Source organism: Paenibacillus xylanilyticus, assembly GCF_013359935.1.
Classification (GTDB): Bacteria; Bacillota; Bacilli; order Paenibacillales; family Paenibacillaceae; genus Paenibacillus; species Paenibacillus xylanilyticus.
This window is the reverse complement of sequence record NZ_JABMCB010000185.1, coordinates 1-230,686: the sequence shown is the minus strand read 5'-3', so window position 1 is coordinate 230,686 and position 230,686 is coordinate 1. Positions and strand designations below refer to the sequence as shown.

The 230,686-nt window shown below is 47.2% G+C and carries 205 protein-coding genes and 2 pseudogenes (1 of these 207 cut by a window edge); 51 read left to right on the top strand and 156 right to left on the bottom strand.

What is annotated here, in order from left to right; translation table 11 throughout:
- The 7 genes from HP552_RS15640 to HP552_RS15610 form a co-directional block, all read right to left on the bottom strand.
- Window positions 1-661 carry the 5' portion of an SDR family oxidoreductase gene (locus HP552_RS15640; protein ID WP_175396341.1) on the bottom strand. Its footprint begins 356 nt before the window's first position, so the window shows 661 of its 1,017 coding nt (coding positions 1-661); the start codon lies at window positions 659-661; its stop codon lies beyond the left edge, outside the window.
- Between the two features lie 96 nt (window positions 662-757).
- The gene (locus HP552_RS15635) at window positions 758-1,228 is read right to left on the bottom strand and encodes a cupredoxin domain-containing protein (protein WP_175396340.1); all 471 of its coding nucleotides are present in this window, start codon (window positions 1,226-1,228) and stop codon (window positions 758-760) included.
- Between the two features lie 180 nt (window positions 1,229-1,408).
- Window positions 1,409-2,368 carry an EamA family transporter gene (locus tag HP552_RS15630; protein WP_175396339.1) on the bottom strand — a complete coding sequence of 320 codons (960 nt, stop codon included), beginning with the start codon at window positions 2,366-2,368 and terminating at the stop codon, window positions 1,409-1,411.
- A 332-nt stretch (window positions 2,369-2,700) separates the two neighbouring features.
- Window positions 2,701-4,914: a DEAD/DEAH box helicase gene (locus HP552_RS15625; RefSeq protein ID WP_175396338.1), complete on the bottom strand. Its 2,214-nt coding sequence runs from the start codon at window positions 4,912-4,914 to the stop codon at window positions 2,701-2,703.
- A complete protein-coding gene (locus HP552_RS15620) occupies window positions 4,911-6,254 on the bottom strand; it encodes an ATP-binding protein (protein ID WP_175396337.1) in 1,344 nt (447 codons plus the stop codon). Before HP552_RS15620 ends, HP552_RS15625 begins: the two co-directional genes overlap by 4 nt.
- 7 nt (window positions 6,255-6,261) lie before the next feature.
- Entirely contained in the window at window positions 6,262-7,854 is a 1,593-nt protein-coding gene (locus tag HP552_RS15615; protein WP_175396336.1) for a TerB N-terminal domain-containing protein, read from the bottom strand.
- Between the two features lie 259 nt (window positions 7,855-8,113).
- A complete protein-coding gene (locus HP552_RS15610) occupies window positions 8,114-8,713 on the bottom strand; it encodes a biliverdin-producing heme oxygenase (protein WP_175396335.1) in 600 nt (199 codons plus the stop codon).
- Window positions 8,714-8,954: 241 nt separating this feature from the next.
- Between HP552_RS15610 and HP552_RS15605 the strand changes: the two genes are divergently transcribed.
- The 4 genes from HP552_RS15605 (at window position 8,955) to HP552_RS15590 (ending at window position 11,671) form a co-directional block, all read left to right on the top strand.
- Window positions 8,955-9,752, top strand: coding sequence for a Nif3-like dinuclear metal center hexameric protein (locus tag HP552_RS15605; protein ID WP_175396334.1), 798 nt, complete (start codon window positions 8,955-8,957; stop codon window positions 9,750-9,752).
- 247 nt (window positions 9,753-9,999) lie between these two features.
- Window positions 10,000-10,425 carry a DMT family transporter gene (locus HP552_RS15600; RefSeq protein ID WP_175396333.1) on the top strand — a complete coding sequence of 142 codons (426 nt, stop codon included), beginning with the start codon at window positions 10,000-10,002 and terminating at the stop codon, window positions 10,423-10,425.
- A 44-nt stretch (window positions 10,426-10,469) separates the two neighbouring features.
- Window positions 10,470-11,168, top strand: a complete 699-nt coding sequence (locus HP552_RS15595) for a Crp/Fnr family transcriptional regulator (protein WP_175396332.1) — start codon at window positions 10,470-10,472, stop codon at window positions 11,166-11,168.
- Between the two features lie 14 nt (window positions 11,169-11,182).
- Window positions 11,183-11,671 carry a DMT family transporter gene (locus tag HP552_RS15590; protein ID WP_217506442.1) on the top strand — a complete coding sequence of 163 codons (489 nt, stop codon included), beginning with the start codon at window positions 11,183-11,185 and terminating at the stop codon, window positions 11,669-11,671.
- An 84-nt stretch (window positions 11,672-11,755) separates the two neighbouring features.
- Here the strand turns inward: HP552_RS15590 and HP552_RS15585 are convergent, their stop codons facing one another.
- The 5 genes from HP552_RS15585 to HP552_RS15565 all read right to left on the bottom strand — a co-directional run bounded on the left by HP552_RS15585 (window position 11,756) and on the right by HP552_RS15565 (window position 17,011).
- Entirely contained in the window at window positions 11,756-12,472 is a 717-nt protein-coding gene (locus tag HP552_RS15585) for a YebC/PmpR family DNA-binding transcriptional regulator (RefSeq protein ID WP_127536594.1), read from the bottom strand.
- Between the two features lie 144 nt (window positions 12,473-12,616).
- Entirely contained in the window at window positions 12,617-12,751 is a 135-nt protein-coding gene (locus HP552_RS15580) for an SDR family oxidoreductase (protein WP_312884301.1), read from the bottom strand.
- Between the two features lie 66 nt (window positions 12,752-12,817).
- The gene (gene cysI, locus HP552_RS15575; protein WP_175396331.1) at window positions 12,818-14,539 is read right to left on the bottom strand and encodes an assimilatory sulfite reductase (NADPH) hemoprotein subunit; all 1,722 of its coding nucleotides are present in this window, start codon (window positions 14,537-14,539) and stop codon (window positions 12,818-12,820) included.
- A gap of 51 nt (window positions 14,540-14,590) precedes the next feature.
- Complete coding sequence (locus HP552_RS15570; RefSeq protein ID WP_175396330.1) at window positions 14,591-16,426, bottom strand: assimilatory sulfite reductase (NADPH) flavoprotein subunit; 1,836 nt, start codon at window positions 16,424-16,426, stop codon at window positions 14,591-14,593.
- Between the two features lie 198 nt (window positions 16,427-16,624).
- The gene (locus tag HP552_RS15565; RefSeq protein WP_175396329.1) at window positions 16,625-17,011 is read right to left on the bottom strand and encodes a winged helix-turn-helix transcriptional regulator; all 387 of its coding nucleotides are present in this window, start codon (window positions 17,009-17,011) and stop codon (window positions 16,625-16,627) included.
- Window positions 17,012-17,183: 172 nt separating this feature from the next.
- On the opposite strand from HP552_RS15565, the pseudogene HP552_RS35025 reads away from it, so the two are divergent.
- Window positions 17,184-17,524, top strand: a pseudogene (locus HP552_RS35025) (NAD(P)H-dependent oxidoreductase).
- A gap of 6 nt (window positions 17,525-17,530) precedes the next feature.
- Window positions 17,531-17,731, top strand: a complete 201-nt coding sequence (locus HP552_RS35020; protein ID WP_246310904.1) for an NADPH-dependent FMN reductase family protein — start codon at window positions 17,531-17,533, stop codon at window positions 17,729-17,731.
- Window positions 17,732-17,820: 89 nt separating this feature from the next.
- Here the strand turns inward: HP552_RS35020 and HP552_RS15555 are convergent, their stop codons facing one another.
- Window positions 17,821-19,377, bottom strand: a complete 1,557-nt coding sequence (locus HP552_RS15555; protein ID WP_095287476.1) for an ABC-F family ATP-binding cassette domain-containing protein — start codon at window positions 19,375-19,377, stop codon at window positions 17,821-17,823.
- A gap of 160 nt (window positions 19,378-19,537) precedes the next feature.
- Between HP552_RS15555 and HP552_RS15550 the strand changes: the two genes are divergently transcribed.
- A complete protein-coding gene (locus tag HP552_RS15550; RefSeq protein ID WP_175396328.1) occupies window positions 19,538-20,002 on the top strand; it encodes an SET domain-containing protein in 465 nt (154 codons plus the stop codon).
- Window positions 20,003-20,082: 80 nt separating this feature from the next.
- Here HP552_RS15550 and HP552_RS15545 read toward each other — a convergent pair whose 3' ends face one another.
- The 6 genes from HP552_RS15545 to HP552_RS15520 form a co-directional block, all read right to left on the bottom strand.
- Window positions 20,083-20,694, bottom strand: coding sequence for a DUF1349 domain-containing protein (locus HP552_RS15545; RefSeq protein WP_175396327.1), 612 nt, complete (start codon window positions 20,692-20,694; stop codon window positions 20,083-20,085).
- Window positions 20,695-20,797: 103 nt separating this feature from the next.
- Window positions 20,798-22,141: a dihydrolipoyl dehydrogenase family protein gene (locus HP552_RS15540; RefSeq protein WP_175396326.1), complete on the bottom strand. Its 1,344-nt coding sequence runs from the start codon at window positions 22,139-22,141 to the stop codon at window positions 20,798-20,800.
- Window positions 22,142-22,179: 38 nt separating this feature from the next.
- Window positions 22,180-23,694: an osmoprotectant update ABC transporter permease/substrate-binding subunit OpuFB gene (opuFB, locus tag HP552_RS15535; protein ID WP_175396325.1), complete on the bottom strand. Its 1,515-nt coding sequence runs from the start codon at window positions 23,692-23,694 to the stop codon at window positions 22,180-22,182.
- Window positions 23,687-24,694 carry an ABC transporter ATP-binding protein gene (locus HP552_RS15530; RefSeq protein ID WP_175396324.1) on the bottom strand — a complete coding sequence of 336 codons (1,008 nt, stop codon included), beginning with the start codon at window positions 24,692-24,694 and terminating at the stop codon, window positions 23,687-23,689. Before HP552_RS15530 ends, opuFB begins: the two co-directional genes overlap by 8 nt.
- A 219-nt stretch (window positions 24,695-24,913) precedes the next feature.
- A complete protein-coding gene (locus tag HP552_RS15525; protein ID WP_175396414.1) occupies window positions 24,914-25,759 on the bottom strand; it encodes an NmrA family NAD(P)-binding protein in 846 nt (281 codons plus the stop codon).
- Between the two features lie 53 nt (window positions 25,760-25,812).
- Window positions 25,813-26,241 carry a nuclear transport factor 2 family protein gene (locus HP552_RS15520; protein ID WP_175396323.1) on the bottom strand — a complete coding sequence of 143 codons (429 nt, stop codon included), beginning with the start codon at window positions 26,239-26,241 and terminating at the stop codon, window positions 25,813-25,815.
- Between the two features lie 368 nt (window positions 26,242-26,609).
- On the opposite strand from HP552_RS15520, the gene HP552_RS15515 reads away from it, so the two are divergent.
- Both HP552_RS15515 and HP552_RS15510 read left to right on the top strand, forming a co-directional pair.
- Window positions 26,610-26,972 carry an iron-sulfur cluster biosynthesis family protein gene (locus HP552_RS15515; protein WP_175396322.1) on the top strand — a complete coding sequence of 121 codons (363 nt, stop codon included), beginning with the start codon at window positions 26,610-26,612 and terminating at the stop codon, window positions 26,970-26,972.
- 259 nt (window positions 26,973-27,231) lie between these two features.
- Complete coding sequence (locus tag HP552_RS15510; protein WP_175396321.1) at window positions 27,232-28,008, top strand: M15 family metallopeptidase; 777 nt, start codon at window positions 27,232-27,234, stop codon at window positions 28,006-28,008.
- A 129-nt stretch (window positions 28,009-28,137) separates the two neighbouring features.
- Here HP552_RS15510 and HP552_RS15505 read toward each other — a convergent pair whose 3' ends face one another.
- A complete protein-coding gene (locus HP552_RS15505; protein WP_175396320.1) occupies window positions 28,138-28,377 on the bottom strand; it encodes a hypothetical protein in 240 nt (79 codons plus the stop codon).
- A 130-nt stretch (window positions 28,378-28,507) separates the two neighbouring features.
- Here HP552_RS15505 and HP552_RS15500 point away from each other — a divergent pair, with 130 nt between their 5' ends.
- Both HP552_RS15500 and HP552_RS15495 read left to right on the top strand, forming a co-directional pair.
- Entirely contained in the window at window positions 28,508-29,140 is a 633-nt protein-coding gene (locus HP552_RS15500; protein ID WP_175396319.1) for a nitroreductase family protein, read from the top strand.
- Window positions 29,141-29,294: 154 nt separating this feature from the next.
- On the top strand, window positions 29,295-29,747 hold the full coding sequence (locus tag HP552_RS15495) for an AraC family transcriptional regulator (RefSeq protein ID WP_175396413.1): 453 nt from the start codon (window positions 29,295-29,297) through the stop codon (window positions 29,745-29,747).
- A gap of 72 nt (window positions 29,748-29,819) precedes the next feature.
- Here HP552_RS15495 and HP552_RS15490 read toward each other — a convergent pair whose 3' ends face one another.
- From HP552_RS15490 to HP552_RS15480, 3 genes are all read right to left on the bottom strand, one after another.
- Window positions 29,820-31,064, bottom strand: coding sequence for an aminopeptidase (locus tag HP552_RS15490; RefSeq protein WP_175396318.1), 1,245 nt, complete (start codon window positions 31,062-31,064; stop codon window positions 29,820-29,822).
- 29 nt (window positions 31,065-31,093) lie between these two features.
- Window positions 31,094-32,635: an acetate--CoA ligase gene (locus tag HP552_RS15485; RefSeq protein ID WP_246310913.1), complete on the bottom strand. Its 1,542-nt coding sequence runs from the start codon at window positions 32,633-32,635 to the stop codon at window positions 31,094-31,096.
- Between the two features lie 265 nt (window positions 32,636-32,900).
- Window positions 32,901-33,905: an aldo/keto reductase gene (locus HP552_RS15480; protein ID WP_175396316.1), complete on the bottom strand. Its 1,005-nt coding sequence runs from the start codon at window positions 33,903-33,905 to the stop codon at window positions 32,901-32,903.
- Window positions 33,906-34,109: 204 nt separating this feature from the next.
- On the opposite strand from HP552_RS15480, the gene HP552_RS15475 reads away from it, so the two are divergent.
- On the top strand, window positions 34,110-34,952 hold the full coding sequence (locus tag HP552_RS15475; RefSeq protein WP_175396315.1) for an AraC family transcriptional regulator: 843 nt from the start codon (window positions 34,110-34,112) through the stop codon (window positions 34,950-34,952).
- A 93-nt stretch (window positions 34,953-35,045) separates the two neighbouring features.
- Here the strand turns inward: HP552_RS15475 and HP552_RS15470 are convergent, their stop codons facing one another.
- From HP552_RS15470 to HP552_RS15410, 13 genes are all read right to left on the bottom strand, one after another.
- On the bottom strand, window positions 35,046-35,444 hold the full coding sequence (locus HP552_RS15470; protein ID WP_175396314.1) for an Asp23/Gls24 family envelope stress response protein: 399 nt from the start codon (window positions 35,442-35,444) through the stop codon (window positions 35,046-35,048).
- 233 nt (window positions 35,445-35,677) lie between these two features.
- A complete protein-coding gene (locus tag HP552_RS15465) occupies window positions 35,678-36,757 on the bottom strand; it encodes an AI-2E family transporter (RefSeq protein ID WP_175396313.1) in 1,080 nt (359 codons plus the stop codon).
- Window positions 36,758-36,865: 108 nt separating this feature from the next.
- Complete coding sequence (locus HP552_RS15460; protein WP_175396312.1) at window positions 36,866-38,308, bottom strand: sensor histidine kinase; 1,443 nt, start codon at window positions 38,306-38,308, stop codon at window positions 36,866-36,868.
- Window positions 38,286-38,993: a response regulator transcription factor gene (locus HP552_RS15455; RefSeq protein WP_175396311.1), complete on the bottom strand. Its 708-nt coding sequence runs from the start codon at window positions 38,991-38,993 to the stop codon at window positions 38,286-38,288. Before HP552_RS15455 ends, HP552_RS15460 begins: the two co-directional genes overlap by 23 nt.
- A 187-nt stretch (window positions 38,994-39,180) precedes the next feature.
- A complete protein-coding gene (locus tag HP552_RS15450; RefSeq protein ID WP_175396310.1) occupies window positions 39,181-40,620 on the bottom strand; it encodes a 4-hydroxyphenylacetate 3-hydroxylase family protein in 1,440 nt (479 codons plus the stop codon).
- A 170-nt stretch (window positions 40,621-40,790) separates the two neighbouring features.
- The gene (locus tag HP552_RS15445) at window positions 40,791-42,749 is read right to left on the bottom strand and encodes an FtsX-like permease family protein (RefSeq protein WP_175396309.1); all 1,959 of its coding nucleotides are present in this window, start codon (window positions 42,747-42,749) and stop codon (window positions 40,791-40,793) included.
- The gene (locus HP552_RS15440) at window positions 42,724-43,494 is read right to left on the bottom strand and encodes an ABC transporter ATP-binding protein (RefSeq protein ID WP_175396308.1); all 771 of its coding nucleotides are present in this window, start codon (window positions 43,492-43,494) and stop codon (window positions 42,724-42,726) included. The genes HP552_RS15445 and HP552_RS15440 overlap by 26 nt, the downstream gene beginning before the upstream one ends.
- Before the next feature lie 276 nt (window positions 43,495-43,770).
- Window positions 43,771-44,754, bottom strand: a complete 984-nt coding sequence (locus HP552_RS15435) for a sensor histidine kinase (protein ID WP_175396307.1) — start codon at window positions 44,752-44,754, stop codon at window positions 43,771-43,773.
- On the bottom strand, window positions 44,751-45,455 hold the full coding sequence (locus HP552_RS15430; RefSeq protein WP_175396306.1) for a response regulator transcription factor: 705 nt from the start codon (window positions 45,453-45,455) through the stop codon (window positions 44,751-44,753). Before HP552_RS15430 ends, HP552_RS15435 begins: the two co-directional genes overlap by 4 nt.
- 78 nt (window positions 45,456-45,533) lie before the next feature.
- Window positions 45,534-46,883, bottom strand: coding sequence for a beta-N-acetylhexosaminidase (nagZ, locus tag HP552_RS15425; protein ID WP_246310903.1), 1,350 nt, complete (start codon window positions 46,881-46,883; stop codon window positions 45,534-45,536).
- A 365-nt stretch (window positions 46,884-47,248) separates the two neighbouring features.
- Window positions 47,249-48,352, bottom strand: a complete 1,104-nt coding sequence (locus tag HP552_RS15420) for an NADH:flavin oxidoreductase (RefSeq protein WP_175396305.1) — start codon at window positions 48,350-48,352, stop codon at window positions 47,249-47,251.
- A 254-nt stretch (window positions 48,353-48,606) separates the two neighbouring features.
- A complete protein-coding gene (locus HP552_RS15415; RefSeq protein ID WP_175396304.1) occupies window positions 48,607-49,920 on the bottom strand; it encodes a hypothetical protein in 1,314 nt (437 codons plus the stop codon).
- Between the two features lie 213 nt (window positions 49,921-50,133).
- Entirely contained in the window at window positions 50,134-51,183 is a 1,050-nt protein-coding gene (locus HP552_RS15410) for a 2,3-butanediol dehydrogenase (RefSeq protein ID WP_175396303.1), read from the bottom strand.
- 352 nt (window positions 51,184-51,535) lie between these two features.
- On the opposite strand from HP552_RS15410, the gene HP552_RS15405 reads away from it, so the two are divergent.
- A complete protein-coding gene (locus HP552_RS15405) occupies window positions 51,536-52,573 on the top strand; it encodes a LacI family DNA-binding transcriptional regulator (RefSeq protein WP_175396302.1) in 1,038 nt (345 codons plus the stop codon).
- Window positions 52,574-52,717: 144 nt separating this feature from the next.
- Here the strand turns inward: HP552_RS15405 and HP552_RS15400 are convergent, their stop codons facing one another.
- From HP552_RS15400 to HP552_RS15390, 3 genes are all read right to left on the bottom strand, one after another.
- On the bottom strand, window positions 52,718-53,692 hold the full coding sequence (locus HP552_RS15400) for a D-2-hydroxyacid dehydrogenase family protein (RefSeq protein WP_175396301.1): 975 nt from the start codon (window positions 53,690-53,692) through the stop codon (window positions 52,718-52,720).
- Window positions 53,693-53,818: 126 nt separating this feature from the next.
- On the bottom strand, window positions 53,819-54,073 hold the full coding sequence (locus tag HP552_RS15395; protein WP_175396300.1) for a hypothetical protein: 255 nt from the start codon (window positions 54,071-54,073) through the stop codon (window positions 53,819-53,821).
- A gap of 178 nt (window positions 54,074-54,251) precedes the next feature.
- Window positions 54,252-54,833, bottom strand: coding sequence for a TetR/AcrR family transcriptional regulator (locus tag HP552_RS15390; RefSeq protein WP_175396299.1), 582 nt, complete (start codon window positions 54,831-54,833; stop codon window positions 54,252-54,254).
- A gap of 227 nt (window positions 54,834-55,060) precedes the next feature.
- Here HP552_RS15390 and HP552_RS15385 point away from each other — a divergent pair, with 227 nt between their 5' ends.
- Window positions 55,061-56,314: an MFS transporter gene (locus HP552_RS15385; RefSeq protein ID WP_175396298.1), complete on the top strand. Its 1,254-nt coding sequence runs from the start codon at window positions 55,061-55,063 to the stop codon at window positions 56,312-56,314.
- 4 nt (window positions 56,315-56,318) lie between these two features.
- Here HP552_RS15385 and HP552_RS15380 read toward each other — a convergent pair whose 3' ends face one another.
- The 9 genes from HP552_RS15380 to HP552_RS15340 all read right to left on the bottom strand — a co-directional run bounded on the left by HP552_RS15380 (window position 56,319) and on the right by HP552_RS15340 (window position 65,695).
- On the bottom strand, window positions 56,319-56,477 hold the full coding sequence (locus HP552_RS15380; RefSeq protein WP_175396297.1) for a hypothetical protein: 159 nt from the start codon (window positions 56,475-56,477) through the stop codon (window positions 56,319-56,321).
- A gap of 41 nt (window positions 56,478-56,518) precedes the next feature.
- Entirely contained in the window at window positions 56,519-56,974 is a 456-nt protein-coding gene (locus HP552_RS15375) for an SRPBCC family protein (protein WP_175396296.1), read from the bottom strand.
- 147 nt (window positions 56,975-57,121) lie between these two features.
- A complete protein-coding gene (locus tag HP552_RS15370) occupies window positions 57,122-58,207 on the bottom strand; it encodes an HD-GYP domain-containing protein (protein ID WP_175396295.1) in 1,086 nt (361 codons plus the stop codon).
- 277 nt (window positions 58,208-58,484) lie between these two features.
- Window positions 58,485-60,320: a UbiD family decarboxylase gene (locus HP552_RS15365; RefSeq protein WP_175396294.1), complete on the bottom strand. Its 1,836-nt coding sequence runs from the start codon at window positions 60,318-60,320 to the stop codon at window positions 58,485-58,487.
- A 430-nt stretch (window positions 60,321-60,750) separates the two neighbouring features.
- Entirely contained in the window at window positions 60,751-62,043 is a 1,293-nt protein-coding gene (locus HP552_RS15360) for an amidohydrolase (RefSeq protein ID WP_175396293.1), read from the bottom strand.
- 77 nt (window positions 62,044-62,120) lie between these two features.
- The gene (locus HP552_RS15355; RefSeq protein WP_175396292.1) at window positions 62,121-62,414 is read right to left on the bottom strand and encodes a hypothetical protein; all 294 of its coding nucleotides are present in this window, start codon (window positions 62,412-62,414) and stop codon (window positions 62,121-62,123) included.
- A gap of 406 nt (window positions 62,415-62,820) precedes the next feature.
- A complete protein-coding gene (gene yidC / locus HP552_RS15350) occupies window positions 62,821-63,690 on the bottom strand; it encodes a membrane protein insertase YidC (protein ID WP_175396291.1) in 870 nt (289 codons plus the stop codon).
- Complete coding sequence (locus HP552_RS15345) at window positions 63,627-63,977, bottom strand: hypothetical protein (RefSeq protein WP_175396290.1); 351 nt, start codon at window positions 63,975-63,977, stop codon at window positions 63,627-63,629. The genes yidC and HP552_RS15345 overlap by 64 nt, the downstream gene beginning before the upstream one ends.
- 92 nt (window positions 63,978-64,069) lie before the next feature.
- Window positions 64,070-65,695 carry a DUF4153 domain-containing protein gene (locus tag HP552_RS15340; protein WP_175396289.1) on the bottom strand — a complete coding sequence of 542 codons (1,626 nt, stop codon included), beginning with the start codon at window positions 65,693-65,695 and terminating at the stop codon, window positions 64,070-64,072.
- A gap of 133 nt (window positions 65,696-65,828) precedes the next feature.
- On the opposite strand from HP552_RS15340, the gene HP552_RS15335 reads away from it, so the two are divergent.
- Window positions 65,829-67,550: an ABC transporter substrate-binding protein gene (locus HP552_RS15335; protein ID WP_175396288.1), complete on the top strand. Its 1,722-nt coding sequence runs from the start codon at window positions 65,829-65,831 to the stop codon at window positions 67,548-67,550.
- A 40-nt stretch (window positions 67,551-67,590) separates the two neighbouring features.
- On the opposite strand, the gene HP552_RS15330 is transcribed toward HP552_RS15335, so the two are convergent.
- Window positions 67,591-68,931 carry an FtsW/RodA/SpoVE family cell cycle protein gene (locus HP552_RS15330; RefSeq protein ID WP_175396287.1) on the bottom strand — a complete coding sequence of 447 codons (1,341 nt, stop codon included), beginning with the start codon at window positions 68,929-68,931 and terminating at the stop codon, window positions 67,591-67,593.
- On the bottom strand, window positions 68,928-69,263 hold the full coding sequence (locus tag HP552_RS15325; RefSeq protein WP_175396286.1) for a PadR family transcriptional regulator: 336 nt from the start codon (window positions 69,261-69,263) through the stop codon (window positions 68,928-68,930). The genes HP552_RS15330 and HP552_RS15325 overlap by 4 nt, the downstream gene beginning before the upstream one ends.
- Window positions 69,264-69,413: 150 nt before the next feature.
- Between HP552_RS15325 and HP552_RS15320 the strand changes: the two genes are divergently transcribed.
- A complete protein-coding gene (locus HP552_RS15320; protein ID WP_175396285.1) occupies window positions 69,414-69,998 on the top strand; it encodes a P-loop nucleotide/nucleoside kinase family protein in 585 nt (194 codons plus the stop codon).
- Between the two features lie 112 nt (window positions 69,999-70,110).
- On the opposite strand, the gene HP552_RS15315 is transcribed toward HP552_RS15320, so the two are convergent.
- Together HP552_RS15315 and HP552_RS15310 are read right to left on the bottom strand one after the other, a co-directional pair.
- Window positions 70,111-71,613, bottom strand: coding sequence for a hypothetical protein (locus tag HP552_RS15315; protein ID WP_175396284.1), 1,503 nt, complete (start codon window positions 71,611-71,613; stop codon window positions 70,111-70,113).
- Window positions 71,614-72,197: 584 nt separating this feature from the next.
- The gene (locus HP552_RS15310; RefSeq protein WP_175396411.1) at window positions 72,198-73,037 is read right to left on the bottom strand and encodes a YitT family protein; all 840 of its coding nucleotides are present in this window, start codon (window positions 73,035-73,037) and stop codon (window positions 72,198-72,200) included.
- Between the two features lie 377 nt (window positions 73,038-73,414).
- On the opposite strand from HP552_RS15310, the gene desA reads away from it, so the two are divergent.
- From desA to HP552_RS15295, 3 genes are all read left to right on the top strand, one after another.
- The gene (gene desA, locus HP552_RS15305; protein ID WP_175396283.1) at window positions 73,415-74,473 is read left to right on the top strand and encodes a Delta(5) desaturase DesA; all 1,059 of its coding nucleotides are present in this window, start codon (window positions 73,415-73,417) and stop codon (window positions 74,471-74,473) included.
- Window positions 74,474-74,567: 94 nt separating this feature from the next.
- A complete protein-coding gene (locus HP552_RS15300; RefSeq protein ID WP_175396410.1) occupies window positions 74,568-75,710 on the top strand; it encodes a sensor histidine kinase in 1,143 nt (380 codons plus the stop codon).
- Between the two features lie 2 nt (window positions 75,711-75,712).
- Window positions 75,713-76,312 (top strand): response regulator transcription factor, encoded by a 600-nt coding sequence (locus tag HP552_RS15295; protein WP_175396282.1) that lies wholly within the window; start codon window positions 75,713-75,715, stop codon window positions 76,310-76,312.
- Window positions 76,313-76,396: 84 nt separating this feature from the next.
- Here the strand turns inward: HP552_RS15295 and HP552_RS15290 are convergent, their stop codons facing one another.
- From HP552_RS15290 to HP552_RS15280, 3 genes are all read right to left on the bottom strand, one after another.
- The gene (locus HP552_RS15290) at window positions 76,397-77,335 is read right to left on the bottom strand and encodes a hypothetical protein (RefSeq protein WP_175396281.1); all 939 of its coding nucleotides are present in this window, start codon (window positions 77,333-77,335) and stop codon (window positions 76,397-76,399) included.
- A 78-nt stretch (window positions 77,336-77,413) separates the two neighbouring features.
- Complete coding sequence (locus HP552_RS15285) at window positions 77,414-78,154, bottom strand: polysaccharide deacetylase family protein (RefSeq protein ID WP_175396280.1); 741 nt, start codon at window positions 78,152-78,154, stop codon at window positions 77,414-77,416.
- A gap of 391 nt (window positions 78,155-78,545) precedes the next feature.
- Window positions 78,546-79,049 carry a ferritin gene (locus HP552_RS15280; RefSeq protein WP_175396279.1) on the bottom strand — a complete coding sequence of 168 codons (504 nt, stop codon included), beginning with the start codon at window positions 79,047-79,049 and terminating at the stop codon, window positions 78,546-78,548.
- A gap of 171 nt (window positions 79,050-79,220) precedes the next feature.
- Between HP552_RS15280 and HP552_RS15275 the strand changes: the two genes are divergently transcribed.
- Entirely contained in the window at window positions 79,221-80,480 is a 1,260-nt protein-coding gene (locus tag HP552_RS15275; RefSeq protein WP_175396278.1) for an amino acid permease, read from the top strand.
- Window positions 80,481-80,531: 51 nt separating this feature from the next.
- On the opposite strand, the gene HP552_RS15270 is transcribed toward HP552_RS15275, so the two are convergent.
- The 4 genes from HP552_RS15270 to HP552_RS15255 all read right to left on the bottom strand — a co-directional run bounded on the left by HP552_RS15270 (window position 80,532) and on the right by HP552_RS15255 (window position 89,565).
- Complete coding sequence (locus HP552_RS15270) at window positions 80,532-80,651, bottom strand: dihydroorotate dehydrogenase (protein WP_175396277.1); 120 nt, start codon at window positions 80,649-80,651, stop codon at window positions 80,532-80,534.
- A gap of 93 nt (window positions 80,652-80,744) precedes the next feature.
- Window positions 80,745-81,002, bottom strand: coding sequence for a YolD-like family protein (locus tag HP552_RS15265; protein ID WP_175396276.1), 258 nt, complete (start codon window positions 81,000-81,002; stop codon window positions 80,745-80,747).
- Between the two features lie 155 nt (window positions 81,003-81,157).
- Window positions 81,158-82,849, bottom strand: a complete 1,692-nt coding sequence (locus HP552_RS15260) for a DUF11 domain-containing protein (RefSeq protein ID WP_175396275.1) — start codon at window positions 82,847-82,849, stop codon at window positions 81,158-81,160.
- The gene (locus HP552_RS15255; protein ID WP_217506438.1) at window positions 82,846-89,565 is read right to left on the bottom strand and encodes a CLIPPER-2 domain-containing protein; all 6,720 of its coding nucleotides are present in this window, start codon (window positions 89,563-89,565) and stop codon (window positions 82,846-82,848) included. The genes HP552_RS15260 and HP552_RS15255 overlap by 4 nt, the downstream gene beginning before the upstream one ends.
- Before the next feature lie 221 nt (window positions 89,566-89,786).
- Here HP552_RS15255 and HP552_RS15250 point away from each other — a divergent pair, with 221 nt between their 5' ends.
- Window positions 89,787-90,911 (top strand): GGDEF domain-containing protein, encoded by a 1,125-nt coding sequence (locus tag HP552_RS15250; protein ID WP_175396274.1) that lies wholly within the window; start codon window positions 89,787-89,789, stop codon window positions 90,909-90,911.
- Window positions 90,912-90,992: 81 nt separating this feature from the next.
- Here the strand turns inward: HP552_RS15250 and HP552_RS15245 are convergent, their stop codons facing one another.
- Both HP552_RS15245 and HP552_RS15240 read right to left on the bottom strand, forming a co-directional pair.
- A complete protein-coding gene (locus tag HP552_RS15245; RefSeq protein ID WP_175396273.1) occupies window positions 90,993-91,514 on the bottom strand; it encodes a hypothetical protein in 522 nt (173 codons plus the stop codon).
- Between the two features lie 40 nt (window positions 91,515-91,554).
- Entirely contained in the window at window positions 91,555-93,216 is a 1,662-nt protein-coding gene (locus HP552_RS15240) for a sensor domain-containing diguanylate cyclase (RefSeq protein ID WP_175396272.1), read from the bottom strand.
- Window positions 93,217-93,533: 317 nt separating this feature from the next.
- Between HP552_RS15240 and HP552_RS15235 the strand changes: the two genes are divergently transcribed.
- From HP552_RS15235 to mnhG, 6 genes are read left to right on the top strand one after another with little or no spacing between them, the layout of a single operon-like run.
- Window positions 93,534-96,488, top strand: a complete 2,955-nt coding sequence (locus HP552_RS15235; RefSeq protein ID WP_175396271.1) for a Na+/H+ antiporter subunit A — start codon at window positions 93,534-93,536, stop codon at window positions 96,486-96,488.
- A gap of 1 nt (window position 96,489) precedes the next feature.
- The gene (locus HP552_RS15230) at window positions 96,490-96,828 is read left to right on the top strand and encodes a Na(+)/H(+) antiporter subunit C (RefSeq protein WP_175396270.1); all 339 of its coding nucleotides are present in this window, start codon (window positions 96,490-96,492) and stop codon (window positions 96,826-96,828) included.
- Window positions 96,821-98,299: a Na+/H+ antiporter subunit D gene (locus HP552_RS15225; protein WP_175396269.1), complete on the top strand. Its 1,479-nt coding sequence runs from the start codon at window positions 96,821-96,823 to the stop codon at window positions 98,297-98,299. Before HP552_RS15230 ends, HP552_RS15225 begins: the two co-directional genes overlap by 8 nt.
- A gap of 6 nt (window positions 98,300-98,305) precedes the next feature.
- Entirely contained in the window at window positions 98,306-98,782 is a 477-nt protein-coding gene (locus tag HP552_RS15220; RefSeq protein ID WP_175396268.1) for a Na+/H+ antiporter subunit E, read from the top strand.
- Window positions 98,782-99,066 (top strand): Na(+)/H(+) antiporter subunit F1, encoded by a 285-nt coding sequence (locus HP552_RS15215; RefSeq protein ID WP_175396267.1) that lies wholly within the window; start codon window positions 98,782-98,784, stop codon window positions 99,064-99,066. The genes HP552_RS15220 and HP552_RS15215 overlap by 1 nt, the downstream gene beginning before the upstream one ends.
- On the top strand, window positions 99,050-99,442 hold the full coding sequence (gene mnhG, locus HP552_RS15210; RefSeq protein ID WP_175396266.1) for a monovalent cation/H(+) antiporter subunit G: 393 nt from the start codon (window positions 99,050-99,052) through the stop codon (window positions 99,440-99,442). The genes HP552_RS15215 and mnhG overlap by 17 nt, the downstream gene beginning before the upstream one ends.
- Before the next feature lie 104 nt (window positions 99,443-99,546).
- Here mnhG and HP552_RS15205 read toward each other — a convergent pair whose 3' ends face one another.
- The 4 genes from HP552_RS15205 to HP552_RS15190 all read right to left on the bottom strand — a co-directional run bounded on the left by HP552_RS15205 (window position 99,547) and on the right by HP552_RS15190 (window position 105,067).
- A complete protein-coding gene (locus HP552_RS15205) occupies window positions 99,547-100,566 on the bottom strand; it encodes an alpha/beta hydrolase family protein (RefSeq protein ID WP_175396265.1) in 1,020 nt (339 codons plus the stop codon).
- 284 nt (window positions 100,567-100,850) lie between these two features.
- Window positions 100,851-103,049 (bottom strand): MMPL family transporter, encoded by a 2,199-nt coding sequence (locus HP552_RS15200; protein WP_175396264.1) that lies wholly within the window; start codon window positions 103,047-103,049, stop codon window positions 100,851-100,853.
- Between the two features lie 232 nt (window positions 103,050-103,281).
- Window positions 103,282-103,902, bottom strand: coding sequence for a flavin reductase family protein (locus tag HP552_RS15195; protein ID WP_175396408.1), 621 nt, complete (start codon window positions 103,900-103,902; stop codon window positions 103,282-103,284).
- Window positions 103,903-104,065: 163 nt separating this feature from the next.
- Complete coding sequence (locus tag HP552_RS15190) at window positions 104,066-105,067, bottom strand: iron-hydroxamate ABC transporter substrate-binding protein (RefSeq protein WP_312884298.1); 1,002 nt, start codon at window positions 105,065-105,067, stop codon at window positions 104,066-104,068.
- Window positions 105,068-105,322: 255 nt separating this feature from the next.
- Here HP552_RS15190 and HP552_RS15185 point away from each other — a divergent pair, with 255 nt between their 5' ends.
- Complete coding sequence (locus tag HP552_RS15185; protein ID WP_175396262.1) at window positions 105,323-105,907, top strand: hypothetical protein; 585 nt, start codon at window positions 105,323-105,325, stop codon at window positions 105,905-105,907.
- 64 nt (window positions 105,908-105,971) lie between these two features.
- On the opposite strand, the gene HP552_RS15180 is transcribed toward HP552_RS15185, so the two are convergent.
- Window positions 105,972-107,201 (bottom strand): multidrug effflux MFS transporter, encoded by a 1,230-nt coding sequence (locus HP552_RS15180; RefSeq protein ID WP_175396261.1) that lies wholly within the window; start codon window positions 107,199-107,201, stop codon window positions 105,972-105,974.
- Window positions 107,202-107,239: 38 nt separating this feature from the next.
- Entirely contained in the window at window positions 107,240-107,986 is a 747-nt protein-coding gene (locus HP552_RS15175; RefSeq protein WP_095287774.1) for a GTP pyrophosphokinase, read from the bottom strand.
- A 241-nt stretch (window positions 107,987-108,227) separates the two neighbouring features.
- On the opposite strand from HP552_RS15175, the gene HP552_RS15170 reads away from it, so the two are divergent.
- Window positions 108,228-109,100 (top strand): alpha/beta hydrolase family protein, encoded by an 873-nt coding sequence (locus HP552_RS15170; protein ID WP_246310901.1) that lies wholly within the window; start codon window positions 108,228-108,230, stop codon window positions 109,098-109,100.
- A 92-nt stretch (window positions 109,101-109,192) separates the two neighbouring features.
- Window positions 109,193-109,912 (top strand): YoaK family protein, encoded by a 720-nt coding sequence (locus HP552_RS15165; RefSeq protein WP_175396260.1) that lies wholly within the window; start codon window positions 109,193-109,195, stop codon window positions 109,910-109,912.
- 38 nt (window positions 109,913-109,950) lie between these two features.
- Here HP552_RS15165 and HP552_RS15160 read toward each other — a convergent pair whose 3' ends face one another.
- Window positions 109,951-110,862, bottom strand: a complete 912-nt coding sequence (locus HP552_RS15160) for a LysR family transcriptional regulator (RefSeq protein ID WP_175396259.1) — start codon at window positions 110,860-110,862, stop codon at window positions 109,951-109,953.
- A gap of 140 nt (window positions 110,863-111,002) precedes the next feature.
- On the opposite strand from HP552_RS15160, the gene HP552_RS15155 reads away from it, so the two are divergent.
- The 3 genes from HP552_RS15155 (at window position 111,003) to HP552_RS15145 (ending at window position 114,395) form a co-directional block, all read left to right on the top strand.
- Entirely contained in the window at window positions 111,003-111,707 is a 705-nt protein-coding gene (locus HP552_RS15155; protein ID WP_175396258.1) for an O-methyltransferase, read from the top strand.
- A gap of 79 nt (window positions 111,708-111,786) precedes the next feature.
- A complete protein-coding gene (locus tag HP552_RS15150; protein WP_175396257.1) occupies window positions 111,787-113,094 on the top strand; it encodes an MFS transporter in 1,308 nt (435 codons plus the stop codon).
- A gap of 176 nt (window positions 113,095-113,270) precedes the next feature.
- Window positions 113,271-114,395 carry an AbrB family protein gene (locus tag HP552_RS15145; protein WP_246310900.1) on the top strand — a complete coding sequence of 375 codons (1,125 nt, stop codon included), beginning with the start codon at window positions 113,271-113,273 and terminating at the stop codon, window positions 114,393-114,395.
- A gap of 254 nt (window positions 114,396-114,649) precedes the next feature.
- Here HP552_RS15145 and HP552_RS15140 read toward each other — a convergent pair whose 3' ends face one another.
- The 13 genes from HP552_RS15140 to HP552_RS15080 form a co-directional block, all read right to left on the bottom strand.
- Window positions 114,650-114,916 carry a YkgJ family cysteine cluster protein gene (locus HP552_RS15140; RefSeq protein ID WP_175396256.1) on the bottom strand — a complete coding sequence of 89 codons (267 nt, stop codon included), beginning with the start codon at window positions 114,914-114,916 and terminating at the stop codon, window positions 114,650-114,652.
- A gap of 43 nt (window positions 114,917-114,959) precedes the next feature.
- Window positions 114,960-115,811, bottom strand: a complete 852-nt coding sequence (locus HP552_RS15135) for a chemotaxis protein (protein ID WP_175396255.1) — start codon at window positions 115,809-115,811, stop codon at window positions 114,960-114,962.
- A gap of 226 nt (window positions 115,812-116,037) precedes the next feature.
- Complete coding sequence (gene treP, locus HP552_RS15130; RefSeq protein ID WP_175396254.1) at window positions 116,038-118,056, bottom strand: PTS system trehalose-specific EIIBC component; 2,019 nt, start codon at window positions 118,054-118,056, stop codon at window positions 116,038-116,040.
- A gap of 29 nt (window positions 118,057-118,085) precedes the next feature.
- Window positions 118,086-119,807, bottom strand: coding sequence for an alpha,alpha-phosphotrehalase (gene treC / locus HP552_RS15125; RefSeq protein WP_175396253.1), 1,722 nt, complete (start codon window positions 119,805-119,807; stop codon window positions 118,086-118,088).
- 311 nt (window positions 119,808-120,118) lie between these two features.
- Complete coding sequence (locus HP552_RS15120) at window positions 120,119-120,811, bottom strand: metal-dependent hydrolase (RefSeq protein ID WP_175396252.1); 693 nt, start codon at window positions 120,809-120,811, stop codon at window positions 120,119-120,121.
- 120 nt (window positions 120,812-120,931) lie between these two features.
- Window positions 120,932-122,620 carry a glycoside hydrolase family 13 protein gene (locus tag HP552_RS15115; RefSeq protein ID WP_175396405.1) on the bottom strand — a complete coding sequence of 563 codons (1,689 nt, stop codon included), beginning with the start codon at window positions 122,618-122,620 and terminating at the stop codon, window positions 120,932-120,934.
- A gap of 192 nt (window positions 122,621-122,812) precedes the next feature.
- A complete protein-coding gene (locus tag HP552_RS15110) occupies window positions 122,813-123,268 on the bottom strand; it encodes a VanZ family protein (RefSeq protein WP_175396251.1) in 456 nt (151 codons plus the stop codon).
- Window positions 123,269-123,311: 43 nt separating this feature from the next.
- A complete protein-coding gene (locus HP552_RS15105) occupies window positions 123,312-124,178 on the bottom strand; it encodes an effector binding domain-containing protein (protein ID WP_175396250.1) in 867 nt (288 codons plus the stop codon).
- A gap of 203 nt (window positions 124,179-124,381) precedes the next feature.
- On the bottom strand, window positions 124,382-126,814 hold the full coding sequence (locus HP552_RS15100) for a glycogen/starch/alpha-glucan phosphorylase (RefSeq protein ID WP_175396249.1): 2,433 nt from the start codon (window positions 126,812-126,814) through the stop codon (window positions 124,382-124,384).
- Between the two features lie 294 nt (window positions 126,815-127,108).
- Complete coding sequence (gene glgD, locus HP552_RS15095; RefSeq protein ID WP_175396248.1) at window positions 127,109-128,212, bottom strand: glucose-1-phosphate adenylyltransferase subunit GlgD; 1,104 nt, start codon at window positions 128,210-128,212, stop codon at window positions 127,109-127,111.
- A 26-nt stretch (window positions 128,213-128,238) separates the two neighbouring features.
- On the bottom strand, window positions 128,239-129,408 hold the full coding sequence (locus tag HP552_RS15090; protein ID WP_281366049.1) for a glucose-1-phosphate adenylyltransferase: 1,170 nt from the start codon (window positions 129,406-129,408) through the stop codon (window positions 128,239-128,241).
- Between the two features lie 567 nt (window positions 129,409-129,975).
- Window positions 129,976-131,127, bottom strand: coding sequence for an iron-containing alcohol dehydrogenase (locus tag HP552_RS15085; protein WP_175396246.1), 1,152 nt, complete (start codon window positions 131,125-131,127; stop codon window positions 129,976-129,978).
- A 268-nt stretch (window positions 131,128-131,395) separates the two neighbouring features.
- Window positions 131,396-133,090, bottom strand: a complete 1,695-nt coding sequence (locus tag HP552_RS15080) for a M3 family oligoendopeptidase (protein ID WP_175396245.1) — start codon at window positions 133,088-133,090, stop codon at window positions 131,396-131,398.
- 709 nt (window positions 133,091-133,799) lie between these two features.
- Between HP552_RS15080 and HP552_RS15075 the strand changes: the two genes are divergently transcribed.
- Window positions 133,800-134,537: a hypothetical protein gene (locus tag HP552_RS15075; RefSeq protein WP_175396244.1), complete on the top strand. Its 738-nt coding sequence runs from the start codon at window positions 133,800-133,802 to the stop codon at window positions 134,535-134,537.
- Window positions 134,538-134,673: 136 nt separating this feature from the next.
- Window positions 134,674-134,886, top strand: coding sequence for a cation:proton antiporter regulatory subunit (locus tag HP552_RS15070; protein WP_175396243.1), 213 nt, complete (start codon window positions 134,674-134,676; stop codon window positions 134,884-134,886).
- A gap of 113 nt (window positions 134,887-134,999) precedes the next feature.
- On the opposite strand, the gene HP552_RS15065 is transcribed toward HP552_RS15070, so the two are convergent.
- Window positions 135,000-137,741, bottom strand: coding sequence for a PAS domain-containing hybrid sensor histidine kinase/response regulator (locus HP552_RS15065; protein WP_175396242.1), 2,742 nt, complete (start codon window positions 137,739-137,741; stop codon window positions 135,000-135,002).
- 271 nt (window positions 137,742-138,012) lie between these two features.
- Between HP552_RS15065 and tgl the strand changes: the two genes are divergently transcribed.
- Entirely contained in the window at window positions 138,013-138,837 is an 825-nt protein-coding gene (gene tgl / locus HP552_RS15060) for a spore coat transglutaminase TGL (protein ID WP_175396241.1), read from the top strand.
- A 123-nt stretch (window positions 138,838-138,960) separates the two neighbouring features.
- Here the strand turns inward: tgl and infC are convergent, their stop codons facing one another.
- From infC to HP552_RS15025, 7 genes are all read right to left on the bottom strand, one after another.
- Complete coding sequence (gene infC / locus HP552_RS15055; RefSeq protein ID WP_175396240.1) at window positions 138,961-139,452, bottom strand: translation initiation factor IF-3; 492 nt, start codon at window positions 139,450-139,452, stop codon at window positions 138,961-138,963.
- 99 nt (window positions 139,453-139,551) lie between these two features.
- The gene (locus tag HP552_RS15050) at window positions 139,552-140,484 is read right to left on the bottom strand and encodes a manganese-dependent inorganic pyrophosphatase (RefSeq protein WP_175396239.1); all 933 of its coding nucleotides are present in this window, start codon (window positions 140,482-140,484) and stop codon (window positions 139,552-139,554) included.
- A 362-nt stretch (window positions 140,485-140,846) separates the two neighbouring features.
- On the bottom strand, window positions 140,847-141,170 hold the full coding sequence (locus HP552_RS15045; RefSeq protein WP_175396238.1) for a (2Fe-2S) ferredoxin domain-containing protein: 324 nt from the start codon (window positions 141,168-141,170) through the stop codon (window positions 140,847-140,849).
- Between the two features lie 104 nt (window positions 141,171-141,274).
- Window positions 141,275-142,048 carry a metallophosphoesterase family protein gene (locus HP552_RS15040; protein ID WP_217506436.1) on the bottom strand — a complete coding sequence of 258 codons (774 nt, stop codon included), beginning with the start codon at window positions 142,046-142,048 and terminating at the stop codon, window positions 141,275-141,277.
- Between the two features lie 69 nt (window positions 142,049-142,117).
- A complete protein-coding gene (locus tag HP552_RS15035; RefSeq protein WP_175396237.1) occupies window positions 142,118-143,125 on the bottom strand; it encodes an LLM class flavin-dependent oxidoreductase in 1,008 nt (335 codons plus the stop codon).
- Window positions 143,126-143,377: 252 nt separating this feature from the next.
- Window positions 143,378-145,315: an LTA synthase family protein gene (locus HP552_RS15030; protein WP_175396236.1), complete on the bottom strand. Its 1,938-nt coding sequence runs from the start codon at window positions 145,313-145,315 to the stop codon at window positions 143,378-143,380.
- Window positions 145,316-145,444: 129 nt separating this feature from the next.
- The gene (locus HP552_RS15025) at window positions 145,445-147,625 is read right to left on the bottom strand and encodes a putative PEP-binding protein (protein WP_175396235.1); all 2,181 of its coding nucleotides are present in this window, start codon (window positions 147,623-147,625) and stop codon (window positions 145,445-145,447) included.
- 251 nt (window positions 147,626-147,876) lie between these two features.
- Here HP552_RS15025 and HP552_RS15020 point away from each other — a divergent pair, with 251 nt between their 5' ends.
- The gene (locus tag HP552_RS15020) at window positions 147,877-148,254 is read left to right on the top strand and encodes a VOC family protein (RefSeq protein WP_175396234.1); all 378 of its coding nucleotides are present in this window, start codon (window positions 147,877-147,879) and stop codon (window positions 148,252-148,254) included.
- Between the two features lie 227 nt (window positions 148,255-148,481).
- Here HP552_RS15020 and HP552_RS15015 read toward each other — a convergent pair whose 3' ends face one another.
- The 9 genes from HP552_RS15015 to HP552_RS14975 all read right to left on the bottom strand — a co-directional run bounded on the left by HP552_RS15015 (window position 148,482) and on the right by HP552_RS14975 (window position 157,580).
- Entirely contained in the window at window positions 148,482-150,140 is a 1,659-nt protein-coding gene (locus tag HP552_RS15015) for an AraC family transcriptional regulator (RefSeq protein WP_246310899.1), read from the bottom strand.
- A gap of 112 nt (window positions 150,141-150,252) precedes the next feature.
- On the bottom strand, window positions 150,253-151,257 hold the full coding sequence (locus HP552_RS15010; RefSeq protein ID WP_175396233.1) for an ABC transporter substrate-binding protein: 1,005 nt from the start codon (window positions 151,255-151,257) through the stop codon (window positions 150,253-150,255).
- Window positions 151,258-151,641: 384 nt separating this feature from the next.
- Complete coding sequence (locus HP552_RS15005; protein WP_175396232.1) at window positions 151,642-152,328, bottom strand: 3'-5' exonuclease; 687 nt, start codon at window positions 152,326-152,328, stop codon at window positions 151,642-151,644.
- Window positions 152,329-152,334: 6 nt separating this feature from the next.
- A complete protein-coding gene (locus HP552_RS15000; protein WP_246310898.1) occupies window positions 152,335-152,871 on the bottom strand; it encodes a DinB family protein in 537 nt (178 codons plus the stop codon).
- A gap of 63 nt (window positions 152,872-152,934) precedes the next feature.
- Window positions 152,935-153,492 carry a histidine phosphatase family protein gene (locus HP552_RS14995; protein WP_175396231.1) on the bottom strand — a complete coding sequence of 186 codons (558 nt, stop codon included), beginning with the start codon at window positions 153,490-153,492 and terminating at the stop codon, window positions 152,935-152,937.
- Complete coding sequence (locus HP552_RS14990; protein ID WP_175396230.1) at window positions 153,489-155,669, bottom strand: class I SAM-dependent methyltransferase; 2,181 nt, start codon at window positions 155,667-155,669, stop codon at window positions 153,489-153,491. Before HP552_RS14990 ends, HP552_RS14995 begins: the two co-directional genes overlap by 4 nt.
- Before the next feature lie 31 nt (window positions 155,670-155,700).
- A complete protein-coding gene (locus HP552_RS14985) occupies window positions 155,701-156,516 on the bottom strand; it encodes an aminoglycoside phosphotransferase family protein (RefSeq protein WP_175396229.1) in 816 nt (271 codons plus the stop codon).
- Window positions 156,517-156,537: 21 nt separating this feature from the next.
- Window positions 156,538-157,110, bottom strand: coding sequence for a GNAT family N-acetyltransferase (locus tag HP552_RS14980; protein ID WP_175396401.1), 573 nt, complete (start codon window positions 157,108-157,110; stop codon window positions 156,538-156,540).
- A 23-nt stretch (window positions 157,111-157,133) separates the two neighbouring features.
- A complete protein-coding gene (locus tag HP552_RS14975) occupies window positions 157,134-157,580 on the bottom strand; it encodes a RidA family protein (protein ID WP_175396228.1) in 447 nt (148 codons plus the stop codon).
- Between the two features lie 356 nt (window positions 157,581-157,936).
- On the opposite strand from HP552_RS14975, the gene HP552_RS14970 reads away from it, so the two are divergent.
- A complete protein-coding gene (locus HP552_RS14970; RefSeq protein ID WP_175396227.1) occupies window positions 157,937-158,881 on the top strand; it encodes a glycoside hydrolase family protein in 945 nt (314 codons plus the stop codon).
- Between the two features lie 125 nt (window positions 158,882-159,006).
- Here HP552_RS14970 and HP552_RS14965 read toward each other — a convergent pair whose 3' ends face one another.
- Window positions 159,007-159,888, bottom strand: a complete 882-nt coding sequence (locus HP552_RS14965; RefSeq protein ID WP_175396226.1) for an AraC family transcriptional regulator — start codon at window positions 159,886-159,888, stop codon at window positions 159,007-159,009.
- 125 nt (window positions 159,889-160,013) lie between these two features.
- Here HP552_RS14965 and HP552_RS14960 point away from each other — a divergent pair, with 125 nt between their 5' ends.
- The 7 genes and pseudogenes from HP552_RS14960 to HP552_RS14930 all read left to right on the top strand — a co-directional run bounded on the left by HP552_RS14960 (window position 160,014) and on the right by HP552_RS14930 (window position 169,775).
- Complete coding sequence (locus tag HP552_RS14960; RefSeq protein ID WP_175396225.1) at window positions 160,014-161,303, top strand: Gfo/Idh/MocA family oxidoreductase; 1,290 nt, start codon at window positions 160,014-160,016, stop codon at window positions 161,301-161,303.
- A 111-nt stretch (window positions 161,304-161,414) separates the two neighbouring features.
- Window positions 161,415-163,235 (top strand): cache domain-containing sensor histidine kinase, encoded by a 1,821-nt coding sequence (locus tag HP552_RS14955; protein WP_175396224.1) that lies wholly within the window; start codon window positions 161,415-161,417, stop codon window positions 163,233-163,235.
- Window positions 163,210-164,811, top strand: a complete 1,602-nt coding sequence (locus tag HP552_RS14950; RefSeq protein ID WP_175396223.1) for a response regulator — start codon at window positions 163,210-163,212, stop codon at window positions 164,809-164,811. Before HP552_RS14955 ends, HP552_RS14950 begins: the two co-directional genes overlap by 26 nt.
- A 119-nt stretch (window positions 164,812-164,930) precedes the next feature.
- Complete coding sequence (locus HP552_RS14945; RefSeq protein ID WP_175396222.1) at window positions 164,931-165,845, top strand: carbohydrate ABC transporter permease; 915 nt, start codon at window positions 164,931-164,933, stop codon at window positions 165,843-165,845.
- Between the two features lie 5 nt (window positions 165,846-165,850).
- Window positions 165,851-166,690 carry a carbohydrate ABC transporter permease gene (locus tag HP552_RS14940; protein ID WP_175396221.1) on the top strand — a complete coding sequence of 280 codons (840 nt, stop codon included), beginning with the start codon at window positions 165,851-165,853 and terminating at the stop codon, window positions 166,688-166,690.
- Between the two features lie 98 nt (window positions 166,691-166,788).
- A pseudogene (locus HP552_RS14935) lies at window positions 166,789-168,105 on the top strand (ABC transporter substrate-binding protein).
- Window positions 168,106-168,128: 23 nt separating this feature from the next.
- Window positions 168,129-169,775, top strand: a complete 1,647-nt coding sequence (locus HP552_RS14930) for an MGH1-like glycoside hydrolase domain-containing protein (RefSeq protein ID WP_175396220.1) — start codon at window positions 168,129-168,131, stop codon at window positions 169,773-169,775.
- A gap of 118 nt (window positions 169,776-169,893) precedes the next feature.
- Here the strand turns inward: HP552_RS14930 and HP552_RS14925 are convergent, their stop codons facing one another.
- Window positions 169,894-170,238 (bottom strand): hypothetical protein, encoded by a 345-nt coding sequence (locus HP552_RS14925; protein WP_175396219.1) that lies wholly within the window; start codon window positions 170,236-170,238, stop codon window positions 169,894-169,896.
- 121 nt (window positions 170,239-170,359) lie between these two features.
- Here HP552_RS14925 and HP552_RS14920 point away from each other — a divergent pair, with 121 nt between their 5' ends.
- Window positions 170,360-170,767, top strand: coding sequence for a hypothetical protein (locus HP552_RS14920; protein ID WP_175396218.1), 408 nt, complete (start codon window positions 170,360-170,362; stop codon window positions 170,765-170,767).
- Window positions 170,768-170,937: 170 nt separating this feature from the next.
- Here HP552_RS14920 and HP552_RS14915 read toward each other — a convergent pair whose 3' ends face one another.
- From HP552_RS14915 to HP552_RS14855, 13 genes are all read right to left on the bottom strand, one after another.
- The gene (locus HP552_RS14915) at window positions 170,938-174,114 is read right to left on the bottom strand and encodes a bifunctional cytochrome P450/NADPH--P450 reductase (protein ID WP_175396217.1); all 3,177 of its coding nucleotides are present in this window, start codon (window positions 174,112-174,114) and stop codon (window positions 170,938-170,940) included.
- 357 nt (window positions 174,115-174,471) lie between these two features.
- A complete protein-coding gene (locus HP552_RS14910) occupies window positions 174,472-175,026 on the bottom strand; it encodes a glutathione peroxidase (RefSeq protein ID WP_175396216.1) in 555 nt (184 codons plus the stop codon).
- A 227-nt stretch (window positions 175,027-175,253) separates the two neighbouring features.
- Entirely contained in the window at window positions 175,254-175,979 is a 726-nt protein-coding gene (locus HP552_RS14905; protein ID WP_175396215.1) for a LutC/YkgG family protein, read from the bottom strand.
- On the bottom strand, window positions 175,969-177,486 hold the full coding sequence (locus HP552_RS14900; RefSeq protein WP_175396214.1) for a LutB/LldF family L-lactate oxidation iron-sulfur protein: 1,518 nt from the start codon (window positions 177,484-177,486) through the stop codon (window positions 175,969-175,971). The genes HP552_RS14905 and HP552_RS14900 overlap by 11 nt, the downstream gene beginning before the upstream one ends.
- Window positions 177,483-178,211, bottom strand: a complete 729-nt coding sequence (locus tag HP552_RS14895) for a (Fe-S)-binding protein (RefSeq protein WP_175396213.1) — start codon at window positions 178,209-178,211, stop codon at window positions 177,483-177,485. The genes HP552_RS14900 and HP552_RS14895 overlap by 4 nt, the downstream gene beginning before the upstream one ends.
- 86 nt (window positions 178,212-178,297) lie before the next feature.
- Entirely contained in the window at window positions 178,298-179,059 is a 762-nt protein-coding gene (locus HP552_RS14890) for a DeoR/GlpR family DNA-binding transcription regulator (RefSeq protein WP_175396212.1), read from the bottom strand.
- A gap of 1 nt (window position 179,060) precedes the next feature.
- The gene (locus tag HP552_RS14885; RefSeq protein WP_175396211.1) at window positions 179,061-180,554 is read right to left on the bottom strand and encodes a rhamnulokinase; all 1,494 of its coding nucleotides are present in this window, start codon (window positions 180,552-180,554) and stop codon (window positions 179,061-179,063) included.
- Window positions 180,555-180,865: 311 nt separating this feature from the next.
- On the bottom strand, window positions 180,866-181,381 hold the full coding sequence (locus tag HP552_RS14880; protein ID WP_246310895.1) for a DUF2500 domain-containing protein: 516 nt from the start codon (window positions 181,379-181,381) through the stop codon (window positions 180,866-180,868).
- Window positions 181,382-181,489: 108 nt separating this feature from the next.
- A complete protein-coding gene (gene pepF / locus HP552_RS14875) occupies window positions 181,490-183,292 on the bottom strand; it encodes an oligoendopeptidase F (RefSeq protein ID WP_175396210.1) in 1,803 nt (600 codons plus the stop codon).
- Between the two features lie 173 nt (window positions 183,293-183,465).
- The gene (locus HP552_RS14870; protein WP_095287596.1) at window positions 183,466-183,825 is read right to left on the bottom strand and encodes a winged helix-turn-helix transcriptional regulator; all 360 of its coding nucleotides are present in this window, start codon (window positions 183,823-183,825) and stop codon (window positions 183,466-183,468) included.
- 204 nt (window positions 183,826-184,029) lie between these two features.
- Window positions 184,030-184,593, bottom strand: a complete 564-nt coding sequence (gene hxlB / locus HP552_RS14865) for a 6-phospho-3-hexuloisomerase (protein ID WP_175396209.1) — start codon at window positions 184,591-184,593, stop codon at window positions 184,030-184,032.
- A 4-nt stretch (window positions 184,594-184,597) separates the two neighbouring features.
- A complete protein-coding gene (hxlA, locus tag HP552_RS14860) occupies window positions 184,598-185,230 on the bottom strand; it encodes a 3-hexulose-6-phosphate synthase (protein ID WP_090993813.1) in 633 nt (210 codons plus the stop codon).
- 355 nt (window positions 185,231-185,585) lie between these two features.
- Window positions 185,586-186,668, bottom strand: a complete 1,083-nt coding sequence (locus tag HP552_RS14855; RefSeq protein ID WP_175396208.1) for a lactonase family protein — start codon at window positions 186,666-186,668, stop codon at window positions 185,586-185,588.
- 215 nt (window positions 186,669-186,883) lie between these two features.
- Here HP552_RS14855 and HP552_RS14850 point away from each other — a divergent pair, with 215 nt between their 5' ends.
- The gene (locus tag HP552_RS14850) at window positions 186,884-187,813 is read left to right on the top strand and encodes an AEC family transporter (RefSeq protein WP_175396207.1); all 930 of its coding nucleotides are present in this window, start codon (window positions 186,884-186,886) and stop codon (window positions 187,811-187,813) included.
- Here HP552_RS14850 and HP552_RS14845 read toward each other — a convergent pair.
- The 5 genes from HP552_RS14845 to HP552_RS14825 all read right to left on the bottom strand — a co-directional run bounded on the left by HP552_RS14845 (window position 187,791) and on the right by HP552_RS14825 (window position 191,876).
- Window positions 187,791-188,381, bottom strand: coding sequence for a DUF2062 domain-containing protein (locus HP552_RS14845; protein WP_175396206.1), 591 nt, complete (start codon window positions 188,379-188,381; stop codon window positions 187,791-187,793). The genes HP552_RS14850 and HP552_RS14845 overlap by 23 nt on opposite strands.
- Before the next feature lie 55 nt (window positions 188,382-188,436).
- On the bottom strand, window positions 188,437-188,895 hold the full coding sequence (locus HP552_RS14840; RefSeq protein WP_175396205.1) for an OsmC family protein: 459 nt from the start codon (window positions 188,893-188,895) through the stop codon (window positions 188,437-188,439).
- Between the two features lie 21 nt (window positions 188,896-188,916).
- Window positions 188,917-189,684 (bottom strand): DeoR/GlpR family DNA-binding transcription regulator, encoded by a 768-nt coding sequence (locus HP552_RS14835; protein WP_175396204.1) that lies wholly within the window; start codon window positions 189,682-189,684, stop codon window positions 188,917-188,919.
- Between the two features lie 148 nt (window positions 189,685-189,832).
- Window positions 189,833-190,963, bottom strand: coding sequence for an NADH-dependent flavin oxidoreductase (locus HP552_RS14830; RefSeq protein ID WP_175396203.1), 1,131 nt, complete (start codon window positions 190,961-190,963; stop codon window positions 189,833-189,835).
- Window positions 190,964-191,198: 235 nt separating this feature from the next.
- A complete protein-coding gene (locus HP552_RS14825; protein WP_175396202.1) occupies window positions 191,199-191,876 on the bottom strand; it encodes an SOS response-associated peptidase in 678 nt (225 codons plus the stop codon).
- Window positions 191,877-192,198: 322 nt separating this feature from the next.
- Between HP552_RS14825 and HP552_RS14820 the strand changes: the two genes are divergently transcribed.
- Entirely contained in the window at window positions 192,199-194,196 is a 1,998-nt protein-coding gene (locus tag HP552_RS14820) for a beta-galactosidase (protein WP_175396201.1), read from the top strand.
- A 116-nt stretch (window positions 194,197-194,312) separates the two neighbouring features.
- Here the strand turns inward: HP552_RS14820 and HP552_RS14815 are convergent, their stop codons facing one another.
- From HP552_RS14815 to HP552_RS14800, 4 genes are all read right to left on the bottom strand, one after another.
- Complete coding sequence (locus HP552_RS14815) at window positions 194,313-196,229, bottom strand: ABC transporter substrate-binding protein (RefSeq protein ID WP_175396200.1); 1,917 nt, start codon at window positions 196,227-196,229, stop codon at window positions 194,313-194,315.
- Between the two features lie 213 nt (window positions 196,230-196,442).
- Window positions 196,443-198,989, bottom strand: a complete 2,547-nt coding sequence (locus tag HP552_RS14810) for a beta-mannosidase (RefSeq protein ID WP_175396199.1) — start codon at window positions 198,987-198,989, stop codon at window positions 196,443-196,445.
- Window positions 198,990-199,196: 207 nt separating this feature from the next.
- The gene (locus HP552_RS14805) at window positions 199,197-200,237 is read right to left on the bottom strand and encodes a LacI family DNA-binding transcriptional regulator (RefSeq protein ID WP_175396198.1); all 1,041 of its coding nucleotides are present in this window, start codon (window positions 200,235-200,237) and stop codon (window positions 199,197-199,199) included.
- A gap of 188 nt (window positions 200,238-200,425) precedes the next feature.
- The gene (locus HP552_RS14800) at window positions 200,426-201,373 is read right to left on the bottom strand and encodes a DMT family transporter (RefSeq protein ID WP_312884296.1); all 948 of its coding nucleotides are present in this window, start codon (window positions 201,371-201,373) and stop codon (window positions 200,426-200,428) included.
- Window positions 201,374-201,536: 163 nt separating this feature from the next.
- Between HP552_RS14800 and HP552_RS14795 the strand changes: the two genes are divergently transcribed.
- The gene (locus tag HP552_RS14795; protein ID WP_175396197.1) at window positions 201,537-202,412 is read left to right on the top strand and encodes a LysR family transcriptional regulator; all 876 of its coding nucleotides are present in this window, start codon (window positions 201,537-201,539) and stop codon (window positions 202,410-202,412) included.
- Between the two features lie 171 nt (window positions 202,413-202,583).
- Here HP552_RS14795 and HP552_RS14790 read toward each other — a convergent pair whose 3' ends face one another.
- From HP552_RS14790 to HP552_RS14760, 7 genes are all read right to left on the bottom strand, one after another.
- Complete coding sequence (locus HP552_RS14790) at window positions 202,584-202,787, bottom strand: OadG family protein (RefSeq protein WP_175396196.1); 204 nt, start codon at window positions 202,785-202,787, stop codon at window positions 202,584-202,586.
- 50 nt (window positions 202,788-202,837) lie between these two features.
- A complete protein-coding gene (locus HP552_RS14785; RefSeq protein ID WP_175396195.1) occupies window positions 202,838-203,320 on the bottom strand; it encodes a tetratricopeptide repeat protein in 483 nt (160 codons plus the stop codon).
- Window positions 203,321-203,505: 185 nt separating this feature from the next.
- The gene (cyoE, locus tag HP552_RS14780) at window positions 203,506-204,363 is read right to left on the bottom strand and encodes a heme o synthase (RefSeq protein ID WP_175396194.1); all 858 of its coding nucleotides are present in this window, start codon (window positions 204,361-204,363) and stop codon (window positions 203,506-203,508) included.
- Between the two features lie 147 nt (window positions 204,364-204,510).
- The gene (locus tag HP552_RS14775) at window positions 204,511-205,077 is read right to left on the bottom strand and encodes a hypothetical protein (protein ID WP_175396193.1); all 567 of its coding nucleotides are present in this window, start codon (window positions 205,075-205,077) and stop codon (window positions 204,511-204,513) included.
- 240 nt (window positions 205,078-205,317) lie between these two features.
- Window positions 205,318-205,662, bottom strand: coding sequence for a DUF3243 domain-containing protein (locus HP552_RS14770; RefSeq protein WP_175396192.1), 345 nt, complete (start codon window positions 205,660-205,662; stop codon window positions 205,318-205,320).
- An 87-nt stretch (window positions 205,663-205,749) separates the two neighbouring features.
- On the bottom strand, window positions 205,750-206,301 hold the full coding sequence (locus HP552_RS14765; protein ID WP_175396191.1) for an MFS transporter: 552 nt from the start codon (window positions 206,299-206,301) through the stop codon (window positions 205,750-205,752).
- Window positions 206,298-207,743, bottom strand: a complete 1,446-nt coding sequence (locus HP552_RS14760) for an FAD-binding oxidoreductase (protein ID WP_175396190.1) — start codon at window positions 207,741-207,743, stop codon at window positions 206,298-206,300. The genes HP552_RS14765 and HP552_RS14760 overlap by 4 nt, the downstream gene beginning before the upstream one ends.
- A 124-nt stretch (window positions 207,744-207,867) precedes the next feature.
- Between HP552_RS14760 and HP552_RS14755 the strand changes: the two genes are divergently transcribed.
- Window positions 207,868-208,059, top strand: coding sequence for a hypothetical protein (locus HP552_RS14755; protein ID WP_175396189.1), 192 nt, complete (start codon window positions 207,868-207,870; stop codon window positions 208,057-208,059).
- A 108-nt stretch (window positions 208,060-208,167) separates the two neighbouring features.
- On the opposite strand, the gene HP552_RS14750 is transcribed toward HP552_RS14755, so the two are convergent.
- From HP552_RS14750 to HP552_RS14625, 26 genes are all read right to left on the bottom strand, one after another.
- A complete protein-coding gene (locus HP552_RS14750) occupies window positions 208,168-209,097 on the bottom strand; it encodes an NAD(P)/FAD-dependent oxidoreductase (RefSeq protein ID WP_175396188.1) in 930 nt (309 codons plus the stop codon).
- Window positions 209,098-209,274: 177 nt separating this feature from the next.
- Window positions 209,275-210,906, bottom strand: coding sequence for an S-layer homology domain-containing protein (locus HP552_RS35610; protein ID WP_312884295.1), 1,632 nt, complete (start codon window positions 210,904-210,906; stop codon window positions 209,275-209,277).
- A 103-nt stretch (window positions 210,907-211,009) separates the two neighbouring features.
- On the bottom strand, window positions 211,010-211,612 hold the full coding sequence (locus HP552_RS14740) for a nitroreductase family protein (RefSeq protein ID WP_175396187.1): 603 nt from the start codon (window positions 211,610-211,612) through the stop codon (window positions 211,010-211,012).
- A 115-nt stretch (window positions 211,613-211,727) separates the two neighbouring features.
- A complete protein-coding gene (locus HP552_RS14735; protein ID WP_175396186.1) occupies window positions 211,728-211,976 on the bottom strand; it encodes a YczO family protein in 249 nt (82 codons plus the stop codon).
- A gap of 111 nt (window positions 211,977-212,087) precedes the next feature.
- The gene (locus HP552_RS14730) at window positions 212,088-212,843 is read right to left on the bottom strand and encodes an acyl-[acyl-carrier-protein] thioesterase (RefSeq protein ID WP_175396185.1); all 756 of its coding nucleotides are present in this window, start codon (window positions 212,841-212,843) and stop codon (window positions 212,088-212,090) included.
- A gap of 68 nt (window positions 212,844-212,911) precedes the next feature.
- Window positions 212,912-213,769, bottom strand: coding sequence for an AraC family transcriptional regulator (locus HP552_RS14725; RefSeq protein ID WP_175396184.1), 858 nt, complete (start codon window positions 213,767-213,769; stop codon window positions 212,912-212,914).
- 102 nt (window positions 213,770-213,871) lie between these two features.
- The gene (locus tag HP552_RS14720; protein WP_175396183.1) at window positions 213,872-214,420 is read right to left on the bottom strand and encodes a glutathione peroxidase; all 549 of its coding nucleotides are present in this window, start codon (window positions 214,418-214,420) and stop codon (window positions 213,872-213,874) included.
- Window positions 214,421-214,513: 93 nt separating this feature from the next.
- Window positions 214,514-215,149, bottom strand: coding sequence for a hypothetical protein (locus HP552_RS14715; protein WP_175396182.1), 636 nt, complete (start codon window positions 215,147-215,149; stop codon window positions 214,514-214,516).
- A gap of 207 nt (window positions 215,150-215,356) precedes the next feature.
- The gene (locus tag HP552_RS14710) at window positions 215,357-216,010 is read right to left on the bottom strand and encodes a GntR family transcriptional regulator (RefSeq protein WP_175396181.1); all 654 of its coding nucleotides are present in this window, start codon (window positions 216,008-216,010) and stop codon (window positions 215,357-215,359) included.
- 155 nt (window positions 216,011-216,165) lie between these two features.
- The gene (locus HP552_RS14705) at window positions 216,166-217,170 is read right to left on the bottom strand and encodes a tyrosine-protein phosphatase (protein ID WP_175396180.1); all 1,005 of its coding nucleotides are present in this window, start codon (window positions 217,168-217,170) and stop codon (window positions 216,166-216,168) included.
- Window positions 217,171-217,220: 50 nt separating this feature from the next.
- Window positions 217,221-218,060 carry a phosphonate ABC transporter, permease protein PhnE gene (gene phnE, locus HP552_RS14700; protein WP_246310894.1) on the bottom strand — a complete coding sequence of 280 codons (840 nt, stop codon included), beginning with the start codon at window positions 218,058-218,060 and terminating at the stop codon, window positions 217,221-217,223.
- Window positions 218,057-218,848: a phosphonate ABC transporter, permease protein PhnE gene (gene phnE, locus HP552_RS14695; protein ID WP_175396179.1), complete on the bottom strand. Its 792-nt coding sequence runs from the start codon at window positions 218,846-218,848 to the stop codon at window positions 218,057-218,059. Before phnE (HP552_RS14695) ends, phnE (HP552_RS14700) begins: the two co-directional genes overlap by 4 nt.
- A 1-nt stretch (window position 218,849) precedes the next feature.
- On the bottom strand, window positions 218,850-219,617 hold the full coding sequence (gene phnC, locus HP552_RS14690) for a phosphonate ABC transporter ATP-binding protein (protein WP_175396178.1): 768 nt from the start codon (window positions 219,615-219,617) through the stop codon (window positions 218,850-218,852).
- A 32-nt stretch (window positions 219,618-219,649) separates the two neighbouring features.
- Window positions 219,650-220,570, bottom strand: a complete 921-nt coding sequence (locus HP552_RS14685) for a phosphate/phosphite/phosphonate ABC transporter substrate-binding protein (protein ID WP_312884294.1) — start codon at window positions 220,568-220,570, stop codon at window positions 219,650-219,652.
- A 442-nt stretch (window positions 220,571-221,012) separates the two neighbouring features.
- Window positions 221,013-221,555 (bottom strand): GNAT family N-acetyltransferase, encoded by a 543-nt coding sequence (locus HP552_RS14680; protein ID WP_175396177.1) that lies wholly within the window; start codon window positions 221,553-221,555, stop codon window positions 221,013-221,015.
- 49 nt (window positions 221,556-221,604) lie between these two features.
- On the bottom strand, window positions 221,605-222,099 hold the full coding sequence (locus HP552_RS14675) for an AAA family ATPase (protein WP_175396176.1): 495 nt from the start codon (window positions 222,097-222,099) through the stop codon (window positions 221,605-221,607).
- Between the two features lie 18 nt (window positions 222,100-222,117).
- The gene (locus tag HP552_RS14670; RefSeq protein WP_175396175.1) at window positions 222,118-222,999 is read right to left on the bottom strand and encodes a methyltransferase domain-containing protein; all 882 of its coding nucleotides are present in this window, start codon (window positions 222,997-222,999) and stop codon (window positions 222,118-222,120) included.
- Window positions 223,000-223,240: 241 nt separating this feature from the next.
- Entirely contained in the window at window positions 223,241-223,570 is a 330-nt protein-coding gene (locus HP552_RS14665; protein ID WP_175396174.1) for a GNAT family N-acetyltransferase, read from the bottom strand.
- A complete protein-coding gene (locus HP552_RS14660; RefSeq protein WP_376768961.1) occupies window positions 223,560-224,117 on the bottom strand; it encodes a GNAT family N-acetyltransferase in 558 nt (185 codons plus the stop codon). The genes HP552_RS14665 and HP552_RS14660 overlap by 11 nt, the downstream gene beginning before the upstream one ends.
- A gap of 65 nt (window positions 224,118-224,182) precedes the next feature.
- Window positions 224,183-224,434 (bottom strand): hypothetical protein, encoded by a 252-nt coding sequence (locus HP552_RS14655; protein ID WP_175396172.1) that lies wholly within the window; start codon window positions 224,432-224,434, stop codon window positions 224,183-224,185.
- Window positions 224,435-224,784: 350 nt separating this feature from the next.
- Window positions 224,785-225,867, bottom strand: a complete 1,083-nt coding sequence (locus HP552_RS14650; RefSeq protein WP_175396395.1) for a Gfo/Idh/MocA family protein — start codon at window positions 225,865-225,867, stop codon at window positions 224,785-224,787.
- 60 nt (window positions 225,868-225,927) lie between these two features.
- On the bottom strand, window positions 225,928-227,100 hold the full coding sequence (locus tag HP552_RS14645) for a Gfo/Idh/MocA family protein (RefSeq protein ID WP_175396171.1): 1,173 nt from the start codon (window positions 227,098-227,100) through the stop codon (window positions 225,928-225,930).
- Window positions 227,097-227,987: a sugar phosphate isomerase/epimerase family protein gene (locus tag HP552_RS14640; RefSeq protein WP_175396170.1), complete on the bottom strand. Its 891-nt coding sequence runs from the start codon at window positions 227,985-227,987 to the stop codon at window positions 227,097-227,099. The genes HP552_RS14645 and HP552_RS14640 overlap by 4 nt, the downstream gene beginning before the upstream one ends.
- A gap of 261 nt (window positions 227,988-228,248) precedes the next feature.
- Window positions 228,249-228,746, bottom strand: coding sequence for a metallophosphoesterase family protein (locus tag HP552_RS14635; RefSeq protein WP_175396169.1), 498 nt, complete (start codon window positions 228,744-228,746; stop codon window positions 228,249-228,251).
- Window positions 228,747-228,780: 34 nt separating this feature from the next.
- The gene (locus HP552_RS14630) at window positions 228,781-229,215 is read right to left on the bottom strand and encodes an Rrf2 family transcriptional regulator (RefSeq protein WP_175396168.1); all 435 of its coding nucleotides are present in this window, start codon (window positions 229,213-229,215) and stop codon (window positions 228,781-228,783) included.
- A 40-nt stretch (window positions 229,216-229,255) separates the two neighbouring features.
- Window positions 229,256-229,633 carry a DivIVA domain-containing protein gene (locus HP552_RS14625; RefSeq protein WP_175396167.1) on the bottom strand — a complete coding sequence of 126 codons (378 nt, stop codon included), beginning with the start codon at window positions 229,631-229,633 and terminating at the stop codon, window positions 229,256-229,258.
- 249 nt (window positions 229,634-229,882) lie between these two features.
- Between HP552_RS14625 and HP552_RS14620 the strand changes: the two genes are divergently transcribed.
- Window positions 229,883-230,449 carry a TraR/DksA C4-type zinc finger protein gene (locus tag HP552_RS14620; protein WP_175396166.1) on the top strand — a complete coding sequence of 189 codons (567 nt, stop codon included), beginning with the start codon at window positions 229,883-229,885 and terminating at the stop codon, window positions 230,447-230,449.
- Between the two features lie 141 nt (window positions 230,450-230,590).
- Here the strand turns inward: HP552_RS14620 and HP552_RS14615 are convergent, their stop codons facing one another.
- Entirely contained in the window at window positions 230,591-230,686 is a 96-nt protein-coding gene (locus HP552_RS14615; protein ID WP_376768939.1) for an IS3 family transposase, read from the bottom strand.

The following is a 230,686-nucleotide window of genomic DNA, read 5'->3' as shown; positions in this document are numbered from 1 at the left end:
TATGTACCGACTCACCGATGGCATGAATATTCCCCATAAGACCGATAAATCCTTTGGCAAAGTCACTGTTATGTGTAATCGTCCAGAGCGATGTGCCGTCACCATGAATAATTACGGGTTTGCCTTCGCGGATGCGCTTGAGAACCTGCCAGCTTCCCTTGGCCCCATGAACACCCAGTGGTACGGACTGGTCTCCATACGTGTGACTTGGGCGCACAATCGTCACCGGAAATCCGTGATCCCGATACTGCTTCATCAGGTAATCCTCACAGGCGATCTTGTTGCGTGAATATTCCCAGTAGGGATTGGACAGCGGTGTGCCTTCGGTAATACGGTAATCAGCAAGCGGCGTCTGATAGGCAGATGCCGAACTTATGAATATGAACTGTTTGGTTTTGTCTTTGAATAAACGATAATCCCTCTCGAGCTGTGACGGTACAAAAGCAATAAAGTCTGCAACCACATCGAATTCCAGATCCGCAATCAGGTCCGCCACTCGATCTTCATCATTGATATCAGCTTGCAGCACGTTCACATCCGCAGGCAGGTCATCATTCCGATTTCCCCGATTGATCAAATAGAGTTCACAGCCCTGACTGGCGAGCTGATTCGTAATTGCTGTACTGATTGTGCCTGTTCCTCCAATAAATAGCGCTTTCATAATAGGCCACCTCCAGATGAAATGTCTCACTAGTCCATGATATCACGCATACAAAAGAGGAGCAAAGCCAGCTTGTCACTGACTCTGCTCCTCCGTTTATACTACCTTAATCGTTCCGTATATCATGTACATGCCGCAGTGAATTTCATATTCCCCAGGCTGCAAATTTTCGTCAACGGTGTAGTAGTTATCTCCTTTTTGCATGTATAAATCCAAGCCAAGTTCTTGTGAACCAACCGATTTAACATGGGTGACTGACCGGGTGAGAATAAAATTAATTTTGGTGGGAACTCCCGATTTAACTTCTATCACACCAGGCTCAAATCCATCGTTACTAACATTGACATCAATGACTTCATATCCCGCTAAATCCTCTGGTGTCCCGGCTTGTGCCGTTACTGAATTCCCCGAGCCAGGGGACATATCCTTGCCCATGAAATATACGAGAAAGGATCCGAGTAATACAATTACAGCAATGCCTAGCGTTAGCCACGGCCACATTTTCTTGATTGAGCTGTTCATATCAACATGCCTCTTTTCATCATTTAAAAGTACAACCTCTATCATACCTCAAGCTGCTATAGATGAAAATGGCCCCTATGGGCCATGTCAGATTATGCATTTCACAATAGCTCGAATTCACAGAAGAAAGCTTCAATCCATAGGAAAAAGCCTGATCACTCAGGCTTCTTTACGTTTATATTTATTTCCACTAACACTCTCTTGCATCCCTGCTTCCTATTGTCTTCAGGAATACAGCGGTGTGCTCCGACTGCGCTTCAGCCGCATTTTATATAACTCTGGCAGGGCAACACCGATTAGAACGATAATGACGCCAAACCATTGCAGCCCACTGACATGTTCATGGAGTACGAAGGAAGATAACAGTACCGCAACCGGTAGTTCAACCGCACCCAAAATGCCTGCCATGTCGCCTCCGATATGAGGAACCCCTACGGCGAAGAGGACTGGCGGAATGAAAGCACCGAAAAATCCGAGCAGTAATCCAAACACAAGCAGCTGGCTCCAGATCAGTCCGTTAAACAAGAACGTTGGCGGGAACAAAATGCAGAGCAGGATTAATCCGCCTGTAACCATCCAGGCGCTGCGAAACGCAGGATGTGCTGATGGAACGGCTTTGCCGCTGAACAATACAAACAGCGAATAACTCACAGCTGCCATTAGTCCAAGAGCAATACCAAGACCATTAAACTCACTAAGTCCCTGTTCCAAGAAACCTGCGGCAAGCAGCGTAACCCCGAATAGGATAATCAGTGTCAAGAACGTGACTTTATCCGGACGTTGACGTTTACTTATAGCCTGAATCAATACGCTAATCCATGTAAACTGAAACAACAGGATAATCGCGAGTGATGCCGGAATGTAACGCAATGATTGATAATAAACCAGGCCCGTAATGACCGTCGGCGTTCCGGCAGCCATCAATAGCAAACGCTGCTTCCACGTCAAACGTGTGAAAACGTTGGCTGCAGCTGATGATGATGGTGATTTGCCATCTGCCTGTGATCTGCGTTTAATTTTAAACTTCGTGTATAATGCCAGCATCCAGGACAGGATGAATCCCGTGATCAGCTGTGAGCCTACAACCTCACCGAGCTGATATCCTTCACCGTATGCCAGTACCACAATAGTGGACAAGATGCCATAGCTCATCGCTCCAGCGAGAACGGACAAATAGTATTTCATTATGATTGAACCTCCTGATGATCGATATTACGTCCGCATGTCTATTCCATGCCAAGGTCACAACCTGCCATCCAAACGCAAAAAATCCTAACTTCGAGCAAGGAACATCAATTGATTCCCTGGCATCGTAGTTAGGAAGTATAGGCTTCCCGTAGAGACCCTCGCCCTGTGTACACTTCTGGCCTGCGAGGTTATACGAAATAAAGTATGCTTTTGTGATGTAACGTATGTGACGACTTTTCATATATTACATGGCAGGTGAGATGGTGTCAACCCTCATCATGAATTTAAACAAATTTGAAACATATGCGGCTTGGACGTTACTATCAGTGTCATGATAATCCAGGAGATTCCCAAGCCAGGGTCTGTTCCAATCCCTCCTGTAACCCTTGCAGATCCAAGCCATCTACGGCAAAAGCTTCCCGGATCAATGGCGGCGCCACAAATTCATCATATTTACCGAGATACGGTGCTTCGTCTTCTGCCAGCAGTCCTGAAGCATCTTCAACGGTTCGGCACTCACTCATAATCTCTGCGAGAAGTGTACGTGCATCTACTTTACCAGAGACAACAAAATAATACGGCTCCATGGGCACAACCGAACGCAGTGCAAGCTTGTCAGACAGATTATGCTTCATCAAACGTTCCAGTGTTCGGAACGATTTACTCCCCACCCAAGGCAGAACGTAAACGGAGTCGCCTCCTGCGGGAATGACAACCTGCTTCAATAACCCGCTCTCTCGTGCCAAACGACGTGCCCGCTCAAGCCGATTTACCGCTTGTGGAGACAAATAGGGATAGATCACAGAATCAGACAGAACCTCGCGCATTTTCTGGACTACCAAGGTATGAATGTCACCCCCTGCACCGAGCCATAAGGTGTCCACTTTGCCTTTGGCAGCCTTCACATACACGGCTTTATGTTTGTGGTCCACTTCTTCCACTTTCCACAGCTTACCCGCAAGCGAAAAGCAATACCCTGGCGGCGGGACTGTCGTAATCGAACCAATTTCCTCTGAGCCATTCAGTACCTTGTATTCCTCATCATCTTTAAAAACAGCGTAAAAACGATAGTTATTCACTGTCTTCTCGCCAGTTAACCCGATGATTAATGTTCGTTCTTCAGTCCATTGCAGATGATCCGTTTCGATCAGATAATTCAGGAAAGTCTGGTACTGATCGGCCCGGATCTGGCTGAACGGCGCAATTGAAAGTACGGCATACGCAAGTTCACGAGGCTCTGCTTCTCCCATGCTTTTCAGCATACTCATCGTCTGATGATAGAGAACACCCATCGGCATTTTACGAGCTTCAAGAGGTTCAACCCACTTGGTTTTCACATACAGCTCGATGACAGCAATAGCCCGCAGCAGCGTCCAGGGCATGCGAGCCGGAAGCTGCGCTTCTTCATCCTCTTCTTCCGGACATACGAATAGCATCTCCGAAGCCATGTCATCCCGTCTGCCCGATCTGCCCAGACGCTGGACGAAACTCGATGCGCTGTAAGGGGCTCCGAGCTGCACAACCCGCTCCAATTCACCAAGATCAATCCCCAGCTCCAGCGTTACAGTTGCGGCGGCTACTGCCGGCCCGACGCCGGTTCTCAGGGCAGCTTCGGTTTCCTCTCTGAGCATGGCCGAAATGCTGCCATGATGCACATGAAACACATCCCTTTCCTCTCGCCGTGCGGCTACTCTTCTCATCTCAAGGATGGTCACTTCGGCATCCGTACGGCTGTTGGTGAAGATCAGTGCCTTTTTGTGATGAGTACTCTCATAGATAAAATCGTAGTAGGCTTTTCGTGCGTTGTGCAGATGTTCTGCCTGTTCTTCATCCCGGGCATCGGGAAAGGAGAAGTGCTCCACCCGCAAGCGCAATTTGCGGCCGCCTGGAGAAGAAACGACATCCACGCCCTCCTGCGTTCCGGCTGCCAGCCAGGCTGTAGCTGCATCATAGTCACTTAATGTCGCAGAAAGTCCCACCCTGCGGGGTTTGCAGCCAGCCATTCGTTCAATCCGCGCCAGTTCACTCAATACCTGAATACCGCGATCTGCTCCCATGAACGCATGAACCTCATCAATAATGACGTACCTTAAATCATGAAATAGCGCTGGAATGGCATTCGGACGGTTCATCAGCAGACCTTCCAGCGATTCCGGGGTAATCTGGAGAACTCCGGACGGATTCCGCACCAAACGGGTTTTCTCTGCTTGTGGCACATCCCCATGCCAGTGCCATACCGGTATATTGCCTTCAGACAGCAGGTCCTTCAAACGTTCAAACTGGTCATTGATCAGTGCCTTTAGCGGCCCGATGTACAGGATGCCAACAGATTTGGAAGGACGTTCATACAGCTCGGTCAGTGCAGGAAAAAAAGCAGCCTCTGTCTTGCCTGAAGCTGTGCCTGCCGCGATCAGCATATGATGTGGGGTATTGAAGCAGATATGGCATGCTTCGATCTGGGCAGGACGGAGTGCATCCCATTTTTTTTTGTAGATGAATTCCTGTACAAATGGGGCCAGTCTGTAAAAAGGATGATCACTCATAATTCAAATTCCGCCAGAAAATCGTCCATCTCATCCGGAGCTGTCGAAGAATCCGTTCCTTTTCCATCATTCTTCGGCTTGGCCGTCCGTTCTCCAAGCAGCTGAGCATAGGTCACTTCCGGATTCTGGTGAAGTGTATGCAGCACATCCATGAAATCCCTCACTACTTCACGAGTCGTTAACAGCTCGTCTGCACCGAGACGGTTTACTGCTGTTTGCATGAAATCAACCAAATCTTCATCCGTCAGGCTAGCACTATAAGCAAAATGAAGGGCATGAATCTGACGCAGTTTCTGCAGCAGGATCAAAATCTCTTCGTGAGATAACATCGCAAGCTTCAGGATGGGTCCCGTGTAGTTTGCGTATTCTCTCGCTGCATAACGCCCATCAATCAGTCTGGAGCGTAGCGCCTCGTAACTAAACAACCCACGTCTCTCATCCTCCACAAATTGCGGGGTACCTCCCACAAATATGCCAAGATGCTCCGCCTTGCCCTGCATTGTATCGTTGAACATGGTCAGCAGTTTTTCATAATTGCTTTGCCGGGAGATGCTGTTGGTGATTTTGTACAGATTCACCGCTTCATCAATGAAGAGCAGCAGCCCTTTATAACCAATCCGTGCCGTGAATTCCGACCATAATTTAAAATAGTCATACCAGTTGTCATCGTCTATGATAACACCAACAGCAAGCTCCTTTTTGGCTTCTGTCTTGGTGGCATACTCCCCTCTTAACCAGCGAAGTGCAGCCTGTTTGCGGTCATCATCCCCCAGTTTGTATCCGTTCCAGTATGATGCAAGCACTTTGGCAAAATCAAAACCATGCACCAGGTTCTGCATCTCATTCGTAACGGCATAAATCTGTTTCTCCACCTCTGCCGGGAGAGCAGGATCATCAGGCCGCAAACCTTGGTTCTGCATCGCCTGTTGCTGCAAGGCAGCGATCCATTTCTGCAGGATGGGTTCAAGTGCCCCGCCATCCGGACGTGTGCGTGTAGACAAACGAGTCATTAGCTCACGATACGTTGCAAGCCCCTGACCTTTGGTACCAACCAATCTACGCTCTGGTGACAGATCAGCGTCTGCAACAACAAACTCCCGATCCATCGCATAGTTGCGTATCATCTGCAAAAGAAAGCTTTTCCCGCTGCCATACCTTCCCGTAATCAGTTTAAACGCCGCGCCGCCCTCAGCAATGTTATCCAAATCGCGCAATATCGCGTCCACTTCAGGCTTACGGCCCACAGCGATTTGCTCCAGTCCGATCCGCGGCACAACGCCCGCTGTCAATGAATTCACCAGTGCGGTGGTCAGCCGCTTCGGTATTTTTAGTTCGGTCATTGTCCTATCACCTCTTCACATGTTCAAATACATTCATATATTCAGGAACGATCCGGTCACTGTCTATTAGCAGATCACCGATGGTCTCCATTGCAAGATCATTCACTTCATCAAGCAGAAGTGCGGGCATCGTCCCGAATTGTTCTGCGACTCGCATTAGCCCGGTATCAGGCTCCGCACCCAATAGCGCATATATAACCAGCACATGCTGGGGAGCAAGCTGTTCTGCCAGGAGGAACCACTCCTCATCCAATACATCTGCAGCCGTTTCCTCCCATTGCAGACCGACTGGCTCATGACTAATCGGTTCTTCTTCAGGGAAATCATCGTTAATCTCCTTGTCAGCCTGTGATTCAATAGAATCATCTTCTTCTCCTTCAGGCACGACAAGCAAAATCCCTTTTGCTTCTCCCTCTTCAAGAGGAATGGAGTCTGACGAAACTGCTGCATGTTCCGCAATGGCGTCCTCTTCAATCATTAAGGCATTACGGACGTATTCGCTCTCCTGCTGCAAAGATAGAAGTCTTTCGGTATTGATTCGAATGATCGGTTTCTTGACGGCTTCCGCTTTTTCCGCTGCAAATGCCTTATCCAGGTAGCGTTCGATCAGGCCCGCCAATTCGGGTTCAAGAGTCTTTCCACGCAATCGCCCTCTAAAACCGAGCAGCTCACGACATTTATTCTCGGTACATCGGAATATACGCGTAACGAATTGCACAAAATCTGTGTTCTCTCCAATGGGCACATAGGTTAACAACACCGATTTGCCATAAAGAGTATCATCGTAAACCGCTTTGCGAAATAACATCCGTTCCGTCGTTCTTTCGTTAACCAGTTTGAACTGGTCAACGATCCCTCCCTGACGTGTACGCAGCAAATAAGAATCGACGAGTGCCATAACCTTGGGAATATACCTTTCGAGAACTTCCTCGCCACCATCCCTGTAAAATTTGCTGAGCGTGATATCGTAGTCATAATATCGGCGCAGCAGTTTTAACGAAACTTCAGCAACATGATTCTGCAAAATCCGGTGCATCTCCATATCCAGCATCTCCGCTGGAAGATATCCACTTGTAACGTCCAAAATCTCGGACAATGACATGTCCAGTTGATGAACCAGCGCGTAATCCATGAGCCATTCCTGCATATAAACGTCCAGCTGCGGATGGCGCGCCCTGTATTGTATCCATAACCGTTTCAGCTGATCAAAACCCAATTGCGGTTCATTCCACCCTATACCGTTAATCAACTCATACGTATGGACAAAAAGATAGGACAGATCCGTATCCGGGTATCTTTCCTGCCTAACTTCCGATCTCCAATACAGATACCATTGCCGCTGGGGCTCGTTCATGACGCCATAGGTTGGCCAATAGCTCATAAAAGGTACAAACGGAGCAGGATCTCCTTCCGTTTCTTCAAGGTGCCTCGCCTCTTCCACAAATCGTTTCTCGGAAGACAGTATGCTACCATTAGCCTGCCTTGAATGAAATTCCCTCTGGGCCAATGTTGAACGTTCAGGCACCGGCACTGCCGCAGTTTCCGGCTCTTCGCTCAGATCAATCTCGATAAACTCCAACTGCCTTGAATCGTCTTTCATTGAATGCTGTTTCACCGTCCCTTCATATTCGCTATACGAACAAGTGTATCCATAAGCATCATTATAGCACTTGTCCTGTGTCAGCGGCGACGAAAATAAACGATTCAAAAAAGAATGGCGCTCAAACTGTTTTCCAGTTCAAACGCCATTCCATACTCATTTACTTTATAAAAAATTAAATATTGATATGCTATGGGATAGTAGACCATGCTCTCACTGAGGTCAGTGTACTTTAAGAGCTGTCATGACATACGAATGATTAGTTTACTTTGGTATTTATCCATTGATCAAGCAATCGGAATGTTTCGGAAGCTGTATGAACCATGTCGTCTTGTTCTTCCTCGCTGCGAGCGAACTGAATAAGCTGCTGCGTGAATTCGGCCCATCTCGTTCTGGTTTCCGCACCATAAGCGTTAAAATATTCAAGCCCGCGGCCTGCTTCAATCGGCAAAAACTGTGACAGGCGCTTGGTCATGATCTGCCCCCCGTTGGTAGACCCTTCAATTACATATAAATAACCGAACATTCGTGCAGGTGAAGATATATCTGGCAATTCCTCACATCTTGGCAGCTGTGCTATGTCCTCTTCGCTGGAACCCAAATGATGCAGATCATTTTCTAGCAAAATGGCTTTCCCCCGGATCTCGTAATCCAGTCCGGTACTTTCCCAGAACGGCTGATCCAAAGCCTGCTCTTCCATCGGTTTCAGAAAGCCGTAGAATTTTTCCAAATACTGCTTATACTCTTCTAAACTCACGGTTTGACTCATAATAGCCTTGGCATAGTCGTTCTGTTCCACTTGTCTGTGATAATGAGCCGTCTCACTTTTCAAACGTTCCATAATGGTGCTGGCTGTCATGTAATCATCACCTTTCTCTGCTTGGTTCCTTTATCAAAATTAAAACGTATACTAAAGCTCACATGTTCAGTGTAGGTAGAATGGTTGCTCTGTTTAATCTAGATGATTCTATGTAAGTATACTTTTTCCCGTAGAAGAAAACTACTTTAACCCCAGTTTCACCAAGTGTAATGCTGTCGTCTGTACAAAATGATAAACTGGGAGTATATTCTGTATCCTGTCATTTGGAGGTATCGCATTCATGAAAATTACCGTTCAAGATCTTATCCATCATTTGACCGCCCATGTGGAGCTGCGGGAAAACACGGTGGATCAGCTGATTAGCGGATCCATGGAGCAGCTCGTCACGGGTGTTATCGTTACATTCATGCCCTCGCAGCATGTCATTGAGCAGGCAATACATCAGGGAGCCAATCTGATTATCGCTCATGAGCCTCCCTTCTATAACCATCATAGCCACACGGAGTGGCTCACTGAAGATCCTGTCTATCAGACGAAGCGCAGCCTCATTGAGAAGGCGGGAATTGCCATTTATCGTTGTCATGATTCCATTCACCAGATTCAACCCGATGGAATCACGGAAGGGTTAATTCAGGCATTGGGATGGTCATCCTATGTCGTGCAAAGAAAGCCCGAAGCAGATATAATTTCTTTCGATGATCACATGACGGTTCAGCGGATTGCAGAACATATCAAGCGTACACTTGGAGTTGAATATGTGCGCATTGCCGGCAGTTTGGAGATGACTTGCAAACGTGCAGCCGTGTTGGTCGGTTTCCGTGGAAACGGTAATCTAACCATCCCCTTACTTCATAACGAAACATTGGACCTCATTATCGCAGGCGAAGGCTTCGAATGGGAGACACCGGAATACATACGTGATGCTGTGCAGCAGGGCAAACAAAAGGCACTTATTATGATGGGACACGCCGAAAGCGAGGCCGCGGGTATGAAGCTTCTGGCAGCAAGGCTTGACCAAGCCTTCCCTCGACTGCCTGTCCACTTTGTAGGCGAGCAGCCAGTGTACAAAGTTCTCTAATGAAATGCGATTAACCGCCCCCTGATGAAGGGGCTTTTTTCTTTTTCTCCATATCCCGCTACCTGTAAATGCTTCCTTATAAAAATGAATTATTCGAGTGATCATTCGGTCATATGTGGATTTTTGCAGCCCTTTGTTGTACGCTGAATGCTGTGTATTTGGAGCTGAGGACATTTGTCCTTGGCGATCGGGGTACGTTTGTCATTTAATAGAAGTCGAAGTAACACAGTGATAAGGAGAGTACAGCATGAAAGGAATTATTTTTGCATTATTGGGCGGGGCCTGCATTACGCTGCAAGGTGTAGCCAACACCCGGATAAGTACCGATATGGGCACATGGCAAGCCGCCACCATAACGCAGCTGACCGGCTTCATTTTGGCAGCCATCATTCTGGTGTTTGTTCGTGATGTCAACCTTCAGGGTTTAAAACAAGTCAAACCGTTATATCTGGCCGGTGGTGCCTTCGGTGCAGTCATTATTTTCAGCGAAGTGACCGCCATACAGCAAATTGGAGTCACTTTCACGATCTCGGCCCTGCTGATTGCCCAGCTGTTCCTGACTTTTCTGGTAGACAGCAATGGGTGGTTCGGTGTAGTGAAGCAGAAGATGAAGTTACCACAATTTCTTGGCATAGCACTCATGGTTGCAGGTGTCATCATTATGAAGCTGTAGTTTGCTTTAAATTATCACAAGAACAAGTCGGGGGCGAAGTACTGATGGAAGAAATCCATAATGAAAATCAATTGTTGCACTATTTAAAGCAGTATCAGCTCGAATCGGTATTTCACGAGCCCCTGCGTCCATATATGACGGTATGCCATTTTGAGAAATGTGAATTGATCTGTCGCGAAGGCGAAGCATCGGAATACTTATATGTGCTGGTGGAAGGCAAAGTCAAGATCTTCACCACCTCCGCTCAGGACAAAACACTTGTACTCTGCTTCAAGACACCACTTGAAGTTGTTGGCGATGTGGAATATGTCCGGGAAAGCAATATCATCAATACGGTGCAGGCCGTCACTCCTGTCGTCATGCTGCGCATTCACTATCGATGCCTGGCTGAACATGCGAGTGATTATGCACCATTGCTCCAATTTTTGCTAAAAATTATATCCCATAAGTTCTACATTGATTCGAACTTTTCCAACTTCAATCTGATGTACCCCGTTGAGGTTCGGTTAGCCAGCTACCTGCTCTCCATATCCACCGAAGAAGCAGGAGCAGTTGTACACGAGGAGCTTGACTCATTCAATCTGACCGACATCGCGAATCTGATCGGTACAAGTTATCGGCATCTGAACAGAGTCATTCAGAAATTGTGTACTGATGGGTTGATTGAACGCAACCAAGGTTTTATCCAGATTAAAAACCGGGACGGTTTGCGTCTAATAGCAGGTCACAATATTTATGAATAAGGAGTTTACAACCGATGATTATTACGGGTATTTTGCTCGCATTACTTGCAGGTTCACTGGTCAGTCTGCAGACCGTTTTTAATAGTAAAGTCAATGAAAAAACCGGATCCTGGTCCACTACAACGATGGTTCTACTCACCGGATTTCTTGCCTCATTCCTGATCTCATTGCTGGTGGAAGGCAAGAATACCTTCAGCTTCCAGCATATGCAGCCGTGGTACTGGTTAAGTGGAGCAATTGGTGTAGGCGTCGTGTTCTGTCTCGTACAGGGGATGAAGCTGCTGGGACCCACCTTTGCTATTTCCATCGTACTGACATCGCAGCTGAGTTTTGCACTGTTGTTTGATTCCATGGGGTGGCTTGGCCTGGAGAAAATTCCGTTTTCCTGGAATCAGCTGCTCGGCGTGCTTGTTATCGTTGGAGGGATCGTATTATTCAAATTTGGCGGCAGCAAAACAAAGAAATCGGAAAAAGCCCGTAGAGCTCTGCGGTCCAATTCGTAGGGAACCAAACAAAAAGAGTGTCCAACCCATCAGCAAGATGGACTGGACACTCTTTTTCAATTGACAAGAGCTTACGTCGTTGTCTTATACAAACTCTACATTGTGGTACACTTGCTGAACATCTTCAAGGTCTTCAAGGGCATCAATCAGTTTTTCGAATTGAGCCTGTGCATCCTCGGGAAGTTCAATATGGTTTTGTGCCAGCATGGTCAGCTCGGCAACGGTGAACTCAGTAACACCGGCAGCTTTGAATGCTTCCTGTACCGCATGGAATTGATCTGGCTCCGCGTAAACGATAACAGCCTCATCCTCATCCACGATATCACGAACATCCACGTCTGCTTCGAGCAGAATTTCCAGCACTTCTTCAGCGTTTTTACCCTCTACTCCGATTACCGCAGTTGGATCAAACATGTACGCAACAGAACCGCTGACACCCATGTTTCCTCCGTTTTTGTTAAACGCGGAGCGTACTTCAGGGGCTGTCCGGTTTACATTGTTGGTGAGTGCATCCACGATGACCATCGCACCATTCGGTCCAAAGCCTTCATAACGCAGCTCTTCGTAGTTCTCATCCCCACTGCCTTTTGCCTTTTCCATGGCACGATCAATGATCGCTTTGGGTACGTTATACGTTTTCGCACGTTCCAGCACGACTTTCAGTGCACGGTTCGCCTCCGGGTCTGGTTCACCCTTCTTGGCAGCTACATAAATCTCAACGCCGAACTTGGCATATACCCGGCTCGTATTTGCATCTTTTGAAGCTTTTTTTTCTTTAATATTATTCCACTTACGACCCATATCGTTTCCGCTCACTTTCAACATGTAATCTGCATTCTACCTAGTTATTATATCTTGTTAACACTGCTTCAACAAGTTCAGTGAGACGAAATAATGGTAATCTATCCATCCAAAAGGAGGGACTGATAGAGGATATACCAGTCACTAGCCTTTAATCAAGGTCTCGGCTCCATCAACAAATACCTCAGTACCTGTAATGTGAAGCGCCTCGTCGGATGCCAGATAGAGTAATAGACTAGCTGCATCTTCCGGTTTGCCTGGTTTTCGGGTAAGCGGAATACCATGTTCGGAAATTCCAAAAGGAGCACTCCCACAGGGAATGCTCCTCTAACGTTAACGGATCATTTAAGCGTGAAACTGCTGGCCGTCCAGCACTTCAGGCACATAGCCGGCACGAATCACAAAATCTCCAAAATGTTCACCTTCATGACGTTCTCTCGCATACTGATGCACCATCGGCGTCAACGTATCCAAAATCTCCGTTTCACCAATATTTTCTTTGTAAAGCTTGTTTAGACGATGACCGGTAAAGCTGCCCCCGAGATACATATTGTATTTGCCCGGAGCCTTTCCGATAAATGAAATCTCGGCCAGCATCGGACGTGCGCATCCATTAGGGCAGCCCGTCATACGAATGACAATTTCCTCGTCTCTCAGTCCTGCTTCATCCAGAACGGGTTCCAACTTGTCGATCAGGGACGGAAGGTAACGCTCGGACTCTGCCATTGCCAAACCGCAGGTAGGAAGTGCCACACAAGCCATGGAACTCCTGCGCAGTGCCGAATAATGAGCACCATCCGTGAGATTATACTGCTCAATCAGCGCTTCGATCTTTTTCTTCTTCTGACTGCTGATATCCCCAATAATCAGGTTCTGGTTGGCTGTCAGGCGGAAATCTCCGCTATGAACCTTGGCTATTTCACGCAAACCCGTCATGAGCGGATAGCCATCAATGTCTTTTACCCGTCCATTTTGGATAAACAACGTATAATGCCATCTGCCATTGCTGCCTTTGACCCAGCCGTAACGATCTCCATTATGATCAAAATGGAAATCACGCGCGGCTTCCAGACTCCAGCCCAGGCGGTTCGTCAATTCCTCTACGAACCAGGCCAGCCCACGATCATCAATCGTATATTTAAAGCGAGCGTGCTTACGAACTGCACGATCACCATAGTCCCGCTGGATCGTGACCGTTTTTTCCGCAACATCAATCATTTGCTCCGGTGTGCAGAAGCCAATGACTTTGGACACTTGCGGATATGTCTTCGGATCTCCATGGGACATTCCCATGCCGCCGCCTACCGATACGTTAAAGCCCTGCAGCTTACCATTCTCCACGATCGCGATAAATCCGAGATCCTGTGAAAATACATCGACATCATTCGATGGCGGAACCGCAATCCCGATCTTGAACTTCCGCGGCAAGTACACTTTGCCGTAGATCGGCTCCACTTCCTCGTCACTGGACCCGGTATCAATCACTTTCTCTCCATCCAGCCACAGCTCATGATATGCCCGAGTGCGGGGATCCAGGTGATTGCTCACCTGACAAGCCCATTCGTATACCTCTGCATGCACATCCGACTGATTCGGGTTCGGGTTGCACATCACGTTCCGGTTAACGTCTCCACACGCCGCAAGTGTGCTCAGCAAGGAATCGTTTACTTCACGTATCGTATTTTTGAGATCCCACTTCAATACCCCATGGAGCTGGAAAGACTGGCGAGTAGTTAAACGAATCGTACCATTCGCATATTTATGAGCCACGCGGTCCATCATCAACCACTGCTCTGGTGTTACAATTCCGCCGGAAGCCCGGACGCGCAGCATGAACTGATAAGCAGGCTCCAGCTTCGACTTATTCCGCTCGTTGCGCAGGTCACGATCATCCTGCATATAGCTGCCGTGATGCTTCATGAGCCGGTTGTCATCCTCCGGAATCGAACCACTAATGCGATCAGCCAGCGTTTCGGTAAGACTGCCGCGCAAGTAATCACTCTTGATCTTTATATCTTCCACATCGCTGTTCGCGCGCTGCGGATTCAGTAAGTTATTATAAGCCATGCTGCTTTCTCCTCTCGTCTCTGCGGGATGCCTTGATCCGGGGTTACGGAATTAATACACGTCCCGCTGATAACGTTTTTCCTGTTGCAACCTCGTCAGATATTCCGATGCCTGTTCTGACGTCAAGCCGCCTTCTTGTTCAAGAATGGTAGCTAGTGCATTATGAACGTCATGCGCCATCTTTTTCTCGTCCCCGCAGACATAGATGACTGCGCCTTCCTGAAGCCACTGGTACAGCTCTTTGCTGTTTTCCAGCATCCGGTGCTGCACATATACCTTTTGCTCCGTGTCACGAGAGAAAGCTACATCCATTTTGGTAAGCACGCCGTCTTTGAGCCAGCGCTGCCATTCCGTCTGGTAGAGAAAATCCGTCAAGAAGTGCTGATCACCATAGAAAAGCCACGTTTTTCCTTCGGCTCCCGTTTCTTCACGCTCTCCCAGGAACGATCTGAACGGTGCCACACCTGTTCCCGGTCCAATCATGATGATTGGTGCATCCGGGTTCTCCGGCAACTTGAAGTTCGGATTGTGCTGAATATAGATTGGCAGGCTGTCCCCTGCTTCAACACGCTCAGCCAGATGAACCGAGCATACGCCGTAACGCTCTCTTCCCCGCGCTTCGTAGCGTACCGTGCGCACTGTGAGGTGCACTTCATCCGGGAACGATTTGGAACTGCTGGCGATCGAGTACAGTCTTGCAGGGATTTTACGAAGTCCCGCAACAAACTCTGCTGCCGGAATGCCTCTAAGACTATAATCCTGTACCAGATCCAGCAGGTCGCAGCTGTTCATTACTTTGCGGAATTCGGCGTCATTTGCCAACAAATTCGTCAGTCCGCTGCCTGGGCTAAGCTTCGCGAGCTGCTCTACCACCGGTTTGGTCACAGCCGTAATTTCGAAGTAGCGCAGTAATGCTTCACGTACCGATACCTGCTCTCCGGATTTGTTCACCGTTACACGCTCATCGGCATTCCAATCCATGGCCGCAATCAGCTCATCCACAAGGCGTGGATGATTTTCCGGAAAGACGCCCAGGCTGTCACCTGGTTCGTAGTCCAGATTGGAACCTTCCAAAGACAATTCGATATGACGCGTCTCCCGGTCCGATCCCCTGCCGTTCAGGTTAAGATTCTCCAATACCTCTGCCTTAAATGGATTGGTCCGGTTGTACTCGGATTCCCCGCTGCTTACCGCAGCAACAACGGCTTCACTGGATACCGTACCCGCTGTCGCTGGCGTACTGCTGAGCGAAGCCAGCACATCATTCATCCATTCGGCAGCCGCTTCATCAAAATCAACGTCACAATCCACACGCGGAACGATCGCCGTACCGCCAAGCTCCTGCAAGCGTTGATCGAAGTCCTTGCCGGTCTGGCAGAAAAACTCATATGAAGTGTCTCCGAGCGCAAGCACGGAGTATTTTAATCCATCCAGCTTCGGAGCGCGTTTGCTGTTCAGGAATTCATGAAGCGGAATCGCATTATCCGGCGGCTCGCCTTCTCCATGAGTGCTGACAATAATGAGAAGATTCTCAATTTTTTTCAGTCCGTTCGGTTTGAAATCTCCCATGGCGGACAAGGTCACCTGAAGACCCTGCTCTTCCAGCTTCTTGGCCAGCTTCTTGGATAGTCCGCTGGAATTTCCAGTTTGGGATCCGTAGAGCACCGTAACTTCGCGGGAAACCGGAGGTACACTAACAGCAGATATTGTCTCTGCTTGTACGTTTTGTGCTGCACCTGCTCCGGCCGCTACCGCTGAAATCCCCTGAATTGCTGTCAAATATCCGCTAAGCCATGTCTTTTGTCCAGAGTTCAATGTAGGAATAAGACGATTGAGCAGTTCAACCTGTTCCTGATTAAAAGGGCTGTTTGTCACTTGAAGTTCCACTATTTGCCACCTCGCGCATTGCTTCAATTTTAATTCCTACTAAAATGATCATATTAATTTCTACTACTTAGAACCTAACACACGGGGTGTTAGGGGTCAATTTCAATGATTTTATAACATTTATCAGTTTCGCTGATAAAGGACAAAAAACAAAAAAAAACCATCCTCATTCATCAAGGACGGTTTCATTTTTCGTTGTCATCCATTTAGGGGCGAAGTCGGTACATAATCGCTGAAATGGTTTTCGAGCACTTTGTTTTTATCTCCGTATACCCTGTCCAAATGGTTTTCTCCCCATAAGCAGATGCGATCAATGATCTCCTGAAGCGTTAAGCCATACTCGCTGATTTCATACTCTACCTTGGGAGGAATCTGGTTTATTCGGTGAATAATACCATTCCTTTCGAGTTCCCGCAGCTGCTGGGTAAGCACTTTCTGGGTGATCGCTGGAATCGCCCTGCGCAGCTCACTTGTTCGTTTCCTGCCTGAAATCAGCTGATGTAGAATGAGGATTCTCCACTTGCCTCCAACCAATTCCAGCATCGCCTGCACGCCACTCTCGTATTTTTTAATTTCTGCTTCCATCGGAATTCCCCCCTGAAGATACGGCCTTATCCGTTATAAAAAGTAATCGAAGAACCTCAAGGTATCTACAGCACTTGAAGGTGCGTACTTCTCAATAACACGCCATGAAACTTATAATAACACTTGTCAAAATGTTACTTCAAAAAATATGGAATAGGAAGGTCACTCAATCATGAAAGTTAAACTGGTCGTTGCTCATCCAAGACAGAATTCCCTGACGTTCGCTGTTATGAATCGTTTTATAGATGGTATGAAGGAGAATCATCACGAAATCGATATCCTTGATCTGTATCATGATGGATTTGATCCGTTGTACAGTTTAGAAGATGAACGGGATTGGCAAAATCCCAATAAGCAGCACGCCCCTGTGATTCGAAAAGAATTGGATCGTGTCCTTGCAGCTGACGCAATAGTGCTTGGTGGTACAATATGCCTTCCATGCTCAAAGCCTATCTGGATAAAGTATGGAACATGGGTCTGCTAAACAGAGTAAATTCCAAAAAGGTACTCTAGATCGCGTTGGCTGGCGGTACGGAGGCCTCATTCCAGAAATACGATTATTACAACATGATTACAAATTATTTGAATAACGGAATCGCTGGTTATGCAAGAATGCAAGAATCCCGAGTAGAGTTCCTATACGAAACCATATCGGAATCCAAAGCGCATATCGAAGGTTTGCTGGAGCGAGCGTATCAGATCGGCAAATATTACAATTAATTGTTGCTGCGCAAAAAGACAGCGTCCATTTTTCCATGGCACGCTGTCTTCTTTTTGTCCTTATGTTTCATACGATGCAGGATTCGACATTAAAATACTTTGGTTGTCCATGATTCGCAGTTCCATGTCTCCGTCACGACATCACGATAGAATTCCGGTTCGTGCGAGATCAGCAGAATGCTGCCTTTGTAGGCTTTGAGCGCACGTTTCAACTCATCCTTGGCATCCACGTCAAGATGGTTCGTCGGCTCATCGAGTACAAGCAGGTTCGTTTCGTTGTTGATCAGTTTGCAGAGACGCACTTTGGCCTTCTCTCCCCCGCTCAGTACTGCTACCTTGCTCTCAATGTGCTTCGTAGTCAGTCCGCATTTTGCGAGTGCAGCACGCACCTCGAATTGCGTGTAGGACGGGAACTCCTGCCAGATCTCTTCGATACAGGTATTGTAGTTGGCATCCTTCATCTCCTGTTGGAAGTAACCGATCTCGAGATGCTCTCCACGCTGAACCGTTCCTTCCAAGGCAGGAATTTCACCCAGAATGCTGCGCATCAAGGTCGTTTTACCGATACCGTTCGCACCTACGAGTGCGATCTTCTGACCTCGCTCCATACGCAGATCGAGCGGTCTGGACAACGGCTCATTGTATCCAATCACTAGACCTTTGGTTTCAAAAATAAGCTTGCCGGACGTTCTTGCATCCCGGAAGTTGAACTGCGGCTTCGGCTTCTCCTTCGCGAGTTCAATGACATCCATTTTGTCGAGCTTCTTCTGTCTGGACATCGCCATGTTGCGTGTCGCCACACTGGCCTTATTACGTGCAACAAAATCCTTAAGATCAGCAATTTCCTGCTGCTGGCGCTTGTAGGCCGACTCCAACTGCTGCTTTTTCATTTCATATACTTCCTGGAAGTGATCATAATCGCCCACGTAGCGGGTCAGATCCTGATTTTCCATGTGATAGATCAAGTTGATTACGCTGTTCAGGAATGGAATATCATGTGAAATGAGAATAAAGGCATTCTCATATTCCTGCAAATAGCGCTTCAGCCATTCGATGTGCTGTTCATCCAGATAGTTCGTCGGCTCATCGAGGAGCAGAATATCCGGTTTTTCAAGCAGCAGCTTGGCCAGCAGAACTTTGGTCCGTTGACCTCCACTCAGGTCATTAACGTCCTTGTCGAGACCGATATCCGTGAGGCCCAGACCGCGTGCTGTCTCGTCCACTTTGGCATCGATCATGTAAAAGTCCTGGTTGGTCAGCGTATCCTGAATGGTTCCAACGTCCTCAAGCAGCTGCTCCAATTCCTCTGGAGTAACATCCCCCATCTTGCCATACATCTCGTTCATTTCCTGCTCCATGTCGAACAGGTATTGGAACGCACTGCGCAGGATATCACGGATCGATTGTCCCTTGTTCAGTACGGCGTGCTGATCGAGATATCCCACACGCATCCGTTTGGACCACTCGACTTTGCCCTCATCCGGCTGCAGTTTGCCCGTAATAATGTTCATGAAGGTGGATTTACCTTCACCATTGGCTCCGATCAGTCCAATGTGCTCGCCCTTCAACAGGCGGAAAGAAACGTCGTTAAAGATAGCACGGTCACCAAAACCGTGGCTTAATTTTTCCACATTTAATATGCTCATTCATGACACCTTTTCTATATAGACTTCATTCTTGTATATTATAATCAATATATCATGCACAACTCAACGCCATATTTGCCTTATATGCATGAATCGGTTAAAATTTGGCCTTAAACTACTACAGAACGGAGCTCTCTCAGACGAGCATCAGGTGAACATTATGATTGAAGTAAAACAATCCAAATTGGGTGATGGCGAGTTTAATCGGGGGGTATTTGCCACAGTGGATATTCCCAAAGGCCAGTTGATCCATCAGGCCCCGGTTGTACCTTATCCCAACGAAGATCACGAACATGTGGAAAAAACAATCCTGGAGGATTACGTATTCGAATATGGTGCCAATCATACTGCCATTTTGCTGGGTTACGGCAGCTTGATCAATCATTCGTATGAACCGAACGCCACCTATGATATCAACTTTGAAAATCATACCTTTGATTTCTATGCTTACAAGGATATCAAAGCAGGCGAAGAGGTCCTGATTAATTACAATGGCGAAGAAGACAATATGGACCCGTTATGGTTTTTGGATGATTATGAAGAACGTATGCGTGAGCTGAACGAAGCAGACGAACGTAACGATGAAAATGGTGAAGACAACGAGTCAAGTTCAAAAGATGCATAACGCAAACAAGCAAGTCTTCCATCACGGAGGACCTGCTTGTTTTTTTGTGGAATAAATTAGTCCACTTGTCCTGAGCATTCTCAATCATAAATGGGTGGATCTGCGTGCAGGTCCTCATCGGGTGCGGTTGTTCTCCACTGCGTAAATGCGACTTCAAACCCAGCTCGCTTGGGTGAACACAGAAACGGCCCCGCCTGTTTGTTCGTCGGATACGCGAAACGCGCAACCCGAATCGTCCGCCAGGGATGTTCATCCGTACGTGCTCGAATGACTACCGCTTCATTGTGGTAAGAGGCTCGAATGGTAACCAACCGTTCACCCCACTCCGGGATTGGAGATAGTGACCAGTCAGAGAATTGATCTGTTACCACAGCACCGATATGCACCACCCCGTCGTTCACTTCCACCCCGGCCTTGATCCATTGTTCCTTGCTGTGCCAGAGCATCAAGCCTGCCTGATCATATAATTCAGTGAATGAACTCAGATCAAATGTTACTTCAACCGCTTTACTTTCGTCCCATGGGGCCAGCAGGGCATGTCCATTCTGATGACAGAATCCGTAGAACGTTTTCTCCCAAAAGTCACTGCCTTCCTGTGCTTGCACGATGAACCGCTCACCCTCTGTTCGGGTAGCAACCGGTTCAGTAGTCCATCTGGCATCGGATGAACCAAGAAAATGCGCTGCTGACATGTGTTCAACATCCTTCCATCATCAATGTCTTCAAGAATCGATCATTACTCTTTATTCGCTAATCATCTAGTTCATAAAATCACTTATCCTCGTTTCCATACGTTTAAAGCAAGGAGCCCAGGTCCGAAGCAGCTGTAGGATATGCGAAATTCATCGTGTTCAGCTGATCTGTTGTGATCCCGAACTGAATCGCCATCGCAAACAGATTAATCAGCTCTTCGGTCTCGCTGCCGATTACATGTGCACCAAGGATGCGTCCTGTAGCGTTGTCGATCACAACTTTGGCCATGGCATATTTTTCATTTGTCCGTTTATAAGTATACCATTTCGACATGTCATTTACTTTCACTTCGTAACCTTCCTTCTCGGCTTGCTCAACATTGAGACCAACAGAGCCAATGGATGGCACGGTAAACACGATGGAAGGCATGACTTTATAATTCGGTTGAACATGGTTTCCCTTCAGCAAATTTGAGGCTACAGCCCGTGATTCCTGACCTGCCAGAGGCGTAAGAGGAAGACCTTTCGTCGCGGCGACGTCACCGGCTGCATATACTTTGGGATTGCTGGTGCTTTGCAAATATTCATTCACAATAATACCGTTCTTACTATAGCTGACCTTTCCCTTTTCCAGTTCCAAGCCCTCGACGTTCGGGATACGCCCTGCTCCATGCACGACTTGGCCGCACTGCCACTGATGATCTGCCCCATTCCGGGTTCCGCTGACCATGTAGGTCTCCCCCTGCTTTCGAATGGACTTCACTTCGGCGTTCAGGTGAACATGTATGCCAATCTCTTCGGATTTCTGAACCAGCAAGTCGACGAGATCCTTATCAAACTGCTCCAGCGGCCGTTCGCCACGGTGAATGATGTGTACTTCGCTCCCCGCTCTTGCGGCAATGTGAGCAAATTCAAACGCGATGTACCCCCCGCCCACCAACACCAGTTGATCGGGAAGCTGCTCCATATCCAGGAAATCATCACTGTAAAGGAGATGCTCTGCACCTTCAATGGAAAGTGGCGCGGGCTGCGCACCCGTTGCTATCAGAATGTGTTTGCCACGAAGTAATTCATCACCCACACGAATGTGATCTTCATCAACAAAAGAAGCCTTGCCATGGAATGTATCCATCCCGGCCTGTTTGAATTTATCCTCGCTCGCTCTCGGAATACTTGCAGTAAATGTACGTTTAAAGTTCATCAGTTCAGGCCAGTTCATGGTCGTCTTGCCCTGAGTGCCCTTCCCCAGCATTCGCTCATTCCGGTCGATGAGTTCAGCAGCTCCGGCCAACACTTTTTTGGGATCGCATCCTCGCAAGGCACAAGTTCCGCCAAACTCACGCTCATCAATGACGGCTATCTTCCATCCGGCTTCAGCGCAGCGGGATACAACTGAACTCGCTGCACTTCCGGTACCTATTGAAATTAGATCATATAATGGTGTCATGACTAGTTCCTCCTCTTCCTTTTCCCAACATATAAAATCTATAACAAACCTGCCTTCTGCAAATAGTCAGATGCTACCTGCTTCGGACGGGCTCCATTCACATTCACCTCATAATTCATCTGACGCATCTCATCATCTGTAATGCGTCCGGCCAGCTGATTCAGTACCTCGATCAGTTGCGGATACGCATCTGCTGTCTCCTTGCGAAGCATCGGTGCTCCCTGATATGGAGGGAAGAGCTCCTGATCATCTTCCAGCACCACGAGATTATATTGCCTCAGCTCACTGTCGGTAGAATAAGCATCAACCAGGTTAATATCACCTCGCTGAACAGCACTATATCGCAGTTTGGGTTCCATCGTGGCTACGTTCGGAAACCGAATACCATACTTTTTCTGTATCCCGAGATAACCGTCCTCGCGATCTGAAAATTCCAGTGTAAATCCAGCTTTCATCTGCTGCTGAACCGACTGGAGATCAGATATGCTTTTCAAATTAAACTGGTCGGCAACCTTTTGCGGGACAGCCAGCGTGTACGTATTGTTGTATTCCATCGGGTCCAAAAGCACCATATCAAACTGGCTTAGCATTCCGTCCCTTGCCTGTTCAAAGACTTCCGTGCGATCCGTACTGACGGCCGTTTCTTTCATGAATTCCGATATGGCCGTACCTGTAAATTCGGGATAGATATCGATGTCACCGGATTTTAAGGCATTGAACAGAAACGGGGTCTTCCCCAATCCCGGCTTTAATTCAACGCTGAGATCCGTATCTTTTTCAATCATCAGCTTGTACATGTTAATCAAAATCTCCGGCTCTGCGCCCAGCTTGCCTGCAATGACCAGATCCTTCTGACCACCACGGAACAGCAGCGGAATGGTGATCACAAGTACGGCGGCCAGTGCCAGTGCACCAAGAGTACCAAGCGTTTTGCGGAAGGACAGCCGCTGGAATTGCCGGAGCAGGACATCGAACAAAATTGCCAGCAATGCCGCAGGTATCGCCCCCAAAATAATGAGCGCAGTATCATTCCGATCGATACCGAGCAAAATCAGATCACCGAGGCCGCCTGCGCCTATTAATGCCGCTAAGGTGGCTGTCCCCACGATGAGAACCATGGCCGTCCGAATTCCTGCCATAATGACAGGCATGGCGAGCGGCAGTTCCACTTTGCTTAGACGCTGACGACTGTTCATGCCCATCGCATTGGCAGCCTCGACCATTGAAGGATCCACCTCGGTTATGCCCGTGTATGTATTGCGAAGTACCGGAAGCAGTGCATATACCACGAGCGCAATAATTGCTGGAACCGTACCGATGCCAAACAGCGGAATAAGCAGCCCGAGAAGGGCCAGCGAAGGAATGGTCTGCAAGACTGCGGTGACACCGATGATTGGTTCAGCAACTCTGGGCTTTCTCGTTAGATAAATGCCGAGTGGAATCGCAATCAGTACCGCGAAGAATAAGGCAATAAACGAAATCTGGATATGCTCCAGAAGAGCTGACAACAGCTGTCCTTTCCGCTCACTGAACACCTCGGAGAACCTACTCATGACCATCACCTCGCTCCTGCTGCAGCTGACCGGACCAGTACCGCAGCAGATCCGTTCTGCTCACCTGACCTACAATCTGGTGGTTTTTCTCCACCAGCAAGGTGTCGTAGGCATCCATGACATCTAATAAATCGGTCAGTGTGATGGAAACCGGAACAGCCGTCTTGGCAGACTTGGGTACATGGCCCGGTGCCAGGGGGACCATGATCGCTTCAAGATCAAAAACCATCTGATCATCGGAAGCAAAGTGTGAAGTATGATCTTGATTCACATCTATGTCAGGACCTCCAACAAAATCTCGTACAAATTCATCGGCAGGCTTCTGTACCAGCTCTTCAGGTGTGCCCACCTGTAATACTTGTCCATCCTTCATAATGCAGATGCGATCGCCCAGCTTCATGGCTTCCTGTATGTCATGGGTGACAAACACAATGGTTTTCTTCATCTGACGCTGAATTTCCAGAATATCGTCCTGCAATTTCTCCCGGCTCATCGGGTCCAGAGCACTGAATGGTTCATCCATCAGTACAATCTCCGGGTCTGCCGCAAGTGCCCGCAGTACGCCGATTCTTTGCTGCTGTCCGCCGGACAGTTCCCCTGGTTTGCGATCACCGTAGGTTTCTCCATTCAGTCCCACCATGTCGAGCAAGCTATGTACACGATCATGAATCTGTACTGATTTCCATTTTCTTAGTTCGGGAACAACCGCAATATTTTCGGCGATCGTCATGTGTGGAAATAGGGCAATCTGCTGCAGTACATATCCAATGTTCCAGCGTAACTCGTGAATGTTATATTCATCGATTGGCCGCTCATTAATACGTACCGTTCCATCCGTTCGCTCAATCAGGCGATTTATCATTTTGAGCATCGTCGTTTTGCCGCAGCCGCTCGGGCCAATCATGACAAAGAGCTCGCCTTTGTTGATTTTGAGATTGACCTGACGGAGTGCATGTGTCCCATCAGGGTATTGCTTGGATACATTTTCGAATTGAATCATCCGTACTCTTCTCTCCTTTATCAACAACCTTTCATTCTCATCTATTTCCCCAAAAGCACAACCCTATAATCACCACTATAGACATTGGGCTCTTCTGTTCATATGACGCCAGATATACGAGAATTTCTGCAAAATGTTGATAGATCAGCAAAAAAGACGGGCCACAGGGCACCGTCCTATTTGCTGATATTGGAATGTTTCCTGTATTTCATTTCTGCTTCATTTCACAGGAACTTTGATTAATTGCTCCAGTGCAATCGGGTCCCGGCCCGTCACTTTTTTCACTGTATCCGTCGTTTGGTCCTCACTTCCTTCTTCCCGGATCCGTCTATCCAATCCGGCAAGGAGAGCAGCATAGTCACCCGGCATTCCTGCGTCTACCATGCTTTGGGTAAGTGCTTCATCTGAGAGCGGACGATACTGTATGGATTGCTCCATAACCCGACTGAATAAATCAGCGACCTGTCCATAGGTCAATGCTTCCGGGCCTGTAATGACATGTGCTGTATTATGAGGCACATCATCCGTGAGAGCGTGAAAAGCAACAGCTGCAATGTCATCCGCGCTGACAAAGCCAACTCTCCCATCGCCCGTAGCACTATAAATTTCTCTATGCTGCTCCATCGTGACCCGGTGTGGCCCCTCCGTAAAGTTTTCCATGAAGTAGGATGGCTGCAGCACAGCCCATTCGGGAGCAAGCTCCTTCAAAGCCTGATGCACCTTGCCAAAAACAGGACCATTTTCATCCACAGAAGCACTGCCAAGCAGCACAAATCGTTTCGCTCCTCCCCATAGGGCTTCCTTAATAAAAGGAATCATCACATTCTCCGGATTCATGTCCAGTACAGGTACAACGAGATATACATGATCCACATTTTTCAGTGCTGCTGCATAAGTGGATGGGTCGTACCAATCAAAGTGGACCTGGTGTTCGTCAGAATTTGAAGCGGGCTTGTTTCGGCTTGCGAGGCGAACCGGGTAATTTTGGTTCTGAAGCAATGCTGCAACGCGGCTGCCCGTCTTGCCGCTCGCTCCAGTTATCAGTGTTAGGGGTTTATCGTTAATCATGTGTATCTCCTCCTGAGTTTAGATGAATAGATATATTTTGCAAGTCAGGCTCACTCTGCCTCTAAAGACTCCAGTACAACCAAAGGATTCCAATAGTCCTTATAATGGGTGATCTTGCCGTTATGATGAGTGACAACCGATATGTAGGCTTGATGATATGGTTTGTTTGTAATCAACGATCGGCCTTTGCAAGTGAATTCGGCTACAAATTGATCCTGATCCTGTGCAACCATGATTACAGGTTCAGAAAACTCCTCGATCTCCATTTGTTCGAAAAGAGAATGGACATGCTTCGCAATTGCATCTTTTCCTTCCAAGAGCTGTGGGTACCCTGCCGGTGCGTATGGAAATTCAAAAACAGCATTGGTAGCAAACAGCTCCGTCCATTGATCCAGCTTTCCATCCAGTAACCATTGCGTAAATCCATGCATGATGCGATGTGCCGTGTTATTTTCCTTTTGTTCCATAGGACTTGTCATATCTTAATTCCTCCTTCAATCATTTTTAAGGACTTTTCCAGACTGATTAGTCTAAAATCGAGAAAAAATAAACGCCTTACGCGTTCATTCTCCAACACATGAATCTAATCCAAAACAATTCCCTTCATAGCCATGTGGACCGAATACAGCCGTTGCTTCAAGGAAAACAAGTTCTGTTCAAATTCCTTTGCTCTTCCCAAATTCCGTCCTCACCTCCCTCTGTATTGAGTATAGAATACATTTTCCAGACTGATCAGTCAAGAAAATATTTGAGTTGAGTTTCGAGCCAGGTGGTATAATGAAAAGAGACGCTGATTTTCTATCATTTACATTTCAGGATCATTTTCAACATATAAGGAGTGAACCATATGCATATTCAAATTACAGATCTGGCTGCGGCGAGATTAACCGAGAGCCTGAACGATCAACCTGGATATTTCAAAGTATTTTATGATACTGAAGGCTGTGGCTGTAACGGAATTCTGGTCATATTGATTGTGGATGAACCTGCAGCGCTGGATGAGCAGATCGAAACCAACCTGGTTCCGTTCTATGTTGACCCGAAGCAGCAGTTAAATCTTGAACAGCATATGAAACTGGATACGGAAGAAAACTATCCTTCCTTCACGTTAAGCAGTGATTCCGGTGTACTTAGCAGCAACGTCCGCGTTCGAGACACGCGTGCTGTGAATGCGGGTATTTCCGGTGCACCGGATGCGTGCATGCTGTAATCTTTTTTATTTTTTCCAAAGAATGATGAACAATTTCTGTTATTAAACGCAAAGACTCTGCGCACAGTGCAGAGTCTTTTTGTGTCCCATTTGGCTGAAACGCCCTAACATATGAATCTCGCAGAATTTGTTTACATCTCGGAAACAATTGGAGAACCTCTTGATATAATCCTCTAGTATACTCGGTATATAGAAAAGCATGTCTGGAATCTATCCGATGCAGCATGCGAGAGATTCATCAACCCCGAGGAGGATCATCATGAAATCATTCACACGTAAATCTATCGTATCCACGCTGCTCATAGGGTCTGTCATAGCAGGTGCTGCCTTCACTGCATTTCCCTTTATACCATCCATGACTCCAGTCGCTTTGGCTGCCAGCTCCAGCTTCACCCAATTTTTGCATGATAATGCACCCTCTCGCACCATTAAAACTAGCAGCAGCGGTCTTTCCACTGTAACGAATCTATCCAGCACTGTGGTTCTGGTGAATAAAAAGAGAAATCTGCCTTCTTCCTATGCACCGAAAGATTTGGTGGTACCCAACATTCCATTCAGCTTCTCCGGCTCCAGTCCGAAAAAGCAAATGCGCAAAGTCGCTGCTACCGCGATTGAAAAACTGTTTGCTGCAGCCAAAAAAGACGGCATTGATATCAAAGCCGTATCGGGTTACCGCTCGTATTCCACACAGAAATCCATTTTCAACCGGAATGCAAGTATCAAAGGTGAAGCTGTCGCCAACAAAACAAGTGCTCGACCTGGCCAAAGTGAACATCAGACCGGTCTTGCCATGGATATCTCCAGTGCATCGGTCCGCTATGATCTGCAGCAAAGCTTTGGCAATACCAAAGAAGGCAAATGGCTGAAAGCCAATGCCCACAAGTATGGATTCATCATTCGTTACGGCAAGGATCAGGAGAAGTTGACAGGATACTCCTATGAACCTTGGCATGTTCGTTACGTCGGAGTGTACATTGCAGGAGAAATTACCAGTCAGAAGCTTACCCTTGAACAATATCTGGAACGCGCAAAATAAACGACCATGTGCAATCACAAATAGAACACCATTCGGAGTCAGGGCCCGTAGGCGGGCCTTCTGCTCCAGCATTTTACCCAACTACTCCCAGACTTTCGGGTATCAAACTTTCGAAAAAACAGCCTTACATCAAAAACTGACAATCCTTTTGACAACGAGAGGCAGTCGCTTCAAACTTTCGGTTCCTGCCCATGAACCCGCTCCTGCCAGTATGGCATTATGGCACAAATAAAATGCCGCATGGTAGGCAAGCGTGCCTACGATGATTTCCATCACCAAAAATCGTTTCAGTGTGGAGGATTGGATGACATATACCTTGAACTCGTGATTCGAACTATCCCTTTTGAATCTGGTGATGAATGCCCTCATGAATCACCTCAACTGTTTTTATTTAAAGTTATGGTCGTTCAGTCTTGTCTTATTCAAAAATAATACTTACCAAAAGTAACTAAGCGTGTTATAGTCAGTCTATACTTTATACATAAGCGAGGTAACCACCATGAGTGAACTGGAGAAATTGGTCAAAAATCGTAGATCAGCCGTTATTTTTGAAGAAGGTATTGAAATCCCGGAATCGGACTTGCAGCAAATGTTCGCATTAAACAAATTTGCCCCATCTGCCTTTAACCTGCAGCATACCCACTATCTTGTCTTGACCGATCCTGCACAAAAAGAAAAAGCATATGAAGCTTCACAGCAATACAAAGTAAAAACAGCCTCGGCAGTCATCGTTGTCCTGGGGGATATCAAGGCTCACCACCACATCCGCACGATAAACGAAGGATTATTGCACTTGGGTGTGCTTAACCCGTTTGAATATGAACAGGAGTCCCAAAGTGTCTTCGATTTCTACGAATCCCGCGGCAGCGTGTTTCAGCGTGAGGACGCCATCCGAAATGCCAGTCTGTCGGCAATGCAGCTGATGTTGATTGCACAGGATATGGGATGGGATACGTGTCCGATGATTGGTTTTGATGCGGATGAATTGCAGAGCAGCCTGGATGTTCCGGAACATTACGTGCCTGTCATGATGATTACGATTGGTAAAAAGTCTGAAGCCAAACAGCGTCCACGCGGCTATCGGAAACCCATAAACGAGTATGTCAGCTTCAACAAAATGCATGCAGAGTAATTCATAACATATCAAACCAAGAAGGCCACGGTATTCCGTGGCCTTTTTACGTTTTCGTATTCCGTTACAAAAAGAATTATGTAATTTTTTTTATAACATGTTAACATCCAACTTGTAAGAAAATCCAATACAGAATGGAAGATAAAAATTGGAAATGATTATCGAACATTTCTTACCCTGCCAAATCGCTTATGTCAGGCAAGTGGGCCCTTACGGCCCTGCCAACGTTCAAGCCATGAACAAGTTAAAACAGTGGGCAAACGAGAAACAAATGCTCACGGAAGCTGCGGTTTTATTTGGCATACCACAGGATAACCCGACAACGACATCTCCGGAGAACTGCAGATATGATGCAGCTATTGTCCTCAATGAACCTGAATATTCCGATGATGATTCGATCGAGATGGGTGAGCTACCAGGCGGAGATTATCTGATCTGTAAAGTTAGACACACGGCAGAAGATGTCCAGCAGGCATGGAATGAAATTATCCCGCATTTGCAAAACAGCAGTTATGTCATCGATCACAAACCGGTATTGGAACGATATCAATGGGACCTCCTTGAACAGCACTATTGCGAAATATGCGTGCCTGTGAAGAAGGTCTAACGCGATAAAGCTGCACAAAAAAAGTGACTTCATCGTTGAAGTCACTTTCTCTCATCAATCTAGGTCAGATCATTAAAATGCCCAGTTACCTTTGCGGAACACCGGCTCAATCGTACCATCCTGCAGCTCGCCGTCAATGTCCAGTTCAGCCGACCCAATCATGAAGTCGACGTGTGTCAGACTCACATTACACTCATGTTTGAGCAATTCCTCGTTAGACATCGTTGTGCCGTCTTTCATGTTAAACGGATATGCGCTGCCTACCGCCAGGTGACAGGATGCATTTTCATCAATGCCGGTATTATAGAAAATACGATTCAGGTTCGAGATTGGAGAATCATGCGGCACCAATGCCACCTCACCAAGATAACGTGCTCCTTCATCCGTAGCAAACAGGTTTTTCAGATGCTCTTCACCGGATGCGGCTGTGAAAGCAACAACCTGACCGTTCTTGAACGTAATTCTCATCTGATCTACCAGCTGTCCGTTCAAGTTCAGGGGCATCGTACTGCTGACATAACCATTTACGCCGCTGCGCTTCGGCATGGTGAACACTTCTTCGGTTGGCATATTGGCAACAGTGTACACGCCTGCCTTGTTCTCACTTCCGCCGCCACCCCAGATGTGATTCTCTACCAGCTCAATTTTTAGATCCGTTCCCGGTGCACGGTAGTGCAAGCTTTTATAATTTTTCTGATTCAATTGATCACTCTTCGTGTTCAGGGTATCCAGATGCTGTCTCCAGTTCTCGATGGCATCTCCGCCGTCCACACGATTCATTTTGAAGATTGTATCCCACATCACATGAATGCGATCTTCCTCAGGAATATCCGCAAACACCTTATTCGCCCATGCCTTCGTCGGCGCTTTGATCAGACACCAGCTGATCTCGTGGTTGCGTGTATATTTTGAATAGCCGCGACGTGCTTGAGCAGCCGCCTTGGTCGCACGGGAAACTTTGTCCGAGTCGATGCCGTTGTACAAATCCGGGTCGGGCACTTTAATCGTCAAGGTTGCACCGCCTGCTTCTGCAAATCTCTCCATCATGTCGCCTTTCCATGCGGGATAGTAGTCGAAGCTGTCATCAGAACCTTGCTGGAAACGACTTCGTGTAATTTGATCGTCCTCGAAATCGACCTGTACGTACTTTGCCCCGGCAGCGTATGCCTTTGCGACGATCAGGCGGGTAAATTCAAGCGTTTCGATGGGCGCTGTGACGAGCAGATCCTGCCCTTTTTGAATGTTTACGCCCACTTTTACCACCAGTTCTGCATATTGCTCCAACGATTTCTCAAACGTTTGCTCAAAATTGCTCATAGGTCGATTCACTCCTGGTTCATTATTATTTAGGCATTTCGCTTTTCTTGTTCACGCAGCTCAATCCGGCGAATTTTGCCGGAGTTCGTTTTCGGCAGATCCGTCACAAATTCAATCTTGCGTGGATACTTATAAGGTGCTGTCCATTCCTTGACGTGATTTTGCAGTTCACGCATCAGTCCTGGTGAAGCCAGAGACTCGTCCCTCAGGACTACAAAGGCTTTGACCACATTACCCCGAATTTCATCCGGACTGGCAACAACGGCGCACTCCTTCACACTGGCATGTTTCATTAACGCTTCTTCCACCTCGAACGGTCCAATCGTATATCCCGAACTGATGATAATATCGTCACTGCGGCCTTCAAACCAGAAGTATCCTTCTTCGTCTTTGCGGGCGCGGTCTCCGGTTACGAAATAGTCCCCGCGCTGATTCGCTTCCTTCCGTCCCTCATCCTGATAGTAGGTACGGAACAAGGCAGGCATATCCTTGTGAACAGCGATATCTCCCACTTCACCTGCTGGTTGAGGCTGCCCTTCTTCATTGATAATCTCAATCAGACCAGGTGTAATGGATTGTCCCATGGAGCCAATGCGTACGGGAGCGTCTTTCAGACTGCCAATCAGCAAAGTACTTTCGGTCTGACCGTATCCATCACGAATCGTCAGGTCGAAGTGACGCTGGAAGATTTCAATGACTTCCTGATTCAATGGTTCACCCGCAGACACGGCGCTGCGCAGTTTGGACAGATCATAATGTCCAAGATCGTCCGCTTTTGCCATCAGGCGATACTCGGTTGGTGTGCAGCACAACACATTGATCCCGTATTCCTGCATCAGTTCAAGATAACGTTTTGGCTGGAATGATCCATTATAAACCAGACCTGTTGCTCCTCTTCCGAGTACGGACAGGAACGGACTCCAGATCCACTTTTGCCATCCAGGTGCGGCGGTTGCCCATACGGTATCCGAAGGCTGAATATCCAGCCATAACGAAGAAGCGATACGCAGGTGGGCATATCCCCATCCGTGGCTATGTACAACTCCTTTGGGATTTCCGGTCGTGCCGGAAGTATACGCGAGAATGGCAATATCGTCGCGGTGTGTTTCCACTGCACTCATCTCGTCGGATTGCCCTTCCATCAACTGCTGCACGTTGACCCAGCCTTCTGCGGGAACGCTGTTGTCCCCCGTAGGTGATGCAACAATGCGATGAGCCAGTGCTGGCAGGTCTGCATCCATCTTTTCCACTTCTGCCGTCGTTTCGGACCAAACAATTACAGCACGCGCCTCCGAATGCCGCAGGCGATACTCCAGATCTTTGGCACGCAGCATCTCTGAAGATGGAATAACGGCAATCCCCAGTTTAAGACAAGCAATGTAAATCACATAGGCAATAATACGGCGCGGTACCATGACCAGCACCCGATCACCTTTCTCCAGACCCAAATCACGCAAGCCCCCGGCAAGGCGATTTGCCTGCTTGAATAATTCACCGTACGTAATCTCTTCCAATTCTTTATGATCGCTGAGCCATCTAAGTGCAATCCGATCGGATGGATGATTTTCCATCTCGGATGTCAGGTTATAGGTTTCAGGCGAAATCCACTGTTCAAAATTCAAATGGAGCCTCTCCTTCATATTTCAAATGTATAGCATCTATATATTATACCCTAAATCCTAGGACCAGGTGCTATGATATGAAATACTTTTTCAAAAAAATAAAACACCGGTCAATTATAATGACAATTCATTATAGCTGACTTGTGCTTATCTCAATCATTCTTATATCCATCATTCTTTCATCATATCTGAAAGTTATTCCTGCTAATCGACTCTACCAAGCGTAATTCCCGATACCGTCCAATATGCTTTCAATTTCTTTCAGTTCTTCGCTTGTCAGGCTCGGTGCCTTCAACGCGGCAACATTTTCTTCGATCTGTGATACACGGCTTGCGCCAATCAAAGCGGAGGTTACCCGGTTGTCGCGCAAAATCCAATTCAGCGCCAATTGGGAAATCGTTTGACCTCTGCGCTCAGCAACAGCCTGCAGGGCTTCGAACTTGGCAATCCGTTCATCCGTATATGCTTCTGTCTTCAAATTGCCCGTCGGATTGGCGCGTTCTTCCTTGATCTTGTCCACGTATTTGTTCGTCAATTGACCGCGTCCCAGAGGACAGAATGCAATGGAGCCTACACCTTGCTCATCCAGTACATCCTGCAATCCATCTTCGATCCAACGATTTAACATCGAATAGTTCGGCTGGTGTACGAGACAAGGTGTTCCCAAACTCCGCAGGATGGCGACGGCCTCTCTTGTCTGCTTCGCATCATAATTGGATAATCCCACATACAGCGCTTTGCCTTGTCTCACGATGTGATCCAATGCAGCCATCGTTTCCTCCAGCGGCGTATTCGGGTCCGGACGATGATGATAGAAAATGTCCACATAGTCCAATCCCATCCGGTCGAGGCTTTGGTCGAGGCTGGCAATCAGATTTTTGCGGGAACCCCACTCACCATAAGGCCCTTTCCACATGTAATATCCCGCCTTCGTTGAGATGAGGAGCTCATCGCGGTAAGGACGCAGGTGTTTTTTGAACAAGACACCAAAGTTTTCCTCAGCCGAACCTGGAGGCGGTCCATAGTTGTTCGCCAGATCGAAATGGTTAATTCCCAGATCAAATGAACGCAGAATCATCTCTTCCTGAATATCCAGCGTGCGGTTTCCGCCAAAGTTCTGCCATAAGCCAAGTGCAATTTGGGGCAGCCTGATCCCGGATTTGCCGGAACGGGCATAAGTCATTTCATCATAACGCTGTTCACTCGCAGTATAGGGCATATTAAACTCTCTCTTTTCTTGTTAGGGTTGATGAACACCCTTTCATCTTAGTCATTTTCAATCCGGAACGATATGGCATATCACTATAACCCTATGGAATAATACTTGTTATCTTTTTAAGAGTTACATCTCATATTTCATTTCTTTTGAATAAAAATATGTTAAAATGCAAGATGAAACGAACTCACACAGGAGTGATTAACCTTGATTACATATATGTTCAAAAACAATCCATTGCAGGATCTGCAGCTCCTTCATTACGGAACAGAACCTTGTACTCCCGGTCACTATTTTGGTCCTGCCATGCGGGATCACTACAAAATCCATTATATTTTGGATGGCAAGGGCACCTTCGAAGTTGGAGGCAAAACGTATGAACTGCATAAAGGCCAAGGTTTCCTCATCGTCCCCCATTCTGTCGTTCATTACAAAGCCGACTTGGAGGAACCGTGGGAGTACAGCTGGGTTGCATTTCAAGGTAGTATCTGTCCTTCACTTTTGCAGCAGGCTTGCCTGTCCGAGCATCATCCAATCTTCGACCTGGCAAATGATGATGATATGCGCTCCTGCCTGCATCGCATGCTCAGTTCCCGGAATTCCCACAAAGGCTGGGAGATCAGCATGACCGGATGGTTATATCAATTTTTCTCCATCCTGATCGATCAGGCCAATGAAGATATTCTCCCCTTGGAGCAGGAATTCACCAAAGAAGCCTATGTGACGCAAGTGATGGATTTTGTCGAGATGAATTATGCCAATCCCATCACCGTGCAATCCATTGCTTCTCATATCGGTTTGCAGCGCAGCTATCTGTGCTCCCTGTTCAAGGAACGGATGGGCACCAGTATTCAGTCCTATCTCGTCAATTACCGAATGCGCAAGGCGGCCGAATTGACTCTCGACACCGGATTAACCATTGGGGATATCTCCCGTTCAGTTGGATATTCAGACCAGCTGCTCTTCTCGAAAATGTTCAAAAAAGTGATGGGCGAAGCTCCTACACATTACCGCAAACACAAAACAGCACCTTCCCGGTTAAGCAGTTAACGGGAACGTGCTGTTTTTATATATTTTCAGGACATGACAGCATAGCTTACCATCTGTTTTTATTCATTCAGTATTCCGACATCAGACTTCCAACTACACTTGTTCCTGCATGGTTACACCCACGACGTGCACTTTAATTTCTTTTACCATAATGCCTGTTAACTGTTCTACAGCTTGTTGTACATTATGCTGCAGTTCCTGGCAGACTTGATGCATCCTGAACCCGTACTGAACGTTAATTCGCAGCTGAATGGAGGCTTGGTCCTCCTTCACCTCGACGTCGATGCCTTTTTGCAGGCTTTTGCCGCTGATGCTCTTGGCAATACCTTCGGTTAATCCGACAGACATGGAAGAGATGCCGGAGGTCGCCTGTGCAGCCATACCCACAATCTTGGATACCACATCGTTGGAAATATGAATGGCGCCAATTTGAACGGATTGAGGTTCGATGTACTCGGGGGCGATGTATTCTTTAGGGATGATTTCAGACATGCTTTCCACTCCTTTAATGATTATCGATGAATTAAGATATAAAATGCAATTCAAATTTTTACACGTTAACGGAGAGTGCAGTACCGATCTGGAGAAGCGAAGCGCTCGCCTTCTTCACCAGAGTTTCTCCCTTATAAGAGGAATCAAAAAAACTTGGGGATAACAGCGATCGGAAGATGGTACTGCAATCGGAGTGACTGAGTGTAACAGCCCATGAATTTTATATCCTAAAATCAGGCATTCTGCCATTTCTCCTTGAAGAACAGCTGGTAAACCCGGACCAGAATAATTTTGACGATCATGTAGACAGGGATGATAATCAAAATCGCAATGATTCCGCCCAGATCCCCCGCTCCCAGCACCAATATAATCGTTGTGAGCGGATGAATGTCGAGCTTTTTGCCAAATACATACGGAGCCACCAGATTGTCCTGAATTTGTTGTGCCACCAAAATGATAATCAATGACCAGATCGCCACCGACGGTGATTGAATCAGACCGATAATGACAATAGGGACAGATGACACAATGGCTCCAATAAACGGAACAAAGTTCATAATGACGGCGACGACGGTAAGCAGGAGTGCATAAGGCAGTCCAATGAGCAGGAAACCGATATACATCAGCACGCCGAGCGCCAGATTCACCAGGACTCTTCCGACAATAAAACCACTTAGCGCCTGATCGATCTCAAGGACCACTTCACGGCTGTCTTTTTGGAATCGCTTCGGTGCGATGTGCACCAGTTTACGTCCAAACTTCTCACCCTGCTTCAGCATGTAGAACAAAATGATCGGGAACGTAAACAGAATGATCGCAAAGCTGGAAATGAGCGAAAACAATCCACTCACATAGTTGGTTACAAAGGTAAACCCTTTGTTGATATAGTCCGTAATCTGCGATAACGGTGTTGATCCTTCCGGGAACAACGCCTTGATCGCTCCGTTCTGCTCCAATTCCCTCAACTGTACACTGAGTGAATTAATCAAATTCGGTGCATTATCCACCAGATTAATAAGCTGCTCCCGTAGGGATGGCCATAACCCAACGATGAACAGGACAAGCAGCACACCGAACACGAGATAGATCAGCAGAATGCTAAGTGTGCGGTTCAGCTTTTTGCGTTCCATATAGTTCACGAGCGGCCTTAACAGATAATAAAAGAATACGGACAGCATCATCGGCACGGTAATGACCGTAAGCATGGTCACGAGCGGCTGAAATATAAAGCTGACGCGAGATAACAGATAGATATTGACGAGCACCAGCGCCAGCCCAATGCTGAACCGGACAAACGAACTTCCTTTTAACAAATAGTTCCCCTCCACATAGCCTTCTCTTGTTTGGATCGATATAAGTTGAACCCATACACTAACGCTAAAGCACTGCCCGGTCAGAACAAGCTTTCATGTACATTCAACTTATCCGTTTGGAATTTGAATGGTAAACACGGTTGTTTCTTTACCGCGCCGGGACAGGATCAGGCGTCCGCCCATCTTCTCTGTATTTCGCCGGGCAATCGCGAGTCCGAGTCCAGTTCCGCCCGTACCGGTTCGCGCTTCATCCCCTCGTACAAATGGATCAAAAATGGTGCTCCACAATTCCTGGGGTATACCAACACCCGTATCTGCAACCTCAATAACCACATGCGTATCCAGCGGAATCAACTCCACGCGCAGCTCTGTTCCCTGCGGATTGTAGGAGAGGGCATTGGTAATCAGGTTTTGAATCACTCTCGATAACAATTCGGGATCATATCTGGCGTAGATCTCCTGGTCAGGCACGAGCATTTGAAGTACAAAATGCTTTTGTTCAATCTCCCCATATGTATCGGCCATGACTTCACGCACGAATTCCCCAATCTCCCTCTTTTGAATCTGCATGTGATAATCGGGAGAATCCACCTTCAACAGCTCGAGCATATTCTGTATCATGCGTGCAACCTGAACGGACTTGTTATAAATGTATCCCAGATAACGCTGCTGCCTTTCCTTGTTTTCTCCCCGTCCCTCCACGAGAGCCTGGGCGTATCCCTGGATGGAGGTAATTGGCGTTTTCAAATCATGGGACAGATCGACGATCAGCCGCTGCTTGCTTTCCTCCGCGTAACGCTTCTCTGCCGAGGTGTTCTCGATGACATCTGCCATATAATTAAACGTTTCGCCAATCTGGACGAATTCCTTCTCCGCCGAGATCGACAGACGTGTGCTGTAATTCCCTTGAATCATCTGTGTAAGACCTTGGGACAAAATACTCAGTGGTTTTTTGATTCGACGCGCAACCCAGTAGCTGTATACGAATATCAGCAGCAGAACGAAGCCAATTCCGATCATGATATAAAATGACAGTGGATGCTTCAGGTTGGTAATCAGCTGATTCTCATTAATACGGATACTGACCAGATCACGGGGAATCTTCAGCAATACATACTGTGCATCTCCCTCTGCAGCATATGGAGAAATCGAGTAATAATAAGGTTGATCACTTCGATTCTCCAATCCCGCATACAGCTCCGACTCACTGTAATGGATAACCGTATCCTGCTTAGCGCCGATCTGGTGAATGACCGATCGATCTTCATCCAGAATCTCAATCCAGCCTCCGCTGTCCATCAGCCGCTGTATTTCAGTGCTTGTGGAGTCATCTTCTCGCCCCTTATTCAATTCGGCTGCATAGACATGCGCCTCCACGTTAAGATCAGGGTCAACGACCTGGTCCGAAATACGAAAATCCACGACATCCAGTGAAACCATAAGGTAGACAATCAAGACAAGCAGCAGCAAAAAAAAGTTGAACAGCAGGAAATCCAGTGTCAGAGAGGTTTGCAAAAGTCGCTTTTCTCTAGCTTTCCGTTGGCGCTTCAATTTTGTATCCCAGTCCCCTTATCGTTTTTAGGTATTCCGGTTGTCTGGAGTCGCGTTCAATCTTCTCCCGAATATTGCTAATGTGTACCATGATGGTGCTATCCTCATGCGCATAGTAATCTCCCCATACCGCCTCGTATATTTTCTTGCGGGTAAATACCCGGCCCGGCTGCTCCAGCAGCAGATCCACAATTTTATATTCCGTAGAGGTCAGGGTGACAGGTTTGCCTGATCGGAAAAGTACACATTTGGAGCGATCCAGCATGAGTTCACCAAGAACCAGATTCGTCTCTTTAGGCACAGTAAACTCAGGAGCATCAAATTGATTCACACGCCTTAATAAGGCTTCCACACGGGCAACAATCTCGAGTGGATTAAACGGCTTGGAAATATAATCGTCCGCACCAAGTCCAAGTCCGAGTATTTTGTCATGGTCCTGGCTTTTGGCGGATAAAAACAGAACAGGCATATGATGGGTTGCCCTGATTTGTTTAATTAATTGGAGACCATCCATCACAGGCATCATGATATCCAAAATCACCAGGTCAATGGGGACAGAACGAATGCATTGTAATGCCTCCGCTCCATTTGCGGCGGTCCTTATGTCATAGTCCTTCTCCAGGTACAATTGAAGCAATTCCACAATTTCCGGTTCATCATCTGCGATCAGTACGGTGTATCTCATGTTATTCCTCTCATTTCTTCATTCCTCTATCATCGGCTGTGTATTCTTTTACATGCATGCTACTACTATATACTACGTCTCTTAAATGAACCTAAATCAATTCTAAAGATAACCTAAATAAAAAGCCCAGGCAGGGGCCGGGACTCTTGATTCCATCAAAAATTACATGGTTGTAGTGCTTAAGCTGCTATTTCATATGAAGCCACGGTTTAACCTTTTTATTCAAATACTCCTTGTCATGCTGCACATACTGGCTTGCACGGTTGCGTACCGGATCACCTGCATAGTACCGCTCGTATAGATCGTGTCTGGCTCCGAGGGGACTCCCGGTCAGATCCCAGGCAAGTTGAAACAAACGAATTTTCTCAGGAGCTTGCATTGTTACTCCACCAAGGTATTTGGACATCAATGTCCCTACCGATTCATCTTGGCCGAATTGGCCTGATGGAATCTGAATCAATCCCCCTGCTGCAATGGTTTTCAAAATTTCGACCGCTCGCGGATAATATCGACTCCCCAAATTACGTGCTGTTTCAATGTATTTGAATGACGGCAGCCAGTTACCATATGAATCCGGCTTCGCCTGAACCTCAGAAGCAATAATTAAACCCTCGATCGTCTGCATCTGGCTGATCATCTCACCCAATTGTTCCTGAACATTCAGGAAAGAATCCACCCCAATCTCCTTGGCAATTGCCGAAGTGACTGCGGTGATGAATTCCAGTTTGGAATGCAATCGAATAATGCTCTGATGATAGGCCAGACTGGACGAGGCTGTATTGCAGCGGATCTGCCAAACGGCCTCCGGGTTGTTGTGCAGCAGTACACGTTCCCAAGGGACCAATACGTCGTCAAAAAACAGCACAGCATCCATCTCATCATACCGCGCACTGAGCGGGTGAGCAAAATCAGATGGGGAAGCCGCAAAAGATTCCCGGCATACCAGATGCAACCCCGGACTCCCTACCGCAACAATGACCATATGGGCGAGTTCCGGTCGATGCCCTGGAATCCGCTGGATCGGATACGCAATGATATCATCTGCATATGGAGCTGCCGTGGCCACCATTTTGGCGCCTCGCATGACAATGCCTTCCGAGTTGGTTCTTACAATCCGCAGCATGGCATCTTCATCTTCCCCAACAGGCAGGGAACGATTAATCTGTGGGTCACGCTGGACGATCGTCAGAAATGCATCTTTTCGTTTAGCTTCCTGATAATAGGCTGTTATTTTGTCTGCATACATGGGATCATGTGAAGCCATATCGTCTCTCGTAGCATACCATCCGGTAAGGCGGGACCGAGCATAGTCAGACAGTCTGCTCATCACCCCATAGGTCCGCTCTGACCAGAGCCGAAAGGCTGCCGCCCTGCTGCTGATATCCTGAGTAGAAAGAGGGACCTGGAATGCCTGGTGTACATAACCTCCCGTCTGTTCATCCCAATAAGTGAGCGTTTCTCTTGCATCCTGTTCATCTGCCAAATTAAACAAATTTTCTATCGTTTGCAGTGTGCCCTGAAAGGCGGGATGTTCGGTTACCTGGACACGCTTGCCATCCAGCCATACATTTCGCTCATCATTCAATCGGTGTATGTAAGCTTGTCCACGAGACATCGTGATGCTCATTATACGTCCTCCCTCAGGCATAAGCCCACTGTTCCTATAACTCACAAATCTGCAGTTTTACGAAATTATGTAATGATACAATTTGTATCTAATGAAATAGTACAGTGTCCTGGACAGAAAAGTCAACAAACACCGAACGAGTCATCCGGTGTTTGTTCTGCTGTGCTGATTTAGACTAATTTGGAATACATATGACGCAGATACCGCCAGCGCACAAGGGCAAAGTAGACGATCTGCATGGATGCAAAAACCAAGAAAATACGCAGGCTGTGCCCCACGACCGAAAAATCGACCAGCTGCTGCAGTGCCACAAAAGCGACTGAGCTATGAATTAGTGCAATCAGAAGTGGCAGGAAAAACATCAGGAGCAACTGTCTTGTTACGATTTTGCGAAGTTCGGGACGACTTAGGCCCATCTTGCCGATCATGCGATACTGTGCCTCATCCCTTTCCAGATCCGCGTAGAGTCTAAAATAGGTGAAGCTTGCCGCAAAGGTGAAGAACACAATGCCGATCAGACCGCTCAGAATCAAAATGATCCCATTGGTTTGTTTCGAATTCAGCCAATCCACAACGAGAGCGCTGACCATGAAATAGCCTTTTGTAAAGGGCTGCTTCTGTATGGAATCAATCAGTTCAGGGGCAAAGGCTCGTGTACCCATCCAGTCTTCGACGACAAATTGGGTCATTTTGTTGGAGTAAAAGTCCTCACTCATCTCTATGACCTCATTGTACGCTCGTTTCATTTTTTCGAACAATTCATCGGAAACGACGTAAATGTCCATTTTACCTTCATTAGGGATAACGATCTGGGTAGCGGGAGGAGATAGCTGAACCTGTTGATGATATTGTTCGACTTCCAGATCGACCATTGTTGGTGAGAATCCCTGTTCCACTTGTTTACGCAACTCTTTGCGTGCTGTCAAATTCGCCGGGGTCATGAAGGCCCCATTTTCCTTATCCAACGTCCGCTCTTCATAACCAAGGGCCTTGGCCAAATGGTTGTATTCACTCAATTTGATAATATAGCGATTACTATTCTCATACAGCGGGGTGTAGCTTCCTTTTACATATGGAACTTCATGTTCTATTAGCGATTCTTCAATCTGTCTGATATTCTCCTCTGCCTCCGGTGTATCCCAATAATTCGTGTATGTGAATGCATACGGATTCGTCATGGACGACAACCCGGGGTCTGCCACTGCCAGCATGGTGCCTATTCCCGTAAATGCAGAAGCCGAGATCACACTCACCATAAAAAACATGACGGCATTATCTTTCATTCGATACGTGAGCTCGGACAGGAACAGCAGATTCGTTTTGCGGTAGAACAAACGTGGATTGCTTTTGAGTGCCCGAATGACGTACACACTGAGCTGGGTGAACAGCAGATATGTGCCCGCGATAACCATAACGACACTTCCCAGCAATAATGGAAATGAGAAGTTTACCCACACAAAAGTGAATACCCCAGCATACCCTCCCCCAATGAGCACTACGGAAAGTATAGCGAGCAAACGAGATGCTTTCGGTTCCGGTTTCGGCTTTTCCTCAGATTTGACAAGGTCAATGAGTGTACCTTTGCGTATAAGGAGAGAGGAACACAGCGCAATAACTCCAAAAAGCAGCAGAAACGCACCAGCGGTCAGGGCAATTCCTTTCAGCGGAAAATAGAATCGGAGACTGTTCTCCACAGCTAGCATCGAACCGCAGATCAGCAGAATCAATTTCCCGAAGATCATCCCCAAACCAGTACCCGCTATAATGGCCGCTATTCCGATACACATGTTCTCCATAAACAGGAGCCGGTTCATCTGTTTGCGAGTCATCCCTATGATCAGAAAGATACCGAATTCCTTTTTGCGCGTCTTCAGAAATGAACCTACCGAGTAGAGCAAAAACAGGAATGAAAAGATGAATATAATCATTTCCGCAATCATAAAACCCTGGTTGGCAAGCAAAGTAACCGTTCCACTCGAACCCTTTAATCCTTCTTTTAAGTCCGGATGGAACAAAAGCAATGCATACGTAAAGAAAATCATGACGGAAAACGTGCTGCTCAGAAAGTGAGCCAGATAAATCCGTTTGTTGCGAACCACATTATTAATGGCGAACTGGCGAAAATTCATGTCCTGACCCTCCCATTAGGGATAACACATTGATAATCTTTTGATAAAAAGCAGCCCGGTTATCGCCGTAGTGAATCTCATTGTAGAGTTTGCCATCCTTGATAAAGACGACCCGGCTGCAGTAGCTCGCAGCAACAGCATCATGCGTCACCAGCAGCATGGTAGTCCGATCCTCCTGATTGCGGCGTTCCAGCATTTCCATCACGTCTCGTGCCGCCTTCGAATCCAGGTTGCCTGTCGGCTCATCTGCCAAAATTAATTTGGGCGAATGAATCAGCGCCCTTGCAATGGCTGTACGTTGAGCCTGGCCACCAGAAATCTCATACGTCCGCTTGTCCAGAATCCCCTCGATCCCGAGTTTGCTCGCCAGCCGTTCCACACGTGTGTTCATCTCTCCCAGTGGCGTTCCGTCGAGTGTAAGCGGCAGCACGATGTTCTCCTTGACTGTGAGGGTATTTAGCAGATTAAAGGATTGAAAAACAAATCCCAATTCTTTACGCCGAAAAAGGGCGAGCTCATCCGGATTGAGTTCAAACGGATTTTTCCCGCCAATCCGCAGTTCTCCTGATGTCGGATGATCAATCGTTGAGATCATGTTCAGCAGAGTCGTTTTTCCGCTGCCGGATGGTCCCATAATGCCAACAAATTCCCCCTCCTGAATACTGAGGTCAATGCCCGATAGTGCTTCATACGAGACGATTCCTTTATAAATCTTGCTGATCTGATTTACCGAACATATTTCCATATGTACAACTCCTTCATTTATAATTCGATATGACAAGCCTGACCTGCACATCAATTCATTGGCACTTGTTTTGCCTATTGACCCCAGTTTACCTGAAGTTTCGGCTGTTCTCCTATGGCTTAACCTTTCACTTGCATGACAATGTTGTAAGGTTGGTTACTGGAAAAACAAAAAAGACGCCGTTACCTCATATGGGGAAACAGACGTCAATTGATATCCATCTTTTTTTCTTCATGAAACGAATTGCTACGAATTGCTTGCTGCCACCATCCAGCCTCAGGTATTAAACGTAATCCGGACAGTCGTTCCTTCCCCATACACGGATTCCAGATCAATCCGGTGATTCATCCGAGTCAGGACTTCCTTTACAATGTATAACCCCATACCGGTTGACTCCTTGAAATGACGACCGTTCTCTCCGGTGAAGAAAGGCTGGAATACCCGTCTTAGATCAGACTTTGGAATGCCAACACCCTGATCCTGAACTTCAAGAACGATTGACCTCTCCGCTTGATAAGCTCGCACGTATATCTTTTGCCCGCTACCAGAGGAGTATTTGATCGCATTGGACAAGAGCTGCACCAGGACAAAGCGAATCCATTTGGCGTCCGACTGAACGACGATCGAAGAATCCATCTGTATTTCCGGATAAACGTGATTGCGAATGAAGAAACGCTTCAGTTCATGAATGGCCTCTTCACCGACAGTCTTGAGTGTGACGGGTTCCACGCTGAAGTCCTGTTCAAATGTGTCCAAACGGGCCACATACAGCACGGTTTCCAATCCACGTCTCATCTGATCTGCTTCCTCCCGAATGCTCTTAAACCGCGGATCATCGTCCTCCTGATCCTGCACGGTCAGCTCAATCACCGATAAGGGTGTTTTCATTTGATGCACCCACTGGTTCATAAAAGTCAGATATTCCTGTTGACGCTGTTCCAATCGGTGCAAGTGTGCATGATAATGACCATATTGTGAATCAAGCAGCTTCTCCAGTGCTAGTGATAATGGAACAGCCTCGTTTAATGGGACAAATTCATTTAGTGATTTCATGGATTGTGACATTCGGCTGTAAAAGGATCGGTGTGACAAATAACGGATAATCAAGTAGCCTGCATATAAAAATAATCCTAACGATACGGCATAGACAGCCGTTAACCAATGATCATAACCGTCATACCAGAACACGGCGACAACGGTAAGCAGGATGACGACCACCCAGCAAGTCAAGGCAAGGTGCTCTCGCATAAACAATTTCATGATGGTGATGCTGCTTTCCAGTTCGCATTCAATCGGTAACCCGAACCCCTCACCGTTTCCAGTGCATCCGTTATTCCAAGCTCGGCCAGTCGCTTGCGTACTCGAGTGACATTGACGCTGAGTGTATTGTCATCTACAAAGGAGTCATCCCACAGCTTCTCCAGGATTGTCTCCCTGCTTACCAGCTTGGGACTGCGGCGCAGTAACGTTTCAAGCAGAATCGTTTCCTTTTTCGTCAGCTGCACTTTGCAATCACCGAGCTGAATCTCCAGCCTTTCCAGATAAACCGTCAAACCGTCCAGTTCGACTTTGCGCTCTTCGTCGCGGGCAGCATAATCACCATATACACGTCGCAGCTGACTTCTGATTTTGGCCATCACAATCTCATGTTCGAACGGCTTCGTAATATAGTCATCTGCTCCGTTCTCCAGCGCCATTACCTGATCCATCTTCCCGCTTCGGGCCGAGATAAACAGAATCGGACACGTAGACATCGTACGAATTTGGCGACACCAGTAGAATCCGTCGTAGCTCGGCAAGTTGATATCCAGTAGAACAACATGAGGCTGTATCCGCTCAAACTGCTGTACAACCCCTTCAAAATCCTCAACCAAGACGGCTTTGTCCCCGTAGCGCTCGATATGGGATTTCAGCAGTCCTGCAATCTTGGGATCATCTTCGATGATCATAATGGTATACATATGTGGGTCTCACCTCTAACCTTTAATCATGAAATGCAGTGTTCTTCTCTCTTATCCAAAATCATACCACAGGATGTCCTACTCGGCATTGACCCGTTTGCGCCATTCCACAATGTCTGTGTTTAATTGCTTCAGGTCTCCTGAGGCTTGTTGTTCATCAGACAGCTTGTACGACTGCTTCAGTGTCAGAATACGATACACGCTTTCATCAATTCGGGATTCGGTAATTGTGCCTTTCTTTACTGCATCTTTCAACGTATCGAAAATGGTTTTGGCACTTTCATAGCTGTGAGCCACGAGCAGAATGTCACTTCCTGCCTGAACCGTCGCGATTGCGGCTTCATTCAGTTTATAATTTTTGGCGATGGCACCCATGCTTAGATCATCGGTAATGACGACACCATCATAATTGAATTTGTCTCTTAAATGTTCACCGATAATCACCTTCGATAACGATGCAGGATGGTCCGGATCAAGCTTCGGGAATAAAGTGTGAGCCACCATGACGGCTTCAACTTGCTCTTTCACTGCGGCCTGAAATGGAATCCATTCGAGCTCGGCCAGCTGTTTCTCCGTTTTGTTCACCACTGGCAGATCCAGATGAGAATCCACGGAAGTATCACCATGACCGGGAAAATGCTTCACAACCGGGATGATGCCTTGGCTGCGCAAACCTTTCATCTCTGCGATACCGAGACGAGACACCAATTCTGCCGAACTGCCGAAGGATCGGTCACCAATTACCGGGTTGTTCGGATTGCTATTGACATCCAATACGGGAGCAAAATCCACATTAAAACCTGCAAGCTTGATCTGCCTTGCCAGCAATTCCCCCATTGTCTCTGCCAGCTCGGCGTCTTTCGTGGCACCTACTTTGCCGTTCGATGGGATGCTTTCCACTGCTTCCGGCATTCGGCTGACTTTGCCACCTTCCTGATCCACACTCATGAAGATTGGTACAGGGTTGGAACGATTCTCCTCTTTTATGGACTGGACAAATTTCGCCGTTCCCTGCAAAGTCGTTACGTTATTGGCATAGAAAATGATACCTCCAACCTTCTGGTTCACAATCATCTGTTTGGCTTGTTCATCCAAAGCCGTTCCCTGAACGCCAGCCAGAATCATCTGCCCAATCTTCTCATCCAAGGTAAGCTGATCAAGCTGTTCTTGAACCGGATCAGTCTCTTCCTCAGGCGGAGTGTTGTTTTGTTCATTGCTATTTTCTTCCTCTCCGGTTGTGAGTGAACCATCACTGTCATCCGGTGCAGCAGGTTGTTCCGTATTAGAACCTGCAGAAGAATTTGCCGTGGAATCGGACTTCGAAGCCTGTCCGCATGCCGTTAGAAGCAAGAGTATTCCTATAAGCAGGAACAATATTGGCAGCGAAAATTTACGTTTACTTCTTATAGGATCATTACGCAAATACAAGGAAGTTCATCCTCCTAAATCTTGTTGGAATGTGTACTGTCATGTTCAGGCATAACATTAACATACACAACACTATTTTCAAAGTCATTGCTCTGATGACAAAAATGGAGTTGAGTTGAGAAAAAGGTTTCGCTTATCGGGGTGTAGTGTGGTACTTCGTGGTGTTATGACAATGAGCGTGTGCGATCGATGGGTGAGGGATATGGTAACAGCGGATGAGAATCGGTTTATTATTATGAATTTTTCATGTGTTGAAATTGTAATTATAGAGACGGGAAAAAGCCGCCTTTCGGCAGCCTAAGGTTTGTTGTCGATTTTCACGTTTATTTGGCATCGTTTTAAATCAAGTCTGTAATGGAATGCTTTTAACTCAACGTTTTCAACACTTCTGTTGTAAAAGGGATAATTTCTGCCTGGCGTCCTTCCCTTACTTTTTCCGGCCATTCCGGGTCACTGAGGAGTACACGTCCCAGTGCAATCAGATCAAATTCATTGTTTTCGAGCATTGAATTCAATTGGTCCAGATGGGCATCGCCTGTTCCTTGATTCTCGGTCGATCTGTCGACGAATTCGGCTTCAAGCCCTACCGATCCAACGGATATCGCAGGTTTCCCACTTAACTTCTGTGTCCAGCCTGCAAGGTTCAATTCAGATCCTTCAAATTCCGGCAGCCAGAACCGACGCGTCGAGCAGTGGAAAATATCTACGCCCGCCGCAGTCAGTGGTGCAAGAAATTGCTCCAGCTGTTCCGGGGTCTCTACCAGACGAGCATCGTAATTGCCCATTTTCCATTGAGAGAAACGAAGCACAATCGGGAAATCCGGCCCAACTGCCTCACGGCACGCTTCAATCACCTCAACTGCAAAACGTGTACGATCGACCAAATCACCACCATACTTGTCTGTGCGACGATTGGTGTGCTCCCAGAAGAACTGGTCAATCAGATATCCATGAGCACCATGCAATTCTATGCCATCAAACCCGATTCGCTTGGCATCTGCTGCAGCTTGTGCAAATGCTTGTACCAGGCCTTTGATCCCTTCTTCGGTTAACGGTTCCTTGTTCTCTTCCCCTGCCATGCTGATACCCGAAGGTCTAACCGGCTCCGCCTCTGCATGGGGAAGATCACCAGTACAGCGGGCAGTGCCCACATGCCACAGTTGAGGCATGATTTTGCCACCAGCCTCATGGACAGCCTGGACCACATTCGACCAGCCTTGAAGTGATTCATCACCATAGAATAACGGGATGCTCTCACCGCTTACGGATGAAGGGTGATTAATACCTGTACCTTCCGTGATAATAAGGCCTACACCACCAGCTGCTCTGCGTCGATAATATTCGGCAACTTCCGGTCCAGGTACGCCTTCTGGAGAGAAGCCGCGAGTCATTGGTGCCATGACGATCCGATTGGACAATGTAAGCTTGTCTGAAGTGAAAGGTGTAAACAACGCTGAAGATATACTCATTTGTTTATAGCTCCTTTTTCTTTGGAATGTCAGAACCCAATTACCTTTCTATTTTATAGTTTCTAAATTTTATTTTCAAACATCGCCAGAGCGGTTTATGCTTCTATGTAAACAGGCAAAAAAATAGAGCACCCCCGCAGCAATTTTGGATCACTCTGCTGCACAACGCATGCTCTGTACTTGCATCCTCAACCATCCTACACGGAACCGAAAATATGAATGATGCATAATATATTCCCTCATCTTCCTTTCATTTAGTCCGAATTCACAGGAATTTCATTCCGATGAACTCTGAGTATCTTGCCTGATGAAGGTGAAACAACGTCCGGATCCGTGCCCAGACCGAAATAGAAATCTCCCTCATGCTCTTCAAATGATTTGGCATACGTATCCTGGTTAAACCGAAGAATTTCATGCCATGTGACCAGATCCGTTGTCTGATACACCCGGTTGATATACAAGTTTTTGTTTTGCAGCGTGTACGTGAGTACATATACTTTACCGTCCCGTAAAAGCAAGTCGGTTGGCAATGCCTTTGGATCTGGCAAAATCACGCGTCTTACCTGATTAATGGCTGTCATGACATTCAAGGATTTAGGGAGCAGCTGACCATCATTGAATACTCCGCCAGCGATATAAACTAACTTGTTATCGAAATTAACATTTTTCCCGATCTTATTATACGGAACTGTCCCCTGTTGATAGGTTAATCCTGGCAGCATTTTATTGCCATAAATGACCACATCTCTCTTTTCGAGATTGGCGTTAATCTCCAGAATGTTCGTTTTGTCATTCCAGATTTTATTGGCAGGATACATCATGCCTGAAGCATACAGCTTGCCCCCCAGCTCAAACAGCGTATAAGCCCTCAGCCCAAACGAATTAATGTTCGCATACTTCTTCCAGGTCACGCCCATATCATGGGAGATCAGCACTGTTGGCTTATCCTCTGTTCCAATGGCCGCAAACATTTTTCCCTGAAACAGGGCCAGATCGTAGACGTGTACACCGAGCGGAAGATTGCGATACTTTGTCCACACATCCCCGTCCAACCGATAGAAGTTACCGAGACTCCAATGCTCCCCGTCCGAATCATTCCCCGGAATATAGAGCTTGTCATCCAGTACTTTGTAGATATCGATCTGTTCCTCATCCACTACCATTTTGGTCGATGGAACAATGCCGGGGTTGCTGTTGCTAACTGCCTGTTTATTAAACGAAGAGGCTGCTGTATCGTAATAAACCACCGGGATGGGGCCCGAGTTGGGTGCTACCCCCATGTTGCTGCTGTTCCCATGACCCAAATAGATTTTACCTCTGTACAGCTGCATATCCCACACATTATTGGCGTATGGCGTTTTTGCAAAAGGTCGACCGAGCAGCTCCAATTTGGATGTCACATCAGCAGATGTGATCGGAGCATTAGATATGTTCGCCATCGCCCGTTCAACAGTGGGCTTTCGTGCGGTCGAGTCATTGTTTTTGGGCTTGGCACTCCCTGTAACCATCCAGCCAACACCTGCAACAATCGTCAAAATAACAGCTGCCCATTTCGTGTTATTATGCATGCCCGCTTCCTCCTTCAACGTTTATATTGAATGCCTTTTCAAAACAACGATACAAATCGTATCTTTTTATATTATGTAAAATGAAACAAGCATGCAACACATTCCGCCCGGTTCAACAAAAATAGACAGCTGCATCCGAAGATGAGCTGCCTACGCAGTTTATATCAAGCCAAATATACTATTTTCATTAAGTTAGAAGTTTCTGAATTCTATCTATTCAGCTTTGACCAGAATTTTCACCTGATTTTTCTCTTTCAGAAGTGCTTCAAATCCTTGATCGACCACTTCATCCAGCGAAATGCGTTTGGTAACCAGCTTGTCTGCCGGGAAAAATCCTTTATCCATCAGACTAATGACAGCCGGGAATACATCACGGTAACCGATAATACCATTCACTGTACGTTCTTTCATGACAATGGAGTTCGGCAAGATCGGTGCTGCCTGTTCGAAAATACTGACGATCATCAGCTCACCGCCAATACGTGTCGAGTCGATCGCTTGCTGCAGCACAGGTGGAACACCTGTTACCTCATAAGCTACGTTAACACCGCCTTGCGTGCGTCTGTGAATCTCTTCCACTACATTGTACTGGGTAGGATCAATGACGATGGCACCAAGCTCTTCGGCTTTTGCTTTGCGTTCCTCGGACAACTCCACTACATAAATATCGGAAGCACCCGATGCTTTCAACGCTTCAATGACCAGCAGACCGATAGGACCTGCACCAAATACAGCTGCAGTATCGCCCACTTTCAGCTTGCTTTGGCGGACAGCATGCAGAGCAACAGCAGAAGGCTCAACCAGGGCACCTTGCTCGTAAGAGATGGAATCAGGGATAGCATGAACCATGTACTCTTCAGCCGTTACATATTCGGAGAAACCTCCGCCTCCTCCAGCGAGACCAAGGAATCCCATCTGGTCGCACAGATTGTATTTTCCCTGTTTGCAGGCTTCGCAATGTCCACATGCATAGATAGGTTCTACGACAACACGATCTCCTGCTTGAAAACGGGTAACGCCTTCACCCACTTCAACCACTTGCCCCGAGAACTCATGCCCCATTACCACAGGTGCTTGTTCGCCTGTTAGCGGATGTGGTGCTTGAGCCGGAATGAAAATGGGTCCTGCTGTGTATTCATGCAGGTCACTACCGCAAATTCCGCACCACTCCACTTTTATTTTAACCTTTCCCTCTGCAGGGCGGGGTTCATCAATATTTTCGAGACGCAAATCTTTAACACCATGCCAACGTAATGCTTTCATTCATTTCATCTCCCAGATCATAGGTTTGAATATAACCGGAAACGTTTCCGTAGTTAAATATGTCACAGTTTAGATAGTCTGTCAAACACATTTTCCCATAAATAAGTCGAAATCATGAATTTTATGGGTAAACATGCTAGCATGAAAAATACTCAACTACTGGCTTTTTCCAAGGGAATAGCGTGATTAAGAGCTGTTTTCTTTGGGAGAACTTTACACAGCTCCACCATTTTGAACGAAAGGTTAGGGCATTTGGTTTATCTGAAGTGTTATAATCAGAATATAGACATGAACACAACATGAAATTAACATATATTCGGAATCGTTTCCGATAAAGTGAGGTCAACCAAACGTGAGTAAGGATCAAAAGGTTACAATCAAGGACGTGGCAGAGTTTGCGGGGGTGGGCATTGCAACCGTCTCTAGGGCAATTAACAATTCCGAAGGAATCAGCAGCAAAACAAGGGACAAGGTCATGCAAGCCATTGAAGAGCTTGGTTTTGTCCCCAACACGTCCGCACAAAGTCTCAAAATTCGCCAGACACACCAGATTGCCCTGGTCGTACCGGATATACGCAATGCCATCATTCCAGAGATCTCCTGGTCTGTCGAGCAAACGGCAAAACAGCACGGGTACCATGTGGTACAGATTAATACGGCGGGTAATGCCCGCACGGAGCTGGAAACGATTCGTAATATCAAAAAGCTGCATGTGGACGGGCTTGTATTCATGCCACTTGCCTATCCCAAAACGCTGCCCGGATTAATCGATAAGGCCCCACTCCCGATCTCCATGATTAATTATGGCAAAAAGCTTGAACCCGGTATGAAGGCAGATATCGTCTCGTTGTCTCAACCTGAGGGAAAACTGGTGATGGAACATTTGATTAAGATCGGGCGTACACGAATTGCCTATGCCGGAGCTCCCAAAGACATTATTGAGGAGCGTTACCGCGCATATGAACAGGCCTTACCCCATGTCGATATCTCGCTTGTTTACTTTGGAGAAGATTTCTCCCTGAATACCGGAGCCAATGCAGCGGATTATTTCCACGGACTGACACATATGCCGGATGCGGTATATGCAATCAATGACATGGTAGCCATAGGATTGGTTAACCGCTTCAAAGAACTTGGTGTACGTGTACCCGAAGATGTCGCAGTCGTTGGAGTGGATAACAACCAATGGACTACCGTCTCGTCCCCCCAGATCAGCTCGGTCTCCATTATGGGAGAAGAAGTCGCCAGACTTGCGACTGAACTGCTGCTCAAACGCATACGCGAAATGAGTTCTACCGACTACGAGCATATTCAGTTCGAACCCAGACTTATTGTACGGGAATCCAGTGTCGCCATGATTCGTTCCTCGTCTCGAGGGCACAGCATGTAATCGTAAGTACGAACCAACGCAAACAAACAAGGTGTCCTTGCCGCCGCTAATCACGGCTCGATGTTCACCTTGTTTGTTATGTGTATTGCTTCAATTGGAACAGTCCGGGCCTCTGGATGGCTCGTCATTGCTCGTCATTGCTCGTTATTGCTTCGCTCCCAGCTGCCTGATCGGGCTTCCTTTCAGAAACATATCGATGTTCTCTACCGTATGACTGAAATATATCTCGTAATTTCCTTGGGTCACATAACCCAAATGGGGTGTAGCCAGTACGTTGGGTAAGGTCCGCATCACATGATTTACCGGAAGAGGTTCTTGCTCGTAAACATCAAGCCCTGCGCCGGCAATCAGCCCGCTTTGCAAAGCTTCCACCATGGCTCCCTGATCCACAATGCCCGCACGGGACGTATTAATCAGCAGCGCAGTTCTTTTCATCCGCTGGAATTCGGCTTGTCCAATCAGATGACGAGTGCGTTCACTTAGCACCAAATGAATGGAAACGATATCACTTTGCTCCAGCAGCTCTTCCTTCGTTTCACACCAGATTACGCCGTGCTCTCCGGCTTGTCCTGGCGTCAGATTCTGACTCCAGGCCATGACGTTCATACCAAATGCTTTGGCAATTCCGGCCATTCGAGTACCTATTTTCCCCAAACCCAGGAGTCCAAGTGTCTTCCCGTGCAAGTCCATGCCGATGGTGCTCTGCCAGTTGCGATTGGATTTCAGGGCATTATTTTCTGTTACCAGCTGTCTGGATAATCCCAAAATAAGTGCCCAAGTCAGTTCGGTCGGTGGATTAGAACTGCCCTCTGTTCCGCATACAATGACTCCTTGTCGTTCCGCAGTCATCAGATCAATCGATGCATTTCGCATCCCGGTTGTAATCAGCAGCTTCAGATTGGGAAGCCCGGATATGACCGATTCGGGAAATGGAGTACGCTCACGCATTAGAACAATAATGTCATAATTTTGCAGCTCCTGAATCACCTTTTCTTCCGATCCCATGTAGTTATTGAAGGTTTGAACCTCCACCCGATCCAGGATTGGCATCCAATCAGCCGACGACAGGGCAACATTCTGATAATCATCCAATATGGCACAACGCAGCTTTGTCTGCATTCTGTAACCCTCCTCCTCCAATATACGGTATATCCTGCACCTACCTGTATTGTATCAACTCGATGCCGGTCTGCCCAATGTCCTCAGACATAAAAAAGAGCCGGAAATGAGGTTCCGCCTCTACATTTATATCAAAATCTTAAAAAGAAGTGCCGTAATAATAACGGCAACCATGACCTTGGCCAACCCGCGAACTTTGTTAACAAACTGATCCAGCTGTGCATGATCATTGGTAAAAAGAGAGGCTGCTATAGCCGTTGGAGCTAAAATTCCAAATAGAATAAGACTGTACATTACAATACTTACTTTACCTATAGTTGTTATCGATACACCTATGACATAAAAGACGATAAGATATATTCGCCAATAAGCTGGCGCCATGCTATTCCCCCTTATGTTTGATGTTACTACATTTACGTTTCACTATACATATTGTCTCATTCATCTATATTTTCCTATCGCATAACAATGCGGAAGCATATACAACTGAAGCAAGGCAGAGAACGGTCCGCATGAAACCATCCCCCCAATCTCTCGATTGGCTTGATCATAATGTTTCTCACCCAAGCTGAGATATCGCAGCCTCAATACTTTGCTCGACAAATGAGCGATCCGGACCTGATTTCATTAACACCGTCAATCCGATCATGGAAATCACCAAAGACTTGGCGACAGCACTCGCATTCAAGTTACCAGACAGTTCTCCGGATCGCTGCCCCCGTTCGATCGTCTCCTGAAAAATTACAGCCAGATACATCTGATGCTCTCTTGTCAGGACGGCGAATTTAGAATCGTGAGGAGCCAATTCGACCATCGTATTGATGCAAAAACAACCATGACGCGGATCGGTCACATCCCCTTCTGCCCCGATATGCTCAAACAGCGCATGAAAAGCTTGTTTTACTGAGCTCTCACGTTGAAGTCTTGATCGGATCTGAGCTGCATGCAGTGTGGTATACCTGCGCAGCACCGTCTCAAACAACGCCTTCTTGTCGCCGAAGGCGGCATACAAGCTGGGGCGTTGAATGCCCATACTTGTGGTCAAGTCCGTCAATGATGTAGCTTCGAATCCTTTATCCCAAAACATGTGCATCGCTGCATCAAGCGCTTTGTCGGTATCAAATTCCCGTTGTCTCACCATAACTTTTCTCCTTTTATATACCAATCAATATACTATATCCTAGCTTCCACCCATATCGATGTCAAATCTAAAAGCCCATACGCATCATCGTAATACCTTAATACTATTATACTTTAAAATTTGTTGTTGACATTCCACCCAAGCTTAAAGTATGTTTTTCCAGACTCATATTATACCGATCGGTACATTATAGACATAAAAAATTCTCAATCAGGAAGGTGACTCACATGAACACTCTCATTCCACAGACAGATCTATCTTCTAAAGCACATCCCGGTATGTCACTGCTTGCAGCGGTTCTCTTCGCCCTATGCAGCGGACTTGCCGTAGCCAACATTTATTATGCTCAGCCACTCCTTGATACTATCGCCGGGGAGTTCCATATCTCCCATTCCCAAATCGGCATGATCATCACAGTAACTCAAATCTGTTACGCCCTTGGACTGTTATTGCTCGTTCCTCTAGGCGATCTGATTAACCGCCGGAAACTGATCATTGTCCAAATGTTCTTCTCTGTACTTGCCCTGCTCGTGGTAGGCACCACATCATCCAGCTCCATCCTGTTCATGGGCATGGCAATCGTCGGTTTGTTGGCTGTTAATACCCAATCCCTGGTTGCATTTGCTGCAGCACTCGCCTCCCCTTCGGAACGGGGACGTATCGTGGGGCTTGTTACCAGCGGAATCGTGATCGGCATCTTGCTGGCCCGAACCGTAGCAGGCACCATGAACGATTGGATCGGGTGGAGATCTGTTTACCTCTTCTCCGCAGTACTAACGCTGCTTGGAATGGTCGCCTTGTTCCTTCTTTTACCGAAGCATGAACCGCAAAGAAGAACGAAATTAAATTATGTACAGTTGCTCATTTCGGTATTCCAACTCTATCGGGAGCTGCCTATACTTCGAGTCCGCGGGGTGCTGGCCATATTGATATTTTCGGCTTTTAGCATATTATGGACATCCATGGTACTCCCGCTCAGCGCACCCCCACTCTCTTTGTCACATACAGCAATTGGCGCTTTTGGGCTAGCAGGTGCCGCTGGCGCACTGGCAGCTGCTCGTGCCGGGAAGCTGGCTGATCGGGGACTCGGGCAAAAAACGACCGGCTTCTCTCTCATGCTTCTCCTATTGTCCTGGCTGCCGATCGGATACGTTCATCACTCGCTGTGGTTTCTGATCGCTGGCGTTATTCTTCTTGACCTCGCTGTGCAAGCAGTCCACGTCACCAATCAAAGCCTGATCTATAACGTTCGCCCTGAAGCACAGAGCCGCCTCACCGCTGCCTACATGATTTTTTACTCTATTGGCAGTGCAGCCGGGTCCATCGCCTCAACCCTGATGTATGCATGGGCCGGATGGACTGGCGTGTGCTGGTTAGGTGCAGGGGTGAGTGCAGCCGCATTCCTATTCTGGGCAATCGACAGTTACCGGCAGCGGGAAGTACTCCAATGTACATCCGTTCAGCCAGATAACGGAGACTGAATGATTAGTCCAACTTATTCCAGACAACGATGAACAACGTTGCAAGCGGACCACACAAGAGGGAAATCAGAAACCAGTTAAGCCCACTTCTGTTTTTCCCCTGAGCAAGTCCCGCATTAATTAATGCAAGGGTACCCCAACCAACAAAATATTCATTTTCCATCGCTTATCATTCCTTATTCTGTAAATATTTTCAGTCCGCTTCTATCGTTCAAGCAGGGCTTTAAGCTTTGTGTTGCGGCTGAGGAGAAAAGCGTACATATATCTCTTTAATATAAGTCGCTCGGCTGCCCAGCCCAATACACCGAGTGGTGCTTCAAATTTCAGTGTGTCTCTCATACAAGTGGTTTTCTCATCGAGTTTGCGGAAGTGATGTTCATGGCGCATGCTTCGGAATGCCCCTTTTACCATCTGATCCACAAAAACATGTGGACGTTCGTAATGTACAATCCGGGAAGTCAGCTTCTGACGGATACCAAAATGGATTGCTTGAAACGTCACGGTGTCCCCAGCGCCTGTTTTTCCAGACGTTACGCCTGATACAGCCCGTTCTCTTGTATGCTTCCATACCGTCTGGGTATGAACATCAATGTCCCGGGCATAATCAAAACATTTTTCGATCGGGGCATGTATCGTCATTTCGGTTACGACTTCAATCAAGGTGTATCGCTCCTATATGGAAAATGAGATCTGTGCCCCAGTATACGCCTGCTCTGCAGGGAGAACAATGCACTTTAGGAAATTCATCAAAAAACGGGTCCCCTGACATGTGCAGGAGACCCGTTGTAAATTTAAACGTATTCAAACTTAGATAATCAGCTCATTGATTGCGATACTTCTTTCTTTGGACAAGTCACGATACTGCTCGGACTCGACCTTAACAAGTGGTTTGAAGATATCCGACGTATTATTCATGATGATTACGCCTTTCTCACCATTGCTCAGAAGCACTTGTTTACCAATAAAATTCGGAAGAAGATGCTGCATCAGCGCCTGGACTGGCTTTTCATTCAACTTGCCGAATCCCATCCCATAGATGTCACGCAGATTGTTGATGAGGTTCGGATTGCTGCCGCCGTGACTGCCGGATCTCATTCCGATGTACACATCAGCCACTGACACGATCTGCGTGTAAGGATGAATTTCTTTTTTATCAATTTGCATCGGATAACCGGAGCCGTCTTCACGTTCATGGTGCTGAAGCGCTACGAGTGCCGTGGCTTCATCCGTCATGGAACTCTTGATAATATCATGCCCGTATATGGTGTGGCGCTGCAATTCCAGCTGTTCATCCGCTGTTAATGGTTCCATCTTGTTCCGAATCCGATGGGACACTCTGCATTTGCCAATATCATGCAGATAGCCGCCGCGGCTGATCTGGTAGCTTTCTTTTTGAGAATAACCGAGCCAGCTGGCAATATAGAAGGACAACAATCCAACCTGAATGGAATGCGTGTAGTTATTCACATCATCCCGTTCCAGCATCATCAGGAGATGCACGACATCCTTTTGCTCATCCAGTCCATCCACCATTGGCTGCAGCGCATCATCAACCATGGTTGCGTTAAATTTGCCCACTGTGAGTGCTTCCAGAAAGGCATTTTGGTAATTATGTACAGTCTGTGTAAATTGAGATTTCATTTCTTCTTCGGGTGGTTCTTCCTTCGTGCTTGAACCGGATGCAAATTTTGCCGCCGCGGCAAAAAATTCGGCTTCCGTGATCTCTTCCTCACGTGATTCAATATCTACATAATCCACACGGTGCTGCATCAGCAAGGAAATATCCTCACTTTTAATTACAGTCCCTTTTCCGAGAATGTGTAATCCCGCATCGCTAAACGTATCCGCAGTCAGACGGTCTCCGTCTTGCAGGTTCATAATATGGATTCTCAATCGGTATTCCCCCTGAACAATTCATTATAGTAACAGTACCCGATGGTTTGGGTCCCAAAAATACCTTTACTTCTTTATATCGAACTGTTTCTTGTTTTTATACATAGTTCTAATGACCTTAATCACAAAAGGAAATACGAACGAATAAGACTTTATCCTCATTGAGACGACTAAAATAATCCCGGTTTAGGAGAATAAGGAACATCAGATGTTATGTTTCACCGAGGGTTGAAAATTTAAAAAGCCCAAACTTAGCGTTTGGGCTCCTCAAATGCAGCTAAATTTTGACCGATGCCAGACTGGCACCCTTTACAAATAGGCGTTCAATGCTTTTTTCCACCGAAGGATCCGGGATCAGCGGCGGCGCCTGATGCGGCTTCACGCGGGCATCAATGATGATCTGGTCACAACCCCAGTGCTTATGCGTGTAGCTGCTGTTTACCCCATACATGTCATGGGATGGATTGCTTCGAGTAAATGTAGCCCATAAGAAATTGCTGAGGTTCGCACTCAGGAAAGAACTATCATCGCAAAGGATGATCATTGGGCAGGAGTCAAGCCCCCCTTGTTCCTTCAGCATATCCGTAAATTGCTCCATCTCACGTGCCGTTTCTTCATAACTCGTGAAAGCTGTTGTTTGCATCGAGACAATCCCTGGCATAATCAGCTGCGGATTCGAATACCCACGAACGTTTTTCAAGGCATCTGGCACTTCCGTACACAACTCCCGAAGCTTCTCACCATAGGCTGCAAAAACCACCTTACTGCCGGTATTCAATCCGGTTCCCGAGTAATCCAGCGTATCGATTGTTGTATTCGTATGAAAATGGATATCACGCTGCAGATTCATGCGCTCCAGAATATAGGTCAGGAATTCCACTTCGCGGTGGGTGTCCAGCGGCTGCTGATCTTCAGCTGTAATAAACAAATACTTCGCCAGACTGAGCTGCCCCGTACCCAGAATGCGATTGGCAATCGTCAGCAATTCCGTTGGCTGCTTCACGGTCTGATAAGGCGTGTAACGCTCACTTCCGATCGCAAACAACAGGGGATGCACCCCTGCAGCATCTACGGCGTGTACTTCTTTGACACCAGGAATTTCCTGTTTGATGGCATCGCCCGTAATTTCATGAATCAGGTCACCAAAAGCCGTATCCTCCTGCGGAGGACGACCCACGACAGTAAACGGCCAGATCGCATTGGGCTTCGCATACACTTTGTGCACTCTCATCAGCGGGAATTCATGTGTCAAGCTATAATAGCCCAGGTGATCGCCAAACGGCCCTTCCGGTTTCGTTTCACCTGGATAAATATCTCCGGTAATGACAAAATCGGCATCATTGCTGATGCAGTATCCATCCTTATAACTATAGCGAAAACGTCGTCCGGCGAGCAGACCGGCGAAGGTCAATTCGCTGAGTCCCTCTGGCAATGGCATAACCGCAGACAGTGTATGAGCCGGAGGCCCGCCGATAAAGATGCTGACTTTCAGCGGCTCACCTTTTTTGACAGCCTTAGCCTGATGAATACCAATCCCGCGATGTATCTGATAGTGCAAACCAATTTCATCGTTCATGGCATAATCATTGCCGCTCAGCTGGACACGGTACATGCCCAGATTGGAGTTCATGATCCCCGGCTTATCCGGGTCTTCCGAATAAACCTGCGGCAGCGTTACAAAGGCTCCCCCATCCATAGGCCAATGTTTGATCAGCGGCAGATCCGAGATTTGAATTTCCTGAGCAGATACGGGCAGACTGATCGACTTCTGTTTGGGAAGCGCCTGCCAGGCCGCAAGCCCTGTGCTGATGTGCTGCAGAGGCGTTTTGAGCGCCTTCATCGGATCATCCCTCACGGCCATGACGCGCTGCACGCCTTCAAGGGTGTTTCGGAACATGAATTTACAGCGTTCCAGTGTACCAAACAGATTGGATACCGCCTGAAACTTTGAACCTTTCACATTTTCAAACAGCAGCGCCGGGCCTTTCGCCTCGTGCACTCTCATATGGATCGCTGCCATTTCGAGATCTGGGTCCACTTCTTCTTTTACCCTAATCAAATGTCCATGCTGCTCCAGATCGTTAATGCAATCTTCCATATTGCGATATTTCATGGGACGGCTCCATTCTTTTTATATAATAAATAAATTGTTTATATCAGTAGTTTGCAATATTCGATTCACTCGCTCCAGGCAAAGTATATAGAGGAAAAAAACATTTCGATCTATATATTGAGATTGGAAGCCGTTTATTGGATTTAAACACAATACTTATGTTCAGATATTCACATGGACGTGCAGAACAAGTAAGCAGGACCAAACCTCAATTCCATGCCCTATTCTACTTTCTTCATCATTGATCCATTTTCACGTCTCTACTATTTTATCAAATGATCTGCTGGTAAACAAAATATTATATAAAAATCTCTCTTAATATGAGATAGAAGAATGGAAAGCCAGGCTGCTAATCGTCTTAATCATACAAAAAAAGCAGCTTAGAACCTGGGTTCCAAGCTGCTTTCAGTCTTAATTTTTGCAAAACCTACTAAATGCCCTCTACAATGCGTTTCGCTCTAACCTTCACCTGACGGTAAAGTTCGTCTTCATCCACTGTCAACAGTTTCCTGCCTTTCATCAGTACCTGTCCATTCACTATCGTTGTGTCTACGTCCGCACCATTTACGCTGTATGCCAGTAACGATTCCACCTCATGTACAGGCTGAAGATGCGGTTTCTTCAGATCAATCAGAATCAGATCCGCCTTGCGCCCTGCTTCCAGCATACCCACATCATCCTGAAGGTTAAGCAGACCCGCACTGCCACGAGTTGCCATCTGAAGAACCTGCCTTGCCGGCAATCGAGTTGGATCCCCGTAATCCAGTTTTTGCAGCCATGTCGCAGACTTGATCTCTTCGAACATATCCACTGTCGTGGCACTTCCGGCCCCGTCTGTTCCGAGTCCTATATTTATCCCCTGTGCCATCATGTCCATGATGGGAGCAATCCCGCAACCCAGCTTCAGATTGCTGACCGGATTGTGGGCTACGCCTCCACGCATGCCCTTCAGTCTCCCTATATCCCTGCGATTGAGGTGAACGCCATGGGCCAGCAGCACATGAGCCCTCTCGAACATGCCAGCTTCCTCCAGATACTCCGTTGGTGTCATGCCATATCGTTCTCGAATCTTCACGGTCTCTTCCTTGGTCTCAGCCAGATGGATATGAAGAGGAATATCCGCTTGCTCAGCCATGCTGATGACTTCCCGCAACGGCTCTACAGGACAGGTATATGGCGAGTGAGGGCCGTACATCGTTGTAATCCGTCCATCTGCCTTGCCTGACCAACGCTGAACGAGATCGATCGCTTCCTGCATCCTGCGGCCACCATCATCCTCCATAAACACCATTCCACGTGTAAGTGATGCCCGGATGCCTGTTTTGGTTACTGCTTCGGCAATTTCATTCATGTGAATGTACATATCTGCGTAAGTTGTGGTTCCGGAACGGATCATCTCGGCTATGGATAGTTGAGCTCCCCAGTAGATGTCTTCAGGCGTCATGCTTGCTTCGGCAGGCAGCATTTTGCGGTCAAGCCAGTCCATTAACTTCAGGTCATCGGAGAATCCGCGAAGCAAACTCATCGGTGAATGCTGATGGGCATTAATCAGGCCAGGCATGGCAAGCATGTTTTTCCCATCTATAATGTCGTCTCCCGGCTTGCTAAGAAGTTGACCCGCAATCTCGGTAATCCGATCTCCTTCAATACGTATATCCCCCGTGAAGGGGGCTTCTCCGTCTTTCATCGTTAAGATCAACACGTGCTGAATCAAAATGCCCATTTGTTTCACAGCTCCTCTGGATTGAATTGAATAGCTCAGATCCAAAGGATATGCCTTCACGTAACGGAAAGGTCAAGTCATGACCAATTCTGAATGGTCATTTTTCGATAACTTTGAATGAATGGCTTGGGATCAATTTTTACCATGTAAGGATATACTCCTGTGCTCGTATGGAGGTAAAAGAAGCCACCTTCATTCCCTATTCTTCGAAAGGACATGTCGAACACATCCTTAATACTGAACTCGCGATACTTCGTTACAATTTTATCCGAGTACAGGATCATCGATCGTTCATTCAACTTTATCTCTTGTGCGAGACCCGTCACTTCTCTCTGTACTTTATAATAGGGCAATACAGCAATATAGGTCATGGTCTCCCTCCGTCCTTGTCATGATTCTGGTTCCATCATAGCAGATTGGAGAGGAGAGCCAAAATAAACGGCCTGAATTTACGCCCAGCCTTTACTTCAGCATTTTACATCATTCGATTCCACTCGCTCCGGGTACAATATATAGACGAATAGAACCATTTCGAACTTCTGTCCGGTACATTCGCTCGGCTATCGCTGCAGCTGCTGCTGCTGTCGCGTCGGCTAACAGATGATCCTGCTGTTTGACGGATATGATTCATCTTGATTCAATTATTCTAAAATGGGGCTCGATTCATGTGGCAAAAAAAGAAGCGTAATCCATATGGATCACGCTTCTTTCTTTTGGACTATTCATTTATCAGCTCGGGCTTACTGTTCTTGTTTTGTGTATGTTGGCGTTCCGCAACTAGGATTTCGCAGGTTTGGTTCCTTTGGCAGATTTGATCTTCTTCTCCTGTAAGATTACAGGCTCATGAGGATGCTCCACCGGATACAATTTGCGGAACAGCAGCGTCTGCAGGACAAGGAATGATCCACCAACCGTCCAATAGAGCGGCATGGCTGCAGGTGCTGACAGGGAGAAAAAGGCCATCATCAGCGGAGAAATGTACCCCATGATGGCAAACTGTTTTCGCTGTTCAGGTGCCATATTGGCTTGGGAAACTTTGGCCTGAATCAGGTAGATGATCGCTACTACAACAGCTAGTACATAATCGGGTGCTCCCAGTTTGAACCACAAAAAAGAATGAGAAGACAATTCAGGCGTGAGACGAATAGCGGTGTATATGCCTGATAGAATGGGCAACTGAATCAGGAGCGGCAAGCAGCCTATGTTCAGTGGATTAAAGTTATGCTTTTTGTACAGTTCCATCGTCTCTTGGGAGAGCTTCTGACGATCCGCTGCATCATTCTTGCCCTCATACTTTTTCTTGAGTGCATCCATCTCGGGCTTCATCGCATTCATGATCACCCGCGTGCCTTGCTGGGATTTCGCCTGCCGCATCATTAAAGGCAGCAGTGCAAGCCGTATGACCAAAGTGATTACGATAATTGAAACTCCGTAGCTGCCACCAAAGATGGTTGCAATGTGCTGAATCAGATAAGACAGCGGGAATACAATATAGTGATTGAAAAATCCCGGTGTTGAAGCGTTAATCTCCGATACATTATTGCTGCATCCGGCCAAAAGCATAACTGCAAACAAAATTGCAATCAGCCCATAGATCCGTCCCTTGCCAGATGTAAAAGTGAATCCCTTGCTTGTCTTATGTTCCATATATATCCTCCTCGTTGATTAGGTTCTACTGCGTTCAACGAGGTCTTACAGTCCGGCTCATCTTCATCCGGTGCTTCTCTACGTCTGATCATCCTGGTCAAATCTTCAGGTCTATGCTGCCCATCCAGGGTCAACGCAGGGAGTCCGGGTTCAACGCCGTCTGCCCCTCCGCCTTCCATCCAGTACTCTGTCAACCCACAGTGCAGATGGGCAATATAGGCATAGCTTACGGTGAAAATAAGCCCAATTGAGAATATATAAGGCAATAACTCCTGAAGTTCAAACAAGGGATTCACCCCCTTTATAGGTTCATTTTTATATTATAACACTTACATATGGATTTTGCATAAATTCATGGCTCAAAAGTCCTGAAAACAAACTACTCTGTTCTCCATTTGGACAATACCTTTGCTGCGCTATTTCTTGCCACGTTAAAAGAAGGCCAGGAACTGCTGTTTTCACCCTTATTCATATAGGCTTCACGTTCCAATAAATGATCCTTCAGATTTGGAAACTCCTCGTCAGCAAACTCCCGTAACAGCGGAACCGCATCTGCTGACAAATTCGCAAGGTAAGCAGCATCAATGTTGCCTGTGTCATGATAACGTTTGATGTTCAGCTCCGCAATTCGGTTGTCCATGCCCACATAATTGACCGCTACGTAGGCTGTAAGCGCCAGCACAATGTACCAACGAATCAACGGAATGGATGTGTATCGGATGCGCAGACCTGCTATGAACAGCAGCAGTGCCATAAAGATCATGAACGCATGCACCAGGAATCGAATGTACGTGTACCCGTAGGCCTGTTCGTATAGATTAAGACGCATGAACGCAGAGTACAGCATGATGGCAGAGCATCCTACCAGAACAAGCAGCAGCACCTGGTGGGTAATCGAAGCTGTTCTTCCACTCGGCCTTGTATATTGAAGTGCTACAATCAGAATGAAAAAGTTAATCCCAGTGACCAGCACCAGCTCGGCAAAACCACTTCGGGCATATTCTGCGTAAGACAGATCTGGGGGAAGATGCCCATTCCCCGCTCCAAAGAGGTAGGAAAACTGAACAAAGACAAACAGTACATACACACAGTTAATGACGAACAGCATGGTGCCAACAATGATGGGATCGAGCTTCACCGGCTCACTGCCGGTTCGGATCGAATGAGCATCGGTTTTTACGTTACTCGATACGAGCGTTTCAGTTGCAGGAGTCGCTTGGCTTGCATTTACGCTTTCGACCACTTGAATCGCATTAGGAGAAGACACCGTACCACTTTTCCAGTGGGCATTCTCTCTCTTCTCGGCTTCATATTGCATGGGCTGAACAAATCCCCACACATAGCTGAACAGCAAAACGCCTGCGATGATGACCCATATGATTCTCGGTAAGCCAGGAGTGAGCGTCAAATGATTCAACCATTCCGGAAAACCAGACAAATATTGATTGAACACGCCATCCGCTGACGTCAGCAATGCGAGCACTACAATCAGGATCGGAATGGATGCGGCCAGACCAATAAATACTTTGACCATGACTGCTTTCTGAGACTTCCCCATTCCGCGTCCCCCAGCTTTCACTGCAATGGCAGCGATGGTTCCCCAGTGACGAATCGTTTGTGGCACCAGATGATCCAGGGATGTACCGATTAGTCGGATGTCCCACCAGTGCCTTTGTTTGCGGCCAGCCAAATAAGTCATATGTAATATCACTAAACCGGGTACGACCAGAAAATTGAGAACTTTCAGCAGTACATTATCAAATAGGACAAATGTTAGTGACAACATCAGTACAACTGCAGCCATAAATGCATCAATGAAGGTCAATGCCCGTAAACGATCCCTTGCAAACACAAACATAAATCCATAGAAAAGGACCACAAACAACGGATAAGATACACCCGGCTCTTCTCCATAGAACAAATACTGATGAATGACAGCCAGCAGCAAGGCAGACAACAGCGTAATTAAAGCACGATTCGGCGAAGCCAGTATTTTCTCAATCATGGGAAAAACCTCCATTTACTTTCTACACTTTATTCTAGATGATAAAATAAGAAGATAAATAGAAATTACAGGAGATAAAAGTTCTTATTTTAGGCCGGATGAATCAACATCTCACACGAGGAGGATTGCAATTATGAAACTGCATCAACAATATTTGCTGCTTCATAACCGTTTTGGTTACATGGCTGAGCATGAAGCTACACTTTCCGATCTCGCAGAACTGCTGGATTGCACACATCGAAATACGCTTACCATTGTCAAAAAAATGGCTGCCTGCAGCTGGATTCGCTGGATCTCCCAGCGTGGTCGCGGCCGCCGGTCAACACTTACACTGCTTGTACCTGCCGAACAGATCGCAGCAGAATATATGATGCAGGCTCTAAACCGCCGGGAATTGCAGCAAGCAGCCGAGCAGGTACGTGCCTTTTCCAGCTCAACCATGATGCAGGAGCATTTAAACCAGTGGCTGCTCGGATATTCGGGACATCACACGGAAGCAGGAGAACACAATGAATGTATTGATACGTTAAGACTGCCGCTCCAGCAGCAGCTTCATGCTCTCGATCCGCTGTATATTAATCTGCTTGCCGAGTCTTTTGTCACCAGCCATGTGTTCGATGGATTGGTTCAGCGTAATGAGCAGGGAGACATCATCCCCTGTCTAGCCCACACCTGGGATATTAGCAAGGATCGGAAGACATGGCTTTTTCATTTGCGCAAAGGGGTCTTGTTTCACAATGGTCAACTGCTGACTGCCGAGGATGTCGTGTGCACCTTTGCGCGCCTGCAATCCACAGAACGCCGAACATTGTATCGTGATGTGAGCAAACAGATTATGTCTATTGAAGCCTTGAACTCGCTAACCGTGTGTTTCCGTCTCAAAACGCCACATGAATTGTTTTTGCCCTTTCTATCCACGAGTCGTGCAGCAATTGTACCTTCGGACAGCACCATGGAGTCCGGCAGTGAACAGTCAGTTGGAACATCGGCTTTGCAGAAACCTGTAGGAACAGGTCCTTTCAAAGTCACGCTGTGGGATGAGCATCTGTGCAGACTGGAGGCATTCCCGGCCTATTTTCAAGGCAGAGCCCATCTGGACAGGGTTGATATTCTGCAAATTCCATGGAGTGCCAAAACAGAACGGGGTGACTATGCCGAAGCCGAAACTCCGTTTTTTCACCTTGTTCATAATCCGGCTACCGCTGCGGGGACAGACTGGACGCAGATTAGCGCAGGAGTCACGGTCCGCAAACTGCTCACTTGTAACACGCAAAAAACCGGACCGCTAAGCGATCCGGAAATAAGAGCGCATGTACACGCCTGTATTACTGAGGGAAACCAATCCACTGAAATTCCTTTTGCTTTGGATGAACCAATTCCTTTACAGCTTGCTACCATCCCGCAATATCGTAAGGATGCCGTCCTCATTGCAGGAAGACTGGAGAAATACGGCTATGCTTGCAAGATTCACACGGCAACGATGGAGCAATTCAAAGGTCAGCTGCGACTGGAGTCCGATCTCATTCTCTTCTCCCTGATCCGTGACCGGGATGAAGAATTACGCAGAAGCGATCTCTATCTCACCTTGTCCGAACATCTGGATGAGTCCACCCAAACGAGTGTACAAACGATGCTGCAAACCGTTATAGAATCGGCATTAACCGCAGATCGAGCGGCAGGACTGGAACAGATTGAACAATTTTTACTGGACCGGAATCTGATGTTTCATCTATCCGAAAAACCTGTCGAAACCGCCTACCTGCCTTCCGTGCGCGGGCTCTCATTCAATAGTCAGGGCTGGGTAAACTTGCGCCATATCTGGTTTCCGTCTGGAAGTGCATCGGTAGGAGATTGAGGGAACAGATTAATATACGTTTCTGTATCTCATGCTATGTCTATCGCTGTACAGGTGTCGCCACCGATTGGCTCTTCTCATTCTTCAGTAGAACGGTATCTTTGCGGCGATACACCCCAAGAAGTAATCCAATCATGGCATAATCAAAAATTAGATGGTTACCGTAGCCTATAAAAGGAAAGACCACACTAAGGATGGGGACTCTTCCCGTGGTCATCGCCAGCGAATAAATCATCTGCAGTGCAAACATGGATGTAATAATGACAATAATCATCCGACCAAAGTCATCCCGAATCCGAGGGAGCATTTTCACCATACTTGCAACAAACCAGATGATACCTACCAATAACAGTATTCCGGCTGACCAGCCAAACACATCAATGAGCAACACACCTGGGTAATCGAAATAACTCGTTTTAAACCTGTCAAACGTTGTGCCCAGCCCATTCCCCCACCATCCAGCTGATCCAAGGACCTCAATAATGGAATTGTAGATATAACTGTCTCCATAAGGGTCATCTTGAAGATTGAAAACGACCAAAATTCTTTCCAATCGATGGTATGGATCGGGTATAAACAAAAGAAATAACCCAATACATCCGGTTATTAGAGCACCTATGACTGTATAAAGCCATTTACGCATGATCCAACCCAATAAGACAAGTGACATTGTAACAAACATATACAGGCGAACCCAATCTGATATTTGAAGCAACAGCACTGATGGTAACGCTACCATCGCGATATAGAATAATATGGTTTTTACATTAGGACTGGAACGAAGCTTGTCCAGCATAATAGCGCCAATGCTAAGTGGTAATACCCACATTGCAGCTGAGGTAAGATCTAATACAAAGCCATACGCGTTATAGTATCTGTACATCCCATTGATACTTGAGGATATCATTGGATTAATCCATAGCATGGTATTAAGCAGGATATAGATCCACCAAGCGGCTCTCTTCCATTTGCGATAATCAAAAAATATAAAGAAGGACATAAGCGTCATTCCTATGATAGTGTATACCACTTGAACGTTATAGAAGTTCTGATACCTGGCATCTGTGACATTGGTTTTAAAAATCCACATCAGAAAAAGGCTAACGATGGTTAAACTGATCAATCCGCATATCAGTCCCCAATGCATCCGATGACGATGCAGCCTGTGCATGCTTTTGCCTACTGCAGCAGGATCACCCATTTGCTTTACGGCATATACGGCAGCCTCTTCCTCGGTAAAGCCCTCCTGTTTCTTGTCCAGCATCATTTCTCTCATGTGGTTTCCCAGTTCATTACGCAGATCGGTATGTACTTCGCGAGCTTTGACCTGACTACACATTTCGTCAAGATAACGTTTAATTTTATCATGTTGATCCGTCATGTTAAGCCTCCTTCCCCGAGTACACGATCAACGGCTCGCCGGAACAAAAGCCACTCCGTCTTTTTGAGCTGTAAGGCCTCCATGCCCTTGTCACGAATCGAATAATATTTGCGTTTCCTTCCTTCAACTTCCATCCAGTACGATTCCACCCATCCTTCCATCTCCATGGCATGCAAGATAGGGTATAACGTGCCTTCCTTCAAATTAAATACACCTTCCGACTGGCGATGAAGTTCCTTAATCAATTCGTACCCGTAAAGTGGCTGATGCTGCAGTAAAGTCAAAATAAGAGTCTCTGTACTTCCTTTAATCATTTGTTTGTTTACTTTCACCAGTGTTCTCCTCTCTCTCATTCTCCCTATACATCGGAAACCTATGCATAGTTAATCTAGGTATTATACTACCTTATTCTTCCTTTTCTGTCTATCCATCGTTTCTATCTGCATTGTGATAAAATAACTCTATTAAGGAGCGTGACTTTCATGAGCAAACTGATTTTCTTTCTCGGCGGTGCGGGCAGTGGCAAAACAACTCTTGCCAAAGCTCTTTCCCGCAAATATAAGGCAGCCTTCTTCGATATGGATATTCTGCTCCGTCCGGCTGCCGAAGCGATCATGACACTTCAGGGACTTGACCCATCTGACCGGGATTCTCCTGAATACAAACGCTTATGCCGTGATCTGGGATACCGCATTACGATGGATGCTGCACTGGATAATGTACAATTAGGAATCGACACCATCGTTGTAGGCCCGTTTACGAAAGAGACCGAAACAGCTGACTGGATCGAACAGGAACTCGGCCGAATCGGACGTTCACTGGAAGATACGGATGTCCGTGTTGCCTACATCTATTTGGCGAATGAAGCCTTGTATCACAAACGGATCGTGGCGAGACAGTCGCCATTAGACGAATGGAAACTCGCCAACTGGGATATATTCACCGCCTCCCTTACCCGGAAGCAAGTGGCCTGGCCGCTGCCTGCTTCTTCCGTCGTTTACATTGATAATTCAGAAGAAGATGTGAATGTGGCTTTGTCCGAATGTGAGAGACACATGTTCGGGTAATGAGGAAATAATTTATTCTATTCACAGCATGCAAATAGAACTGCACAAAAAAGGATTGGTTTTGTTCCCTAGCGGATTCATTTCCAATCCCTCACCAACTCAACTAAGACATCTAATCATATAAAAATTCTTTCCATTCTTTTATTAAACATTCCAAATCAACATCGTATGTTTCTTCAACTTTGTTAATATCTGCATAAATAGCCATGAACTTTTCTTTTCCGTATGTGCGAATTAAATAGTGGACGAATGAGGCTGCTTTATTATAATCATCCACATCTTCGTTGTATCCCGGATCTCCTGAATTATATTTAAGAGAATCCAGCGGGTTTTCCCATCCTTTCTTAGACGCCATATTAGCCCACACGTGCATCGCTGCTATTAAATCTATGGGATCAGATGGTTGATAAGACTGACCCGCGTATTTTTCATAATTTTCAATTACACTGTAAAGAACAGAATTCTCGTTTCTTCTTTCAAAAGTGAACATAAGGTCAGCTTTAGACTTGTTATATACGTACTGCCTGTTCTTTGCCTCAAATTCATACATTAAGGCTTCAGCAAGCCCTTCTGTAAAAGGATAGAAATCCGAAAAGATTCCCATTTGAAAAGTTATCGCATGAACGGTTTCATGTACGGCTTTGTAAGGCGGGACTTCGAAGACCCGATACAAGTCAATTGCGTAATTATCTCCTAATTTATATGTTATTCCGCCATAAGTAGGATTATATGCGTTTAAATGTGGATAGATTGTAAACGTCAGAGGATGATCCAATGTGTAGTTCATCCAATTCTCTACATAACGAACACCTTGATCCATATAGTCTTGATAATCATATACCTGTTGATGATTCCAGTTTTCTTTTTTATATCTCGCTTTAACTTTATCTGAATGAACTTCAAACCAAATCTCTTCATATGAAAAAACATAACGATAACTCGTATCAATATCACTGTTAGGAGTTTGAATGAATTCACTCCAATATTGTCCTAGTAGATTTAAATCCTCATTTTTATCCTTCATGAATATATCAACAACAGACAGTAACTGTTTTTCTTGATCCAGATATTGAACAAACAAAAAGGCAATCTGTTGTCCTACCCCTGCAATTTCTTCATCGAGAAAATTGGGGATAAACCAGGCATCCCCGAAATCCGGATATTCTCTGGAGCTTGCTGTGTTAATCCAGTTATTAACATCTCCTTCTAACACAGTAGAGGATATACCATCTTCATTATTATTATTATGCCAATACAGTTCCAACCCAACACATAACCAAGCAGGAAGTTTATAATCACTCAAATAACTAACGACTGCCCCGAGTGACTGGTCCCGATCCCCAGACACAACTATTCTAGTCAAACTATTATTGAACGGGCTTTCACTATCCTGATTCAGATAAATTTGAATTATTTTATCCTGGCGAGGAATATCTAGATGATTCTGCATATTTCGGATAATGTATTCCACTTGATTTACAAATGCTTTGTTATCAGAATCATTATTAGAGCTAAAGTAATACTGAGCCTTCTCAGTGCTAGTTTTAGACACAAATCCTACTGTTTCAGCCGAAGCTATATTCTCAAAAGTTAACTCCTTTGCATTGTGTCTCAATATAACAAAACCCCATAACAATACAATTAATATACAGAACACAAGTAATGTAATAAGAATAGTACGTTTTGGTATATCTATCTCTCCTTTTCTGGTAATTATATGTTCTATGTCAATACTTCTTTTTTGTTAGTTTACAATATATAGAATATTAACCCATATTTATTTTATATTTCTATATACCTCCTTACTGTGATCTAACTCACTTGGTAGCTTGACTAAATAAAACATGCCTGTCATACAATAAGTCCATTGTTGTAGTTTTAGACGTTTATATGTTTCCGGCATGATAACCCTTACATCCAATGCACTATCACTAGTCAGGAGGGGTCGCCATGAATAAAAAGAAGCATAGATGTCATCCACCAGTGACAAAATGTTATTACAAAAAGATCACAAAATCCTGCGTAACCAAAATCAAATATGTTCCCAAGGTTAAAAAGCACTGCCATGTAACCATTAAATACGGTGTCATCAGAAAAAGAAATCACCATTAATCAAAGACTGCCGCCCTTCTCAGTTGAGAAGGGTTTTTCTAATTAAAAAACCGAGGTCACGTGCACCCCGGCTTTCTTCCATATCTATTAGGTTTTGGACAGCTCAATAAATCCTTCACCGAATACGTCACGAACATCATGAATCGTAATAAATGCGATCTCATCTTCTGCCCGCACAATCTTCTTCAACATAGGGACCTCTTGTTTGCTAATGACAATGTACAGAATTTCTTTCGGTGTTTTCGTATAGTATCCATGACCCGACAGAACCGTTACACCGCGATCCATCTTCTCGATCACCTGTTTCGCGATCGCATCCTGCTTCGTCGAGATAATCGTAACCGCCTTTTTCGGATTCAGCCCTTCAATGATAAACTCCATCGTTTTGGTCCCGATAAACAGCATGACGATCGTACACATCAGTCCCTGTGGCCCAATAATGAAGAAAGAGGAGAACGCCACAATTAGATCAAAAAACAGAAGTCCATAACTGATGTTCCAATCCAAATACTTATTGGCCAATCTGGCCAAAATGACGGTTCCCGCAGTTGTACCGCCCACTCTAACAATCAAGCCAATCCCGAGACCGGCAAACAATCCGCCAAAAATCGTGTTGATCCACAGCTCGTGCGAATCAATGGTCCAGCTCTCGGTCAAGTGCAGGAACAAGGAGTTGAATACCACTGCAATAATGGTATACACCGTTGTTGTTTTGTCCAGAAATCGGTAACCCACGATTAACAAAATCCCGTTCAAAATCAGATTCATTAACCCTGGTGACCATCCCAGCAGGTAATACAGAATAATCGTAATCCCCGTAACGCCACCTTCAGCAAGATCATTCGGAATGACGAACAAATTCACTGCCAGAGCAAACAGAAATGCACCCGCCATAATAAATAAAATATCCGTGATACGTTTCTTCATCATGTATTCCATCCAATCCTTCAGAAATCAACCTATCCATCCGGCTCATAAGTTGTCATATACACCCAAGGATAGATTCTACCATGCCATCAGCAAAATTTGTATACATAATACAAATTGTTGCACGAAATGTGCAAAGGGATCTTGATTGGGATCAATATTGAATGGTTAAACAAAAAATAGCTGCAACTGATCCAACCATGACAAATGTCATGTGTCATCCTTGATATTCATCATTACAAAGGGCTGACGTTTATGACTTACCGACAGAATCGTATTCTTTTACAATGATAAAAAGGCTTCCCTAAGAGTAAATATTCAGGGAAATACAGCGTTATAGCCGTGCATGGTTATAATGACTGAAGGAGGAACCATTCATGAGCAGAGCAAAAGAAATGGCACTGAAAAAAGAAGTCACCCCTTACGAGAAAAATGATCTTCGATTAAGTATCCGACAAATTATCAATACAATACTCCCACTCTTTTTATTATGGGCCGCAGCCTATTACAGCTTGTCCGTTTCGTATTGGCTGACTTTTCCAATTGCCCTGGTGGCATCCGGATTTGTACTACGAACATTCATTATTTTCCATGACTGCTGTCACGGTTCGTTTTTCAAAAACAAACGTGCCAATGACATCCTGGGTACCATTACAGGCGTCCTGACCCTCACTCCCTACCAGCAATGGAAAGCCGAACATTCCATTCACCATGCCACCAGCAGCAATCTAGACAAACGTGGTGTAGGCGATATCTGGGTCATGACCGTTGAAGAATACAAAGCAGCATCACCTTGGGGACGACTGTTCTACCGTATCTATCGTAATCCGGTCGTGATGTTCGGGATCGGTCCGATCTATGTATTTCTGCTGGCTTACCGTTTTAACCGCAAGGCAGCACGTCGCAAAGAACGCATCAACACACATCTGACTACGGTACTGATCATTGCACTATATGCATTTATGAGCTGGTTGGTCGGATGGCAGGCATTTGTTATGGTGCAGGCACCTGTCTTTTTCTTCTCCGGTTTCTTCGGGATTTGGCTGTTCTACGTTCAGCATCAGTTTGAAGATACTTACTTCGAACATGAGGATGAATGGAGTTACGTCAAGGCTGCTGTAGAGGGAAGTTCATATTATAAGCTGCCGAAGCTGTTGCAATGGATCAGTGGTAATATCGGATTTCACCATGTGCATCACCTGAGTCCACGTGTACCGAACTATTATCTGGAAGAGGCACATAACGCTACACCGCCTTTGCAAAAAGCAACGACAATTACCCTGCGTTCCAGTCTGGCAGCCCTGCGCTTCCGTCTTTGGGACGAAGAATCCAAACGATTTATCAGCTTCAAGGAGATCAAATCGTTATCCCGCAAGCCATATGTTCAGCCACCTATACGTGTAACCAATCAAGCGGGTCTGACAGAGAAGCCTTAAACTCTGTCGGATTCGTTTTCTTGTATTCAGGCTGAAGTCATGCTACAGTCAGGCTAAAGTTGAGTGCAAGTGCAAGTATAAGGAGGAGAATTTTATTCAGAAGTGGTCGCAGCTCTTTTATAAAAATACAGGCTTGAATCCGTACGTATGGCTCGTCTTTTTCATCCTTCCTTTCTATTATATTTCGCAGTATTCAAAACTGTGGACCTTGGTGACAGGAATCGTGATCATTCTTGTCTTCTTTGTCTGTTATTTGCTCGCCTTCATCACCAGAGGCTGGCAGGTGTATATGTGGATTGGTCTGCTGATCGCCATATCCATTACCATGACGATCGCATATGATTATGCGTACTTCTCACTGTTTCTTGCCTTTTTCATCGGAAACATAAAAAATAAAGCTGGCTTCATTACCCTTTATTCGATCAATCTGGCTGCCAGCTTTCTCACGATAAATTATGGATTTATTATTCAAAGCTCCCGGCTGCTTAGTCAGTTTCCATTTGTATTCATTAGTCTGATGGCCTCCATTCTTCTCCCGGTGAGTACGTATAACAAAAACAAACGGGAGCAATTGGAAGGACAGCTGGAGAATGCCAACAAACGACTGGATGAACTGGTGAAAATGGAAGAACGCCAGCGGATTGCCCGAGATTTGCATGATACCCTCGGACAGAAACTGTCCCTGATCGGCCTGAAAACCGATCTGGCGAAACGCTTGCTTCGGACTAACCCGGAGCAGGCCGAGATTGAATTAAATGACTTGCGACAAACGGCGAGCACAGCCCTGAAAGAAGTCCGGGAGATGGTTACCACGATGCGTGGCACACAGTTGGTCGATGAGCTGTTCCGTGCAGAACAGATTTTGAAAGCCGCTTCGATTGAATTCAACTTGGATGGTAACCCCAAACTGCATGACACCTCTCAGCTCAACGAAAATGTTCTGGGCATGTGTCTGAAAGAAGCCGTCACGAATGTAGTCAAGCATAGTCAGGCAACCATATGTACCATCAGACTCAAGGAGACACTCTCGGATAACATTGTGCTTGTACACGACAACGGAATTGGCATGGAACAAGGCAGCAATAAAGATCGCCGTGGTACGGGAATCCTCGGCATGAAAGAACGGTTGGAATTTGTTAACGGTTGTCTGGACATCCGTTCCGGAGCAGACATGGACGGAACAGAGCTTATTATTCAGGTGCCGAAGCTGGTTCGCAAACCAATCAAGGAGGAATAAAAATGATTAGAATCGTCATCGCCGAAGACCAGCGCATGATGCTGGGCGCCCTCTCTTCTCTGCTTAATCTGGAAGAGGACATGGAAGTGGTCGGCCGCGCAAGCAACGGACAGGAAGCGCTGGAGCTCGTCCAGGAGCATGCACCGGATATTTGCCTGATGGACATTGAAATGCCTGTCAAAAGCGGTCTGGAAGCTGCAGAGGAATTAAAAGGCATGAACTGCAAGGTCATTATCTTAACGACTTTTGCCCGGACTGGTTATTTTGAACGCGCGCTTAAAGGTGGTGTGCGTGGATACCTGTTAAAGGACAGTCCCATTGAGGAACTGGCTGAGGCCATTCGCCAGGTTATGAACGGACGTCGGATCTTTGCCCCTGACCTGGTTGATGAAGCCTATGTCGAGGAAAACCCGCTTACGGAGCGGGAAAATGCTGTACTTGGCCTGATGGCTGATGGCAAAAATACGAAGGAGATTGCCGGACATCTGTTTATCACAACTGGCACCGTGCGGAACTACATCTCCATTATTCTTAACAAATTAAATGCGAGCAACCGGATTGAAGCCATCACCCGTTCCAAGGAAAAGGGCTGGTTTAAATGAAAGTACCGCTTCAACCCATTAAGACACAAATAATAGCTTGGTCAGGAGCTTCCACACTCTCAGCCAAGCTATTTATTTTACTTATTAATTGACCGATACAACCATACCTAGTGCTTCATTGGGCACCTGATCCGTTTGAAGCTGGTGGATCTGATTGCCTTCCTGCCAGGAAATGGTGACGTTCACCGTTTTGCCGCCACTCGGATATTCCACGTTCACAAAGCCTTTATCCTTTGGAGCAGGCAGCGTATGTGACTCCAGGTACTCAACCATTTTCTTGGCTATCCCTGGATTGTTCATTTTGTCTTCGGAGACCGATCGGATTTGAAGCGTCCATCTGCCTTCCTTCCAAGTTAGATACTGACTCCCTGCAGCACCTTCAGCCATGCCTTTAATGCCATGCCCGAGGTCAACTGACATGTCTTCGGGAATATTACTCAGATCCGTATCGGGAAAAATCCCTTTGCTGTCCGGGTCCTTATCGCTTTTTACTTCAAAAGAAGCGAGCATGGATGGTGCCTTGCTGTTTGTAGCAGTCAAGGAAGCATCGTTTACCGGAACAGACTGATCTACCGAATAGAAATTCACTTTGAATGCATCAGCTGTATTTGAAGGAATGGCTGCTGCCAGATGTTTTCCTTTTTCCAGTGGAAATGAAGTCGGCAATACCGCATGTTTTAACTTCAACTGGCTGCGAACTTCCTGGACTACTTCGTTTGTGCTGGACTGACCTTGCGTTCCAAGGCTGTTTTCTGCACCGGAATTGGTTGTTTCACCTGCAGATGTACCGGTATCGCCAGAAGAATTACTACTATGATCATCAGTGCCGGCAGCAGAACCGCTTCCTTCGGTACCATTGGAAAAATCAGCTCCCCCACTACCGGATTGGGTTTGCCCACCAGCAGCTGAAGTAGATGTGTTGCTTGCTTGTGACGCGTTGTTATCCTGTCCCCCACATCCTGCCATTGCGAGCACCACTGCGGTGGTGACAGGAACGACTATCCAACGTTTTTGCTTTTTCATGATGTTGGTCCCTCCTTGGTGTCTTTATTTCAATGATTCGTTTGCACAGATCAGATGCAACTCAATGAACCACCTGAATTAACGTTTATCGTTCCAAAAGTTGACCGGCTGCACTTTTTTGGTCAAAATTTCGAATTGATATCCTTCTGCCTTTAAGGTTTTCAACAATTTTGGAAGTACCTTTAACGTTGCTTCCTGATCATGCATCAGCACAACTGGCGCTGTACCCCTTTTTTGAACGTTGTGAATCTGCTTCATCACACTGTTGTACACCTTCTGATGGTCTTTCTTGTATTTCCAATCTTCGGAATCGACATTCCAATCCCACAAATGGAATCCTCCCTGAGCCAGCAGCACATTACGGTACGATGACTTGAGGTAAGGCTTACTGCCGTAAGGCGTCCGAACAAGACTTGTTTTTACTCCTGCCACTTTGTTCAACGCTGCATTCGCCTGCTGCATTTCTTTCAAACCGCTGTAGGCAGACTTATAAAACTTACCGGGTACATGTGTTGCGCCATGAAGACCCAACCCATGTCCGTCAGCAACAATACGTTTTGTCGCTTTCTGAAATTGCTGCATCTGTGGTCCAAGCATGAAAAATGTCGCTTTTGCATGATACTGATCCAGTATATCCAGCAGTTGTCCGGTGTGAGCGGTTGGCCCGTCATCGAAAGTAAGATATATGATCTTTGCATTCGCTTTTGCTCCAGCTGATTTGGAAGCACTTGGCTTCGCGGATACCGACTGAGGCAGCAGAAGTGGAATCATAAGTAAAATGGCAAGAGTGATGATCAACGATTTGCGGATATGTAACATAAATATAAATCTCCCTTGTGTCTAGTATTTCCCCGGGTGTCTACGAATTTTTCATTGCATCCCTTGGCGATATTCCTAATACTAACAAAAAGGACACGCTCCATTCTCGCTCCAAATGCTACGTTCGAGTTACACTTTTGTCAGATTAGCCAATGAAATAAAACGAAATTGATAGAATTGCAGCGAGAAAAACTCCCGTCAGGATAGATCAATTTTGACATATACTTCATTAACCGATTCTGTGAGATCTGATAGATTCATCTCAGAAATTATTGCTAGTTTTTAGAATTCGGGTTAAAAACACAGCAAAAAAGCTTGCACTAGGCAAGCTCTTCATATGTAGAACGATATACTCCATTACTGAGAATGGACACAAAAACGCAGTACTTGATTACTCTGCAGGAGCAGTGAACGAACGTTTACCAAATTCAGCATCAAGCATGTAGAATGCATTGCTGTCTTTTTCAATGCGCCGCAGCTTCTGAATAATGTTGTCAAACAGTGCTTCTTCCTCCACTTGTTCATCAATGAACCATTTCAGGAAATACATTGTGGCATGCTCACGCTCATTCAGGGCAAGGTCGGCCAGGTTATAGAATTTCTTCGTGTTTTGCTGCTCATGTGCATAACCGTGCTCAAACACATCCAGCATGGAAGTATATTCATTCTTCGGTTCTGGCAATGCCTCTAGTGTCGCGCGCTGTCCGCGATCGTTCAGGAACTTGTATATTTTCATTCCATGGAATCGCTCTTCTTCAGCCTGTACAACGAAAAAATTCGCGAATCCGTCCAGACTTTCACTGGAACAGTATGCTGCCATCGCAAGGTATACATGGGCAGAATAAAATTCAAAGTTCATCTGTTGGTTCAATGCCTGTGTTAGCTCTTTACTCATGATCGACACACCTCATGCTTTCTCTAGGAATGGTCCTATTCTATCATAATGAAGGTCTGACTGACATGGATTATCTACCAAATTGGCTAATGACTGAATTTATGTTCTTCTATATAATCAGAGAGTTATGTTTAAGTTGGATTCCAAATCTGGGAAAGTAGGTTAACACGTATGAGTAATTCCATGCAGCTCAAAAAAACAATTGGCATGCCGCAGGCTGTTGCCCTCTATATCAGTGCCGTGCTTGGTTCAGGTGTGCTCATTGTTCCCGGACTTGCTGCGGAACTGGCTGGTCCCGCTTCGCTCCTTGCCTGGGGAGGAATGGTGCTGCTCATTCTTCCACTTGCCCTGTCCATGGGACTCCTGTCCGCTCGTTATCCTGATGCAGGAGGGGTGTCCCATTTTGTCACGCTCGCCTTCGGACCACGGGCAGGGGTGATTGTCGGATGGTTTTTCCTGATGTCTGTTCCCATCGGTGCTCCGGTAGCCGCCCTGACAGGTGCAGGATATATGACGGCCGCTCTGGGACTCGGTGAAGGTGCCCGAACGTTGCTTGCAGCCGTCATGCTAGCCGCCGGACTCCTCATTAATATTGTCGGTATGCAGTTGGCTGGCCGGGTACAGATTGCTGTTGTTCTCGCAATTGTCGTTGTGCTGGTTATGGCCTTTCTATTCGCTATACCCAACATGCAATCGGAACACTATACTCCATTTATGCCACATGGATGGCTAAGCATTGGCCAGGCGGGCGCCATTTTATTCTGGTGTTTTATCGGCTGGGAAGCCGTTTCCCACTTGTCTGAAGAATTCACCAACCCCCGCAAGGCTGCCATTCAGGGCGTGACCATTGCTGCTATTATTGTAGGGGTCCTGTACTTTTTGACCGCTCTGGCAACGGTCGGCACCCAAAGCTACCTTCATGGCGGCGCCGATGTCTCGCTCGTCTGGATTGTGAGTCAGGCTCTTGGCTCGTGGGGCGGCCTGCTTGCCGGGTTGACCGGAATATTCATCTGCACTGCGACCGTTATTGCTTACGCTGGCGCTGCTTCACGCGTTGCCTACGCACTTGCGAGACAGGGAGCTGCTCCACAATGGATGGCTCGCTTGTCCAGTCGGTTTCATACACCGATTGCTGCTCTCGGTTTCCTGGCGATCTGTTTTGCTCTGGTCCTCGTCATTTACGGGTCGGGGCTTGTATCGCTGACCACACTCATTCAGCTGCCCAATGCCACCTTTATTCTTACCTATCTTGGTGGGTGCGCAGCCGGAATCCGATTACTGAAGGGTAGCCGCATGGGCGTAACGATCAGCTGGATTTCCTTTGCAGTGACAGCGGTTGTATTTCCTTTTGCAGGCTGGGCCGTTCTCTATCCGGCTGTCATTGTGGTCCTATGCTGGCTTGTTAGCTTTAAACGACGTGCACGAATCTGAATAAAAAAAGCTCTGCCGGCATGGCAGAGCTTCTTTCATATGCGGAACGTATTATACCAAGAACGCTTTGGAGATGATAACCAACAGGATGAACAAAACCAGAATGGCACCTACAGAAGTGAAACCTCCGTATCCGTAGCCTCTTGATTCTCCACCTAATACTTCGCTCATTGACCGTACCTCCTCTGCAACAGGTATGGGATATCTTATGCAGGAAGAACGGGTTTGACCGGGCGAATGCCCTAATATTTAAAATTACAACTCTTAATAACGGGGAGATTCCACCCGCATAATATCAAGAAAAGGTACTTTCGCCAGGAACTCCTCTTCGGTATGTTCTACATGAACCAGTCGTGTGCGGGAATCCAGCTTAACAATAACCCCTTGTACCTGCTCTTCCTTGCCCCATACCGTCAGCAGTACTTCCGAACGCTCATGATATGCTTCAACTAATTGATTCCCCAGCTCTTCCAGCTCAAACTCATCCCGGGTAGGTCTTTTTGCGACTTTTGCTTTTGCCAATGTGGCGGCCTCCTCTACAGCTAATCCGACGTCCCGATTCACGGGTTGTGTGCCGAGGGCATATTCAATTAGTATACCATTCATTTGCGTTCGTGTAATGTCATGACAACATAATGGTGCAAATTTTCCAATTCATCATTGTAAGCTGCTGGACACTATTCTTCACCGTATTCTATAACGATGGTGTACTCGTTCGACCTTGCTTCGCCGCTTCGTTTCTGCCCGTTTATTTCATACGTAAACATAGCAGTCAGGAAACCTTTCAGCATTCCCGTCTCTTCCGGAGACAGTTGTGCTGCATAGGATATGTTTCTCTCTGCCCCCGGCCCCAGCTCCCCCAAATGCAGATACCTTGGCGTAGAGTATCGGGGGATACTCCACTTGACTTGACCTTCTGCTTGACCTCGCCATTTGGCTCCCGGAGGAAGAACTCCTGCGAGTTGTACTCGAGCAGACAGAGAACCTGTATTCTCAACTCGGACTTGAAAAGTAACTGATCCGCCCTGTTCGATTAAAACGGGTATCACTTCGACATATACCTTGATGATCGGGCTTTTCAGGTAGACTGTTGCTTCATTGGAGGCTGCCATACGCTGTACCATTCGTGAATCCGGCAGCCGATACGTATACAGGAGACGCGCCTGATTAACCAGCTCGAAGTGATTAGGCTGCGCTGCTCCTTGCTCCGCAATTTTGGCTTCAAATTGAATATTGATGACAGACCGTGCAGTCAGTGTTCCCAGGTTAAATCCTTTGACCGGATTGGCCCCGGGACGTTTGACACCATTCCAGCCGAGACTTCCTTCCACAAAAGTCATTCCAGCAGGCAGTGAATCCGATACTTTGGCATCCACCGCATAATTGCTTTCATTCGAAATGGTAATGTCATATCGCACAATATCCCCGGCCGAGGCATTCACCGGAAGTACTCTTTTATAGATGGAAATCAAAGGCTGGATTACCTCAAGTGTGACTTCGTTTGAATAAACGGTTTCCTCCCCGCCTGCAGAAGTATACTCCAGCACCGCCTGAGTTGGTATGCTCTCTGCATCCCTTACCGCAACCACCTGGACCCGATATTGAATGCGAACGGAACTTCCAGGCTGGATGTCCCCGATTTCTATCCCGGAATCCGGTGTCATCTGGGGAGCGAACATGCCATTAATGACGACACTTGCAGGAATAAACACCAGCCCTGGGGTCAAAGCAACAGTCACCCTGGCACCAGCAGCTGTCAAAAATCCCGGATTGCTTACAACGACACTGTACAAAACAATATCCCCCGAGAAGGTCTGTATATGATCTGTCTGAAGGGCTACCTCCAAACGGGATGATGCGAGGGTGACCTCAACCGTGTTGGAAAGTTCTCTGCCTGTAACCGTTCTGCCTTCTGGGGTTAAAAATTCATAATTTACCTGCGCCTGATTGAACAGCTTCAGTGACGTAGGCAAACGCACAATGGCCACTTGAAAGTGGTAGCGCATTGTGGCTCCCGGTGCCACCTCCGCAGGAGGCAGCCCAAGTTCGGGTGATGCCCCCGGTAACGGAATGCCATCGCGAAGTACACTGTTCGGAAGGAGTGACGTATCTTCCGAAAGCGGATCGACTACATAAACGATGGCTGTTCGATTCCCCGTATTCATAATCTCAATCTGGTAAGTTAGTGACTGCCCCAGTGCAGCAACAGTCACATTGCAGCCCTTTCTCACTTCAAGTCTGGGCCCAACCCATGGTGTAACTACGGTGTTGGAATAAGCCACCTGTTCCAGTTCAGTCATACCCGTGCTGAATCGAACCAGTGACTGATTCTGTAGCCAGTGGGACAACGGACCGGAAGATTGGCTCATATCACCACGACCTCTACTCTGAATGTAACGGTAACCGAAGCACCAGCAGCGATCGATCCGAGCGTTATTCCCGTATTCGGATTGCCGGTTGGCCTTGGCACTCCATCCACCGTTACGCTTCCGGTTACAAACACCGTTCCTACTGGTACTGGGTCCACCATGACCACATTATTGACCACTTCAATGCCAGCGTTCGTGACAACAACCGTATAGGTGATCACATCACCGACCACAGCATCAATGGCGTCAGTGCTTTTGACAACAGTTACGTTTGGTGCAGATACAGGAATCACCAGAACGTTGGAAGAAACGGTACCCGTCAACTGACGGCCATCCGGCGGACTGAATGTATAATTGGCCACGGCCTGATTGATCAGCTGCTGATTCTGCGGTAATGAATCCACAGTAACTTCCAGGGTGACTGTCACATTAACGGAGCCACCTGGTGGTATGGTACCCACCACAATTCCGGCTTCCGGATTGGCACCTGGCTGTGGAACACCATCAATCAGGACACTGTTCGGAAGAAGCACAGCTCCATCCGGGATGTTATCCGTCAATGTCAGATTTGCAGCAAGATTTCCGCTATTATTGATGGAGAAAGAATAAACGATGGTGTCACCGATCGTTGCATTGGACGTACTTGCCGTCTTGGACACGGCAATAATCGGTTGATAGATCGGTGTGACCACTGTATTCGAGTATGAAGCTCCCGAGAAGACACCCGAAGTGAAGCTTACGGATGATTGACTGCTTACAACTGGTGGTGCAGGAAGCGAATTGACGCGGACGGCATAGGATACTGCCACTGATGCGCCGGGTGCAATTGTGCCGAGAGCGATTCCCAAGGCGGGATTGGCCGAGGCACGCTGTACGCCGTCCACCAGAACACTTCCAGTGACAAATGTTGTGGCAGGATCGATCGGATCGCTCAACACCACATTGTTAATGGGATCGATTCCGTTGTTGGTTACAACCATTTCGTATACGATCGTATCACCAACCACCGCATCTACCGCAGTTGTCGTCTTCGTTACACTTACATCCGGAGCAGACACCTGGATGTTGAGTGAATTGGATGTTAAACTGCCACCCAGTGTTCTTCCGTCTGGCAGCGTATACGTAAAGGTTGCGGAAGCCTGATTCGTTATGGACTGGCTCAAAGGAAGGGTGACAATGACGACCGAGAACATGACCATGGTCGTTGTCGAAACGACGCCCAGCGGAATACCCGAGGCAGGATCAGCACCCGGTGCTGATGCACCATTGATAATAACGCTATTCGGTACAAGCTCGGTTCCGGCTGGGATTGTATCGGTCAACGTAACGGATGCCCCATAGTTCCCCGCATTGGAGATGGCGATGCTGTACACAACGGTATCTCCTACCGTGGCTATCGACTGATCCCCCGTCTTGACCGCCGTCAGGATCGGCTGATACACCGGCGTTGTAACCGTATTGGAAAATGTTGTGGCTGAGAACACGCCTGATGTAAAGCTGACTGTGGACTGATTGTTCAAAACCGCACTTGCCGGGAGTGAAGTAACCTGCACACTAAATACAACGGTCACGGTAGCACCAGGCGCGATGGAACCGATGGTTATTCCAGTGGAAGGGTTGGCCCCCGGGCGGAGCACACCATCTACGAATACGCCGGTTGGCGCAAGGACAGTGCTTGCCGGTACTGCATCCGTGAAGACTACATTGTTCACCGTCGCAATTCCGTTATTCGTTACTGCAACACTGTATGTCACAATATCACCGACAGATACCGCCGTTGACGTCGTCGATTTCACCACATCGACGTCCGGAGCCGAGACCGAAATGGTCAGTACGTTGGAAAGCACCGAACCTGTAATGGTCCTTCCGTCAGGTAATGTGAAGGAAAGAGCAACCGAAGCCTGATTCACCAGCTGCTGTGGAGATGGCAAGGTATCAATAACCACAGAAAAGGTAATGGTTGTTGTTGCACCAGCTGCGATAGTCCCTGCTGCAATGCCTGTGGCTGGATTCGCGGCAGGCAGCGGCTGACCATTCACAATGACACTGTTCGGAACGAGAATGGTTCCCGCAGGGATATTGTCCGTCAGGTTAATCTGGGCACCATAGTTGCCCGTATTGGACACGTTGACCGTGTAGCTAACCGTATCGCCGACCGTAGCGTTTTGTGTACTTGCTGTCTTTTGTACCGAGAGAATCGGCTGAAATACTGGCGTAACCACCGTGTTGGAAAATGTCGTGCTTGAGAATGCCCCTGAAGTAAAACTCACTGTGGACCGATTGCTCAGCTGGCCGCTTGGCGGAATCGCGTCGACACGGATACTGAAAGTAATGGTTGCGGAGGCTCCTGGAGCAAGTGTCCCCAGCGATATCCCCCCAGCCGGATTGGCTGCGGGTTGCGCAACCCCGTTCACCGTCACACTGCCTGTGACAAAGGATGCTCCAGCAGGAATCGGATCCGACAACTGAATATTGTTTACCGGAGCTATACCGCTGTTTGTTACCAGAATGGAGTAATTAACAGTGTCGCCTACAGCAGCCGCAGTCGAAGTTGTACTTTTAACGACAGCAACGTTTGGAGATGAGACCGGAAACGTCAGCGTATTCGAGGTGGCTGTTCCTGTTAAGGTTCGTCCATCAGGCGGTGTAAAGGTAAAGGAAGATGTCGCAAAGTTGCTTAGCTGCTGCGGTGACGGAAGGGTATCCACGACAACCGCAAACGTGACAACCGCTGTCGCTCCCGCTGCTACAACGCCTACCGAAATGCCTGTTCCAGGCGATGCTCCTGGCTGCGGCACACCAGATACCACAACACTGTTGGCTACAAAAGAAGTTGCAGCAGGAATGGTATCTGTGACGGTAACATTAGCCTGCAAATTGCCTGTGTTGCTGACAGTCACCGTGTAGATGACCGTATCACCTACAGTCGCATTTACTGTGTTGGCCGTTTTGACAAGTGCAATCTGCGGTTGAATGACCGGAGTCTCTGTCGTATTGGACGATGATGACCCCGAGAATGAACCGGATGTGAAGCTGACCGTCGACTGATTGTTAATCTGCGAAGGAATCGGCATAGTAATCGTCACCTCAAAAGTTACGGTAACCTCAGCTCCTGGAGCCAACGTACCGATTGGAATGCCGGCGGTCGGATTGGAGAGCGGGAATGAAGTCCCGTTCACAATGACGCTTCCGGGTACAAATGGGGTATTCGGAGGAAGAGGGTTGACATATACCACATTGTTAACGGCTACGGTTCCATTGTTGCGAATAACAGATGTGTACCTGATGACATCCCCAACTACGCCGTACTCTACATTGTCACTGTTAACAATCGTTACATTGGGAAGAGAGACGGGAATAGTGATGGTGTTCGAAGACGAGAAACCGGCAATCGTTCTTCCACTTGGAAGAGTGTAGTTGAATGAAGCGACCGCCTGGTTAGTCAACTGCCTTGATTCAGGCAAACTTGTGACCGTTGCTACAAAAGTGACCGTTGCGCTTGAGCCAGCCGCGATCAACCCTAGATTAATTCCTGTTGCCGGGCTAACACCAGGCGTAGGTACGCCATTAATAATGACGCTGTTCGTACTGAATACAGCTCCTGCCGGGATCGGATCCGTCAAGGTAACTGTTGCAGCAATATTGCCTGTATTGGTGATCTGAAGACTGTAATTAAAAGAATCGCCCACCGTCAGATTGGTTGTGCTTGCTGACTTTACCACTTGGATTACAGGCTGGAATATGGGTGTACTTACCGTGACGGATGAAGAAACGCCATTAAAACTGCCTGATGTAAATGCAGCACTTGCCCGATTGGTTACCGAACCTGTGGACGGAACGGATGTTACTCTAGCCTGGTAGGTCACAGTCACACTACTTGAGCTGTTCAAAGTTCCAACAGCAATTCCCGAAACGGGGCTTGCGCTTCCGGCAGCGGTTCCATTGATGGTGACACTGCCTGGTACAAACTCTGAGCCGGACGGTGTATCCGAAATAACGAGATTTTGTACTGCACTGATTCCCGCGTTCGTTGCAATAACGGTGTAGGTAAGTACATCTCCTACAGTCGCATCTGGTGTATTCACAGTTTTGCTAATGGAGATATTCGGGGCTGAGGCAGATATGCGAACGATATTGGACTGGCTGCTGCCTGAGAGATTCCTCCCACTCGGTAGTTGGTACGTAAACGCTGCAGTACCCTGATTCTCCAGTGTGGGCGGAGATGGCAGTGTATTGAGAGTAGCACGAAACACCACTGTTGCCATGGCTCCTGGCAAGAGGCTGCCCAGCGTTATTCCGGTTAGTGGACTGGTTCCCGGACGTGCAGTACCATTCACCGTTACTGAATTCGGGACAAATGTCAGTCCAGCCGGAATCGTATCGGTCACCGTAACCTGAGCCCCTATGTTGCCGCTGTTTGTCACCACCAGTGTGTAGGCAAGCTGATCTCCCAATGTCTCATTCGTTTGACTCACCGACTTGTTGATGGCGATGATCGGCTGGTACACAGGAGTTGTAATCGAATTGGAGTTGGAAATCCCCGTAAATGCACCTGAACTATAGGACACAGAAGCCCGATTAAGCAGCGAACCTGATGCAGGTAAGGATTGAACAGTAAGCTGAAACGTCACCGTCGCGGAGCTTCCTGCAGTCAGGGTTCCAATTGAGATACCACTGTTCGGGTTAGCCGATGCTACTGCCCCTCCCCTAACAGTCACACTTCCAGGAACAAATGTTGTTCCTGTAGGGAGAGAATCCGTAAGAATCACATTGTTAATCGGCTGAATACCGCCGTTCGTGGTCACCACGGTATAGGTGAATGTCTCCCCTACGGCTACATCGCTGACCGAAGCCGATTTAACTGCAGTTACATTGGGTAAAGTCACCGGAATCGTCAGGGTGTTCGATGCTACTGTACCCGTTATGGTTCGTCCGTCAGGCGAGTTGAAGGAATAGGAAGCGGTGGCCTGATCCACTAGGGTTGGAGGCGTCGGCAAGCTTGTGACGAGCACTTGAAAGGTTACGGTATTCGCGCTGCCTGCAGCAAGGCTGCCCAAATTCACACCGGTGGCCGGATTGGCACCTGCAATAACATTTCCGTTCAGGCGGAAGCTGCCTGCTACATACGAGCTGCCACTGGGAATGTTATCTGTCAATGTAACGCTCGCTGCAACATTCCCTCCGTTGTTCACCTGAAGCGTGTACGTTACCAGGTCACCCACCGTGGCATTGGTTGTACTCGCCGACTTCACAATGGACAGGTTAGGTGAATATACAGGGAGTGTGGAGTTATTGGACGGAATAACGCCTGTAATGATCGGTCCTCCTGCCACACTTTGAAAAGTAAAGGCCGCATTTGCCGAATTCACCAGCTGCAGGATGCTTGCATCCTGACCGATGAGTGCTCGATAGGTAACGACAATATTGCTGGACAGGTTTAATGAACCCAGTGGAATGCCAGCAGTCACATCAAGTGTTGGACGAGATACACCTGCAACCGTGACACTCCCTGGAATAAAGGTAAGCCCTGAAGGCAATGAATCGGATAAAACCACACTGGCCGCACTGGCAGTACCTGCATTGGTGACGGTGACCGTATAGAGAATGCTATCTCCTGCTACCGCACCGGAGGCTGCCGTCCCTTTCGCCACTGTAATTCTGGGTGCATTAATATCAACCTGAATGGCATTGCCGTTAACGATGTAGGCATCTCCCGAGGTCGTTAACGTCAACACGGCTGAAGACTGATTATTAATCAGTCTCGCTGACACATCCACATTGGTAATATCCCAGCCTTGGCGTCCACCGGAAATATTTGAGCCTGGAGCGCCATTGACCTGGTTCCGATTGCCAAATGTGCCTGTGGTGTTGAGTGCTCCAGTATCTCCGTTGATTTGTGATGCAAAAAAGTTGGCAGCAAAATTGTTGGGTCCGGACAAAGCAACCGAGGTAGCAGAGGTTGGTCCGAATAATGCCTGATCTCCTGTCCGGTTCGCGTCCCCCTCCTGTGCACTGAACAGGGCTCTTCCTCCGAGCGCACCAGAAATGGGAGTTGCAAATCCTGTCAGTGTGGTGACTACAGGTGCAGAAGTCGATTGGACAAGTACTCCGCCAGCACGCAATGACATGTTTCGAAAAGGCAAATTGGGATTTTGATAAATGACTCCAAGTGTCCAGCCAGCATGATTGGCTGTGGAATCGTTGTTGATGACGATCGTTCCCACTACGGCTCCAGTGCTATATGTACCCGCCCCCCCATTTTGTACAAGCGTCGTAACATTCGCTGAACGCACATACCCGGCTGCGCCGTTCCCCAGATCAAATTGATTAGATGTCGCCGGGTCAGGAGTAATGCTGGATGTCCCTGCAGGTGTGATAAAAGTTACCGGATTGTTAATGGCTGCGCTCAAATTTACATTGCCATTAATATAGCTTCCGCCCCAGATCAATTCTGCATATAATACAGTACTGCCTGCAGGAAGAACAAGAACTGCAGCGGAGCTATTGCTCTGATACAAGCTTGTTGTACCCAATGGATACGTCCCAAAACTTACGGAGGCATTGGTCGTGGTGAAAGCCCCTATACTGTCCTGTGTACCGGGAACCCCAGTCGTATCGGAACGACTTAGCCCAAGCGTGTTACCCGTAAATGTTATTGCTCCCGTAGCGTTGACAGTTGAACGAACGACAAGAGGAATAGAGATCACCTCCTTCATCAAGGATTGCAATCATATGAAACGGAGCCTTGATCCAGTCTATGATGTTCCATCCGTAATTTGTTTGTCCCTTTGAAAACTTTCTGTCCCGTTCCTGTCACATATGTCAACTTTGTTTTCACCATATAATTTAAAGATTTGCGTTTTGCACAATCTGTTTTATAATCAACTAATACGAGAGTAATTCTGTCGTATCATTATGATGCAGTCAGCGGTGATATATGAAGAGTTTTTCAACACATAGCAGCCATATTCCAACAGAGTATGAATTCAAGCATTCCAAATGGATCAAAAAAATGCTCCGTGCCTATTGGGTTGTCGTAATCACACATTTCGTTGTTCAGATCGGCTGTTTTCTTTTTCTGGACTATGATCGGACTCCCGAAGATTTCATGATTCATGTTTTATTCTGGCCCACTGCCTCAAGTATTGCTTCCATTCTAATTGCCAGTTGGATCGACCGGCGCTTCAGCTCATTTTCATTCTATGCCATGTCGGCGGCCAGTACAGTTGTTGCGTGGACCATCATTCATGTCAATTATGACATTCGTATTATTCAAGCAATTAGCCTACTTCCCATTTTCACTTCCGTTTTGTTTTTCAGCAAAAAGCGTGTCTGGATTGCATGTTTAATGCAAACGACTGGTTATGTTTTGGTTCTTTTTGATTCAGGTTATCGTTCCTATCTGACTTCTTTTGACATGGTCTCCATTCCAGCCTTTCTGATTGTGGGTACATATGTAGCCCAGGTCATTGTCACAAGCGGCGTGGAGGTGCTGGATGATCTGAAGGACAGCATGCTGGCCAAGCAGGAACTGATCGTGCGGAATGCAATTATGACCAAACAGTCCAAAACAGATGGACTTACCAACCTGTATAATCAGAGTTCTTTCAAAGATTATTACGATAAAGCGTATGAATATGCCAAGAGCGGGATGAGTCTTCATTTGGCTCTGATTGATATTGATGATTTCAAATCGATTAATGACACCTATGGTCACCGGGTAGGAGATACCATTTTGGAGAAAGTTTCATTGGTGATTCAGGAGAATATCACTTCAAGCGATATTGCAGCACGCTACGGTGGCGAAGAATTCGCCTTGCTTATGTTTGAACAGTCTTTCGAACAGGCATATGCACTTGTGGAACAGATTCGTCAAAAAATTGCCCTAATGGGCCATTTGGAACTGGAAGGGGAACCGATTACCGTAAGCGTCGGACTCAAAAGTTTCAGTGCACGTCTTACCAAAGAGAAGCTGTTCGAAGAGGTGGATGCCTGCTTGTACGCAGCGAAGCGAACAGGTAAAAATAAAACCGTTACCTCCCTTGACCTTGTTCAGGTTTAGAAAAAAATAAAAGAGACACCAAAAAGTTGTACCGCGAACCGAATTCGGTTGTGCAGTACAACTTTTTTTCACAATATGTGATTAATCCGCCCATTCCCAGCGATGAGCGTATTGTTCGAGTTTAGGATGAAGGGAATCCGTCTGGCCATCGATAAGGAGACGCAGTTTCGTAATCCAATCCTTGAATGAGTCAAACGAAGCAAACAGATTGGCCATTTCAACGGTCATATACAGAAAATGAGGTGCCGGATATTCAGACGTCAAATGACGCAGAGCAGAATCAATTGGCGTATACTTCTTCCTCTTGCCTTCCAGCCCCTCGACTTTGATGTGGAATTCCATATGATCTCTCCTCCAGTCATGAAGGCGATCCTCCCTTTTATAATAGGCCTGTACTCCATCCTTGCTCATTCGCTTGACCGTGCTCTCATGCAGCGGATAGAGAACCAGCTGTGTAAACGAACGCGTATCTGCAGCGACTGTTGCACGTTCAAGCTGCTCGTCTGTTACATGCTCGAATGAATCATAGAAAATCAGTGTACCTTTCCGGCTTGCCGGTGGCGGCTCGTAACCGTAAGGAACCGAAGCATATTTTCCAGACATGTTATCCCTCCTGTCCGTGTATGTTCATGTTCAACTTCAGCTATTTATTCGTATCCTGTTCTTCATGATCCTTCTTCAAATCCACATAGAATGTCATTTTATTCTTGCCCGAACGCTTCGATTCATACAATGCTTCATCAGCCATACGGATAATTCCACTCGGATTGTCGCTGTTTGTCGGATACTCGGCACCACCGATACTGCAGCCAATGCGAATCCGTTCATATTCAATAATAAATGGTTTATTCAGACTCTGGATAATTTTTTCCGCGTAAACACTCGCTTCTTCTTTTGGATCAGTCCCGATAGATCGAAGGACAATGAGGAATTCATCTCCTCCAAGTCGAACCGTAATACCCTTGTCATGGCTAAGGGCCATCAGGCGCTGACCCACTTTTTGGAGCAGGACGTCCCCGGTTTGATGTCCAAGAGTGTCATTTACCCGTTTGAATCCATCCAGATCCAGATAAAGGAACGTCAGTGTATGATCGGCACTCTCTGAGACAAGAGATTCCTCCAGGTACACTTCGAGCGCTGTCCGGTTAGGCAAACCTGTCAGTTGGTCATAATGAGCCAAGTTCTGCATGAAGACCAGTTCCGAATCTTTATTGGTCAACGTGGTCAGCATGTCCCTAAGTGACATGGATAACACTTCAATCTCCTTGATCCCCCTGTTCTCCGGAACCTGTACCTGATCACCTGCACGAAGCTGGTCTGCCACTTGAGTCAAGCGTGTAATCGGAAAGGAGATTCGCCGGGAAATCAACCAGCCAATGAGTGCAAACAATACGGTAACTGCAAGTCCCGACCAAACATTAAACCATAACATGTCGGATACGGAAGCAAAAGCCGTTGACTTGAGCTGACGAACGACAATAGTCCATCCGAGGCCCGGATAATCCAGATGCCCCTGGCTGTAGGCGAGTCCGGTAACATATTCCTTTCCGTCAGCCCACTTTTCGATGGACCAGCTTGTCTTGTTAATCTCCGCTGCCTTCATCTCCGACAATTCCAGTGGTTTACCAACCCATTCCTCCGGACCAAGCAGCACCGTGTGCTCTCTGTTGCTAACGATAAACATTTCAATGTCTTTCTCCTGATATTTCATAGGCTCCAGGACGCCCTTTTCCACCTCTTTTGCCCACGCCCAGCTTAAATGTGCAGCGAGCACGCCTGCAACCTCGCCGTTTTTATATTTCAGGGGAAAGCTGATATCGACAAATTGCAGCGGCTCACCTGAAGGGTTCGGAAGCAGTTTGGCCAGAAGTACCGCGTTATGTACGTCTCCAATAAATTTACCCTTGATGCCTTCCTGATACACAGGTCGTTCAGACAAATTTTCACCACGCAATATGCCATCCGTTGAAGCCAAAACTTTTCCCTTCGGATCCATGAATCCAACCCAGGAGAATGAGGGAAAGCTATTCTGTAGCTGATTCAGCAGCATCTGGATATCAGCAGGTTCATAACGGTCTTCCAGCCCGGCCATCTGGCCAAGAAGATCCAGTTCTCCGGACCGCGCCCACATGAAGCGATCCAGCTTGTCCGCTGTTTGGGAAGCGGTGCTGGTCAGAGAATGCCCGATTTCCGTTTCCACAGCGACCGCTGATTTTTGACTAAAAATATAACCGATCGTTAACGTTACCAGCAAGGATAACACGGCGAAGGTCATGGTAAGTATGGTTCTAAGTTTGTAGGACATGTTGGCCTCCAGAAATCGGTGAAACCATCTTTCTTTTCAACACTGGACGTGCTGCAAAGGATCCATGGGATGTCACCTGTTCGTTTTCATCTTTATCGGAAATCATGCCCTGTTTTATTATACAAGTCACATCCAAAGTTATGTTGTTGTTATTAACCAGTGACTCCTCATTTCTTCCATTCAAAGAATAGTCACGATTCTGTATATACATACTTGGGTTATGAATATAGAGAGCAAGCATATCATCCTATGATGAGATGACGATCAGCATGTTAGTCATACAGAGAGAACTTCAACTAGAATTGGGGGGTGTAATATTGAGCCTGCTTCATCTTGCTGTTATTTTCCCTTTTGCGATGGGAATTTTGCTTACGATGTTGAACCGCTTCTTCCGTAAAATACATATGGGATGGCCGGTTCTTATTGTTCCGACGGTGTTGTTCGTATATTTTGCGAGCCTTATTCCTGCCGTGTCTCAGCGGAACCCGGTATCCGGGTATATCCCTTGGATTCCGTCACTGGACATTGGATTTAATCTATATCTTGATGGTTTAAGTTTGCTGTTGACCCTGTTAATTACAGGTATCGGGGTTTTGGTGGTGTTCTACTCCATTTTTTACATGGATCAAAAAGAAGACCTGAATCGCTTCTACCTGTATTTGCTCATGTTTATGGGGGCCATGCTTGGCGTCGTGTTGTCTGACAACATGATTGTATTATATGGATTCTGGGAACTCACAAGTATTACCTCATTCCTGCTGATCGCCTTTCATTACAAACGCAAAGCCTCCACATCCGGGGCACAGAAGTCATTTCTGATCACCGTATTTGGCGGTTTCGCCATGCTTGCCGGATTCATGATGATGTACCTGATGACCGGGACGTTCAGCATCCGTGCAACCATTACGGAATGGGGACAGATTCAGGAGAGCGCATTATTCTTGCCTGCACTTGTACTGATTCTAATCGGCGCATTTACCAAATCCGCGCAATTTCCGTTTCATATCTGGCTGCCGGATGCAATGGAAGCTCCGACACCCGTCAGTGCATACCTGCATTCGGCCACCATGGTTAAGGCAGGGATATACGTCGTTGCACGGTTTACTCCAATCTTCGGTGGACAAGGAACGTGGTTTTGGCTTGTTACAGGCGTAGGTCTCCTGACTTTATGTTACGGATCATTCCTTGCTGTGAAAAAGAACGACCTCAAAGCAATTCTTGCCTATTCCACAATTTCACAACTCGGATTAATCATGTCACTGTTTGGCGTCGGCTCAGCTGCTCTTTACTTCGGTTACGGCGCGTCCTCTGCCGTTTATACCGTTGCAACGACAGCCGCTTTGCTCCATTTGTTCAATCATGCGACCTTCAAGGCAGCTCTCTTCATGGTTGCCGGCATTGTGGATCATGAAACGGGTACACGCGATATTCGCAAGCTCGGAGGACTGGCTTCCTTTATGCCAATCACGTTCACGGTAGCGCTCGTCGGTACACTTGCCATGGCTGGCATCCCACCCTTTAACGGATTTCTGAGCAAGGAGCTGTTCTTCCAAGCCATGGTGGAAGTGACTCATTTGCGAATATTCGGTCTCGGTTCGTGGAGTGTACTATTACCAGTACTCGCTTGGCTTGCCAGTGTGTTCACCCTGATCTACGCGCTTATTATTGTGTTCAAAACATTCCTCGGTCAACGTCGCAGTGAACTTCCAGTAGAGAAGCTGCATGAAGCTCCGGTTGGCATGCTGATTCCTCCGGTTATCCTCGGTGTACTCGTCATTACATTCGGTCTTTTCCCGAATCTGCTGGCTGGATCACTCATTGAGCCGGCGATGGCCTCGGTACTTCCAGCCCTTTTGGATGGCAAAGAGCACTTTGATGTGCATTTCTCTCTGTGGCACGGAATTACGCCTGAACTAATCATGACTATTGGTGTGGTTTTTCTTGGGGTTACATTGTATAAGCTGTTGCCGCGCTGGAAAAATATTTATGAACACTACCCGCAGGGCTTGACGATTAACAACATCTACCATGTTGTTCTCGACAATGTGCAGCATTATGCCCGCAAATGGACAGAAGCTTATATGAACGGATCTGTTCGAAACTATCTGGTGTACATTTTCTCGTTCACCGTTGCCTTGCTCGTTTATGCCTTTTTCCGTTCAGGCGAAAATATTACCTGGAATTTCAAAGGGCATGCTCCGTTCTCTTTCTATGAAGCGGTTCTGCTTATTGCACTGATCGCAGCTGCAGTCTCCATTCCTTTTGCCAAAAACAGATTGTCTGCTGTTATCATGACAGGTGCTGTCGGTTACCTTGTGACCCTGCTGTTCGTATTGTTTCGTGCGCCCGATCTGGCATTGACCCAGATGATTGTAGAGACCGTCTCAGTTGCCCTGTTCTTGCTATGCTTCTACCATCTGCCTGAGCTTCAACGTGGGCGATCCAGCCGCAGATATCTGAGTGTAAATATGATCGTAGCCATAGCAGTTGGTATTGTGATGACCTTTGTAGCCCTCGCCGTAAGCGGAACAGCTTCATTGGAGAGCATTTCCAACTTCTTCGTTCAAGAAAGCTACAATCTGGCAGGTGGCAAAAACGTTGTCAACGTGCTGCTGGTGGACTTCCGTGGGTTTGATACCATGCTGGAAATTATGGTGCTGGGGGTTGCCTCGTTATCCATCTACTCCATGATCAACCTGAATCTTGAAGCGAAGGATCTCGGAGCCCGGTTGAAATTCCGGAAAAAAGAAAATACCCAAGAAAACGATAAACATCTGGATGACGAAGCAGATAATACGAAAAAATATGGAAACCAGGAGCGCAGCTCTTCCACCTGGGATACAGTGCCGCTGCAGAGTAACGACGTGCTGCTGCAAACGACCACCAAAGTGGTTGTGTTTATCATCCTCACCTTTGCACTGCATTTGTTCTTCGCTGGACATCATAATCCGGGTGGAGGTTTTATAGGTGGATTGGTCACCGCTGCTGCACTCGTCCTGATTGCTCTAGCATTCAGTACAGATACGGTACGTAAAGCGCTGCCCATTGACTTTCGCAGCTTGACAGCCGTCGGATTAGCCATCGCCCTGTTGACGGGAGCAGGTTCCTTTTTATTCGGCGCACCTTTCCTCAGCCAGACCTTTGGTTATTTCGAACTGCCTTTGCTGGGAGAGACCGAGCTCGCCACCGCCATGCTGTTCGATCTCGGCGTGTATATCGCTGTCCTTGGCGTCACCATGAATATCATTCTACAGATCGGGGAGGATCGCTGATATGGAAATATTGATGTGCGTTGCTGTAGGCATTCTGTTTGCCGTCGCCGTCTTTTTAATCTTGTCACGGAGCCTGCTCCGAATCGTGCTGGGCATGTCCATCCTTACCCATGGGGTGCATATGCTTCTGATGACGATGTCACGGCTTAAAACAGGTGCCCCTCCTTTGCTTGGGGAAAAGGCAGAAAGCTATGTCGATCCGCTGCCTCAAGCACTGATTTTGACATCCATCGTGATCAATTTCGGGTTAACCGCCTTCTTCTTTGTTCTGTCGTACCGTTCCTATTTGAAGCTGAGAACGGATGATATGGAAGAAGTAAGGGGGCGTCCATATGAATAATCTCGTCGTTTTACCATTACTGCTGCCGTTGATAACAGGTGTTATTGCCATTCTGTTTTTCCGGAAGATCCGTATCCAGCGTATCGTCAGCGTCATCGGACTTCTATTAACGGCTGCTGCATCAACCGTATTAATTACACAAGTGGCGAGTTCAGGTGTACAGACCCTGAATATGGGCGGTTGGGCTCCGCCATACGGTATCGTACTTGTTGCCGATATGGTATCTGCCCTGCTCGTTATAGCTGCTTCTATCATAGCACTGGCATGTCTGCTCTATGCCTTTCGAAGTATAAACAAGGAGCGGGAAGAACATCATTTTTACGTCTTCTTTCATTTTCTGATTGCAGGCGTAAATGGTTCTTTTCTGACAGGCGACCTGTTTAACCTCTTTGTCTGTTTCGAACTCATGCTCATTTCTTCTTATGCGCTAATCGTACTTGGAGGAACGGAAAGACAACTGCGGGAAACGATCAAATATGTTCTGATTAATATTGTTTCTTCCGCATTATTTGTCGCCTCCATCGGCTTCCTTTATTCCATAACAGGCACGCTGAACATGGCACACTTGTCCACTCGGATTGCCGAGGTGGGGCAGAGTGGTGTGATTACACTGATTGCGGTTCTGTTTCTCATCGTCTTCAGCATCAAGGCGGGTCTGTTCCTGTTCTTCTGGCTGTCAGGTTCCTATGCTGCTCCCCCAGCTGTGGTAACGGCTCTGTTCGCCGGGTTGCTAACCAAAGTGGGACTATATGCGATTGTGCGTACATTCACACTTATTTTCTACCATGATCCGGACTTCTTTAATGCACTGATCGGATGGATGGCTGGCGCAACCATGATTCTAGGTGTAATTGGAGCCATCTCTTATCGTGACGTGAACAAAATTCTGGTCTATAACGTTGTTGCAGGTGTTGGATTTGTCGCCTTCGGCATGGCCGCAGCAAGTCGTCAGGCTCTGGAAGGTCTGCTCTTCTACATGCTGCATGATATGCTGATCAAAACACTGCTCTTCCTGCTGGGAGGTGCCCTGATCGCAGTTGCGGGTACGTCCAAACTCGACAACATGGGTGGTCTGATTCATCGCTATCCGCTGCTTGGCTGGATGTTCTTCATCAGCGCACTTGCACTGGCAGGTATCCCTCCGTTCAGTGGTTTCCCGGGTAAACTGCTGCTCTTCGAAGGCGGCCTGCAAGCCGGTCTGTACGGTCTTACAGGAATAGCGGTACTCTCCAGCCTGCTGATGCTCTACTCGGTTCTGCGCATTTTCATTCAGGCGTTCTGGGGCGAACCGCCAGCAGGTGTTATTAGACGGCCCTATGCCGTGAACGGGCTGTTAATCCCTGCCGGAATTTTGTTTATATTCATCATCGTAATGGGCTTGGGCGCTGAAGGGATGTTCCAGCTGACCGCCCGCGCAGGCGACATTCTACTGCATCCCAATATTTATATTGATGCCGTATTGAAGGAGTAGATGTTTATGGCCTTTCAGATTGTATTAAATCTCATTATTGCCTTTGTATGGATGTTTTTGAATAACGCTTGGGACGGTGTTGGTTTTCTAATTGGTTATCTGCTGGGACTGCTGCTAATCGGCAGTATGCGGCGATTCTTCCCCCAGCGCTTCTATATTGTGCGAGTCTGGGCCATCATCAAACTGATCTTCCTGCTGTTCAAGGAGCTGATTCGGGCCAGCGTTGAAGTCATCCGCCAGATTATTAAGCCCAAACTGGAAATTCGGCCCGGTATTTTCACCTATCGAACGCAGTTGTCCTCTGATTGGGAGGTTACCTTTTTATGTCTGCTCATCTCGCTTACACCGGGCTCACTGCCCCTTGAAATATCGGGGAATCAACGGAAGCTCTTTATTCACGCATTGGACATCAAGGATGAGCAGAAAATGAGGGACGATATCAAAAACACGTTTGAAAAAGCCATAATGGAGGTGACGCGTTAATGTTAACCTCAATGTTATTCCTCTCCCTGCTTGTGCTATCCCTGGCGATCCTGGGGTGTCTGTACCGCGTGCTGCGTGGACCATCCATGGCTGACCGGATCACTGCCCTGGATACGATTGGCATTAACGTCATTGCCGTCGTAGCCGTTCTGTCCATGATGCTCCATACGCAGGCTTATCTTGATATCATATTGCTGATTGGTATCCTTGCTTTTCTCAGTACAGTAGCATTCGCACGTTACATTGAACGGGGGGCGGTATTCAAAAATGAAGGAGATCGTTAATGGAGCCGCTGAAATAGCGATCGGTCTGATCGTTTTACTTGGGGCCTTGCTGAGCGCACTCAGCGCATTTGGATTGATTCGACTGCCAGACGTCTATCTGCGGGCACATGCCGCAACGAAAAGCACCACCCTCGGCGTGTTTTGTGTACTCATCGGAACGTTTTTCTTCTTCTGGTATTTCGACAACTATATCAGTGCGCGTGTATTGCTCGGTATTCTGTTTGTCTTCATTACCGCCCCGGTTGCCGGTCACCTGAACGCACGTGCAGCCTATCGCACGGACGTTCCGCTCTGGGAACAGAGCGTCCAGGATGAACTAGAACCGCTGCTCAAAGGTAAAAAAGTCAACCATGAAGCCAAGGACATGATGGAATGACTGATAATGTACATTTTCATATGGACAAAACCATGAACAACCCCGCAGCATTCGCACTAGGTGCGCTATGTTACGGGGTTGCTTTGGGATCACGTGACACCTATTTATAGAAACTTCTTAAGCCAACGATAGGCCTCATCACCGCTAATCTCATGTCCGCCTGCAAAAAAGTCCGCACCAAGAACATCCATTGCACCCTCTTGTTCATAAATCTCACCCAATCGTACGTATGCCTCCCTTGCCGTAACCTGCGGAAATACCCGATCCTCACTTCCTGCTTCAATGAATAACGGCCTTGGGACAATCAGACCCAGAATATCCGGTAACTCGGCTTCACGTAAGATACCCGGAATATAATTATCCAGACAATGATTTCGGTCAAGAATACTGCCTTGAAACGTATTGGCATAACCGCTGATTACTGTCGCGCGGCATCTTACATCCAGCGCTGCTGTAAATGCAGCTACCAACCCGCCGCCTGATATACCCATGATTCCGATTCTCTCTGCATTGACTTCAGGACGGGAGGACAAATAATCCAGGACTCTTATTGTCTCATATACCCGATGTCCAGCCAGCGTCTGTCCGGCCATCAACAGATGGGCTGCAATCTTGGTACATGAACTTGTTCCTGGCGGTGCATCCCGATCCTCCTCCAGTCTCCGATCTCCGAATCCGAGCAGCTCAGGCGCGGCAACAACGTAACCCTGCTGCACCAGGGCTACCGCAAAATCCTTATGGAGACCCTTCTCTCCTGCACGCGGCGAACCGTCAGGCTCCATACCGGTAATCTCCCGGCTCCCGTACCCATGGCCATGACAGGCGATCACAGCGGGGATGGGCTCCTGTTTACCGTTTATCCCATTTGGGATCAACACATATATCGGCATACGCAATCCAGCATAGGTGGTAATCTCCACACGTTCTCGCATGTAACCGTCACAGGAAGTGCGTTCCAGCAGGACAGCATTCAGTTCTGCTGCTGCAGTCGGAAAATCCCCCAACCTTGTCCTTACCCTCGAACGCAGCTGCTTGCTCCATTGTTCAAGCGGCTGCCCTGCCTGATACGCAGAACGACCGCGGGGGCTTGTTTGTTTACGCAGATAGGACTCAATCTCCGCCATTATGGCTATCCCTCCCTGTTCATTCAAGCTCTCACTTATACATGAAACAACTATTAGGCTAACCGGACTTATTAATATCCAGTACTTTGCCAGTACATTATAGAACAACCCTACTGCATGTAAATTCAACATTAATGCCTGATTATTCCGAATACATGCTATTTTTATGAAAAAAGAGACATCCCTGCAGCCTGGACAACAGACTTTAGGAATATCCCTCTACTGGATGCCGACCAGCATGAGCTTGTATGATGTAAATCCGGAAGATGATAGCTTTGGACTTTTTATGTTTTCTGCCCTGGCAGCCACCAGTTCCATTTCCCCATCAGCTTCATCAGTGCAGGTACAAGCAGCAAACGGATGACGGTAACATCAATGAAAACGGCTGCGGTAATTCCAACACCAAGCTGCTTCACCCCTTCCACATCACCAAAGGCAAACGGCACGGTTACTGCAAGCAGGATGGCTGCCGCCGATGTAATCAAACGACCGGTTGATGCGAGACCTTGCATAACAGCCTGGTCACTGTCTCCTGTACGTCGATACACCTCTTGTATACGAGAAAGCATAAATACGCCATAGTCCATTGAAATGCCGAAAACAAGTCCTGCGATAAACACCGGAATCATGATGGCAATCGCCGCTGGCTCCATTCCCAGATGCCCCTGATTGAAGACCAGTACCAGTGCTCCGAAGGAAGCTGTCAGGCTGAGCAAGTTCATCAGAATGGCTTTGATTGGAATAAGCAGTGAGCGAAACGCCGCGAGCAATACCATGTAATTGGACACGATCACGAACACCATTACCTTGGGAAGTTGACCCAAGATTTCCTGAATGATTTCATGCTGTGCTGCTGCTTCTCCGCCATAACGGATGGGTATTTCTATATCCGATTGTTCCGCGTCTCTGTCTTTCATTCTTTTCAGCCAGTCTGCGGCTTGCCCCGAACCAGGTGCTCCCTGGATGGTAGCCACCATGCGAATCGTGTCCTCGGATACATACAAGGGAAGCAGAGAATTTTGTAAATTCGTCTCCCTACCTGTGCTTGTACCCCGAATTGTCCTACCGATACCCGGCCTGTCCTTTTGCTGTATTCCCCATACGGACTCGATCTGTAAAACATCTTCATCTTTCAGTAGGTCCCGCACCTTCTGAAGTGCCGTATTCCAGTGCGCAGCAGTTAACTGCTTTCCTGTTCCTCCGATAAGGATATCAACGGAAGATACATCCTTTTGGCCGAAAACCATCTTCAAGTCCTCTGCCGCCTGGCGGGATTCTATCCTTGCGGGCAGAGACGTCGCATCCGGAATCGCCATCTCCAGCTGTCTGACGGGAAGTACACAGAAAAGCAAAATGCCGGTGCCTAGCATTGTCATCCGGACAGGCTGTTTCATCACCGTGCCGAACCACCGATGCCAAAAGGAACGCTTACGCTGTGGCGCACTGAACGAGTACTGCTTTTTCCGTTTAAAAATCCGGTGGGCATAGAGAGAAAGAATGGCAGGCAGCAGGGTCACATTGAGCAGTACCGATATTACCAATACTGTCATTGCTCCGAGCGAGACACTCAGAAACATGGGCAGTCTGATCCAAACCAGTGACAGTAAACCAAGCAGCACGCAGGCTGCAGAAAATAAAACAGCCCTTCCGGCTGTGCGTAACGTCCTTTGAAGAATCTCATAAGGATCCGGGGCTTTATGATGCTGATCCCGCTGCATCTCTTCCCGGTATCTGCTCAGAATGATCAGCGCAAAATCAATGCTTAGAGCCATTCCCACCATCGGTATGACATTGATAACGAAATTCGATAGCTCCACATAATACCCCATGAGCGAAGTAACGCCCATCGCTGTGACGACACCAACGATACCCATAATTACTGCAATTAGTGCCGCATGCAAACCTCGGAATGCAAAACATAAAATTAGCAGCGCAATCGGCAGGCCAACCATCTCTGCCCGCTCCAGATCGCGAAAGCTCAAATGATTAACATCCTCCTGGACCACAGGCTTTCCGGTTAGACGAATGAATCCGGCATCATCGGCCGCAACCAGGGAGCGAAGACGTTCAATGGGAACATCCATCCGGTGTGCCGGGACATCAAAATCCAGCAGTGCATATGCAGTGTCATCCCGCATCATGGCGCTTCCTCCAGCTTCAAGCGGAGAGATTATGGTTGCCATATCGGGAAGTGTGCGTATCTGCTGGAGATGCCTCCCGATCCACTTTCGAAATTCTGCCGAAGAGGTTCCTGTCTTTTTTTCATAAACGACAATTACCGGATCATCCGGTATTCCGAAGTCTTCCTTGAGAATCGCTTCCACGTGGTGTGCATCCCCGTGAATCCGTTTTAACCCGTGATCCTGCACAATACCGGGCAATTTCCATGCCCACACGGCTGACATCCCGATAATAAGAACCCAGCTGATCATGATGAACCGTGGATATCGGCCAATAAGGAAAGCAAGGCTGCGATATCCCATATCCAGGCTCCTCTTGTTTCCGATTGGTATACCATTTTTCATCGTAGGGGTTGGCGAGTAACAACGGGCATATTACGTATTGGAATAGTACAAGTCTATTCAGCCCAGGATCAGTTTATGTTCAGCAAACAAGCAAAGACGGACAATCTGCACATCTTGCACAGATTGTCCGTCTTAAATAGGGAGCCGGTCTCGAACTCCGCATAGCGGTTCATATGAGGAGGCGATGTTTCTATACAGGCCGTACCACCGTAAATCGCTCGCCAAGCTTGGCGTAGTCATTCCCGGCTAGCCGGCTGATCGGTTTCAGCTGATCCATCAAAATGTAATGATGAGCAGGATCATAAACTTTTTCATTAAAATGATACTGTACAATGCGAACCAGCAGCAGATCAGTGACAGGTTTGCCCTCGTCATTAGACACAGGAATGTGTTGATATAGTTTGCATTCCATGCGGATGAGTGCCTCCTGTATTCCTGGCACCGCTACAACAGTGCTGCCCACTGTTGTCAGGTTAGTCCGCTCCAGCTCACTTTCATGCGGTTCGAGCAGGGCTGCCGTCTCGTTCATCTCGTTGACAATCGATTCATCACAGATATGTACTACAAGCTCTTGCCCAGCAATGACATTGCGGGCCGTGTCCTTCATGACTCCATCCTTGCGGTTAATGGAAATCGATAGTACGGGCGGATCTGAGCTAACGACATTAAAGAAACTGAACGGAGCAGCATTCACGACGCTGCCATCCTCTGAAAGCGTTGTGACAAAAGCGATCGGGCGCGGCACTACCGAACCACTCATCAGTTTATAATTATCCCTGCTCGTCAAATCATTTGGATTCAATGTGTACATCATAAATTTTCCCCTCCCTCATCAGGAAACGAACGGTTTCCCCACAGATGCTGCTTCCTAGTCATTATATATCGCGGAAGGTTGAAATAACAAAAAACTCCCTGATGCCCATGACACCAGAGAGTTTACAATGATGTGCAACCGACATCATGTTCAATTCAATTTATTTAACAATGCTGTTCTGAATATCTTCCAGAATTTGAGTGTTCGCTTGAACTCCGCTATACAGCCAGCTGCTTGTGCTCTCAAATTCAAATACATCTCCGTTTTTCACTGCAGGTATACTTTGCCATACAGCATCGTTCAACGCTTCTGCCCCTGCTCCCTTATCACTGTTAACCAGGAACAGATAGTCAGCGTCCATTTCTGCGATCTTTTCCATGGAGATCTCGGACCAGTTACCTGTTGCCTTTGCCGATGCTTCCTTCACAACTTCAGGCTGTAACAGTCCAAGTTCGTTGTACATGACTTCACCGCTGGAGACATTGTTACTTACAACATAAAACTTGTTGTTGAAAAGCCACAATGCCGCTGCAGACTTCGTACCACCTGTAACCGAGGCAACTTTTTCCTTAATTTCTTTTGCTTTTGCATCATAATCATCAAGGGCTTTTTGTGCTTCATCCGATTTGTTCAGGAGTTCACCTATTTTCAAAAGAGCCTGACGCCAATCTTTGTTTACATCATCACCAAGTACATACGTTGGAGCAATTTTGTTATACTGCTCATATTTTTCACCTTCAACGGTACTCTCACTGCCCATGATAATCAGATCTGGCGAGAAGCTGGCCATGGCTTCAAAAGGAAGTTCGCTTGCAATTGTAGGAATTCCATTCAGATTTTCTTGAAGATAATCCTGCACACTGCTGCCATCACGGGCTGACCACTGAGCAGCCGGCTTAACGCCGAGTGTTACCAGATGATCTTCTAGATAGGAAGCAATGACACGCTGCGGATTAGCTGGAATCGTCACATCATGACCCTGTGCATCTTTGACTGTTCGTTCTGCTGGTGCTTCTGTCTGTGTCTCTGTCTCCGTTGTTGTATTGGTCTCTCCTGCTGCTGTTCCGTTGTCTGCGGACTTCGTTCCACATGCGGCCAGCCACATGGACATGATCATAATCGTAATTAAAAGCATGATCCCTTTTTTATTACTCTTCAACACGTGATTATCCCCTTTCATGATGAACACCTCTATTTGAGCTGGTATGGCAAATTTAAAAAGGGCCACACACTCTCCGTGCATATAATCCCTGTATGTACTTGTCCATTTCCATTGACAATGATAATTGTTATCAACTAAGTTGTCAATGCAGTTCTTGCTGATATACAGGGATCGTTGTCTACGAGTCCATTCACCTTTGGGCGAATGCCACCATATGATGTTTTCAGAATACGACGACAGGAAGGATGTTCGTAGATGGATTACGTGAATAACAGCTATGCAGGATATGGAGAAAATCGTTCGGTTCAGTTGTCTCCATTGTTCCCCGGAGGCGGACAGCCTACCCAAGGGATCCCCGGAGGACCGGGCTCTTATCCTCCGTTTTATCCAGGCGGAAGTACCGGTGGACAGCCACCATTTTTTCCAGGGGGTGGTCAAGGCACGGTTCCAGGTGTTCCTGCTCAGTTAACACAAGGTAATCTGCCTACCGTGCTGAGCGCCTATCCCCGCCCGGTAGGTCAGCCGCCCGCGGAGATGGTATTTCTTTATAACCTGATCAAAAGCAGCCCAGGGCTTCTGCCGCTGTTTATCCAACAGCAACCGCAGAATTTGACTCAGGCTGTGCAATTCGCCCAAACGGGCGTAGCTGCGCCCCGGGATCATAACCAGCGTGTACTGCCCAACTTTTGCTATAACCGATGGTCCCTTGTATTTACTTATAATGATGTCTATCTCATGTGGCCTGCCATCAACCTGTTCGGTTTTGTCGTAGGATACTTCTATCCGTTCCTGACTCCTGGCATTTTGCTCAATACGCAAATATTGTTTGCTCTCTGTTAAAAAATCAAAGCGCCCCGTCCGGAGCTTAAACCTACGGATGGGGCGCTTTCGCGTTCCATTGTATTTAACGGGTATGTTGACGAGACCCACGCTTGCCCACCATAACCAGGTAGATCAATAATGCACCAAGATCAGCACAGGCGATAACGATCCCCATGGGTACAGCCGTTCCTTCTCCTCCCAAACCAACGAGCGGAGCTACGATACCGCCAAACAAAAATGTCATGACTCCTATAAGTGCAGATGCGCTGCCTGCTGACTTGTCCTGATTGGCCATAGCCAGTGCAAAGGAAGCTGTGTTAACGAGACCTACGCTGGAAACGACAAGAAACAGCGGAATCAGTATGGATATCAGGTTTCCCCCTGCCAGAATGGCAATAAGCAGGGATGTGCCTCCCAGTGCAGCTGCAGCGAGACCCGCGATTAGCAGACGGGTTTCGGACACTTTGCCCGCCAACCTCCCGGCAATCTGGCTTGCCAGAATGATTCCCAAACCATTAATGGCGAAGCAGACACTGAACATCTGCGGAGAGACGCCATAAATCTTTTGCAATACAAACGGTGAACCGGATATGTAGGCGAACATCCCGGCTGCTACAAACCCTTGGGTTAACGCATAACCCATGAACAGACGGTCCGCTGTGATTTGGCGAAATGTGACCAAGGTCTGCTTCAACCCTCCGCTAGATCTCCGTTCGGACGGCAGTGTCTCTCCCAGCCCGAAAATAACGGCCAGTAACGTGAGCACACCAATAAGGCTGAGCAAGATGAAAACGCCTCGCCAAGATGTATAAACGAGTAATTGTCCACCGATAATGGGTGCAGCAATGGGCGCTACGCCGTTAATAAGCATTAGCAGAGAGAAGAACCGGGTTAACTCCGGGCCTGAATACACATCCCTTACAACCGCCCTTGAGATTACAATTCCGGCTGCACCCGCAGCCCCCTGAATAAAACGCAGCACAACAAATGAACCCATCGTTGGGCTCACCAAACAGAGTATCGAAGCGATAGTATATAGCACCAATCCTGCAATAAGCGGAGTACGGCGTCCTCGTACATCACTGAGTGGTCCTGCCAGCAGTTGTCCGGCTGCAAGTCCAACCATGCAGGCTGTTAGACTAAGCTGCGCGTACGAAGGCGAGGAATGAAAATCCTCGGCCAATGTAGGCAGTGCAGGCAGATACATATCCAGGGACAGCGGACCGAAGGCCGACAATGTCCCCAAAATCAATGCCATGCGTACACGAGATGTGGATGAATGGTTTAAAGAGGCTGGTGTACTTTTCAACATGTATGACTTGTTCCTTTCCCTACGAGGTGCTTGCTGCCTTAGTGTTCACCGTCTCCAAGCAGCCGCAGCAGATTGGATGGCAGTGTAAACTGTTGATTGTTAATGATAATACGGCGCAGCTCTTCTTCATCTCGCTCATTCTCTGCATCCTTGATCTCCTGGATCTCCCGGTGGAGTCTCTCCATTTGTTGATCGAGGGCATTCGCGGAATCTGCTGCACTTTTCAATTCTTTGGTCAGACGTTCAGGAACGTCCTTGTTGTATTTATAGAAGATTTTGTGTTCAAGGCTCGCCCAGAAATCCATCGCAATGGTACGGATCTGAATCTCAACGCAAGCACGCTCTTCACCATTCGACATATACACAGGTACATCTACCAGAAGGTGCAGGCTTTGATATCCATTCGGTTTCGGATTTTGGATATAATCCTTCACCTCAAGCACGCGCAGATCACTCTGATTGCACAGCATATCCTTGATCCGATAGATGTCCGAGATAAAGGAGCACGTGATGCGCACCCCGGCAATGTCCTTGATGTTTTTCTTGATACTTTCGAAGGTCAATTCGTGATTTTTGCGGAACATCTTGTTCATAATGCTTTCAGGTGACTTCAATCTGGATTTTGTATGCTCAATGGGGCTGTAATCATGCAAGGACTGAAACTCTTCCTTCAGCACTTCAATTTTGGTTTCCATTTGATCCAGAGCAAATTTATAAATCATCATAAATCTTGTAATTTCATATTTGAATTTCTTGAATTGATCAATTGGATGTGGAGCGTTCATCATGGTTTTCTTCCTTTCTTAATGCACACTTGAGTTATTTATAAGGATGAGAATACAGGCTGTAATGCCTTCTCGTATTTCATTATAAATCATATGGAGCCAATAAACGAATTTGTGACACACAGATTGTCAGGATGATCGGAAGGTATGGGATCTTTTTTTTGACACATGCTACATGGTATTCCCTGCTCTGATCGTTATCATATCAACATCTACTGACCATGAAAGAGGCTGATTCTTTTTGCTCTATCAAGTGACGTATTCCTCCAATGAATTTCGTGTAAAAGCGTACATGTGTCTGCCCGAAGGCTGTATGCTCACTTCTTCCCGGATCAGGCTAGGCACGGAAGATCATGCTCAGTTATGTAGTCTCGACTCGTTGGATCAAGTGGAGTTTCAGCTGCTCGCAAGTCGATATCCTCCGCAGCAGGACATAAACAGTATGCAAGAACAGTGGCCGGTACTGATCTATTGTCGTGGAGGACTCGGCAGCTATGGGGGTGTAAAAACGGCCTGGGTAGAGCAGTTTACCCACAAGGGCTATATTGTGTTTGCCCCTTCCTATCGTGGCAATGAAGGCGGCGAAGGCCGGGACGAGTACGGCGGACATGATATCGAAGACGTACGTGCGGCATACCGATTGATGTTAGAACTGCCGTTTGCCGATCCAACACGCATCTCACTGATGGGATTCTCACGTGGAGCTATTAACGCCGTTCATACCGCAACCTCCTTCAACGAAGGGCCTAATCGTGTACATAAGCTTGTGCTTTGGAGTGGTGTTGCGGATGTGGAACGAACGTATCACGAACGAACGGACCTGAGACGTACATTGAAACGCGTACTGGGTGGGTCGCCCCGTGCCGTGCCCGAAGCCTATCTCGCCCGTTCTCCACTGTCTGTGGTTTCCAAGCTTCGCTGCCCGGTGCTAATTATGCACGGTACGGCAGACACCCAGGTGAACTATAGCCATGGAACCCGTATGTATCATTGGTTGAAACAACGAGGAATCGAAGTGAACTTTCATGCTTACGGAGGACAGAATCACTGGTTTCATGAGCATTTTCATCTGACCGCTGTTGATAACATGTTTGATTGGCTCACAGCACCTTAGTTTCAGGTGGAAATCGAAGGCGGCGTCTTTATTTTATGGGATGATGCTGTATACTGGAGGGGTTAAGGATCTATTGAAAGGACGGAATCATCATGCAATCACTGCCTCAACAAAAATATTCCCTTCTGCTGTTGTGCCTTGCAGCTGGAATGGTCGATGTCATTGGATATCTAGGGCTGGGACATGTGCTTACTGCCAATATGACCGGTAACATCGTACTGCTGGGTATTGCGATTGCTCGCGCTCAGGAAATTGTCGTTTTGCGTTCATTGATCGCTCTCGCAGGATTTATCGCCGGTAATGCCATTGCGGCTCGCATGATCGGTACCAATCAAACCAAAAACGGCTGGTCTCCCCGCGTTACACAAGTGTTCGTGGTTGAAAGCATTCTGCTTCTGATGTTCGCCATCGCCATGGTCAGCCCTTATTCAGAACAGGTGTCTTATCTGCTCATTGCTATACTGGCCGCTGCTATGGGGATGCAGACGACAGCTGCCCGGCGGATCGGAATCGCCGGAATCTCCACAACCGTACTGACTAGCAATCTCGCCGCAGTTGTCGAAGATGCCGTAGGTATTCTTCAGCGTCTCCGGCACGCAAGTGTGGGTTCCCTTTTGAAGGTTTTATCCACTGACTCGTATTTACGGGCGTATGCCGTAGTCATCTATCTGATTGGCGTTATTGTAGCCGCGCTTCTGTTCCACAACGTGCCTATCATTGCTGTCTGGGTACCTGTAATATTGGTTGGGGGCGTAACCGTAATTGCCAAATACCGTTTCACCAATGATCGAGTTGAACAATCCGAAAGCTAGTGTGCTAACGAATCTCTAAAAGCATAAGTCCATATGACTCATCCACTTTGAGCTTCATTCCTTTGGGATGCTTCCTGCCGAATGCACTGTACCAAATGCTGTGCTGCAGGTGACAACACCTCGCCAGCTCGGGTACAGACGGCTATCGTGTTTTTTAGATGGACCCCTCGAACGAATACACGTGCAAGCCTGCCCTCCCGAACATCCTCCTTCACCACCAGTGAAGAAATAAAGTTGGCACCATAACCCGCTTTTACCGCACTGATCGTTTCATTCAGACCATTAAACTGCAGCGCAATACGAGGAGAAGCCAGGTTGTTTGTGGTGCACAATGAGACAAGCCGATCACGTGTCACGCTGCCTTCTTCACGCATGATAAATGGTTCTGCCACCATATCGGCCAGATCCACTTCCCGCTGTGCATACGGATGATCGGGATGCACGACAAACCACATTTCATCCTCAAACAGTTCATCCCAATGGACGCCATGATGTGTGATCCCGCTTCCACCGTAAATGGCAATCTCCGCCTCATAGCGCAGCAGCTGATCAAAAGCCATTCGGGTATTGGTCGTGCTGACGACCAGTTCCACATCCTCATGCATCTGCTTGAACTTCGCAATCCAGCCAGGCAGCAAAAAGTTGGAAGGTAAGTATGTCGCCGTCAATCGAATCAACCCTTTTTTCCCTTCACGCATATCCTTCACAAAGTTCTCCACATCCTGTTCCAGCATAAACAGGCGTTCCGCATATCCTTTTAATTGTGCCCCTGCATCGGTAAGAACCAGTCGTCTACCCTCCGAAACAAATAACCGAATTCCCAGTTCACGTTCAAATTTCTTCACCTGAGCCGATACCGCCGGCTGGCTAATATTCAATTCTTCTGCGGCACGCGTGACACCGCCATATCTTACAATGGCATGAAACAATCGCAGTCCATGTAAATTCATTTCTTTCACTCCTTCCATCCTATAACACATAACTTATTATTATGATTATATTCATAATATATATTTTATTTATGTTTTTACAAGCCTTATAGTTGAATTATGAAATTCAAAACATGGTTATTGGAAAGGAAGATATCCCGATGAAAAATGTACATCCTTCCTCAGCTCAACACAACTGGACTCAGGTGGACGATTATTTGAATAAGCTTCTGATTCCCACGGATTCACTGCTGGAGCAAACGCTGCAATCCAATGCAAAAGCCGGTTTGCCGGCCCATGATGTTGCTCCAAACCAGGGGAAATTGCTTCAGCTCCTGCTTCAAATTCACGGAGCGGCACGGGTACTTGAAATCGGAACCCTGGGTGGATACAGCACAATCTGGATGGCTAGAGCACTGCCTGAACACGGGAAAATTGTTACGCTTGAAGCCGATCCGCATCATGCTGAAATGGCACGTACCAATCTTACGCGAGCCGGGCTTATCAATAAGGTTGATCTGAGAGTCGGTCCTGCACTAACGACCCTGCCTGACGTGCAGGAAGAATACAGGGAACCTTTTGACTTTATCTTCATTGATGCTGACAAACCAAGCAACCCCGATTATCTAAGATGGGCACTCCGTCTGTCCCGGCCGGGAAGCCTCATTATTGGGGACAACATCGTCAGAGACGGCGAAGTGGTCAACGCGGAGAGTACAGACAACAGAGTTCAGGGCGTACGCCAATTCCTGCAGCTGATCTCCGAGAACCCCCGTCTGGAAGCAACGGCCCTACAGACCGTAGGCAGCAAAGGATATGATGGATTTGTGATCGCTCGCGTGATTGAACATCATGACACAAAATAAACAGCGGTCAATTCTTCCGCAAATTCCCCTTTCCTGTTAAACTGGAATCACTGCACTGGTAACGACTGGGGGATTCTACTTGAGGGTTTTACGACAGATTCATGCTGAAATTCGGGGTTGGTCCCGAAATATTCAACTCTTTTTTCTGGCAAGCATTCTGTATCAGATCGGAAATGGCATGTTCTCGGTTCTGTACAATCTGTACATCCAGGGACTGGGCTACAATGATACGATGAATGGCCAGATCGTAAGTATACAATCGTTGGCGACAGCCATCATGTTTGTGCCCATCGGATTATGTGGCGATCGGTTCAGCCGAAAACGCCTGCTCATTACTGGGGCTTTATTCAGCGGAATTTTCCTGATTGGCCGTTCATTTGATTATTCTGCGAGCGGCCTGATCTGGTTCGCCGTATTTTCAGGGCTATTTGCGGGAGTATTTCAGGTCCTGGCCATCCCGTTTCTGGCTGAGAACGTGAAGAAAAGTCAGCGATTGAAGATGTTCAGCTATTATTCCTCCATTGTACTCGCTTCACAAGTGCTTGGAAGTCTTGGCGGCGGAGTATTTGCCGACCTTCTGCATACAGCGGGAATCGCCAAGGTTACTGGATTGCAAACCGTATTGTTCATTGGTGGTGCAGCGACACTGGCAGCGTTTATTCCGCTGCTGTTTGTATCCGATGAGAAGGCTCCTGCACACATGGCGACGACTGATCAAGCCGTTCCTGCACCGATTGCGTCAGAAAATAGGAATTGTTCAGCTGCCCAACAGATCGGGGATGTAAAGGGCAAAAATAAAGACTCCCGACTGATTGGTCAGTTTGTAATCACCCAATTACTGATTGGATTCGGTTCCGGACTGGTCGTCCCCTACCTGAATCTGTATTTCACCAACCGTTTTTCCGTTTCACTCAGTGCCATGAGCTTGCTGATTTCGCTGGGCCAGATTATGACGATCGTATCCATGCTGATTGGGCCAACTCTTGCCGCCAAAGTGGGCAGTGTGCGGGCCGTGGTCATCTTTCAGGTGCTGTCCCTGCCATTTTTGTTATTAACCGGCTTCACGAATCTGCTGCTCATTGCCTCTGTGAGCTTTCTGTTCAGGCAAGCATTGATGAATGCTGCCAATCCGATTCAATCTGCCATTCTGGTGGACAGGGTATCCGACAAGCGGCGTGGCATTGCGAATTCCCTGATGCAGACTGCATTTATGGTTGGGTGGGCCACGATGGGACCCGTTCAATCCCATCTTGTAACCACGTATGGCACCTATTGGGGCTACGCCATTACGTTTAGCATTACTGGCAGTTTATACGTGATTTCCTCGCTGATGTACTATATGATGTTTAAAGAGCCCAAGCCTTCAGCACGTGTTCGGTTGAACTAAACCAATGGCACCAAGTTAGCTAACATCAATAGTTGTTAACATCTAATCGTTCGCAAACATTGAACAGCTGCGGGATTCGTATTTTACCATCAGGAGTGATCTTACATGAATCGCACTTTCAATCCAGACTCATATTCACTGCTCATAGAATCCGATTCAGCCGGAAGACGTTGCGGATGGAACTGATGCATAGACTCAGTCCCTCCGCCTTTTTCCGTTTTATTCTTAGTCTTGGCGTCTCTATTCTTGGCGGACTATTGTTCACCGCGATCCATACGCCGATTCCCTGGCTGCTTGGACCCATGGTATTCATGCTGCTTGGCTCACAGGTGGCTAAACTGCCGCTCATGTGGCCAACCTCCATCCGGGACTATGGCATTCTGATTGTTGGCTACTCTATTGGGTTAACATTGACAGAAGATGCTCTGGAAAACATTCTCCACCAGCTCCCCATGATGCTGCTTATGACCATGCTGTTAATTGGATTATGTACATTGACCGCATATATTGCTTCCAAGCTGACTGATTTTGACTTTCCTTCCCTGCTCGTGGGCAGCATTCCCGGCGGGCTGTCTCAAATGGTCTCTCTTGCAGAGGAGATGAAATCGATCAATCTGACTCTGGTGACTTTTTTGCAAGTGACCCGGCTGATCATGATTGTGTTCTGTGTTCCGTTCCTGCTGTTCAGTCCGTGGATTGGCGGAACGCTGGGTGCCTCAACTGATCCGCAAGGGATTGAAGCTGCTACGTGGATTGATCTCTTTCCGGAGATTCTGCTCTATGGACCGCTCTGTGTAGCTGGTGCCTGGGTGGCTCGCAGACTTCGATTTCCTACAGCGTTTATGCTTGGGCCGATGATTGTCATGTGTGTCATTCAACTGACTACAACGATGGATACACCACCGCTGCCGTCCTCCTTGCTGAACATATCGCAATTAATGATTGGCAGTCACGTGGGTCTCATGCTTCGACCGCAGCAATTACAGCGCAAGGCGCAGACCATTACCCTTGCTGTGCTCAGCAGTGTTCTTCTTATTGCAGGCTCGCTTGGGCTAAGTTATGTGCTGATGCATCTATATTCACTCACGGCTGCTACCTCACTGCTCAGCATGGCCCCAGGTGGAATGGACCAGATGAGTATCATGGCTCATGAGGTGAACGCCAATTTGTCCGTTGTGTCAGGGTATCAGCTGTTTCGTATCCTTTTTATTTTCTTCATTGTATCCTCACTATTGAAACTCCTTTTCACACATCTGCTGAAGAGACAAGAAGAGCGGACCCGTACCACATCCACCTCCTGAAATGGATAAGCACGCCAAAAAATAAGAGTATCCATAGATTTATTATCCATGGATACTCTTTTTAGCCTATTTCCAGATATGAAACTTGTTTAATGCAAAATTGACTTTTTCGTTCGTTTTATGAGTACGTGCGATTATACATCCAGCTGACTACACCTACTGTCACCACGGCAGCAGCAATAAAAACATAATATCCCGTCTTGCTCTTCGATTTAGAATAATAAGTATAATTATCCTTTTCCAATAAAACAACTTCACTCTAGAATCCGAGGGTTGGTTTCCTGTTCCAGCCAGGCCAGTATATCAAAAGCCTCCTGATCCGTACTTCCACACATGTCAGCCGAAGCCTGCAATCCGCTGCATACAGCCGGACGATCCGGCTGACCGAATATGCTGCAGCGATTGTCCTCCGTCAACTGTACACAGCGTACACCTGCTGGTTTACCATCTTCCATACCCGGGATCGGTGAGGAAATGGATATGGCAATGCAACATGCGGCGCAGCCTGTCCTGCATTCCAAATGAATTCCCCCTTTCTTCTTCTCATATCTAGATGAATGGACGTCATCCACGATTTACCCAAGTCCACGTCCGTGCCAGCCCTTGTGCAATTCTCCGGTTCATGGCGCTATTTCCGAAGTACCCTCCATGACTAAGCGGATTCCAACTCCCGATCCAGCCACCCGAGTTAATCTCAATATCCGCCTTGACCGCAGCTTCATAGGCCGGATCGATGGGCCTTAAAGGATATCCAAGAATATCGTCCCGATCATAAAAATTAACCCACTCCCCCTCCAGCCCAGGGAAGTACTGCTGTGCCGCCATGGAGGACGGCACCTGAATTGGACAGCTAAAATCGTGATAGCGCAGACTCCATAGTGGCAGTGTCGTTCCAAATGAATAGAAGTTCGTTAACGTGTCTCCCCGCTCCAATGCAGATGTGACATCCACAATCGACGGAACCCGACTGGATGGAAACTGCAGATCATAAAAAAAGTTACTGGCAATGACAGCACCCAGGCTGTGGGCGATAACACAGAGCGGGGCTTCAGGACCGCTGCGCTGTGCAAGTGCATGCAGGGCTCGGTTTAAGCTGCCATGCACTGCGTCATAATTATGTCCTTGATGCTCGACCGGCTGATAAGCAACGGCATCCGCCAGATAATGTATAACAAATCTTCGCAGCACCTGGTAATTCAGCCGTTGTGAGCTAACAAGCTGCTGGTATAAGGCTTCTTCTCTCTCTTCAAAGACGTCAGCCCAGAAGACTGGCTCAATATCCAAATATTTTTCCGCAGCACCACGCATAACCATCACCTGATCGAATTCCTTATGCAAACGTGATATCAGTGTATCCGCATAATCATCCCTTTGCATACCCAGCCCATGAATAACCATTACTGCGACACGGGTCATGGCTCTCCTCCTTTGTCCACTACACTAGGAACTCTTCCTGAACCATATGAATACTCCATCAGTAACATGCATATACGCGGCGATTCAATGTTGATGTTATTTTAAATTTTAATTTATACATAGTGTATCATGACACCAAAGAAAAACGAACCAGTTACAGGCTCACACCTGGGCTGGTTCGTCAATGAAATGAAGCAGAATTTTTCTATAAAGAAAGAAAAGCTGGTTAGCCTTTCAAGTGAACGGTCAATATACCATTCCGATTCGATGAAACATCACCTGTGGTGACTTCCACCCGATCAACCATATCCTGCCCATCCGGGATAATAATCGGGGTGATGAGCGGATATCCAGCAGCTTCAATGACCTTACGATCAAATTCCAGCAGCGTTTGCCCGGCTCTTACATGCTCCCCTGCTTCGACATGCATGTTGAAGCCCTCGCCCTTCAGCGATACAGTATTGATCCCGACATGGATCAGAATTTGCAGACCACTCGCATGTTCCAGAATGACCGCGTGTTTGCTTTTAATTACATGTGCAACTTGTGCATCAAACGGAGCAACCACCTGATTGCCTGAAGGTTCAATCGCTACCCCTTCACCCATCTGCTTCTCTGCAAAAGCCGGATCAGGCACTTGTTCCAGCGGCACAGCTGTTCCAGTTAATGGAGCCATTACTTCCAGGGTGTTAACGGGTGCATCCCCAACTTGTGCATTTGTGCGAGTCCGCTCAGCTGCCGCTGTATCTGTGTTGGAGAATGCTGTATTTGCAGTGGATGCTGCTGGTGTTGTTTTGCTTACAGAATCAGTCCCGGTATTGTTGCTGCGATCTTGCTTTCTCATCTTCGCTCTGCCGAAAATAACCGTCAGGACAAATGGAACGATCAGCACAATCGCCATCCCGATAAAGAATACTCCCCACTTATTCGGGAATATGGAAAGGAATCCGGGAACTCCACCTACACCGATGGAAGTCGCCTGAACATTATTCATGGTCAACAGAACTCCACCAATAGCCGAACCCACCATACCGAAAATAAATGGATAACGATAACGGATATTCACCCCAAAGATTGCAGGCTCCGTTACGCCGAGGAAAGCCGACACGGAAGAAGTAGCCGCAAGCCCTCTCATCTTCTGTTCGCGCAGCACAAGCATCATCGCAAGCGCCGCAGAACCCTGTGCGATATTGGACAGCGCCAGCATCGGCCACAGGAAGGTACCTCCCTGACTACCAATCAGTTGTACGTCTACCGCCAGGAACGTATGATGCATACCCGTAATAACCAGCAATGCATACAGACCACCATAGATCAGACCACCGAGTGCTGCATAGGATTCATAAATATAAATCAGACCTGATGTAATCGCATTCGCAATGGCGAACGTAACCGGACCAATGATGGTAAACGCGAGAAATCCGGTAATAAGCAATGTTACGGGTGCAACGACAAGCAGCTTGACGGAATCATGCACTCTTTTGTTCAGGAAAATCTCCAGTTTGGCCAGCAGATAAGCCGAAACCAATACCGGCAGCACCTGACCCTGATAACCAATTTTCTCAATGTGCCAGCCGAAGAGATTCCAGGTCGGCACGGTACCTTCATTTACTGCATTGGCATAGCCATAGGCACTCAGCAGATCAGGGTGCACCAGGATCAGTCCAAGCACAATCCCGAGCAGCGGGCTTCCGCCGAATCTTTTTACAGCTGACCAACCAATCAATGCAGGCAGGAATGTAAAGGCTGTACTCGCAATGGTATTAATGATGGATGCGAGGTCCTTCCATGCCGGGTAGACGTCAACCAGTGATTGTTCATCAAAAAAGATGCCTGGCCCTGTCAATATGTTGTTGATTCCGAGCAGAAGACCTGCCGTAATAATGGCAGGCAGGATCGGAATAAAGATATCCGAGAGCGTTTTGATTGCGCGTTGGATCGGATTTTGCTTTTTGCCGGCAGCCGCCTTCACATCATCCTTGGAAGCACGGTCGCCGCCTGTGATCTGGATCATCTCATCATATACCTTATCGACCAGCCCGGGTCCAATAACGACCTGAAACTGTCCTTGGGATGAGAATTGGCCTTTGACCAGATCGTTGCGGTCCAGACCTTCGGTATCCACTTTACTTTCATCATACAAGGCAAACCGGAGTCGTGTAACGCAGTGCGTTGCTGCTTCGATATTCTCTTTTCCACCGACAGCACGTACGATCTCCTCAACCTGTTTTCTATCGATTGCCATATTGTCACTTCCCATTTCAATAATGTGAATTAGTCCTCTTGTGGTACAAGCCACATATAGGATGCGTACGGACGGAGTGAGATGACCTGTTCCAGATCAGGTGACGTCTCCGTATTGCCAATGAGCAATTTAGCCGTTTTTCCGGATACATGATCGTTCCAGACCGCAGCTGGAAATGTAAAGGAAACGTCTTTCTTGCTGAAATTGGACACTACAATCAACGTTTCATTCCCGTTCGTCCGTGCATAGGCGAATACTTCTGGGTGTGCATCATCCAGTCGTTCATACAAACCATCGGTCAACACAGGAACCTGTTTGCGCAGAGCTATGAGCTTGCGGTAGTGATAGTAGATCGAATTCGGATCATCCAATTGCTCAGCCACATGAATCGATGGATATCGTTCATCTACTTTGATCCAAGGTGTGCCCGTTGTAAATCCGGCATTCTTGCTATCATCCCATTGCATCGGTGTACGGGAGTTATCCCGGGAGCGCTCTTTCACAATTGCAAAAGCTTCTTCCGCCGTTTTTCCGCGTTCTTCCTGCAGCAGCCGGTACATATTCGTGGATTCAATATCTCGGAATTCGCTCACGTCGTTCCAGACGGGATTCGGCATTCCAATCTCTTCCCCTTGATACACGTACGGCGTACCCTGCATGCCATGGATCGTTGTTGCCAGCATTTTGGCACTCTCGGCACGGTAGTCTCCATCATCTGCGAAACGAGACAATGCTCGCGGCTGATCATGATTGTTAAGGAAGAGCGCGTTCCAGCCTCCACCAGCCTGCATCCCTGTCTGCCATTCACTGAACAACCGTTTCATCGCTTCAAAATCATAAGGCATCAGTTCCCATTTCTGCCCGTTCGGGTAATCCACTTTCAGATGGTGGAAATTGAATGTCATTGAAAATTCACGGGAAGCTGGGTTCGAGTAGCGGATGCAGTGTTCCAGCGTTGTGGAGGACATCTCTCCAACCGTGACCATGTTATATGGTCCAAACACTTCGTCATACATCTCGGTGACATATTCGTGAACACGTGGTCCGTCAGTATAAAACTTGCGACCGTCACCAGGCCCTTCGCTGCCATCATCATTAGGGAAACGCTGATCCTTGGAGATCAGATTAATGACGTCCATCCGGAAACCGTCGACACCCTTCTCTGCCCAGAACTTGATCATGTCCCGCACAGCCTTGCGAACCTGTTCATTTTCCCAGTTCAGATCAGCCTGTGTCTTGTCAAACAACGTCAGGAAATACTGTCCCGTCTGTTCGTCATACTGCCATGCCGGTCCGCCAAACTTCGACTGCCAGTTGTTCGGTACACCGCCATCCGGAGCCGGATCTTTCCAAATATAATAATCCCGATACGGATTATCCTTGGAAGATCGCGCCTGCTTGAACCATTCATGCTCTGTGGACGAGTGGTTCACCACAATATCAATCATCAGTTTCATGCCACGGTCTTTCAGACCCTTCAGTAATTCATCAAAATCTTCCATCGTGCCGAAGTCCGGATTAATCTCGTAATAGTCCGCTACATCGTACCCATTATCATTCTGCGGAGATACATACACCGGCTGCAGCCACACAATATCGATTCCCAGATGCTGCAAATAGTCCAGCTTCTCGGTCAGCCCCCGAATATCCCCGGTGCCAGAACCCGTGGTGTCATTGAAGCTCTTGGGATATACCTGATACACCGTGGAGGTTTTCCACCACGATGAGGAAGTTGTATCGTTTGAACTCATGTTAACGCCTCCAATAAATTGTATTGCTCATGTTCGATATCTCAGTTAACTACATTTCTATATTACATAAGTAAACATGTATATACAAGTTGAAACTATAATATACCTAGAATATTCCTCTTATACACATTCCCCAATAATGGTTGCTCTGTAACATAAAATAAGCATGATTACGTTTGACAACTCCCTGATACATGTATTGAGGAACTAAAAAAACCGCCTGTCTTCACAGTCATAAGACTGCAAATACAGACGGTTTACATGGGATTGAGGGTTCATTTCGTGTATACTGATTCGGTCGTTATCGTTGACTACAACGTCAGTGATTGGCCAGGTGCCAGTACTTGACCTTCAAGTCCTTTGGCAGCGAGCTGCTGCACAAACTTCTCGGAATCCTGACGGATCACCGGGAACGTGTCATAATGCACAGGAATGGTCAGCTTGGCGTTAAACCACTCTGCAGCTTGCAAAGCATCTTCAGGCCCCATTGTGAAATGCCCGCCAATCGGCAGAAAAGCGACATCGATCTGATGACGATCACCAATCATTTTCATATCGCCGAAAAGGCTCGTGTCTCCGGCATGCAAAATCGTTTTGCCGCCGATGTTAATGATATATCCCGCAGGCAGCCCTGCATACATAATCCGCTGCTCTTCTTCCAGCACAATTCCCGAAGTATGGAAAGCCTGAATCATCTTGGCTTGAGCGAAATCCAAATCCACCGTTCCGCCCATATTCATGCCAATCGTATCGAGCCCTTTCCATGACATGTATGTAGCCAGCTCCACGATTGCTACCACTTTGGCGTGATTCGCCTTGGCAATCGGTTCAGCATCGAGAATATGATCCATATGTGCATGTGTCAGCAAAACGGCATCCGTTTTGATGTCTTCCGGTTTGGTAACGGCCAGCTCATTGCCGCGCAGGAATGGATCAATAATTAATGACTTCTCCTCCGTACCCAATTGCACACTGGAGTGTCCGTGATACGTAATTTTCAACATAGAGTAACCTCCTGACGATTCCGATATGAGCAACCTTATCTGGTTGATTCATGTCAATTATAATGGCATTTACCTATCTCATTATAATTCAAACCCTTGGGGAGAAGCAAAATGCTTCCTTTAGGATTGCATCATGTACACCCTGGCCTCATAAGGCTGCAGCAGAATGGTACCTTCATCCGTTGAATACCGTCTCTTCACATTGCCGATGACCAGCTTGGCCTGATTCTCCGTCCATCCTTCGGGCCAGTGCATTTCAGGTTCATTCCCGCGGAAGTTCAAAATGATGAGCATCTTCTCGTCCCCCAACGTGCGAGTGTAGGCATAGATGTCCGGATCATCTGGCAAGAGCAGCTCATACTCACCATAGATGAGAACTTTGCTCTTTTTTCGGATGGCAATCAGCTTGCGATAATAATGCAAAACGGAACCGGGGTCATTTTCAGCGGCGGCCACATTGATCTCGGTGTAGTTATCATTGACCTGAATCCAGGGCTGACCTTCTGTGAATCCCGCATGCTCTGTATCATCCCATTGCATGGGTGTACGTGCATTATCCCGGCTTTTCTTCCAGATGGCTTCCATAATGTCATTCTTGTCCCGCCCCTGTGCGATATAATGCCTGTAATAATTCATTGTTTCAATGTCACGATACTGGTCAATATTCGGAAAAGCCACATTCGTCATACCGATCTCTTCTCCCTGGTAAATATAAGGTGTTCCCTCCAGGGTAAGCATCCAAGTCGCCAGCATCTGGGCTGAGCGGACCCTGTAACGTCCGTCATCTCCGAACCGGGAAACCGGGCGCGGCTGATCATGATTGCCCATATAGTTCGCATTCCAGCCTCTGCCGTGCAGAACCGTTTGCCAGCGGCTCATGATTTCTTTCAATTCGGTCAGCTTCCACTCCCGGTAGTTCCACTTGCCAATCCCGGAAGATTTGGCATCCACAAACATATGTTCAAACTGGAACACCATGTTCAATTCATTGCGATCTGTACCAATATAAGCAAGTGCCTGCTCTGGGCCAAGTCCTGACGTTTCTCCAACAGTCATAGGACCATAAGGTTTCAGGATCATATCGTTCAACTTGTTCAAAATGGAATGCACCTGTTCCAGGTTGGAAAACAGCTGATATGCCGGTACTACGGGCAGATTGTCAGGATTATGCGCACTCGGCAGCCCTTCTGCCTTGGCAATATGAGCTACCGCATCAAAGCGGAACCCGTCTACCCCTTTTTGCAACCACCAATGCACCATTCCATACATTTCTTCTGCCATCTGTGCGTTGTTCCAATTCAAATCGGGCTGATGTTCCGAGTACAGATGCAGGTAGTATTCATTCGTTTCCGGATCATGCTTCCACACGGATCCGCCAAAATAGGATTCCCAGTTGTTTGGCACCTGACCATTTTTACCTGAGCGCCAAATGTAATAATCCCGCTTGGGATTGACTTTGGAGGAACGGGATTCGGCAAACCAGGCATGCTCATCCGATGTATGATTCAGCACCAGATCCATCATGATTTTGAGGCCTCTGCGGTGAGCCTCTTCCAATAACCGATCGAAATCATCCATCGTGCCGAATTTGCGCATAATGGCATAATAATCGCTTATATCGTAACCATTGTCATATCCGGGAGATTCATAAATGGGACAGATCCAGATCACGTCGATCCCCAGATCCGTCAAGTAATCGAGTTTTTCATAAATGCCTTGCAGATCACCATGACCATCTCCATCCGAATCCTTGAAACTGATCGGATAGATCTGGTATACAACACTTTCTTTCCACCACACGATGTGAATCACCCTGCTTCCGTTGTATTCTATTTCAGGCTGTATATTACGCTTCCTATATCTGCTGTATGAACATGTATGCCTTTTCAATACAGAATAACCCGTTAATATGTTTTATCCGAAATGCAGGTCATATAAACACACCCGTTTCTCGAGGCACGAAAAAAGATCAGAATAAACTTCCGCCTCCGTGGCAGATATCTATTCTGATCTTGTTCCGGTTTGGATGAACAGGCGAAAAGCAGCGTATCCAATCCAGGCGCCTACGGTATTAAGGATAATGTCATCGACGTCAAACGAACCAACACGCGTGACCAGCTGCGTCAACTCAACAGCAAGCAGCAGCAAAGTAACTGTCAGCGTAAATCTCAACCCTGTTCGACATTTGCGAAACAGCCAGGGAATCCATATGCCTAGTGGAATAAACAATACAATGTTACCGAACAGGTTCTTCACCCAGGTTTCCGCATTATACCTGTCCCTTTCCAACAATAAGGGTTTAATCGTCTCCAAGGGGATCAGATTGTATTGATAACGCTCCCCTGAGGTTCTCCCTTGAATAAATAGCAAATTGCCCATAATCAGCATATATGCAATTGCCAAAACGGCAACCAGGAGCAATATCCACGGAGCATGGATACCCTTTCCTTTGTTCATTCTCTGTAATCCTCCGGTCCTTTTTTTTCGCAGAGCGGCTCCTTTATTTTATCGGAATGTAGATCTTCATGTCCAATTGCTCAGGGGTTGATTTCCACACATCGGTCACCTCGAAATCAGGTCCTTCCCTGCGTTCATAATTTGACTGAGGCAGCCAGCTGCCATAAATCATTTTCCGGATATCTTGCCCGGAACCATCGACCGTGAACTCAGCGTAGAAGCCGCCCGGAATCTCAAACGTCGTATATCCCGGCTGAAGCTCCGGCGCATCCGATGAACTTTCCTCTCCAATAAGGAATGTGAACGCTCCATCATCTTCGAATCTACAGGCTATCCCATAAGCCAAATCGGGACGTGTTCGTTCAGGGATATTCATAAATTTCTGCTCTGCGCCAAAATCATGATAAAATCCGGGGATATCCGTATAATGCTGATCTCCATTTAAATTGGTCTGGTACGCATAACCTATAATCTGAATGGCATCCATAGTAACCAGGTGTGGTTTATTCATATAAAATTCTCCTCCCAGCTGTGTTCGATAATCATTAAAATCAATACTCCGCTGCATCTTCGAAGAACACGGCTGTTCATCCAGCCTGCGAAACCGGGCGGGTGTCATTCCCCAGTGAGCCGTGAATGCCCGTGTGAACGCTTCCTGAGATTGATATCCCCAACTCAAGGCAATATTGAGTATGCCATCTGCCGAGTCACGCAAATGGCGTGCAGCTTCAGTCAACCTGCGTTTGCGTACATACTCCAGTACGGTAAATCCGGTGATCGCCTGAAATAAACGCTGGAAATGAAATGCGGAAAAGCCTGCTTTGGCCGACGCTTCTCTAATATCAAATTCATCTTGCAAATGATCTTCGAGATACGTAATGGCAAGCTGTATACGTGTGTAATGATCCATGGCGAATACGTTCCTTTCTTGGTCGGAATATAGATACCATCATTTCTTCTTAATTATCGCTCAGCGGCAGCGTCTTTTTTTGATTTTGCGTGCGAAGATGAGAATACCGTCTTCTACAACAAAAACAGCATGACAAAGTCCCCTTGGATCAAGGGGACTTTGTCTCTTCACTTATTTAAAACCTTATAAATCCCTTATTCATTTTAGCCCTTCCAGTGTCCAGACACCGGATGAATCCCCCAGATGTCGGTCGCATATTCACTTATGGTACGATCACTGGAGAAAATACCGGATTGTGCCGTATTCAGCACGGTTTTGCGTGCCCAGCCTGGTACATCCCGATAAGCCTTATCAATGGCCGCATGCGCATCTGCATAGGCAGCAAAGTCACGCAATACAAAGTATTCATCTCCATGTGCGAGCAGCGAGTCATAGATATCCCAGAACTCTCCTTCTCGGCAGCAGAACGCACCTGGATGAACAAGCTGTTCAACCACTTCGCGAATGCGTTCATCCTGCTGCACAATCTCGTATGGACGATAGCTGCCTGAACGGTAATAATCCAGCACTTCGTCTGCACGCAGACCGAAGATAAACATGTTTTCTTCCCCAACCTGTTCCGCCATCTCCACGTTAGCCCCATCCATCGTACCGATGGTTAATGCACCGTTCATCATAAATTTCATATTTCCCGTACCCGAAGCTTCCTTACCGGCTGTGGAGATCTGTTCACTAACGTCCGCGGCCGGAATAATCTTTTCAGCCAGAGATACCGAATAATTTTCGAGGAAAAATACCTTTAGACGATCACTCACAGCCTTATCCTGATTCACGGTATCTGCCACCGTATTGATCAGCTTGATAATTTTCTTCGCAAAATAGTAACTTGGTGCGGCCTTCGCCCCAAAAATGAACGTACGTGGCACGATATCAAACGACGAATCGTTCTTGAGACGGTTATACAGATGCATGACGTGCAAAATGTTTAGCAGCTGGCGTTTGTAGCCATGCAGCCTTTTCACCTGTACATCAAAAATGGAATCCGGATTAACTGCTGTTCCGGTATGATTCAGGATGTAAGCAGCGAGCCGTTCCTTATTTTCGTGTTTGATGGACCTGAACTGCTCCTGGAAAGAAGCATCATCTGCAAATCCCGTGAGTTCATTCAGCCTGCCCGGCTCGGTAATCCATTCACTTCCTATGGTATCGGTAATCAGGCTGGACAGTTTCGGATTCGCATGCATCAACCAGCGGCGATGGGTTATCCCATTCGTCTTATTATTGAAACGCTCCGGATACAGGGCATAGAATGGTGCCATCTCCCGTTCCTTCAATATTTCAGTATGCAGCGCTGCCACACCATTGACACTATGACTGCCGACTATCGCCAGATGTGCCATACGAACTTGATCGTTTGCAATGATGGCCAGGTGCTGAATCCGATCTTGTTCACCCGGATAACGATCCAGAAGCATGCCGCAGAAGCGTTTGTTAATCTCTTCTATAATCATATAAATGCGAGGTAACAGCCTGCTGATCATAGACACAGGCCACTTCTCCAGCGCCTCGCTAAGCGTTGTATGATTCGTATAGGAAACGGTACGCGTAGTGATGTCCCATGCTTCGTCCCAACCATACCCTTTGATGTCAATGAGGATACGCATTAATTCCGGAATAACCAGCGTAGGATGGGTATCATTAATGTGGAAAGCGACCTTGTCTGGCAATCGGTCATATGGCAGCTCCAGCTTGTTGAATGTCCGCAATGCACTTTGCACACCGGCAGAACACATGAAGTATTGCTGTTTCAAACGAAGCAGTTTGCCCTCGTACTGGGAATCATCCGGATACAGGAACTCGGAAATCGACTCCACGGAGCGACTGTAATCCAGGTAACCGTAATAGTTCGAAGGGGTATCCAGTGATGTTTCCCGTTTCGGTTCAGCACTCCACAGGCGGAGCGTATTCACATGCGGCTGACCATAACCCAAGACAGGAATATCGTAAGGAACTGCAACGACGGATTCGGCATCTTTGGTAACAAAATGATAATGTCCACCCTGTTCATAGGCCTCTACTCTTCCCCAGAACTGAACTTCCACCTTTTTGTCCGGGCGTCGTACTTCCCATTCATTGCCCTTATCGAGCCAGTTGTCCGGCAGCTCTACCTGGTTGCCACCAATGATTTTTTGCTCAAACAATCCGTATTTGTACCGAATGCCGCATCCATGACCGGCGTAGCCGAGTGATGCAAGCGAATCCAGAAAACACGCTGCCAGGCGGCCCAATCCGCCATTACCCAAACCTGCGTCAGATTCCTGTTCCTCTATTTCCTCCAGCGAGAATCCCAGTTCGGCGAGACTGTCGCGGACCAGTTCCAGTTCATTCACATTCAACAGATTGTTACCCAGCAGACGTCCAATCAGGAATTCCAGCGAGAAGTAATAAACCTGTTTATCCTGGCGCTGCTTAAATCCCTGATTCGACGCTGCCCAGTCCTGACCTGCATACTCACGGATCATGCTTCCCAGAACGTGATAGACATCTTCCTTCGTGGCTTCTTCAAGCGGTTTGCCCAATTTGCTGACCAGATTCCGTTGAAAGATACTCTTGAACGTTTCCTTGTTGTCAAACAAAAGCAGGTTCCTCCCGGTGAAATTCTGTAGGATGGTAAGTTTCATACGCTTTACTGCTCGAATGCGGCAAGCGGCCGTTCCGGTTACGAATCGTTCTTTCGATCGCCGTTATCCCTGGATTTTTTTAATCCTTTCAAAAGGTTAAAATCCAGGGATAAATGCGAACGCTCTGCTTCTCCAGAATCGACTTCGTCCCCTTCGCTACTTCTGCCTCCTATCAAGCATTATCGTGCGCGTATTCCACCCTACAGAATTTTTATTTTATTTATAGATGATATCGGTTAACAGCCGGTATTAGATAATAGTGCTCTTTGCTAAGATATACGGGTTCGACGGGTCGCCGATGAGCGTCTGTCCACCGGTCAGTTTAACGTCTTTGTCCAGAATGACATTCTCCAGTACCGCATCTTCACCGATATAACATTTTTGCATAATAATCGAGCCTTTGATTTTGGCTCCCTTGGCTACATGCACGCCCCTGAACAAAATGCTGTTCTCCACTTCGCCGCCCACAATACAGCCGTTTGCAAGCAGTGAGTGTTTCACCTCTGCAGTGTCAAGATATTTGGCAGGTGCCTCATACTTGATCTTGGTCTGAACCGGTTCTTCCTTGAACAGTTGTTCATACAATCCCGTATTCAACAATTCCATACTGTTGCGATAGTAGCTGTCAATTGAATTGATCACGGCGTGATAACCATCATAAGCGTAGGCCGCAATGTTCAATCCATCCGGATTTTTCTGGATGACATCACGGAAGAAATTACTCTCGCCATGATCTATGCAGCGCTGCACCTGGCGAAGGAACAACTTTTTTTCCATGATGAAAATTTCTGTATATATATTCGGGTGATCGGCGCTTTGGTGAATGTCCACCACGTTACCGTTCCCGTCATGTTCAACTTTGACACAGGCGTCGTGCTCAGGAAGAAGTTGGTCCACTCTTTTGCAAACCAGAGTCACGTCTGCTCCCTTGCTTACATGATATCTGTAGACATCCTGCAGATCCGCTTTGGTCACATGCCGACTGCCCGCATGAACCACGTATTCCCCCGCCCCGCGGTGGAAGAAATCTAGATTGTTATGAAAATGCTGCAAATCCCCCTGCGACGTATCGGTCGGATCATTCCAGTCCGGCGGCAAGATAAACATGCCTCCATGCTTGCGATCCAGATCCCAGGGCTTGCCGTCACTCAGGTGATCCATCAGCGAACGGTATTTGCGGCGGACAAAAACACCAATACTCTCTATGCCCGCATTCATCATGTTGGATAATACAAAATCAATCAGACGGTAACGCCCAGCATAAGGCACCGCGGCTCCGCAGCGAAAGTACGTCAATTCCTTCAATTCCTCTAGTTCCTGATCAAGGTTAATAACACCGATTAATGGTTTCATCGCATGCACCGTCCTTTGGGCTCAGATTAGACTTTGGTTGTCATTCCCTGTTGAAGCTGTCGTTCCAATTCCTCCTGGTCAACAAGCAATACGTCACTTTCATCCTCCGGAGCAGGAGATAAATAAACTCCATCTGGAATGACCAGCCCTTCGGCAATGATGGCGTTGTGAATGCGGACGTTTTGCCCAATCTTTACCCGAGGCATTACAACTGAATCAATTACGGAACTATGCTCTCCGACCTCCACCCCGTAGAACAATACGGAATGATTGACCTCACCATGAACAACGCTGCCCTCACTAATAATGCAGTTCCGCACCTTGGCGGCAGGCGAAATATACTGAGCGGGCTGATTCGGATTACGGGTATATATGCGCCAATCCGGATCATTCAGGTTGAGCGGTGTATCCTCATCCAGCAGATCCATGTTGGATTCCCACAGACTGCGGATGGTGCCTACGTCTTTCCAGTACCCTTCAAAAGGGTAGGCGTATAAGGATTTTTCATTTTCAAGCAATAAGGGAATGATGTCTTTGCCAAAATCGTATGAGGTGGATGCCTGCTGTTCGTCCTGGATCAGGAAGCGTTTCAATACATCCCACTTGAAGAGATAGATACCCATGGAAGCAAGTGTGCTTTTGGGTTCAGGAGGCTTTTCTTCGAATTCGTAGATGCGGTAGTCATCGTGGGTATTGAGCAGCCCGAACCTGCTGGCTTCTTCCAGCGGTACGTCAATGACCGATATGGTGCAATCTGCATCTTTTTCTTTGTGATACTGGAGCATCTTTTCGTAATCCATTTTGTAGATGTGATCCCCAGATAGAATAAGCACGTGTTCTGGATCGAATTGTTCAATAAAGTTCAAATTGCGGTGGATCGCATCCGCCGTGCCACGGTACCAGCTGCTCCCGTCTTCACGCTCATGTGGAGGAAGTACATAAACTCCGCCATTTTTGCGATCCAGATCCCAATCACTGCCGATGCCAATATATGAATGGAGTACCAGAGGTTCATACTGTGTGAGCACACCGACAGTGTCGATGCCCGAATTGGAGCAGTTGCTTAGAGGAAAATCAATGATCCGGTAAGTCCCGCCAAAGTATACAGCCGGCTTAGCCAATGATTTGGTCAACCCTTTTAACCTTTTGCCTTGCCCTCCTGCGAGCAGCATCGCTACAACTTCTTTTTTTGCCATCATTACAGCCTCCTCCACGCGCATTCGTTCTAGTTCATTTCAGAGCCCATAATCTTGTATTCTGTTGTGTGGACGCTGTTGTTATGATTAGGAGCATGCTGTACAGACAAACCTTGTAATTGGTATGAAATCTCACACGAGATTGCAACTGAACATCATTCATTGTCATGTCTGAGTAGGTTGATCATTGCAGAGAGTAGCCGTGACTTGCCGTGCAGAGGTGATTGGTGGATTCGAAATTAAGATGTACCCCGTGAAAAATGCAATGCACAATCCCTAATTAACATTAAACACGAAACGGGCTGAGGAATCTTGCTGGAAACGTAAGACAAAAGTTTAGGTCCGAAATCACTCCTTTCCGATGCTCTTCTGTGATTAGATTATTGTATTCGCTATACAGGAATCAAAATCCTTTTGCTTCTGTACGAATGATTAAAATGGAAAAGTAAGTGATGTCTAAGTGTCATGACAAGACAAAAAGCCGGGACTTCTCCCGGCTCATTATGCCTGCTTTGCATGATTTATTTGCTGCCTCCCCTCCCTGCTTCATCCTGGCATGTCTACCATTTATACAATTTTCCGAAAAAGCTCAACCACTTCTTCTTTGGAAGGCTGATATGGGTTCCCTGGGGCACAGGCATCCTTCATTGCATTATCCGCAAGCAGTTCAAGATCAGGATCCGTCACACCCAGTTCAGACAACTTCTCTGGAATGCCCACTTCCCTGGAAAGCTGGCGAATGGCATCAATGACATATGTGGAACATTCCTCATCACTCTTGCCCTTCACATTCATGCCTATGGCTTTGGCGATATGGCGGAATTTGCCGGGCACATGCTTCGCGTTCATCTCCTCCACATAAGGAAGCAGCATGGCGTTACATACACCATGCGGCAGATCATACACTCCCCCGAGTTGATGTGCCATGGCATGCACGTAACCCAAACCGGCATTATTAAAGGCGATACCACCCAAGAAGCAGGCATAGGTCATATGCTCCCGTGCTTCGAGGTCACTTCCGTCTCTGACGGCTCTCGGCAGGTATTCAAAGATCAGTTCAACCGCTGCTGCTGCTGTTGCGCTGGTCACTGTAAATCCACCAGGGGTAACCATTGCTTCCACCGCATGAGTCAAAGCATCCATACCTGTAGCTGCCGTAAGGCTTGCTGGCTTGCTCAGCATCAATTCCGGATCATTCACGGACAGGGAGACCAGACTGTTTCGATCTACCATTACCATTTTCACCTTTCGTTCCTCATCTGTAATCACGTAGTTAATGGTCACCTCACTCGATGTACCTGCTGTAGTGTTAAATGCTATAAGCGGCACAGACTTATGATGGGATTGATGTAATCCTTCGTAGTCCCGAATATGTCCACCATTGGTAGCTACGATACCAATCCCTTTGGCTGCGTCCTGGGGCGAGCCTCCCCCTATAGATATAATGGCGTCACAGCCATGTTCCTGAAATATTTTCAGACCCTCATGCACATTTTGACACGTTGGATTGGGCTGTACTTCATCATATACGACATAGTCTAGCCCTGACTTTCTTAATATAGACAATACCTGTTCCGCTACACCAGAAGAGATCAGCTGTCGATCACTTACAACTAGCGCTTTGCAAAAATCCATGTCCTGAATCATCCTGCCTGCTTCCTGTAAACATCCTCGACCCATCAAGTTCACGGGCGGAACATAATAAGCATGTGTTGCCATCTGAACCAGCCTCCTGTAACCCCTGATTTACTATCTTCATTGTAACTGAATCCGTTTTCAGATATAGTGAAATTAATCACAATTAGCCTGAGAAATGTTACAAATCCACATTTTTTACACACATCTTTACCGTGTTCATCCCATTAAATCTATACGAAAAACGGCCCTGAAACCTTTGGTTTCAAAGCCGCTTCATTTTCACTTGCCCAGTCAGTGTACGATTCAGCCATTCTCGATAGCCAGGTAATTGGTTCAATAAAGACCCAATTTACAACGCTTTATCGTCTACCCCATCCAGCCAGGCTTCAATATCTCCGATCACGGATGAGACACAACCGTCCTCGAAGGGAGAGTTCAGTCCTGCCAGTTCAACCAATCCTGTGAAAGAGAGACTTCCTCCCGCCTTGCACAAGGTCAGATAATCGGCCCATGCAGACTTCATATCCTCGTTACTGCGTTTCCAGAACTGGAATGCACAGATCTGTGCCAGCGTGTAGTCGATGTAATAGAACGGCGAGGAGAAAATGTGTCCCTGCTTGTGCCAGAATCCACCCTGCTCCAGATAGGCATTATCCTTATAATTGATGTGTGGCAGATACGTTTTCTCGATGTTGCGCCAAGCCTGTTTGCGCTCAGCCGGTGTTGCATCCGGGTTGGCATAAACAAAGTGCTGGAATTCATCCACGGCAACACCGTAAGGAATAAAGAGCAATCCTGAAGACAGGTGATCAAACTTGTATTTGTCCGTATCTTCCTTGAAGAACAATTCCATCCACGGCCATGTGAAGAACTCCATGCTCATGGAATGAATCTCTGCCGATTCATAAGTCGGCCAGTTGTATTCCGGCACTTCAAAGTGACGGCTCTCATAAACCTGGAACGCGTGTCCCGCTTCGTGTGTCAGGACATCGATATCCCCTGAAGTACCATTGAAGTTCGAGAAAATAAACGGCACTTTATAATCATTTAGGAAGGTGCAATAGCCTCCACCCTGCTTGCCTTTTTTGCTCACCAAATCCATCAGTTCGTTATCCGTCATCATCTGGAAGAACGTATCCGTCTCCGGTGACAATTCAGCGTACATTTTTTTACCATTTTCAATAATCCAGTCCGGATCACCTTTCGGTGTCGGGTTACCTGTCTTGAAGCTGAAACCCTGGTCATAATAATAAAGGGTGTCCACATCAATCCGGCTGCGCTGACGCTCTCTGAGCTTTGTTGCAACGGGCACGATATAATCCCGAACCTGTGCTCTGAAATTAGACACCATCTCTGCGTTATAATCCGTACGGTTCATGCGGTCATAGCCCAGTTCTACATACGACGGATAGCCTAATTTTTTCGCAATTTGAGTACGCACTTTCACCAGTTCATCGTAAATGCGATCAAATTCCGCTTCATGCTCGGCCATGAATGTATATCTTGCTTCTGAAGCGCGCTCACGCATTGAACGGTCCGTGGACAATTCGAACGGGTGCAGCTGCGGCAATGTACGTTCTTCACCTTCAAACGGAATTTTGGCCGAAGCAATCAGCTGGTTGTACTCCGTGGAAAGTTTGTTCTCTTTTTGAAGGTCTTCGATAATTTCCGGGCTAAATGTTTTCAGGGACTGCTCCGCTAGTTGGAACAGCTGTGTTCCCCATTTTTGCTCCAGTTCAGCACGAAATTTGGAGTTAACCAGTGCCCGATAATAATCGGTGATGTATTCTTGAATGATTGGGGAGCTTTCATCGAGAAATTCGTTTTCTGCTTTGTAAAACGTATCATTGGTATCAATGGAATGACGGATATAGACCAATTGCGCCATGGTCTCAAAATCACTGCGCAGGGCGTTAATTTGATCCATAAATCCGCTCTGCTCTTCAACCGTAGCTGCTGCTTCAAACCCTTTCAGAAGCTCATGGAATGATGTTTTGATTTTTTCCAGATCGGGACGTGTATACGTATATTCACTAAATTTCATTTATGTACACCCTTTCCTCTTAGGCATATTTCGGGAAATATCCCGAGTCGGACTAATCCCTATTATACAAAAGAGCAGCCTAAAAATCCCATCTTTACGAAAAATATTTGTCCATCGGTCAAATTGCACAACACGTTTCGTTATATATATTACGTACAAATGTCAGGTAATTCTCAACCAGAAGCTCTGGCAAATGGTCCTCATAAATAAAAATAAACAAATAAGCCCGCCTCGCATGATCGCGAAGCAAGCTTATAGGCTTGTCTCCCATTTCCTGTTAATTAGCTCTTGTCTTTGTCCATAATCCGATAGAACCAGCCCATTCCGACCATGCCCACGACCATTACGGCCACCATAATAATGATGTATGTCATGAATGTAACCCCCCTGCTCCCGAGTATTCAACACACTACTACCAGTTTACACGTTGAAACGCCTTTTGAATTGTCCGAACATTGACAAAAATACGACATCTTTAATTTTAATCAAAAAATAGTATTCCACATCCACCGTATCCCCATCCATATGTTCAAAACAGAGATTTACCTTCCGCACGTTGGCGCGGGTTCGGTGAATAACTCTTAGGTCATACCATCCATTATGCTACGAACCACATGTTACCAGCTCAACGTTTCATCCGCGATATTTCCGGTGTATACTATAATTCTATGATTGGATATGGACTATTTACATAGAAAGGTTGAAATCAATGTCGACTCGTAATCCAATACGTCATCTAATTCTTACAATTATGCTAAGCCTTATGCTGGTTATTCTATCTGCTTGTGCGGATGGGGAAGCCCATCTCACGGTCAATATGGATGGCTCAACAGATCTGGATCTAAATCTCGGCGTAGCTGAATCAGCACTCGGAAAGATTGGACAGGACAATCTAATGACCCTGCTGGAAGATGCCCTGAAACGGAACAACTTCCAGGCTGAGGTGGTTGATGAGGGTGAACGGAAGCAGCTCTCGGCAACAACGCATTATGAGAAAAGCAGCACCGCCACAAGCTTCGATATGTCCCAGTTACCTGCGGGAATCCAAGTGGAACAGTCAACTGAATCAGGCTTCTTCACTTCCAAACTCCATATTAAGGCAACTGCTGACCTGATGGAATCCATGCCGGATGGAGAGATTAAAGACCAGATCAACAAGGTTCCGAGTTTCCTCAAAAAGCTGCTGCTAAAAGACGTGAACTTCGATTTCAAATTGAGTCTGCCGATCAAGGCAGAAGATTCCAACGCAGATCTGGTTGAAGATCAGGGGAAGACACTAACCTGGCACGTTTCCCCCCTCAATCCGAATACACTGGATTTGACGGTACAGGTTCCCAACATTCGGAACATTATCATTACAGCGGTCATCGCTTTAATTGTCATTGCTGCACTGCTCATCTGGTTTTTTGTCCGTCGCAAACGGACAAGACACCTCCGCAAGGGATAACTTCATCCGGCAAATGTTAATACTGGACTATAATTGGATGTTTGGCTTGCCAAACCGTGTTATGGATAGTAGAATACATCCGTACTGTGAGAACGGTTAAATTCATTTTGGAATAGCTAAAGAGGTGACAGGTTTCATGAATATCCGGGAATGCCCACTGCCTGGTATCGGAGTCAAGTACCAGTTTGATACAAAAAGCGGCAACCAACTGGTTATTATTGTACACGAAGATGGACGCCGCGAATTGTTCTCTGTTGATCCAAGTGATCAGGAAGAACTTACGTTGATTGCGGAACTTGAAGATGACGAATGCGTAACGCTCTCCGGGTTAATCGGAGGATGGTCCTGATCCCTTTCGGTTCACGGACTTGTATTTAAACCAAAAAACCTGACCCATACCCGGGTCAGGTTTTTTGACTATCATTCATCCTAATCAACATTGTCATTGCTTCCTGTTTCGCATTAACGATGAGCCCGGATGTATGGAACCCACGTACGCAGCACTCGAGTAATTTCAGATGAGCTGAACGGTTTACTTATAAAGTCCTGCATTCCGCATTGGAGACAGGCCTCACGGTCACTAGCACCCGCAAATGCCGTTATCGCCGCGATGACCGGAATCTCGGGATGCGTCTGTCTTATTTTGCAGGTTGCTTCGATGCCGTCCATAATAGGCATCTTAATATCCATGAAGACGATATCGTAGGATTCCCTTTCCAATGCACGTACCGCTTCATCTCCATTTTCGACAATATCACACACACCGCCGTGCTTACGAAGCAATTCTTCCATCAGGTGGCTGTTCACTGGCTGATCCTCGGCAATTAAAATCCGGATGTTGGCTGCAAGCTGGGATTGATCGTCATATCCATCTGTTTCTTCTGAACCTTCCACTACATCACCGGATTCGTCCTGCCACTTTTCAAGCAGAAGAGTGAAATGAAACTCTGCTCCCTTGCCCATTTCACTCTGCACTCCAATGGCTCCGCCCATCAGTTCAACCAGCTTCTTGCTGATCGCAAGTCCAAGCCCGGTTCCTCCGTATTTACGATTAATGGCCGGATCCAGTTGGGAGAACGATTGAAACAATTGATGCTGTTTGTCCATGGGGATGCCTATGCCCGTATCTTTTACGACGAAAGAAAGGTTCAGTTTGTTCGGATCGCCATCTTCGGCGACACTGGCATCCACACGAATCTGAATACTGCCTTTCTCCGTAAATTTGACCGCATTGCCCACCAGGTTAATCAGAATCTGACGAATTCGGGTTTCATCCCCTCTCACACGTTCAGGAATCCGATTAGACATCTCACAATATAGCTCTATATTTTTCTCCGCAGCTTTTAAGGCAAAAAGTTCAACAACATTCGCGAGCATCTCCTGGATATCCACTGCTTCGCGTGACAGATCCATTTTACCCGCCTCTATTTTGCTGAAATCGAGTATTTCATTGAGAATGTGGAGCAGAGACTCCCCGCTATCGATAATAATTTCGGCGAATCCGGATTGTTCTGCATCGAGTTCTGTTTCCTTTAACAGATGCGCCATGCCCATAATCCCGTTCAGCGGTGTGCGAAGCTCATGACTCATAATCGCAAGAAATTCCGATTTGGCACGGTCGGCCTGTTCGGCTGCTTCCTTGGCACGAATGATGTCCTTCACCGACGTCATATCGCGGAACACCAGCACACCTCCGCGGGTATTCCCTTGGTCCATAATCGGTTTCAGCTGAAACTCTGCGAGGAAGCTGGAGCCGTCCTGTCTCCAGAAAACAGACTCCGTTCGCGGCAGGCTTCGACCTTCACGAACAGCCTTTACAATGGGGGTTTCATTCAAGGGATAGGGTATTGCCTCGCTTTGCATCTGCAGGATGATATGCTCAAAGTGCCTGCCATTCATTTCGCTGGGACAAAAACCCACCATCTCAGATGCAGCCGGATTGGCAAATATTAACCTTCCATTCTGATCCAGTCCAATAACTCCTTCAGACATCGCATTCAGGATCAAGGCGCGTTCGTAGCTTAAATTCTCGATCTCTTCCACATACCTCTTTGATTCCGTGATATCACTTGTAATTCCATATACACCAACGACCCGATCCTCAAGGATAATGGGAACATTAATAACTCGGGTTTCAATTCGGCGTCCGTCTTGGTGAATCAACCCAATTTCGTAACTTTGGGCATCTCCTTTGACGGATTCTTCAAAATGATATCGGGTCTTGGCCAAATCCACCGGATCAATCAGATGATCAAAGGATTGACTAAGCAGCTCCTCCTTCGAATGTCCTGTCAGAAGTTCCTGGCTAACGTTCGCTTTCAGCAAGTTCCCTTCCAGATCAAGCGAAGCTACGCCCAATGGATTACAGTCAAAGAGTGATTGGTACTCCTGCAGACTCTGCTGCTGCTTTTTGCTAGCCGTCATATCCCGGGTCACTGCAATCATCTCCTGCAGGTTGCCTTTCTTATCGTAGACATAGTGGGATATGGTGTCTGCCCAAACAACAGAACCATCCTTGTGCAGCAACCGATAGCTAATACGATCTGGAGCCAGACCTTGTATCTGACCTGCAACATAAGCCTCAACGAGTGGAATATCCGCCGGATGAATACAGAACAAGCCCGATTGGCCGATCATTTCTTCAGGCTCATATCCCAGCATGCTCTGGCAGGCTGGCGAAACATACTTGAAGGTCCGCTCTGAATCAGCACAATGTATGGCAATCAGATCCAGGGAAGACTCTGTGAGCAGCCGAGAGATCCGATTACTCTCCTCCAGCTGTTTACGCTGTTCGATCAAGCGCTGCTCCGCTTCCTTTTGATTCGTTATGTCCGCTGCCTGAACAAGCAGATACAGGGGATCACCGCTCGCCTCATCCCTTACGATACAGGCTCTTACGGCGGACCATAGAAGTGAACCGTCCTTGTGCTTCAGCCGAACCTCCGTTTCATACATTTGGCTTATTCCGTTCGTCATATCCCAAAACTTCGATCGAAGTTCCTCTATTTCCAGGTCATCATCATGGATCATATGTACAATCGGAGAGTCAATCAACTCATCTTCCTTAAAGCCCAGCATTTCGCAAAACGCCGGATTAAGCTGAAGCCAATGTCCGTTTACATGTGAAGCAACAGCAATGCCGATGGGTGCATATTTGTACAATTGTTCAAACAGAGAGCGGTTCTCTGTAATTGGATTCGACACCACTTATCCTCCTTTTTAAATTCAACATATTCCGTAATTAACAGGCTGAGCTGTACATAACTTCATCTATAGAGTAGTACCCCGAATGGGATGATAATTAAACGATATCCTATGAATCTTTTGCATGAATCGACATTTTATTTCGAAGTTTCATCCCTACTGCATGGCAGGCAAACTCATCCGGTTATTTGTCGTCATTTATATCCTTAAGATACTCGTGGTCAACCATTTGCACAAGCCTGTATATCCAACGAAACGGAGGTTGTAATGTATGATCATCGTCGCCAATCAACCGCTTGATTTAGTACCTACCCACTGGTCTTCCTTTGAATGGCACTGGTTGCAGCAGCTGCAGAACAGACCCACCCTATATTCCTATCAGTCCATGGATCACCTTCAATTTGAATGGAAACTTCGGGCCTCCCTGGTTGAAGCGGCTGAGGGGCTGGATGCCAGCGGCGTCAGCTTTGCTTCATTTGAAAAATCCCGGTGTAATCCCGCATACTGGAATCTCAATAATGAAGGAGGTTTCGAGCTTAAACCGAATGTAACTCCGGCAGATGGAATCCGGGATATTTGGAAGAATGGTTCCTTGTATGCATTTGAATGCGCAACCGCTACAGTCATTGTACTTTATGGAGGCGTGCTCGGCAGTATCCGTGAAGAGGCCTTCAATTCACTCTTTCGCAACTTGCTGCTCTATGATTGGCATTATGACAGTGACCTTCGCCTAACCGAGAAAAACGGCAGCCATACCGCACTTCCCGGAGATGTGCTCTATTTTAAAAACCCGGATGTCTCTTCCGAGACACCAGAATGGCAGGGGGAAAACACCATCATGCTCCGTGAAGATCTGTATTACGGTCATGGGATAGGCATTGCCTCAGGAGGACAGATCATTCGTACACTGAATCAATTCCGCACGCCAGGCAGCAGAGTTACGGCCTACTTAATGGACAACGTCATTTATCCCGATTTTTATTATCTGTCCCGCTTTGCCGAAAATAGTGATATAAACATACCCGCAGGTTCTACGCCTGTTTTGCCCGGACAGTTATATGTGCGTGTTGGCGGCAGCCGGTATTTGCGAACATGATGTGGATCGCATGGGAACGTGAGAGAAATGCGTTTCATATTCTGCCATAGCATAAAAAGAGCCCGATGAAATAACAGATCCTCTGCTTTTTCATTGGGCTTCTTCTTTTTGGAAAATATAATGCTATTCGTGCGGGTCCAACTGGACAACAACTTGTTTACCACTCACTTGGACACCAGTTGTCTTACTGCCGTATTCAGATAGTGACTTGCATAACTGCTCAGCCCATTCCTTACCGGCGGTACCTTCTTTGCTTCCGTGCACCTGTATGACCAGTTTAACCGAGTCACCTTTTTTCAAGATGCGTTCTGCCTGAGATTGTTTCGTGTCCCGGTCATGATCTTCCATCTGCAGGTTAAGACGAATTTCCTTTACTTTGCGTTTATCTGGGGATTTGCCGGTTTTTTTCTTCTCCTGCTGCACTTCCTGTTTGGCTGCTCCGGCACTGATTAGTTTGCAGGGCGGCGGACTTGTCATCAGAGACAGGCATACCAGATCAACTTTATGCTGTTTGGCAAGAGCCAGTGCCTCTTTCGTAGACATAATGCCCAGATCCTCGCCGTTCAGGCCGGTCAGCTGGATTTCGGATGCTTTAATCTTTTCATTTTTAATCATGGTGAATTTCTCCTTTACAGCAAAAGCCTGTCCTGACCTATGACAGATCAGAGCAGGCTTGGATAAGATAAACGCTGCATTCAACTACGAGATCTTAAATTACAGGTTGTTGAATGCTTCGGTCAGAACCGGCACAATTTGCGATTTACGAGACACGACGCCTTTCAGCAGTGCTCTGCTATCGGAAAGAGTTACGTTATATGCTTTTTCGACTGCTTTGGTTGACTCACCGTAAGCCAGCGCGACGGAATCATTGTTCAGGATGTCAGTTACGACAAATACGAACAGATCCAGACCTTTACTTGAAATAATCGCTTCAATTGCCGCTTCAAGTTCAGGTTGTTTCACAAGTACATCATTGACGTCAACGGCGTTCACTTGTGCAATTTCCACTTTTGCTTGACCCATAGCGAATTCTTTCGCATCCAGGGAGATCAGTTCGGCAATTGTTTTTTGGCTCAGGTCCGCGCCAGCTTTCAGCATTTCCAGACCGTAGCTGTCTGCATCCACACCTGCGATGGCAGCCAGCTCACGTGCTGCTGCTACATCCTGCTCTGTGCAAGTCGGGGATTTGAACAACAGGGAATCGGAAATGATCGCGGACAACATCAGACCTGCAATCGGTGCGCTGACTTCCACGCCATTTTCTTTGTACATTTTATTCAAAATGGTTGCTGTACAACCTACAGGTTCTGCACGGAAATACAGTGGCTGGCTTGTTTCAAAGTTGGCAATACGGTGGTGGTCAATAACTTCAGCCACAGTCACTTCTTCAATATCGCTTACACTTTGCTGACGCTCATTGTGGTCAACCAGGATGACCTTGTTAACTTCATTCGCAGCAGTTTTAATCAGACGTGGTGCTTCAACCTTGAAATGATCCAGTGCAAACTGAGTCTCACCGTTCACTTCACCAAGACGAACAGCTTCAACGTCCTGACCCAATTTGGTTTTGAGATCTGCATAAGCAATTGCAGAACAGATTGTATCCGTGTCGGGATTTTTGTGACCGAAGATTAACGCTTTTTCCATATTTATAGCCCTCCGTCAATTCTGATTTATACAGAATGGGAAAATCAACGTTACACAGACCACTTCGACGTCAGAACTACCTTCGGATCACTGTTATCGCCCGATTTTTCAATCCCTTTTTGTAAGGAAAAATCCGGTGATAAAGGTGAACGCTAGGCTTCTTCAGGTTTTTATCTGCCCTCTCCGTTATCGTGTAACTCTCTCCTCATTCGGTATAGAAAAATATAATTAGACATATTTTAATTCATACCCTTACTGATTATAGCGTCTATAAGACTTACTTCCAATCCCTTTACAGCGAATTAAGTGAAAATCGTTCTCAAATCCACCTCTTCACACTGCGTTTTAGAAGGAAGCACTTCCTATTTGGAAGCCGTTTGAGCAACATTCGCAATCAGGTGACTCTCCAGCTTCTCCCCTTCACACAGTGCCTGTACCAACGCTCGGCCTGATTCGGGTGTCATTTTGCCATACCAATCCCCTTGAGGATATACGATCGTTACACAAGCATCATCGCACCGTCCATTACAACGTGTTCGTGTCGTATGAATAAATCCACCGGCCTGCTGCTTGATAATTTCGTCCCGCACGGCCTGAGTAACTTCCTCGCCTTCGTTACGCATGCAGGTACCGCCGTTGCAGAGCAAGATGTGATGCTGAAGTTGATCCAGATTATAAATAGCCAAAACTCGGTTCATTCCCCTCGACTTCGATGTGATATGTATTGAAATTCAAGCACCACTATAAAATTATAAATTAGCATACGGAACCTGGATACGCAATGCAAATATTAAACTGCCGAACCCTGACCACTCTCTCCCTTTTTCACATGAAACGTTTGTATGCTGCCATCCTCGCCAATCACCAGCATGTTCAACTGAGCGCCATACGCGCATCCGCCATCTATACCGATCTTGTCTCCACTGGGATCAAACCAGATGTCTGCATGGTCATGCAGATGCTTCACAGGGGTGTGTCCAAATATCACCGTCTCCGTGATGGAAGTTGGCCTTGTGTAGAATTCTTCCCGAATCCACATAAAGTCTCGCTCAGGCTGGTTATGCCAGTCCTCCACGTCTGGATTAACTCCTGCATGCACAAAAATGTAACCAGGAACTTCATACACCAGGGGAAGTTCATCGAGAAAACGAAGATGATGCTCATACTGGGCACGAATCCACTGCTTGGCTTCCGTATAGGCCGTCCAATCGATCTGTTCTTCGTCAAAACTGACCTCCACGTAACTGCCCAGTGTCTGCAGTCCTCCATTGCGAATCCAGTGTCTGTCGTACTCTTCAACATCATTCATCAGCGCTTTGACCATCATGGCATCATGATTGCCCTTGATAACCACTATACCGTGCGTTTGCCGCAGCTCCATAATCTGTTCAACTACCTGCCGGCTCTTCGGTCCCCGGTCTACATAATCTCCAAGCAAAATCAGTTCGTCCTGACCGGGATCAACATTCACTTGATTAAGCAGCGCATTGAATTCATCATAACAGCCATGAATATCACTTATGATACATCTGCGAATGTGAATTCCTCCTTTCTGCTCACACAAGAATACAGTTGAAGCCCCGCACAGCGAGGCCCCAACTCCTTAGAAATATAAATTCCCGTTCAACCGGTGTTAATCCTTCTTCAATCCAAAAGCTTCAGCGATCAGGCCAAAAGAGCGCAGACGTGCTTCAAAAGAGTGAATCGCTGATGCAATGATGACTTCATCGGCTTCGTGACGTTCTGCCATGGCTGTAATTTTCTCCTTCACCTGATCAGGCGTTCCCACGATGGAGAAGGAGCGACGCTGACGGATCTGTTCCATTTCCATTGCCGTATACGGATAATTATGCACAGTTTCCAGCGAAGGGAAGGAACTCTGTTCCAACCCTCTGCCAAGACGCAGAAAGAACAGTTCATTACTGCGGGCCAGTTCTGCCGCTTCTTCCTCCGTCTCCGCACAGAAAGCCGATACGGCAATCATGGAATGAGGCTTGTCATTCAGAATCGATGGTTTAAAATGTCTGCGATAATGCTTCATCGCTTCTTCTCCGCCAGGTGTACCGAAGAATTGTGCAAATGCATATGCCGTTCCCTGTGCTGCAGCAATACGGGCACCTTCTGAACTTGAGCCCAGCAGCCAAACTTCAGGTACAGTCGGCACGGATGGTCCAGCCACCAATGATGCAAAACGGTGACCCTCTGGCAGCTGCTCGTGGAAATAACCGCCCAGATCAGCGATCTGCTGCGGGAAAAATTGTACATTCGATGCTTTGCCCTCATTCAGCGCCCGGCTCGCGATTGGCATGCCGCCTGGTGCTCTGCCAATGCCGAGATCAATTCGTCCTGGGTGCAGCGCCTCAAGCAAACGGAAGTTCTCTGCGACTTTATAGGCGCTGTAGTGCGGCAGCATCACGCCGCCGGAGCCTACCCGGATACGATCCGTATGAGCTGCTACATGGGCAATCATCACTTCCGGACTGGAAAAGGACAGCGCTCCGCCGCCATGATGCTCGGACATCCAGAACCGGGAGTACCCAAGTTCATCGGCATGCTTCGCAAGGGTCACCGTCTCATGGAGGGTGTCCTGCACACTGCGTCCTTCATTGATATGTCCGTGTTCGAGTACACTAAGTTTCATCTATATTCATCCTCTCGTCTTCTGCGTTGTTGGCTGCAAATTATGTTAAAAACCTCGCTCATTCCATTGTAACATTATTAATTACAGTTTCAAAATAAACCCTGATTTTAGGATTACCGGATGGAGCATTGAACCTGGCCACTTCACCTATCTCATTATTTACACGGATCCGTAAACTATGAATACAAAAAAAACGTCACCAGCATGAGCAGCAGCTGGCGACGTTACTTGTTGATCAGAGCCTGCATTCCGTTATGGTGCTCGTTTGGGCAGCAGCTTCACGTACTCATCCGATAACCTCATCAGGCTGAGCACATGCTCATAATCCGAACGATACGGTTCCAGATCGGTAACCGGTTCATACGTTTTGAGCGAGTAGGCTGTTCCATCTTCAAAACCTGCACCCGGAATAAACATGATGTCATTGTTCACAAATGAGCCGGTCGGCAAATAATAGCGGATACCGAATGCATTATGATCCATATTCAGCAGATCATGGCCAAATGCGGTGAACTGTTCTTCTTTTAACGAAACACCCATCAGATTCATGACCGTCGGCAAAATATCAAGCTGGCCTCCAGGCTGTTCGATCACTTGACCTTTTACCTGTTTTGGCGTGTGAATCAGGAGAGGAATGTTAAAACGACTCACTTTGCCATCATACGGGACATTCAGGTTGGCCTGAATCTGCTCCGTAATCTCGTCATTTGCGGGCAATCCGAAGTGATCCCCGCAGATGACAAGTGTTGTATTATCCCACAACCCGTTGGCTTTCAGTTCGTCAATCAGCTGTCCGACCGCATAATCGGTGTAATTAATCGCTTGTAAATAGTCATGCAGCAATGTATTCGTAATCGTTGCAGGAATGGTGATGCGGGCACGATCCGCTGGCACCGTAAACGGTGAGTGGCTCGATGCTGTGATGAACTGAGCATAGAACGGCTGGTTTGCAGCCTGATGCGCAGCCATCTTTTCCACACCTACACGATACAATTCCTCATCCGATGGACCGAAATCGTTAAAACGGTCATTTTCGAAGCTCGGCTTGTCGAAGTATCGATCAAATCCAAGAGCAGGATACATCTTGTTCCGATTCCAGAACGTCACGTCATTGACGTGAAATGTCTCTGACTGATAACCTTCCTTGCGAAGCAGCTTCGGAAGACTTGGCAGCTCGCGGTCACTATAACCGGCTGACATCGGGACAACCCCGGTTGGATAAATGGATGTATTGGACATAAACTCGGCATCCGAGGTGTTTCCCTGTCCGATCTGTTGGAAAAAATGAGAGAAATAATAGCTTTCCTTGGCTAAATCGTTCAGTACCGGTGTTAACACCTGACCATCCAGCGAAGCGTTTATCGGAAAATTCTGAAAGGATTCCAATTGCAGCACAATCAGATTGCTGCCTTTGGCCTGACCAAAATATTTGGCCTTGATCTCCGATCCCTGACTTGCTTGATCCTGGTAAGGGTACTTGCTCACCAATTGATTGATTTTCTCAATCGTTTCATTAATATTGCCATTCGCAATGGCCTCGTTTTCCTTGCTTGTTAGAATGGCCGAAGATACCTGATAATTCAGAAACCCAAGATTTTCAGCCCGCACCAGTTCGTTATCAATGGTTTCGCCTTTGACAATGAAACTGCCTGACAGAACGATACAAAACGCAGCAGTAAGGGCTACGCCCAGCTTGCCCCAGTATCTTCTGCGAATTTTTCCGAAATGCAAGCCGCTGTCCCGGTGACTCCCATTCCTTCCACTCGAACGTCGACTGCGCAAAATGAGCCAAACCGGAAGTGCGAGTATGATATCTGCAAAGAACAAGAAATGTGAAGGACGTACCAGTGGTCCGATACTGCCCCGTACCTGTGCTACCTGCCCGAGTTCGCTTAGTGCCGTATATGTCGGTACGGAACTAAAGTGCACGTTATACAACGTAGCCGCGAATAGAATGAGAGAGAACAGCAGGTTAAACCCGCCATATACCATCCGCTTCCAACGCTTCGGCACGATGAGATCCAGTATGCACACCACAGTCAGAGCTCCCAATGCATCGGTTACCAGACCCACCCCGGACAAACCTTGGAAAAAGAAATACCGCAAAAGCGACAGCTTCAGCAGCATAAGGATAAATAGGACGGCAAATAAAGTCCGTGAGGAGGTCCGTTCATTTTTGGAATTTAACATGGTCGCTTTCAACCCTTATCTGAAATTTTACGTTCATTTTACAAAACGCATATTTCAGTATAACAGTTTTGCAATTTGTATTCCATGAACGGACCCGAATTCCTCTAACTAGCTTATTTGCTCATAAACTTAAGCTGTTGTCGATATATCATCATTCTGTACGTCTCTGTCCTGCATCCGAGCCATAAGTAACGCTTGTGCTGCAGCAATTCTTGTGTAGGCCACCTGCTCAGGCGGACAGCTTACGTAGTCCATTCCCATGCGGTGACTATAAGTCAGGATATCCAAACCAATACTTTCCTCCACACAAAGACCCACTTTCAAATGAGGTTTGCGGAGGCGGGCCTGAACAATAGCACGTTCCAGCAATTGTTCCCCCCCTTCAAGATGCAGAATCTCAGTCCCGAAGGACAGGAAATCGGCATGCCTAACGATGTGGGCTACAGTTAACGCCATTTGAGGACCTTCGATCATGGAGCCTACCCTGTAGTGGCAGTGACGTCTTTCCTCCCCGAGAATCTGGTCAGCCACATCATCAATCAGCTCTCTGATCATCTGAAGTTCGCTGCCTGGACCTCTCGAAGTCACTACAATCTCAGGGCGAACCCACAGTCCTTGACGAATGCTTTTGAGCGCCGCGCGAAAAATGGCTTCAATCTGCATTTCATAGATCTCCGGGAAAACGGTTCCAAGACGACATCCACGCTGTCTACTGATCGGGTGTTGTTCATACAACCGGTAAACACGCTGGATTATGCGATCCAGCTCCTCAAGACTGGTTTCATTTCCCCCTTCATTGCCTGCCCGCAAGGAATTCCGACGTTCCTCTAACGCTTCCACATCCGGAAGAAGTTCATCCAACGATAAGTCAAACAGCCGTATGGTTACCGGATATCCGTCCATTTCTTCGAAAATCTGCTCCAAATCGGACTGCAGCATGGGCAGCAGACGTTCCAGGCCGCGTTTGCGCTCATACTCCGTTTCCGCCAGCACCATCTTTTGTACATAGGGTAACCGTGAAGAGGAAAGCAGCATATGTTCCGTTCGACTTAGACCAATTCCCTCGGCCCCAAGCGTACGGGCTATCGCGGCGTCACGGGGGTGGCTTGCATTTGCCAGTACGGTTATATTTTTCACATCATCTGCCCATTCGAGCAGCTGTCGAAGTTCAAGTGAAGGAGATGATTGTTGATGTTTATTGACCACGGCAGTTCTCTTTAATTCTGCAAATTGATTTGCCCCTTCGAATACGTGAGAGGGCTCCACACGCAGCAGCGCCTCTTGCCTGGTCAGCAGACCTTCGTGGACGAAATCTACCATCGTTTTTAGAGCTGCTTCAGGAGTCAGACATGCGTCCCGGGCATGTAAAAGGTAAAGCTTACCCGACTCAATGATAAATTGGATTTCCTGAACAGCAGTACTCCGGCTCTCCAGCTCACGGCTTACTTGCAGCAGAATCTTATACAATTCAGGTTCCGTATTCCTCAGCTGCTCCAGTTCCTCAGCATCAGATGCAGAAGCTGCAGAGGGAGTGTAGTCCCCGTACAATCCTTTAACCCCAGTCAGCGGATGACGCGAGTAAATTGTCCCCATTCCGCAGCGATCCCCATATTCTCCATTCACCAACACTTGGATTAATACCGGCGTACCCTGCTCTACCGAAACAGTGTTGACGTTTTGTTTTTGCCTTCCTGAATCTATACGGGAGAAAGCACGAATGGCACCTTGCAGTTGAAGCTGCACATCCTGAGGGAAAGGTGGATGCCCCCATTCTTCGATGACGTCTTTATATTGGGCTATAGCAAACTCAAGCTTCGTTTCATCCAGGCTCGTGATATTACCCAATCGTTCTTCAAACACTGCATACGGAATTCCATGGACCAAGCGGCCATAATTCTGCAGCAATACCCGGTAACAGTTCAATGCATAGGGACGATTGTTGATTTGACGTGCAAAGCCTTCTACCGTGATGTCATTTAAACCTACATGCAGTAACACTAGGGAGTTCGCAGCTTCGGGAAGTACGTCACTGGCTTGCACAGCAAGCAAAAGCGGAGCCCCCGGATCGCCGAAGGTTTTACCTGTATGCCGCTCCAGCTGCCAAACTGCCTTGATTACATCCTCCGACCCTTCGCCGTAAAATCGTTCAGGACGGGTATGGAACTCGTGACAGCATTCCGTTGTAATGGTGAATCCCGCCGGGACAGGCCAACCCGCTTGACATAGCTCCGCAAGCCCGGCTCCTATACTGCCCATTAGTCCTTTCATCTCTGCCGTGCCTTCTTCCAACAGAACTACCCGTGTCGTCATTACAGCGCTCCCATCCGCCATTCCATGGCTATGCTTAGAGGTACTCGCTTGTTGCGAATCACCCTCTTTTTAATGGTATGATGCAAACCCGCAGTCAAGGACATTTGCTTGCGCATTTTGTGTTGGGAATGTAAACGGATATGGCAAGAAATTTATGGTAGTATATAGCTTGACTCATCAGAAACAACTCAAGAATGACGAGGCATACCCATGCAAGGTGATTCATCACTATTACAGAGGAGTGACTATCATTGTTTAGCAAAGTTGGTCAAATCATGTTGTACGTAAACGATCAGGACAAAGCCCTTCAGTTTTGGACAGAAAAAGCAGGCTTCCACGTGGTCTCCGAAGAAAACAGCGGGGACATGCGCTGGATTGAGATTGCTCCTGAAGAAGGTGCCGAGACAACTCTTATTCTGCACGACAAGGAACTCATTGCCAAAATGTCCCCTGAGTTAAATCTGGGTACACCTTCGCTTATGTTTTTCACAAAAGACCTCGATCGGCTCTATTCGGACTTGTCCAGCAAGCAGGTTACGGTTGGTGAACTGGTTACGATTCCGGGCGGAAGGGTGTTCAACTTTGCAGATGATGAGAACAATTACTTCGCTGTGATGGAAAAAGAGTAATGTAATGCAGGTATCTATGTTACGATTTTGTGATCTTCAACCAGATGAGAGCTTTGGTTTATGAATGTCTTTATCACAAACTAGGCGACTGACAATAGTAGTCAGCCGCCTAGTTTGTTTTACAACCATAGAACTTCACTATAATTGCGCTATCGATTTTCGTTCTTTTCAACACAATATTCCCGCAAATCCGAAAGCGCCAATATCTACGTCAATGTGTCCAATCCTCAAGCCATAAACCGCAATATGTCATCAATCTTTTTCCCATGGGAAATAACACCGTAGTTCATCCAGCTCAGAAAATCGACCTCATACACATGGCCACGCTTGACGGCAGGCAGCTGCTTCCATTCTGTCGTGTCCAGCAGCTTTCGCTCCTCCCCGTGCATGACAGAATCCACATTATCAAATGTAATGAACAAATGATCCGCATGCAGCTGGGCCAAATGTTCCGGTCGAATGTCGATTCTGCGCTCCTCCTTAGTCCATTGCTGTACAAGAGGATGCGGTGTCAATCCCAGGTCTCCGTACATTACAGGTCCTACGTAACCATGCTTTACACCGTACAACACAATTTGAGTTGCTGAGATGCGCAAAAAGGCTACCGTTTTTCCCTGTGTGCATCGCGCTAACAGATCCTTGGCCTCTCTCACCTTTTCTTCATAAGTACCGACAATATCCCAAACACGATTCCCTTTTCCCAACACGTCCGCTGTCGATCTCAAAATGGAACGCCAGTCCTCTCCTTGGTGATTCACATAAAAAGTAGGGACAGTATGCTTGAAACGTTCCAGATTCCACCGTGTATGACCAGCATTAAGCAAAATAAAGTCAGGCTTATGGCTCTCATTGAAAATCGCATCCTGCCGGGTCACATCGAATTCTGGTATATGATCCAATCCCAAATATCGCTGTTTTCCCCAGGAATGGTGAGCAGATTGAAGTACGGGCTCCACACCGAGCGCAAGCACAAAATCCTCCAGATACGGCGCAAATACACGCACTTCCTGACGATAATGACGTCTGTATACACCCGGTGAGATGCCTGCATATTGCTTAAACCGACGACTGAAATAATATTCGTTACTGAACCCAACATTCTGAGCAATGTCATGCAGCCGATCATCCGTTAGCTGCAGAAGCTGTTTGGAACGTTCCAGGCGAATCGTATTCACATAATCCAGAGGAAGCTTGCCTGTCATCTCCTTGAATTGCCGAGTATAACTGGATCTGGTGAGCCGAGTATCCGCGGCCAGTTCATCCACCGTAATAGGTTGATTGTAATGGTCACGGATATAGCGAATAGACCGTTGTAAAAGGGATCGATGATCCTGGCAAGTATTTCGCGGATCATTTTGTTGAAGGAGCCCACGGAACCATTCCTGAAAACGCAGCTGCAGGTCCCATTGTGTCAACCAATCACTCGTTTCCTGTTGGCGCAGCATTTGATCCAACACTTCCAGACAGGAGCTCCAAGGGTTGTAGGACAACTCAATAGGCATGGATGGTTCCAAGGTTTCATTTCGTTGCTGAAAAGCAGGTTTCTTCTTATCAAGTTGAGCGTTTGGAGCATCCTTGCTTACCTCCGCCAGTACCAGGTCAAGTTTATAGTAATGCAACTTTGTTTCTGAGCAAATTCCATTTTGCAGAGGTAAGATGGGTGCTCCAGCGGGAACAAACAATATCATTCCTTTGCTTAACTTGAACATGACATCTTGAGCCAGCAGTTCTCCCTCTCCCTGGGTAACAATGAACAATGAATGGTTACTTGACGTCGTGTAATTTATCCTAATGGATGTTTCTGAAAGAGGGTACTGCACATACTGAATATGCTGAAGAGAACAAAGCCAGGGCTTGGGAAGAATCTGTTCTATTGTAAGTGACATCGTCATCGTCCTTAATTGAGAATAGTTATCATTTATAAATAGTGTAAACGAAAAAAGAAAGCTCTTCAACCCTGGCTGAAGAGCTTTCTTGATTGGATACTTAAAAATTTCACTAAGGCGTCATTTTTTGTAAGAGATCATCAATCTTCATCGAATTCGCCGTTATCGCACCGGATTGCCAATACGACCTTTCCATCATGTACACCTGGTTGTTTTTGACTGCAGGAAGGGATTTCCACAACTTGCTATCCAGCACCTTCAAAGCTTCCTTGTTCTCGGGGGAAGACCAGTCTCCATTGGATGGAAATAAAATAATATGATCCGCATCAAGCTCTGGAATACCCTCTTCAGAAAGGATTTCCTGATATTCTTCCATCTTGCTGACCAGTGGATGCGGCGTTAAACCAAGCTCCGAATAAATAAATCCGGTAAACCGATTTTTAATACCGAATAATGCCAGTGTATTATCGCTGATATTCAGTCGGACAACAGCTACAGTCTCACCCCCGACCGCTTCCTTAAGCTTCGCCTTGGCGTCTGCAATCTTGGCCTCATATGCTGCAACAACTTCTTTACCCTTGTCCGGTTTACCTACAACATCGGCAATGGTCGTCAAAATCTGATTGGAATCCTGCAAAATGTCTTCTGGCAGGCGGTACGTCGGTGCCACCTTTGAATACATCTCATATTTCTCCATGTCCACTCCGCCATCCACTATGATGAGATCCAGATCATATTGCAATAACGCTTCAATGCTGCCTGTCGTGTCAAATTGAGGCACATCCAGATCCAAATATTCCTGTACGCCCCACATCGGATTATACCACTGCACTACAGGTGTGATATCCAGAGCCTTCAGGTAATCTTCCACATAGATACCAGCAATGCGCTGCGGATGCACCGGAATCGTTACATCTCCGAATTCATCCTGTACCACACGTGTCTCCGTCTCTTGGTTTGTTTCAGACGCAATGTCGCCAGAAGCAGCATTCTCAGTTACCAATGTCTGAGCCTGTTCCTCCTGTGCACCTGGATTAGCACTACATCCCGTGATAAGCAATACCGTAACCAGAACTGCGATTCCCCAACCTTTAATACTGTTACTCCAACTTGCCATGCTACTCTTCACCCCTATGTAATCAGCTGTATAAAAGAGAATGTAAATATATAATGATTATCATTCTCAATTAAGTTCTAAGGTGAATTGTACCTTACGCCTTACCAGACTCACAATACACATTTGAATTCATTTTTTTATACAAACAAGAAGCATGGGGGTTACCTTGCCTCTGCTAGCGCAGAGGCAGTTTCCCGTTATGGTAACTTGCAAGCAGTTGTCTCACAAAGGTACTTTGGACTTCTCCCTGCAGTAATCCAGCCCCCAATCAGTCCGATATCATCACTCACATAACCGACCAATTCGGGATTTTCTTAAACTTCTGATCTGTGATCAGCTTGCCATCATTCAAATCGTTCAGGAGCTTCTCCGCCGCTGTTCTGCTCATTTCGGCATTCCTCCATTTGGTGTGATCTTGTACATCTCAGGTATCTCAAATCTTCGCACGAAGCGAGTAGGATCTGCAGTGAAGTGATCCAAGCCCCTCTCATCATACTCCTGAAGAAGTTGACCCAGTATGCGAGCAATAATGCCGCAATCCGCCAAGGCATCATGTCTTCGAATGCCGACTGTATTGATGTTATAATACTGAATCAGAAAATCCGTAGAAATAACCTCACGCACTTCAGGATGAATATACGTGAACATCGCTTTCGTATCCAGCACCTTATTGGTAAACATCGACACGTCAAATTGCTCGCAGTGACGCTTCAATATAGGCAGATCATATTCATACCCTGCATGTGTTACGAGAATCTTGTCCCCCACAAAGCTGGAGAATGCATGAAATGCTTCTGTAAAAGCAGGAGCTGTGATCATATCCTCATTCGATATGCCCGTTAACTTGGCTACAGCATTCGGTATCGGTTTACTGGCACGTGAGAAGGAAGAGAATGTTGAATTCCTTGTCTGTCCGCGTTTGTAATCCATTGCACCGAATTGGGTAATGCTCTCTTGCTCGGGATGAATCCCTGTCCCTTCGAGATCAAATATGCAGTACAAGCGCTCGTGCAGCTCGGGCACATACAGGTCGTCCACAACATATCGGTCGGGATAAAACTTGATTTCCATAAGTACCTACCCCTTGAACTGTTCGGAATATGTACGTCTCAGGTAGACGATGTGAGCATAGTGGTGTCGGCAATGGTCCGCAATATGGAACAGACTCCAGCGAATCACTGCACCTTCTCCATTTTCATAAGGAACCACCCGTTCCAGATCATGATCTTGCAAAGACAGGCATACACTTCTGAACATTTCCCGAATGGAAGAATGCTCTTGCAGCCAGGTTTGTATCGTCAAGTCCGGTATCAAAGGTAACTTTCCATCTGCGTCAAACATCGGTCCATATTTCTCCGTATAGCCAGCAGGCACTTCTTGAGACTGTAAGCGAAATACCCAGTGAAGCAACACAACACTGATGTGTCTTAACAGCTGGGCTGTGCTGTTTACATCATGTGCAGGTCCTTTGAACTGCAATTCCTCCGCACTCATGTCTTTCACGAGTCGAATTAATCTCTCATCATTGTAATTTACCATGGCATGCAGCAGACCTACTACCGGCGTCATGGCTGGATCAGGGCTCAAATCATTGATATTTGTCATTTCATCCATGCTGTAACCTCCTTGAGGATCTACGGATTAGAATTAATTTGACTCTTGCCACAGACGGGTGACCTACACCAAATTATGTTCCTTATCGAACTCCAATTTATAAATATCCGGCATCGTTGTGCTCACCCAGAAATCGTAACCGTAGGAAGGATCAAAATGCTGAAAAATAAGGGTCATCACATCCCCATGTGTCCCAATCGCGACTTTTTGTCCAGCGTGTGTGTCCAGAATTCGCTCAATTACAGGTACAGCTCGTGAGCATGCCTGTTCACCTGACTCTCCTCCCGGGTATGCAAAGGAAGGATCAAGGTATAATCGTTGTTTGGCTCCACGAAAATCGGCATGCTTCACCGTTTCATCGGATAGCTTACGTTCTCGCAAATCTTCCACTGTCACCACGAATGCACCCGCTCCTTCAGCCAGTTCCTGAATCGTATCCACTGCCCGCTTGTAAGGACTGGAATAAAAGCATTGAATTCGCTCCTCACGGAGCAGAGTTGCAACTGCCGCCGCATCCCGCTTCCCCTGTTCCGTGAGTCCCCGCTCTCGTTCCTGCCCTTCCACATAAGCTGACTCCGCATGCCGAACAAAGTATAAAACCGTTGTGGCCTCATTCCTCATCTGCCCGCCATCCCTTTCTTCTTCTCAATAACAATCAGGCAGGTGCTGTCTGGCAAAGGTGCCGGCTGACCGTCTTCCTTCATGAACACAATGCGTTCTGCAAGTGCCTCGTTATACCCTTCCTGAAGAAAATGCTCCAGCCGAATGATCTCGGCCTGCTCACCAAGTGCTTCGCGAATACAATTTTCATAGGTAGATGGGGTAAAGATGCCAAACTGTTCCTGGATCTCGTGAACATATGCTTCTTCGCCCCATGTATATGTGTACAGAAATTCCATCGCATCGTTGATGTTGAGAACAGCTTCATTTTCAGCAGCCCGTTCGAATGTAATCTCACGACCCTGGAAGTCCTGAGCATATCGTTCCAACCAGCGCATCCCTTCCGGTTCCAAAAAGCGAATCCGCCTTTTCTGATCTTCAGGTTCTGTCATAATGCCATCCCTGATCAAGATCCTTCCACCCGGCGACAGTACGTGAAACGAACTCTTCAGTGCTGCAACAACCGTGTCCGTGTTAAATCTCCGTCCGTCTCGCTCAATATAGGAGTATAACTCATGCAGAATAGATGAAAAAATGACCGTATCCACCGTGCCTGGCTGCACGTATTGATCCAGCTGCAAAGCATCCCCTTTCATCACCTGCCAGCGGTGACCTTCCCGCTGCTTTTTGCGCTCCAGCGCTTCGATGACATTGGTAGAGATATCAATGCCGATCGGCTCCGCATCCGGTTTCTCCTGCTCAATGAGATCAAGCAGCACGCCCCCGCCAGGACCAATATCCAGGACACGTTTGCCAACGATGTAGTCCAGCAGCACTTTTTTATAATCACCCGAGCTGTTCATGTCCGCCAGATATGTTTCTTCATTATGAAACCGGTCATACGCATCCCGCCGCAGTCCGAACAAATCGAACAGCAACAATACAGCCTTCTCGTATAATGGAGATTTCTCGGCTTCAATACAAAACGCAATCAGCTTCTCGGCCGCAGGTGAAAACTCAAAAGTCACAAAAACCGTATCCGTCAAATCAGGATGACGTAAGGCGCGATGGGTCAAGTGAGGATAAGTGACCGACTGTCCCTCTTCAATCTGTTTCCAGGACCATTGTTCCAGGTACTTCTCAATCATTCGTTTTTTGTAGATGTTCAGCTTCTTGACGCCTTTATAATCGTAATACATCGTATTCATTAACGGTTCGAAGCTGATATGGCGTACTTCATCTGCCTCCGGTGCTGAGGTAGCCATGTCCTTACTGTGCAGGGAGAGCAGGAAAACTTTGACCATTTCCTGCAAAGAAAAATCACGCAATGCGGATTCCACGTACCACAATGTGAGATGAGACAGCGGTGCCAGCACCTTTTCTATATCAAGCTCTGTCTGCAGGTTGGCATAAGCTTCATCCATGGACTCTCCTTCACGAATGGATAAACTCCTCAGACGGGATAGTCGTTCCTTCAACGGCCAGTCTGCATGATCCGGCTCACTAATGATCCACCCTACAATTCGCTGTACTTCTGATTCGACCTGTCTCCACAGCATCGGATCAACACCAGCAATAATGCATTCATTGAGCGCCATCAGGATGGTCTGCAATTCCTCGGCTGTCAGCCAGCCTTGCGTTATGAAGGAATGCAGCGGAGCATTCTCGGCAAAAGGGATCTCACCTCGTATGTATTGACCAATAAGACCATGCGTCGCAATTAAGGTGCGAACCATGTGCTGCCTCGGCGTTATGGTGTTCTCCCGATCAGCATATAATTCGGGTGTTTGATCAACCGTATGATAGCCATCGTCCATGCTTCCTGTCTTCCGATGAATAACGTACTGACTGTATAACTGTGCGGATCCAATATTATGTACGAACAGATTTATCCCTGCGCGCTGCCAAACCTTTCTTTGTTTCAGGGAACCGGCTTTGGCTGTCTCCGACCAGACCAGCACTTCCTCTACCAACTCACGTACCCAAAAGGAAACATTCTGCTGATCCAGTACGCGCAAACTCCGCTCCACGTAGTCCAGAACGGGATTGGTCCCTTCAAGTTCAGCAATGGAATGAATACGTTCCAGATTAATAATGGGTTGCTCGGCTGCTGCCAGCAGCTGCAGCCATGAATGCTGCCCCGCCTCTGGGATGTTGCCTCTTCTGTAGGAATGTATGGCTTCTAATGAGTGCAGCATGTTGACATTCACCTCGTTATTTTAGTTCAATTTATACGTTCAATTGATTCAGTTGCTCCTGGACAAATTTCAGCACTTCTTCTGCTTCATTGCCTGGCAAACACTCTTCCAGACGTGCAGCAGCAACAGGCAGAATCCATGATTCGATCTCCTTCCAGGTTAAGCCAGTAAGGTGCATATAATGGTTGGTGTACCCATCCACAATCGTATCACGAGACCTTTCAAATCCCAATCGAATCTCCGGATCCGCATCCTCCGGTAACGATGCGCTTTTTAATATGACCCAGCTGCGTGCCACATCACCTGCAGGATCGCCCGACATGCCCGTCATCCAATCGATCACATAGCAGCTGTCTTTCATCTCGTTCACCATGACATTATCGGGATGATAATCACCGTGACAGATCTGTGTTCGTTCCGGGAGACTTGACAGGTAAACCAGTATGCGTGTCTTATCCTCTTCGGACAATAGCTGTGTTCTTCGAATTGCGCCTGACAAGATCTGCTTCTGTGAAGGAAGAACTCCTTGATCGTCACTTTGGGAATGAAGCTCCACATGGCAGACAGCCAGTTGATGTACAAGCTCCTGAAGTCTTAGGGGCTGTCCAAACATCATTGAAAACATCGTATGACCTTCAATTCGTTCAAACACGATTCCTTGACGATTCGCCTCATCTATAATTACCCTGGCCTGTGGCACGGGCAATCCCTTGTCATATAGAATTTGCGTAATTCTGAATTCATTCTGGACAGCTTCAAACGAAAAGTCACTTTTGTACAATTTCATAATCTGATTGGACGGATAAGCATAGATGTCTGCGGTTCTTCCCTGACCAATAAGCTTCATAACTGAGCCCCCACCCATCTGTTATTCGAATTCTTTGCCTCTGATTTTACTAAACACCATGACATCTACCAGCGTACCTGCACGGTCACGATGCACACTTCGCAGTATGCCTTCAAGAGTAAATCCTGCGCGCTCAGCCACTTTGGCACTTCGTATATTACGCGAATCACAGCGAATCTCCAATCGATTCGCATCCAGATATTGAATTGCGAACTGCTCAATCCCTTGCACCGCTTCCGTCATCAGTCCTTCACCGGTCCGCAATGTTCTGATCCAATAGCCAATCTCGAAACAGCGTGCATTCCAATCGATGCGATGCAGACCGCTGCTGCCTACAAATTCATTGGTATGTCTATCTCGTAAATGGAGAACCATATCGGTTCGCTCCAAAAATTGCAATCTGGCTTTGCGAACATGTGCTTCGGATTCTTCTAACGAAGGTATATTTTCGGCAAAGGGCAGCCACGGACGCAGCTGCTCCACACTTTCGCGAATGGCATCGTTAATTTCCGCCCCATCTCCCCACTCCGGAGCTCGAATCGTGAGACGGGTTGTATTGAAGCTCTCAGGAAAAGACAGCATAATCGGATTCATTGGATTGGTGTTAGTCATGCTCCCTACTCCTCTACCTGGAATATGGAATCCACAATAAGTGGCAGGTTATCCCGTACGGAGACAGCTCCAAAAACCGAACGTGCGTGCACGCCCTTCTCCCCAAATACGTCCATCATTAGATCCGAAAACCCGTTCAAAACTTTGTGATGTTCCTGATAGGAAGCAGAAGCATTAATGAAGCCCTGAACCTTGATCACACGTTTCACCCGATCCAGTGAACCCAGCACATCCTGGACCACGGCGAGCACTTCGACCCCTGCATTCCGGGCAAAATCATACCCCTGCTCGGTCGTAAAATCCTCCCCTAGTTTGCCACGCTCCACTGTATCCGGCCCTTTCCCTGACACGTACATCAACCCATTTACAATGACCGCATTGGCATACTTCGCTGCCGGTGTGCTTGCCTGTGGCAAGATAATACCCAATTCACTCAACCTCGTTGCTATCATCGGCTTCGACCTCCCTGGAGACAAATGTTTACATCGTACATCTATCAATATATTACTATTTTGGATAAACATTAATATACGCCCGATCTAAGACTTAAGCAATGTTTATACCTTGATCACAGGTACCGTGCTATCCTAGTTCATTGCTTTCAAGTTTAACTCCCCTATACTACGTTCAATATTTAATCAGATGGCACATCCCCAAGGTTGTTTCTAAATTAAATGCTTATTTCAGAATTAGTTAATATATTAATTCATATCAATTGAAAACGTTATATTGTAATTTCACCCGATCTCTTTTACGATAGATACAATGCTTACTAATATTATGCGGCTAATTAAAGGAGGACTTTATCTTGAGTGCACCCTTATTTCGTGATCCCATCTTCGATGGAGCGGCTGATCCGGTCGTTGTATGGAATCGTTCCGAGCAAACCTGGTGGATGATCTACACCAATCGCAGAGCTACCGCAGGAGGTCCGAAGTTTGCCTGGGTTCACGGCACGGATCTCGGCGTAGCCTCTTCATCCGATGGAGGACAGTCATGGACTTATCGCGGTACGTTGACAGGTCTTGAGCATGAATGGGGACATAATACGTTTTGGGCACCGGAAATATTCTGGCATAACAACACGTACCACATGTATGTTAGTTATATACAAGGCGTACCTCATGACTGGCCGGGTCATGACCGTCACATTATGCATTACACCAGCCCCGACCTCCTGACTTGGACGTTTCATGGCAAACTGGAGCTTAGTTCAGACCGCGTCATCGATGCCTGCATCTACCCGCTCCCGGATGGACGATTCCGTATGTGGTACAAGGACGAGACGAATTCTTCTCACACCTATGCCGCAGACAGCACGGATCTCTACCATTGGGACGTTATCGGTCCGGTCATTACAGGTCGTGCCCACGAAGGGCCTAACGTTTTTCGTTTCCATGATTCCTATTGGATGATTGTTGATGAATGGAGAGGACAAGCCGTATATAAATCTGATGATCTGGAACATTGGGAGTGGAACAGCATGATCCTTGATCAGCCGGGGATTCGCGAAGATGATGGCGTGATCGGTTTGCATGCAGATGTGGTGGTCCAGGATGAAGAAGCCTATATCTTCTATTTCACTCATCCGGACCGTATCGAAGGCGTCGATCATGCCAGTGAGCCTGCTCGTCGTTCCTCGATTCAAGCCGCCCGGCTGGATGTAGTGAACGGGGTTATGGTCTGCAACCGTGATGAAGAGCTGCAATTGCAGCTTCGTCCAGAGACAGATGTAGACCATATTTCCGTTTGAGCACACCCTGCAAGACGAATCTCAGTATATTTCTAATGTAAAATAACTGGCAAAGACCTGAACAAAGACCTGCTTTTGCAGGCTTGATCAGGTCTTCTTTTGATTCCCGCTTGATTCTGAGCAATTTACAGAGATTGAGATAGACCCGAATCTTTATACCCCTGTCTGTATGTTCTTGGAGACATTTGAACTGTCCGTTTGAACACTTTGCCAAAATGGGAAAAGTTACTGAAGCCTGCACGCCAGGCGATCTCCGTAATGGAATCCCCACTCTCCCGCAGCAAGCGCTGCGCTTCCTTCACGCGAAGCAGATTCAGATAATCGATAAAGGTGAATCCTGTGGTTTGTTTGAACAATCGACTGAGATAATGCGGACTGATCCGGAATTCTGCCGCAACTTCGGGCAGCGAAAGAGGGTTCTGATAATTTTCATTCAGATAGCGGACAACCGCTTGCGTTTTGGGATGTAGAATCGGCTCGCTCTCCGCAGCATGTACCTTGCCCTGCTGTTGATTGCGGTATGCGATCAGCAGCAATTCAATGGATCGGTGGCGCAGCAGCAGACTGCTTCCCGCTTGGGGCTGGACCATCTCATCAATCATTTCATTGACAATTCGTTCTGCGGTTTCGCTGTTATGTGGTGGAAGCCTCAGCATCGGAACTTCCCATCCGAAAGGTTCCTTTAACCCCTCAATCAATGAAGGCGCTATACTCATCTCCCCAAACAGCTCCGGCTTCAGGTACAGTACAATTCGTTCATGGTCTGGTCTCCCGCTCTCCAGTGTCTTATGAACGGCATTCCGGTCCACGAATACAAAATCCCCGGCTTTTACGTGGTAGGAGCGGTCTTTAATAAAATAGATGCGCTCACCCTTCAAGAGATAGTACAGCTCATAATGGTCATGAAGATGGTCAGCTGTCATGGAATAATAGCCAAGCCGGCGATCATATTCAATATCCAAATATCCGGTAGGATCGTGGTAATCTGCTCGAAACGGCTGTGACATGATGCAGCCCCCTTTTCAAGGATTATAGCAAAATAAGCGGGGTTTGAAAGCGATTACGCAAAAAATGCGGCGAAAGAAGTATTCCCTTGTTATAGTCTAGAGCTATATTCAAGGAGGCGATAGATATGAGTGGCAAGAAACGCTATGTATTGGTTGGTACCGGGGGGCGGGCCGAATTTTTTTACGGTGCACTGGCACAAAACTTTCGTGAACAATCCGAACTTGCAGCATTTTGTGATATCAATCAGACCCGGATGAATTATGCCAATCAACTGCTGCGAGAACGATATAAATACAATGAGGTCCCCACCTATACAGCAGATCAATTTGATCAAATGATTGAAAACGAGAAACCGGACGCCGTCATTGTGACCAGTATTGACCGTACTCATCACAAGTACATCATTCGGGCCATGGAGCTTGGATGCGATGTCGTGACCGAGAAGCCCATGACCATTGATGAGCACAAATGCCAGGACATCCTTGATGCCGCCAAGCGGACCGGGCAAAATATCAGGGTGACCTTTAACTACCGTTATGCTCCCCATCATACCAAGATCCGTGAGCTGATCATGAACGATACGATTGGAAAAGTCACCTCCGTTCACTTCGAATGGCTGCTCAATACCCGGCATGGTGCAGATTATTTCCGCCGCTGGCACCGCGACAAACGTAACAGCGGAGGATTGCTTGTGCATAAGTCCACCCATCACTTTGATCTGGTCAATTTCTGGATCGGTTCTCAGCCCGAAACGGTCTTTGCGTTTGGTGATCTGATGTACTATGGACGGGAAAATGCGGAAGAACGTGGCGTTACCCAATTCTACAACCGCGCAACCGGCAATCCGCTCGCTCAGGAGGATCCTTTTGCACTCCATCTGGATTCGGATGCGCATCTCAAAGCAATGTATCTGGATGCGGAGCCTGAAGATGGCTATCAGCGCGATCAGAGCGTATTTGGGGATGGCATCAATATTGAGGATACGATGGGCGTGCTCGTCCAGTATCAGAACAAAGCGATTTTGACCTATTCCCTTGTCGCCTATCAGCCGTGGGAGGGATATCGTATCGCCATTAACGGCACCAAAGGCCGGATCGAGATGTCCATTGTGGAACAGTCCTATGTCAATTCACTCGGCGACAAAAGTCTGGAAGGTGCACTGATTGGCAAAACGCTGCGTGTACTTCCCATGTTCGATGCCCCGTATGAAGTGCATGTCGAAGAGCAAAAAGGCGGACATGGCGGAGGAGACCCGGTACTGCTCAATGATCTGTTCGGCGAACCTGTAGAAGATCCGTATGCCCGTGCTGCCAACCATATCGATGGAGCGAGATCCATCCTGACCGGTATTGCAGCCAACCGTGCGATTTCTACAGGGATGCCTGTCCAAATCAATAGCCTGGTTCAATTTTAATTATTGCAAGGTTGTTCCTTCAACATGTTATTCAAGGCTGCGTATTTCACGCGGTCTTTTTTCCATTTGGAGTCCTGGCTTGAGAAAATCTTAATATCAAGGGGGAAATGGATGTTCTTTTCATTAAAAAGCCGGCTGATTGCCTTGATTATTGTCTTGTTTGTCCTCTCATTCGGCACGCTCTCCTTCCTGCTATTTGCGGAATCACGGGCTGTCATACGCTCCTATATCGAATCCTCTGCTCTGGAGAAAATGGAGGAATACGGCTCTTATATTGATATGGTCCAAATGCAGATTTACGATGCAGCCTCCCTCGTTTTCAACAGTGATATGGCGAAAAGTTGGGATAATGCCCTGAGTGATCCGCAGTTGTCCGAGGGGGAGAAAATGTTGGCAAACCTTGCCATGAGCCGATTTCTGACGCAGGCTACGAACAGTTACACCAGTATTTCCGATGTGTCCATCTATCGACTAAACGGGCTTCGGATTGGCGCCGAAAATCAGGTCACCAATGACCCTGCCTTTTTGCAAGAATCATGGTATACGAATTTTTTCGCATCCGGAGACCGATGGCTGTCGGCACATACTGACGAGCATGAACGCGTTAGAGATCATGGCAATCCGGTGGTTAGCCTGCTCATGCCTATTGGAACCTTCCATCATGCTACTGCACGTAATGTCATGAAGGTCAATGTAAGCGAGTCCTACTTTCTGGAACCACTAAGCCGGATTCATCTGGCTAAGAACAGCACCATTTTTCTGCTGAACGAACAAGGCCAGCCCATCCTCTCCCAAAAGGCTCATGAACTTGGGACGAGGGCCGTATCCCAAATCGATCTTATACGAAAGAGTACACCGAAATCAGGTGTTGAATATCTGAGCAATGATGAGGGTAAACGGGACATTATGGTATACAAAAAATTGGGACGCACGGGCTGGATGCTGGTTGGTTTGGCACCGGAAAAAGAAATGTATTCCTCTCTGCACAAACTCCAAACGACAACACTTGTAGTCACGATCGCCGTGATATTTCTGTCGCTGTGTGCTGCGGCCTGGCTGTCTTACGGTGTAACCAAACCCTTGACACGTCTTGTGCTGGCGATGAGGCAGGTGCAGCGTGGTGCTTTTGACCAGGCCGAGTCTCTACTGCCTCCGGACCAAAATGTAAAAAGCGAGATCAGTTATGTCGTCTCTACCTTCCGCTACATGATCCTCCGGCTGAGACAGCATATCCAAAATGAATTCGAGTTGAAACTGCTTCGGCAGCAAGCCGAATATAAAGCACTGCTGATGCAGATTAACCCTCATTTTATGTTCAACACGCTGGAGCTGGTAAGCAGTCTCGCCATGCAGCGTCGAACAGACGATACCGTGCAGGTCATAGAGGATCTTGGCAAAATGATGCGGTACTCCATGCATACGAATGATGATCTTGTATCATTGGCCGAGGAACTTGCATATGTCCGCCACTACATCTCCATTCTGCAAACCCGTTTCGGTCCTAAACTTGAAATCTCCATTGAGGAATCGGGCGGTCTGGATCGCCTCATCATCGTCAAGTTTATTCTGCAGCCGTTGATCGAGAATGCCGTCAAATACAGCTTCCAGCACCAAGCTACTGCACAGGTGCATATTCGAATTATCAGGTTGGACCAACGTCTGCAAATCCAGATAAAGGACAACGGACCCGGCATGCCCCAGGAGATCATATCCAGACTCCAGGATCCTCAGGCTGTCACCTCACAGCTGGAGCCGATTCTACGGAATTCAGGCTGGCACATTGGACTTGGAAATGTGATTGCCCGGTGTCGCCTGCATTACGGCTCCCTTTTTGCCATTCATATTACAAACGGGGATGCCCAGGGCACATGTATCGAACTGATTCTACCCGTACAGGAGGATAATCATGTACAACGTATTGATCGCCGATGATGAAATCGAAGTTCGCGAAGGTCTGAAACTGAAAGTGGACTGGGATGGAATGGGCTTTGCTATCTCAGGTGAGGCAGCCAACGGCGTTGAAGCTGTTGAACTGCTGAAACAAGGTCCGTTTGATCTGCTCGTAACAGATATGAACATGCCTGTCATGGATGGAGTGCAGCTGCTGGATATTTGCAGAATCCACAATCCGTCCATTGAAATTATCATTATTACCGGATATGAAGATTTCCAATACGCCAGAGCCGGAGTCCGCAGTCATGCCATGGACTACCTTTTGAAGCCAGTGACGCGGGAAGATCTGAGAACAGCCTTAACCAAGATCAAAGAGGAAATGGACAAGAAACGAAAGACCCGGGATGATTCCGAAATGATGCAGTGGCGCCTGTCCCAATACTATCAACAGATGAAAACACACTTCCTGCTGGATCTCGTGAAGGGCAGCAAGCTCCCTCCTTCTGCACTACCGGAACGGATCAGACTGTTCCATCTGGATGAATGGCAGTATTCCCAGGTTTGCTTCCTGACTGCGGGTCTGAGGGAAACAAGCCATCCACCTGCTTCCGAGACCCGTGTTCCGGAGGATATGCACCTCCCGTTCCAGATGGTCTGTCGTGAAATTGCCCAGTCCTATTCGGGGAGCGCACATGTTTTTCAGGATACAGCCCATCCTGGAATCATGCATTTCATGTTATTGGATGGCATTCAGCATCAATTTGCGGAAAGACTGTCGGCACAAGTTAATTCCTATTTGACAATGGAAGTGCAGATGGGAATTGGGCTGACGGTAGCAGGGCTTGACCGCTGGAAGGAAGGGTACGTCCATTCCCTGCTGGCTTGGAACCTTGCCGGACGTCAGACTGGTCAAGCTCAGACCACACAGGTAACGGATCATAGCCCGCTGCTGCCAGAAGAGACCAGTCGCGCACTGCATCGATGCCTCATTCGAGGCGAACTGGATTCCTTCCGCAGCATGATTCGAAAAGAGCTGGATGATGCCTTTCGGCAATCCCCTTCCCGCCTCGTCCGGTGTCTTTTGCAAATTTCACTTCTGATGGAGTCAGCGGCTATGGACTACGTGCGTCATGCTCATAGCAAGCAATCTCAGTGGCTTTCTCCCGAATGGGTACTGTGGCTGGAAACCCCCGAGCAAGCGGATCGGATGCTTATGCAATGGGCACGGGATTTTGTGGATCTGCAGCATCCATCCGAGATCACGGAAGCGAGTTTGATCGAATCGGCGAAACGATATATCGACGAAAACTACATGCAGGAAATAACGCTCACCTCTCTGGCGGAGCAATTTAATTATCACCCTTCCTACTTCTCGGAAATATTTAAGGCAGGAGCAGGCATCTCCTTTATTCAATATGTGACAGAGACCCGGATGAAACACGCAACACGTCTATTGAAGGAAACTCAATTGAGTGTATGGGATATCACCGAGCTTACAGGCTTCTCTTCACCAAGCTATTTCAGTGCCAGATTCAAAAAAATGCACAACATGAGTCCTTCGGAGTACCGATTAAAGCAATCCGAAAAAATCGCTAATGAGCATCCGAAGAAATGAGATTCCGGCCCCTTCGCTTCCCAGGTAAGATGAGGTTATCAGGTCGTTTACCGCTTATTGTGTAAGCGGATTCAATATTCTGAACGACCGTCCACTCTTAGCCTGAAGGGAGGCAAACCATGAAAAAAATGTCCACGCCCTTATACGGCCAGCAAAATAAGACAGCCTACTTGTTCCTTCTGCCTTGGCTTATTGGCCTATTCTGCCTAACACTGGGGCCAATGGTTGCATCACTGTATTTATCCATGACCAAGTTCAATCTGTTGTCGCCACCGACGTGGACAGGGCTCAGCAATTATGTGCAAATCTTCAGTGAAGATGATACGTTTCGCAGATCGCTAGGGCTCACCTTCTTTTATGTTTTCCTGTCCGTTCCACTTCGACTGGCATTTGCACTGCTGGTAGCGATGGCGCTAAACAAAGGCATTCGCGGACTAGGGATCTATCGGACCGTGTATTACATTCCTTCTCTCTTGGGAGGAAGCGTAGCGATTGCCATTGTATGGCGCCAAATCTTCGACGGCAATGGACTCGTCAATCAGTTTCTGAACTGGTTCGGCATAGCAGGACCTGCTTGGATTGCACATCCCGATTACGTCATTTACACCATTGTTACGCTGTCCGTGTGGCAGTTTGGCTCGGCGATGGTGATCTTCCTGGCTGGGCTTAAGCAGATACCTGCCGATCTCTACGAAGCATCCGATGTGGACGGAGCTAGCAAGCTGCGCCAATTCTTCCGCATCACCCTGCCGATGCTGTCACCCGTCATTTTTTTTAATCTGATTATGAGCATGATCAATTCCTTCCAGGCCTTCACTCCGGCATATGTCATCGGAGATGGTCGCGGAGGACCCCTCGATGCCACGATGTTCTACACCTTGTACCTGTATCTGAAAGGCTTTTCGTTCTTTGATATGGGATATGCCTCGGCACTGGCATGGATCATGCTGGTCATTATCGGTGTTTTCACTGCTATCGTCTTTCTCACATCCAGGTTCTGGGTGTTCTATGGCGACAACCAGGAGGGGAGGTAATGTATATGCCGTTCAGACGAAAGCTGGTTCAAACCGGGAGGCACATTGTCATTATCCTTCTCGGTCTGCTGATGCTATACCCGGTGTTATGGCTCATCTTCAGTTCGTTCAAACCAAACCAGCTGATCTTCACCAGCAGCAGTCTTATTCCGACCAGCTTCACACTGGATCATTACGTGAATGGCTGGAAAGGGCTGCAGGGCGTTTCCTTTGGCCGATTCTTCGGCAATTCGGCATTAATCTCGGTCATGAGCGTCCTGGGGAATGTCATCTCGTGCTCACTCGCTGCTTATGCATTTTCCAGGCTCCGATTTAAGCTAAAGACGCTGTGGTTCAGTATCATGCTGGTCACAATCATGCTGCCTTACCATGTGACGCTGGTACCCCAATATATTCTCTATAACGAATTGCAATGGATTAATACGTACTTCCCGCTTATTTTGCCTAAATGGCTGGCACAGGACTCCTTCTTCATTCTGCTGATGGTGCAATTTATCCGCGGTATTCCACGGGAGCTCGACGAGAGTGCAACGATCGACGGTTGCGGACAATCCCAGATTTTTTTCCGAATTGTGGTACCTCTCCTGGTTCCCGCACTGATCACAACCGCCATCTTCACTTTTATCTGGAGCTGGGACGATTTCTTCAGCCAGATGATCTACCTGAGCAAGATTGATCTGTTCACCGTTCAATTGGGCATACGCTCCCTGTTCGATCCATCGGGACAATCGGATTGGGGTGCATTGCTCGCCATGTCGACGCTGTCTCTGCTGCCCGTAACAATCATCTTTCTGGTGTTTCAGCGCTATTTTCTTGAAGGCATTGCTACAACTGGTCTGAAGTAAGTACCGATTAAAAGATTGTCAGGCTATGGTCTACCACTCTCCACATGTTTAAGTACGCCAAAGTTTCAAAATCACCATATTTGTTGGGAGGATGAACAATGTTTAAACGACTCAAGATGGGAATGGCCGCCTCACTCCTGTTACTCGCAACAGCCTGCTCTGGTACGGATCATACAGGCGCTGACGGCAATACGGATCAAAAGGGCGAAGCCAACGGTCAGGTTGAACTGCGCATGATGTGGTGGGGTGACCAGAAGCGAGCCGATATTACGAACGAAGCCCTTCAAGTATTTCAGGAGAAACATCCGAATATTAAAATTGTGGGCGAATTTGCTCCTTCCTCCGGATACTTTGACAAACTGAATACGCAGCTGGCGTCAGGCACTGCACCGGATGTTTTCTTCCTGGGTGGAAATGTGGTCGACTATGCCAAAAAGAATGTGCTGCTCAATCTTGATCCGTATGTTGGCAAGGAGTTGAACCTGGATGGCATGGATACCACCATGGTGGAATACGGGCGTCTTGACGGAAAGCTTCAGCATATTTCAGCAGGTGCCAACGCACGCGGCATTGTGATCAACAAGGCTTTGTTTGAAAAAGCTGGCATTCCTCTGCCTGATTCGGATTGGACCTGGGATGATTATGCGGCCATCAGCAAGGAGCTGTCTGACAAGCTCGGCGATGGTATATTTGGAACCTATAACTTCACGGTCGACGGCATGGACATCTACTTAAAGCAGCGTGGCAAACAGCTGTATGACATGAAAAACGGTACATTAGGGTTTGCACAGGAAGATGTCCTCGCATGGTTCCAGTATTGGGAGAAGGCTTCGGCATCCGGCGGTGTGGTTACACCTGAAATGCAGGTCTCCAATCCCCATGATGACACGAGCAAATCCCTGCTGATCACGGGCAAAGCCGCCATGAGCCTGCTTCCTTCCAACCAGCTGGCTGCCTTCCAGAGTCTGACGGAAGATCCGCTAATTCTGCATCCTGTTCCGCGTGGACCCAAAGGTACGGGTGTCGTTTTCGAATCCAGTCAGGGATTATCGGGCTATGCGAATACCAAGTATCCGAAAGAGGTTGCCACGCTAATGGATTTCTGAATCAATGATCCAGATGCTGCCCGAATTCTTGGCAATGACCGCGGCGTTCCTGTTACGGAAACCAATCGTAATCTTCTTCAGAAAGAAGCGGGAGCTGTTGAAGAGCTCGTTTATGACTATACCAATTTTGTATCTGAAGCCACCAAAACGGAACCTTTTGATGTAAGCTATAACCCTCCTGGTTTTGCCGAATTCTCCAAGCTGGCTCAGACGACAACCCAGGAAATTGGCTTTGGACGCAAAAGTGTCGAGGAAGCCGTATCGAGTTTCTACAACGGTACCGTTCGAATCTTCGAATCGAATCAATAACCGAGCCCCACAAGGAGGCGGACATGACAGAAGAACTAGTAAACCGGCTGCGCCAAATCTCCATTCAAGACCTCGTGCAGCCGGCTAAACCGGAAGATGCAAAGATCCTGCAAGAGTGGCAGGAAACTGGAGTTCGTTTTGCCGCATCAGACGGACGACTGGAAAAGGCCTATTACACTGCAGTAGAGAAGCTGCTTGCCTGCATTGTTCCCATGGATGGCAGCGATCCTGTTCTACAGGAAGGAGGAATTTATCTCGGCTGCTGGCTGGAGAGCACAGGTACGATTAACGCAGAGCTGCTGTCCCGCCTGGTTCCATCCGTTTCCCAAACGACCTATCTTAGCTTTGCCGCTCATCAGCGAGAAGATGGCTTGCTGCCTTATAAACTGACGGAGGACGGTCCTTCCTATCGTCAGATTCAACTGGTTACTCCACTAGCCCGAAGTGTATGGAACCACTATCTGCTTCACGGCCAGGACCGCATTTTCCTAAAAACGATGTATACGGCCATGTCACGTTATGACGAATGGATCGCGCGTCACCGGGATACTCGGGGAACCGGATGTGTTGAGGCCTTCAGCACATTTGATACCGGACATGATCTGTCACCGAGGTTCTGGCATGTGCCGGATACGCCCTACAGGAATGATCCTGCTGCATGTCATCCGGATTCTCCGGTACTGCCCTTCCTGGCCCCGGATTTGACCGCCAATATATATTGCCAGCGCATGTATTTGGCCCGTATGGCTGAGGAGCTTGGCGAATCCGGTTTGGAATGGAAGGCCAAAGCCGAAATCAGTCTGGATCGTCTCTTTCGTTATTGTTATGACGAAGATGAGCAGTTCTTTTATGATCGTGATCGAAATGACGAGCTGGTCAGAGTCCAATCCGATGTGCTGCTGCGCGTGATGGCCTGCGAAGTGGGCGACCAAGACTTGTTCGACAAGGTGTTACGAAGATATCTGCTGAATACAAGCAAGTTTTTTGCCCGATATCCCTTTCCATCCATAGCCATGGACGATCCCAGGTTCGATCCTTCATCTGCCTATAACAGCTGGGGTGGACCATCCAATTTTTTGAGCCTGATTCGAGCCCCCCATGCCTTCGAAGCTCATCATCGGTATGTGGAATTGACCTGGGTGATGAATCCGATCCTTGCTGCATTGTCCAGAGCGCAACGTTTTGCCCAAAACCTAAGCCCATGGACCGGTGAGGAAGGCTTCACAGAAACTTACTCCCCTGCGATCCTGTGTCTACTCGATTATGTGGAACGATTATGCGGAATTATGCCCGTCGGTTCAGACCAGCTGTGGTTTACCGGACTTCTTCCCGTGGACATGGATCATGGCGAGGTGGTTGCTGGCAATACGGCATACAGCCGAACTGTAAATGGTCAGCATTTCGAGTTGGTGATTACACAAGACCATCTTATGGTATACCGGGAAGGCAGTCTTCACATTCAAGGCCCGTCTGGCATTCGACTGGTTACCGATCGTGAGGGTCGGCTTGAAAGTGTCATTGGAATGAGTGTGCGGACAATTAAGGGTGAGCTCATCTATCAGGGGAAATCCATCCCGATCCTAATCAAAGGAAATGAGATGCAATGCTATACGGATGGTGTTTTAAAAACTTTCCGAGATATCGGCATTATCTATCCCAGTTATCAATGAATTAAAAGGCGCAAGTGCAGAGACTCTCTCTGCACTTGCGCCTTTACTATTTCCAAGCTTTCATTAGGTCCCTTCGATCCTCAAGCAGCAGCTATGAAAACGAATCAAACGAATATGATCAAGCTTTGCGTTTCCACGCGGGGTGACGATAAAATTCAATCGTATCGATAAAACTCACGTTATACTCCTGCTCCACATCGGACAAGTTCAGCAGCTGTCGGTCGATTGCTTTTAATCCCATAACCACATCATGCCGCAGAAGGTCCATTGCAATTTTGCCAACGAACCCGCCCTCGATCTCCTTATATCTGCTTCGAAACTCTTCATTGTAGATCAATTCCGGAGTAAAGGATGCTTCAACAAACGCATTAACGAGTGTTAGCTCATTTCCTTCCATTTGCACGGCGATATAATAATTCCCGCGTTCATCCTTTATAAGATCTTTGTTTATTTCCACGTTCATTGGATTCACTCCCTATATCATATATTATGGACCTTGTTGAACAAACATGGGCAGCCAACTGCTCACCTCTGGACCTCTTCCGCTCATATAATAGGTATAAACGGAGAACGGAGGATGACTTATGAATTGGCATCATCTCCATACAGGCAAAACGCTGCAACAGCGTCTGGCAGAGCTGCAGGGACATCTGGCCGAGCTTAATACACCGAGATCAGGACTTGAACCGGGCCGCATCAAACGGGTGTACCCTCATCATTTTATCGAAGTCAATCGACAATTGTTTATTCCGCTCACCCTGTTATCCATCCGTGTGTTTGATACGCCGCAAACACGCCGAGGTGTGCGGGTAGGCATTCGCACCGTGTTCCCATCCAAAAACGCCTTTCGAAATATCCGACTGGTTGGCGTGGGAATCGATTATCTGGAGCTTCAGGGAAAGGGCAAATTTCCTTCCCGCATCCTGTTTCCTCTGACCCAGATCGAATCCATCAAACGTCCAGCACTGCAAAAGAAAAAGCAGACGCGCTGATTCGTATCGTGTCATGAATTCATGCTCCCCTTCAAATTATAACGCAACTTCTGCAGCTCTGCCTGCTTATGTCTTCATGGCAAAAACGGTGAGCACAGAATTTCTCTGTGTCTCACCGCGCAGCTTATTCATGTAAAAATAAGCGGATTAGCTCCATTGGGGTTTCCTCATTATAAGCCTGTCCAAACATCTTTGGCATAGCGCCCTTCCTGCTGCAAACGTTCAAGCCATGCATCAGCCTGTTCTGCCGAATTGCCGCTAATGTCGGTGTATGCTTTCTTCAGCGTAGCCTCCACATCAGGGGCCATCTTGCTTCCATCTCCGCAAATATACAGATGCCCGCCCTGCTCAAGCAGTGGGATCAGCTTTTGGGCGTCGTCTCTCATCAGATGCTGCACGTAGCACTTGTCCTGTCCGTCCACTCTGGAGAAAGCGGTATGGAGCTGGACAAGCCCTTCTTGCTGTGCAGCTTCAAGCTCATTTTTATACAAATAGTCATGCTCCGGATTACGGCATCCAAAGTAAAGATGGGCTTCGCCAACCTGCTGCCCTTGTTCCTTCAAAACACGTCTTGCCTGCAGGAAGCCACGGAATGGTGCCACACCTGTTCCTGGACCTACCATAATAATCGGTACCTCCGCTTGATTTGGCAATTCAAACCCGGACTCTGGCGTCCGTATGAACATGACCACCTCTTCACCCGGTTTCAGGTTCGCCAGATAGTTTGACGCTATGCCTTTATATTCCCCTTGTCCGCTCCAGGCAGGAGCACGAACTACACTAACTGTGATACTGGCCTGTTCCGGCTGGACACGAGGTGAACTGGAGATGGAATAATATCTCGCTTTGAGTGAAGGCAGCAGTTCCAGGAAGCGTTCAAACGGTATTTCACACGCCTCGTATTTAACCAGATAATCCAGCATCGATACCCGCTTTCCTCGCACTTCTTCCATATACACGGATTCATCCAGAAGCGCTTCAAGCTCCTTCTTGTGCGGCGGGCACACAGTGTATGCTGCCAGCTCTCTCAGCTGTGCACGTGTTGCTGCTTCTTGCAATTCCACGCTGTGGCTGAGCAAGTCATACAGATTAACCGACTGATGCAGAGGCAAGTGCGCGGCGCTTCGACCAGATGCATCCAAAACCAGGTGTTCCGTACCAGTGAAACCATAACGTTTTAGTACACGCTCCACGAGTTCCGGTGGATTTTGCGGAAGAATCCCCAAATGATCGCCTTCCTTGTAGGTCATGCCTTCAGGCAGTTGGATCTCCAGATGACGTGTACTCCGCTGGCTGCCCGCATCATGAAGTTCCCGGTTCTCGAGCACTTGAGCTACATGGGCATCATACGTATCTGCAAGCGGTGTCACCGCCAGTCCACTTACAAACTGTACGGACAATGAACTGCGCTCACTGCCTGAGCTGCTGTTCAGCTCAAGTCCCAACGCTCGTGCCAAATCCGGCCACAATTGTTCAGTCCAGTCCTCAACCTGCTTCTCAAAATCCCCGCTAGCATCACTTTCACCAAGAGGAGATAACCGCGTTGCTCCCTTCGAAGAGAGCTGTTCATCAATCAAACGCGGGATGCGCTGATACGTGCTGGCCCAGTTGTGATCCCCGCATCCAAGCACTGCAAAGCGGACTCCCTCAAATTCCTTGTGATCTGCATGTTCAATCCATTCTACAAAATCCTTGGCATTGCTCGGAGGTTGGCCGTTGTACGATGCACTGACGATGACAACAGCACCTTCTTTAGGCAGCTTGCCTACTCGATCATTCAGTGCTGCCACTTCACTTCGAAAGCCTTGATATCGTGCATGATCTGCAATCTCACGGGCAATACCTTCCGCGGTACCCAAATTGGAACCATACAAGACAAGCATCGGGGTGTGATGGGCATTTGCCGCATCAGGCTCTTTTCTTTTGGCAGCCGAGGACGGCTGCTCCTGTACCGAAACACCTGGAACAGCCATGACAGGCTGCCCACCACGGGCACGAACCCGAATGGTGAAATGATCCGGCTTGAGTGTCAATGTCTCTTTTACTTTCAACTGGTAATCCGTATGATCGATCAGATCAAAATGTTTCAGGACCATGCCCAGCACAAGCGTTGCTTCCTGAAGTGCAAACTGCTGTCCAATGCAGGCCCGTTGACCATTACCAAACGGCTTGTAGGCATCATGCGGCACCTTGCTCGGATCCTCGAACCGCTCGGGACGGAATTCCTCTACATCGTCACCCCAAGCATCACGGTCACGATGCAGCTTGGGAATGAGCACACTTACACTATCCCCTTTTTGCAAAGGATACTTTCCTGCGAGCACCGTGTCTTCTTTGGCGTACAGGGAAAATGCCGGAGCCGTTGGCCACAGGCGCAATGCTTCGTTCAGCACCATGCGGATATATTTCAGATTGCGAACCTGATTGTACGTCGGAACCGGATCTTTTAAAATCTGGTCAGCTTCGGCTTGCGCCTTGGCCAACTTGTCCGGATTTTTCATCAAGTAGTATATGGCAAAGGATAATAATCCACTCGTTGTCTCATGTCCTGCAATGAGGAATGTAATAATCTGATATCGGATATTCTCATCGTCAAGTGTTTCACCCGTTTCCGGATCCTTGCCGCTAAGCATATGGGATAACAGATCATCCGCACCTTCCTGAGGCTGCTCTTTGCGTTCCGCAATGATATGATCGACCAGCGTGAACATCGAACGAATATCCTGTTCGAATTGTTTCTTTTTACTGATCATCAGCTTGTCCTGAATACGAAGGCGCTGCAGTGAACTCATGGATTCATCCAGTGCGCGTACCATGCTCGTGATAAATGGATGCGGTTCTTCTCTGTAAAAGCTGTTAAACCGATAGTTAAATCCACATAATCCGATCGTATCCAGAGTGAGGCGCGTCATATCATCAGGTACGTTAACCGTTTCGTCGGGATTCAGCCTGGACCATTTCTGAACAAGCTGCACAGCCAGATCAATCATTTTGTTATGATATCCCTGCATTGCACGCTGGCTGAAGCTGGGAAGCAGCACGTTATGGGCTTTTTTCCAGTTAGGTTCATCGGTCCAGCTTGTAAACAGGCCATCTCCCGCAAATGCACGAACCTTCGCAAGAGGTGCCCACACACGCTTGTCGAATTTGGATTCATCCGTTACCTCGGCCACCAGCTCATGACCCGAAATATACAACTCGCTTCGTCCCGGGTACTCCATTCGAAAGATTGGTCCATATTGGTCGGCAAGTTTGACCAGGGATTGCACAGGCTCCTCAAAGTTTAAATGTGGCAAGTTAGCCAAAGGGCCGAATGTTTTGGGCTGTGGTACTGAAAATGGGGACATAATCTTCGCTCCTCTTCCAACTTATTAGTCCAACCAAATAAATAATGAATGTTTTGAAAAAACTCCTTAAATTAACTGACATGACTTCATTTTCTGCAAGTAATCACATTTGATGCATAACATAGAAAAAACAAATCAGAACCGATTGACCGAATTGGTATATTGGTCATTTCAAAGTAAAAAAAATGGAGTGACATCGTTACCTTACTTTTACCCTAACATTTCCAGTTCCAATCTACAACAGTCTCAAAGTCATAGGACTATTGGGTAGCTGCTCTATCCAAAGATCCAAGTGGTCCCTTGGCCTGAGGTATTCAGGCCTTGTCCACCTTGGTTTTGGCAACGGCTTCGCTTATTCTAGAGCTGCTTGAGCAGTTCCTTTATTTGCGTTTCCATTCTCATCGGTTCAATGGTAGTCTCATAACGACCACTCACCTCTCCGTTTCGACGGATCAGAAATTTGGTGAAGTTCCATTTGATCCCGTTCCCTTGGTACAATGTCGGATGGTTTTCCCTGACAAAATGGTCCATCCACTGTCCTTCCTCCGTTTCCAGGTCATATCCCCGGAATGCTGCCTCTTCAGTCAAATGGCGAAACAACGGGTGAATGGATGGCCCGGCAACCTCAATCTTATCAAACATCGGAAAGGTGATATGAAATTCATTTTTGCAATATTCCGCTATCTCAGCGTTACCGCCCGGTTCTTTATGGTTAAATTGATCGCAGGGAAACGCCAAAATCTCCAGTCCTTGCCCCCGGTACTTATCATACAGCTGCTGCAGCGCCAAAAATTGTCTGGAGTAGCTGCACTTGCTGGCTGTATTCACAATGAGCAGCACCTTCCCCGCGAACTCTGATAAATCACCAATGCGTCCATCCGCTGACGAAATCGGATAAGAATAAATGTTCACTATAAAGCCCCCCTTATCTTGTTAACAACGAAAAGTATCTAAATTGATTATACTCGCAGGTCGATGATAGATTAAATATATAGATGCTATAATTTTAATAGTTTTTGTCTATGACCTTGAGTAATGACTATATAAAAAACAACTGCCCTGAGCAGAGCAGAACAGCTCTGCTTCACCAGACAGTTGTTGTATTGATTGTATGACTACCGGGCTTAAGTTCATATTTATTACCCCATAATTAGACCGTATACAATACCCGGACCGTGCACGCCAATCGTCAAATCATTTTCAATATCGGAAGATCGACTTGGGCCAGAAATAAAATGAATACCTGCGGGAAGATTCTCTCTTCCCATTTCATCAAATCGATTCAGCGTCTCACCCAATCTCGTATGCAGACGTTCTACCGGAATGACAATGATCAATACCGTTGGCAGCAGGCTTACAGAACGTCCCTTTTGTGGTGATGACAGCACAGTCACAGAACCCGTGTATGCTGTCGCGTAATCCGCCATGACCACTCCGATGTCGGCCTCTGCTGCCCGAGCTTTCCAGTTTTCATCTGGCTTGCTGTTCCATACGGAAACCTGAACTTCTGGCAGGCTCGCTTCGAGCTGCAGTTCGTCCAAAACCTGTTCGTTTTGCCGAATCAGATATTTGGCTCCCAGCTCGTTAGCCTTGATTGTAATAAAGGCGGATACTTCCTCCAGATTTTTCACCCGGACCACGTGAGCGCCGACACTCACAAAATTATCCGTAAATGCCTGTATGCGTTTGTCCTCATCCCAGTCCAGTTCATTCCAGAACGATGGTGCACCTCGAAAGGGTTGTGTTGGTGCTTGTTTCTGCCGGGGTCTTCTCAATTTGGAAGCAATCCCATTCATGAATGTTTCCTGCTTCTCACGCGACCGCTTCTCCAGTTGATCCAGCCATTCCTGATGTTCAGCGCTCATGCTTGTCGCCTCCTTGCTCTCGTTCACGCAGAATTCGCTCCATCCGGTTACGAACAGCTGAATCCATCTCTCTCTGATCCTTAGTCAGCTCCTGGTCCAGCTTGTTCCATTGCTGACGGAATGAACGCTTTGCCAGACTGGGTGCCACTCTGTAGGTGTTCCAGCCTTTTAGCGGACCCAGCTTGAGAGAGATACCGTCATTGCGTACAACCGCTTTCTGACCGATCTGCCCGAGACGAATGGCTGCACTGAATCGTTTCGAGTTCGACACCACTGCGGCGAATCCCTTCATGCCGGCACCTTCAAGCTTATTGCCGTGTCCTTCTTCCACCTTGCGTCTGCGGAGATACACAAGCATATCATGCAGAGGTATTTTGACAGGACATGCTTCATAGCAAGCTCCACACAAACTTGAAGCACTGGCAATGTCGTTCCACTCGTCTATATTTCCATTCAGCGCTGGCGTCAGCACTGCTCCAATCGGGCCACTGTAGGTTCCCCCATAGGCATGCCCGCCAATATGACGGTATACTGGACAAGCATTAAGACAGGCACCGCAGCGTATGCAGTTGAGCAGTTCCTGAAATTCAGGATCACCCAGCTGCAGGGATCGTCCATTATCCACAATAATGATATGCATTTCTTCAGGTCCGTCCCCGTCCTCCGTTCGGCGCGGCCCGGTTATGCCTGACATGTACATCGTCAACTTCTGTCCTGTTGCCGAACGAGGCAGCAGCGTGGCCATCACTTCGAGATCCGTCCAGGATGGAATAATACGTTCCATCCCCATTAGCGTTATTTGCGTTTTGGGTACAGTGGATACCATACGGGCATTGCCTTCATTTTCGAACAATACCATGGATCCGGTCTCCGCAATGGCAAAGTTGCAGCCGGTCATGCCAATATCTGCCTCGAGGAATTTTTCCCGCAGTTTTTTGCGTACAAACCCGGCGAGTACGGTGGTATCCGGTTCCAGGATTTCTCCCGCTTCCTTCGATAACAATTCGGCGATCTGATAACGATTTTTGTGAATGGCCGGGATGACAATATGAGATGGGGCTTCTCCAGCCAACCGGATGATGTATTCGCCCAGATCGGTCTCAATCGCTTCGATGCCGGCAGATTCAATCGCATGGTTCAAATGTACTTCTTCCGACACCATTGATTTGGATTTCACCACGGACGCAGCTTCCTTGTGTGCCGCTATATCGAGAGCAATGGCAGCTGCCTCCACCGATGTATCCGCAAAATGAATATGAACACCGTTAGCACGGGCATTGTTTACGAATTCATTCAGATAATAATCGAGATATGCGATCGTGTGCAGACGAATCTGGCGGCCCCGTTCCCGCCATTCGTCCCAGTTTCCGTGTTCTTCCGAGGCGGATTTCTTCCCATTCCGCAGTCGTTCAGTAGTGAACTTCACAGCTTTGCGCAGAAAATCATCATTAAGCGCGAGTTCTGCTCGCTTTTTGACAGACACATCCATTACACCCGGCTGACTCATCCTGTTCGCACCCCCTCATACAGTAATTCGGCCAAATGCATGACACGCACCGGTTCATTCCGGTAACGCAAATTGCCTGCGATATTCATGAGACACGCCATATCCAGTCCAACAAGCACCTCTGCTTCGGTCTCTTTGATATGATCGACTTTCTCGGTTACCATGGCTCCGGAGATATCCGACATTTTTACAGCAAATGTTCCCCCGAACCCGCAGCAATCCTCTCCAAAAGGAAGAGGTACAAATTCCAGCCCTTTCACTGCGGACAACAGTGCCATAGGTTCATCCTTCACCCCAAGCAGCCTGCTGCCATGACAGGACGGATGATACGTTACCTTATGAGGGAAATGTGCTCCCAGATCTGTTATTCCAAGCACCTGCACCAGAAATTGTGTGAATTCATAAGCTTTCGCTTCCAGTCGTTTTGCCTTTTCAAGCCATATCGGTTCATTTGCAAACAGCTCAGGATAATGGTGAATCATATACGTACAAGAACCTGAAGGACAGACTACAAAATCGCTGTCGTCAAACGCTTCCAGGATCGTTTTGGCTGCCACTCTTGTCTCATCCCAGTACCCGCTATTGTATGAAGGCTGACCGCAGCAGGTTTGAACAGGCGGGAATTCCAGCCGAACGCCATGAGCGGCAAGCAGTCTCACCATCGCTTCTCCCACACGCGGATAGATGGCATCGCTGAGGCAGGTAATGAACAAGGAGACCTTCATAATCACACGCTCCCATAATCGATTAGTTGTTGTCTATTATCGTAATTCTGTAGTATTGGGTCAGTTCTGAATGAATTGTATTTCGCTTATACGGTTGTAATTTGGATGTCGTAGTCCTTCAATCGATGGATTAGATCCCCTTCCTGCGGCTCATTGATGATCACAGCATGAACCGCATTCAATCCCGTTACCCTTGCGAATGCACGGACACCGAACTTGCTGGCGTCTGCGAGCAAAATGACCTGGTCGGAAATACCGACCATTTTCTGTTTCAATCTGGCTTGCAGTTCATTGGACTCGCTGATTCCACCACCCTCCAGATGCACACCCTTGCAGGACAAAAACAGTTTATCGACATGATACGTCTCCAGAGAACGTTCGGCGAGGGGCCCGACAAATGACAAGGAACGCTGTGCCAGCTGACCTCCGGTAGAGATCACCTCAATCTTGTCTTTGCTGCTAAGTTCAGTCGCCACCTGAATGGAGTTGGTTAGCACCGTCAGCGGAATATCCGGCATATTCGCAGCCATGTAACCTGCCGTGGTGCTGGCATCCAGCAGAATTCGATCTCCAGGGCGAATCATGGAAAGAGCAGCCTGGGCAATTCGTTTCTTCTCTTCCGCATGCGTTGTTTCCCTTACACGATAAGGGATCTCCGGCTGATCGTCCTTAATGCTCACAGCTCCTCCATGGGAGCGCTTTAATCTCCCGGCTTGCTCCAGCCGATCCAGATCGCGGCGGATGGTCTCTTCGGTTACCCTGCAGCGATCACTCAGCTCGGATACACGCATGCTGCCATTCTCATTCACCATCTCTACAATCCGATCATACCGCTCGGCAGCAAGCATGTTACACCTCACTCCCGGCTTGTGAATTCAATGAGTCCGTCAATCTCAGAAATCTGCCATATGCTTCTTCCCAAATGGGTCTATCCTTCGGTTCATAATCGGATACCGGGAACGAATCACGAATGACCTTGCGTGCTTCCCAGATATCCTTGAACGCCCCACTGGCGATCCATTGAACGGCCATGTTGCCAATTGCACTGCCTTCCGCAGGCCCTGCCCATACCGGTTTGCCAATCGAATTTGCGGTCCACTGACATAACACTTGATTCTGGATGCCTCCACCGACCATATGCAGTCCATTGAAAGATTGACCCGATAATTGTTCCGTCCACTCCAGTACTCTTCTGTACTTCAGCGCGAGGCTCTCCAGAATTGAACGGGCGATGGCTCCCTGATTCTGCGGTTCCTGCTGTCCCGTATTCCGGCAATATTGACGAATCCGGGACGTCATGTCACCCGCTGGCATGAACAGATCATCGTCCGGATCAAAGAGACTTGCAAATGGAGGGGCCAGTTCCGCCTGCTTCAATAACTCAGCGTAGCTGATTCCCATCCCCTGCCGCTCCCATTCGCGCATGCTCTCCTGTAATATCCAGAGGCCCATAATGTTTTTGAGCAGACGGAATGTTCCCCCCGCGCCGCCTTCATTCGTAAAGTTCAGAGCCAGACTCTCGGAACTAATGGCAGGGTGATCAATCTCCGTACCCATTAGCGACCAGGTTCCACAACTCAGGTAAGCGAACGAACGATCCGTTGCAGGGACAGCGACTACTGCTGAACCCGTATCATGCTCAGCCACGGCAATAACAGGAATGGCGGATATCCCCAGATCACCGGTTATACTGCTGCGGAGCTGACCTACTCTCGTACCCGGCATCACCGCTTCACCAAACATATGATCCGAGACCCCGATATGGGCGAGCAATTCTCCGTCCCATAGGCCGCTCACCGGGTTGTAGAGCTGCGTCGTTGTTGCATTGGTGAACTCATTCACTGCTTCCCCAGTCAGGAAGTAACGAAGCAGATCGGGAATCATAAGAAAACGATCCGCCGCATCCAGAAATGGTGAACCCTTTCGCTGCAGGGTTGCGAGTTGGTACAGGGTGTTAAAACTGAGGAATTGAATGCCTGTACGTTCGAAGATCCGCCGGGAAGTCAGCTCTTTGCGAACCTGTTCCATCATGCCGTTAAACTGTGCATCACGATAATGATAGGGATTACCGAGCAACTCGCCATTGCTCCCCAGCAAGCCAAAGTCCACTCCCCAAGAATCGATCCCCAGACTCTCCGGGTGCTCTCCTTGTTGCTTAACCCGTTGCAGACCTTGCAACAATTCATGATGCAAACGCAATATGTCCCAGTGCATCCGCTCGCCGGCTTTGACCGGCTCATTTTTGAAACGATGGACCTCGGTTGCCGTAATTCCCCGGTCATTGAGATGACCCAGCAGCGCTCTCCCACTGCCAGCTCCCAGATCGTATGCCAGCACACTCACTGCTCTTCACCAACCTTTCTATACATAGTACAGATTCTCTTTGCTTATTTGTTTGTTTGTTTTTGTTTTATACTGTTTTGCTTTATTTCACGAGTATATCACTGTTGTAAGCGTTTGAATACCCTGTGTTTAGTTCTTCTTCAACAAAAAAACGACCTGATCCCATGGATAAGTCGTTCTTCTGTTTGGATTCAGCATCTTGCATAATTCGATTCCACTCAATCCAGAGTACAGTATATAGACGAATAGGAGCATTTCGATCTATATATTGAAGATTGGAAGTCGCTTATTGGATTTATGCAAATGCTCTATTACGTATAAAACCGGCCATTGCTTACACCAGACTGAGGCTGCACATCTCTCTCGAAATGCTTGAACCTTGTCCCCTGATATGTGAGCATCCCCCGGTCGTTTTCTACCAGCATGCCGTAGTTGCTTCCGCCGACATTCAGTTCCAAGCGTTCCCCATTATCCAGTTGAAATGTTGCGTAATACCAGGTTGAAGCACTGCTATCCCCGCTTCCTCCAGTAACTTCCGTTCTCTTCGCCACCACGTTGCAATGCAGTGTGAGCAGCGTTGCTGCATTGTTCGAGGACCATGTTCGCATTCCTGAAATAATCGCAATGACGATGACACTAGCAATAATAAGAAATATGGCACCAATAAATATCGAGCCAAATGCACTCATCGCCCCAAACTCGTTAAATCCCGAAAAAAATCCCCCCTGATTGCCCTCAAACCCCGGCACACCGTTCATGTCATCAAATACACCGAAGCCGTCCGTAGTTAATCGGCCCAGCGATGAAGATATGCTTATTGCCTTCATTCATCATCGTTCCTTTCCGGCTCCAAAATAAGATGCACCGTCCCCAGCCAAGGAGACGGTGCACGCAGACAACCCTACTTGCCTTGTCCGTATACTATATGAATGGAATCAGGAATACAGACGTTCAAGTTCATCAACCAGACTGCCAACATACGCCACAGCAGCACGGATCGGTTCCGGTCCGGACATGTCCACACCCGCAAGCTTCATAAGCTCTTGCGGCGATTGACTTCCACCTGCTTTCAATGCTTCAAGCCAGCGGTCCACGGCAGGCTGCCCTTCTTCGCGAATAAGTCCGGCTGCTGCAGTGGATGCCGTTAAACCTGCTGCATAGGTGTAAGGATACAGTCCCATGTAATAATGTGGCTGCCTCATCCAGGTCAGCTTGGCCCCTTCGTCCACAACCAGATCCGATCCCCAGAACCCGGAGAGAATATTTCCTTTGAGCTCACTAAGCGTCTTGGCTGTAATCGGTTCATCCTTGGTGGCAAGTGCATATACCTGTCGCTGTAATTCACCTTCAAGCAGGTGTGTCACAAAGTTGTGGTAATACGTGTTGAGCAATTGCAAAATCACCCAGCGGCGCATTCTTGGATTGTCAGAACGTTTCAACAGATGATCGGCCAACAGCATCTCATTCATGGTAGATGGTGCCTCAATGAAATAAAGAGAAGGCCTTGTATTGGTAAGACGCTGATAGCGTCCGGCAAGCATGAAATGCCCGGCATGTCCCACTTCATGAGCAAGCGTAAACGCTCCGCGCATATTGTTTGCCCATGAAATGAGGATATACGAATGTGATCCATAAATGGATGAACAGAAAGCACCTGTTGATTTCCCGGCGTTATCCGCGTAATCCACCCAGCGGTCACTGAATGCCCGTTCCACAATCTCTCCGTATTCCGGTCCAAGTACAGCAAGAGCTTCACGAATGAGCGTGCAGGCTTCCTCATATGTAATCGCAGGACTGAATTCAGGGTCAAGTGGGGCTTTCAAATCGCAGAACATCAGCTTGTCCAGACCCAGCTCACGTTTCTTGAGAGCCGCAAGTCTGCGCATATGAGGTGCGAGTTCCTGCTGAATAATATCCAGGATATTGTTATACATCTCTTTGCTTACTTGCTGCGGGCTGAGCAGCATATCGGTAACATCGTTATAACCGCGAAGCCGGGACAAGACAACCTGTTTTTTCACTTCGGTTGCATAACCTTCGGCAAACGTGTTTTTGTAATCGTTCAATTTGGAACTGAAGGCTGCGTAGGCGGAACGGCGCAGCTTTGTATCGGAAGACATTTCGTAGTTATTTTCATAGAAAGACCAGGACAGTGGACGGTTATTGTCCTCTCCATCTAGTGCATCGTCGAACGTCATGTCTGCCAGTTTACCTCGGAGGTAGATCCGGTATGGTGAATCCAATACCTCTCCTAGAGATGCCAGCACTTTCTCCGTTTCTGGCGAGAGACGATGTGCTTTTTCCTGAAGCAGAAGATTCAAGCTCCGAGAATAGGGCTCCAGTCCGGGAAGTTCGGCAATATAACGTTCCACCGTACCCTCGGGAAGATCCGTAATCTCAGAATTGACAAAAGACAAGGAAGACGACAGAGACGATAGGATATCTCCCGCTTTGGCCGAATTCTCAATGTTCACCGGATTGGTGCTGTCTTCCGATTGTTTAAGTCGCGCATAGGATGCGGTCTTGGCGATTCGTTCCTGAAGTGCTTCACGAGCGTCGAGACATGCCAGTAACTGTTCAGCACTTTCGCCAAGACGCCCTTTGAACGTTTCAATATGGGCTGCTTCTTCAGGGAGTGACTTGAGTTCCTGTTCCCACTCTGCATCGGTTCCAAACAAGTCTGCCAGGTTCCAGGTCGTTTCCTGGCTCACTTCGTCGCGTGTATGTATTTTTTCCATCTGTATATGTCCTCCTCCTTGCGTTTCCAATATCTCTCATCGTATCATATTCCGACCGTTTATACCTGACATCTCCCAAATTGAGACTTTTGATTCAAGTTCAATGGTACATCAAAAAAACCGCCGGGTTATGGAAATGTTCCATGCCACCCTGCGGTTCCTTCGGCTCTGATTTATTCTGATTTCCAGATTACATTTTCTCCGTAATTTTTGCCCCAATCGTACATTGCGCGCAGCACTGGCATCAGACTATGCCCATGATCGGTCAAACTGTACTCTACCCGAGGCGGCACTTCCGCATAAACCTTTCGCTCGATCAGCCGGTCTTCCTCCAGCTCCCGAAGCTGGTTGGTCAACATTTTTTGGGTAATATGAGGGATTAATCGCTTCAATTCACTGAAACGCTTCGTTCCTTCCAGGCCCAGATGCCACAATATAATGAGTTTCCATTTGCCGCCAATAACAGCAAGGGTCAATTCTTTCTCACAGTTGATTTCCTTCAGATTAATCCGTTCCTTGACTTCGGCTGCCATGGCTCCGAGCCCCCTTAGCTTACATTCTTATATCAACATGTACGTTATTCGATATAGCTTACTCTCAATTCTACTACAGCATGGCCCGAATGCATAGAAGACGCAAACCTGATAACTGCATCCATTACAGAAAGGACCGGATTCACCTTTTTTATCAAAGGGATCCCGGTCCTATCTATATGTTCTTAAAGTATACAGCGATGTCTATTCCAGATTCGCATGAAGGCCAAACATGTCTGCTCCAGTCAAGCTTTTCATTTCCATTAAAGTGAGAACCAGAGCATCCATGCCAAGCAGCAATCCCTGTTCAAAAAGTGAACCCATCGGCTGAATGGTAACTGCTGATCCCGCCGCTGCCGTGTCCTCTTTCGCAGATGCAGGAAGGCGAACGATGATATTTGCCAGTTGACCGATTGTGGACTCCGGCTTGATCGTGATCAGACCTACAGGAGCACCGGCTTTACTGGCCTTTTGAGCCATCGCTGCCAGACTGCCTGTCTCTCCCGAGCCGGAGCATAATAAGAGGAAGTCCTTCGGACTGATGCCCGGTGTAACGGTCTCGCCAACGACATATACCCGGAGTCCCATCTGCATCAATCTCATGGCGAACGCCTTTCCCATTAAACCTGAACGGCCAGCACCTGCCACAAAAACCTGTTCGGCAGCCAGAATATGTTCTGCCATGGCCTGCATCTCCGAATCGTCAATCTGGCTTAGCGTACGTTCCAGCTCCTTCAGAATGTCAGCTGCGTATTGTCTGCTGCTCATCCATTTACCCTTGTTGAACGAGACGCTGCATTTCAGCCGCAACTTTGGCTTTGTCTGCCTGACCAGTGATTCCACCGCCTACAATAACCAGATCGGGTTGTGCTTTGATCACTTCAGGCAATGTTTCCAATTTGATACCACCCGCAACAGCGGTTTTGGCATTTTTCACAGCAGCTTTGATCGTTTGCAGATCTTCGAACGGACTTTGTCCTTCAGCTTGCAGGTCATAACCTGTGTGTACACAGATGTAATCTACGCCAAGCGAATCAACTTCACGAGCACGTTGTTCAAGGTTAGGCACGTTGATCATGTCCACAAGAACTTGTTTGTTTTGTTTCTTCGCTTCTGCTACTGCACCTTTGATCGTACTGTCATTGGTTGCCCCAAGCACAGTGATCAGATCCGCACCAGCTTCAGCTGCTTTCATGATTTCATAACCACCAGCGTCCATAATTTTGAGGTCTGCAAGAACTTGCAAATTAGGGAATGCTTCTTTCATCGCTTTTACCGCGTGCAAACCTTCATTAATAACGATTGGTGTACCAATCTCAACGATATCAATATATTGTTCCACTTCTTTAACGAGAGCGATACCTTCAGGGATGTTTACCAGGTCGAGTGCGAGCTGCAGTTTCATGATTTATTTCTCCTTTGTTGTTCAGATATGAGTATTCCTATAGAGGATTTCTAATTGTTTAGCCTGCACCAATCAGCCTGTTCAGATGCATGCATGTTTATCTTCGCTACTCATTCATTGTAGAGCCTGACTTTCCATCCAGGAAGTACGCACTTTGAAGTCAGGTAGTTACCTGCACGATACTAATGATCCACTTTTGTTGTTATACGAATCCAAATAATGAAAAATTAATTTTGACTAACCTGCATTGAAAGATCAACGAATAAAATTCCATCCTCACATTATCAGAAAAACCCTGCCAGATGGCAGGGTCTTGTTTCATTTATTTATGGCATGCTCAACTGAACATTGCGATTTAGAAGTAAACGGGTTTCACACATACCGGCTTGGATACACCAGTACTATGACCTGTGTATTTCAAACGTCCGCTCTCCTGATCCACCGTAAATGTAACCATGTTGTTGGTGTCGCGGTTGGCAGCGATAAGCAGTTTACCATTCGGTGTCAATGCAAAATGACGTGGATGCTCACCTTCGGCCGAGACATGCTCAACGAGTTTCAGGTGACCTGTTTCAGCGTCTGCTGCAAAAACAACGATGCTATCATGTCCACGGTTTGAACCGTAAACGAAACGACCGTCATTGGATACTGTAATTTCAGCCGTTGTATTTTCAGTGCCATCATAACCATCCGGCAATGTCGACACGGTGGATATTTCAGTCAACGTGCCTGCAGCTGCATCGTAACGGAAAGACGTAATGGAAGAATCCACTTCGTTGATAACATAAGCGAATTGACCATTCGGATGGAACGCCAAGTGACGCGGACCTGCTCCTGGATGGGTTTTCGTTTCGCTGTGCAGTACGAGCTCATTCTTGTCTGCATCAATGGAGTAGATGGCAATCTTGTCCGCACCCAGATCCTGTACCATCATGTATTTGCCATCCGGGCTGAAGAATGCGGAGTGAACATGAGGCTTGTCCTGACGCTCCGGATGAGCTCCTTTACCTTCATGTTTCTTCTCATCCAGAAGAGCTCCGACTTCACCGTTGTCTGTCAACGATTGCAGACCGACCAGTCCACCGTGGTAGCTGGAAAGGATCAGGTAACGTCCGGAAGGATCACGCTGGATATGACATGGTGGAGCCGAGATGGAATTGCTGCGATTCAGCATGGACAGTTTTCCAGTGGAAGGATCAATGTTCAGAGCGACCGCCTCGGACATTTTGTTTCCCTCTGGAGATACGGCTTCCCCAATTGCATACAGTTTGTTGCTATCGGCATTCACGTTGACAAACGTTGGGTTTTTCACGCCCGAGATGCCGTCCAGCTTACTGAGGCTGCCTGTATCCTCATTCAATTCATATGCGTAAATGCCCTCATTTTCCGCTTCGGCATAAGAGCCGACCAATACGAGCAAGCGTTTCGATTCACTCATTACAGTTTCCTCCTCTATGTGTATGTAGTCTAGTTGCACCTCTTCTATAATAAATCTGCCATATCAAAATAGCAATCCGCCGTCTGTTTATGTGACCTGCATTAACCTGTTTGTTGTGCAATTATTCTGGGATATCATCCCAATATCCATTCACGACAGGGGACAACTTCTGCTATGATTAGAAAGGTTTTTCATCATGAAAGGACTGAATTCGGTTGCTTCAATCATTTTTGCTTACGTTATATCATGTTTTTCTGCCCATATCGCTGCCCGTCATTGGAGGCATACTGCTAAAGCGGTTCAGAAATTGGGATACTCGCTCACTCTCCACCTTCTCCCTTTATATTCTGAGCCCTGCCCTTATCTTTGATACACTGCTGCATGCCAAAATTACCTGGACGGACGTCACAGGCACCTTTTGGTTTTCCATCATTAATCTGATCGCCCTATGGGCGCTTGCCGAGCTGTTGAGCCGAATTTTCCACTTGGGCGCAAGCGAAAAAGCGGGACTTACCCTTGTCTCCACCTTTACCAACTGTGTGAATTACGGACTCCCGCTTGTATTGCTTGCCTTTGGACAACTTGGATTGGACAAGGCCTCGGTCTATGTGATCGGGCAGATGATTATTGTGAATACCGTAGGAATTTTCTTTGCGGCCCGATCGGAATTCACGGTCAAACATGCCATTCTGTCCGTTTTCCGCATGCCTTCCATCTATGCTGCAGCCATTGCCATTGTTCTGCGTTCAACTGGCATAAGTCTGCCTGATGCGCTGGACGGAGGTATTACCATGCTAGCTGCAGGTTATTCCCCCGTTGTTCTGGCCATTCTGGGTGCACAGATGCTAAGACCTCGCGGTTCCGCGGATCCTTGGCAGCCCAATGTGCGCCGTGCCTTCTGGACTGGACTTGTGGTTCGTCTCGCTGCAGCGCCGGTCCTATCTTACCTGATTCTGACCGCACTTCAGGTTGAAGGCATCCTATTCAGTGTTCTGCTGATCCTGGCATCCATGCCAACAGCAGTAAACGCCGTTATTTTGGCTGAACAATTCAATGCATCTCCGCAATTTGTGTCCCGCTGCATTCTATGGACCACCGCTGCTTCCATGATCATTCTGCCGGTTATGATTGTGATGTCTTCCTGATCAGTACGGATGTCGGTCCAGGGGACATCGCCGCCAGACGGCGTTTCTCCAGCCGACGTTCATAACGGCGTTGAATTGCTCTTACATAGAAGAATTTGACCACAAAATAAGAAATCACACCCAGGATCACGCCAAAGACAGACATGCCTGCCAGGATATCAAGCCCACCCAGCAAAAGTTCACTCAAGGCGGACCAGTTGCCACGAAACAGTTCCATGAATGCACTTTCGTGGACAGGTCCCTGTCCCATGCTGTGTGCTGGCAAAATCCATGATCCAATCTGCTTGGCTAGGGGCATCAGCAGGATCGGAAGAAACGTCAATTTCCCGATCACATTGCCCACAATGGCTGCCGGCAGCGAGCCGCCAGACAAACGGACAATGGGGTAAAACACAAGATAGATCAGCGATGCCGTGGAGATCACGATTAACTCCAGACCAAAACCGATCGCAAATCCGGTGGATACTTTGTGCGCCCCTCCGGGGGCACGTAACAATTTGAGAAAATTCAGCTTCATCGCACGTGTTAAACGCGCAAATCGGTTGGGTTTGCTTTTCTGTGAATTCATACCGAACTTCCCCTTATTTTAAACAAATGACGGCTTGGGCCGCCTCTTCTTCATATTAGACTGCGTTAATGTCAGCTGTTACAATGACAGGCTGAGTTTCAATCTTCACATTCCCTGCGACCGCTCTCGAGATCATACAGGATTCTTCAGCCTTATGTGCAAGTCGATCCGCCTTGGCGAATTCGGCTTCCGTTGCGTCCGCCTGGAGCACAATACGAGGTCTATGCACAATTCGTTCGTACGTAAATATGTTATTGGTCACATCCACCGTTGCTTCCGACTCCAGTGTCAGTTCATTCGGTGTAATATCCGAACGTTCCAGCATGGCTGCCAGTGTGATCAGGTAACAGGTGGATGCGGCACCGAGCAGCATTTCATCAGGATTCGTGCCTGTACCTGGGCCGCCCATCTCCTGCGGTATGGATATAACCGATTTTAATCCTCCGGCATCGATTGTTCCCTCACTGTTACGTCCACCATTCCATACGGCTTTCAGATGAAAAGGATGTTTCATTTCACTCATTCCTTTCTATAACTACACTCGTTTACAAGGTATGGATTGTTCGCTCAGTTCGCTAACGAGTTCTTCGTTCAGCCCCAGATCAGTGATGACTTTGGCCACACTGCTGAGTTCTGCGACTCTTGTAAAAGCCTGTATATTGAACTTGCTCGAATCCGCGAGCAAAATAACTTCATCCGCAATGCTGATCATCTTCTGTTTCACCAAAGCTTGTAATTCGTTCGATTCACTAATGCCTCTGGTCAAGTGCACACCTTTGCAGGACAAAAATACCTTGTCCACATGGTAAGCATCGAGAGAACGTTCAGCGAGCGGGCCCACAAAAGACAAAGACTTGGAAGCAAGCTGTCCACCCGTAGCAATAACCCTGATCTGTTCCTTGCTGCTCAGCTCGGCCGCTACCTTGATGGAGTTGGTCAGTACAGTAAGCTGAATATTCGGCAGTCCTGCCGCCATATACCATGCTGTTGTGCTCGCATCCAGTGCGATCCGGTCGCCTGGCTCTACCAGCTTGATCGCCTCTTCAGCAATTCTGCGTTTCTCTTCAGCATGAGTTACCGCACGTTCGGGATAGGGGATTTCCGGCTGTCCCTCATCCTTGTATTTTACACTGACTGCGCCTCCGTGCGACCTTCTAAGCCTGCCGGCCTGCTCCAACTTGTCCAGATCACGGCGAATCGTCTCTTCCGTTACCCCGCAACGCTCACTAAGCTCGGTTACACGCATGCTTCCCTGCGCATCCACCCATTCCACAATTTTCTCATAACGTTCAGCCACGAGCATTATTCATTCACTCCAAACCGTTGATATCCCAAGATGAATCCTGTATATCCCATCATACCACAGTGCTACCTCAAGGAGAATTTTATCGGGACGGAGAATGTGCAAAAAGAGGGAGCTTATGCTCCCTCCAGTTCCATGCTTAGAAGTATTATTTATCGTCTGCCAAAGGGAACCAGCCCGGCGTGTGGATAATCGCATTCCACAGCCCGTCAGGGATGACCAGACGCTCCTGATCCGCTTTGGTCAAAACGGTTTCGATATCCTCTTCACGTCCGCTTTCGATTTTCTCCACCCAGTCCGGTTCGATAATCAGCTCACGTCCGATGGCAAGCAATGGCACACCGCTTTGAAGAGCTTCCGCTGCCTCGTCCGCCGTATGGATTGAACCTACACCGATCACTGGCAACTTGCCGCCTACACGGTCAAGGATGAATTCCATTCTGGAGCGATTGTCAGCCTCGCCGCGACGCGGTTTGGACCAGAACTCGTTAAGGGACACGTGTAAGTAATCCAGATTTTTTTCTTTCAGCGCGTCAATGAGGGCGTAGGTCTCTTCCATGGTCAACCCCGGTGTTTCCGGTTCTTCAGGAGAGAAACGGTACCCAACAATAAACGGAAGTTTGGTATGTTTCGCTACAACCTTCTGCACTTCATCCACAACGGCCAGCGGGAATGTCAGGCGTTTCTCAATGCTGCCACCCCAGCGGTCTTCACGGCGATTGGAATGCGGGGAGAAGAACTGCTGGATCAAGTACCCATTCGCACCATGGATCTCAACACCGTCGAATCCGGCTTCGATGGCGCGACGTGTCGCTTCACCGAAATCGTTGATGATGGACGTAATTTCTTCGTCAGACAGCTCTCTCGGTACAGGAGAACCTGGACGCTCACTGGCAACAGCGCTTGGTGCCACCACTTGACCAGCTGGTACAGCTTGTTCCGGAGTGAGACGTCCGGCATGGAAGATTTGAAGGACTGCTTTGGAACCTTGCTGCTTGATTGTTTCAGCCAGGCGTTTCAGGCCGGGAACGAAGCTATCGTCATAAGCGGCAAATTGCGCCGGAAATCCGATACCGTTTGGTGTAACATACGTTACTGCAGTCACGGACATCCCTGCACCACCGGTGCGACGTGCGTAATATGCCAGTTCTGCATCCGATACGGTACCGTCAGGATTGGAGGACATATGGGTCATAGGAGCGAGTACGATCCGGTTCTTGAGACTGATGCCGCTCGGTAGTGAAACTTGTTCAAACATCGGGCTGTATTTTGGATTCATTCGTGGTTCCCTCCTGATTATAATATCTCTTTAAATAGATATATGAATACGTATTTCGATTACTGTAACCATTATAGTTACTATTACTCCATATTTCAACTTTTCATTTCAATCTGTTTTTAAACGATCTTATTCTTCATTTATTAAACACATTCACCCTCCACCAAGTTCAAAACAAAAAGGGCGAAGTGTCTCACTACACTCCACCCTATGGAAACCCATCTCCAGCATACGATTAGAAATTGCGCACATATGCGAGCTTCAGGTCCATCTCTTCCACACATTCATAACAATCATGTTCATCGTTGGCTACCATCGGTGTCACCGGATACAGATTCATATCGGTCGTGTTGTACGATTTCAGAAGAGGCAGTAACTGAGTCACTCTTGTATTGGCCGGATCCAGCCATGTGTTAATTTCTTCTTCGGACAGGATCGCCGGCATTTTGCTGCCGAATTCGCGAGTTACCATGTTTGCCCCTGTCATCAGCATCGTGCAGGTGCGCAGCGGCTGCTTGCGAGTGTCTTTCCATATTTCATATAATCCCGCAATGCCGAACAATCCACGGTCAGGCATCACGACGCGCACTGCATAACTTTTTTTGCCTTCCTGGCGCCAGTAGTACAATCCATTGCACGGAATAACGCAGCGTTTCGTTTCCACCAGCTTGTAGTAGGACGGATTCTCATGCACTGTCATAAGATTGGCGTTCACGGCATCGCGGCCCCAGAACGGGATAAACCCCCACCGAAACTCGTCCAGTACCCGCTCCCCATCTTGATGCAAAATAATAGGTGTATGCTGGGTTGGACTGATATTGTAACGGTTCTTATAGTAATACATCACGCGTTCAATCTTGAAATGATCCCTCACCTCATCCAAATCAGCTGCCAATGAAAAACGGTTGCACATGCTCAGGCACTTCCCTTCCCTGTGTGAATTTGAATGTATTGTTTGTTATTACAGGGAAATTATGCATAGAAACATTCAATTTAAAAATATGCAACCAGAACGTACCACCCGGCAGATGCAAGATAGCATGCTGAATCATGTACTTTATATAAATAGCAAAATCGTGCTAAATCATTGCAACATGATGTTATATTCTGCTGAAAATATCCATTATACAATGAGTTTGATACACATCACATTTATAAGATTATGATGATGTGCATGTTTAAGGCATATGACACATGTTCAGTATGCTATTTCACTGATAAAGGAGCTCATTCATATGAAATTAAGTCGTCCCGTTCAGATGGGCGTTGATTATTATCCCGAACATTGGGACCCTGCGTTATGGGAACAGGATGCCCGTTTGATGGCTGATAGTGGAGTACGAATTGTACGTGTGGGTGAATTCGCTTGGAGCCGCATGGAGCCTGCTGATGGTCAGTTTGACTGGGAATGGCTTGATCAGGCCCTGGATACGCTCCACAGGAATGGATTAGAGATTATAATCGGAACACCTACCATGACACCGCCGCGCTGGCTCACCGAAAAATGTCCAGACATCCTGCCTGTACTTCCAAGTGGTCAACGATATCATGAAGGTGTCCGAGGACACCGCTGTTATAATAGTCCCAGTATGAGAACGTACAGCGCGCGTATTGTACAGAAACTGTCTGAACGTTATGCCAAACATCCTGGCGTCATTGGCTGGCAAACGGATAATGAATTCAGCTTCACCGATTGCCAGTGTGCTGCCTGTGAAGAAGCTTTTCGAGAATGGGTTCGCGCGCGCTATTCCACGCTGGAACAGGTTAACCAATTATGGGGCACTGTTGTGTGGAGCGGGGAGTACAGTGACTGGGAACAGATTACGCCACCTTATGGAGGTTCCACATTCCAGAACCCTTCTTATCTGCTGGACTATTCCCGTTTTCAGTCCGATTCCATCGTTGCATTTCAGCAGATTCAAGTGGAGATCATTCGCAGCAATTGTCCTGACCATGTGATCACCCATAATTTCCATAGCTACCCGCAAAAGGCAGATCAATATAAGATTGCAAAAGAACTGGACTTCGCTTCCTTCGATTATTATCCGAATCCATCACCAAACAAAACCGATACGTCACCTTACAGCGGCGCCCTGTCTCTGGATCTGACCCGTGGCATCAAACGTCGCAATTTCTGGATTATGGAACAGCTAAGCGGTCCACCGGGGTGCTGGTTTCCAATGTGGCGCACTCCGCGTCCAGGTTTTCTGCGGGCCCACTCATGGCAGACCATAGCTCGCGGAGCGGATGCCGTTGTGCATTTCCGCTGGCGGAGTGCAACGGTAGGGGCGGAACAATTTTGGCATGGCCTAATAGACCACAGCAACGTTCCAGGCCGTCGGTTTAAGGAATTCCAGCAGCTGTGCAATGAGGTGAACAGACTTGGCGAGCGCCTTCAAGGATCTACATTACGCAATGAAGTCGCTATCTTGCATTCGCATGAGCAGTTATACGCCCTGCATATTCAACCGCAGTCAGAGGGATTGGACTACTACGAAAACATAAAGGTTTGGCATCGTGCTTTGACCAAATCAGGAATCAGTTCGGATGTCATCCACTCTTCCGAAGCTCTCGATGGATACAAAATCATTATTGCCCCTCATCTGTACCTCCTGGACGAGGACACAGCAGAACGGCTGCAGGCTTTTGCAGCTGCAGGAGGAACCCTGATTCTAACACATCGTTCCGGTGTTAAGGATGACCATAATGTCTGTGTGATGGCTCCGCTTCCGGGTTTGTTGTCCGCTTGTTCCGGTGTTAGAGTGACCGAATATGATCCAGTGGGCGGCGACACCATTATGATTCGGGATGATCAGGGCAATTCATATGCCGCATCCCAGTGGGCAGATGTACTTGAACTGGACACTGCACAACCTGTCGCTGTGTATGCGGATCAATTTTATACGGAAAGTGCAGCTGTTACGCGAAATCACTGGGGTGAGGGTGAAGTCTATTACATTGGCACCCAGCCGGAAGAGGCTTATCTGCGCAAGCTGGTGCGAACCATCGGGGACCAACTTCAACTTGCGGGAATTGAAGCTTTGCCTGACGGAGTACAGATTACCACCCGGACCGGTCCGAATGGATCATTTCGTTTTATTCTGAACTTGAGTCCTGAACCTGTCTCCATTCAGTTGAACGCCTCCTATACAAGTGCGCTGGACGGGACAGCAAGAGGTCCACATTTGCAACTCGATGGCTACGATGTTGAGATTGTCGAGATCAAAGCGTAAGAAGCATCCCGTTTTCCGAAAAACGTGTTCAAAAAAAGGCCCGCTGTGCATGTGAAATGCACTCGGGCCTTTGATCGTGGGGCTACAACCACTAGCTCACATATTCAATTCACCCTTCATTTGGATGTGGTATTCAGCTCAATGATCCAGTCAGCCAGGTCCTGTGTCTGCTTGAGCAAAGCGATGGGATCACGGAACCAGGATTCTTCCTCCGTCCATATGTATACCTTATTGTTCTTGATCGCAGGCAATGAACCCCACACCGGGTCAGCCTGAAGCTCTTCCAGCTGTGCAGAGCTGGTCAAAACCATATAATCTCCGGCGTACTTGGATAGCAGTTCTATGGAGAATTCATGATACGCCCCCTGCATCAACTCGGAAGGGACAGTTTTTGGAGCTTGTAGTCCAAGCAGCTCGTAGAGGTTACGTCCTCCTCGTCCAGACTGTTCTCCAAAAATGAAGACCTGACGATCATATTCCTGCATGACCGAGAAGGTAGCATCTGCTGGAACTACGTCATGCACATCCTGTCTGATTTTCGCAATCTCTTTATCGAAATCAGCCAGCCACTTTTTGGCTTCGGCTTCTTTGCCAAGCACATTAGCGAAATAATTCACCTCGTCTTTTAGTGTTGGAAAGGTGATGGATGCGATCGAAACAGTCGGTGCAATCTTGCTGTATTTTTCATAAGCCGCCTTGTCCGGATTTAATGTAATAATAAGATCGGGTTCCAGTGCCATTAATTGTTCAATCGAATCGCCAATCGTTTCAACCCCGTCCACTTTTCCTTCCAGATAAGGACTATTCATCAGAAATTGCCCTCCACCAATCGGCCTCACACCTAGAGCAAGAACGGTTCCCAAATAATCGATTGCCGCTACTCGCTGCGGGTGAGCGGGAATCTCGACATCGCCAAATGCAGTTGTTACGATTTTTGTTTCTGCAGCAGCCGTTTGTTCAGGTTCAGCCACGGCATCGGATGACACTGCGTTCTGCCCTGCTGTTCCACATGCACTCATTGTGAAAACCAACACAAGCGAGATTAATGCTGCTTTTAGATTGTTAAACATTTTTAATTCCTCTTCTCCCGTATATTGATAATGATTATCATCATCAATTACAGGATACCTCCCAGACGGTCCCGTTACAATGGATTCCTTTGTTTCCTTTCCTGTACTTTTTGAAACTTTCTTCAATGAATTACGATGTTTCAAGCGAAATTGTCCTGGCGTTGTCCCCAGTTCTTTCTTAAATACCCGGTTGAAATAAAAGGGATCGGGATAACCCACATAAGCAGCAATTTCATTCAAAGTCGCTTCTGACGTAGTGAGCAGCAGACGAGCTTCATTCATTCGCATGCGAATCATATATTCTGTCGGCGTAACTCCCGTCTGTTCTTTGAATTTGCGTGAAAGATACTGTGGACTATAATTCAAAGACTCCGCCAGCGACTCTAGGGAAATGGGTTCGCGAAAATGGTTTGTAAGATATCGCAGGACATATTCGCTAAGTGAAGGCAATTGTTCTGTACCCTGCATCTGCACTCGCTGCCGTAACACCAGTTGTACCAGTTGAAAAAAGCGTGCTTTTACCTGGAGTTTATTCAGAGAACCCTGTTCGGTCCAGCAATGATGAATTTCGAGAACGAGCTCACGCAATTCAAGCGGATTGTCCGGCTCGGCTGCCCAGCTTTGCTCAAAAGGATTGCTATTTATCAGCATTATCCGATACTCTCGCAAAACGTTTGCAGGTAACGTTGATTTGTAGAAAATCAGATACGCTTCCATGGCTCCATTGCCACTGGCTTCAACCGTCAAACAGCAACCTTTCCCTCCATGCAATAAAAGAAACCTGCTCGTTGTCCAAACTTCCTGATCCAGCCACAGTTGTCCCCGACCCGTTACAAACACAAACGCACTGGTAGGTAAAACATAGTTCCTCAATTCCTCGCTATCCTGAATATTCATAAACCGAACATCCAAAACTCGTACCTGAACTTGATCCCATAACTGAATATGATCATGAATACTCATGTTGATTTCCTCTCCCGTTTATATGTGTTAGCCAATAAACAATCTAGTGAGCCCTCACAAATGATAATGATTATCAATTATAGCGAATCTGTCCGATTCTTAGAAGCACAAGTCTTTTAAACATGAAAAAATAAAAAACCGTTGATTCTCCCTACAAAGGGAGAATCAACGGTTTGAATATAAAATGACTCTCTTTTAACCTGATAATCGGAATTATAATTTGATAAAATCAGCCATCGAACGAACCTGAATTGCACCCGTTTCCGAAGCTGCGCCAGCATTCTGCAATCCTTCTCTGGATGTGAACTGGACCTTCACCGGAATGCCTGGAATGAGATCGAAGAAGTTATCCGAGAACACGCCTTCTGCCTCTGACGAAATCCATACCTGTTTAGCAAGAACATCGCTTTCGAGCACCAGATATACGCCATCATTCTCCTGGACCTCAGTCACCTGGATTGCAGCCTTCTTCAAGCCAATATCCTTCGACGGTGCAAAATAGTGCTCCTGCACGATGTCTGCATGCCCATCCTGCTTCAGATCCAATCGCAACAGCGTTGTTGCTGCATCATGACCTTGCAACCAGTCGGACGATTTCAAGGACAGAACCAGTTTACCGGAATTGGATTCCAGTGCGACTGCATGCTTTTCCTCTCGATATACCGTACCATCGAATCCGATCAGGCGTACCTGCAATCGGCCCTCAACGGGTTGCAACTGATCCGAGATCAGATAAATATCTGTCGCATCTTCCTTCGTACCATCTACAGAGATCAGCACATCACTAAAACTGCGTTTGGCGTAATATTGCAATGCCTTCCAGTTACCGAAGTAGTCCATGCCTGCCCAGGAAGCGACCGGCCAGCAATCATTCATCTGCCAGTAGAGCGTCCCCATACAGAACGGTTTGCGGCGGCGATGTGCCTCAATAGCTGTTTTCATGGCTTCTGCCTGAAGTACCTGACTCATGTACAGGAAGGATGGGAAATCCTTCGGTTCATGCATGTACATATCCATGTACTGCTTGATCAGGCGGTTACCTGCTCCATTCTTTTGGTGTGCCAGCATAACTTCGGATTCCAGTGCCAAATCTTCTTCCTCGGCGTACTTGCGAACGGATTTGTATTCAGGGAAAGACTGAAAGCCGTATTCACTCATGAACCGTCCAACGTGAACGTTGTAGTTTTCAAAAGGTTCAACGCTGTGCCACACGCCCCAGTAGTGAATATCCCCTTCTGCTGTGGATGGGTGAGCATGCTGCTTCTCATCACCTGTCAGCGATACCAGAGGCGAAGAAGGCCAGTAATCCACACCTGGCGCATAAGCTTCAACCACTTCCGGAAGCAGCTCGTGGAAAATGGCTTCATAATCTGCCCAGATCTTCTCGCGTTGTTCAGCGTTATAATCTTTTTTCCAGCCCCAACCGCCATCCTCGATGTAATGGGCCCATGCAGAATCGATTTCGTTGTTTCCGCACCACAGTACGATACTCGGATGATTGCGCAGTCGTTTAACATTATCAATGGCTTCATGTTTCACACTGTTCAGGAACGCTTCATCGCCCGGATACATGCTGCAGGCAAACATAAAGTCCTGCCATACCAGCAAGCCATACTCATCGCACAATTCATAGAATACGTCTTCTTCATAGATCCCGCCGCCCCATACACGCAGCATGTTCATGTTGGACTCGGCTGCGGAAACAATCTCATGCCGATAACGCTCAGCTGTAATTTCGGTGATAAAGCTGTCGTTCGGAATATGATTGGCGCCTTTCGCAAAGACAGCTACCCCGTTTAATTCGAAATAGAAGGAAGCTCCAGCTTCATCTTTGTCCCGAACCAGACGTATGGATCTAAGTCCTGTTTTTACCGTTGAATCAGCTACAACCTGCTCCCCTTGCAGAACTTCTGTTACGAAAGAGTACATGTGCGGATCACCAAGTCCCCGGCTCCACCACAGCTTCGGTGCGTCGATGGCAATGGGGATCTCTATCGTTTGTACACCTGATTGCAAGGCTGCAGTCTGCTCCCATGTCTGACCGTCCGTACCGATCCGAATCACCGTTTCAATCGGGCTCGCCGTCTCTACTTCTACGATCGCTGTCAGTGAAGCCACGGAAGCGGTTACTTCATTTTGCCGGATAAATACATCATTGATTTTCACTTCAGACCAGCCTTCCAGACGTGCTTCACGCCAGATGCCGCTTGTCACGAAGCGAGGACCCCAATCCCAACCATAGTGATATGGTGCTTTTCGGGCAAAAATACTTACTCTTTTGTCGCCAAGTCCACCAACGTCAGATTGATCATTGGATGCAGGCAGTGCATAGCCGAGCTTCTCCAGCTTAGGCAGATCTTCCTGAATCGGGGACCGAAAACGGATTCGCAGTACGTTATCATTGCTCTTCACAATCGACTTTACATCCACGCTCCACACTCTGAACATATTGTCAGCAGATAAAACATGCTGTTCATTCACATAAACATCTGCATACGTATCGAGACCTTCAAAAACTATCTGCAAATGTTCCTGGGACAGCAAATCCTCGTTCACATCAAATTCTGTACGGTATTCCCAATCCTTCTTGTCAATCCACTGAACCTCTTTTTCATTAGTTCCATAAAACGGGTCCGGAATCTTGTCCAGTTTCAGCAGATCCGTATGAACACAGCCGGGTACCTGAGCCGGCATCCATTCCTGATCCTCACAAGCCTTGAATGTCCAGTTCTGAAAAATCTGTGATTGTATTTTACTCATAACAGCCTCCGTTTATCGATGAAGTGATTTTGAAGTGAAACGACATTTGTTAGGTTTTGTTATCATAAAATTGAATAACTCACAAAACAAAATTAACACGGTAAGCCTGTATCAGTCAATCTGTTTTGCAAAATAAAAAGCAAATAACAAAACAAAAAAAAGGACATGAGCTTCACTACACTCATGTCTCTTCCATTCCTCGATATATTATTCACCTTCAAGCTGCTCCCGCACAGCATTATATTCATCACGAACAACCAGTTCAGAGTAGATCAACTTGCGTTCATAAGGTTCATCTGGATGATCCATACGCCATAATAATTGATCTACCGCCCTTATGCCGAGGTTCTCCTTATTAATATGAACCGTGGCAAGAATGGGCTCGTCCATACTGGTGTTATCAAACCCGGTTACCGCACAGCGTTCAGGCACCGAAACGCCCCTGTTTTGCAATGCGCGCAGTACATTAACAGCTGTGTGATCATTGGCACAGACAATGACTTCAGGAATATCGGCTATCGGCATCTCAATAATGGCCTTCTGAATAAGCCGCAGATCCGGGCCCAACAATTCCGCTTGTTGTGTCCCCAGCAGCTGCATTTCTTCAAGTACCGACCGGTACCCCAGCCATCGCTCCCTGAAGCTCGCAGCATCAGGTAATTGGCCGGCAAACTGGAACCGTCTGTACCCCTTGCCTACGAGCATCAGCACCAGTTCTTTCATACACTTCATGTTGTCTGTAAAAACGGTATCCCCGTGAATGGCCGGGTCTTCGTGATCGACCATCACAAGCGGAATTTGAAGCCTGTAAATCTCAAGCAAAATAGGCGTTGAGATGGAGCCCACTGTTATAATTCCACTAATCGCTTCAGGATTGAGGACAGAGAACATCCGGTCCGAAGACGGCTCGGTCAACGTTAATATATCCATGCCCTGTTCATTAAGTCGTGCAGAAATGCCATCAAATACTGGCCCCCAATACAGCGAAGAGCGATTCTGGGACCGAATGTTGGGAAACAAAATCAAAATCGTGCCTGTATGTGATTGTTTATTGACACGTTCAGGCTGCGGCTCCACAGAATAACGTTTCGGTTCAGCCTTGAAATACCCAAGTTGTCCGGCCGTTCTCACAATCATATCCCGGGTTTGTTCACTCACTCCCGGTTTTCCCGTCAAAGCACGGGAGACTGCGAATTTCGACACGCCCGCAGCATCAGCGATTTGCTGCATGGTTACTTTTTTGCCCATACGACTCACCCGTTCTCCCTTAAATTACATCCAGTGTAGCATAAAAAACAGAAATCAACAAAACAAGTTGTCATTTTTGTTTTGTTTGTTAGCCCACTTTGATGGTTATTTACACATAATGTGCTATAAAAAAGAGTTTGGCCCCTCTTCAAAAAAGAGAGGTCCAAACTCTTTTGATTTCCGCTGATTTATACCCCGGTAGCCCCTTGTTCTCCAAGCTCTGTGGATAACGTTGCCCGCTTTCTGCGCCAAAACCTGACGTCCCATGATTTGATCTCCGTAATTAATACGCCTATCAACATCAACGCGGCTCCAGTGTATCCTTGCAGCGTTAGTGATTCGCCCTGGAAGCTGAATGCGAATGCAGCCGCGAACAAAGGTTCCAGAGAGAAAATAAGACTGGTCCGGGTTGGCGACGCATGCCGCTGAGCCAGCGTCTGCAGGATGTAGCCAAGGCCACTGCACAACACGCCCAGTCCAAGAATAGCGACCCAGGATTCAGGGCTATTCGGCAAGCGAGGGCTTTCGAACAGGAATGTAGCTCCGATCCCCCAGAGGGCTGCCACACCAAGCTGGATGGTACCAAGCGTTAAGGGATCATGTTTGGGAATGTATTTTCCAGCGATCAGAATATAAATGGCATACGTTAGAGCCGCCAAAATACACAGTACATCCCCGGTATGCAGGCTTAGTTCATGCTGAAGCGTAAGCAGGCCAAGTCCGGCAACGGCCACAATAATGCTAATCATCAACCGGGTATCCGGCATACGTCTATGTAAGATTGTACTCAAGATCGGGACAAAGATTACAGCCAAACTAATCAGGAACCCTGCCTGCGAAGTTGTCGTCTGCTGTACTCCATAGGTGATCAACACAAAAGCTGCAAATAATGCTGTTCCCATAATCGTGCCCGCTCCGAGTGCCTTCAGGTCCATCCGGAACAGTCTGCGATGGAAAATAACCGCTGCCGCAATAAAAGCAATACTGAAGCGGAAAGCGACCAGATTGAGTTCCTGCAAGGATTCCAGACCCGACTTCATAAACAAATAGGAGGAGCCCCAAATAACCGTTGCGAGCAGCATCTGCAGATCTGCTCTTCTTGTAACATTCACTTGTTTTCCACTTGCTTTACCCACGTTGCTTCAACCTTCATTCTATGTAATGTTCTCTGCTGAGTCCGTACAAACCAACTCGCCTTGGCAAGTATAAACGATCTCTTTGCATTATAAAAATGAATATTTATAATAGTTAATATGAAATAAATTCATGTATTTATCGTCGGAAGGAACGGATTGAAATATGTCATTAGTCAAGTATGAGATTTTGAACGCAGTCGTGGAATATGGGAGTCTCACCAAGGCAGCTGAAGCACTGAATATTACTCAGTCTGCTGTCAGTCACGCGATTGCCAGTCTGGAGACGGATTGTGGATTCTCATTGTTGAATCGAGGTCGCACAGGCGTACATGTTACCGCTGAGGGGGAGCGAATTCTGGGCTACACCCGAGAAATTTTGCGCTGGAACGAACTTATGAATCAGGAAATATCCTTAATTCGGGGAGCTGAGGTGGGAACAGTACGAATAGGAACCTTTGCCAGTGTATCGACCCAATGGCTGCCTGGGATACTGAAGCAGTTTCGCCAGCGCCATCCTGGAATTGAGATCAAACTGTGGGAAGGCGACTACGCTGAAATTGAAGCCTGGCTGGCAGGAGGAGCCATTGATCTCGGTTTTTTATCCCTTGGCGATGCTTCGCCTTTTGAAAATATCCCTTTGCAAAAAGACAGGATGATGTGCATCCTGCCCCAAGATCATCCGCTTGCAGAAGAGACGTCTGTAACGTTTGAAGTCCTGCTGGAACAGCCTTTTATTCTTCCCCGTTGGGGCGGTGATAATGAAATTGAACGTTTGATTCGCCAGCATGCTGCCAAGCTGAATGTGGTTTATGAGGTTGCTGAGGATCAGGCCATTATGGCCATGGTCCGGAACGGACTCGGTATTAGCCTCCTGCCGGAGATGGTTCTACAAGGCCATACGGCTGAGCTTGCTCTTGTTCCGCTCCACGGAGATCCTTATCGCACCATAGGCCTGGCCTGTCCTTCCCTTGCCAATCTGTCTCCAGCCACCCGCCGGTTTATTGAAGCCGTTCAGGAATGGCTGGCTCCTACCCGTTAGTCTGCGAAAAGATGTTTTAAATAACGCTCAGGATTATTCAACAAAGTATCGCGTAATTTGTACATGTGACGTATCTTCAACCTTTACTTTGCTTATATGTTCTTCTGTAAAATGATAGATGGTCTCACCCGGATATGCCATTAGAATAGGGGAGTGAACCTCCCCCAAACTTTAACTGCCGTTACTTACAAATTGTACAACGCCAATGCATATCATGAGTATAAAAAGGACTGCCAACACAACACCAAAGCCAATCAGAAACCGAGCTGCAGGTGAGCGTCGATTTCCCTGCAGACTGCCTGCCAACAGATCCAGCTTCTGTTCAAGCCGTTCAACCCTTTCCTTCACCTGTTCCAGTTCATTATTGGAGTTCATGATATCATCCTCTCATCCTAATTTGAGGCACCCGTCTCAAAACGATATGTCTAGTTCCACACCCGATCCAATTGATCCGAATAAAAGCGGATCGCCCTGCTGTATTCGTTGATTCCCTCATCACCCGATGTATCTGCCAGCTGTACGAGCAACCGTTTCATGGCTTCCGCATGCTCTCCCAAATTGTAGAGTACCATTGCATAGAACACTTCCAATTCCCGATGCTCCGGAAATTCTTTAATCCCCTTTTCTAACCATATCTTTGCCTGCTCATACTGCCCCAGAGTCCGGTACGTGCTGCCGAGTCCAAGTATGGCACCCGCTCTGTCTTCCCCAGTCAATCCTTGACGGAGAGCTGCCTCGTAGTATGGCACTGCTTCCCTTTCTAATCCAAGTGAATCGTGTGTCCAGGCCAGCTGGTACGAGACATGTGCGTTATCCGGTTCGTTCTCAGCCATTTCCTGCAATAACACAATAGCCTCCTGCATCTTCCCTTCTTGTCTTAGGAGGATCGCCTGCTCCAGATGACTCATTAATCTGCACCCTCTTCCAAAATCTTTTCCATTAATAGAAAACATCTGTTAAGTATAGCAAAAAAACACCTCAGGTCCTATACGGGTGACATTCAGCTTGTCCACACGCCGTTCCATAAGATGTTTGTTTTGATATGCCATAATGACGATTTAATGTTTGCTTGCACGGTCAGCACAAGACCGTATTATGCCCAGGTCGTATTTGCAACCATTAGGATAAATATAAGCATTAGATAATTAACCGAGATCAAAAAGTTGACTTTGGCCCATTTGTCGTCATCCGTTGCTTTGAGTCCACTGAGCGTATGGATGAACCAAATCAGCCCACCAGCCAGCGACACCAGTAAAAAGACAAGTCCAACATAGTCATAGTAGTACAACAGCCAAGCAGCAGGGAGCAGTAAGAAAACATAAGGCACCATCTGATACTTGGTCCGTTTAATCCCTTTTACCACAGGCAAAAGCGGAAAACCGGCTGCACGATATTCCTCTACCCGGCGGATGCCAAGTGACCAGAAGTGAGGTGGCTGCCATAAAAATAACAGCGCGAACAGCAACCATGCACCCATATCGATCTGATTCGTGACCGCACAGTAACCGATGACGGGCGGCATCGCACCTGCTATTCCTCCGAGAGAGGTACTCCACGTGGAACTGCGCTTCAGCCACATCGTGTAAATGACGATATAAGCAAACCACCCGAGAAGTGAAAGCCAGCCTGAGAGGGGATTCACCCAAACGTATAACACGATAAACCCGGCAACCCCCAGAATGATACCATACCAGAGTACAAAGCCAGGACGAAGATGGTTAATGTACTCAATCCGTTTTTTGGTCCGTTCCATCTTCTGATCCAATTCACGATCCCAGTAATTGTTGATGACACAAGCGGATGCAATGACAAGAGTTGACCCGATAATGACCAGCAGCAGGGATAACCACGAGATATCCCATTTTGAAGCAACCCAGAATCCTACTGCAACCGCAAACACATTAAGCCGCAGAAGTCTAGGCTTCGTTAATGCAATCATGTCTTTAAGCATGAGGAGCCTCCTGAACTATGTAAAAACACCATTCCAATAATGATACATGTACCTACAATGAATTACAATCTTCTTTCACATTTTGTCATAATCAAAAAGCATTCCCCACCGTTCTGACGAACAGGAAGAATGCTTGAGAATCTATGTTTAAGGTATATATTGCTGCACGATTTTTGTGATTTTTCCGTCTTGCACAGTAAGGTGATAAGGAAAAACCGACAGATCCAAAATGGCTTTGTTCTCATATAACGATTCAAATTTGCTGAGAGCAATCCGCTCATTCCATTGGATGGTTGTACCTTGTACCGTTCCATCTCGATCATATAGCTGCATCAGCACTTCGGCATCTGCGCTAACTTCAACCTTTTCCTGCTCCTTGCTATCATTGATAATATAGTAACCATCCGGAGCACCATCTATACCTGAATCAGGGTTACGCTGCTCGAATACTTTATCCGCTTCTTCTCCCTGATACCATCCGATCTTGTCCAAAACCAAATACAGTTTGCCATTCTCCTGCTGCAGCTCATCCACGTAGGCTGTATACATTTCTGAATTGACTGCCTGAGTTTCTTTGGCTGAAACTTGTGAGGAACTGCTACTTTCCTCGGCATTCGCCGGTGTAAGCAAATATGTAGTAAGCACAATGATACCCAACAATAGCGTAACGGTACCCAGCATCTTTAATTTCCATTGTTTCGCCGCGTTCTTCATAGGCAGCATCTCTCCTTATATGAACGTTACTATTCCTTAACCGGAAGGGTTTTACTTTAAACGCTCATTTGAATATTCGTTTCAACTTTTACTATATACATCATATCTCTTTACATTCCATTAAAAGTATCAGCCAGATGAAAAATAGTTACAATTCACGTTACTAATATCTCAGAAAATGCCACCATCAAAAAGGGAACCTCAAATGCAGTGCATTTAAGGTCCCCTACAGATTTAATCTCAATGCGTGTGTTGGGCAAGACGTACCAGCATATGGGCCAGCATGTGTCGTTCTTCTTCCTTACCCACATTCCAAAGCTCCTGCAGCAACTTCTCTTCACGGTTGCGAGGCTCTTCTTTGGCAGCCAGATAATCAGCTACCTTCTCGGCAATCTTGGCCATTTGTTCCTCACCTAGGCCAATGGATTCACCCATAGCAATACGTTTTCCGAGATATTCCTTGAAGGCATCAAAATTTTGCAAAATTTGTTCCCGCTCTTCCGGTGCGATTTTGTCTATGGCGTTCTCTACCTTCTCCGTTGCTACTTGACCATCCTTATGGATCACATGATTGTTTTCATTCATTATAAATTCCTCCTTTAGCGTTATGATTTGACTCTTCATCTATAATATAAACTTCTCGCCGAAGATTAATCAGTCCATTTCTATCCTTCACCTATGATCCTTGACCGGCAGTTGAATGGACCTCCACACAGCCAAGCTTCCCCACACATACAGCACGGCGCTCAAATAAAATAAAACATCAATCGTCAACCAGTCGATCAGCAGCCCCCCGATGATGACAGCGAAACCCGAAGCAGCAGACGTCCAGAAATGATAATTGCCAATCGCCTTGCCTCGCTTCCCTGGTTCAGTGAAATCTGCAAGCAGTACCCGTTCACTCATCCGCTGCATCGCATTGCACAACCCCATAATCATCTGCAGCAGCAATACCCATATGTATGTAGTAATCCAAGGGAAAGCAATCATCGTTCCGGCCATACCCAGTGAGCTCAAAATAAGCCACTGCCGTGCATAGTTGTCCATCCTGGGGGCCAGCCACTGTGAAGCTGCTGCAGAACTGATTGTAAAAACGGCAAAGGCAAGACCATATTTGGAGAAACTGTTACCGAGATTTTTGAGAAACAACAAATAATAGGGATAAATCATGCCTGAAGCTAAGGTGACCATGCTTTGTGAGCGGACCAACCATTTCATATTCATTTACCGTCCCCCCCGTATTGCTCCATAAAGTAATTCATAAATACATGTTCGGGATCATAATGCTCTTTTGCTGCAAAAAATTCGTTCTTACGAGCGTAAGCTTGCTCAAACTGTTCTGCCGTGGCATATCCCTCATAGGGCAAATAATAGGTACCGTTCAAGCGGATAAACGTAACTATAATCCTTTGCAAACTCGCCTTGAATTTCTTTTGTTCTTCGTCCGACAGTGAAGCATGGAACAGACATACCAGTCCGAACATGTCCTGTGTCGCATATGAAAGTACAGCTTCTTCATCTTTCTTCACATAACGCACCGTAATATTTAACAGATCCAGCTGCTCTTGTGAGACGATCTCTCCCATCTCCTCAACAAATGCAGGAAACGCATCAACAGGGATAAAATATTCCTGCAGCAAATCATTGGCACCCGGCTGGTGGTATTCCATAAAAGCGGATGGAGACGCCATGGCATTATTCCGGCTAATTCTCGTACCAGCCTGAGAATCGAAATATCGCTGCTGCAGCTCCCAAAACCACTCTCTACCCCACCCCGTTCCGCGATTAAGGTTAAACAAAATCTTGGCAGGCAGCACGCCCTGCTCACGTAAAGCCAGATCATTATAATCCTGGAGAGAGGCATCCGAATCGATGGCATAATTCAGCGCATACATGTCGCTAAAATATCCTTTTCCAGGTTGAAGTGAAAGACGAGCCAGGTGCATCCGTACATTGGGATTGCGAAGCACATCCTTTTGAAAATACGTTGGATAATCCTTCGCTTCCATTCGTTCTACTTCAAGTCGGTACAATTCATCTTCCGTTAACGAAAGCGTAACATCCAGAATCAGGCCAAAGAGACCATATCCACCTAAAACCAAAGGAAAAAGTTCTGAATTGGAAGTACGACTCACTTCCCGAATCTGTCCATCTGCGGTCAAAAGACGAAAGGATTCCACACTCTGAATCAGCGATCCGTTGCGAAGCTCCCTCCCGTGGGCATTTACACTAATAGATCCCCCGACGGTAAAAATATTTTGAGACTGTATATTTTTGAGGGACAGCCCATAAGGGTTTATTGCACGTTGCACGTCAGCCCAGGTAGCCCCTGCCTGAACAGTTATCTTTTTCGCTTCCGGTTGGACATCCAGTATTTGGTTATAGGAAGTCATATCAATTACGATACCATCTCGGTAATAGGTATGGCCGCCCTGACTGTGACGTTGTCCCGCAATGGACACGGTCAAATGATGGTCTTTGGCATCCTTCAGCAGTTCCACGAGTTGCTGTTCCTGATGTCCCTGCACGACTCGTTCCACTTTTACCGGGTGTAGACGGCTGTAGTCTGTAATTAGATATGGATTCTGATCTTCCCCTCCCGTTCTCCAATAGGTCCAGATACACAAGACGAGGAGCAGCAGGAGTACACTTGTTTTTTTGACCACCCAGCTTCCCCCTTTAGTTCAGCGTTTCAAAATGGTTTCAGCGGTTAATCGTTTACATATACATTACAACGTTTGGAGATGTTAAGGAACACTATAAATAGGAATGAATAAGGAGGCGTTACTAATGAGTGATCCCAAAAACCAAAAGGCAAATAAGGAACTGGAGCCTGGTGTCAATACCGTGCTGCATCCGGACTCCAACAATCCTGGCCCTACAGATATGATTGAAGATGCCGTTGGAGAAATCATTGACAACATCACAGGACATTCCAAAAACAAAACGGCTACAAACAGTGAGAATAAACCCAACAAGTAATATTCAATCGACTTGCAAACAGTTCAAAAAGTCCTCCAGCCCCATACTGGGTCGGAGGACTTTCTGTATATCTATACGAAGGCGATCTGCTAGATCTATGTTTGTGTCTTAAAGCTGCTCAACTTCATTCTTCTTCTTCATCTTTTGCAAAGCCTTATGAATCCAGATGGCTGCGATTGAACCTTCACCCATGGCAACTGTTGCCTGCTCCGCATGGAGTCCCAAATCCCCCGCAATCCACACATTTGGGGCTGCCTGCAAACTGCGATGGTCGGCTTCCACATGTTTATTATCCGCAATGACGGCTCCAAGCTGCTCTGCGAGTTCGAAATGTACCCGATTTCCGCCAAAGGCTATGAATCCACGCTCCGACTCATAGATCTGTCCGTCTTCGGTCAGAACCCCTGTAATATGGCCATCCGCTGTTTGCTGAACTTCTTGTACCGCAGCTTCCAGATAACGCACACCGGCCTCCTTCATGCTCCGATGAAGCTCAGCCGAGATTGGTCTCTGTTCATGGTTGATGTACAAAAGATTTTTTGTACGCTCAATCAGGGTCATCGCCATGTTGGCACCTGCTTCGCCTGACCCCAGCAGTATGGTACGACGATCCTGAATCTCATATCCATCACAGTCCGGGCAAACATAAACCGTTCTGCCCAACGTTGGCCTCAAGCCCGGAATTGCAGGAAAACGATCGCTAAGCCCAGTTGCCAGCAATACAGTCCGTGCCATATATTGAGCGCCAGAAGAACCAGTTAAACGAATTTGTTCTCCAAGCCGTTCTGCTTTAACAATACGGTCCTTTTCAAATAAAACTCCGGTTTTTTCGGCCTGCAATCTGCCGTTGGAACGCAATTCTTCACCTGATATGCCACCCGGAAATCCCAGAATATTATGATAGGTTCGGCACAGGGTTGACCTGCCTTCTCCAGCATCCACCACCAGCACCTGATGCGAACTGTAACGTCCCAGCTGAATGGCAGCCTGAAGTCCTGCGAGCCCGCCTCCTACGATAATGCAATCAAACTCTCGCATGTTCCTTCTCCTCCAGTCCATTCTTTTTGTCTCTGTCAGATCGGTTCCGATCCTTCTATACATTAAACCGCTCAATCAGACTCAAACGTCCTATATCTAGCTTGTACAAAAAATAAATAACCCAAACCGTCCGTCAGATTCACGGCCCGGTTTGGGTCTCTTATATCATTAAATTGATTAAAATAGGTATGATTCAAAACGGGAGGCATTGGAGATGGCATTCCATACATCTGCTGTTTCCCCGCCCATGTACCAATAAGCCAAGCCTGCAATCTTCCTGTCTGTACTCATCCTCACTTTGGCAGTTAAGGAGCGGCTGTCCTCTGCCCAAATATATCTTGGCATTCCGTTACTCAAATACCCAATTACATATTGCCCCAGACTTGCATTCCATTGCCTCACGGAGCCCGCAGCTCGTGCCCGTGTTCCCTGTTCTGCAAGTGTGATATCCCAAGAGTCCGTTGCCGGACTAGCCGATGACCAGTCCCTTGTGTAGAGCGGAAGTGCCAAAATGACTTTGGCACGAACCACGTCAGAGAGCATTGTATCCAGAGCATTTTCTACCCAAGGAAGTGAAGCGACCGAACCGGCTATAGGGTCTCCGTTCCAATGTTCCTCATACCCCATCAGAACCATGTAATCGGACACTGCGCCAAGTTTGGCGTAATCGAAGGCTTCCGTCCAATCTGTGCCCAGATCAGGAGATACATCAACTGAAACAACCGCGCCAAGTGAATGGAGAGATGCAGTCAGTGAAGTTACAAATGCGGTCATGCCTTCCCGGTCTGCTGACTGCACGTTCTCAAAATCCACATTAATGCCATCCAATTTGTATTTCTTCACATATGCAGTAACCTGAGCTACGACGGAGGCTCTGTTGGCTGAACTCGATAACATCTGATGCGTCATCGCAGGATCGGAACGATTTCCCAGCAGTGGCCATACCTCTCGGTCGGTAGCTGATGCCCATGATAAGAGGGTGGCGTCCGTATGGTCCGTCACCTGCATGCTGCTGTTCAGAAAAAACCACCGGGGCACAAGTGTATTTACCTCAGATTGTTCAACCTGCTTTTTGAACTCGGCAGTGGTAGAGTCATATTGCCATCCCAGCTGTATTCCCAACGAATCAGGATTCTCAAGCTGCTCCGACCACTCTTTCTTTTGCAAAATGGCATCAAGCATCACCGCAGCTTCCTCGCGGGTTACCTGATCCTGTGGTCGGAACAAGCCATCACTTCCGCGCATCAGTCCAAGCTGATATACCTTCTGCACATAGGGCCGAGCCCATACAGAAATATCAGAAGCGTCATTATAAGTTGTAGACAGCAGCCCTGTGGATACGGAAGATTGTTTCAGCATTCTCACCAGCAGAGCAGCCGCCTCTTCCCTGGTAATCGATGCGTTCGGTTGAAATGTTCCCTGTCCTTTCCCCTCAAGAATGGAAAGATTGGTCATGGCGGCAATATTGCCATAATACCAGGCTGTTGTGCTGGTATCGTTATAGGGGCTAATATTATTTTTAACAGGCTTTAAGCCTAGCAATCTAACTGCAAAAGTTGCAAATTCGGCGCGTGTCACTGCTTTTTTCGGTTCAAACCTGGTCTCAGACGTTCCTGCAGCAATTCCTTTGTTCACCAGATGCGTTATCGCATCTTTTGCATAGCTGGAGTTAATGTCCTGGAATGGCTGTTTCACCACAGCTGCCTCCACCGGAACTGAATATCCTGCCACTAATCCAAGTGTTAATAAAGTCGCTAATAAGGTGATTCCCACCTTTAGACCAGCATGTTTCTTTATTCTATTGTTCACATCAAAAGGCCTCGCTTCATTGGAGTACGATCTACATCATCGTATCAAATTGAAGCGAGGCCGTATGTGCTTAAATGTTGGAAATCTGTTCGATGCTTTATCCTTATTTGTGTACTTTTACGCGCTCTTCAATGGACTGGAATTCTTTCTCGCCCGGCGTAGCCGTAGGTTTACCGAATGGCATCTGAGCGATCAATCTCCAGTGTTCCGGAATATTCCATTCTTGCTTCACTTTCTCGTCGATCAGCGGGTTGTAGTGCTGCAGGGAAGCTCCAAGACCTTCCTGTTCCAATGCAGTCCAGATCACGAGCTGCAGCATGCCGTTGGATTGATTGGCCCAGATTGGGAAGTTATCTGCGTAACTCGCAAAATTTTGTTGAAGCTGTGCGATGACATTGTTGTCTTCGAAGAACAGTACTGTACCATAACCGCTCCGGAATCCTGCCATTTTCTCAGCTGTGGATTTGAAAGCTTCTGCATCCCCAACCACTTCACGCAAAATTTCTTCTGTATGATTCCACAGTTTATCATGTTGTTCACCAAGCAAAACAACTGCCCGAGATGTTTGTGAGTTGAAAGAAGTTGGCGTATATTTTACGGCTTCCTCAACGATTTCCTGAATTTTAGCATCCGAAATTGTGGATTCCTTGCTGATTCCATAATAGGATCTTCTGTTTTTCAACGCTTCAAAAAACGATGTAGACATTATGATTCGCCTCCCAAATTGGTTTTATATCGTAACTCCTTCTTGCTAACATAGTAACTATAATATAGTAACATACATTAGTCAACAAACTATTTTATTTTCACCAAATATACATTTATTCTGAATCGGACTCCCGAAAATCGGCACGGTACTTCTCTTCGGTCGAAGAATTGCTCTTGGTCTGATCTTTATTCTTCTCTTCTTGCTGTTCCATATTCAGATCTTCCAAGGGAATGGGATCGACTGTCTGCTCTTCTTCAAACTGGTCAAGCAAACTTTCCTTCTCCGTCGGGAATTGCTCCGGATTATCCCGAGGATGTTCCTTATTCGATTCTTTATTATGACCCGAGATTTGATTTTTCATTCTTAAACGCCTCCTCTGGTTTCATTACCCTTTCTTTACCTTTTCTGCATGTCTTCTAAACACAGCAAAAAGACCAACCCGAATATTCGGGCTGGTCTTCACACTCTCTTATTAGGAAATGACATTCTCAAAACTAAGCTTGGCTTCAAAAATAATACTTTGCTCCTCTGCTCCAGATCGTCCGCGGATCCAGATGACCCCATCCACCGCTTTCGTACGTTCAACAACCAATTCTTCCTGCATCCGCATCTCCCGGTGATACGATATCTGCATGCGGGTTAGACGGTTATTAAGTTCTTCCGCTGAGAGTGCATCACAACAAACATCGGCGTATCTGGCATTATTCATATGCCCGTTACTGTCCGTGCTGCTATACCGAACCATTAGTCGATATTCTTCCTTTGTTTCCAGTGTTGGAGGAAAAGCCACTTTTTCCGGTGGTGCTCCCAACGATAAATCGGGATGTGACTTCACTTCCAAAGGTAGTGCCGAAGGTCTGAGGATCTTTCGTTTCTCCAGATCGACCAAGGCCCAGGAGGTCCGTGCCTCAGCTATTGGATTCCCTTCTGCATCGGTGAGAACATAGTCCCGGAGCCACATGACTCCTTTGTTGCCCTTATGCCAGGTTTGCAGACTCACTTCCTCTTCCAACCGAGCTTGGCGCAATATCGTCAAATCGGTTGTAATCAGCATCCAGCCCATTCCCTGATCCAGCATTTCCGATACGGTAATGCCCATACTGGCCAGATCACGGTCTGCTGCAAGCTGCATATGTTCAAGCAATGCCGAGGGTCGGTATAGAGACTTATAGTCTGCTTCGGATGATCCGATTCGGTAATTAAACGTATAGGGTAGTTCAGTTTCCATCAATTATACCTCCCTTGAGTCTGTTTCGATTGGAGATCGTTGTACGGGATTTTCAGTGCCGGGAATATTTACTGTGTTTGGTGCAAACGACTGCGATAAAGATCAGGTGCACAGCCCACGTTTTGTTTGAACATCCGACTGAAATGTGATAATCGCTTGAAGCCCGACAACCGACTTGCCTCGGTAACCGTGATTTCAGGTTGGAACTGAAATAGAAGTTTGGCCTGATTGATACGGCGGTCGTACAGATATTTAAATATGGTACTGCCTGTCATCTCTTTAAACAACCCGGCCAAATAAGGCTTGGACAAATGAAGCTCACTTGCCAGATCATCCAGTCCAATATCCTGCATATAGTGGGTATCCACATAACCCATGATGTGCTGCACATGCCTCTCCTTTTCCGAAGAAGGACGATGCTCCACCACAATGCCGCGGCAGATGCCGGCCACAAAATATAACAGATCACACAAACGAACGATCAGCCGTTCCTGTCTGAACTCGCCTGAATTCGCCGAAAGCTGATCCAAGTTCAGCAGCAGAGCTTCAAATTCCGAACGGGTGTCTCCCTTTAGATTGATTCGGCAGTTTCTCAACTCATCGAACGGCATAAGCAATTCGCTGATTCGATCCGGATGAAGGCTTCTGCGGATGAGTGATGGATCAAAGTGCAGTGTCGTTCGTTCATACAATGCGTCAGGTATCGGATGTGCACGATGAAGGGTCATCCCATGCATGAGAATCAAATCACCCGGTTCGAGACTATAAACGCGGTCTCCTATAATATAGGTACACTCACCTTCATGAAAATAATATACCTCGTAATGTGGATGAGAATGAAATCCGTCAGACAATCCGTTATTGTAAATACGTGTGGAACGATAACTGTATTCCAGCGGTGCATTAAAGTGCATGATGCGTGTCATATTTCGGCACCTCCTATGGGAGAGGTTTTTCTTATTTAGAATAGAAGCCATGAACGTTACCGTACTTTACGGTGATGTCATGGCCCCTGCGAATGTTATGATTTACAAAAGTTGTTCGATGCTCGCCTCAACTGCATCCATCGAATCCACTGGTTCGAAGCGTTTGACCACTTGCCCTTCGGCATTAATCAGAAACTTCGTAAAATTCCACTTAATCGCATCCCCGTGCAGCCATTCCGGAGCTTTATCCGCAACCATCAGTTTAAGCAGTTTGGCTTGCACATCCGATTCGTCAAACCCGGCAAATGGTCCTGATTTTTTCAGGTAGTCATACAGCGGGTGTGCCGTGTCGCCATTCACATCCATTTTGGAAAACATGGGGAATTTCACACCATAATTAATCTGGCAGAAGGAAGCTGCTTCTTCACTGCTCCCCGGCTCCTGCTCAGCAAATTGGTTACAAGGAAAACCGATCACCTGAAGCCCCTGATCCTTATACTTATCGTACAGCTTCTGGATATCATCGAACTGGTGCGTATATTTGCATTTGCTTGCCGTATTCACAATCAGCACAGGCTTTCCTTCATATTGATAGAGCGGAAATCGTTCTCCGCTAGTTTTGATAACCGTGAAGTCATAAATCGTTGCCATAAGTTTGGTGCACCTCGTTGTTATGTAGTATGTAGAAATAGAATGTTACGTGTTCTCTATTATATACGAAATAGAATCTGCTGTAATGAAAAACTAACGCAATGGATATACCAACTGGATTGGCTCTGTGTTCAGCCCCTCTTTGAACAAATAATTATGATCTGCACCCACGACACAAAGAATTCTCTTGCCGGGATTGGAGTGACATGTATTTTTGACTCGCTGAATCATAATTTGATTACGAACGACCCAGCGGAAATTTTGAGCATCTGGGTTGACCTGGTTTAACCATTCGTACTTTCGTTTGGTCATTTCATCAAATTCAACCGAATTAAACGGTATGTTTCCCGCGTCATATGTATTCATTTGTTTCAAAAACCATTCATCATCTGTCTTCTCTAGTTCTTTACGCTGTACTTCGGAATATCCGATGAAGGGATCAAAGTTATTCCATACATCCAATTCAAACCAATCTATGGGCACGAATTCAATGTTGTATTCCTCGCATAATGGAAATATGAGCTCCCAGTATTCGCTTGCCGGCTCTCCCCAATACCCTTTATCTTCTTTATCCTGAATGTATTTCTTCCAGCTTAATGGATGTACTTCCCCACAGATGATATCCGGGTTAAATTCGGTAATAAGCGCTTCATACAGGGCTAGCGAACAATGATATTGTTCTCTCAATTCCGGATTATGAATGGTTCCCAAAAGACCAACGACAGTCATTTCCTTTACCCTCCCCAATAAAATAAGCTGCCCGTAAAGGCAGCCGTTTTTTTAGTTCACCAGGATTATGCAAAATGCTTAGTTATAAGACTTTTCCCTAACGGATTGAATGAATTTCTCCAAATCTCCCAGATAGTATAACAAAGAATTTTAACAGGAACAATGACGCAAAACGAGAACTCGTTCCCCTTGTCATAAGAAAAGAAGTTAAAATTGCCCGGTAGCCAGCATACGTTCTCTGGTTATAAGAATAAGAGATAACACAACTTCTTGTGCTGCTCCGTAATCATTGTTTGATAAAGCATGCAAGGTATCCCGATTGATTCCGATTGCACTGTAATGTTTGATATGTGGTGTCTGCTTGAAGCGGACGATGGAATGCATATAAAGTTTATCCCGGAAAGAGTCGAATGTACTTAGCATCACCCCATTGTTCAAGGATTCAACGATCTCTCGCATGAAGAGAAATTGATGCTCGGTGTATAAGGGATAGTCATTCTTTTTCTCTGCTGTTCGCTGAACTTCAACATGAGCTGCAAGCGACTCAAGGTTCAGGTGGATCTCCCGGTTCGGGTTTTTCATCATTTCAAAGCAATAGAAGAGCATGGACTGAAGTTGTTCAATCAAATCAAGAAATTCCTTTCCGCGAACCTCCTTGACCAACACACCACGATTTTTGAGTGAGGTCACATAACCTTCTGATTCGAGGCGGGCGATCGCATGACGGATCGGTGTACGGCTCATTTGATACTCCTCAGCCAATTCGTTCTCTGAAAGCAGAGTTTCTGGCATCAGTTCTCCGCAAACCATTCGCTCACGCAGCATCATGTATGCTGTATCGACAAGCGATATTTTGTTCATATGATAATCCCTTTCTCCCATTGATAAGGTCTTTAATTGGGCTTCTAACGTTATCTACATATCACCCTATATTACCAGTCTTAGAAGAAGTTACGCAACCAAGCCGAGGGAAAGAAAGAGTCCAACACTGTATCCCAGCGTCCGGACTCCATTTTCTAAATCAGATATTTGTTTTGAAGTGCTGTACGTTGCTCTTCGTTAATGCCAAGCCCCTCTGTAAGGTACAACTCGAATGATCCATAGTTTTCGTCGATTGCTTCAAGTGCAGCCTGTATAAAGGCAGCTTTCATCATTTCCGGAATCGCTCCCTGTATATCCGGCATTTGGTCCATGTATGCTTTGTAATCTTTATTGCTGCCTGAGAGGAAACGCTGCATGAGTCCGTCTACCGCGAGATTCGTCAGCTCGTAATCCTCAATGACCACATCCCGTGGCACGCCCAAGGTGAGAAGGATCAATGCACATACAACTCCGGTCCGATCTTTACCTGCGGCGCAGTGGAATAGTGAAGTGTCCCGGTCTTCTTTTAATAGTTCATGCAGAATGAGTGCACATTTGTCGGTATTTAAGATCATGGCTTTGTAGCCTGCATGCAGATCATGTCCAATCTTTTGCATCTCCTCCGGATTTGCTTCCGCCATAAATGGGATATTTGTGTTGATCGCTTTACCGATGGCAGGGCTTGGACGGCTGGCTACTTCAAACTCGCTGCGCAAATCACAAATCCAGTCAATGCCGAGGGCATCGGCCGTTAGCAGGTCCTGCTCACTGAGCTCATGAAGATCAGCCGATCGCAGCAGCATCCCCCAGCGGGTCGTCCGGCCATCTTCTGTGAGGTAACCGCCCATATCCCGGAAATTGATTACGCCATCTGTGTAAATCATACGATCGTTAATGGTAGATACCGAACCATCCTTAAATTTCACGTGATAAAAGTTGCGGCCAGGAGACAGCGTTCTCGTAAACGCTGACCCTATAGGATCGATTCGCACCTCCAGCAGCGTGCTGCTGAGTTCATCGAATTCTGGCAGGATGGAATGATAGATGGCCTCTGCTTCTATGTCCTCTGTCATATTCCAGGCAAGCGTAATCCCGTTATTTTCACTGTATTTCGCCTGTACTAGTGGTCCTTGCTTCAAAAGTGGCTTAGATGTTGACATGGATAACTCCTCCTCAAATTGGTCTTACTTCTGTATGGATGTTCGATTATTTAGTTCTGACGTGTTTTTAGCTTCATTTTGTATCGGTTTGCCACAAACTCAACGCTGAATACCATGATGAAAACGACCAATCCGACAAACAAAGCGGCTGCAAAGTTGTATGATTTCATTGCATGGGTCAATTCAAATCCAATCCCCCCCGCGCCAACCGCGCCAAGAATGGTAGATTCAGCGATACCGCCTTCCAGCTGCAGCACGCACCAGGCAATAAAGGCTGTTTTTACTGTTGGCAAAATGCCCTGCATGACAATCTGCAGCCAGCTGGCACCGGTAGACCGCATCGCTTCAAGTACACCTTTGTCGATCTCTTCAAGCGACTGCGCGAATACTTTGACGAGCATGCCTGCCGCAGAAACGGCAATCGCGAGCACACCAGGGAGCGGCCCAAGTCCGACGGACACGATGAAGATGAGGGCCCATACAATGGTAGGAATCGCACGAAGCAAGGAAGCAGCACTTTGGATGATCCAGGCGACAAATGGATGAGGTGTCAAATTACTTGCTGCCAGAAAGGAAAGAAAGAACGCCACCACAATACCCAGTACCGATCCGAGAATAGCAACTTGCAGCGACTCAACAGCAGCCAGCAGAACATGCTGCCAGTCCGAGAAATCAGGAGGAAACATGGCCCCCATGTAGCCGCCAAGCTTGGTAAAGCCTTGCATAATCTTGGCATAGTCAAACTGAAGCTGAACGAGACTGAACACAAACAGCACGGCAATAAGCGGCAGACCGACAATCAGCAGCTTGCTCTTGTTCGGTTTAGGTGGCTCTGGCATGGAAGTATACAACGTCAAGGACGGTTTCGCTTCGTTCACCGGCATACTCATATGATTCGCTCCCTTACGCGATTGGTAATCGTTTCTACAATGAGAACGATAACGAGCACAAGCAGAACGGCCATGCTGGCTTCCTGATACTGAAACAGCTTCAATTTCGATTGCAAAATAAATCCGAGGCCTCCGCCTCCAACCATCCCCACAATCGTGGAGGCGCGTACGTTAATTTCAAAGTTGTACAAGCTCCAGCCGATAAACCCGGGTAAGAATTGTGGAAAAACGGCTTGGGACAACACTTGCAGATAACTCCCGCCAGCAGCACGCACGGCTTCTACCTGCCCCATGTCAATCTCTTCTAATACCTCGGCAAAGGAACGTGTAAGCATACCGATCGAAATCAAGATCAGCGACATCGTACCGACTACAGCCCCCAGTCCGAACGCTGCAACCAGGAGAATGGTCCAGATGATAACGGGAATGTTCCGAAACAGTGAAGTCGCAGCCCGGACAAATACCTGCAGGTAAGGATGCGGACTTGTGGTGGCCGCGGCCAGAAAGGATAGCAGTCCGGCTATTACTGACCCAATTACCATTGCTACCACACTCATATAAAGTGTCTGCAAGGCAGGTTCAATGAGTTGGGAAAGCGTTGAAAAATCAGGCGGAAGGAAGTCAACAAAGATAAACCGGAAGCTTTCGCCTACCCCAGTGAACAAAGCTCCAAATGAAAATTCCGCCCCGATCGAAGACCAGATGATGAGAGCAACCAGCACGATAAAGAACAATATCGTCTGCGCCCGTTTCATTTTTCGGGCAGACTGCAACTGTGCCGCATTCATGTCAGGCCGTCTCCTTCACTTTGGGATTAACCTGGTTGTAGATTAGCCGGATCATGTCGTCCGTAAGCTCTTCAGGTGTTCCGTCAAATACCTTGGATCCTTTATGGATGCCGATGATACGGGTCGCATATTTCTTCGCGATATCTACCTGATGCAGATTGCACAGGCAGGCAATGCCTTCCTCTTTACAAATCGTATACAAATAATGCATGATCGTCTCCGAGGAAGCAGGGTCCAGACTCGCGATGGGTTCATCCGCCAAAATCAAATCCGGCTTTTGGGAGAGCGCTCGCGCAATACCTACCCTCTGCTGCTGGCCTCCGCTGAGTTCATCTGCCCGCTTGTACATTTGCTCATGCAAACCAACACGATGCAGCATTCCCTTTGCAGCTTCCGTATCTTCCTTAGAGTAGAGGCCCAGCGCTCCCTTAAATGCATTCATGTAACCTAACCGGCCGTGAAGCACGTTATGAAGTACAGACACGCGGGTGACCAGATTATATCCCTGAAAGATCATTCCCATATGGCGGCGCAATTCGCGGAGCTTTTTGCCTTTGATGCCCATGGTTTCGCTGCCTTTAAACCGAATCTTTCCTTTTGTCGGCTCGATCATGCGGTTCAGGCTGCGCAGCAGGGTGCTCTTCCCCGCGCCACTCGGTCCAATGACAACAACGAACTCTCCCGGATTGATCTGCAGATCCAAGTTATCCAGCGCCTTGGTCCCATCCGGATACACCTTGGATAATCCTTCCACTTGCAATAGTGTCATATTAAAATCCTCCTCATCTTTGTTGCTTAACCTTATTTGCTCAGCAGCTCCTCAGGAGACATGTCCAGATCCTTGGCGACTTGACGAATTGGATCGAAGTCACTGTCACTGCCTTCTACAAAACGGGCTGCACCGACACTTTCCAGAAACTTTGGATTTTTCGTATCGTACTCCAGCATCAGTTCACGCAGTTGTGTGACCAGTTCCTCTGGCAAGTCTTGGCGATAGAGCAATGGGGCTCCGCCAACGATAGGATCCGATTCGGCAATGACACGGAAATCTTCCTCTTTTACAAGTCCTGATTCTGCCATCATCGGCACCATGAGGCTTGACGTTCCGATCGCATCCGCATTGCCGTTTGCCAGCGCAAGCAGCGATTTGTCATGTCCACCGGAGAACGCTACGCTGCCGAAAAAGGAATCCAGTTCCTCATTTGTAAGGCCAAGCTCTTTCATCAATGTGGCACGCGGATACAGGTTTCCTGATGTGGATGCCGGATCGGCAAACAAAAAGTCTTTTCCTTTCAGATCTTCTACACTTTGATAAGGAGAGTCATTACGGACAAGGATTACGGTATTCGATTGTTGATCACTTTCAGAACGGACAAGCAGTTTTGCATCTGCTCGTTCGGTAGCGATGATGTATCCAAAGGGACCGATAAGTCCAATTTCAATTTTGCCTGCACGCAGGGCCTCGATAACCATGTTATAATCTTCGGCTACAAAAATTTCAGCAGGGATGCCAGTTGCTTCTGTAATGTCTGCTGCAAGCTGTTCCTGAGAACGGTTCATCTCGCCCTCTTCACTTGGCATAATACCGATTCGGATCACTTCCGGCATTCCGCCCTCACTGGAGCTTGAACTTGCGGAGGCTCCGCATCCGGATAGGATGACAAGCATAAATACAAGCAAGAAGATCAAACTTTGATAATTTTTGCGTCTACTATTTTTCACAATGTATACCCTCCTGAAATTTGGTCGAGTCCATACCAGACTCTCTGGTACACAAGTAGGATACAAGTTGAATGTAAGAAGAATGATTTGGAAGATCACCAATTTTGTAAAACCTTTAAGGGAATTAGTAACCATAAACATGTATAAATATACCAAAATGTAGGTTGTATTATATTTTTTTGGGAGGATAACACTTGTTCAAGTACTGAGGAAAATCACTGAGCTTCTTTCTTATGGGGGAGAGTTTTATAGCCGTAGCCTATGCTTATTTTCAAAAAAGGAAGCAGAAAATGTACTTTAAACGATTTATAGTATTCATTTTCTGCTTGTTCAAATGGATTAAGGTTTACCATAACGTTGGCTTTTGGTTTGTAGGTTTGATGCTGAGGAAAGTTGATTTTTCGCATTATCATGAAGTTTATATTTTGTTTTTGAATACCTTTTATCTTTTTACAATTCCATAATAGATTAAATCTTCATAGTGACTCTCTTTCCTCACATGGTCCCTTAAAATACCTTCCTGTATCATGCCTATTTTTCGAAGAACTTGTCCAGATGCCGGATTCGAAGCAAAGTGTCTTGCGTATACTTTATGATATTTTTTTACGTGGAAAGCAAAGTCCAACAGGGCTTCCGAAGCTTCTGTCGCATACCCTTTCCCCCAAAATGGTTCACCAACCCAATAAGCGATTTCGCCATGATCGTACCATTGATCATTAGATAAGGCTATCGCACCATATATTTCTCCTGTTGCTCTATCACAAATCGCAAATTCATAATGTTTATCCGTATCAAAGTTATGACGATGCTGCTGAATCCAGGACAAGGCACAATCCACCGAGTATGGATAAGGCAGGGTAAGTGTGCTTTTATAAATATTGTAGTTGTTGCACAGCTCAGTGACGGTGGCAGCATCGGACTCATCAAACAATCTCAGGCATAGCCTTTCCGTAGTCAACGTTTGTTGAATGTCATCATACTGCATGGTATTCCGCCCTTTTCGATAATTTCGTTCCGTTTGATCTTTATGATAATCAAGACAGGAGTACTTCAATTTTTTTATTATCCGTTAAGATCATAAGTTTCTGATCATAGTGTTGTAACCTTTTTTCAAAATCCACTCGATTTCTCTCGAAATCCCGTGTCCACGCATACATCATTTTTAACATTTGCCAGTCTGATTTGTAATGACTCTTTTCCAGCCCCAAATTTTGTTTGATAAATCGCAGAAAAATTCGGATTTTCCGTTTTCGCAAAGGTGTATCCAGGAAGATGATCGTATCTGCCATATCCCATAAGCATCGGTAAGATTCTCGATCTGTCCCTTCAAATATCCATGGGCCCGAACGGTCAATGTCCTTAATCACCGTAACTTGTTCATCTGGTGTGCGTTTATTTCTTCCATGAGGTGTGTCGTGATGAACTATAGTATCCAGCTCATACCACGGTATATTTAATTTTTGAGATAATTCCCTGGCCAATGTCGTTTTGCCGCTTGCCACAATACCAAGGATTAAGATCTTTTTCAATGATATCTCTCCTAAAAACTACGCTCTCTGAACCGTTCCGAATGAAATCTTCATACTGGGTGCATAAGACAACCAGGATTCACGCTTAAATTTCTTGGAAAACATGAGTTCAGCTTCATACTGCTCTCTTGCTTCTTCTGGCTGTAATTCTCTCGTTAATAAGCTGTCCATTATCTCTACTGGATCACCTGGCTCCTGACCGATCCCTTCTTCTCTCAGTGAATCATATAAAACGTTCTTGCTTTCCATATCCATGTTTTGATCAAAAAAGTTAACTTTATCACTCATTCGGCTTTCCACATCAGTTAATCCCAATTGGCTCATGAGGATAGGCAGCCGCATGCCAATGTTTCCATCCTTCCCCGTACGTCTGTAGTCGTTCTCAAATAATTTTTGCAGAACTCCTAACTTAATCAATTCACTTTGTTCCGTACCTTCCAAATGACAGTTCGCCATATTACCAATCCAATGAGGTTCAAAACAGATCACTTTTCCTTGATCCTTAACACTTTCCATCATTTTCTGCAGGATGGTCACCGAGTTATCCATATGTAATAAAAAAGCATGACTCACGGCAATGTCATACTTCTGTTCAATATACGCATTTTCAATATCACATGATATAAATTCAGTCTGAAAGGGAAGATTAGCGAAAGTCTCCTTTGCTTCGTTTATCAATTCATCTCCCTTGTCCAATCCCGTATAGCTCGAACCTGGAGGCAGCAACGGAAGGAGTTTAAGACCGAGATAACCGAATCCACAACCATAGTCAAGAACGCTTACAGGTTTGGTGATTTTCCATACACTCTGTACAAGAAATTGAAGATAATCATCATTATAATACAGCCCGCGCGTATTCCTCAGATATTCGATTTTGTTGTCCCAGTAGTATTCAGACATGATCTCATGCTCCCTTTGGTATGTAATTTATAGTACCCTTGTATAAAAACCGTATTAATCAAACACACAAGGCCACTGCGAGTGCAGTACCATCTTCCGATCGCTGTTATCCCCTGATTTTCTGATTCCCTTATCTAAGGGGAAAATCCGGTGATAAAGGCGCACGCTTCGCTTCTCCAGATTGGTTCTGCCTCTCCGTTAACGTGTGTATATTTATTTTCGTTTTTATCATTCTTCACCTTTACCTCGAACTATCTGGAAGTCTTATCATGAATCGATCACTGTTTCGATTAAATTGGTACTGCTCGTATAGTTCATGTGCATCTAACGTCCCGAGTAGCCCCATTAAATCTCTGAAACGATCCAATTGCGTTATTACTTCAATTAGTTTCTTGCCAAGTCCCTGTCCCCTGCACTCCTCATGAATAAAAACATCACAAAGCCAATACATCGTCGCATCATCTGTAACAACCCTCGCAAATCCAACTTGAATGTCTGCTTGATAAATCCCATAACATGTTGAAGAGGCGATAGACTTCTCAATGGTTTCATCAGATCTTTTATTTTGCATCCCATTCTTCTCTCAATATTCCCATGCGAATCGAGTCATAGTATTGATCATTGTATAGGCGGCATTTTCGAAGTCTTCCTTCCACCTGCATGCCTAATTTCTCTCCAACCTTCATCATTCTTTCATTTCCTGACCATGTCGTTAATCCTATTCGGACAAGTGGAATCTTGTTGAACAAATATTCGATCCACAACTTTAATGCTGCTGTTCCATATCCACCATTCCAATACGGGGGCTTGTATATTACAATCCCAATCTCCAGCCAATTGGACGGTTTATGTTCCCAATAATAATTCACTGTTCCAATCATTTCGTCATTCACTTCAATGATCATTCTGTTAGCTGGCTCATCGTCTCCTCTCATGTGTTTGCTCATATGTTCTTCAAATAAAGTAAAACTCACATGCTCTAATGGAAAGTATGGAGCGTCCCACTTCTTCCATTCCGGTTGTTTTTCACCGTATATCAACTCATATAATACAGGTAAATCTCTATCCTCTATTTCTCTGATTTGAACCTTATTATTTAGTACATTTGTTTCACTAATGATCATACAGCGTTAACTCCTCTTCTCAGTTCTGAAATATCTATGCAACAATTCAGGTCATTTCCCTACCTTTGCTTTCTGCTGATACTCCCCGGAAATCCGGAAACCAGCAGTATAAATCCTACAAAAAATAAGAAGTATACGAGCAATCCCGGACCGTTGTCATTCAGGGAAACCATTTCTCTTGCGTTCCCACCTGAAGCATATCCCGCTTCCACAATGGCTGCGGATATTCTTACTGAAATTCTCTCCATGGTTGCAATACATACACTTCCCAGCATCAAAGCTGAACCCAAAATCTTATTCGTATTATTCATGGGCATTCTCCTATTCCGAAAATTCATTTAAGAAGGGATGCATCTTGGCATTCATAAGTAAAATTTCATTGGACTCATTAAGAACGATCACACTAGCAGAAACGATAAACTTCATTTAAATCCCCCCTATAGCGGTTTATTAACGAATCTTCTATCTTAAAAATAAACACCCAATCTATGTAAATTCATTTCCACATATTAATTTTAACAGCACATCAACTTCATCCATAATAACCCATATAATGCCATTTGCGAAGAGATTCAACGGAAAAAGGCAACCCGCTCACAGGTCGCCTCTCCCTCAACATCCTACATGTCTAACACTCTATCATTTTATTTAAAATACCGCTTTACTTCGCGCCGCTGCTCCAGACCACTCTTTCGCTCATGGCTTTATGCTGCGCAATCAGACAAAGTTCGGCCGCCTTGAAGGCATGCTCCTGTGTCATTGCTTTTTCCGTCCGTTCCAGACAATCACGAATGAGATCCCCGAAGAACGGATAACCAACCTTTCCTTTTACGCTGTAACGGTATTCGCCTTCATGGTTGACCAGATAGACCTGATCTCCTACAGGCTCTCTCGCCACATCAATATATTTCCGCAATTCAATGTATCCATCGGTTCCCAGAATTACAGTACGCCCATCTCCCCATGTCCCTAGACCATCCGGTGTGAACCAATCCACCCGGAAGTAGCCGGAGGCACCATTGTTGCCAATGAGGGATGCTTCGCCAAAGTCCTCGAGTTCAGGGAACTGTGGATGATGGAAGTTATGTACCCGACTGAACGCCACCTCCGCATCCGTGCACGAAGCAAACGTGAGAAACTGTTCGATCTGATGACTTCCGATATCGCAGAGAATGCCGCCATATTTTTCATGCTGGAAAAACCATTCTGGTCGTCCTGGTGCATTCAAACGATGCGGCCCTGTGCCCATGACCTGTACAACCTTACCAATGGCTCCCTGCTCAATCAACTGACCGGCATAGATCGCACTTTCCACATGCAGACGCTCACTATAATAGACCATGTATTTCTTCCCGGTCCGTTTAACCTCTTCCCTGGCACGGGTTAATTGATCCAGTGTGGTAAATGGGGCTTTGTCCGTAAAATAATCCTTTCCCGAGGCCAAAACTCTCATGCCAAGCGGCGCGCGTTCCGACGTAATGGCTGCTCCGGCCACCAGCTGCACCTGATCATCTGCCAGCACCTGTGCTTCTGAAGCTGCGGCCTGTGCCTGAGGAAACTGTTTGCGGAACGCCTCTACCTTGGCGGGATCCGGATCATATACCCATTTGAGGGTTGCTCCTGCCTCCACCAATCCCCCAACCATGCCATAGATGTGCCCATGATCCAGCGCTACAGCAGCAATGGTGAACTCACCGGGACCGCATATCACCTCTTTTTTAACACTCTTGGGTGCGTAAAACATGCCATCTTTAGCCACCTTATCTCCACCTTCCTTTTTCTATCGTAAATTGGTGAAACATGCCTACTTAAATGTTTGTGTCAGATCCGCAGGCCGGCTGCTGCTGTAATCCTTGTCTTTTTTCGTGTTTGAAGCGGCAATCCGTTCCTGTAAATGTTCATAAAACAGCTCTTCATCAATGGGAAGATCCACCCAGTTGTCCGTCCAGGTCGAGAGCAGCATCGCATTGGACAACGTTAAGCCATGTATGCCTTCTTCTCCTGGTGCAATGAGCGTGGCACCGGTCCGAATCGCATCAATCCAGTTACGTATGAGCCCCGGATGCCCGGATTCTGTCCCTGTAATGGGAACTTCACACTTCCAGCATTCCGGCTGTCCAAAACCTCCGGTAAACCTCTGATTGAACTCAGGCTCGGATTCCCGAAGCCGCCAAAACGTCAATTTACCATCTTCGATGACAATTTTGCCGCGATCTCCGTTGACCTCGAAACGGTTGGTGCCCGGAGCTTCACCCGTTGTGGTTACAAATACGCCTGTTGCCCCGTTTTCGTATTCCACATAAGCTGTGACATCGTCTTCCACTTCGATATTCCGGTACTTGCCAAACGAACAGAACGCACGCATCCGCACAGGCATCATACCGATGGTCCACTGCCACAGGTCCAGTTGGTGAGGGTCCTGGTTAATCAGCACACCGCCTCCTTCACCTGCCCAGGTCGCCCGCCAGCCGCCTGAATCGTAATAGCTTTGGGATCGGTACCAATTCGTAATAATCCAGTTTGTGCGGCGTACTTCGCCGAGTTCACCCGAAGCAATGAGATCTTTCAATTTGATATACAGAGGATTGGTCCGCTGATTGTACATCATGGAAAATACTTTGCCGCTGGCTGCAGCAGCTTCATTCATCTTGCGCACCTGTTTGGTATATACGCCGGCAGGTTTCTCGATCATGACATGCAGACCGTGCTGAAAAGCCTGAATGGCCTGTTCCGGATGGTCATAATGCGGAGTTGCAATAATGACCGCATCAATTGTTCCGGATGCCATCATCTGCTCGGCATCCTGCCAATAGATGACTGAAGCAGGAAGGTTGCCGGCTACCCAGCTCTCCATTTCCTTTCTGACATCACATACGGCGACTAGCTCTGCTCCCGGTACTTCTCCGGCAACAAGGGTTCTGGCATGTGCAGCGCCCATGTTACCAATCCCGATTACGGCAACTCGAATCAAACTCATACCCGTACCTCCTCTTCCAGACGACGCTCTATTTCGCCAAACACATCCGCAAAGTGCTGTAACATCGCTTTCGAATCATACTCTCCACTAAAGTCTTCTATACCGTAATATCCGTCATAGCCCACTGATTTCAGATCACGGAATACTTGCATCCAATCCACGATTCCTTCTGTCAGCGGTGACCAATGACATCTCCACTTCGCTGATACCGAATTTCCCGTATTCCCTCCGTTCTGCTCCTCCTTGGACCAAGCTGCATTCTTCACATGTACATGGGCAAGGTAAGGACCCAATAGCTCCAGCCCCATACGATAATTTTCATATCCTTCATGTACCATGTTGCCCGGATCATACAACACACCTACGTGCTGGGCATCCAGCGACTGCACCAGACGGTAGGCCAGTGAAGCAGTCGGTGCAATTGTGAGATGATGCGTCTCTACAACGGCTTTGACGTTGTACTGTTTGGCCATATCCTGAACTTCGGTCAAATATTTCACAGCTTGGCTGTACAGCTCCGGATAACTCGTTTTGCGGTCATAGCCGGGCACGCCTACACGCATCATGGAAGCGCCCAAATCAGCCGCTGCCATGAACGCCTGCTCTGTCGATTGAAGATCTCCGCAGTTCAAATACGGTACCAATGCAATGGAACGTCTTCCATGGTTCGCAGCCGCTTCACGAAAAACAGGGACCTGTTCTTCCCAGTTTGCCGGATCGATAGAACTGCGATTATGCCTCCAGAAGGATGGCTCTTCCGACAGGGCGTCTTCTGGGTTTCCACGGAATCTCCACTCCACTCCTTCAATTCCTGCCGATGCTGCCGCAGCAGCCAGTTCTTCTGCCGTCAGGTCCGGTGTTGCCACGGTGAATACAGACAGTTTCAATCGAATCATCTCCTTATGTAAACGTATTCAAATCTAATGGATAAACGAATTGTACCACTCCTGTGAATGCACAAATAGGGTTCAACTCCAACACCTGAATAAGAGATAAACGTGGGGCTATATTCCCCATTCAGGGATAAATGTTTATGCCAGCTCAGTAAGATGTCATGATGCCTTTTCCCGTAAACAGTATAAACAAAAAAACACCCCTGATCAGATTATCATTCTGATTAGGGATGCTATATAGAAGTACCACCGTTTTTATTTTCGATCGAAAAATACATGCTCAGCATGCAATTTCCCAAGGTGGGTCGTCATGATTCCAAACGAATATTGCGGCTGACGTCGCCGATCTGTGGGCGATCCCGGATTGAATACCAACACATCATTGACGGTATGCATCAACGGAATGTGCGAGTGACCGAATATAATCGCGTCTACCTGCTGGCCGGCAAATGTGTGAATGGCATTCTGTTCGGTCGATTTCGATCCCTGGTGACCATGCACCAACCCCAGACGCAATCCGTCTGCCTCGACGATGCGGGAGAACCCGAGTTTTTTTTCGATCTCCGGCGGATCCGTATTACCTGCTACTCCTGCAACTGGTGCATACTCGCTCAGCAGCTTGTACACACTCCAATCCGACCAGTCACCTGCATGCAGAATAAGGTCGGCTTCCGGCAGTACTTGAAGCAGAGGTTCTGGCAGCTGCTTTGCTCTTTTGGGCAAATGGGTATCCGATATCACGATTATTTTCATATCAATACACACCTTCCTGTTTTAAACCATTACATTACTCAGCAGATGAAGGCACAACCTCGATCTGTGAGCAGGAACGCTCCATATCTTCGAGTGTAATGGATGCAAAAAATTGTTCCACTTTCGCCTCAGCTACCTGGTACAGATTCGTTAGAAGACTGTCTATGCGAAGACCGACGTCACAATTGGGGTTGCAATTGCCATGAATCGGAAATAGCGGTCCTTCATCCTTGGCAGCCTGATAGATCATGGCTAAAGTAATTTCACTAGCCGGCTTCGCCAGATAGAAACCTCTGGTTCCCGGAGACGAGTCGACGAGACCTGCCTTTTTTAGCCCACCCAGAATACGTCTGACAACGACAGGGTTGGTATTAACGCTTCCTGCAATCATTGCAGAAGTGATTCGTTCAGGCGCGCTGGAGGACAACAACAACAAACAATGCACACTGACCGAAAAATGAGTACTCATGATTAACCACCTTTATTTTATATAATCCTGGTGCCTCGATCTATTCAGGAAAAAGTCCCTGTTCGGGACGTGCCTTGATTTTCAGCTGCCGCACACTGTATTCCAGCTGCTTCACAATATCATCGAGTTGTTTGCGATCGATTTTTGTGGGGTCATCCACCGGCTTAGCCGTCGACTTGAGATCCCGAATGGTGAGCTGCTGCTCTTGCCATTTGTCCATTAGATCCGCAATATTGGCATAGAAGCGTTCGTAATCCTTGATGACCAAGTCAAGATATGCATCGACCTCATCAGGGTCATACCCGCGAAGTTTATAATTGAATTGTTTCTCATGAATTGATAAGGCATCGAGCTGTACGCCCAGTTGTTTAAACAATTGTCTCTGTTTATCCAATCTTCGTTTCATATGTTCATCCATCTTGACAACCTCCATTATAAGAAAAACGTCTATCGACGTATGTTAAAAGCAGCCGGGACCGCCTCCAAAACGGAGCGGTTCTATACGACATCGCGAGGAAATCGCGGCATTTTCTCTCTCTATTTTTTATAACACATTATTGGCCAGATATAAAATCGAACGCTACTCAATTCACCAAAATGATTGTTTCCCGCCAAAATCGGGTAAGGACTGACTACACACCCCAATGCGGGAAAGGAGCATGTCGTTATGAGTACATTAACCAAAGATCAACTTCAGGAGCTCAAGAGCGCCCTTTTGGAGCAACGTGATAATCTGCAGCGCCATTTTGAATCCAACATGGAAGACGGAGCTCCTGCCGAGTCCCTCAAAGACTCCACTGGTGAGCTGTCATCTTATGATAATCATCCGGCTGATGCGGGCACGGAGACGTTCGAACGCAGCCGTGACCTGGCTGTCGACGATACTTTAACAGACGAGTTTAACCAGGTGAACGACGCCTTGGAGCGAATGAAACAAGGAACCTACGGGACATGTGTTACTTGTGGAGAGGATATCCCGTTTGAGAGACTTCAGGCTATTCCCTACACGGCATACTGTATCGATGATACACCTAACCGGGACCTCAGCAACGATCGCCCTGTTGAAGAAGAGGTCATGACGATGCCGCCAAGCGGTGCCGGTGAAGTCAGACAGCGGAACGCAGGAAAGTTCGATCATGCTGAAGCCTGGGAAGCCGTCGAAGATTATGGAACATCTAACTCGCCAGCTACCGCAGCTAAACGTGAAGTTAGAGATTATGATGAAAACATGTAGATTAGTACGCTGTTCGTTACCTTTCTCCCAATAGGAAAGTCATGATCACCACTACAGCGTGATATCAACGCTCAATCCACATCAAAAAGCCGCCTTCTGGTCATAACCCTGTCAAGTAGACAGTACAAAAAAAGACAAGATTTAAGCTGCGGCCGTTTCCCGGTATTCTACCGGGGAACGGTCGTTTAGTTTTTTCTGAAATCGGTTTTGGTTGTAAAACAATATGTATTCTCTCAC

Excerpts from the sequence above, each read along its gene's own strand:
- HP552_RS15635 (WP_175396340.1), bottom strand. The coding sequence starts at position 1,228 with ATGATAGAGGTTGTACTTTTAAATGATGAAAAGAGGCATGTTGATATG.
- HP552_RS15630 (WP_175396339.1), bottom strand. The coding sequence starts at position 2,368 with ATGAAATACTATTTGTCCGTTCTCGCTGGAGCGATGAGCTATGGCATC.
- HP552_RS15625 (WP_175396338.1), bottom strand. The coding sequence starts at position 4,914 with ATGAGTGATCATCCTTTTTACAGACTGGCCCCATTTGTACAGGAATTC.
- HP552_RS15620 (WP_175396337.1), bottom strand. The coding sequence starts at position 6,254 with ATGACCGAACTAAAAATACCGAAGCGGCTGACCACCGCACTGGTGAAT.
- HP552_RS15615 (WP_175396336.1), bottom strand. The coding sequence starts at position 7,854 with ATGAAAGACGATTCAAGGCAGTTGGAGTTTATCGAGATTGATCTGAGC.
- HP552_RS15610 (WP_175396335.1), bottom strand. The coding sequence starts at position 8,713 with ATGACAGCCAGCACCATTATGGAACGTTTGAAAAGTGAGACGGCTCAT.
- HP552_RS15605 (WP_175396334.1), top strand. The coding sequence starts at position 8,955 with ATGAAAATTACCGTTCAAGATCTTATCCATCATTTGACCGCCCATGTG.
- HP552_RS15600 (WP_175396333.1), top strand. The coding sequence starts at position 10,000 with ATGAAAGGAATTATTTTTGCATTATTGGGCGGGGCCTGCATTACGCTG.
- HP552_RS15595 (WP_175396332.1), top strand. The coding sequence starts at position 10,470 with ATGGAAGAAATCCATAATGAAAATCAATTGTTGCACTATTTAAAGCAG.
- HP552_RS15590 (WP_217506442.1), top strand. The coding sequence starts at position 11,183 with ATGATTATTACGGGTATTTTGCTCGCATTACTTGCAGGTTCACTGGTC.
- HP552_RS15585 (WP_127536594.1), bottom strand. The coding sequence starts at position 12,472 with ATGGGTCGTAAGTGGAATAATATTAAAGAAAAAAAAGCTTCAAAAGAT.
- cysI (WP_175396331.1), bottom strand. The coding sequence starts at position 14,539 with ATGGCTTATAATAACTTACTGAATCCGCAGCGCGCGAACAGCGATGTG.
- HP552_RS15565 (WP_175396329.1), bottom strand. The coding sequence starts at position 17,011 with ATGGAAGCAGAAATTAAAAAATACGAGAGTGGCGTGCAGGCGATGCTG.
- HP552_RS15555 (WP_095287476.1), bottom strand. The coding sequence starts at position 19,377 with ATGAGCATATTAAATGTGGAAAAATTAAGCCACGGTTTTGGTGACCGT.
- HP552_RS15550 (WP_175396328.1), top strand. The coding sequence starts at position 19,538 with ATGATTGAAGTAAAACAATCCAAATTGGGTGATGGCGAGTTTAATCGG.
- HP552_RS15545 (WP_175396327.1), bottom strand. The coding sequence starts at position 20,694 with ATGTCAGCAGCGCATTTTCTTGGTTCATCCGATGCCAGATGGACTACT.
- HP552_RS15540 (WP_175396326.1), bottom strand. The coding sequence starts at position 22,141 with ATGACACCATTATATGATCTAATTTCAATAGGTACCGGAAGTGCAGCG.
- opuFB (WP_175396325.1), bottom strand. The coding sequence starts at position 23,694 with ATGAGTAGGTTCTCCGAGGTGTTCAGTGAGCGGAAAGGACAGCTGTTG.
- HP552_RS15530 (WP_175396324.1), bottom strand. The coding sequence starts at position 24,694 with ATGATTCAATTCGAAAATGTATCCAAGCAATACCCTGATGGGACACAT.
- HP552_RS15520 (WP_175396323.1), bottom strand. The coding sequence starts at position 26,241 with ATGACAAGTCCTATGGAACAAAAGGAAAATAACACGGCACATCGCATC.
- HP552_RS15515 (WP_175396322.1), top strand. The coding sequence starts at position 26,610 with ATGCATATTCAAATTACAGATCTGGCTGCGGCGAGATTAACCGAGAGC.
- HP552_RS15510 (WP_175396321.1), top strand. The coding sequence starts at position 27,232 with ATGAAATCATTCACACGTAAATCTATCGTATCCACGCTGCTCATAGGG.
- HP552_RS15505 (WP_175396320.1), bottom strand. The coding sequence starts at position 28,377 with ATGAGGGCATTCATCACCAGATTCAAAAGGGATAGTTCGAATCACGAG.
- HP552_RS15500 (WP_175396319.1), top strand. The coding sequence starts at position 28,508 with ATGAGTGAACTGGAGAAATTGGTCAAAAATCGTAGATCAGCCGTTATT.
- HP552_RS15495 (WP_175396413.1), top strand. The coding sequence starts at position 29,295 with ATGATTATCGAACATTTCTTACCCTGCCAAATCGCTTATGTCAGGCAA.
- HP552_RS15490 (WP_175396318.1), bottom strand. The coding sequence starts at position 31,064 with ATGAGCAATTTTGAGCAAACGTTTGAGAAATCGTTGGAGCAATATGCA.
- HP552_RS15485 (WP_246310913.1), bottom strand. The coding sequence starts at position 32,635 with ATGGAAAATCATCCATCCGATCGGATTGCACTTAGATGGCTCAGCGAT.
- HP552_RS15480 (WP_175396316.1), bottom strand. The coding sequence starts at position 33,905 with ATGCCCTATACTGCGAGTGAACAGCGTTATGATGAAATGACTTATGCC.
- HP552_RS15470 (WP_175396314.1), bottom strand. The coding sequence starts at position 35,444 with ATGTCTGAAATCATCCCTAAAGAATACATCGCCCCCGAGTACATCGAA.
- HP552_RS15455 (WP_175396311.1), bottom strand. The coding sequence starts at position 38,993 with ATGAGATACACCGTACTGATCGCAGATGATGAACCGGAAATTGTGGAA.
- HP552_RS15450 (WP_175396310.1), bottom strand. The coding sequence starts at position 40,620 with ATGAGCATCACGATGTCTCGTGGACAAGCTTACATACACCGATTGAAT.
- HP552_RS15445 (WP_175396309.1), bottom strand. The coding sequence starts at position 42,749 with ATGAATTTTCGCCAGTTCGCCATTAATAATGTGGTTCGCAACAAACGG.
- HP552_RS15440 (WP_175396308.1), bottom strand. The coding sequence starts at position 43,494 with ATGGAAATATGTTCGGTAAATCAGATCAGCAAGATTTATAAAGGAATC.
- HP552_RS15435 (WP_175396307.1), bottom strand. The coding sequence starts at position 44,754 with ATGAAATTGTTTATGCGAGAGCACCTTGCCTTGACTTGCTGGGTGGTC.
- HP552_RS15430 (WP_175396306.1), bottom strand. The coding sequence starts at position 45,455 with ATGTATACCATTATGATCATCGAAGATGATCCCAAGATTGCAGGACTG.
- HP552_RS15420 (WP_175396305.1), bottom strand. The coding sequence starts at position 48,352 with ATGAGTATATCTTCAGCGTTGTTTACACCTTTCACTTCAGACAAGCTT.
- HP552_RS15415 (WP_175396304.1), bottom strand. The coding sequence starts at position 49,920 with ATGCATAATAACACGAAATGGGCAGCTGTTATTTTGACGATTGTTGCA.
- HP552_RS15410 (WP_175396303.1), bottom strand. The coding sequence starts at position 51,183 with ATGAAAGCATTACGTTGGCATGGTGTTAAAGATTTGCGTCTCGAAAAT.
- HP552_RS15400 (WP_175396301.1), bottom strand. The coding sequence starts at position 53,692 with ATGCAGACAAAGCTGCGTTGTGCCATATTGGATGATTATCAGAATGTT.
- HP552_RS15395 (WP_175396300.1), bottom strand. The coding sequence starts at position 54,073 with ATGGCGCCAGCTTATTGGCGAATATATCTTATCGTCTTTTATGTCATA.
- HP552_RS15390 (WP_175396299.1), bottom strand. The coding sequence starts at position 54,833 with ATGGTGAGACAACGGGAATTTGATACCGACAAAGCGCTTGATGCAGCG.
- HP552_RS15385 (WP_175396298.1), top strand. The coding sequence starts at position 55,061 with ATGAACACTCTCATTCCACAGACAGATCTATCTTCTAAAGCACATCCC.
- HP552_RS15380 (WP_175396297.1), bottom strand. The coding sequence starts at position 56,477 with ATGGAAAATGAATATTTTGTTGGTTGGGGTACCCTTGCATTAATTAAT.
- HP552_RS15365 (WP_175396294.1), bottom strand. The coding sequence starts at position 60,320 with ATGAAATATCGCAATATGGAAGATTGCATTAACGATCTGGAGCAGCAT.
- HP552_RS15360 (WP_175396293.1), bottom strand. The coding sequence starts at position 62,043 with ATGGGCATTTTGATTCAGCACGTGTTGATCTTAACGATGAAAGACGGA.
- HP552_RS15355 (WP_175396292.1), bottom strand. The coding sequence starts at position 62,414 with ATGACCTATATTGCTGTATTGCCCTATTATAAAGTACAGAGAGAAGTG.
- yidC (WP_175396291.1), bottom strand. The coding sequence starts at position 63,690 with ATGGAACATAAGACAAGCAAGGGATTCACTTTTACATCTGGCAAGGGA.
- HP552_RS15340 (WP_175396289.1), bottom strand. The coding sequence starts at position 65,695 with ATGATTGAGAAAATACTGGCTTCGCCGAATCGTGCTTTAATTACGCTG.
- HP552_RS15335 (WP_175396288.1), top strand. The coding sequence starts at position 65,829 with ATGAAACTGCATCAACAATATTTGCTGCTTCATAACCGTTTTGGTTAC.
- HP552_RS15330 (WP_175396287.1), bottom strand. The coding sequence starts at position 68,931 with ATGACGGATCAACATGATAAAATTAAACGTTATCTTGACGAAATGTGT.
- HP552_RS15320 (WP_175396285.1), top strand. The coding sequence starts at position 69,414 with ATGAGCAAACTGATTTTCTTTCTCGGCGGTGCGGGCAGTGGCAAAACA.
- HP552_RS15310 (WP_175396411.1), bottom strand. The coding sequence starts at position 73,037 with ATGAAGAAACGTATCACGGATATTTTATTTATTATGGCGGGTGCATTT.
- desA (WP_175396283.1), top strand. The coding sequence starts at position 73,415 with ATGAGCAGAGCAAAAGAAATGGCACTGAAAAAAGAAGTCACCCCTTAC.
- HP552_RS15295 (WP_175396282.1), top strand. The coding sequence starts at position 75,713 with ATGATTAGAATCGTCATCGCCGAAGACCAGCGCATGATGCTGGGCGCC.
- HP552_RS15290 (WP_175396281.1), bottom strand. The coding sequence starts at position 77,335 with ATGAAAAAGCAAAAACGTTGGATAGTCGTTCCTGTCACCACCGCAGTG.
- HP552_RS15285 (WP_175396280.1), bottom strand. The coding sequence starts at position 78,154 with ATGTTACATATCCGCAAATCGTTGATCATCACTCTTGCCATTTTACTT.
- HP552_RS15280 (WP_175396279.1), bottom strand. The coding sequence starts at position 79,049 with ATGAGTAAAGAGCTAACACAGGCATTGAACCAACAGATGAACTTTGAA.
- HP552_RS15275 (WP_175396278.1), top strand. The coding sequence starts at position 79,221 with ATGAGTAATTCCATGCAGCTCAAAAAAACAATTGGCATGCCGCAGGCT.
- HP552_RS15270 (WP_175396277.1), bottom strand. The coding sequence starts at position 80,651 with ATGAGCGAAGTATTAGGTGGAGAATCAAGAGGCTACGGATACGGAGGT.
- HP552_RS15260 (WP_175396275.1), bottom strand. The coding sequence starts at position 82,849 with ATGAGCCAATCTTCCGGTCCGTTGTCCCACTGGCTACAGAATCAGTCA.
- HP552_RS15255 (WP_217506438.1), bottom strand. The coding sequence starts at position 89,565 with ATGAAGGAGGTGATCTCTATTCCTCTTGTCGTTCGTTCAACTGTCAAC.
- HP552_RS15250 (WP_175396274.1), top strand. The coding sequence starts at position 89,787 with ATGAAGAGTTTTTCAACACATAGCAGCCATATTCCAACAGAGTATGAA.
- HP552_RS15245 (WP_175396273.1), bottom strand. The coding sequence starts at position 91,514 with ATGTCTGGAAAATATGCTTCGGTTCCTTACGGTTACGAGCCGCCACCG.
- HP552_RS15240 (WP_175396272.1), bottom strand. The coding sequence starts at position 93,216 with ATGTCCTACAAACTTAGAACCATACTTACCATGACCTTCGCCGTGTTA.
- HP552_RS15230 (WP_175396270.1), top strand. The coding sequence starts at position 96,490 with ATGGAAATATTGATGTGCGTTGCTGTAGGCATTCTGTTTGCCGTCGCC.
- HP552_RS15225 (WP_175396269.1), top strand. The coding sequence starts at position 96,821 with ATGAATAATCTCGTCGTTTTACCATTACTGCTGCCGTTGATAACAGGT.
- HP552_RS15220 (WP_175396268.1), top strand. The coding sequence starts at position 98,306 with ATGGCCTTTCAGATTGTATTAAATCTCATTATTGCCTTTGTATGGATG.
- HP552_RS15215 (WP_175396267.1), top strand. The coding sequence starts at position 98,782 with ATGTTAACCTCAATGTTATTCCTCTCCCTGCTTGTGCTATCCCTGGCG.
- mnhG (WP_175396266.1), top strand. The coding sequence starts at position 99,050 with ATGAAGGAGATCGTTAATGGAGCCGCTGAAATAGCGATCGGTCTGATC.
- HP552_RS15205 (WP_175396265.1), bottom strand. The coding sequence starts at position 100,566 with ATGGCGGAGATTGAGTCCTATCTGCGTAAACAAACAAGCCCCCGCGGT.
- HP552_RS15200 (WP_175396264.1), bottom strand. The coding sequence starts at position 103,049 with ATGGGATATCGCAGCCTTGCTTTCCTTATTGGCCGATATCCACGGTTC.
- HP552_RS15195 (WP_175396408.1), bottom strand. The coding sequence starts at position 103,902 with ATGTACACATTGAATCCAAATGATTTGACGAGCAGGGATAATTATAAA.
- HP552_RS15185 (WP_175396262.1), top strand. The coding sequence starts at position 105,323 with ATGGATTACGTGAATAACAGCTATGCAGGATATGGAGAAAATCGTTCG.
- HP552_RS15180 (WP_175396261.1), bottom strand. The coding sequence starts at position 107,201 with ATGTTGAAAAGTACACCAGCCTCTTTAAACCATTCATCCACATCTCGT.
- HP552_RS15175 (WP_095287774.1), bottom strand. The coding sequence starts at position 107,986 with ATGAACGCTCCACATCCAATTGATCAATTCAAGAAATTCAAATATGAA.
- HP552_RS15165 (WP_175396260.1), top strand. The coding sequence starts at position 109,193 with ATGCAATCACTGCCTCAACAAAAATATTCCCTTCTGCTGTTGTGCCTT.
- HP552_RS15160 (WP_175396259.1), bottom strand. The coding sequence starts at position 110,862 with ATGAATTTACATGGACTGCGATTGTTTCATGCCATTGTAAGATATGGC.
- HP552_RS15155 (WP_175396258.1), top strand. The coding sequence starts at position 111,003 with ATGAAAAATGTACATCCTTCCTCAGCTCAACACAACTGGACTCAGGTG.
- HP552_RS15145 (WP_246310900.1), top strand. The coding sequence starts at position 113,271 with ATGGAACTGATGCATAGACTCAGTCCCTCCGCCTTTTTCCGTTTTATT.
- HP552_RS15135 (WP_175396255.1), bottom strand. The coding sequence starts at position 115,811 with ATGACCCGTGTCGCAGTAATGGTTATTCATGGGCTGGGTATGCAAAGG.
- treP (WP_175396254.1), bottom strand. The coding sequence starts at position 118,056 with ATGGCAATCGATAGAAAACAGGTTGAGGAGATCGTACGTGCTGTCGGT.
- treC (WP_175396253.1), bottom strand. The coding sequence starts at position 119,807 with ATGAGTTCAAACGATACAACTTCCTCATCGTGGTGGAAAACCTCCACG.
- HP552_RS15120 (WP_175396252.1), bottom strand. The coding sequence starts at position 120,811 with ATGTTGAAAATTACGTATCACGGACACTCCAGTGTGCAATTGGGTACG.
- HP552_RS15110 (WP_175396251.1), bottom strand. The coding sequence starts at position 123,268 with ATGAACAAAGGAAAGGGTATCCATGCTCCGTGGATATTGCTCCTGGTT.
- HP552_RS15105 (WP_175396250.1), bottom strand. The coding sequence starts at position 124,178 with ATGGATCATTACACACGTATACAGCTTGCCATTACGTATCTCGAAGAT.
- glgD (WP_175396248.1), bottom strand. The coding sequence starts at position 128,212 with ATGAAACCATTAATCGGTGTTATTAACCTTGATCAGGAACTAGAGGAA.
- HP552_RS15090 (WP_281366049.1), bottom strand. The coding sequence starts at position 129,408 with ATGGCAAAAAAAGAAGTTGTAGCGATGCTGCTCGCAGGAGGGCAAGGC.
- HP552_RS15085 (WP_175396246.1), bottom strand. The coding sequence starts at position 131,127 with ATGGCAACACATGCTTATTATGTTCCGCCCGTGAACTTGATGGGTCGA.
- HP552_RS15080 (WP_175396245.1), bottom strand. The coding sequence starts at position 133,090 with ATGAAATTTAGTGAATATACGTATACACGTCCCGATCTGGAAAAAATC.
- HP552_RS15075 (WP_175396244.1), top strand. The coding sequence starts at position 133,800 with ATGTCGACTCGTAATCCAATACGTCATCTAATTCTTACAATTATGCTA.
- HP552_RS15070 (WP_175396243.1), top strand. The coding sequence starts at position 134,674 with ATGAATATCCGGGAATGCCCACTGCCTGGTATCGGAGTCAAGTACCAG.
- tgl (WP_175396241.1), top strand. The coding sequence starts at position 138,013 with ATGATCATCGTCGCCAATCAACCGCTTGATTTAGTACCTACCCACTGG.
- infC (WP_175396240.1), bottom strand. The coding sequence starts at position 139,452 with ATGATTAAAAATGAAAAGATTAAAGCATCCGAAATCCAGCTGACCGGC.
- HP552_RS15050 (WP_175396239.1), bottom strand. The coding sequence starts at position 140,484 with ATGGAAAAAGCGTTAATCTTCGGTCACAAAAATCCCGACACGGATACA.
- HP552_RS15035 (WP_175396237.1), bottom strand. The coding sequence starts at position 143,125 with ATGAAACTTAGTGTACTCGAACACGGACATATCAATGAAGGACGCAGT.
- HP552_RS15030 (WP_175396236.1), bottom strand. The coding sequence starts at position 145,315 with ATGTTAAATTCCAAAAATGAACGGACCTCCTCACGGACTTTATTTGCC.
- HP552_RS15025 (WP_175396235.1), bottom strand. The coding sequence starts at position 147,625 with ATGACGACACGGGTAGTTCTGTTGGAAGAAGGCACGGCAGAGATGAAA.
- HP552_RS15015 (WP_246310899.1), bottom strand. The coding sequence starts at position 150,140 with ATGTCACTTACAATAGAACAGATTCTTCCCAAGCCCTGGCTTTGTTCT.
- HP552_RS15010 (WP_175396233.1), bottom strand. The coding sequence starts at position 151,257 with ATGGCAAGTTGGAGTAACAGTATTAAAGGTTGGGGAATCGCAGTTCTG.
- HP552_RS15005 (WP_175396232.1), bottom strand. The coding sequence starts at position 152,328 with ATGGAAATCAAGTTTTATCCCGACCGATATGTTGTGGACGACCTGTAT.
- HP552_RS15000 (WP_246310898.1), bottom strand. The coding sequence starts at position 152,871 with ATGGATGAAATGACAAATATCAATGATTTGAGCCCTGATCCAGCCATG.
- HP552_RS14995 (WP_175396231.1), bottom strand. The coding sequence starts at position 153,492 with ATGAGGAATGAGGCCACAACGGTTTTATACTTTGTTCGGCATGCGGAG.
- HP552_RS14990 (WP_175396230.1), bottom strand. The coding sequence starts at position 155,669 with ATGCTGCACTCATTAGAAGCCATACATTCCTACAGAAGAGGCAACATC.
- HP552_RS14985 (WP_175396229.1), bottom strand. The coding sequence starts at position 156,516 with ATGAAGCTTATTGGTCAGGGAAGAACCGCAGACATCTATGCTTATCCG.
- HP552_RS14980 (WP_175396401.1), bottom strand. The coding sequence starts at position 157,110 with ATGAATCCGATTATGCTGTCTTTTCCTGAGAGCTTCAATACAACCCGT.
- HP552_RS14975 (WP_175396228.1), bottom strand. The coding sequence starts at position 157,580 with ATGATAGCAACGAGGTTGAGTGAATTGGGTATTATCTTGCCACAGGCA.
- HP552_RS14965 (WP_175396226.1), bottom strand. The coding sequence starts at position 159,888 with ATGTCACAGCCGTTTCGAGCAGATTACCACGATCCTACCGGATATTTG.
- HP552_RS14960 (WP_175396225.1), top strand. The coding sequence starts at position 160,014 with ATGAGTGGCAAGAAACGCTATGTATTGGTTGGTACCGGGGGGCGGGCC.
- HP552_RS14955 (WP_175396224.1), top strand. The coding sequence starts at position 161,415 with ATGTTCTTTTCATTAAAAAGCCGGCTGATTGCCTTGATTATTGTCTTG.
- HP552_RS14950 (WP_175396223.1), top strand. The coding sequence starts at position 163,210 with ATGTACAACGTATTGATCGCCGATGATGAAATCGAAGTTCGCGAAGGT.
- HP552_RS14945 (WP_175396222.1), top strand. The coding sequence starts at position 164,931 with ATGAAAAAAATGTCCACGCCCTTATACGGCCAGCAAAATAAGACAGCC.
- HP552_RS14940 (WP_175396221.1), top strand. The coding sequence starts at position 165,851 with ATGCCGTTCAGACGAAAGCTGGTTCAAACCGGGAGGCACATTGTCATT.
- HP552_RS14930 (WP_175396220.1), top strand. The coding sequence starts at position 168,129 with ATGACAGAAGAACTAGTAAACCGGCTGCGCCAAATCTCCATTCAAGAC.
- HP552_RS14925 (WP_175396219.1), bottom strand. The coding sequence starts at position 170,238 with ATGAACGTGGAAATAAACAAAGATCTTATAAAGGATGAACGCGGGAAT.
- HP552_RS14920 (WP_175396218.1), top strand. The coding sequence starts at position 170,360 with ATGAATTGGCATCATCTCCATACAGGCAAAACGCTGCAACAGCGTCTG.
- HP552_RS14915 (WP_175396217.1), bottom strand. The coding sequence starts at position 174,114 with ATGTCCCCATTTTCAGTACCACAGCCCAAAACATTCGGCCCTTTGGCT.
- HP552_RS14905 (WP_175396215.1), bottom strand. The coding sequence starts at position 175,979 with ATGAGCGCTGAACATCAGGAATGGCTGGATCAACTGGAGAAGCGGTCG.
- HP552_RS14900 (WP_175396214.1), bottom strand. The coding sequence starts at position 177,486 with ATGAGTCAGCCGGGTGTAATGGATGTGTCTGTCAAAAAGCGAGCAGAA.
- HP552_RS14895 (WP_175396213.1), bottom strand. The coding sequence starts at position 178,211 with ATGAAGGTCTCCTTGTTCATTACCTGCCTCAGCGATGCCATCTATCCG.
- HP552_RS14890 (WP_175396212.1), bottom strand. The coding sequence starts at position 179,059 with ATGCTTGCTGCCGAGCGGTATGATCGGATTGTAGAGATGGTGAATGAG.
- HP552_RS14880 (WP_246310895.1), bottom strand. The coding sequence starts at position 181,381 with ATGAAGGCAATAAGCATATCTTCATCGCTGGGCCGATTAACTACGGAC.
- pepF (WP_175396210.1), bottom strand. The coding sequence starts at position 183,292 with ATGGAAAAAATACATACACGCGACGAAGTGAGCCAGGAAACGACCTGG.
- HP552_RS14870 (WP_095287596.1), bottom strand. The coding sequence starts at position 183,825 with ATGGCAGCCGAAGTCAAGGAACGGATTAATCTGAAGGAAATCAACTGT.
- hxlB (WP_175396209.1), bottom strand. The coding sequence starts at position 184,593 with ATGAGCAGCAGACAATACGCAGCTGACATTCTGAAGGAGCTGGAACGT.
- hxlA (WP_090993813.1), bottom strand. The coding sequence starts at position 185,230 with ATGAAACTGCAGCTCGCACTCGACCTGGTAAACATCCCTGAAGGTATC.
- HP552_RS14855 (WP_175396208.1), bottom strand. The coding sequence starts at position 186,668 with ATGAGTGAATCGAAACGCTTGCTCGTATTGGTCGGCTCTTATGCCGAA.
- HP552_RS14845 (WP_175396206.1), bottom strand. The coding sequence starts at position 188,381 with ATGAATTCACAGAAAAGCAAACCCAACCGATTTGCGCGTTTAACACGT.
- HP552_RS14840 (WP_175396205.1), bottom strand. The coding sequence starts at position 188,895 with ATGAAACATCCTTTTCATCTGAAAGCCGTATGGAATGGTGGACGTAAC.
- HP552_RS14835 (WP_175396204.1), bottom strand. The coding sequence starts at position 189,684 with ATGCTCGTGGCTGAACGTTATGAGAAAATTGTGGAATGGGTGGATGCG.
- HP552_RS14830 (WP_175396203.1), bottom strand. The coding sequence starts at position 190,963 with ATGAATCCAAAATACAGCCCGATGTTTGAACAAGTTTCACTACCGAGC.
- HP552_RS14825 (WP_175396202.1), bottom strand. The coding sequence starts at position 191,876 with ATGTGCAACCGTTTTTCATTGGCAGCTGATTTGGATGAGGTGAGGGAT.
- HP552_RS14820 (WP_175396201.1), top strand. The coding sequence starts at position 192,199 with ATGAAATTAAGTCGTCCCGTTCAGATGGGCGTTGATTATTATCCCGAA.
- HP552_RS14815 (WP_175396200.1), bottom strand. The coding sequence starts at position 196,229 with ATGAGTATTCATGATCATATTCAGTTATGGGATCAAGTTCAGGTACGA.
- HP552_RS14810 (WP_175396199.1), bottom strand. The coding sequence starts at position 198,989 with ATGAGTAAAATACAATCACAGATTTTTCAGAACTGGACATTCAAGGCT.
- HP552_RS14805 (WP_175396198.1), bottom strand. The coding sequence starts at position 200,237 with ATGGGCAAAAAAGTAACCATGCAGCAAATCGCTGATGCTGCGGGCGTG.
- HP552_RS14795 (WP_175396197.1), top strand. The coding sequence starts at position 201,537 with ATGTCATTAGTCAAGTATGAGATTTTGAACGCAGTCGTGGAATATGGG.
- HP552_RS14790 (WP_175396196.1), bottom strand. The coding sequence starts at position 202,787 with ATGAACTCCAATAATGAACTGGAACAGGTGAAGGAAAGGGTTGAACGG.
- HP552_RS14785 (WP_175396195.1), bottom strand. The coding sequence starts at position 203,320 with ATGAGTCATCTGGAGCAGGCGATCCTCCTAAGACAAGAAGGGAAGATG.
- cyoE (WP_175396194.1), bottom strand. The coding sequence starts at position 204,363 with ATGCTTAAAGACATGATTGCATTAACGAAGCCTAGACTTCTGCGGCTT.
- HP552_RS14775 (WP_175396193.1), bottom strand. The coding sequence starts at position 205,077 with ATGAAGAACGCGGCGAAACAATGGAAATTAAAGATGCTGGGTACCGTT.
- HP552_RS14770 (WP_175396192.1), bottom strand. The coding sequence starts at position 205,662 with ATGAATGAAAACAATCATGTGATCCATAAGGATGGTCAAGTAGCAACG.
- HP552_RS14765 (WP_175396191.1), bottom strand. The coding sequence starts at position 206,301 with ATGAATATGAAATGGTTGGTCCGCTCACAAAGCATGGTCACCTTAGCT.
- HP552_RS14755 (WP_175396189.1), top strand. The coding sequence starts at position 207,868 with ATGAGTGATCCCAAAAACCAAAAGGCAAATAAGGAACTGGAGCCTGGT.
- HP552_RS14750 (WP_175396188.1), bottom strand. The coding sequence starts at position 209,097 with ATGCGAGAGTTTGATTGCATTATCGTAGGAGGCGGGCTCGCAGGACTT.
- HP552_RS14740 (WP_175396187.1), bottom strand. The coding sequence starts at position 211,612 with ATGTCTACATCGTTTTTTGAAGCGTTGAAAAACAGAAGATCCTATTAT.
- HP552_RS14735 (WP_175396186.1), bottom strand. The coding sequence starts at position 211,976 with ATGAAAAATCAAATCTCGGGTCATAATAAAGAATCGAATAAGGAACAT.
- HP552_RS14730 (WP_175396185.1), bottom strand. The coding sequence starts at position 212,843 with ATGGAAACTGAACTACCCTATACGTTTAATTACCGAATCGGATCATCC.
- HP552_RS14725 (WP_175396184.1), bottom strand. The coding sequence starts at position 213,769 with ATGACACGCATCATGCACTTTAATGCACCGCTGGAATACAGTTATCGT.
- HP552_RS14720 (WP_175396183.1), bottom strand. The coding sequence starts at position 214,420 with ATGGCAACGATTTATGACTTCACGGTTATCAAAACTAGCGGAGAACGA.
- HP552_RS14715 (WP_175396182.1), bottom strand. The coding sequence starts at position 215,149 with ATGACTGTCGTTGGTCTTTTGGGAACCATTCATAATCCGGAATTGAGA.
- HP552_RS14710 (WP_175396181.1), bottom strand. The coding sequence starts at position 216,010 with ATGAACAAAATATCGCTTGTCGATACAGCATACATGATGCTGCGTGAG.
- HP552_RS14705 (WP_175396180.1), bottom strand. The coding sequence starts at position 217,170 with ATGTCAACATCTAAGCCACTTTTGAAGCAAGGACCACTAGTACAGGCG.
- phnE (WP_246310894.1), bottom strand. The coding sequence starts at position 218,060 with ATGAGTATGCCGGTGAACGAAGCGAAACCGTCCTTGACGTTGTATACT.
- phnE (WP_175396179.1), bottom strand. The coding sequence starts at position 218,848 with ATGAATGCGGCACAGTTGCAGTCTGCCCGAAAAATGAAACGGGCGCAG.
- phnC (WP_175396178.1), bottom strand. The coding sequence starts at position 219,617 with ATGACACTATTGCAAGTGGAAGGATTATCCAAGGTGTATCCGGATGGG.
- HP552_RS14680 (WP_175396177.1), bottom strand. The coding sequence starts at position 221,555 with ATGCAGTATGATGACATTCAACAAACGTTGACTACGGAAAGGCTATGC.
- HP552_RS14670 (WP_175396175.1), bottom strand. The coding sequence starts at position 222,999 with ATGTCTGAATACTACTGGGACAACAAAATCGAATATCTGAGGAATACG.
- HP552_RS14665 (WP_175396174.1), bottom strand. The coding sequence starts at position 223,570 with ATGCAAAATAAAAGATCTGATGAAACCATTGAGAAGTCTATCGCCTCT.
- HP552_RS14655 (WP_175396172.1), bottom strand. The coding sequence starts at position 224,434 with ATGAATAATACGAATAAGATTTTGGGTTCAGCTTTGATGCTGGGAAGT.
- HP552_RS14650 (WP_175396395.1), bottom strand. The coding sequence starts at position 225,867 with ATGTTTTACGCACCCAAGAGTGTTAAAAAAGAGGTGATATGCGGTCCC.
- HP552_RS14645 (WP_175396171.1), bottom strand. The coding sequence starts at position 227,100 with ATGAGTTTGATTCGAGTTGCCGTAATCGGGATTGGTAACATGGGCGCT.
- HP552_RS14635 (WP_175396169.1), bottom strand. The coding sequence starts at position 228,746 with ATGAAAATAATCGTGATATCGGATACCCATTTGCCCAAAAGAGCAAAG.
- HP552_RS14630 (WP_175396168.1), bottom strand. The coding sequence starts at position 229,215 with ATGAGTACTCATTTTTCGGTCAGTGTGCATTGTTTGTTGTTGTTGTCC.
- HP552_RS14625 (WP_175396167.1), bottom strand. The coding sequence starts at position 229,633 with ATGGATGAACATATGAAACGAAGATTGGATAAACAGAGACAATTGTTT.
- HP552_RS14620 (WP_175396166.1), top strand. The coding sequence starts at position 229,883 with ATGAGTACATTAACCAAAGATCAACTTCAGGAGCTCAAGAGCGCCCTT.